This is a genomic window from Pectobacterium peruviense, assembly GCF_003312355.2.
In the GTDB taxonomy this organism is placed as follows: Bacteria; Pseudomonadota; Gammaproteobacteria; order Enterobacterales; family Enterobacteriaceae; genus Pectobacterium; species Pectobacterium peruviense.
The window spans coordinates 1440132-1670817 of the sequence record NZ_CP161826.1 but is presented as its reverse complement, the minus strand read 5'-3'; the positions used below and the strand labels follow the sequence as shown (position 1 = coordinate 1670817).

Here is a 230686-nt window from a genome sequence, read left to right as displayed (position 1 = left end):
ACAGGCGCACCAGATCGCCCGCCTGAATATCATGCGTCTGTGCATCCTGTGGGTGCAGCTCGCAGTAAGGTTCACTGATATGACGCATCAGACGAGCCGCTTTTCCGGTACGCGTCATGGTGTGCCACTGATCGCGAATACGCCCGGTGTTCAGCACCATCGGATACGCTGCACTCCACGGGCTTTGCGGCAGCGACGGCGTTACTGCCACCAGATGCGCTTTACCATCGGTATGCCAGAATCGACCATCGTCACCCAGTCGGGCACGCCCGTTTGGAAATGCCGCATTCACCGGCCACTGTATCGGTTCCAACTGCTGCCACTGCTGATTACTGAGCGTTGCCAGCCCGCTGATATCGAACGCACGACTGCCGTTATTCTCAAACCCAGACAGCGCCGCGTGTTCGCGGAAGATCTCTGCGGGGTGTTGATAAGCAAACGCTTCAGCAAATCCCATGCGCTGCGCGACCTGACTCAACATCCACCAGTCGGCTTTGGCTTCCCCCGGCGCAGGCAGAAAGGCACGCTGGCGAGACAATCGGCGTTCGGAATTGGTTACCGTGCCGTCTTTTTCCCCCCAGCCTAATGCGGGGAGTAAAATATCGGCGGTTTCTGCGGTATCGGTATGCCGCATCACCTCGGAGACAATCACCAGCGGGCAGCGCTCCAGCGCCTGTTTCACCCGGTCAGCATCCGGCATCGATACCACCGGATTGGTACCCATAATCCACACGGCTTTAATATCGCCACGTTCAACCGCACGGAACAGATCCACCGCATTCAGGCCGGGCTGTGTCGCGACATTATCGCTCTGCCAAAAGCGCCCAACCCTCTCGATATCCTGCGGCGTAAAGCCCATATGGCTGGCGAGCTGATTAGCCAGTCCGCCGACTTCCCGACCGCCCATGGCATTTGGTTGTCCGGTTATCGAAAAGGGACCACTACCGGGTAAACCTATTTTGCCACTCAGCAGGTGGGCATTGATGATCGCATTGCACTTATCACTGCCCGAAGACGACTGATTAACGCCCTGCGAATAAAGGGTGACCACCTTTTCGCTGGTGCTGAACAGGTGGTAGAAACACGCGATATCGGCCTCATCCAACTGACAGAAATCTGCCACCTGCGCCACCGACCATGCTTGTGCTGACTGTAGTGCCGCCCCCACACCGGAAAAACGTTCGGCCAGTTCAGTGAGATCGATGCGTGGGTCTTGTGCAATCCACTGCAGCAGGCCGTTAAACAGCCCTGCATCGCTGCCAGGTTGCAGTGGTAAATGCAGATCGGCGATATCGCAGGTTGCGGTGCGTCGCGGATCGATCACCACCACCTGCATCTGCGGCCGCTGCTGTTTCGCCTGCGCCAGTCGCTGATACACCACCGGATGCGCCCAGGCGGTATTAGAACCCACCAGCACCACCACATCCGCTTGTTCAATATCTTCATAATTACAGGGAACGGCATCCGCGCCCAATGCGCGCTTGTAGCCAATCACCGCCGATGCCATGCACAGGCGTGAGTTGGTATCCATATTGGCGACACCAATAAAGCCCTTCATCAGCTTATTGGCGACGTAATAATCTTCTGTCAACAGCTGGCCTGAACCATAAAATGCCACCGACTGTGGGCCGTGCTGCTGCATCGTTGCCAGCAACCGTTCGGCCACCGCATCGAGCGCCTGATCCCAACTGACGCGACGCCCTTCCACCAGTGGCCACAGCAGGCGGCCTTTCAGATCCAGCGTCTCTCCCAGCGCGGAACCTTTGACGCACAGGCGACCAAAGTTAGCCGGATGCGCCGGATCGCCACTGATCTTTACCTCGCCTTGCTCATCGTGTTCTGCCAGCACGCCACAGCCGACGCCACAATACGGGCAGGTTGTCCGACAGACGTGCGCGTTCATGATGCTTTCGCCATGTCGTTGTCTGCCAGACCGACGCTTTCCGGCACGGCCAGCGGTTGACGGCATACCCAGATTTCATCGTCTTCCACACGCACTGGCCAGGCGCGAACGTACAGCGCACTGTCATCCGGGCTGACGCCATCCCGCAGCTTGAAGCGCTTTTTGTACAGCGGAGAAATCACCACGGCTTCACCCGCGACATCACCGATCAACCCACGCGACAGCACATTCGCCCCGCTGCCCGGTTCGTGGTTTTCTAACGCGTACACCTGCTGCTCGCTGCCCGGTAGGTGGAACAGCGCGATCTGCTGCTGCCCAAGACGGGCCGCCATTCCGGCATGACGCGGAATGTCACCCAGCGTTGCTACCTGTACCCATTCCGCTTCATGCGTGGCAGGTTTCAGGACTACCGGCTCTGGCGATATAGTTTTTTCATGTTCCTGCGCCGGACGAATCTGCCCACGCTCCGGCACCATCACGACTGCTTCATCTGGGTTATCGCTGTTCAGGAATCCACGGAACAGCGCCAGACGCTCTGGGCTTTCCAGCGTGGTTTGCCATTCGCACTGATAAGCTTCCACCACGCGCTGCATCTCTTTATCTAACTCTTCGCCAATATTCAGGCTGTCTTCCAGAATAACCTGGCGCAGATAGTCGATACCGCCTTCCAGATTATCCATCCAGGTGCTGGTACGCTGGAGGCGATCGCCGGTGCGGATATAGAACATCAAGACCCGATCGATGGTGCGCAGCAGGGTTTCGGTATCCAGATCGCTGGCAAAAAGATCCGCATGGCGCGGTTTCATACCGCCGTTGCCACACACGTACAGATTCCAACCTTTGTCCGTGGCAATCACACCAATATCTTTGCTTTGTGCCTCCGCACATTCACGGGTACAGCCGGAAACCGCCATTTTGACTTTATGCGGCGAGCGCAGCCCCTTATAACGGTGCTCCAGTTGGATCGCCAGCCCGGTCGAATCCTGCACGCCGTAGCGGCACCAGGTCGATCCCACGCAGGATTTCACGGTACGCAGTGATTTTCCGTAGGCATGACCAGTTTCAAACCCGGCGTCGATTAGCTCACGCCAGATTTCCGGAAGCTGTTCCAATCGCGCACCGAATAAATCCACCCGCTGGCCACCGGTGATCTTGGTGTACAGGTTATAGCGCTGCGCGACCTGACCGATGGCGATCAGCCCTGCCGGGGTGATTTCCCCTGCGGGAACGCGCGGCACGACGGAATAGGTGCCATCTTTCTGGATGTTGGCAAAGAAACGATCGTTGGTATCCTGCAACGGCAGGTGCTGCGGTTGTAGCAGGTAGTCATTCCAACAGGACGCCAGCATCGACCCCACCAGCGGCTTACAGACTTCACAACCTAAACCATGCCCGTAACGCTCAAGAAGGCCATCGAACGAGCGAATCTCATGCACGCGGATCAGGTGATACAGTTCCTGACGCGAATAGGCAAAGTGCTCGCAAATGTCCTTCTTCACTTCGACGCCCAGTTGCGTCAGTTCGTACTCCATCACCTGTTTAAGCAGTGGCACACAGCCGCCGCAGCCCGTCCCCGCCTTGGTGCAGGTTTTTAGCGCCCCCAGCTCGCCGCAGCCACCCGCCACTGCGGCTGAGATGTCGCTTTTGCTGACGTTATGGCAGGAACAGATCTGTGCGCTGGCGGGTAAGACCGCCACGCCCAGTCCTTTCGGTGCATCGCCAGAACGCGCCGGTAAAATCAGTCCTTCCGGCTGTTTAGGCAACGGCATATCGTTGAGCATCATTTGCAGCAGCGTGCTGTAATCGCTGCTGTCACCAATCAGTACCGCACCCAGCAAATGTTTGCCGTCGGCAGACACCACGATTTTCTTGTAGACCTCGTTCGGACCATCCGTCCACTGGTAGCTTTGGCTTCCTGCCGTGCGCCCGTGCGCGTCGCCAATCGACGCGACGTCCACGCCCAGCAGCTTCAATTTGGTACTCATATCTGCGCCAGTAAATGGCGTATCACGCTGCGCTAACGTATCGGCCACGCTGCGTGCCATCTGGTAGCCCGGTGCTACCAGCCCAAAAATCTGACCTTTCCACAGCGCACACTCGCCGATAGCGAAAATCGCGTCGTCGGAAGTTTGGCAACGGTCATCAATCACGATACCGCCACGTGGGCCTTTCTCTAAATCACAGCTATCCGCCAGTTTGTCGCGCGGACGAATGCCAGCGGAAAACAGCACCAGATCGGTTTCCAACACGCTGCCGTCGGCAAAGCAGAGACGATGCAACGCCTGCTCGCCGTCGGTAATTTCACGCGTTTCTTTACTGACATGAATCTGTACGCCCAGAGCCTCGATCTTGCGGCGTAGCATCGAGGCACCACCGTCATCCAGCTGTACCGCCATCAGGCGTGGTGCAAATTCCACCACATGAGTATCTAGCCCCAGCTGACGCAGGGCGTTGGCGGCTTCCAGTCCCAGCAAACCGCCGCCAATCACCACGCCGGATGTGGCTTTTTTCGCCTGTGCCGCAATCGCGTCCAGATCGTCTAACGTGCGATAAACCAGGCAACCGGGGCGCGTATTGCCAGGAATCGGTGGAACAAATGCGTAGGACCCCGTTGCCAGCACCAGTTTGTCGTAGGCGGTTTCTCTACCCTGCGCGTCACACACGCACTGACGTTCACGATCGATCGCCACGATCTCGCTGGCGCTGCGTAATTCAATGCCGCTCTCGGCAAAAAAACCGTCTTTTACCAATGACAACGAGGCAGCGCTACGCCCGGAAAAATACTCGGAGAGATGAACACGGTCGTAGGCTTCATGGCGTTCTTTGCCAAATACCACGATGTGGTAATGCTGGTGCAGGTCACGCTCAACCAGCTGTTCAAGAAAATAGTGGCCGACCATACCGTGGCCTACGACCACTAAAATAGGTTTGCTCATGACAGGAATCCTTACAGCTTCAGGCTGTGAGTCAGAATCAGGGGAAGAAAGGCCGAAAAGCAGCGTGGCAGGCTGTATCATCTCGCCTTCAGTCGTGTTATCCATCGCGGCTAGCAGGCGCGGGCTGTCGTCAGTGTCGCCATAAAGCAGGACACCGCTCAGCCGACCGTCACGTAGTAGCAAACGGCGATAGTGCTGCGTCTGCGGATCAAACGTGGTGTACACCTCATCATTCGGAGCAACATTAATATCGCCGCCGCTGACCACGCCAATTCCCGTGACTTTCAGCCGCGTCGTCGCCTGTTCACGCTGATAGTCTTGCGGTGCATGTCCAGCAAGGCGCTGTGCAACCAGCGTGGCATGAGCGAAGCACGGAGCCACCAGCCCGAACGTTTCGCCATTGAGTTCGCAGCATTCACCGATCGCGCTGATATGCGGATCGGCGGTTTGCAACTGTCCGTCCACCAGCACACCACGGTTGCAGGGCAAGCCGCACTCGCGAGCCAGTTGGCTGGCAGGGATCACGCCAGCGGTCACCACCACCAGCCCGGCGGGGATCGTGCGGCCATCTGCCAGTTCGACTGCCGTTACGCCGTGTGCGTCGCCATGCAGTGCAGCAACCTGCACATCTGTCTCGCAGGCGATACCGCGCGCGCACAGGCTGTCACACAGCAGGTCGCTCGCAGTGGCATCCAGTTGACGCTCCATCAGAATCGGAACGCGATGCAGCAACGTCACATCAGCACCACGCAGTCTTAGCGCCGCAGCCGCCTCAATACCGAGCAAACCACCACCAATCACTACCGCAGGAACGGACTGGCTAATCGTCGCCAACATCAGTTCAACATCATCCAGCGTGCGGAAACCACACACACCAGCTAGATCGATACCGGGCATCGGCGGCATAAACGGCGTTGAGCCCGTCGCCAGCACCAGATGGTCGTAATGCAGTTGCCGTTGCGTTGTTGTCACCTCACGCGCTTGGCGATCGATATGGGTAACCCGCTCACCCAGCAGAGTGTTCACCGGCAGCGCCGCATCATCGTCGATAGCCGCAGGCGTCAGCAGCGTATCCGTAAACGCTTTTTCGCCGCTTAATACCGGTGACAACAGGATGCGGTTATAGCTGGCGCGCGGCTCATCACCAATCACAGTGATTCGGTAGCGCGTCGCGGCCAGTTGCCGCAGCGCATCGACGAATCGCGCGCTCGCCATTCCGTTGCCAATCACTATCAGATGCGGTTTCATCATCGTTCTGGCCTCGCTATCAGGCTGCTTTAGGCTGTTTTTCATATAAGAAATGCAACACCTGCTGACGGTAATGGTGGTAGCGCGGATCGTCAGCCAGCGCAACGCGTGAACGCGGGCGTTCCAGCTCAACCGCCATGATTTCACCGACCGTCGCCGCGGGGCCGTTGGTCATCATCAGCACGCGATCCGACAGCAACACCGCTTCGTCTACGTCGTGGGTAATCAGCACAATCGTGGTTTGCAAACGCTGCTGAATTTCCATCACCGCATCCTGAAGGTGCGCACGGGTCAGCGCATCCAGTGCACCAAACGGTTCATCCATCAGCAGCACTTTCGGCTTCATTGCCAACGCGCGGGCAATTCCTACACGCTGCTTCATCCCGCCGGAAATCTCATTCGGTCGCTTGTTCAGCGCGTGCCCCATGTGCACCAGTTCCAGATTGTGGACAATCCATTCGTGCATCTCGTGCTTGTTCATCTGCCCGCGAAACACCTGCCGTACCGCCAGCGCGACGTTTTCGTAGGTGGTCAACCAAGGCAGCAGAGAATGGTTCTGAAAGACCACGCCGCGTTCCGGCCCCGGCCCGTCAATTTCACGGTTGTCACACAGCAGGCCACCGCTGCTCGGCAGCGTCAGGCCGGCAATCAGGTTCAATAACGTAGATTTTCCGCAACCGGAATGGCCGATCAGGCTGACTGTTTCACCGGTATGAATATCAAAACTCACCTGATCCAACGCCAGAAACTCACCGCTGGCGGTATTGAAACGCTGGCTCACCTTTTGCACTTGAATAATCGGGGTTGTACGCATCATCGGCTCCTTAGCGATTGTCATAGCTGAAACGGTTAGCAATCCACACCAGTCCCTGCTCAAGCAGCAGACCGATAACGCCAATCACCACGATGGCGATGATGATGTTTTCCACATTCAGGTTGTTCCACTCATTCCAAATCCAGAAGCCGATACCGACGCCCCCCGTCAGCATTTCCGCTGCTACAATCACCAGCCAGGCGATACCAATCGACAGACGCACACCGGTCAACACGTTAGGCAGCACCGCAGGCAGCAGAATTTTGCGCATGATGGTGAATTCCGAAAGCTTCAGCACCCGCGCCACGTTCAGGTAATCCTGTGGGATACGGCGTACGCCTTCGGCGGTATTGAGGATCATCGGCCAGATGGAACAGATGAAAATCGTCCAACTCGATGCTGGCTCAGCACGCTGGAACAGCAACAGGCCGATAGGCAGCCATGCCAAGGGACTAACCGGGCGCAGCAGCGAAATAATCGGGTTGAGCATGTTGGCCAGAAAGGTAAAACGACCAATCAGGAAGCCAGCGGGTATACCAACCAGCGCCGCCAGCCCGAAACCGATAGCCACGCGTTGCAGCGAGGCCAATACGTTCCAGCCAATACCCTGATCGTTCGGCCCTGCGATGTAAAACGGATCGGCAAAGAGGCTGAGCGCCGCGAGCCAGGTCGTCCACGGCGTTGGAAAGTTTTCGCTGTTGAGCGCAGCAATTTGCCAGACGGCAATCAGCAGCCCCAGCCCCAGTACAGCGGGGAAAAGTTGCTGAAACAGCTTACGCAGTAGTGGGCGGTAGGCGAAAGCGGGAGCCGCTGGCGCTTTCCCAGGCGTCGCTGGTTTAGTTGGCAGCGGCATAATGTCGGCGCTGTGTACAGTTTCCGGGGCGTTATCCGCAATAATTGGAATGACCTGAGCCTGGTTTTTCATCATCAACCTCACTTATTTCTTCACGCTAAAACTGTTGGCATAACCCGCCGGATCGCTACCGTCCCAGCGACGACCGTCGATGAGCACGCTGCTGCGCATGTCGCTACCGGGCAAGGGCACATTCCCTACGGCATCGGCTGCCTGCTTGTAGATATCAATACGGTTAACCTGCTTCGCGACGGCCAGATAGTCCGGTTCTTCGGTGAGCAAGCCCCAGCGCTTATGCTGGGTGAGGAACCACATCCCGTCGGACAGGTACGGGTAGTTCACCGAACCGTCGTGGTAGAAACGCATCGCGTGTTCGTCTTTCCAGCTTTTCCCTAATCCGTTTTCGTACTGACCCAGCATGCGTCCGACAATGGTTTCTTCTTTGGCATTGATGTAAGCGCGTCCGGCAACCACACCAGCCGTCTCGCGGCGGTTGTCGTCCGAAGCATCAATCCAGCGCGAGGCATCGAGGATCGCAGCGGTCAACGCACGGGCGCTATTCGGATTGCCGTTCACCCAGTCGGCGCGAGTGCCTAGTACTTTTTCCGGATGATCCGGCCAAATGTCTTGCGAAGTGGCGGCGGTGAAGCCGATGTTTTCACTGATGGCACGCTGGTTCCACGGTTCGCCAACGCAGTAGCCGACCATGTTGCCAATCTTCATGTTCATCACCATCTGCGGTGGCGGTACTACTACGGTGCGCACATCGTTCAGCGGATGAATTCCCGCAGAGGCCAGCCAGTAGTAGAGCCACATGGCGTGCGTGCCGGTCGGGAAGGTTTGCGCGAAGGTGTAGGTGCCCGCAGGGCTGGCGGAGACATATTTTTGCAGTGCGGCGAGATCGGTAACGTTAGCTTCACGCAGTTGATTCGCCAGCGTGATCCCTTGCCCGTTCTGGTTAAGCGTCATCAGTGCCGCCATGTTGCTCTGCGACCCAGACAGCCCCATTTGCAGGCCGTACAGTTGACCGTACAGAATGTGCGCGGCATCCAGTTCGCCCGATACCAGCTTGTCACGTACCGCAGCCCAACTGGCTTCTTTGCTGGGAACAATCGTGATGCCGTACTTCTTATCGAAGCCTTTCACTGCCGCCATCACGACCGAAGCGCAGTCTGTTAATGGGATGAACCCAACCCGAATTTCCTTTTTCTCCGGCGCATCGGAACCCGCAGCCCAGGCACTATTCATCAATCCTGGCAGCATCAGGCTGCCTCCCAGCGCGGCGCTCCCCAACAGAAATTGGCGGCGAGAGACGGTTATGCTCTTGGTTTTGGAATCACTCATCAACGACACCCTTGCGCAAAATGCCTTTTCAGGCGGTAAAAACAAAAACGGCGCCCACAAGCCCATGCAGAATCTGCACGCTTATGGACGCCGTTGTCCGATTAACACCTTCCGCACCGCCGTTGGCCCGAAACGCATTATGAATGTTTGGTTGTTGCTAATGAGTTAAAGCAAGGTTTGTGCCAGCTATCACAGTTTTGCGTATTCACGAGAGGGATTGTTTAATCGAGAGGTGAACGACAACTTAGATAACCACATGTAATTTATAGTGATTATTTCGTGCGCTAGGATATTGCCATTTCTATGCTACGTCGTAGCACGCGCCCGACACGGGGCGCTCAGTCGCCGCCGCCCCGTGACCCGTGGCTTTTTCGCGAGAAATAACGTCGCTACGCGATACCTTCAGAAAAAACAGTCTCTTAACGGACCGTCGTTGACGCGCTCCAGGCGCGGCAACGACTTTCGCGGCTTCCCTGCCGCTCATCCTAAGCCTGTTTTTTCTTCAGCGTTATTTACGCTCACCACAGCACAAAGAAAACGGCAAGAGAACCTGCCTATATCGTTGTCTTGCACCGCCAACTGGCAGAACACGCACAGTTCATGTGCATATACCTCTTAAGGGGTATCTCCGAATACATCTGCCACCGCGAGCATCGCCGTCGCAATTTCAATGAGCTTTTTATTCTGGCTCATCGCCATACGGCGCAGGGTTTTATAGGCTTCTTCTTCGCTTAATCCACGGTGCTGCATGAGTAAGCCCTTCGCTCGGTCGATCTGTTTTCTTTCATTCAACGCGGCACGCAGCGCGGTCAATTCATGATCCAGCGCCTGTAAGCGCCGTGACTGTTGTTGCACCAGCGATAGCAGCGATCGTCCCAACTGTGGGCTGACGCCATCGCTATGTAGCCAGCCGGGCTGCGCGTTTTGCCCTTCCACGTCGTGACCAGCAACAAATATCGAATAACCTGGATCATCGCTTTCCTGCTGCGCCATCAACGCTTCAAAATCTGCCTGCTGATCGCTACATGCCTTTTCCGCAGCCGCAATACGGGTACGGCAGCGTTGCATCAGCGTCTGCTCCAGTTCATCCTCCATCTGTTTCATTTCGTCGATGCGCCGTGTAGCAATCGAAAACCAGTGCAGGCTATCGGCTTCCGATAGTTTTTCTATCGGGCTTCGGGTACACACAATGCGACGCAGGCGTTCAAACTCGCTGTCCACTTCGATAGCACGCCAGCGCTGCTGGCTTTCTTCATCGCTAAAATTCAGGAAGGTATCGAAGCAGCGCTCCTGCCGTTCGATCAAATCCAGCAGCTTTTGCCGAGTGTCCTCATCGACACTGCCTGCCGCATAAGCCGCCGCGCCGACTGCACGCTCCTGCCCTGCCAGCTCTTTACCCTGCATAAAACTGAACATGGCAATCAACGCGCGGGAAATCCCCGGATCGGCCGCCGTGTCCGATACCTCAAAAACCAGTGCCAGTAGGTTACGGATAATGTCGTTAAAGAATGTCATCGCCTGAGGCTGGGGCAGCAAACGCTGGCGAATCTGCTGACGCAGTGCGGGCAGCAGGCTCAGCGCATAAACCACGCTGGCAACACGGCTGAATAGACGGCTCGCCTGCGGCAATTCCTCCGTCATTTTTTCCAAGCCGGCCAGATGCGTCATCAAATGCCTCTGCGCTGCCTGCACGTCTTTTTCACGTAGCGCCAGTTCATCGGCGAAGAATCGGCCATCGGAACAAAGAAACAGATTGGCCGTTCCCCGTTCGCGCTGTAATAAATGCACCAGTTGGCTGATTTTTCCCACAAGTTCACCACTTTGTAGCAGGTGGCGCAGGCTGTTTAGCTCACATTGGCGCGAGGCAAGTAAAAATCGAATTGTCGTTGAAGGCTCCGCCACCATCGCTGTCTCTCCTGAAAAAAACCACTATCAGGAAGATGCAATTAATGCGCCAGTTACATTAGCCCACAGCGGGCAAGCGGCAAGGACATGCTGTCCGCACGGTGACTGCCACTTCCGCACACGTTTCACCTCAATTTTTAAACTCCGTTGCTAAACCCTAGCCACCTCAGAAGGTACGCTCTGCACCGTTACTAACACTGTTTTATAGCCTCAGGAGCGCATGAGCGTGGCGAATTTATCTGAACAAGAAAACTGGGTTGATGGGATTTATCAGCTTGAAGTATCGGATCGCGTTATCGCAGGTCCAGGGGGAATTTCCAACCGTCAGGCAGAGCAGTTAGCCTGCCGCACGGCTTACCTGAAAAAAATGCAGGAAACGACTGGCGATAGTTTGCAAAAACATCTCGCAGCTAGCGATCCGCATGCGCAATATGCCCCCAAAAATAGCCCAGCACTAACGGGAACGCCTACCGCACCAACGACAGCGCAAACGGCAAACAACACGCAGATTGCCACCACGGCATTTGTGAAATCGGCCATTGCCGCACTGATCAATGGGTCTCCGGCGGCACTGGATACACTGCAAGAGTTAGCGAATGCGTTAGGCAACGATCCGCATTTCAGCACAACCATCTTGAATGCGATTGCAGATGTGAAAACGGACGCGACCAATAAGCTGAATGCTCATGCATCCATCCTTGATGCACATCCCAAATATGCCCCGAAAGCCAGCCCTGCATTCTCAGGGATCCCAACAGCGCCGACAGCTGCCTCCAGTTCCAATGACACGCAATTGGCGACAACCGCCTTTGTGAAAGCCGCCGTAGCCGCATTGGTTAATGGTTCTCCTGCGGCGCTCGATACGCTGCAAGAGCTGGCAAATGCGTTGGGGAATGATCCGAACTTCAGCACAACGGTGCTGAATGCACTGGCAGGGAAGCTGGCAAAAGACCAGAACGGGGCAGATATTCCGAATACTGCATTGTTCCGTAAGAACATAGGAATAATCGAGTCGGCATGGGGCAGCAAAGCCGTGCAAATAAGCCGCGTCAATATTCTTGATTATTTTAAGAGCAATACAGCATCAAATTTATATCAAGCCGATCCGGACAATGTCACGGGGCTACCTGTTGGTTTCGGCCCAAGCATCATGGAATGGAAATCATCGACTGATGGGTTTGGTGTACTGAGCGTCGTCGATGTCACTAATCCATCAAAATCTGCATGGGTGGTATTGAAAGGTGGCAGTTGGCAAGGGTGGGTCACTCCGGTTTTTTCTCATGCACACGTCACTCGTATCCCATCCAGAATTATAGAAATCCATGACCCTGATTCATACGATGATTATGTGATCGAATACGGTTCTGTTAATGGAAACCCATCGCATTGTTATATTGATTTTCATACCGATGGAAAAAGCGATACAGATTATAACTCACGTCTGGCTGTCATCCCGCCCGCGCCCGGTGAAATGTTGTCAGACGTTATTTTTCTGTCTAAACGATTACAGCACAACTATCACGACGTATGGACAACGGGAAACCTAACTCCGTCCGCAATTAGCGCTATGCCCACAAGCGAACTAGCGGGCATTCCCCTGCCCTTCCCCGGCGCTGTCGCACCCGCTGGCTATCTGAAATGTAACGGTCAGACATTTGATAAATCGCTGTACCCGGTTTTAGCTTCGCGTTATCCATCTGGCGTTTTGCCCGATTTACGTGGCGAATTTATGCGCGGTTGGGATGACGGGCGCGGCGCTGATGCGGAGCGTGCGCTACTGAGCTGGCAAAATTTTGATATTCAATCGCACTCACATACAACTAACTGGGCTATGTGGGGCGAACAAGGACGGGTCGACAATCATATGGCATCGGGCGGCAATACGGCTGAGCCCGAAACATTCACACTACCAACGGATTTTTATGGTAGCGCTGAAACCCGTCCCCGAAATATCGCCTTCAACTACATCGTGAGAGCAGCATAATGAGCAACTATTCAACACAAATTAAAAACGCAGAACTGAACGAACGCGGCCTGGCAATCAACACGGGCTGGATTACGGTTTATCACGTCAATCATGCTACGCGGGAATATCAGAGCGCCAGCTATGAGTATGTTATGCAGGGTGTTGGTCTTCCTGCCGATAGCTATGCCGACGAGCCTGAACTGCCGCCAGTTGGACAAGCCCTGCGCCGTTCCGCTGATGGTAAATCATGGGAACAGGTGCCGGATTATCGCGGCCAAACGGTTTACAGCACAGAAACCCGCCAGCAGCAGACGGTGATGCAATTCGGCATTCTGCCTGAAAACATGACGTTTCTGGCTCCGGCAACCGAGTTTGATAAGTGGGATGGAGCAACGTGGGTGACAAACCTGGAAGCACAACAACTTGCCTCGACCAAAAACCAACAGCAGGAGCTGGCGGCGCGACGCGCGACGGCAAATACCCGAATTACCGAGCTAAGCTACGCGGTGGATTTAGCGATTGCCACGGATGAAGAGCAACAGCGGCTAACCCAATGGAAAATTTATCTGGTCGCGTTGAGCCGCCTTGATCTCACCGCCGCATCCGTTGTGTGGCCAGAATCCCCGCTCATCTAATCGGTAACACCAGAAATTCATTACAAAATGTAGATGTGCCGTATTTAACGTACGGCCATTTCAGAATTTTTAGTCAAAATGCCCTGATAATCCCCATTATTATTTATCAACAAATGTAAAATTAAATAAAAAATGAAACTGTTATATTTATCAATTACAAATCTGTACTATTTAATTTAACCCCACGCTAAAACATCAATCAAATAGCAAAATAAAAACCCAATTAATATTTATTAATGAGATTAAAATTTACATACATCAAATAAATCAGAACATAAAACCAAAATAACAGTATTAAAGATAAAGTCATCAAATCAACAAACTGTACTATTTATCCTCTCGTTTTTGCACGGTATAATCCCCGCACGTTTCACTCACTATTCATTCTTATCTCACTTCAATCAGTGAAGTTAATTTCCGACGGATGCAAATACCGTCGACGTTAATTTATTCGCATTTATTCATCACTATTTATTCCGGCAAGTATCGGAATAACTGCATTTTCCTGCCTGTAGCTAGGAGCGTAACATGTTTGATGTCGTCGAGCTGTCGCGGCTGCAATTTGCCCTGACTGCCATGTACCACTTTCTTTTCGTCCCACTGACGCTGGGGTTGTCTTTCCTGCTAGCCATTATGAACACCACGTATGTGTTAACCGGCAAGCAAATCTACAAGGATATGACCAAATTCTGGGGCAAGCTGTTCGCCATCAATTTTGCACTGGGTGTGGCAACTGGTCTAACACTGGAATTCCAGTTCGGCACCAACTGGTCTTACTATTCTCACTACGTGGGCGATATTTTTGGCGCACCGCTGGCGATGGAAGGGCTGATGGCATTCTTCCTGGAATCCACGCTGGTCGGTCTGTTCTTTTTCGGTTGGGATCGCCTGACTAAAGTCCAACATATGATGGTGACCTGGTTCGTTGCACTCGGTTCCAACTTTTCCGCCTTGTGGATTCTGGTCGCCAACGGTTGGATGCAAAATCCGATTGCCGCCGAATTCAATTACGAAACCATGCGCATGGAAATGCTGAGTTTCGCCGAACTGGTGATGAACCCTGTAGCACAGGTGAAATTCGTACACACCGTGGCAGCAGGCTACACCGCGGGCGCAATGTTCGTGCTGGGGATCAGTTCTTACTATCTGTTGAGAGGCCGCGATATTGCGTTTGCCAAGCGTTCGTTCGCCATTGCAGCCAGTTTCGGTCTGGCCTCAGTGCTGTCCGTCATCGTCTTAGGTGATGAATCCGGCTATGTGATGGGCGATGTGCAGAAAACCAAGCTGGCAGCCATTGAAGCCGAATGGGAAACGCAGCCGGCTCCCGCCTCTTTCACGCTGTTCTCCATTCCTAATCAGGAGACGATGCAGAACGATTATGCCATCCACGTTCCTTATCTGTTGGGGTTGATTGCCACCCGTTCGCTCGACAAACCCGTCGTCGGCATTAAAGACCTGATGGCGCAGCATGAGATACGCATTCGTAACGGTATGACGGCCTATGATCTGCTGGAGGAACTACGCTCGGGCAACAGCGACCCCACCGTTCGCGCACGTTTTGAGGCTGCAAAGCACGATCTCGGCTATGGCCTATTGCTTAAGCGCTATACCGATGACGTCGCTAACGCCAGTGAAAATCAGATTCAGCAGGCCACTAAGGATTCCATTCCTCGCGTCGCGCCGCTGTATATTGCGTTTCGCCTGATGGTCGGATGTGGCGTTCTGATGCTCGCTATTTTTGCCCTGTCGTTCTGGAGCGTCATACGCGGCCGTATGGGACAGCATAAATGGCTGCACCGCGCGGCGCTGTACGGTATTCCCCTACCTTGGATCGCCATTGAATCCGGCTGGTTTATCGCTGAATACGGTCGTCAACCTTGGGCGGTCGCCGAAGTCTTGCCTACCGCTATCGCCAATTCGTCCCTGGAAGCACACGATATTCTGCTATCGATGGGGCTGATTTGTGGGCTGTATACGCTGTTTCTGGTCGCAGAACTGTATCTGATGTTCAAGTTTTCCCGACTGGGGCCAAGCAGCCTGAAAACCGGCCGCTACCATTTTGAACAGCCGACAACACCGTCACTCGCCGCACCTGCAAAACTTTAACGGGAGCCACAATAATGCTGGATTATGAAACATTACGTCTGATTTGGTGGGGATTGATTGGCCTGCTGTTCATCGGCTTTGCCATCACTGATGGCTTTGATATGGGCGTGGGCATTCTGCTGCGCCTACTGGGAAAGAGCGACACCGAACGGCGGGTGATGATTAACGTGATCGCACCACACTGGGACGGCAATCAGGTCTGGTTGATCACCGCAGCGGGCGCGCTGTTTGCCGCCTGGCCGATGGTCTATGCTGCTGCCTTTTCCGGTTTCTATTTCGCTATGATTTTAGTCTTGGCCGCCCTGTTTTTCCGCCCGGTTGGTTTTGATTACCGCTCAAAACTGGAGAATCGCCGCTGGCGTAATATGTGGGACTGGGGCATTTTTATCGGCAGCTTCGTTCCCACGCTGGTGTTTGGCATCGCACTCGGGAACCTGTTGCAGGGCGTGCCATTGAGCGTAGATATGTATTTGCGCCTTACCTACCACGGCGGATTCTTTGGCCTGTTGAATCCGTTCGGGTTGCTGGCGGGGTTAGTGAGTGTTGCCATGATCGTCTCCCACGGCGCGATTTACCTGCAAATGCGTACCACCGATGCACTTCAACGTCGTGCGCAAAAAACGGTCCTGATCGCCAGCGTACTCATGAGCATCACCTTCTTACTGGCTGGCTTCTGGGTACTAACCGGAATCGACGGCTACGTGATTACCTCCGCGCTGGATAAAGCAGCACCGTCCAACCCATTGAAAAAAGAAGTGGTCCAGCAGGCCGGAGCCTGGTTAACCAACTTTATGGCGTATCCCGTGCTATGGACTATCCCAGCTCTGGGTGTGATTCTGCCATGGTTCACGAGCCTCTTCTCACGCGTGAACCGCTGCGGCTGGGGATTTCTGACGTCGTCACTAACGATTGTCTGCGTGATTCTGACCGCGGGGATTACGCTCTTCCCCTTCGTGATGCCTTCCAGCTTTGATCCCAACGTTAGCCTGACCATCTGGGATGCCACCTCCAGCCAGCTTACGCTTCAGGTGATGACGATTTTAGCCTGCATTTTTGTCCCCACCATCCTGATCTATACCAGCTGGTGTTATTACAAAATGTTTGGCCGAATCGACGCACGTTATATCGAAGAAAATAAGCATTCCGTTTACTAACGACTTGAGGAGAAAGAAGATGTGGTATTTCGCCTGGATACTCGGCACGCTGCTGGCCTGCGCGTTCGCACTAGTCACCGCATTGGCAGTAGAGAATCATGAAGCGGGGAAAGACGCGTCCTGATAAAACGACGCGCCGCTATGGGTGCCTCATCATGCCGTGCTGATACAATCATCGTTGATACAATCAGGGCAGACGAAATCCGCCAAGGGCGCTAGAATGCAAACGCAGCGCCCCAGCGGATATCCTTTTCAACCTGAAATCAGATGACGACATGACAACACCCAGACAGGACAAAACTCCGTGGTGGAGCCAAGGGAAAACCCCAGACTACCGTTTTTCATTAGCGAATGAGCGCACCTTTCTAGCGTGGATCCGCACCGCGCTGGCGTTTCTGGCGGGTGCAGTCGGTATCGATCAATTTACTGTGCATATCGATCCGCTGCTGCGTCAAGGGCTGTCGTTGTTACTGGTCGTCAGTGCGGCGCTGCTTGGCGGCTTGGCCTATCGTCGGTGGGTCAGCAATGAAAAAGCCATGCGGCAGGAAAATGATATGCCGTACACGCCGATGCTGCTGATTGTGACGCTGTTTATCACCCTCATTGCTATCGCACTCGCCGCCATGATTCTGCTCGGGTAACGCATGGAGACGACTCGCGATCCGGGGTTACAGCCACAGCGAACCGGCATGGCGTGGTCCCGAACCCTGTTTGTGATGCTGATCAATAGCCTGCTGTGTTTTCGCCTCAGTATCGTCGACGACAGCCGCGCGGTGTTCGCCTGCGCTATGCTGCTCTTATGCGTTTCCGCTCTGATGTCGGTGCTGGCGATTGTGCGTTATCGTTTTAATGCCAGTTGCCAGTTGGTGCTATCACGCATTAGTCACGGGCTGATCGTGCTGACATCCGCGTCCATTGTGATCACTGCGCTGGTATTGCTGCTGCACTTCAGCGGTGTGTGGCAGAGGTAGGTTTTCTGAAAGAAAGGCGGTGAAGCACAAACGCGCTTCACCGATTAGGCAGGCTATTCGATCGAACTTTCTGGGAACAGGAACGGGTTGATGCTACTGCGAGAAAAACCTTCTTCCTCCATTTTCACATCCAGCACCAGCGACGCCAGATCGTCGGCGACGGCTTCCACGCGGTGATCTTTTTCCTGATATAACAGCTTCAGATACGTACCGCAGTGACCACAACTTTCTGCTTTGATAGCGGAATTTTCGCTATCCAGCGACCAGTAATTGAGTTCGCTGGACTCTTCGCAGTTGCTGCATTTCACCCGCACCATGTGCCATTCGCTCTCGCACAGATTACAGTGCAGATAACGCAGTCCGCTGGACGTGCCTAACTGCACCACGCCAGAGACGGGAATGCTGCCGCACACAGGGCAGAACTGGCGGTGTTCACCAGGTACAGCGCGCGCTTTGCCGGGCAACAGGCTAGCCATCTGCGCCCAATACAGCGACAGTGCCGCCCAGATGAACGGGGCTTTATCGTTGCTTTCGGCACGAAACTCGTGTTGCAGCAGCGCCGTCGCCTGTTCTTCCAGCTCCTGTACTGAGGCTTTTTCCAGATTCTCCAGCGTGGATAATACCTGTCCGCTGGCATCCGGTTTCAATTCTTCGATCAACGCACGCAGCAGCGTGTGCCAGTGCGCATCACGCGGGAACACCGTGATATCGAGCGGCGGGCGTTCGCCAGACTGTTTCAGCACATCACTCAGATCAAGCTGCAGCGGATGATCGTGCAACACCTTCTGCTGGGCTTCCACCACGCCTGCGGCGAAGGTGAGATAATCTCCCAGCGGGTGATCTTCAGCTAACTGACGCAGGCGCTCCGCGCGACTGCTGTACAGGCTTTTCAGATTGGCAAAAAGCAGCGGAGGGATATGCCCTTCCCGCGTTGATTGTTCATTCTGTTCTAACTGTTCCTGAGGAACAATGCGAATACTCATCAGGGGGATTTTTCCTGTTATTTACGTTGTCTATCCGATAGATTTCGGAACGCGGGAAGGCTGTCAGCGCGATCCGAAAGATAGCGGGTATCGCTCACCTTTAATAGGGATTATACCTGTCGCGCCGATCGACTTCCTGATTTCTGGCAAGGTTATGCCTGTTTTTAACCATCGCCGCAGCCTTCCCCCTTTCCGCCATAACGGGAACAGTAGCAGAAAAGCAGCAAGCTTCTACACACCCACAAAGAGGTGCTCAGGTAAGACGAGAGGATAGCTGCGCCCTAATCAGTGAGGCTAATGCGATCACACTTTGCTCGCAGCGAGCGTCCCAGTCGTAGGACGCGTTGAAGCGGAAGTAGCGATCGTATTTATCGCCAGTCGTAAACATTTTTCCCGGCGCAATACTAATGCCTCGTTCCAGCGCGCGACGGTAGAGCTCCGTGCTGCTGACGCCCTCAGGCAATTCCAGCCAGAGAAAATAGCCACCTTGCGAATGATTAATGCGGACTTCACCCGGAAAGTGTCGACGTAGCGACTGTAGCGCCGCATGTTTTCGTTGCTCCAGCGCCCGGCGCAGGCGGCGCAGGTGGCTGTCATAGCTGCTGGTCGCCAGATAATCCGCAATCGCCAACTGCATCGGCGCGCTGGTTGATAATGTACTCATCAGTTGTAAACGCTGAATACTTCCTGCATAACTCCCCGCCGCCACCCAGCCGATGCGGAACCCTGCTACCAGGTTTTTAGAAAACGAGGAGCAGTGCAGAATCGTGCCTTTTTTATCCAACGCCTTGGCGGGCAACGGACGTTGCAGGCCGGTATAAAGCTCGCTGTAGACGTCATCTTCTACCAGCCCAACTCCGTGGTTTTCCAGCATCGCCACCAGCCGCTGTTTCTTCTCCCAGGACAGCGTGCAGCCGAGCGGATTATGGAAATTAGTCATCAGCCAGCAGGCTTTGATCGGATAGTCATTCAATGCCTGCTGTAGCGCATCAAGATCGATGCCCTGCTGCGGATCGGTAGCAATCGCAATGGCTTTGAGCTTAAGACGTTCAATCGCCTGTAGCGCACCGTAAAAAGCGGGAGATTCGATCACCACGTAATCACCCGGTTCCGTCAGCACCTGAAGGCTGAGATTGAGGGATTCCATCGCCCCCGCCGTAATCACAATCTCATCGGGCGAAACGGCAATACCCTGCAACGCATAGCGCTGGGCGATATTCTTCCTCAGGCTTTCATTACCCGGCGGCAAATTATCCAGCGCGCTTTGCGGCTGCATATGACGCGCCACCGAGGCCAACGAGCGCGTCAGTTGACGTTGTGGAAAGAGCTGCGGATCGGGGAATGCCGATCCGAAGGGCATCACCGCCGGATCTTTGCTGGCCTGAAGTACGTCAAAAATAAACGCGTTAACATCCACGTCTTCGGTAAGCTGGACGCGATCCAGCCCAACGGGCGAATACAGGTTGTCTGCTGGCGTGGTGGACAGCTGTGGTGCCGCGTAGTAACCCGATTGCGGACGCGACACAATCAACCCCTGACTTTCCAGCAATTGATACGCATGCAGTACCGTCATCAGGCTCATGCCAGAATGCAGTGATTTTTCCCGCAGCGAGGGCAGTTTGTCGCCCGGCTGCCAGATACCTTCCTGAAGCTGCTCACGGATCTGGTGAGCAAGCTGTTCAAACTTTGCCATAGCGCTACGGTTTCGCTGGATGAGAATGCCATTATTTTGGATTCGATCATCACCGATGGGTGACGATCGAGCAGGACGTTTTAACGAGAACAACACGTTGAACGCGCGCTATTTCGCCGCGTAACGCTGTACGAAATCCAGCAGAATTTTACGTGCCCAGATAGGCTCTTGTTGAATATCCATCATCCGATCGACATCCCAACCGCCCTGTCGCAGCGCCGTTTCATTATGACGCAGGCACGTCAACATAACGTCAGCGTTGAATTCTGGGTGGAACTGCACGGTCAACACTTTCTCGCTGTAGCGGATAATCTGACAGCCGTCCATCTCTGAACTCGCCAGTACCTGCGCACCTGCTGGCGCTTCCAGCACGGATTGCTGGTGGGTCAGATAAGCGCCGAACTGCGGCGGATAGTCACGCAGTAAAGGATCTTGTGCCGCAACGCCATGGGTTGTCACAACCTGAACACCGACTTCCTTGCCGTTTGGGTTATCGCCAACTTTACCGCCCAGCGCATCGGCCAGCAGTTGGTGCCCATAACACACGCCTAGCAGCGGGACATCTGCGTAATACGCCTCGCGCAGCCAGCCAGCGGTGTATTCGCTCCAGTCCAGCCGATCCGTGACCATCGACCACGAACCGGAGATAATTACGGCAGCCAGCGCGTCAAACGGCGGCAGCAGCTCCCCGAGATCGGGACGAACCACCTGCACTGGCTGCGTTTTACCCTGTACCGCATCGCTAAACCACTTCCCCTGTTGCCCAACCTGAGACGCGATGCCTTCCGGCGGTTGGCCCAACTGAATCACCAGCAATACCTTTTCGCTCATCGTCCTGTTCTGCCTGTATTTGAGAAACCATCAACCAGGAAAACTATCGGTCTGAAAAATCAAAAGAAATGCGACATCCGTCGCTTACAATGAACGTAGCACTCTGTTTTTATGAAAACCAGTCTTTATGAAAACAAATCCCTGAGCAATCCAGACACATACAAACTTCAGCATGGTGAAAACGACGGGATTATCTGGTCATTAGGAAAGTAGATAGTCGGAGGGGAGATCGCTGGCTATGCAGAAGGCTGTTGCCGATAGGCCAACGAAAAAACGTCATAGAAATCAACATCACCTTTGGTACGTTGAATTTTCTCTATCCCCGCTTTCACTGCGGACGGTACCTGCTCGTTGCGTAGCAGCTTATCCAACGTGTCCTGCGATACGTGGCGGATCGTAAACCACTCACCGTTATAACAAACACGTAAATCCAGCGTATCAATGTCTTCAAAGCGATAGGTCGGGTTGATATCCATCGAGAGTGCCAGCGTCATCACCAGCAGGAAGACGGTAAAGCCGATCAGGTACGGCAAACCAAAATAAGAGGCATAAAAGAGGATAATCGCAACCGGCACATAGCTCGCCAGCATCGCGGCAAACAGATAAGGGTGTGACTGCATGAATTTGCGGCTAAAACGTATTTTATTGTCGCGTTTTTCTTCCCGATTGATACGTTCGATCTCTTCGGTCAGAAGGCGTTTTACTTCGTCCATCGTCATCACCATCATGCTTAATGAATACAACACTGCTGGCGTCGATTAGAACATAGCCACCTGAGAGATAACAGATACAGTTCTCGACAGATTAGCTATAACAGTTCGCCGGTTGCCGGGATAACGATCCCAGCAACACTGATAACAGAATAGCGGGGATTACGGAATAGCGGGCATGGTGAGATCGGGATCGATCAGATTGTAGATGTGATTATCAAACACGGGCTGTTGCAGCAATTGATCAACCGCCAGCGCCACATCCGAGCGTGATACCAATCCCAACGTAGCTGTACCTTGCGTCAGTTTCGCATTGTGCGTCGCCACTACGTCCAGCAGACCGCCGGGACGGACGATACAATGATCCAACGTGCTGCTTTGCAGCCAGCTTTCTGCCAGCGATTTCTCACGTACCGCAAAGCCAAACGCGGCTCTGGCGCGTGGCGACAGTAGCGGCCAGCTATCACCGCAGCCCAGTGAGGTCACCAGCAGCATACGCTTGATGCCTGCCTGCTCTGCGCCGTCAATCACCGTGCGGTGTCCCTGATAATTTACCGTACCACCACCCATCGTCGATACCACAATAGCGGACGGCCCAGCAACACGGCAGGCTTCTGCCACCGTTTCTGGGTCGCAGGCATCACCTTCCACAACGGTCATCCCCTGCTCACGCCAGTGTTTAGCCTGTTCAGGATTGCGTAATACCAGTACTACTGCCTGCTCGCACTCAATGGCGCGCTGTAATAAGCAAGCACCCACCCCATTGCCTGCGCCGAAAAGTAACCACGTCATACCTGCTCCGGTTGTAATTCACTCGCCAGCGCGTGGAACGCATCAACCTGAGCGCTCAGCAGCTGGCGGTGGCTGTCTCGTCCAAGGAAGATTTTAAACATCGCCGCACCACTGGCATTAAAGAACACCACGGACGCCGTGTCCATCCCCATGAACTTACGCTCGATAAACGCAATGTGCTGACAGCTCGTCGCACGAATGTGTCCACTCAGGCCATTTTTGCCACGCAAATTAAAGTAACCGTGGCGGTGCGTACCGGTTGGTAACTCGCTCTTGAATTCCAGAATCGCATCCGCCGTGTGGCTAATGAGCGTCACTTCACCCCAGGTCGCAATCGTGTCCCACACCTGATCGAAACGATCGCCCGTCGCCAGCGTACGCTGAGCCGCAGGCAACGCCTCAACGACGGCAAACAGCGACGTATTGTACTTTCCGGCAATATCTTCCAATGTGCCATCAGGGTTGGTTGCCAGTAATTCATTCAGTGTCATGGTCATGATTGCGTCTCCGGTTAGTAGGCATGCTCTTCGGCATTAAGCTGAGGGATAATTTGTTGTAATGCCTGCATCAGGTTATTCGCCCAAAAGCGGCCATCGTTGGTCAAGCGCAGGCAGGTGGAATCGTCACAGGTCAAACCGGCCTCATGCCACTGACTCAGCAATGGCTGAAGTTCACGGGCATGTTGGGTCAGTTGAGGCAGTTTGATGCGCCCAACCTCAATACCCGCCTGAAGCTGATGCTGCCAGCGCCCGGTGGAACTGGCTGGCGTCATCATCATGATCGGTTTTTGCCCCTGATCGATCTGCTGGTAATAGCGCTCCAGACTGCGTTCCATCATGTAAGCCTGTCCGTTTATATTGCCGCCTGCGCCACTTCCCATTGCCAGGCAGTCCGCGCCTTGCTTAATCAGTAAGTTGTACAGATTGCGTTCACGCGTAGTGCGTGCCCAGTGGCTATTGCTAAGCTGGTGCCAGCCAGCATCGGCCAGAAATGCCGCGCCAGTCCGGTAAAAGTCACGCCGAGCGACCACATCAGGCAGCGCAACACGCTGGTTTTCGGCCGCTTTCGCCAGCGGCGTTGTCGGTAACAGATTAAGTGCGTACAGATCGACGCCGTCTAACGGTAAATCGCTGACGATCGCCAGATCTTCGCGCCAGATTTCCGGCGTTTGTTCCGGCAAGCCGAACATCAGATCGCATACCACTGCGGCTCTGTCCCGCTCACACAGGCGTTCAAGAAAGCGGATTGACTGCTGTTTATCCGAGGTACGCGCCATACGCTGGCGAATACGGGTATCAAACGTCTGAATCCCAATGGAGAAACGGTTCGCGCCTGCATCCAGACAGGCATCGATTCGCTCATCATCAAAATCCATCGCCCGTCCTTCTACCGTGATTTCACAGTCCGGTGCTAAGGGCAGCGAAGTGCGAATCGCACGAATGATTTGCGACAGTTCATCAGCCGCCAGCGCCGTTGGCGTACCGCCGCCAAAGTAGACCGCGTGAATGGGTGCTGACTGATGTAGCGGGCTGTCCGCTTCCATCGCTAATTCTTGCAACAGATAGCGGGTGTAGGTCGCCGTGCTGTCATCACGCAGTTTGTTTTGGTAAAAACCGCAGAACGTGCAGTGCGTGGCGCAAAAAGGAATGTGCAGATAGAGCAGACGCTTACGCGCAGGTACACTCTGCTGCTTCAGCGTCTGCCAACCGGCTGGAATTTGTTCTGGTGAAAGTGGCACATGGTTGCGCCAAGGCATTGCCATACGTCGGGCGCTAAAAGGCTGCTCACCGGGCTCGGCATAATACGGCGTCAAATCGATGTTCATTAACGGCCCCCAAATAATCAATAAAATAAATTAAATGATAATTATTTTTATTTGGCAACCTGACGGAAGCGTAAATGAGTGGGCTGAATTTGAATGCCGAAGAATAACGACAGGAATTAACAAATTGCTTTCTTTTGTGCAAACTGAAAGCATGACAAGAGAAAGTCATTAGTTTTTTATTTCATGCAGTTACGATGACTATTTCTTTTCTTTTTTAACAATTTCGAAAAAAACACCGCGTTTATTAAAGTTCGTTAATTTGGGTAAAAAAACAGACAGGATAAGTGAATATTTCCGCTCAATGACGACATCGGCAAGAAGAGATAAAAAAGAGAGAGGAATTGAGAATACCCGTTCCCCGTCCTAAACAGTGGCTAGGACGGGAACGGTTTATGGCTTACTGAATACCCTGACTGCGCAGGTAATCTTCATAGTTACCGGTGAAATCGTTCACTTTATTTGGCGTCATTTCCAGAATACGGGTTGCCAGCGAGCTAACAAATTCACGGTCATGGGAAACGAACAGCAGCGTCCCTTCATACATTTCCAGCGCCATGTTCAGCGATTCAATCGATTCCATATCGAGGTGGTTGGTCGGTTCATCCATTACCAGAATATTCGGACGCTGCATCATCAGCTTACCGAACAGCATGCGACCCTTTTCACCACCGGATAAGACCTTCACTTTCTTCTTGATATCGTCCTGACTGAACAGCAAACGACCGAGCACGCTGCGTACGGCTTGTTCATCGTCTTTTTCTTGTTTCCACTGACTCATCCAGTCAAACACCGTCAGCGTCTCATCGAATTCGTATTCGTGATCCTGTGCGTAGTAACCAATTTGAGTATTTTCCGACCACTTAACGGTGCCGCTATCTGGTTTGAAATCACCGACCAGCGTTTTCAGCAATGTCGATTTACCCACACCGTTGGCACCCAAAATGGCGACTTTTTCACCCACTTCGATCATGAGACCCAGCTTGCTGAACAGCGGGCCGTTATCAAAACCTTTGGTCAACGCTTCAACTTCCAGCGCATTACGGAACAGTTTCTTATCCTGATCAAAACGGATAAACGGGTTTTGCCGGCTGGAGGCTTTCACTTCATCCAACTGAATTTTATCGATCTGGCGCGCGCGCGATGTCGCCTGTTTGGATTTAGAGGCATTGGCGCTAAAGCGGCTAACGAACGATTGCAGTTCGGAAATCTGTGCTTTCTTCTTGGCGTTATCAGACAGTAAACGCTCGCGAGCCTGCGTCGCCGCCGTCATGTATTCATCATAGTTACCCGGATAAACACGCAGCTCGCCGTAGTCCAGATCCGCCATGTGTGTACAGACCATATTCAGGAAGTGACGGTCATGCGAGATAATGATCATGGTGCTGTTACGCTCATTCAGCACCTGCTCCAACCAGCGGATAGTATCGATATCCAGGTTGTTGGTCGGTTCGTCGAGCAGCAGGATTTCGGGATCGGAAAACAGTGCCTGTGCCAACAAAACACGCAGTTTCCAACCGGGAGCAATTTCGCTCATCAAGCCATAGTGCTGATCAACAGGAATCCCCACGCCCAGCAACAGTTCGCCCGCGCGTGATTCTGCGCTGTAGCCATCCATCTCACCGTATTCCACTTCCAGATCGGCCACTTTATAGCCGTCGGCTTCGCTCATTTCAGCCAATGAGTAGATACGGTCGCGTTCTTCTTTTACCGCCCACAGCTCGCCGTGGCCCATGATAACGGTATCCAGCACACTGTATTTTTCAAACGCGAACTGATCCTGACGCAGTTTACCCAGACGTTCATTGGGATCGAGGAAGACGTTACCGCCACTCGGCACCAGGTCACCGCCGAGAATCTTCATAAAGGTAGATTTACCGCAGCCATTCGCGCCGATCAAACCGTAACGGTTGCCGCCGCCAAATTTAACGGAGATGTTTTCAAACAACGGCTTGCTGCCGAACTGCATGGTGATATTGTTGGTACTTAACACAGCACTTATACTCGAGTCGGAATGTGATTTGGCGCGCATTATGCCACAAGCGCGCGATAGGATCGCGGTTAGTTTTGAGTAATATTTAATCGATAGCGCATACAGGAGAGAAATGCGATGCCTATAGTACGTCGTTTCAAACAGGTCGATGTTTTCACCCAGCAGCCTTTCAAGGGCAATCCGCTTGCCGTCATTATGGAAGCGAATGGGTTAACCGATGAGCAAATGCAAGATATCGCCCGCTGGACAAACCTGTCAGAAACCACGTTTGTTCTGCCAGCCACCGATCCTTTAGCGGATTATCATGTGCGCATTTTTACGCCAGAATCAGAAATCCCGTTTGCTGGTCACCCCACGCTAGGCACCGCTCACGCCCTGCTGGAAGAAGGATTGCGTCCTAAATCTCCGGGGCAGTTGATACAACAATGTGGCATTGGTTTGGTTCCAATCAACATCGGTGATGATGAGAGCCTCGCTTTTCACGCACCACAGGCCACCATCGTTCCGTTTGGCGATGAGCACATGCCGCTAATGGAAAAAGCGCTGGGCATTACCAACCTTGGTGCTACCTGCATCGATAACCGCTATCCACCTGCTGCCGTACACATGGGCATTCGCTGGCTGGTGATTCGTGTAGACAGTGCTGACACCTGTCTGAACATCATACCGGATGCAGAAGCGCTCGCCGCAGTGGAAAACCTCAGCCAGACCAACGGCATCGCCATCTATGGCCCACACGATGGGGCGACGCCTGCTGATTATGAAGTTCGCACGTTCTACATTGAACGCGGCCATCTTAAAGAAGATCCCGTTACGGGCAGCGCCAATGCCTGTCTGGCAGCGTTGCTTCGTCAGCATCACTCAATGAATAATATCGACGCACCGCTCAGTTATCTTGTGCGACAAGGCACGATGCTGCAACGTGACGGCCGAATTACCGTGACTTATCTGAACGATGAACCTTGGATCGGCGGGCACAGCGTCACGATCGTTGATGGAACGTTGCAGCGTTAAAAGGAGGGGCTTTATGGAACCGTTATCTACAGATACGTTATTTGGAGACAAGCTGTATGAGCTACGCCATCAGCCCCATCTGCGCCTAACGATACAGGAAGAGAGCGACGCTGAGGCGCTCTTTACCTTGATTCAGCAGGAAAAACCACGTCTACGGCGAACGTTGCCTTGGCCGGATTCCGTCAAAAGCGTCGATGACACGCGAGAAACCATTCGCGGCAACAGAAAGACGTTCTTCGACAAAACGTCCGCGGTATACGTCATCCGCTGGGACGATGCGCTGGCAGGCATCGTTTCCTTCAACACGATCCAAAATAAAGAAGGCGTCATCGGCTACTGGCTCGCCGAAGAATTTGAAGGTAAAGGCATTATTTCTCAGGCCGTCAGTACGCTGATAGCAGCCTATACCGATGCAAACCTCGTTGAGCGCTGCTTCATCAAAGTCTCAACCGCCAACACGCGTAGCAACGCCGTCGCCCAACGACTCGGCTTCCTTTTTCATCACACAGAGGAAGATGCGGAGCAGATTGGCGAGCAGTGGTTCGATCACCATATTTATCACTATTCCGGCTGACACGGGCTCGTAGTGTATCCTCTCACCTGATTCGCGGTGCTATCGGGCGCGCATCAGGTTCTCTTCACACCTCCGTGCATTTCATTTACTCACTCGTTATATTTTTGTGACTAACATCACAAAAATGTTGAAATCCAATTTCATCTCCGCTAACATTAAAAACGTGATGAACATCACACTTAATTAACCCGTTAGAGGAGTCTGATAATGACTATGCTTCGTAAAATCAGCAAATTCTTTAAAAGAATGGGAGACGTTTATGTCAGCTACTGTGAACGTATTGGTTCAATCATCAGCCCGTTCTGATTGTGATATAAACAATCTCTAAAGCCGCCTACTACAGGCGGCTTTTGTTTTTATCCTATTCCCACATTACCTTCATTCCCCTTCCTTTTTTGTCTACTCGCACATCACAGATTTGTGCAGCACGCCGCATGCCTGAGCATTCTCTTTTAAAAACAGCCCAATACATTTTCCTCTCACGGCAAAATCATCATTAACAGGCTATGCTTTTCTGTAGCGGTACTTGCTTCGCGTCCCCGACGTCTGCGCTAAAAGATATAAGGACATGACTATGAGTAAAGTTAAGCAACAGGATATTGACCGTCTGATCGAGCTGGTCGGCGGACGTGAGAACATCGCGGCTGTCACGCACTGCATCACTCGCCTTCGCTTCGTCTTACACGATGCTTCCAAGGCACATCCCAAAAATATCGAAGAAATGCGCATGGTGAAAGGCTGCTTCACGAATGCCGGACAATTTCAGGTCGTGATCGGCACTAACGTAGATGAGTATTACAAAGCGCTGCTCGCTACCACGGGAAAAGGAGAAATTAATAAGGAAGAAGCCAAAGTCGCCGCCCGCCAGAATATGAGCTGGTTTGAGCGCAGTATTTCACACTTTGCCGAGATCTTTTTCCCGCTACTTCCCGCGCTCATCAGCGGGGGCTTGATCCTTGGGGCGCGTAACGTTATCGGCGACATCCCGATGCGCGACGGACAAACGCTGGTACAGCTCTACCCTACCTGGCAAACCGTCTATGATTTCCTCTGGTTACTGGGCGAAGCCATCTTCTTCTACCTCCCCGTAGCCGTCTGCTGGTCAACCGTACGCAAAATGGGCGGCACACCGATTCTCGGCATCGTTCTGGGCATCACGCTAGTGTCACCACAGTTAATGAACGCCTATCTCATCGGTCAACAAACGCCCGAAGTGTGGAATTTTGGCTGGTTCACCATAGAGAAGATAGGCTATCAAGCGCAGGTCATCCCTTCCGTATTAGCTGGGATGGCGCTAGCGTTAATCGAAATACGGCTGAAAAAAATCGTGCCGGATTACCTCTATCTGGTGGTCGTGCCCGTAACATCGCTCATTCTGGCCGTTTTCCTGGCACACACGTTGATTGGTCCGTTTGGTCGTATGATTGGCGATGGCGTCGCCTGGGCCGTTAAGGCGGTGATGACAGGTAGCTTCGCCCCGGTTGGTGCCGCGCTGTTTGGGTTCTTGTATGCGCCGCTGGTCATCACGGGCGTGCACCAAACGACATTAGCGATTGATATGCAGATGATTCAGAGTATGGGCGGCACGCCAGTCTGGCCACTCATCGCACTGTCCAACATTGCGCAGGCGGCTGCCGTCGTCGGGGTGATTATCGTCAGCCGGAAAGCCAACGAACGCGAAATCTCTGTTCCTGCTGCGATTTCCGCTTTTCTTGGCGTAACCGAGCCGGCCATGTACGGTATTAACCTGAAATACCGCTTTCCGATGCTGTGCGCCATGATCGGCTCCGCCGCCGCTGCGCTCATTTGCGGCCTGTATGGCGTAACGGCAAACGGCATTGGCGTAGGGGGATTACCGGGCATCCTCTCCATCAAGCCACAGTTTTGGGGGATCTTTGCGCTCGCGATGCTGGTTGCCGCCGTCATTCCGATTCTGCTGACCGTGCTGGTCTATAAGCGCAAAAGTCGCAATGGCACGCTAGATCCCGCATAACCGCCCTAACATCTATTCAGCCGCGTCAGTTGAGCCGCGGCGATATCGCTGCAGGAGGATTTTTCATGAGTACATCACTCCCCTGGTGGCAAAACGGCGTGATTTATCAAATCTATCCGAAGAGCTTTCAGGACAGTACCGGAAATGGCATTGGCGACATCGCCGGTGTCACCGCCCGACTCGATTACCTGCAACAGCTGGGCGTCGATGCTATTTGGCTGACTCCGGTTTACCTTTCTCCTCAGGTTGACAACGGCTATGACGTGGCCGACTACTGCGCTATCGATCCAACCTACGGCACGATGGCCGATATGGAAACGTTGATCGCCGAAGCACATCGACGTCGTATTCGTATCGTCATGGATATGGTGTTCAACCATACCTCTACGCAGCACCACTGGTTCCAGAACGCTCAGGATCGCCGCAGCCCCTATCGTCATTTTTATATCTGGCGTGATGGTAATGACGGTGCACCGCCCAATAACTGGCGTTCAAAATTTGGCGGCCCGGCCTGGCGGTGGCACGCAGAAAGCAAACAATACTATCTGCATCTGTTCGCCACCGAACAAGCCGATCTGAACTGGGAGCACCCGCGCGTACGGAATGAATTAAAGCAGGTCTGTGAATTTTGGGCGGATAAAGGCGTAGACGGCATGCGGCTAGATGTGATCAATCTGGTCTCCAAGCAGCAGGATTTTCCATCAGACACACAAGGCGATGGACGCCGTTTTTATACCGATGGACCACTTATTCACGATTACTTACAAGAGTTCAGTCAGGATGTTTTTCAACCGCGCAGCTTGATGACCGTCGGTGAGATGTCATCGACCTCACTGGAACATTGCCGCCGCTACGCCGCACTGGACGGCAGCGAACTCTCCATGACGTTCAATTTTCATCATCTGAAAGTCGATTATCCCAATGGGGAAAAATGGACGCTGGCGGAACCTGATTTTATCCAACTCAAGCAGATTTTTAACCACTGGCAGCAGGGTATGCATAACCACGCCTGGAATGCGCTGTTCTGGTGTAATCACGATCAGCCACGCATCGTGTCGCGTTTTGGCGATGAAGGCGAATTCCGCGTGCAATCCGCCAAGATGCTGGCGATGGTGCTTCACGGTATGCAGGGCACGCCCTATATCTATCAGGGCGAAGAACTGGGTATGACCAATCCTGGCTATACGCAAATTGAACAATATCGCGATATTGAAAGCCTGAATCAATTTGCCGAACAACGCGATCGAGGTCAGGCAGATGAGCAAATCTTAGCGATCCTCGCCAGCAAATCGCGCGATAACGGCCGTACGCCGATGCAATGGGATGACAGCGATCATGCTGGATTTACGACTGGCACACCGTGGATAACCCCATGCCAGAACTTTCCTCACATCAACGCAGAGCAGTCGCTGGCAGATAAAGAGTCCGTCTTTTACACCTACCAGCAGCTTATCGCTATGCGTAAAGCGCTTCCGCTGCTAACGCACGGTGACTATCAGGATTTGCTGCCAGATCACCCTAACGTCTGGTGCTATCAGCGCACTTGGGAGGGGCAACGGCTTCTGGTTCTGGCAAACCTCAGCAAACAGCCCCTGCGCTGGCAGCCTCCGATGGAGACCCACGACCGCCGTTGGCGACTGTTATTTAGCAATTATTCTGATGCACAGCCGCAACCGGCAATACTGGAGTTGCGACCATTTGAAGCCATGTATTGGATACAGGGAATGCAGGAGAAAGAGGATAAGATCCAAGAATAGGGAGTATAAGGAGATGTAGCGGGGTTACCCGCTACATCGTCAAACATGTTAGATGAATTCTTTAGGAGTTCGCTCCGACCTTGCTCGCCGTTACCAAGCGATGGTGACAGAGCAATGTGTCGCAGAAACTAGCGCTTAGCCAGCAATAATCCCAGCACCAGACCGACCGTGGCGCCTATACCGATGCCGTGCCACGGTTTGTCATGCACATAAACATCAGCTTTATCCGCCACCTGCTTGGCACGCGCATAATAGCTGTCAGTCACGCCAAGGCGGGCTTTAACTTCCAGCAGCGCTTTTTCCGCCCCCTTCTTCAAATCAACATAAGCTTGGTCGGCCTGATCCCCCGTATAGCGCAGTACCTCATCCAGCGTTTCAGACAGAAGTTTTAAATCATCATCGACACGAATTTCTTCAGGCTGTTTTTTTGTCGCCGCCATAAAGTGCTTCCTTCTGTTATGAAAAGTCATGAGTTATAAATCGTTACCTTCTTAACTATAGACAATTTTGCGCGACTTCTACGGTTTCAATAGACCAGATCATTCCTAAAACAGATTTTACTGGTATAAAAAACGCCGTTGATTCTCATCAACGGCGCTTCATTACTCAACCCGACTCTCGTCAGCGGTTACATCATTGGCTGCGCCAATTGCACCAGAGAGATAAGCGGCTGCGGGTACAGACCAAAGAACAGCACAGCGATGGAAGAGATCAATACGACCACACCACCCGCGGTTAATGCCCAGTTGTTTGGCGTATCACGCTGCAACACCTGCGGTGCATTCAGGAACAAACTGACCATCACACGCAGATAGTAGTACAGGCCAATGGCGCTACCCAGAACAACCGCACCGGTCAACCACCACAGTTCAGCATTCACACCGACAGCCAACACGTAGAACTTACCGAAGAAGCCCAGCGTCATAGGGATACCCGCCAGCGACAGCATCATTACCGTCATCACCGCAGACAGAATCGGCTTATGCCAGAACAAACCACGGTAAGAGAACAGCGAATCAGCATCTGGACCACGATAAGGGCTAGACATCAGGCTAACCACACCGAACGCGCCCAGACTGCTGAACAGGTAACCGACCAGATAAACGCCGACAGTTTCCAACGCTAGTTGATGACTCTGAACCGCAATCAGGGCAACCAACAAGTAACCCAGATGCGCGATAGAGGAGTAACCGAGAAGACGTTTGATATTAGTCTGCGATACCGCCATCACGTTACCGAACAGGATCGACGCGAATGCGATAACGCCCAGCACGATTCTGACGGATTCACTGTCAGCCACTGGCGCGTACAGGAACAAACGCATTACCGCACCGAAAACCGCAATCTTACCGGCCGTTGCCAGAAACGTAGACACTGGCGCAGGTGCACCCTGATACACATCAGGCGTCCACAACTGGAACGGAACCAGAGACAGTTTGAAGCCCAGACCAACAATCATCATCCCCAAACCTGCCAACAGCAGCGGCTCATGGATTTGATGATCGCTCAAGCTCTTACCGAGGCTGGCAAAGCTCATATCGCCGGATTCAGCATAAATCAGCGCCATCCCAAACAGCAGGAAGGAAGACGCCGCCGCCGACAGCAGCATGTATTTAATACTGGCTTCCAGCGAACGCTTCAGGCGGAAAGCATAGCCGACCAGACCAAACAGCGGCAGAGAAAGCAGTTCAATCCCGATGAACAGCGAAGCCAGATGGTTAGCGCTCGACAGCAGGATCCCACCTAACGCAGCAATGAGAACCAACAGATAGAACTCATCACGGTTGTCTGGGTAGCCTTGCAGCCACGGATAAGCAAACGTGCTGGTTGCCAGGCTGGCAAGCAGAACCAGCCCGGTATAGAACATCGAGAAGCCATCAACACGCAGCAGCGGCGTCACGTCCGTTGGGCCAACCTTGCCGACAAAGTACAGTGACAGCAACGCAATATTCAGGCCGATAACCGTCATGGTTGCGTTGACAAAATGGTTGCGTCGCCACGCAATGCACAGCATCACAACCACTACCGTCAATCCGACGATCAACAGCGGCGATAGCGCAATTAGTTGTTGAAGAGTTATTGTCATGGCGAATTACGGCCTTGTTGTTGAAATAATTGAATCTGGAGCAGACGACATAAACCACTGCTGGATATTTGACATCGCGGCACTGGAGGTATCCAGAATCGGTTGCGGGTAAACCCCTAACAACACCAGTAATACCACCAACAGCATCACGATAGACAATTCGCGGAGCGACATACTCTTCAGTGGTTCATCAGATTTAGGCGTACCGTAATAAGCACGCTGGATCATGATCAGTGAGTAGACCGACGCAAATACCAGACCGAAGGTTGAGATCACCGTAATGACTGGCACAACCTGATAGCTGCCGAACAGAATCATGAATTCGCCGACAAAGTTACCCGTACCCGGCATACCCAAGGTCGCCACAGCAAAGAACAGAGACAGTGCAGGCAGGAATTTCAGACGAGACCACAGACCGCCCATTTCACGCATGTCACGGGTATGCAGACGTTCGTACAGTTGGCCACACAGAATAAACAGACCGGCAGCAGACAAGCCGTGCGCAATCATCTGAATCACTGCACCCTGATAAGCCAGTTGACTGCCAGAATAGATAGCAATCATCACGAAGCCCATGTGCGACACCGAGGTGTAAGCAATCAGGCGTTTGATATCCGTCTGTTTGAACGCCAGCCATGCGCCGTAGAAGATACCAATCACACCCAACCACATAGCGATCGGTGCAAAGGCATGAGAGGCATTCGGGAACAGCGGCAGGCTGAAACGCAGCAGACCATAGGCCGCCGTTTTCAGCAAGATACCCGCCAGGTCAACAGAACCCGCTGTCGGAGCCTGACTGTGTGCATCCGGCAACCAACCGTGCAACGGCACGACCGGCATTTTTACAGCAAACGCGATGAAGAAGCCCAGCATCAGCAGATATTCAACGCCATACGACATCGGCGTCTTCAGCAGGTCTTCATAGTTGAACGTCCAAACGCCAGTGGCATTGTGATGCACAAAGACCAGCGCCAGAATCGCGATCAACATGATCAAGCCGCTCGACTGGGTATAAATGAAGAACTTGGTCGCCGCCGTAATTCTGGTTTTACCGTCAGAGCCTTTATGCCCCCACAGCGCAATCAGGAAGTACATCGGCACCAGCATCATTTCCCAGAAGAAGAAGAACAGGAACATGTCGATGGCAAGGAATACGCCAATAACGCCGCCCAGAATCCACAGCAGGTTCAGGTGGAAGAAACCCTGATAGCGCTGAATTTCATTCCAGGAACAGAGGATTGCCAACACACCCAGCAAGCCAGTCAGCACCACCATCAGCAGCGACAGGCCGTCCAGCGCAAGATGAATACCGATACCGAAGCGCGGGATCCACGGCACATAAAACTCGGATTGCCATTGTGGTACGCCTGTCGGCGCCGTCAGTGAGTAACCGCCTTGCAACCACAGTTGCAGAGACAGTGCGAGTGTCAGCCCCATTGCAATCAACGCTATCCAGCGCGGTACTTTCGTACCAAAACGCTCTAACTGCCAGCACAGCAGACCGCCGATAAAGGGGAGAAGAATTAGCCAAGGTAGTAGCATGGCGTTTTGTGTCCCTAAATTAAAGAAATCTGAAAACTTGCCGTGGCGGGCATCCCTGTCTGCGGAATGCCCTACCTTTTATACGTTACCGGATACTGCCTTACACCAGCAGTAACAAGCCCAGCACCAGTACGGCACCAAAGCCCATAGAAGCAACGTACCAGCGCAACTGACCATTCGCACTGAGCGCCAGTCCACGATTACCCCAGCGGGTAACGGTAGCCGGAAGGGTCATCAATGCATTTAACGGATCACGCTGCAACAGCTTCGCGATAGCCAGATACGGTTTAACAAAGACATGGTCGTACAACCAGTCGAAGCCCCACGCGTGGAACCACCAGGTCGAGAAGAAACGACCTGGGGCACTCTTCGCGATGCTATTCACGGCCTGACGTTTACCCAGCCACAGCACAGCGGCAAGCAGAATACCGGCAATCGCTACCACGCCAGAAGTAATTTCCAGCGTCATCAACTGGCCGTGTTCAAGCTCAGTCGTCGCCGGTAATACACCGTGCAACGGCGGAACAATCATCGCACCAATAAAGGTGGACAGAATCATCAGCACAACCAGCGGTAAGTGGTGAGAAATGCCTTTTCCTGCATGCGCCTTAATTTTCTCTTCACCGTGGAACACGATGAAAATCATACGGAACGTATACAGCGAGGTCATGAAGGCACCAGCCAATCCAGCCACCATCAGATTGATGTGACCATTTGCCCATGCGCCAGCCAGAATCTCGTCTTTACTGAAGAAACCTGCGGTAACCAGCGGCAATGCAGATAGCGCCGCCCCCCCGACCAGGAAGCAGACATAAACCAGCGGAATCGTTTTACGCAGGCCGCCCATCTTGAAGATGTTCTGCTCATGGTGGCAGGCCAAAATCACCGAACCAGAAGAGAGGAACAGCAGCGCTTTAAAGAATGCGTGCGTCATAAGGTGGAAAATCGCGGCATCCCATGCCTGAACGCCCAGCGCCAGGAACATGTAACCAATCTGGCTCATCGTAGAATAGGCCAGCACGCGTTTGATGTCGGTTTGCACCAGAGCGGCAAAACCCGCCAGCACCAGCGTTACAGCGCCGACAATGCCCACCAGATGCAGAACATCCGGCGCCATCAGGAACAGGCCGTTGGTACGCGCAATCAGGTAAACACCTGCGGTAACCATCGTCGCGGCATGGATCAATGCAGATACTGGCGTTGGGCCAGCCATCGCATCTGCCAGCCAGGTTTGCAGCGGCAGCTGTGCTGATTTACCAACCGCACCACCCAGCAACATCAACGTAGCCCAGGTGATTTCTGGCGAACCTTCAGCTAATTTCTGCGGTGCCAAGACCATCAGTTCGCGGAAGTTGAGCGTGCCCAATTCTTTGTAAAGGATGAACAGAGCAAAGGCCAGAAAGACGTCACCCACACGCGTAACAATGAAGGCCTTCATCGCTGCCGCGCCGTTTTTCGGATTGGTGTAGTAGAAACCGATCAGCAGATAACTGCACAGTCCTACCCCTTCCCAACCGAGGTACATCAGCAACAGGTTATCAGCCAGTACCAGAACGACCATACTCGCGATAAACAGGTTGGTGTAAGCGAAGAAGCGAGAATATCCCTCTTCCCCACGCATATACCAAGAGGCAAACAGGTGGATAAAGAAACCGACACCGATCACCACGGACAGCATCGTCACAGAAAGACCGTCGAGCATCAGCGTTACGCTAATGTCGAAATTACCAACGGTCATCCATGTCCACAAATGCTGATTAAAGAAGGTGACACCGCCGCTGTGCTGCTGGCCCATAAAATCGACCACAACCCAAGCGGTAACCAGCGCAGCCAGACCAATCGAGCCAACACCGACAGTCGCTGACGTATTTTCTGACCAGCGACCACGGGAAAATGCCAGCAACAGAAAGCCGAGCAGCGGGAAGAGTATTGTTAAATAGAGTAAGTTCATCCGCGCATCTCACTGACTGTATCAATATTCAGGGTCTGACGACGACGATACATCTGTAGCAACAATGCCAGACCAATACTGGCCTCGGCTGCTGCCAGTGTAATCGCCAGAATGTACATCACCTGACCATCTGGCTGCTGCCAGTAGCTACCCGCGACGACAAAAGCCAGCGCAGCAGCGTTGATCATAATCTCCAGACTGATCAACATAAACAGCAGGTTACGACGAATCAACAGACCAGTCAGCCCCAGAACAAACAGAATAGCGGCTAAAATCAACCCGTGTTGTAACGGAATCATGCGCGTTCCCCCGTTATTTTTTTCTCAACGTCCTGGTTCGCGCTTTCTTTATTGACAACGTCACCACGTTTATCTTCACGACCAATGTGGAAAGCGACAACCAATCCCGCCAGCAGCAGCATTGACGCCAATTCAACTGCCAGAACATAAGGCCCAAACAGGCTGATACCCACCACTTTCGCCTCAACAGGCGTGCCAGTGATGCCCTGATCTTTCAGGCTAAGGATGGCGTTGACCACAATCACCAGTAACGCCAGTGAGAGAATACTTGGACCAATCCAGACGCTGGGTTTCAGCCAATTCCGCTCTTGTTCTTCGACAGAAGAGCCGAGGTTGAGCATCATGACCACGAACACGAACAGCACCATGATGGCACCCGCATACACGATGATGCTCAGCGCGCCGGCAAAATTAGCCCCCAGCGAGAAAAAGACGCCCGCAATCGCCATGAGCGAGGTGACCATATACAACAATGCATGCACAGGATTGGTATGCGTAATGACGCGCAGTGTCGCCAATATCGCAATCAAACCTGTGGTATAAAAAGCGAATTCCATGCTAGCTCCTTAGGGCAACAGGCCTTTGACATCAATAGGTTTGGCTTCATTTTCAGCTTCGCCTTTGTCTTTCCCATCGATTGCCATACCAGCCATCCGGTAGAAATTGTATTCCGGATATTTACCCGGCCCCGATATCAGCAGATCTTCTTTCTCGTACACCAGATCCTGACGTTTGTACTCGCCCATCTCGAAATCCGGCGTCAGCTGGATAGCTGTTGTCGGACACGCTTCTTCACAGAAGCCACAGAAAATGCAGCGCGAGAAGTTGACGCGGAAGAACTCGGGATACCAGCGACCATCTTTGGTTTCCGCTTTCTGCAATGAGATACAGCCGACCGGACAAGCCACCGCACACAGGTTGCAAGCAACACAACGCTCTTCACCATCAGGATCGCGCGTCAGTACGATACGACCACGATAACGTGGTGGTGGATTCACCGGCTCTTCTGGGTACATCCTGGTTTCGCGCTTCTTAAAAGCATTCGATCCCACCATACAGATACTGCGTATCTGGGTGCCGAAACCAACCACTAACTCTTTCAATGTCATGGTTTATTCACCCCTTCTTAAGCGTTGTACAAAATGACGGCGGCGGTCGCCAGCAGATTCAAAAGCGTTATCGGCAGACAGACTTTCCAACCGAAAGCCATCACCTGGTCATAACGTGGACGGGGTAACGAAGCACGAATCAGGATGAACATCATCATGAAAAAGCCAGTTTTCAGCGCAAACCAGACAAACGGTGGCAAGAACGGACCATGCCAGCCACCGAAGAATAAGGTCACCATCAGCGCAGAAACGGTAACAATCCCGATATATTCGCCCACGAAAAACAGACCGAACTTCATGCCGGAATATTCAATGTGGTAACCATCGGCCAGTTCCTGTTCAGCTTCAGGTTGGTCAAACGGGTGACGGTGACATACCGCCACGCCTGCGATGGCAAACGTGATAAAGCCGAAGAACTGCGGAATAACGTTCCACAAATGTTCCTGAGAATCGACGATGTCACGCATGTTGAACGAGCCCGCTTGTGCGACAACGCCCATCAGCGACAGGCCGATGAAGACTTCGTAGCTCACGGTCTGAGCGGAAGCACGTACCGCTCCCAGCAACGAGTATTTGTTGTTACTCGCCCAACCAGCAAACAGCACTGCGTAAACGGCCAAACCCGCCATCATCAGGAAGAACAGGATACCGATGTTCAGATCGGCGACACCCCAGGTTGGCGTGATCGGCACAATCGCAAAGGCAATCAGCATTGATGTAAACGCGATCATCGGTGCCAACGTGAAGATCACCTTATCGGTAAAGTTCGGCACCCAGTCTTCTTTGAAAAACATTTTGATCATGTCAGCGACAAGCTGTAATGAACCGCCCCAACCTACCCGGTTCGGTCCATAACGTCCCTGGAAGAGGCCAAGCAGTCGACGTTCACCCATACTCATGAATGCGCCACAGGTCACCACAACCAGCAGAATCACGATCGCTTTTCCGACGGTGATCAGAATCTCGATTAATTCCGGCGTTAACCAACTCATTGTGCGGCCTCCCGCAGATTTTCAACGGTTGCACCCGCCAGCACCGGTGCAATACCCGGCAAGCCCAGCGGTAAACCAACCTGTCCCTGACTCAATGCCGCACTTAAGCGCAGTGGCAGACGTAGCGTTTGCCCTGCACAGGTCAACTCCAGCAACGTACCGGCGTTTACACCCAGCGTTGCCGCATCAGCCGGGTTTACCATCACGTAAGGCTCTGGCATACGCTGCTGAATTACGTCAGAACGCTGTGACATTTCATCACTACCAAACAGGTGATAATACGGCGCAACGCGCCATTGACCCGCTTGTGGGACGAAAGCCGCAGGAATGTTGTCGAAATACGCCAGAGAACCTTCGCCAGCTTCGATCATACGCACACCCGGATCGCCATGACGCAAATGTCCGCCCACTTCGTCCTGGAATTTGTTCCAGGCTTGCGGTGAGTTCCAACCTGGTGCCCAGGCAAACGGAATCTGCTGACGATTGGCCGTCGGACTGTTGTTCCCTTCCATTGAGAAAGCAAACATGGTGTCTTTATCGACAGGCTGACGCGGTTCATGCACGCTGATATTGGCACGCATCGCAGTACGGCCGCTGGAGCGAATCGGTGAACGCGACAGTTTCTGACCACGAATACGGAACGAAGCGTCCGGTGCGGCATCTTTAATCGCAGCCAATTGCGGCAGTTCAGCGACACACGCGTCAATCACGTTATCCAGTTGCGTCCAGTCAACCTGACGGCTGTTATAGGTGATATACAGCGAGTGCAGCCAGCGCCAGCTTTCCAGCATTACAATTTTGTCGTTGTAGTACGTTGGGTCATAAACCTGGAAGAAACGCTGAGCGCGGCCTTCCTGATTCACCAACGTACCGTCGCTTTCAGCAAAGCTGGCGGCAGACAGAATGATGCTGGCCTTGTCCATAATGCGAGTACGCTGATGATCGACCACAATCAGGTTCTCAGCTTTTTCCAGTGCCGCATCAACGCGAGCGACCGGTGCATGACGGTAGAGATCGTTCTCCAGAACCACCACGCTGTCGGCTTCGCCGTTTTCTAACTGCACCAGCGCGTCATCCAGCGAACCGCCGCCCATGATTGACAACCCAATGCTGTTTGCAGCAGGTGCAACAAAGGTAATACCGACGTCAGAGCCGCGATTTTTCAGCGCTTTGGCAACGTTTGCCGCAGCAGAGATCACATCTTCGCTGCCCGCGTTAGTGCCGGAAATGATGAGCGGTTTTCTCGCACCAGCCAGTGCCTGTACGATGATATCGACTTTCTGGTCGAGACCTGCAGCGAGGTCAGTGACTGCTGGGGCACTGCTATCTAACCCGTGTGCAATCGCAAAACCAAGACGCGCCTGATCGGCAACGGGTGCACGGTAGTTCCATGCAGCAATGTCGTCCAGACGGGTGTTGTCGACGTTAGTGACAAACAGCGGGTGCTTGGCATGCTGACCAATGTTCATGATCGCCGCAATCTGCCAGTCAGCCACTTTCTGTGCTGCTGCCATTTCGCGAGCTTTGCCTTTAACGGCCTGACGAACGGCCAGTGCGATACGCGCACCCGTCTGTGTTAAATCTTCACCCAGAATCAGAACTGCATCGTAGCCTTCGATCTCACGCAGCGCTGGCGTTCTTACACCGCTTTCGCGCAGCACTTTCAAGATCAGTTGCAGGCGATTTTGTTCTTCCTGCGCGATACCGGTATAGAAGTTCTCTGCACCCACCAGCTCACGCAACGCGAAGTTGCTTTCAATGCTGGCACGCGGTGAACCAATACCGATGGTTTTCTTCGCCTGACGCAGAACATCCGCAGCACCTTGCAGTGCCTGATCGGCATTCAGCGCGATCCAATCATCACCACGACGCTGCAGTGGTTGGCTTGGACGGTCTTTCTGGTTGACATAGCCGTAACCAAAACGGCCGCGGTCACACAGGAAATAGTGGTTTACGCTACCGTTGAAGCGGTTTTCGATACGGCGTAACTCGCCATAGCGTTCGCCGGGGCTGGTATTACAGCCGATGCTGCACTGTTGGCAGACGCTCGGTGCAAACTGCATATCCCATTTACGGTTATAGCGCTCGGAGTGCGTTTTATCGGTGAATACACCGGTAGGGCACACTTCAACCAGGTTACCGGAGAATTCGCTTTCCAGCGTGCCATCTTCCGGGCGACCGAAGTAGACGTTGTCGTGTGCGCCGTAAACGCCGAGATCTTTACCATCCGCATAGTCTTTGTAGTAACGCACGCAGCGATAGCATGCGATACAGCGGTTCATCTCATGAGAAATGAACGGCCCGAGATCCTGATTGCGGTGGGTACGCTTGGTGAAACGGTAGCGACGGAAGTTCTGCCCCGTCATAACCGTCATATCCTGCAAATGACAGTTACCGCCTTCCTCACACACCGGACAATCATGCGGGTGGTTGGTCATCAGAAACTCAACTATCGTCTTACGGAATAGTTTCGCTTCTTCATCGTCAATCGCGATGAACGTTCCTTCGGTTGCTGGTGTCATACAAGACATCACCAGACGACCGCGAGTATCTTCCGCGTTTTGATACTGTTTTACCGCACAGAGGCGGCAGGATCCGACGCTCCCGAGCGCGGGGTGCCAGCAAAAGTAAGGAATATCAAGTCCCAGAGTCAGGCAAGCTTCCAGAAGGTTGTCCGCTCCGTTTACTTCATACTCTTTGCCGTCTACATGAATAGTAGCCATAGTCAGCATGCTTCCATAATGGCCCGTGTTGCCACAGGCGCTAATCAAAAATTCTGTATACCCTCATCTTTCAAACCGCAAATGCGTTGGCTACCTGCGCCTTGAAATCTATTGGGTTTATGAGGGTGGCTTATTTGCGCCACCCTGCGGATACATTCACTGCATCTCGCACGTGTTAGGCACTGGTTTACCAGCGCTCTTTCAACAGGTTAGGCTGAATACCGCCAATCGCTTTGAGGTTGCCTAAATACTGTTTAGAGATACCAGCTTCGAATTCTTCTCGGAAATACTTAATGGCACTTTGCAGCGGCTCGACCGCACCCGGCGCATGCGCACAGAAGGTGTTACCCGGCCCAAGGAAGCGGCAAAGCTGTTCCAGCGTTTCGATATCGCCAGGCTGGCCTTCACCATTTTCCAGCGCACGCAGAATCTTCACGCTCCACGGCAGACCATCACGGCACGGTGTACACCAGCCACAGGATTCACGGGCAAAGAACTCTTCGAGATTACGCGTCAACGAGACCATATTGATTTCGTGATCGACCGCCATCGCCAGCGCGGTACCCATACGGCTACCTGCTTTTGCAATGTGCTCAAAATCCATTGGTAGATCGAGATGGTTTTCCGTCAGGAAGTCCGTACCTGCACCGCCCGGCTGCCAAGCTTTCAGTTTCAGACCATCGCGCATGCCACCCGCGTAGTCTTCCAGAATCTCACGCGCCGTGGTGCCGAAAGGCAGTTCCCACAGGCCCGGATTCTTGACGCGGCCGGAGAAACCCATCAGTTTCGTGCCTGCATCTTTACTTTTACCGGCAGACAGTCCCTGATACCACGCCGCACCGTGCTCAATAATCGCCGGTACGTTACACAGCGTTTCGACGTTATTGACACAAGTTGGTTTGCCCCAAACACCCGCAGACGCCGGGAAAGGCGGCTTGGAGCGAGGGTTGGCACGACGGCCTTCCAGCGAGTTAATCAGTGCAGTTTCTTCACCGCAGATGTAACGCCCTGCACCCGTATGCACGAACAGCTCGAAATCAAACCCGCTGCCCAGAATATTCTTGCCTAACAAGCCAGCGGCTTTTGCTTCTTCAATTGCGCGACGCAAGTGAACAGCAGCTTCGATGTACTCGCCACGCAGGAAAATGTAGCCGCGGTAGGCTTTCAGCGCAAAGGCGCTGATTAGCATGCCTTCAACCAGCAGGTGGGGCTCTTGCTCCATCAACAGGCGGTCTTTATAAGTACCTGGTTCCATCTCATCCGCGTTACATAACAGGTAGCGGATGTTCATGCTTTCATCTTTCGGCATCAGGCTCCATTTCAAGCCTGTTGAAAAGCCCGCGCCGCCACGTCCTTTCAGACCTGCGTCTTTAACCAGCGAGACCACTTCATCCTGCGCCATACCCGTTAACGCTTTTTGCGCAGCGACATAACCATTTTTACTGCGATATTCATCCAGCCACACCGGCTGTTTGTCTGCGCGTAAACGCCAGGTCAGAGGATGCTGCTCAGCAGTCAGAACAATGTCTTTACTCATTGATACTGCTCCAATAACGATTCGATACCTTCCGGCGTCACATGGCTGTGGGTATCGTCGTCAATCATCATTGACGGCCCCTTGTCACAGTTACCCAGGCAGCAGGTCGGCAGCAGCGTGAAACGTCCATCGAACGTTGTCTGCCCCGGTTTGATGCTGAGCTTACGCTCAAGCGCAGCCTGAACACCCTGATAGCCATTGATGTGGCACACGACGCTATCGCAATAGCGAATAATATGACGCCCGACTGGCTGGCGATAAATCTGGCTGTAGAACGTTGCCACACCTTCCACGTCACTGGCGGGGATACCCAGCAGATCGGCAATCGCGTTGATAGCACCATCCGGTACCCAGCCACGTGCTTTTTGCACAATTTTCAGTGCTTCAATTGACGCGGCACGTGCATCTTCGTAGTGATGCTTTTCGTGCTCAATGGCGTCACGTTCGGCGTCACTCAATACAAAAGCATTTTCTTTTGTCAGCGAATCGGCAGCAGGTTGTCCCTGAGCGTCAATATGATCGTGATTGTTGTGATCATGCATAATTAGCGGTCCACATCTGACATTACGAAATCAATACTGCCGAGGTAAACGATTAGGTCGGATACCAGACATCCACGAATTACAGAAGGAATCTGTTGCAGATGCGCATAGCTCGGCGTGCGAATACGGGTACGGTAGCTCATCGTGCCGCCGTCACTGGTCAGGTAATAGCTGTTGATGCCTTTTGTTGCCTCAACCATCTGGAATGATTCATTGGCAGGCATAACCGGTCCCCAGGAAACCTGAAGGAAGTGGTTAATCAGCGTATCAATATGCTGCAGCGTGCGCTCTTTTGGCGGCGGCGTCGTCAGCGGGTGATCCGCTTTGAACGGCCCTTCCGGCATGTTCTTGAGGCACTGATCCAGAATCCGCAGGCTCTGACGCAGTTCTTCAACTTTCAGCATAACGCGGCTATAGCAATCGCTAATGCCATCGCCTACTGGCACTTCAAAGTCAAAGTTTTCATAGCCTGAATACGGACGCCATTTACGCACGTCGAAACCGATGCCTGTGGCACGCAGACCTGCACCAGTTACGCCCCACTCCAATGCTTCTTTCGCATTGTAGGCGGCAACGCCTTGAGTACGGCCTTTCAGAATGGTGTTCTGCAACGCGGATTTGACATACGTGTCCAAACGAGCTGGCATCCAGTCGAGGAATTCACGCAGCAGACGCTCCCAGCCACGTGGCAGGTCGTGCGCGACACCGCCAATACGGAACCAGGCTGGGTGCATACGGAAACCGGTAATCGCTTCAACCAAATCGTAAATTTTCTGGCGGTCAGTAAACGCAAAGAACACCGGAGTCATTGCCCCGACGTCCTGAATATAGGTACTGATATACAGCAAGTGGCTGTTAATGCGGAACAGTTCGGACAGCATCACGCGAATCGTTTTGACACGATCCGGCACCTCGATACCCGCCAGTTTTTCAACGGCCAGCACGTACGGCATTTCGTTAACGCAGCCGCCAAGGTATTCAATACGGTCGGTATAAGGAATGTAGCTGTGCCAGGACTGACGCTCGCCCATTTTCTCCGCGCCGCGATGGTGATAACCCACATCAGGCACGCAGTCGACGATTTCTTCGCCATCCAACTGCAGAATAATACGGAAAGCACCGTGAGAAGACGGATGGTTCGGACCGAGGTTGAGGAACATGAAGTCCTCATTTTCAGTGCCGCGCTTCATTCCCCACTCTTCCGGTTTGAACGTCAGCGATTCCATTTCCAGATCTTCTTTCTGCTTGGTCAGCTCGAAAGGATCGAATTCAGTCGCACGCGCCGGATAATCTTTACGCAGCGGGTGACCTTCCCACGTCTGCGGCATCATAATGCGCGTCAGATTTGGATGACCATTGAAGGTCATGCCGAACATCTCCCACGTCTCCCGCTCATACCAATTGGCATTCGGGAAGAGTTTGGTCACGGTCGGTAAATGCAGATCATTCTCGGCCAACGCGACCTTCAGCATGATGTCGCGGTTACGTTCGATAGAAATTAAGTGGTAAAAAACGGAGTAGTCGGCGGCAGGTAAACCTTCACGATGGGTACGCAGACGCTCATCCATTCCGTGCAGGTCAAACAGCATGACATAAGGCTTCGGCTGTTTTTTCAGGAATGTGACAACATCGAGTAATTGCTCACGTTTAACCCACACAACGGGAATACCTGTGCGGGTTGCCTGTACAGTAAATGAATCTGGTCCAAAACGGTTACACAGTTCGCCAACGACCGGATCGTTAAGATGATCGCGGGTTTGCCAGCCTGGCTGAGCGAGATCGTGTGTCGTTAAATCTGTCATAAATATGTCACCACATTAAATGTGCTATTTCTGTATCTGATAATGACCGCACACTATTATCGGGGTATTACACGGCCACCGGATTTATCAGCTACAGGTCAAATCTCATCAGGCGAACGCAGGTTAGTCACAGCGATTCGCTCGCCGCGTTTGCGCTCACGCTCAGATTGCATGTTGGCGCGGTAAACGCCCTGTTCACCTACCACCCATGACAGAGGGCGGCGTTCTTTACCGATAGATTCTTTCAGCAGCAGCAGCGCTTGCATGTAGGCTTCAGGGCGCGGAGGGCAGCCCGGAATATACACATCAACAGGCAGGAATTTATCTACACCCTGAACGACGGAGTAGATATCGTACATGCCGCCGGAATTGGCGCATGCGCCCATGGAGATAACCCATTTAGGTTCAAGCATTTGCTCGTACAGACGCTGAATAACGGGAGCCATCTTGGTAAAACAGGTACCAGCAACCACCATGAAGTCAGCCTGACGTGGCGACGCACGCAGAACCTCAGCACCAAAACGCGCAACGTCATGGACGGCGGTAAACGACGTCACCATTTCTACATAGCAACAGGAAAGGCCGAAGTTATACGGCCACAGGGAATTCTGACGACCCCAGTTCACCGTATCGTGTAATGCATGTTCCAGTTTGCCCATATAGACACTGCGGTGAACATGTTGCTCCAGAGGGTCGGAAACGATCTCCTGACGTTGCAGGGGATAACGGTCATTCTCACCGTCCGGCTCTATGCGGGTGAGCGTATAGTCCATCTTAAAATGCCTCGCTGTTACTGCGGATGAGTGTTGGTAGTGTTGATGATGTCTGATTTAACGACTTGTCTCTTGGAACGTACCGGGGTCCAGTCAAGTGCCCCAACGCGTACCAGATAAATCAAACCAGCCAACAGCACCAAAATGAAAATGGTTGCTTCTATGAAGCCAATCCAGCCGCTTTCTTTGATAGACACAGCCCAAGCGTAGAGATAGAGGGCCTCAACGTCGAAGATAACGAAGAACATAGCGACAAGATAAAATTTAGCAGACAGACGTAGCCGCGCTGAACCCACTGAGTCGATCCCGGATTCATAAGGTACGTTTTTGGCTCTGCCTTTTGCTCTCCCGCCCAGCAGGAATCCACCGGTCAGCATGAAGACGCAAAGGCCTATGGCGATGATTAGGAATAGCGCAAACGCCCAATGATGGGCGAGGATTTCAGTAGTTGTTGACATTCTCTTTGCTTACTCATCAAAAGTGGCGGGTAACATCTCTGCTCTATTATCGGCAGTTAATGGGCCACATCGATTAAAAGGAAGGATTAATAACCACAAAAAAGCATGGAAACGTATCAAGTAACCCTTGCTTGGTATGGTTGAGCCCCTAAATTTGTAACCTTTTTTTCAACCTTACTAAAAATAACAGTACATTACTTTACATGCACGCTGTTTTGTTAACATTTTGTGTGCTCACCCGCAGCTAAATCGAGTCAGTACTTTCGTCAGTTAACCAGAGAACAGCGACACAGAAAGCAAGTTTGCTGCGTCACTATACCATTTTCACAGAAAATGCCTGTTCTCCCATGGGGTTATTAGGGGTATTTTTTGATCCAGCACACATTTTTACCAATTTAGTTAGTAAAAAAACCAAGATGCTGCTGGACACGAGGAGATGCCATTTTTCATAACATAATTTTAAAAAAATAGAACCAGCGTTTTATAAAGCACGGAGGACCAATAATCTCGCTACGCATAGCCTATTGATGTGAAATGAAAAACACAAAGTGGGATCAGACTGAGGAAATTGGCTCGCAGAGACCCTGTCAACGCCGGTTTAACACATTAGCCATAAATTATCATCATTCGGGGTGCATCCCTACCCTCCCCGAATGATAGTTAACTACCCATTACGATTAGATCGCATCCTTCAGCGACGGATCGGAAGACAGCTTTCCATTCGTGCTATTTGCTAACATGCTGACAGGCGCAATGTGAGAAGGCTTCCCTGATTCAATCACATTAAAAATTGCCGTCGCCAGTTCACTCTCCTGGTTAGGATTCTGGCAGAGGAAATAACGTGTTTCAGGCAATCTCGGCAACCCTTCCTCCTCGCCTAGCACTCGCAGTTCTGGGCTCATCATTTCTACTGAACGCACGGTGATACCCATGCCGGCTTTCACCGCAGCTCGCACAGCAGATAGCGTTGAAGCCACATACGCGATTCTCCAGGGGATCCCTGCGGCCGTCAGCTGCTGCGTAGCCAACGTACGGAAAGGGCTCGGCTCATCCAGCACAACCAGAGGCACGGGCTCCTGCGCTCGGAACTGATAATCCGCAGCGCAATACCATAACGTAGGAGAACTACGCAATAACACATGAGGAAACACCACACCATTCATTGTGGTAATAACCAGATCTATTTTTCCCTGACTCAGCATTTCCATCATTTCAGCGCTACGCTTTACGCTAACGTTGACGGAGAGTTTAGGAAATACAGAGGTCACCCGATGTAAAATATATGGAAGGATAGTGTCTGCAGTATCGTCAGACGCCCCAATGGTCAGCGTACCCTGAATATCGCTGTACATTAATGAAATACAAGCTTCATCATTGAATTGTAATATTTTTCTGGCATAACCCAGAAACTGGATACCATGTTCGGTCAGCAGTTTATTACGCCCGTGCCGAGCAAAAAGCTCCTTTCCGATGAGTTGCTCCAGCCGCTGCATCTGCTGGCTGACAGCCGATTGAGTTCGATTGACTGCGGCCGCCGCGGCTGCAAACGTATTTAAATCTGCAACGGCAACAAACGTCCTCAGTAAATCAAGATCGAGATTAAGTACTGGTCGATTTGCACTGGTCATACGTTTTTTCACTTATCTATTTTAATTTTAACAAAATATTCCTGGTGTTTTATTACATGTAAAGGTAATGACCGATACATTTAAAGACACTATCGCAGACGCACGATAAGGGCAAAAAAATACTTATATTTCGTTACCCCTATCGCCTTTCCATTGGTAAGACATCATGTAATTAAATGGCTCACCAGCCTTAATCCTTAATTCAATAACAACAACACTTTCTCTTTATTTCATCCTGAAAAATAAATACGCTCCACACTTAAATAAACGAGCTTTCCCTGTCACCTTATTCTGGCGCTAAAAAAGTGCGGTATGAATAGTCGTCCGCCCCCTACCATATCGCACCATCCAACGAGTACACAACCATATAGTGCAGATGCGCAATCATTTGCAGCGAAAGCGATAATCATTCTTCAAAAGGTACTATAGGAGGAGTACATTAAGCAGGTTATGCTATTCCGTATGGGAATATGCGCTCTCTGCAGAAGGTTCGTACTATTTATGTCTCCGATTGAAAAATCCAAGAAACTGGAGAACGTATGCTATGACATCCGTGGCCCAGTCTTAAAGGAAGCCAAGCGGCTTGAAGAAGAAGGTAATAAAGTCCTTAAACTGAATATTGGCAACCCTGCCCCTTTCGGCTTTGAGGCACCGGACGAAATTCTGGTCGATGTCATCCGTAACCTGCCGACTGCACAGGGCTACTGTGACTCCAAGGGGCTCTATTCCGCCCGTAAGGCCATCGTTCAACACTATCAAGCGCGTGATATGCGTGATATGACGGTTGAAGACGTCTACATTGGCAACGGTGTTTCTGAACTCATCGTGCAGTCCATGCAGGCGCTACTCAATCCGGGTGATGAAATGCTGGTTCCCGCACCGGATTACCCACTCTGGACCGCGGCGGTTTCCCTGTCTAACGGTAATGCCGTTCACTATCTCTGCGATGAGTCCTCCGATTGGTTCCCCGATCTGGATGATATCCGCAAAAAAATCACGACCAATACTCGCGGTATTGTCATCATCAACCCGAATAATCCGACGGGTGCGGTCTACAGCAAAGAGTTACTGCTGGATATCGTGGCTATCGCGCGTGAACATAACCTGATCATTTTCGCCGACGAAATTTACGACAAAATTCTCTATGACGATGCGCAGCACCACTCTATTGCAGCGTTAGCGCCAGACCTGCTGACAGTCACGTTCAATGGGCTGTCCAAGACATATCGTGTGGCGGGGTTCCGTCAAGGCTGGATGGTACTGAACGGCCCGAAAAAGCACGCAAAAGGGTACATTGAAGGGCTGGAAATGCTGGCATCCATGCGTTTGTGTGCCAACGTGCCAATGCAGCATGCGATTCAGACCGCCTTGGGTGGCTACCAAAGTATCAGTGAGTTTATTCAACCCGGTGGACGTCTGTATGAACAGCGCAATCGTTCATGGGAATTGATCAATCAGATCCCTGGCGTGTCATGTGTAAAACCACGCGGCGCGCTGTATATGTTCCCACGCATTGATGCCAAACGCTTTAATATCCACGACGACCAAAAATTGGTGCTGGATCTCCTGCTACAGGAAAAAGTGTTACTGGTTCAGGGAACTGCATTTAACTGGCCTTACCCGGATCATGTACGTATCGTCACGCTGCCGCGTATTGATGAACTGGACATGGCAATCCACAAATTAGGGCGCTTCCTGGGGCACTATCACCAATAACCCAGCAGTAATCGAACCTTCTATCGCCGGGCCGTCGTCGCCCGGCGAAAACCTGACCTTCGTTTGCATAATCTTCAGCAAGTCCCCACAATAGACGCCCACGATATCAATATTTCACTGTGCTGTTGTCTGAGAGATCGCCATGAATCAGAGCCACTTTTTCGCCCACTTATCCCGTCTAAAACTGATCAGCCGTTGGCCATTGATGCGCAATGTGCGTACGGAAAACGTCTCCGAGCACAGCCTTCAGGTCGCCTTTGTCGCTCACGCGCTTGCAGTCATCAAAAACCGCAAATTCGAAGGTAACCTGAACGCAGAACGTATCGCGCTATTGGCGATGTATCATGATGCTAGCGAAGTGCTGACAGGTGACATGCCGACCCCCATCAAGTACTACAACGCGCAGATCGCGCATGAGTACAAAAAGATAGAGAAGATTGCACAGCAGAAACTGATCGAGATGTTGCCTGAAGAGTTGCAGCAGGATTATCGGATGCTGCTGGATGACAATTATACCAGCGAAGAAGAACGCGCCATCGTTAAGCAGGCAGACGCACTTTGCGCCTACCTGAAATGCCTGGAAGAATTATCCGCAGGAAACGCAGAGTTCACGCTTGCCAAAGCGCGGTTGGAAAAAACATTACAGCTGCGCCACAGTCTGGAAATGGACTATTTCATGACGGTGTTCGTTCCCAGCTTCAGCCTGTCGCTCGACGAAATCAGTCAAGACTCTCCGTTATAACGAACGTCCGCTATAACGGGCTGGAAACATCAGAACGGGTACAGCCACGGCACCATCACTACGCTGACAAGCATCACCAGTATGGTAAAGGGGACACCCATGCGCACAAAGTCCCCGAATTTATAACCGCCCGGCCCCAGCACCAGTGTATTCACAGGTGACGACACTGGCGTCATAAACGCGGCAGATGCCGCAACGGCAATAATCATCGCAAAAGGATACGGTGACACACCCATCTGCTTCGCCGCAGCAATCGCAATAGGTGCCATCAACACCGCGGTCGCCGTGTTGGAAATAAACAGGCCAATCACGGCACACAGCACGAATAAGCACACCAGCATCACATGTGGCCCTGCATTCCCGGCAACATCCATCAGCCCCTTAACAATCAGCGCAACACCGCCAGTTTGCTGTAGCGCCAGCGCAAACGGCATCATCCCGACAATAAGAATAATGCTCGGCCAGTGAATTGCTCGATAGGCACCTTCCATGTCGATACAGCGGAATTTGCCCATCAGCAAACATGCGATCAGCGCAGCAACCGCATTCGGTATTTCATCCGTCAGCATCATCGCGACCATCAATGCCAGACAAAACAGCGCATGTGGCGCCTGACTCACCGCAGGGGCAACATCATCAACTTCAGCAGGAAGATTAAGCAAAAGAAAGTCGTTCTTCTGCGTATGCAGTTGCCGAATCATACGCCAGTCGCCCATAACCAGCAGAATATCACCGAGTTGGAGCGGTTCATCGGCGAGGATACCCTCCATCGCTTCACCTGCCCGGCGAATCCCCACGACGCTCAGGCCGTAGCGACTACGAAACCCGACATCGTAAAGCGTTTTCCCGAGCAGCTCAGAGTCGGGGATCAAAGAGACTTCCGCCATTCCCACATCACGCGCCTGCTCAGAGAAATACTCACCGCGCAGCACCATCGGTTCAAGCCGCTGCGAGGTGCAAAATTCGCGTAAATCCATCTCAGATGCCGACATGTCGATCAGCAGCACATCGTTCAGGCGAAGCTCGGTATTACCAGCCACACTGATCATCACGCGGCGAAATTTACGCCAGCGCTCAATCCCAACCACATTCGCCCCAAAACGCTGACGCAGGCGCAGGTCATCCAGACGGTGCCCGATAAAAGGCGATCCTGGCCGAATTGCCAGCCGGCGTGCCCTGCCCGTCAGGCGGTAATCACGAATCAAATCGCGAAACGTTCTTCTCTTCCACATTTCTTTTGCTGTTGCCGTCTCTGCATCGCCAAGCCAGTAACGCGCAACCATCATATACGCCACGCCTAACAACAACACGACCATCCCTATCGGCGTTACGCTGAAGAACCCGAAACCCGCAACGCCCTCGCGCACCAGTTCGCTGCTCACCACCATATTCGGCGGCGTCGCCACCAGCGTCATCATGCCGCTAATCAACCCAGCAAAGCTCAGCGGCATCATCAACCTTCCGGGAGAAATTTTCATTCGTGCGGAAACACTCAGTACCACAGGAATAAAAATGGCGACAACACCAGTGGAACTCATGAAGGCACCCAGCAACGCAACGGTGACCATCAGCAAGATCAGCATCTTTATTTCACTGCTGCCCGCAACGCGAACCAGCCAATCACCAACCTGATAAGCAACACCGGTACGAACCAACCCTTCACCTATCACAAACAGGGCAGCAATCAATATCACATTGGGATCGCTGAAACCTACCAGCGCTTCAGATAGCGTCAGTGTACCGCTCAATACAAATGCGATAATGACCAATAGCGCGACGACGTCCATGCGTAATTTATTAGTGGTAAACAACACAATGGCGATCAGCAACAGGGATAAAACCCAGAGAAGTTCGCTATTCAAAACGGTTCCCCTGATGGAAAAATACATGTTGAGAGGTGTGGGTTTCAGCATGCCATGAAAAAGAAAGCTAACGCCCATTCAGCTTGAAGTATGACAAATATAGTCTGCCATAAAAAAACCTCGCGGATGCGAGGTTTGATCATATTTAGTCACAGTTTTGTCATTATGTTACAGACAGCCTACTGGCGCAGAAGCACCTTCGCGCCGTTCGGTAATTGTTCTATTTCTATCTGCTCCAGCGAATCAAGAATCAGATCGACCTCATCTAACCCCGGCGTATCCGCTGGCGCTTTCACAGCGATGACTTTGCAGCCAGCCGCCAGACCCGATAGCACGCCCGCGGGCGCATCCTCAACGACCACACACTCTTCCGGCTTCAGCCCTAGCTGCTGTGCGCCAAGTAAATAAGCATCAGGATTCGGCTTACCTTTAGCAACCTGCTCCGCCGTGATAAAAGCACGAGGAGCAGGTAGTTCTCCGCGTTGATGACGAGCGCTGGCAATCGGCACCGTACCAGATGTCACAATCGCCCAGGGAATATTCAGCGCATCTAAACGTTCCAACAGCGCCTTCGCTCCAGGCATGGCAACAATACCTTGCGTATCAGAAGCCTCTGTTTTCTCCAGCGCATCGAACTCCTGTTGAATCGTTTCTTCGCTCTGCCCCTGAAGAAAGTGACGCAAGGACGTGATTGCCTGCTTGCCGTGAATAAAATCCAGCACTTCCTGTGGTTCAATATCGTGATCTTTTGCCCAGTTAATCCACGCACGTTCTACAGCAGGCAGTGAATCAACTAGCGTCCCATCGAGGTCGAACAGAAAACCTTTACACTCCACAGAAAGCCCCTTTTTCATTAATCAGGCGTTGATGATCTGTGCGATCTCAACCGCACTCAAGTGATACTGGCGCGGGCAGGACTGCCAGACAGCCAGCATTCTGTTGTATTTTTCCCACATTTTCGTCTGAGCATTAAAACCATGCGTGCCAGCATCAAAATGAGGATAGCGACCTTCTACATGCACCATAAAGCGTACAAAGCCGAGGTAACGCGCTTCCGTTGCAGCGTCAAAGCCCAGGAAAGTGAGACGTCGTTCATCCAGATCTTGCTTATCTTTTAGATTGGTCCACGACACCTGCAAAGCATGATGCATTTCCATGACGTTAATAATGGTGCGGCAAACCTCTTCGGTCAGCTCACCAAACTCGCGGTCCAGTTCACGCATCTGCAAACCGTAACCACGCTCAATGATCGTTTGTAGCCGACGATAACGTTCAGCATTATCTGGATCGAGCATCGTCATCATTTTGTATTGGTTTGAAAGGATCAATCTCTGGGCATTCGTCATTTCCATGTTGCTCTCCTGAACCCTCTTTGGTGTAAGCCAATGTCGCTAAATAGGTATTAACCGCAGAATCGCATACTGAATCGTGTCACGATAGCGGTAGCCACCGCTTCTTTGATTTGAAACAGGGGAAAGAACAAAATAGCCATCAACCCGCACACAGCCTGACGCCGATCACAAATCATCAAGGAAGGTTTTATCAAGCTGGTTAAATGCACGTTTCAGCACATCCGCCAATGTTTGGTAAGTGGGCGCTTCTTCCAGAGGCGCTAATGCCTGACCTGACTCCAATAGCTTATGGCGAATCTCATGGAACCACTGTGCCAGCGTCGGAGGTAAAGGCGTAACAGAGCGGCGACCAAGCCACCAGAGCCCCTGTAGCGGTAGGCTACAAGCAAAAAGCGCGGTGGCGATGGCTGGGCCGAGCTGGCCACCAAGCGCAATCTGCCACGTCAAGGTAAACACTGCCAGTGGCGGCATGATGCGAATACCAAACCGCGTCGCTCGCGCCACACGGTTTTCAGGAAATATAGGTGCCAACTGCTTTTCTGCTGGCCACGTCTTCATGTAATGCTGCCCACGTTGGAGTAACTGTAGCCAACTGATTCTACTGTCTGGTTTCGTCGCCATAGCCACACCTCAACTTTACAGATAAAAAATAAAACTTTTGCACAAATCAACAACTCAAGTTGATAAGGTTAAAATATATTTTGTGTTTAGCCTACGCTATCGGTATCCTAAATCGGCCTTTTGGCCGCTGTATACCTAAAGTAGTATGACTACACGCAAGGAGTATAATTCCCTTCGCGATATAAGCGCAGCCAACGGCCATAACGCGGTTATCCATCGTTTTAAAAGCTGCGGTTTACATTAGGTCGCTGTCGCATTGTTGTAGCGATTATTCGATATAACATACGTCATAGTATCGACCCTATTTCACCATTGTGTCTGGTGTATCACACCAAGGTATGATGTTAATCATAAATGCCAGTGGCGGCATGCGATACGCTATGCCCTGTATGACATTTTTTTAACCATGTATAACAAGTAGGTACTTCCATGTCGAGTAAGTTAGTACTGGTTCTTAACTGCGGTAGTTCATCCCTGAAATTCGCGATCATCGATGCGATTAACGGAGAAGAGTACCTGTCTGGTTTAGCCGAATGTTTCAACCTGCCTGAAGCCCGCATCAAATGGAAAATGGACGGCGGTAAACACGACGCCGAACTGGGTGCCGGTGCAGCTCACAGCGAAGCGCTGAACTTCATCGTCAATACCATTCTGTCTCAGAAGCCAGATCTGTCTGCTCAGTTGGTTGCTATTGGCCACCGTATCGTTCACGGCGGTGAGAAGTTCACCCAATCCGCGATCATCACTGATGATGTTCTTCAGGGTATCAAAGATTCCGTACCTTTTGCACCTTTGCACAACCCGGCGCACCTGATCGGTATCGACGAAGCACTGAAATCTTTCCCGAACCTGGCTGATAAAAACGTCGCTGTTTTCGACACCGCGTTTCATCAGACCATGCCGGAAGAATCCTACCTTTATGCACTGCCGTACAAACTGTATAAAGAAAACCACATCCGTCGTTATGGCGCGCACGGCACCAGTCACTACTTCGTTTCTCGCGAAGCCGCAAAAGTGCTGAACAAGCCAGTAGAAGAGCTGAACGTCATCACTTGCCATCTGGGCAATGGTGGTTCCGTTACTGCAATCCGTAACGGCGAATGCGTTGACACCTCTATGGGTCTGACCCCGTTGGAAGGCCTGGTGATGGGAACGCGTTCCGGCGATATCGATCCCGCCATCATTTTCCATCTGCACGACGCACTGGGTATGGATGTTGCTAGCATCAACACTCTGCTGACCAAAGAATCTGGTCTGCTGGGTCTGACTGAAGTAACCAGCGACTGCCGCTACGTTGAAGATAACTACGAGACGAAAGCAGATGCTAAACGTGCAATGGACGTTTACTGCCACCGTCTGGCTAAATACATCGGTTCTTACGCTGCACTGATGGAAGGCCGTCTGGATGCCGTAATCTTCACCGGTGGTATCGGTGAAAACGCAGCAATGGTTCGCGAACTGTCGCTGAAAAAACTCGGCCTGCTGGGCTTTGATGTCGACCACGAACGTAACCTGGCGGCACGCTTCGGTAAAGGTGGCAACATCGCTAAAGATGGAACCCGTCCGGCGCTGGTTATCCCGACCAATGAAGAATTGGTCATCGCCGAAGACGCTTACCGTCTGACCGCGTAAAACACGTAACTCCCAACACCGTCAGCCAAGGCTGACGGTGTTGTTTTTGACTAACGAGCAACCGTAAAGAGGTTCGGCCGTGTCCCGTATAATCATGTTGATCCCCACTGGCACCAGCGTTGGTCTGACAAGCGTCAGCCTGGGTGTCATCCGCTCCATGGAACAGAAAGGCGTTCGCCTGAGCGTGTTCAAACCTATCGCCCAGCCGCGCAGTGGCGACAATACGCCAGATCAAACCACCACTATTATTCGTGCTAATTCCGCTATCAACGCCGCCGAACCGCTGGCGATGAGCCGCGTTGAAGCCCTGCTGAGTTCCAATCAGCAAGACGTGCTGATGGAAGAAATCATCGCGCGCTACCACGAAAATACCAAAGATGCTGAAGTCGTTCTGGTTGAAGGTCTGGTTCCTACGCGTAAGCACCAATTTGCTAATGCGCTGAACTATGAAATCGCCAAAACGCTGAACGCAGAAATCGTCTTCGTACTGGCGCTGGGCAACGATTCCCCAGCACAGCTGAAAGACCGTATCGAACTGGCACGTTCCAGCTTCGGCGGCAGCAAAAACAAAAACATCACTGGCGTGATCATCAACAAACTGAATGCGCCAGTAGACGATCAGGGCCGTACTCGCCCTGACCTGTCTGAAATCTTTGATGACTCCACGAAAGCCAGCGTTGCCAACATCGATCCTAAGCAGCTGTTCGCTAACAGCCCGCTGCCGGTGCTGGGTTGCATTCCGTGGAGCTTCGACCTGATTGCTACGCGTGCCATCGATATGGCGAAGCACCTGAATGCCCGCATCGTCAATGAAGGTGATATCCAGACGCGTCGCGTTAAGTCTGTGACCTTCTGCGCACGCAGCATTCCCCATATGCTGGAGCATTTCCGTCCGGGCTCACTCCTGGTGACTTCCGCTGACCGCCCTGACGTTCTGGTTGCCGCCTGTCTGGCTGCGATGAACGGCGTGGAAATCGGTGCCCTGCTGCTGACTGGCGGCTACGAAATGGATCCGAGCATTGCCAAACTGTGTGAACGTGCCTTCCAAACTGGCCTGCCAGTATTTATGGTTGACACCAACACCTGGCAGACTTCACTCAGCCTACAAAGCTTCAACCTTGAAGTACCGGCTGATGACCGTCAGCGCGTTGAGAAAGTGCAGGAATACGTCGCACGCCACATCGACGCCCAGTGGATCGATTCACTGAGCGCTGAGTCTGAGCGTTCACGTCGTCTGTCTCCACCAGCGTTCCGCTACCAGTTGACCGAACTGGCGCGCAAAGCAGGCAAACGTATCGTTCTGCCAGAAGGTGATGAACCACGTACCGTTAAAGCCGCATCTATCTGTGCTGAACGCGGTATTGCACAATGTGTGCTGATCGGTAACCCGGAAGAGATTCAACGTGTTGCCGCGGCTCAGGGTGTAGAACTGGGCAAAGGCATCGAAATCGTCGACCCGATTGTCGTACGTGAGCGCTACGTGGCACGTCTGGTTGAACTGCGTAAGAGCAAGGGCATGACCGAAGTGGTTGCGCGCGAACAGCTCGAAGACAACGTGGTTCTGGGTACGCTGATGTTGGAACAGGGTGAAGTTGACGGTCTGGTTTCTGGTGCCGTGCATACCACCGCCAACACCATCCGTCCGCCGTTGCAGCTGATCAAAACTTCACCGGGCAGTTCGCTGGTGTCTTCCGTGTTCTTCATGCTGCTGCCTGAGCAGGTTCTGGTTTACGGCGACTGCGCCATCAATCCAGATCCGACCGCAGAGCAATTGGCTGAAATCGCAATCCAGTCTGCTGACTCCGCTACCGCATTCGGTATCGACCCACGTGTTGCAATGATCTCCTACTCTACCGGTAACTCCGGCGCGGGTAGCGATGTTGAGAAAGTGCGTGAAGCGACCCGTCTGGCGCAGGAAAAACGTCCTGATCTGGTCATCGATGGTCCGCTGCAATACGACGCAGCTATCATGGCAGACGTTGCACAGTCCAAAGCACCGAACTCACCTGTTGCGGGTAAAGCTACCGTGTTCATCTTCCCTGATCTGAACACTGGTAACACCACATACAAAGCGGTACAGCGTTCTGCCGACCTGATCTCCATCGGGCCAATGCTGCAAGGCATGCGTAAACCGGTTAACGACCTGTCTCGTGGCGCACTGGTAGACGATATCGTTTACACCGTCGCTCTGACCGCAATTCAGGCTACACAGCTCTAATCTATTCAGATTAATTCTGTTATCTTCTATGCCAGCCTCAGGGCTGGCATTTTTATTGCCATTCGCACGAAAAATCACACCACGCAGACACAAAAACAACCATAAAACAGGGTCGATGGATGACTGTAATACAACGAGTAGATCAACACTTTCAGCAGCAATTGGAAAAAGGGATCACACCTTCATCGCCAAAAGGGTTAGCCCGTTTTTTTATTGAATTTCTCTATTTCGGCGTCAAAGAAGCCCGCGCCTGTCTCTTCGTTGGTCTGTTCTTTCTTGCGGTTTTCAGCGTGCCGAAAGCGGGCTGGTTTTCTATCCCGCGTTATGATTTGCTGCTGATATTCGCCATTCTGATTCAGGGATGGATGGTTGCCAGCAAATTGGAAACCTGGGACGAGTTAAAAGCCGTTACGTTGTTTCATCTCGTGGGTTTTGCGCTTGAGGTCTTTAAAACCTCATCGGGTATTCGTTCCTGGTCTTATCCTGATTTCGCCTATACCAAGGTATTCGGTGTGCCACTGTTCGCCGGATTCATGTACGCCTCTGTAGGTAGCTACATCATTCAGTCATGGCGATTGTTTGATCTTAAAATTCGCCATCACCCGCCCTACTGGCTGGCGACGCTGGTTGCGCTACTTATTTATGCTAATTTCTTCACCCACCACTACATCGGCGACTATCGCTGGTACATCGCCGCACTAGCCGTCGGGCTCTATGCACGGACCACCGTCATTTTCACGCCTTACGATCGGGAACGGCGAATGCCGCTGTCATTGGCTTTTATTCTGATCGGCTTTTTCATCTGGCTGGCTGAAAATATCAGTACGTTTTTCAGTATCTGGAGTTATCCAGAACAGCTCGGCGCTTGGTCGATGGTTCACGTAGGGAAATGGAGTTCGTGGGCTTTGCTGGTGATCATGACGTTCACCATCGTGATTTACCTGAAGGATATCAAAAAGAGTATTCATGTTCCTGAGTGATGCACTGCGCGCCATCATCTGGAAATAGACGCCGCTGCGGAGAAAAAGCAGCGGCGAGGTAGGGATTTAGCTGATGTTAGATTATTTCTGAGAATCGGCTTCCGATGACTCAACGCCGCTGTCGTTTTCATCATGAACACTGTCATCATGAATGCTTTCATCATGAGTACTTTCAGCATAAACAACAGATGCCGCAGAGGCTGCTACCGCTTCGTTCAACTTACGTGAAATCGGCTTGCCATATTCCTGATCGCTATAGCGCGTCAGCCACAGCGACAGGGCTTTCAGGGAGTCCGGCGTAAACTCATCGCAGCGTGCAGTGATTTCTTGCGGCGTCAGCCAGCTGACTTCATCAACTTCTTCTTCCTGTAGCGCGAACGGCCCGTGGGTGACGCAGCTAAATAACCCGCCCCATACTCGGCAATTTTCGCCTTCATAATAGAACGAACCGTGTTCCGCGAACGGCACGCCAGCAATACCAAGCTCTTCTTCAGCTTCACGACGCGCGGATTCCAACATCTGTTCGCCGCTTTGCACCACGCCGCCTGCGGTTGCATCCAGCCAGCCTGGATAGAAATCTTTGATTTTCGTCCGGCGCTGCACCAGAATTTTACCCATGCCATCATGCACAACAATGTAAGTGGCGCGATGACGAAGACTCTGAGCACGCATCTGCTGACGACTTGACTGAGCAATTACCTCGTTGTTTTCATTGACGATATCAACCCACTCTGTGCCTGCTGCCTGACTTTGTTCCGCCATCCTCTGAAACCCTTTAGTATTGGCACGTTGCTACGCGCGTCTGTTTTAAATGATCGATCTTTGCTGCGAATATTCTCTGCTACCTTGCCATTATTCAAGGTCAAAAACAGGATATACGCTAAATTAGTGCCTAATCACGACCTGTGCAATAGGCTCACCACCGTGTAGTGGCAGAACCCGCAGTTCATCTTGTTCAAGCAAACCGTAGCTCGCGGGGTATCCCCCTTTTGGCAAGCTCACTGAGCCGGGATTAAAAAAATAGTATTCACCGCGTTGCTCAGCAACCGGGATATGAGTGTGGCCATATACCAGCACATCCCCCGCGTGTAACGGCGGTAGATTATCTGGATGATAAAGATGACCGTGCGTCAGGAAAAGGCGATTCTGCGGCAATAGCACATGTTGCCACGGTGCCGTTATCGGAAAGCTCAAGAGCATCTGATCAACCTCGCTGTCGCAGTTCCCTCGCACGGCAATGATGCGTGACGCATAATCGTTCAATCGAGCAGCCACTTCAGCAGGCTGATACTTTTCCGGCAGCGGGTTGCGCGGGCCATGATTGAGAAAATCGCCCAGTAAAATAAGCCAGTCAGCGTGACTCTGCTCAAAAATTTCCAACACGCGCTCCGTCGCACTAAGAGAACCGTGTATATCGGACGCAAACATCAATTTCATCGCTCATCCCCGCAGCGTTTATATCAACCATGTTGTATCCACAACAGCGTCATCCTTCATTGGACGTAGTCTATCAAAGTTGGCGGGGGCTTCCGGTAAAGATCGTGCAACGGCGTGCGCCATCGCTTATTTTTCACTCGCAGAAGTGGTAGGGTAAGAGCCCGTTCCTCAATACGCTATTCTGACAGCGCACCGCTCTCTGAAGCGGTCAACTGCCATACAGTTCCATGATGTTTTTCTGAATTAAAACGGAGACTTGATTCATGATTGACCTGTATTACGCACCAACCCCGAATGGGCACAAGATCACCCTGTTTCTGGAAGAAGCTAATCTCCCCTACCAACTCCACCGCGTAAACATCAGCAAAGGCGAACAGTTCAAGCCGGAATTTTTGGCTATTTCGCCTAACAACAAAATTCCCGCAATTGTCGACACGCAACCCGCGGAAGGTGACACACCGATTAGCATGTTCGAATCTGGGGCGATCTTACTCTATCTAGCGGAAAAACACGGCGTATTGCTGAGTTCGTCTCTACGTGAGCGTACAGCCACACTACAGTGGCTGTTCTGGCAAGTCGCTGGTTTCGGACCGATGCTGGGGCAGAATCATCATTTTAACCACTATGCGCCTCAGCCAGTGCCTTACGCGATTGAACGCTATCAGCAGGAGACGCAGCGCCTGTATCGCGTACTGGATAAACATCTGCAAGACAGCCTTTGGCTAGCAGGGGAAAATTACAGTATCGCCGATATTGCGACCTACCCATGGGTCGTGTCTTATGCCCGCCAGCGCATCGACCTTGATGAGTATCCCGCAGTGAAGGCGTGGTATACGCGTATTAGCGATCGCCCGGCAACGCAGAGAGCTTACCAGCTAGCCGAGCAGTAAAATTCTGGCGCATCTCATTCGGCCTTTGGGTATCTTCTGTTATGGTAATCAACATATCGTTGTTAATGATACTGTTACCAACGAGCAGCTTACCTGTTAACGATTCCCTGACGCTGTGGTTTATTCGCAGCAACAGAAGCAACCGAGGGCCGAGCAATGCCATATACTCATTCTGACGCCATTATTCGTATAAAAAATCTGCGGCTGCGCACCTTCATCGGCATCAAAGATGAGGAAATCACGAATAAGCAGGATGTGATCATCAACGTTGTGATTCACTACCCAGCAGAAAAAGCGCGTAACAGCGAGAATATCGCTGATGCGTTGAACTACCGCACCATCACCAAAAATATCATTCGCCACGTGGAAGATAACCGCTTCGCTTTGCTGGAAAAATTAACGCAGGATGTGCTCAACATCGCCAGCGATCACGACTGGATAACCTATGCTGAAGTAGAAATAGATAAACCGTTTGCCTTGCGATACGCCGATTCAGTTTCTATGACCCTGCGTTATCACAAGGCATAAAGTTCATATACTCTAAATAATTCGAGTTTCAGGCAGGCGGCAAGGGAAGGAGTCCCGATGAGCTTACTCAAGTAAGTGATTCGGGTGACTGACAAATCTGCCAGAGGCAGATTTGAACGCTGCTTGCAGCGGCCCCTAAGGGGCGAGGCTCACGCCAGTGTGCCGAGTATCGTAGCCAACACACATGCAACTTGAAGTATGACGAGTATAAAGGGGAAGCGATGCAACTACTCATAACAGGCGGAACCGGCCTTATTGGCCGCCATCTTATCCAACGATTACAGCTGCTTTCCCATCACATCACCGTACTGACACGCGATCCTGAGCGCGCACGCGGTGTTCTCGGCAATCAGGTGGAATATTGGTCAACGCTGAGCAATATCACCTCGCTGAACGACTTTGATGGCGTCATTAATCTGGCGGGCGAACCTATCGCCGATAAACGCTGGACGTCACAACAAAAACAACGTTTGGCACAGAGCCGCTGGAGCATCACCGAGCAGCTTGCCACGCTGATTAAAGCCAGCAGTGAGCCGCCAACCGTTTTCATCTCAGGCTCCGCTGTCGGATACTATGGCGATCAAGGCGAAGCGCTGGTCACGGAAGATGAATCCCCTGTCGATGAATTCACACACCACCTGTGCGCCCGCTGGGAAGCGCTAGCACAGTCTGCCGAAAGCGATAAAACTCGCGTCTGCCTGCTGCGCACCGGTATTGTTCTTTCGAATCAGGGCGGGGCGCTTGCAAAAATGCTGCCGATTTTCCGCATCGGGCTCGGTGGGCCGATGGGTTCCGGCAAGCAATATATGCCGTGGATTCATATTGATGACATGGTTAACGGCATTATCTATCTGCTGGACCAGCCAATATTGCGCGGCCCCTTCAATATGGTTGCGCCCTATCCGGTTCACAATGAACAATTTTCCGCCATGCTGGCACACGTATTGGATCGCCCCGGCTTTCTACGAGCGCCCGCTTTCGCGATCAAATTACTGATGGGAGAAGCCTCGACATTGGTGCTAGGTGGACAACGCGCCATCCCACGGAGATTAGAGGCCGCAGGCTTTGGTTTCCGTTTCTTTGAGCTGGAAGAAGCCCTGCAAGACGTCACCAAAAAACCGGGCTGATATTGATAAGATGCCTACGTATTCTCTGCACTTCTGGCGTAAGGAATTGTGCTGAGGTGGGCGTGACTGGCGGGTAAGCCGCATGGATGCGGCGAAAGGCAGTGCCGCGTCGGACAAAAACGTCACGACGTTTTTGAACAGCACTTGTGCTGACCCGAAGGGCGAGTCCCATTTATGGGGAGAGTAATCGCGTCACTGGCGGCCCGAATAGCGATCATGAACACCGATGGGACCGCGCAGCGGCATAATTAGCGCCAAATAGCCACAGGTCAAGGAGCGCGGCAATTGAGTAACCGTGTTGCCGGTCAAGCATTTTTATGAGTCGTCATCCCATAATTTTTGTCATAGGGCTGCTGCGTATGCAGCACGCCATAACACAGATGCACCAGTTTCCTCATCGCCGCCCCTATCGCCACCATCTTCGCTTTTCCTTTTAGCCGCAATCTTTCATAGAGCGCTCTCACATGACTGTTCCAACTGATAGCCGCTATGGCTCCCATATACAGCTTTGCCCGGATGCCCGGCGGCCCTATTTTAGACAATCTGGCTCTGCCACACACCGAGGTGCCTGAACGTCTCTCTACAGGGATAACCCCCAGATACGCCGCCACCTGTTCCGCACTCCTGAAGTGATTACCCCGGATGATGGCTAACATATTCCACCCGATTTGCTCTCCAACTCCATCAATCGATTGCAGAAGTTTCAGGTCGTTTTTTAGCCTGGGATGCTTATCTATATGCTCCGCTATCAGGCGTTCAATCCTTGCCAGCTCATCCTTTAAATTTCGTTCAATCGACTCCAGCGAGGTCAGGACTTCTTCCGGGGCCACTGTGGATTTCAACGTGCTCAGCCGATTTTCTACGCGTTGTTTATCATCAAGCACGCTATCCCTGTGCTGCAATAATGCCCTGAGTTTTCTTATTTCTTGCGAAGGCGGAACCCAATTTTCTGGTTGTTTCAGGTAGCCATAGCACGCCAGAACATAGGCATCCACTTTATCCGTTTTCGTCAATATCCCCATTCCTTTGGCAAATTCACGCACTCGATGGGGATTTGCCACTGACACAAGAATGTTAGCCAGATGAAGGCCATAAGCGAGGTGTTCGTGATAAATGCCCGTCGCTTCCATGATGATATGAGCTTGGCTCGGTTCACATTTTTGCAGGGTTAACCATTGAGCCAAAGCCTGTGCTGAGTTGGGGCCATTGGGTAACACTTTCGTCTTCCGTTTACCTTTAATGCCATCAACCAATAAGCACACATCGATAAAACGTTTACTGATATCAATGCCGACGTAATACATAATGTCCCCCCTTTCACTGAAGCCATCACGCCCGTTCCGCTTGTACATTCAGAGTCAGTGCTCTGGGTAACCGTTCAATGTTAATGTTGGCGTGAAAGGTGAAACAGAGGGCTTAAACTCAATCGCAAGGTTATAGCCTTGGCGCCCCTTGGAAGCTCACTCTGTTTCATGTAGTGATAGCTAATCACTACGGGAGAAAGATACAAGCGCTCCTTGTCGTGCGTGTAGAGAAAGTACAAGGAAATTAATTATTTAACACGCACGAAACTTTTACGCTATTAGATATAAAATCGTGGTAAATCCGCAGTATGAGCGATTAGAGGCTGATAATCATCAGCCCCAAAACCTACTTCAACGCGCCTGACAGAAATTGCTGCAAACGCGCACTTTTCGGGCTACTAAAAAGTTGATCCGGTGGCCCCTCCTCTTCGATCACACCCTGGTGCAGGAAAATAACGTGGCTGGAAACATGGCGGGCAAACTCCATCTCATGCGTTACCACCACCATCGTTTTCCCTTCCTCCGCAAGCTGCTGCATGATGCGCAACACCTCACCGACCAGTTCAGGATCGAGTGCCGACGTCGGTTCATCAAATAGCAGTACTTCTGGCTCCATCGCCAACGCCCGCGCAATCGAAACGCGCTGCTGCTGACCACCGGAAAGATCCGACGGGTATTTCTGTTGAGCAGAATCCGTGATCCCGACCTTATTCAGATAGAAAATAGCCCTATCACGCGCTTCCGCTTTACTGAGCCCTAACACCTGAATCGGCGCTTCCATCACGTTCTCCAATGCGGTCATGAAGCTCCACAGGTTGAAGTGCTGAAATACCATCGTCAGGCGCGTCCGCAGCATCTGAAGTTGCTTTTTATCAAAGACCTTCAACTGTCCGTCAGTGTCACGCACCATACGGATTTCCTCATTACTGACGTAAATCGCCCCTTCACAGGGCTTTTCCAGAAAATTAATGCAGCGCAGTAAGGTACTTTTCCCTGAACCAGACGACCCGATAATCGAAATAACATCGCCCGCTTTTGCCTGCAATGAGATCCCTTTGAGCACCTCATGCTGGCCATAACGTTTACGCAGTTCCGTCACCATCAGTTTGTTATTCGACATGCTTTTTTCCTGCGTTTAATGAGATGAACGGGTATAAAGATGACGTAACCAGTGCCGTTCCGCCTTTCTGAACAGCCCAATTAACACAAATGAGATCGCCAGATAGATGACAGCAGCAATACCGAACGCATAAAACGGCTGGTAGGTTGCTGCATTAATATCACGGGCAATTTTCAGAATATCCGGCACGGTTACAGTAAAAGCCAGCGCCGTCGAATGCAGCATCAGAATCACTTCGTTACTGTAGGCTGGCAGCGCAATACGCAACGCGCCGGGCAAAATAATGCAGCGATACTGCTTAAAACGGGAAAAGCCGTAGGCTCTGGCCGCTTCAATTTCCCCATGGGGTACAGAGCGAATTGCCCCCGCGAAAATCTCTGTGGTGTATGCACAGGTATTGAGCGCCAGCGCTAAAATAGCGCAGTTCAGCCCGCTGCGAAAAAAGGCGTTCAGCAGATCGGTGCCACGAACAATTTCTAAGCTATATACGCCAGAATAGAACACCAGAAGCTGTACGTAGAGCGGCGTGCCACGGAAAATATAGGTAAATAGCCAAACCGGAAGACTGAACCGGCGTCGCGGCGACACGCGAGCAATTGCCAGCGGCAGCGCCATCAGACCACCGATGACCACCGAGGAAATGAGCAGCCAGAGCGTCATCGCCAACCCAGTCAGGCGGTAACCATCGCTCCACAGTAGCGGTTGCCAATATTGTTGCAGGATCTCACTCATAATTTACTTTCTTGACTCCCTGCGAATAGTGCCTTTCCAGCCACCACAACACGCCGTTAGAAACGGTGGTAAAAATCAGGTACATCGCCCCAGCAACCAGCGCGAAATAAAACGGTTCGTGCGCTCCCTTGCCAGCTAACTGCGTCGCCTTAATCACATCATTCAGACCAAGCAATGACACCAACGCTGTCGCTTTCAGGATCACCTGCCAGTTATTACCGATACCCGGTAGCGCGAAACGCATCATGGAAGGAAACAGAATACGACGGAACACCTTCATGGGAGAGAAACCGAATGCGACAGCGGCTTCGATTTGTCCGCGCGGCACGGCAAGATACGCGCCACGAAAGGTTTCCGTGAAATAGGCACCGTAAATAAAGCCCAGCGTAATAACGCCTGCGGTCAAAGGATCGATGTCAATCTGCTCCAGACCGATCGACTCCGTCACGCCGTTTAAGACAATTTGCAGGCCATAAAAAATCAGCAGCATCAGCACCAAATCGGGGATGCCGCGAATCAACGTGGTATAGCAGGAAAAGCACCCTGCCAGCAGGCGATTAGAAGACAGCTTCGCCGACGCGCCAATCAGGCCGATAGCCAGCGCCAGCAGTAGCGAACTGACCGCCAGCTCCAGCGTCATGATGGCACCATCCAGAATTAGCTGGGAATAGCCATAGAGCATCGATTATATCCGTTGAAAATATACCCGTCATACTTCAAACCGCATGTGCGTTAGCTGCATTCAGTCACCCGAATCACTTACCTGAGTAAGCTCATCGGGACTCCTTCCCTTGCTGCCTTCCTGCAACTTGAATTATCTAGGGTATAGCGGTTGATGGCACGGTGCGTTATCAATCAGGAAGACGACACGGGAGGAATGTTCCCGTGTCGCATTGCCCTACGATCTCGCGACACAATAGTACGGTGATAAAATAGTACTGTGATAAAGAGATATGAATCGTTATGGCGAACTTAGCCGCCGTAGACGTCAAAATCGAAGTATTTTTTCGCGAAGGTGTCGTAAGTACCGTCTTTACGCATCGCTTCAAAGGCTTTATCCAGCGCCGCTTTCAGCTCAGTATCCGCTTTACGCAGACCCATACCAGTACCGACCCCGAAGAACTTGTCGTCTTTTACTGCTGGGCCAGCAAACGCATAATCTTTACCCATATCGAGTTTCAGGAAACCTTCACTTCCTGCCACTTCGTCCTGAAATGCCGCATCGATACGACCTGCGCCCAGATCGGCGTAAATCAGATCCTGATTTTGATAAGCGACAACTTCAACGCCTTTTGGCTGCCAGTTCGCGTTGGCAAAAGCCTCCTGCGTTGATGCCTGCAATACACCAACACGCTTACCGCCCAAAGAAGCCAGCGTTGGCTCGATGCTCGCACCTTTTTTCGCAATCAGGCGTGCATTGGCAGCATACAGCTTCTCTGTGAAAGCGATTTCCTGCTGACGTTTTTCGGTAATGGACAGAGAAGAGATGATGGCATCAATTTTTTTAGCTTTAAGAGAAGGAATTAACGCATCAAAGTCGCTTTCTACAAACGTACAGTTAGCTTCGATACGCTTGCACAGCTCTTTTGCCAGATCGATATCAAACCCAACCAGTTCGCCGCTGGCATTTTTGGATTCAAAGGGAGCATAGGTAGGATCGGTGCCGATTTTAATATTTTTAGGAATCTCTGCCATGGCGCTGCCTGCAGCCAGAATAAGTGCCAACGGCAAAACTTTGATCAGTTTCTTCATATTGCTACCCTTATCATGAGTGATTGATGTCATGTGTCGTCAATGTCGGAAGACATACCGATTTATTGCTTTAAATATGAACGATATGAGTGTTATTTGTTTTCTACGCCGACTATTACAGTTTTCATAAGCAGTATTCATGCCACAATGAACGTAAGGTCGTTGTAAAAAGCCTATGAGCAAAATACGCAGAAAATGATGGTTAACCATTTGATTAGGAAAATTTTTCTGAGTTTTTTTGGGAGTGAGTAACAATAAGAATAGATAACATTGGCACGAATACAAAAATCCAAATGCACTATTTAAGTGCTCTTATGCGCAAAATTGGTGCAATGTGATAAAAAGGCACAAAAAAAGGGCAGTAAAGGTTTACTACCCCATGAGAAAAAAATAACGAGTCTTGTCACCTATCGTGCTATGACGCACCCTGCCAGCGAGTAAAGAGATCTTTCGGCAGGTCAATATCAAACTGATCCAGAATACGATTCACCGTCTGATCGACAATATCCTGCACACTTTCTGGGCGATGATAAAACGCAGGCACCGGCGGCATAATTATCGCGCCTAGCTCAACGGCGGTAGTCATCAGCCGTAAGTGCCCTAAATGCAATGGCGTTTCACGCACCCCCAACACCAGAGGACGACGCTCCTTCAACACCACATCGGCGGCACGAGTCAGCAGATTGTCGCTGTAGCTGTGCACAATGCCGGAAAGGGTTTTTATCGAACAGGGCAAAATTACCATCCCCGCCGTTTTAAACGACCCCGAAGAAACGCTAGCAGCGATATCCCGCGTGTCATGCACCACATCGGCCAGCACCTGTACATCACGCAGGCTAAAATCCGTTTCCAGCGCCAGCGTCTGCCGGGCGGCCTGGCTCATAATCAGATGGGTTTCGATGCCTTCCAGCGTCTGTAATACCTGTAGCAATCGGATGCCGTAAATGACACCGCTGGCACCGGAAATCCCTACAATAAGTCGCTTCATTCATACTGCCTCTGGCTGACCGCGTACGCCGATACGCGGAAAAATCATCTGCGCAAACTTTGCCGCATTGATTAGTGATAAGCAAGGATAAGCACTGAAACGATGCTTTTACATACAGTCAGGTTTTCTATATACAAGAAGGGGGAGAACACTTTCGCGCCCTCCCCCTTCAATAAAACCAGCCCTACCGTACAGCTAGCCGTTAACCTTCGTTGTGCAGTTCCAGATCTTCGACTTCATTCTGGCTACGCAACGCTTTGGCATCATCGTTACGCAGCGCTTCCAGGTAATCCAGATAGCCTTGATCGACGTCTTTGGTCACATAAATTCCGTTGAACACTGAACATTCAAACTGAACAATATCCGGATTATCTTCACGCGCCGCGTCGATCAGGTCGTCAAGATCCTGGAATATCAGCTCATCGGCACCGATAATCTTACAGATCTCATCCACTTCGCGACCGTGGGCAATCAGTTCATTAACGCTCGGCATATCGATACCATACACGTTAGGGAAGCGAATTTCCGGTGCCGCAGAGGCCAGATAAACACGCCTAGCTCCTGCTTCACGCGCCATCTCCACAATCTGCTCCGACGTTGTACCGCGCACGATAGAGTCATCGACCAGCAGCACATTCTTGTCACGGAACTCGGCACGGTTCGCGTTCAGCTTACGACGCACAGATTTCTTACGCGCCTGTTGTCCTGGCATGATAAAGGTGCGGCCAACATAGCGGTTTTTCACGAATCCCTGACGGTACGGCTTGTTGATAATCCGCGCAATTTCCAACGCGATATCACAAGAGGTTTCAGGAATCGGTATCACGACATCAATATCGAGATCTTCCCACTGACGTGCAATCTTTTCACCGAGCTTCTGACCCATGCGAACACGTGCGCTGTAGACCGAAATTTTATCGATGAAAGAGTCCGGGCGTGCGAAGTAGACATATTCGAACAGGCACGGGTTGCTCTTTGGATTCTCTGCGCACTGGCGGGTAAACAGCTGCCCTTTTTCCGTAATGTAGATCGCTTCTCCCGGCGCAACATCGCGTAAAAATTCAAAGCCCAGCGTATCCAGTGCGACGCTTTCAGACGCCACCATATATTCGCTGCGGCCATCTTCCAGATCGCGCTTACCGATAACCAGAGGGCGAATCCCGTTAGGATCGCGGAATGCCACCATGCCATGGCCGATAATCATGCCAACACAGGCATAGGCACCGCGAATTTGCTGGTGCGTTGCGGCAACGGCCGCAAAAATATTATCGGCTTCCAGCGGGTAATGTTGGAAACGGTCCAGCTCTCTGGCGAAAATATTCAGCAGAATTTCAGAATCAGACGTGGTGTTAACGTGACGACGCTCCTGCTCGAACAGCTTTTTACGCAGTTCGTGGGCGTTAGTCAGGTTACCGTTGTGAGCCAGCGTGATGCCGAACGGAGAGTTAACATAGAAAGGCTGTGCTTCCGAGGCGCTGGAACTGCCCGCTGTCGGATAGCGCACATGGCCAAGCCCCATGTTTCCCTGTAAGCGTTGCATGTGCCGCGCTTCAAACACATCTTTCACCAGGCCATTGGCCTTACGCAGGCGAAAACAGTTAAAGGCATCGATGGTTACAATGCCCGCAGCATCCTGCCCACGGTGTTGCAACACCGTTAACGCGTCATAAATCGACTGGTTGACCGGTGTAAAACCGGCGATACCGACAATACCGCACATGGTGTCTTTTCCTCATCAGCGCTACCGCAGCGGTAAATGCTGCGGCAAGAAACTTGACGTGCTTTGCAGGTAGTCAAAAAACCACCTGATAATATAACTGAACTGTGGGATTAACTGGGACTGCTTCCAGTCATCACTTTGTGAAAAACTGGTGAACGTATCCAGAAAGAATAGCAGTGCGGAAACGATCAGCACCCCGCGCAGCGCACCAAAACAGATGCCCAGAACGCGATCGGTGCCGGATAATCCGGTACGTTCAACCAGTGAACTAATCACATAGTTGACGATAGCTCCCACAATCAACGTGGCAATAAACAGAATGGCAATCGCAATGCCGTTACGCACCAGTTCATCATCAAAACGGGTGAAGTAGACCGCGAGGTAGGCGTAGTAATGACTGGCAACAAAAAAAGCACATCCCCAGGTTACTAACGACAGCGCTTCACGAACAAACCCCCGGATCAGGCTAACCAGAGCCGAAAATCCGATGATGCCAATAATGACGTAATCAACCCAAACCATGAACTATCCTAATAATGAACGATGCTACCGATAAGCCGCTACGTCATCCTGTTCGCGGCGCATTCTAACAGAAAAAGAAAACGTTTGCGTAGCGTATTTCCGCCGATTTCATCGATAGATAATCAGGCGAAAAAACCGACACCACTCATGCCTGATTCTATTACCTATCGGCATATCAAAACTAACTACAGGTCTCTTAAAACGGCTACGGGGCCGAGTATCACTGGTGTGAACCTCATCCCCGCCGCCTATTTTTGCTTACTGACGTGACAGATTACGGACAATCCATCACGTTATTATCATGCTCGTAATCTTAACGAACGGAATGTGCTCGTACCTGCCCGCTAAGCCCACTGAGCTGTTGCAGTTCGCCCAACGAAGACTCTAACTTCTGCTTCGAAGCATCCGGTCCGACATAAATACGGGTGATCTGTCCTGAAACTGGCGTTGACGGCACGGTATACGCGCGATAGCCAGAGAGACGAAGCTTCGCGACAATTTCGTTCACCTTATCCGCATTTTTCAGCGCACCAAGCTGCACAATGTAGGCCTGTCCGACAGGCGCTTGCGGCGTCGGCTGCGTTTCTGGTTTCACTTCCGGCTTAGTTTCCGGTTTGGTTTCCGGTTTAGGCTCTGGCTTCGGTTTCACTTCTGTCTTCACCTCAGGTTTTGGCTGAGGCTTTGGCGTCACTGGCGTTGTCGTCTGAATTGGTGGACGCTCGACCACCACAGGCGGTGCCGTCATGGTTGGCGTATTCGTACCTGCACGCGACGATGCTGGCGGCGTGGAGGTTTCGGGAGCCTTGGTTTCAGGTAATTTCGTTTCAGGTGCTTCGGCTTCCGCACTGTTCTGCATCGCCGCTTCCGCCCCTTCCGGTGGCTGACTTGGCAACGACGGATTCAGCGCAGGTAGCGATTCCATCTCATTGCTGTCACCCGGCTTAGGAATCAGCGGAATCGACGCAAACTCGTCTTCGTAGTGCTTCTTCTTACCGTCCAGCAGGCCAGGTAAGACGATCACGCCCAGTGCGACCAGAATAACCGTGCCAACCAGGCGATTCTGAAATTTACTCGCCATTCACCTTCTCCTCATCCAGCGCTTCCATCACATGCGCTACCGTATGAAAAGATCCACACACAATGACAATATCCTGCTCCGTCGCGTCAGACATCGCCTGCTGCCAGGCGGTAACGACATCAGGGAATGATTGACTGCGCGTCAGATGCTCGGCAATCTGCTGCGCCGTTGCGCCGCGCGGGCCTTCTAACGGTGCGCAATACCACTCATCAATCAACGACGTTAAGTGGGCCAGCGTACCCGCGATATCTTTATCCGACAGCATGCCGACAACAGCCCGCATTTTTCCGGTTTTCGGCAACCCAGCCAGACGGTTTGCCAGATACGCCGCCGCATGAGGATTATGTGCAACATCAAGAATCAACCGCGGTGATTCCTGCACTATCTGAAAACGCCCCGGCAATGCTGCGCGCTGTAAGCCTTGACGAATCGCCTCTTCGCTCACGTTAAGTGAAGAATAGTGTAGTGCAGCTAGTGCAGTGGCAGCATTCGGCAGTGGGACATTAGGGAGTGGTAGGCGTGACAATTCACGCTGCTTGTCCTGCCAGCTCCATGTTTCGCGCTGAACTGAAAACTCCCAGTCGCGACCACGGCGGCGCAGCAATGCGCCTTTCTCAGCGGCAACATCGGCAATGGTTCCTGGCATATCGGGCTCACCAACGACGGCGGGTCTGTTCTGTCGGAATATCCCCGCTTTCTCACGACCGATGCTCTCCCGATCGTTACCTAGCCAGTCGGTGTGGTCGATAGCAATGCTGGTGACCACAGAGACATCCGCATCCACAATATTGGTCGCATCCAGACGCCCGCCTAATCCCACTTCAAGAATGACGACATCCAGATTCGCTTGCTTGAAGAGGTGCAGTGCCGACAGCGTACCGAATTCAAAATAGGTGAGCGATACCGCTCCTCTTCCTGCTTCAATATCCGCAAATGCCTGCGTGTGCTGCGCTTCGGACAATTCGTTGCCCTGAATACGCACCCGCTCGGTATAGCGAACAAGATGAGGCGAACTGTACACGCCAACCCGTAGCCCTGCGGCTAATAGAATGGACTCCAGCGTACAGCAGGTGGTTCCTTTGCCGTTCGTCCCCGCAACAGTGAAAATCGTGGCGGCAGGCTGTAGCAGTTGAAGATGTTCAGCAACCTGCTTAACGCGATCCAAGCCTAAATCAATGGCCTGAGCGTGCAGGTGCTCAAGATAATGAAGCCACGTGACCAAAGGTGACGTGGCTTGAGGTATTTGAAGAGTATCCATGAGTCCCGTTCACTGGCTTACGGTTCATTGCGGGCAGAACGTGCACATTACCACGTCGTCGAGAAAGACGTGGTCGAATGCCACACACCCTGCCCATCATGTCAATTATGCGTCATCCTGTGATGATTCAGACGGCGCATCGCTGCGGGTTTCCACGTCATCATTGCCCGGTTCTGGATGATTCGTCAGTTTGGCAAGAATGGTGGCCAGCTTGTAGCGCATTTCCGGACGACGAACGATCATATCAATCGCCCCTTTCTCAATCAGGAATTCACTGCGCTGGAAGCCCGGCGGCAATTTTTCACGCACGGTTTGTTCAATAACGCGTGGGCCGGCAAAACCGATCAGCGCTTTTGGCTCGGCAATATTCAGGTCGCCCAGCATCGCCAGACTGGCAGAAACACCGCCCATGGTTGGGTCAGTCAGCACAGAGATATAAGGCAAGCCGCGCTCGCGCATTTTTGCCAGTGCCGCACTGGTTTTCGCCATTTGCATCAGCGACATCAGCGCTTCCTGCATACGCGCACCGCCACTGGCGGAGAAACACACCAGCGGGCAACCGTCTTCTAGTGACTGCTCAACAGCACGCACAAAACGCGCACCCACGACGGACGCCATTGAACCGCCCATGAAAGCGAACTCAAACGACGCGACCACAACTGGCATGCCGTAAAGTGTGCCTTTCATGACGACCAGCGCGTCTTTCTCATCGGACTGTTTCTGCGCAGAAACCAGACGATCTTTATATTTTTTGGAATCCCGGAATTTCAGGACATCCTTCGGCTCCAGTTCGCTTCCCAGCTCGACAGTGTTTTCTTTATCCAGAAAAGCCTGTAGACGGGCACGCGCAGACAGGCGCATATGGTGATCGCACTTCGGGCAGACCCCCAGATTACGCTCTAACTCGGCACGATAAAGAACCTGACCGCAGCTATCACATTTTGTCCAGACCCCTTCAGGGATGTTCGCTTTACGGGTCGGTGTGATATTGCTTTTGTTAAGAATTCGTTCAATCCAGCTCATTGATAACCTTTCTGCTTGAACCTGGCAAATGCCAGTCCGCTGTTCATGTTATTCCCTGACAACATTGCCAATGAAAAAATGCCTGAGACGCACAACAGTCGCGGTACAAAGGCATCGGCATCAAGGATGTTCCCAAGAACAGACCATAAATGCTGCCCATTAAACCATAACGCTCCGGGACTGTGGATAAAAAACTGGTCAAACCGGATGTTAAAATACTTCACTTATTTCACATTACCGCGCGTGGCTGCTCTACGGTGACGGGCAATTTCAATAATACCCGGCAGGATAGAGAGAAAAATAATCGCGACAATCAGTAATTTCAGATTTTCCTGCACTATCGGCAAATCGCCAAACAAGTAGCCTGCATAGGTGAACGATAGCACCCACAGCAGCGCACCAATGACATTATAGGCTGCAAAATGCCGATAGCTCATGTGCCCCATCCCGGCGACAAACGGCGCAAATGTTCTCACAATCGGGACAAAGCGCGCCAGAATTATCGTCTTGCCACCGTGGCGTGCGTAAAACGCATGTGTTTTATCCAGATAGCTGCGGCGGAAAATCTTTGAGTTCGGGTTGCTAAACAGCTTCTCACCAAACAGTCGTCCAATCGTGTAGTTCACTGCATCGCCCGTAATCGCGGCAATAATCATCAGGAACACCATCGTATGCACATTTAGATCGTTCGATGGCAACGCCGCCAGCGCACCAGCAACAAACAGCAACGAATCTCCCGGTAAAAACGGTGTCACCACCAACCCTGTCTCACAGAACAGAATCAGGAACAAAATGGCATAAACCCAGACACCATATTGCGCCACCAGTTCCGCCAGATGAACGTCAATGTGCAGAATAAAATCAATAATAAACTGTATAAATTCAATCACAACGTCTTCTCCCAAAGTGTATATCGAACGCACGCGGTCGATATACGCAAGGCAGCCGCACTATCCGTGTTGCCTTGCGTATAGCATGCTAAATAGCATCATCCTTAATACGCGCTACACACTACTTTTGGCCCACGGCCATCCGGCAGCGTGCAACACGCAAAAGACGTACTCGTTACAGTAAAAAACGTCAATCGGCTAAAAAAAGCGGCCCCATCGAGGGTTGTGGCAAAGCAAAACGCGCGGGGTAATCTACCGCCACCAAATATAGCCCCTCGGCTCGAGCGGTTGCGCCAGCCAACGTACGATCTTTGGCCGCCAGCAGTTCCGCAATCCACGACTCGGGACGATTGCCACACCCGACGTCCATCAGGCTACCAACAATGTTGCGCACCATATGATGAACGAACGCATTGGCCTTAATATCTACCACGATATAGTCACCGTGACGTGTAACCTTTAAATGATTTACATAGCGCCACGGCGTGCGTGATTGGCACTGTACCGCCCGAAAAGAGGTGAAATCATTCTCCCCCAACAGGCATTGCCCAGCACGCTCCATCCGTTCAACATCCAGCGGATGATAAAAGTGCGTCATACCATGCGAAAGCACCGCAGGGCGATAGCGGTGATTGTAGATAACATAGCGGTAGCGACGCGCCGTTGCGCTAAAGCGCGCATGGAAATCCTCATCCACCGCTTTCACCCAACGCACGGCGATATCTGGCGGTAAATTCGCATTCACGCCCATCGTCCAGGCGGCATCTTTTCTGATCGCCTGCGTGGTGAAGTGCACAACCTGCCCAGTACCATGAACCCCAGCATCGGTTCGTCCGGCGCAAAACACTTCTATCGGTTCATCCGCGACTTTGCTCAGCGCCTTTTCAAGACAGGCCTGCACGCTAGCGACATCAATCTGACGCTGCCAGCCATAATACTGGCTACCGTCGTACTCAATGCCTAGCGCAATTTTCAGCGGGACGCGTTCGTTCTCCGCAACGGCGGCGGCTTGAATAGCCGCCGCCTGAGTGGTTTCCGACATTACCCGAGATACTCCTGCACCAGACATTCTGCCGTTTCTATCGCCATCAGCGCGCCGCCAAAGCGAGCGTTATCGGCGACCGACCAGAATTGCAGCAACTCAGGAATACCGTAATCATTACGCAAACAGCCAACGCTCAGTTGCCCATTGCCGGAAGCATCACCCACCTGCGTCGGATAATCCTGCTCCTCACTCACCTGAATATTTCCGGCATTGAGCAGTTCATCACGCGCTTCTTCCGCAGACAGCGGACGCAGCGATTCAAGATGAACAATCTGGGCGTGACCATAAAACACAGGGGATTGAATGCAGGTCACTGAAACGGGTAATCCTTCATCCTGCAAGACTTTACGCACCTGATCGACCAGACTGCGCTCTTCGCGCACACTGCCAGCATCATCGGGCAGTAAAGGCAGCAGGTTGAACGCCAACTGTTTCGGGAACAGCCCTTCTTCAGGCGGAATACCATTTAGCAGACGGGCACTTTGCCCAGCCAAATCGTCTATCGCGGCTTTGCCATGCGCGGAAACTGACAGCATATTGACGACGTGCAGGCGCGAAAGCCCAGCCGCATCAGTCAGTGGTTTAAGCGCCGTCAGCAGTTGGCTGGTCAGGCTGTCCGCCACCGCAACAATATTGCGGTTACGGTAATCCGCCAGCGTATGCGTATTCACGCCCGGCACGACCAACGGCACATCCGGCTCCAATGCAAACAGGCCGCTGCTGTCGATGACCAGACAGCCAGCATCCCCCGCAGCTTCTGCGTAGCGGGCGCTGGCATCTTGCCCAGCAACAAAAAACGCCAGTTGCGCCTGTGACCAGTCAAAATCAGCCACATCGGTGACCAGACAGGATTTGCCGTTAAAACGTATGGTTTCACCCGCGCTACGTTCACTGGCCAGCGGATACAGTTCACCCACTGGGAATTCGCGTTCCTGCAATAATTCCAGTAACGCCGTGCCTACTGCGCCCGTTGCGCCCAGCAGAGCAATATTCCAGCCGTCAGACATTTGGTTCTCTCCCAAATTTTGAATGAAATACAAATCATGAATGAAACCGACAGACGATAGCGACACTCTCTATCAGTTCATGAATAAAAAGAGTAATTCTCGCGCAGAACGCCGTTAGCGTGCGCCCCGCACTGACGCCGTGAATCCCAGCGCGTTCAGACAATCTGCGCTCTCAGCGTCGGCGCAGATGACATGGAGTGACGACCATTCGCGTCGTTCCTGATAATGTTTACGTAGGCGATCAAACTCGCCTTCCTGATGTGCGACATGACGCAACAACGCATCGTCTCGGCGCACATCATACACCAGATGCACGAGGCGTTTTAGCAGCGCCTCATCCACCGGTGCGGTTAATGTCACTTCGGCATAGTCCGGTTCAGGTAACAGCGACGAAAGCGCAATCTGCTGCGGTGTTCCGATAAACTCGCTCCAGGCTTCAAAAACCTGTGTGGTGCCGCGTGCTTTTCCTTCCAACGTATAACCGGCGATATGTGCCGTGCCGATGTCCACCCGCGCCAGCAGATCGGTCGATAACGCGGGTTCAGGTTCCCACACATCAAGAATCACACTGAGTTTTTTGCCCTGTTGCAGCGCTTCAAGCAAGGCAGCATTATCCACCACTGGGCCACGGCAGGCGTTAATCAGAATACGTCCGTCCGCAAACGCGTTCAGTACGGTGGCATCAACCAAATGATGCGTTCGGTACGGCCCGTCGAGATACAGCGGCGTATGCAGTGTCAAAATGTCAGCATCACGCACCAGCGTTTCCAGCGACAGGAAATCGCCCGCATCGCCGCGATCGGCACGCGGCGGATCGCACAACAGCGTTTTTACGCCCCAAGCTTTCAGTCGCGCATCAAGGCGTCTGCCAACATTCCCCACGCCGACAATGCCGACAGTTTTATCACGCAGTTGGAAGCCATCACGTTCGGCCAGCATCAGCAAAGAAGAAAACACATACTCCACCACCGCAATAGCATTGCAGCCGGGGGCTGCAGAAAATGCGATGCCGTTGGCATTCAGCCAGATATCATCGACATGGTCGGTGCCAGCCGTCGCGCTGCCGACAAACTTTACCGCCGAGCCTGACAACAGATCCGCATTCACCTTCGTGACCGAACGCACCATCAGCGCATCTGCGCCAGCCAGCAAATCACGCGGCAAAGGGCGTCCCGGTACGGCCTGAACCTCACCCAAACGGCTGAAAAGTTCGCGAGCATACGGCATATTTTCATCAACCAGAATCTTCATTGTTTTCTCCGGGACCTGTAGCCAGCCAAAAAAGCGGGGAGATATTTTGCCACCGAATGATGCAGAAACCCAAGGCAATTACGCTACGATATCTTTCCTCCATCAGTTGATATCGATACCGTATCGCTATCGGTCCTACGATAGGTGGCAATTTACCGCAGCATAACTCTACCTAGACTGCGTTGAAGGGCATGCCGGATTGACGGCCTACAAGGTTGATAGTCATCACATGGCTCTGTTATGTTGTTTGCCATTGCCGCACTTGCCCCATTTTTATCTACCAGACTGGCAACCGGTGCATTTTCCGTCTGGTTCGCTATGAGAAACTCACGTTGAACGCCCTATTTCCCATCATCGCCGTCCTGATTTGGTCAGTTAACGTTATTGTCAACAAGCTCTCCGCTACCGTCATCGATCCGGCTGCCATTTCGTTTTACCGCTGGCTACTGGCGTTTCTCGTCATGACGCCGTTCATGCTGCCAGGCCTTCGCCACCATGCGGCGGCTATTCGCCAGAACGCAGGGAAACTGTTGGTGTTGGGTCTGCTCGGTATGGTGTTGTATCAAAGTCTGGCCTACTACGCCGCGCACACGATCAGCGCCGTGATGATGGGGATCATGGGGTCGCTCGTGCCGTTACTCACCGTCTTGCTCAGCATTCCTCTGCTGCGCGTAGCGCCCACGCTGGGCGTGTTGCTCGGTAGCCTGCTGTCGCTGGCAGGGATTGTCTGGCTGATCAGCGGCGGGCACCCTGAACAGATTCTGGCACAGGGCATCGGCCCCGGTGAATTCATGATGTTTTGTGCCGCGTTGTCCTATGCAATATATGGCGTGCTGACCAAACGCTGGAGCATCCCGCTGCCCAACTGGGTATCGCTCTACGTACAAATTGCCTTTGGCGTGATAGCGCTGATTCCCAATTTCTTGCTGACCGATAATGTACAGCTCAACGGTGAAAATCTGCCGCTGGTGGTTTTCGCTGGCATCATGGCCTCAATCATTGCACCTTTTTTGTGGATTCAAGGGGTTATGCGTCTGGGAGCCAGCAAGGCCGCCATCTTTATGAACCTGACACCGATCTTTACGGCGATGATTGCGATTGGCCTTTTGCACGAGCCTTTGCACCATTATCACCTGGTTGGCGGGGGCATCACACTACTCGGCGTTATCCTCGCCCAACGTTTGCGTATCCCACTCGGGCGTACCGCTTAAGATTCGTGTTGTTTTAGGCAACGCATGGCTATCGGCCGTCACGGGAGATTGCTATGATTCATCTCAATCATGACGGCAGTGAGGATAACCGATATGCAACCTGTAAGTGGCCCAGGTGCCCCGCTGCCCGGCGAACGCTCGGTTACGCCTACAACCACATCGTCAACTTCTGCATCCTCTTCTAACGCCGCAGGTTCCACCAGCGGCGATCGACCATTAACGCTGGCGCAGCGCACCACGCTGGAAAATCTAGTGCTTAAAGTTGCCGCGCTAACAACGTCAAAAGCAGCGGAAGTCTGGACGACAGTAAAACAGGGATTAGGGCTGGCAGAAAATAATGAACTACAGTCTCGCCACTACCAACCAGCCGAGCAAATACTCCAAACGCGTTTAACACAGGCGCAAGATAACAGCGGCCGTCAGCCGTTGCTCCAGCGCCTGACAGAGATGCTGTCTCAGGGGAATAATCGTCAGGCCGTCAGTGATTTCATCCAGCAACAGTTCGGTAGCACCACGCTAAGTGCCCTGAATAAGACGCAGCTACAACAGGTGGTTACGCTGCTGCAAAATGGGCAAATCCCGCAGTCAACGGCACCAGCGTCGCAAGCGGCTCAAGCCGCCAATTCGCCCGAACGTCCGCTCTCGCCCGCTGAACAACGCGGCTTGAATCAGTTAGTCACCCGCTTAGCAACCATGACTGGGGAACAACCTGCGAGAGTGTTGAGCAATCTGATGATGATGCAGAATCTTAACGCAGGCGATGCGATCCCGTTAAAGCATCTGCCGATGATCACGCAGTTCCTGCAAGCGCAAGTTGAGCTACAGCAGACGCAGACGCTGCTCCGCACCACTTTGACGCCACAGGGAACGCAGCCCCATGCAGGAACGGCTGGCGCGTCGTCGGAGCTACTGACAGCCAATACCGCTAGCACGGCAAACGCAAATCAAGCATCAACAACGAATCTATCATCACAGCCGCTGCCGACACAGAACGCGCTGCTTTCCCCGAACCTCGCTCCGTTGCAGGCTCTGTTACAGCAGCCGATGACCGCGCAGGAACAGCAATTATTGATGGATTACACGCAGAATCGATTTAACATCGGCTTACAAACGCCACTAACGCCGATGCAGGTCAGCGATCTGCTGACGTTCCTATTTACGCAACGTATTCAACGCTCACAGGAAACTGACTGGACGGCAACCTCACAATTGCTGCATCCGCTGTTTAACCCGTTGATTGCCTCGCTGCCACTCAGTTGGCAATCCCTGTTCCATAAGCCGATGTTTCTGGTGATTGTCAGTACCTGCGTGGCTGCGTTTCTACTCTGGGTGCTGATTTAAGCACTCTTCCCATTCGAACCACGATTGAAGTTCATCATCACTGCCACCATCCAAAAAACAAAAACCCCGCGGCTTGCGCCTGCGGGGTTTTATTTATCCGTGTAAGAAACCGATTATTTATCGAGTTTTCTCATCACCAGCGTCGCGTTCGTACCACCGAATCCGAAACTGTTAGACATCACCGTGGTCAGTTTACGTTCCGTTGGTTCAGTCACGATATTCAGGCCAGCAGCCTGCTCGTCTAAATTTTCTATGTTGATGCTCGGTGCAACGAAGCTGTGTTCCAGCATCAGCAGGGAGTAAATGGCTTCTTGAACGCCTGCAGCACCGAGAGAGTGACCGGTCATCGCTTTCGTCGCAGAGATAGCAGGCGAGTTATCACCAAACACTTCACGAATCGCACCCAGTTCCTTCACATCGCCAACTGGCGTGGAAGTACCGTGAGAGTTCAGGTAATCGATCGGCGTATCAACACCGTTCATTGCCATCTTCATGCAGCGAACGGCACCTTCACCTGATGGAGCAACCATATCCGCACCGTCAGAGGTCGCACCGTAACCGACCACTTCTGCATAGATATGCGCACCACGTGCCAGCGCGTGTTCCAATTCTTCTACTACGACCATACCGCCGCCGCCTGCGATCACGAAACCATCGCGGCCCGCATCATAGGTACGCGAGGCTTTTTCTGGCGTCTCATTGTATTTGGTAGACAGTGCGCCCATAGCGTCAAACTCACAGGCCAGTTCCCAGCACAGCTCTTCAGCGCCACCGGCGAACACGATATCCTGTTTACCCATCTGAATTTGCTCAACCGCGTTACCGATGCAGTGCGCAGAAGTCGCACAGGCAGAGCTGATGGAGTAGTTCACGCCGTGAATTTTGAACGGCGTTGCCAGACACGCAGAGACCGCAGAACCCATTGATTTGGTCACCACATAAGGGCCAACGGCTTTCAGACCACGTGGGCTACGCATCGCGTCAGCACCAAACACCTGATAACGCGCAGAACCACCGGAACCGGCAATCAGGCCAACGCGTGGGTTATTCTGATAAACCTTATCAGACAGCCCAGAATCTTGAATCGCCTGCTCCATGGATAAGTAGGCATAAATCGATGCATCACTCATAAAACGCACAACTTTGCGATCGATGAGGCCAGTGGTGTCCAGTTTGACATTCCCCCAGACGTGACTACGCATGCCGGAATCTTTCAGCTCTTGAGAGAAAGTAATACCCGAGCGGCCTTCCCGCAATGATGCCAGAACTTCCTGCTGGTTATTACCAATGCTTGATACGATCCCCAGGCCAGTAATCACTGCACGTTTCATTTAATACCTCTTCTTCCACTTATAGAGTTTGGGATTTCGCTTCGCACTTTAGCGTACAGTTGTAAGCTGAACAAGTCCGATCAGCCGAACTATCGCGAAATTCTTGCTAAATTTGCACCACGATATTCAGCTCGTTAAAATCTCGCCATCACTTGAATAATGAGCTTTTGCCGTGGCTAACCTTCCCATCCAACACGCATCGTTAAGTTGGAACGCTCAGGGTACACCTGTATCGCAACAGTTTGATGACGTCTATTTTTCTAATCAGGATGGGTTGGCCGAAACCCGTTATGTGTTTTTGCAGGGCAATCAGTTTCCTGAAAGATTCGCCACGCACCCGCGCACAGCGTGCGTGATAGCGGAAACCGGTTTTGGCACCGGCCTGAATTTTCTCACGCTGTGGCAAGCCTTTACTCACTTTCGTCAACAGCAGCCACAAGCAACACTGCGACATCTGCATTTCATCAGCTTCGAGAAATTCCCTCTGCGTCAGCACGATCTGGCTGCCGCACACGCGCAGTGGCCGGAGCTGGCAGAATTTGCGGATGAGTTGCGTCAGCAGTGGCCGTTGGCGCTGCCAGGCTGTCACCGTCTGATTCTGGCGCAAGGCAGCATCACGCTCGATTTATGGTTCGGTGACGTCAACGTCTTACTGCCTGAACTGGATGATACCCAGAATCATCAGGTTGACGCCTGGTTTCTGGACGGCTTTGCACCCTCTAAAAACCCAGATATGTGGACGGATAACTTGTTTCAGGCGATGGTACGCCTGTGTCGTAAAGAAGGGACATTCGCCACCTTTACCGCCGCAGGCTTTGTGCGACGCGGTCTACAACAGGCGGGCTTTCACGTCAGTAAAGTCAAAGGCTTCGGACAGAAGCGGGAGATGCTGAGCGGTCTCCTTCCCGATGCACTTCCTATCACCTCGCCGACCCCGTGGTATTCACGTCCCGCGGCCAGCACGACTGACGATATTGCGATTATTGGCGGCGGCATCGCCAGCGTGCTTACTGCACTGGCTCTGCAACGGCGCGGCGCAAACGTCACGCTCTACTGCGCAGAGGCACAGCCTGCCACTGGTGCATCCGGTAATCGCCAAGGGGCGCTGTATCCTCTGCTGAATAACCGACACGATGCGGTGTCCCGCTTTTTCTCGCTCGCCTTTGACTTTGCCCACCGCAGCTACACGGCGCTGGCGCAGCAAGATCTGGAATTTGAACACCAGTGGTGTGGCGTCAGTCAGCTCGCTTGGGATGAAAAAAGCGCGCGTAAGATCGAGCAAATTCTGCAAGGGGAATGGCCGGAAGAACTGGTCGTTAGCGTGGATGCCCAACAGTTGGAAAAACAGAGCGGCCTGAATCTCGGCGTAAACGGTATTACCTACCCCGACGGCGGCTGGTTGTGTCCTGCAGAACTGACAGCCGATGCACTCAAGCTGGCACAGCAAAACGGCCTGTCGGTACAGATGAGTACTACCGTTTCCGCGCTGGAAAAAACGGATAGCGGCTGGACGCTCACCTTAAGCTCGGGTCAACAGGCCAGCCATGCCGTTGTAGTACTGGCGAATGGTCACCACATTACCGACTGGCCACAAACCCGCCATTTACCCGGCTACGCCGTGCGCGGACAAGTCAGCCACGTTCCGACTAACCCTGTACTGGGGCAATTGAAGCAGGTGTTGTGCTACGACGGTTACCTGACGCCAGTGAGTCCGCAACATCAAACGCACTGCATCGGGGCGAGCTATCTACGGGGTGAAGCGGATTGTGATTATCGGGAAGAAGAACAGCAGGAGAACCGCCAACGGTTGCTGAATTGTTTGCCTAACGCAGACTGGGCCAAAACCGTCGATGTCAGCGATGCACAGGCTCGTCAAGGCGTTCGCTGCGCGCTACGTGACCATCTACCGCTGCTTGGCGCCGTGCCAGACTATGAGCAAACGCTGGCAGAGTATGACGATCGCCTGCATCCACAGCACCGCACCAACACTGTGCCGAGCGCACCTTATTGGCAGGATCTGTTTATTATCGGTGCGTTAGGATCACGCGGGCTCTGCTCTGCCCCACTCGCGGCAGAAATTTTGGCGTCACAAATGTATGGAGAACCGCTGCCGCTGGATCGCGATACGCTAGCTGCGCTAAACCCGAATCGCTTCTGGATAAGGAAACTGCTGAAAGGCAAGCCTGTAAATCAGGATTAATGAGGAAGAGGATGTGCTGGCTTGACTAAGCCAGCACTGACAGACTGACGATGAGCACACATGAAAATCAGTGCGTACTGTTTTGCGCCTGCTGGAACAGCCGTTCCCACATCCCGTTAACCAGCACCTGATCTGGCGGTGACAGCTCACCGTTTTTGATGGCGTTATTAATGCTGTCGCTAACGCGCACATGCAGAGCTTCAAGCGTGTGTTCCCCGTTCTCTTCCGCTTCTGCGACCGACACTGTCAGATGACCGCGCAAATAGCCGCCAGCAAAAAGTTCGTCGGCGCTGGCATGCTCAACCATGTCATCAATCAGCGCCAGAATGCGCGTTTCAAATTCTGCGATCATTTCTTATCCTCAAATTTTTTGCAGTTCCCGTTCATCACAGATCGGCTGGGTACGGGAAACTCGCCGCCGTCAGCGGTGGCGTATTGTAAAACGATTGTAACGCACGAATAAAGCTTGCCGGACGTGCAGGAATCCCCTCTTCCAAATACTGCATCACTTGCGCATGCACACGTCGTTGGAAATCAATACGGTCTGGCTCGCAGTCGCCGTTCAGGTTGTCACAGCTGACGTTAAACGGAAAACCTGCCGCAACGCAGAATAACCAGTCGAAGGCCTGAGGTTTGATTTCCACCACTTCAAACTGGCTTTGCGTCGTGGCATCGCGGCCATCAGGGCAATACCAGTAGCCGAAGTCAACCTGCAAACGCCGCTGTGGGCCAGCAATGCACCAGTGAGAAATTTCGTGCAGCGCGCTGGCATAAAAACCGTGGGCAAACACAATTCGATGATACGGAAGCTCATCATCTGCAGGCAGATAAATAGGCTCATCGTCGCCTTTTACCAGCCGGGTATTGTATTCATCGCCAAAGCAATCATTAAAAATATCAACCAGTTGTTGATAATGATGAGTCGTTGTCATGTTATCTGTTGTTATCATAAAAATTGTCCCAGCCAGGCAGCAATCGCATGCCCATGGCTGTCATAAATCAGCTTGCTGCTCATGATGGCTGAAACCAGCACCAGCATAGGACGAATCAGCTTTTGCCCTTTCGTCATCACCATTTTGGCGCCAAGCCGCGCACCGAGGATCTGCCCGATCAGCATCACCCCCCCGACCACCCAAACCACTTTTCCGCTGAGCATAAAGAACAACAGCCCACCGAAGTTAGAGGTAAAGTTCAGGATTTTGGCGTTCGCCGTCGCTTTTGCCAGATTGAAACCATACAGGGTGACAAAAGCCAGAGCGTAAAACGACCCGGCACCGGGGCCGAAGAAGCCATCATAAAAGCCAACACAGCCGCCTGCCACAATTGCAAAGGGCAGCGGCGACAGGCGACGCTGCCGATCTTCATCGCCGATTTTGGGCGTGAGTAAAAAGTAGAGGCCGATGCCAATGATGAGAAACGGCAACAGCTGGCGTAGAAAATCGGCGTGGATTTGCTGAATCAGCCAGGCACCAAAAGTAGAACCGACAAACGTCAGCGCAATAGCCAGTTTCTGCTCGCCCAGATTCACCGCGCGGCGACGAATGAAATACAGGCTAGCGGAAAAGGACCCACCGACAGCCTGAAGTTTATTCGTTGCCAGCACCTGTGCCGGGGATAAACCCGCCGCCAGCAACGCTGGGATCGTCAATAACCCACCGCCACCGGCAATCGAATCAATAAACCCTGCCAACGCCCCGACAAAAAACAGCACGGCCAGCATTTCTGGCCCAAGCACTAACCCATCCATCGTTATTCGTTATCTCGCGGCAAAATGTCTGTCGAGCAATGCCTGACAAGAAGGTGGCAACGGCGGCGGCGTGGTTTTCTCTGGCGCTTCGCTACTCGGTTGCTTCGGCTGGAACCAACTGGTTAACTCAGCACCGCATCCATCACCGATAGGCGGTTCGCTCTGTTCCTGACACTCTAGGCTGTCTGCCGGACAGCGCAAACGCACGTGCATATGCGCACGATGCGCAAACCAAGGACGAACTTTTCGCAGCCAGTCACGATCGTGACCCGCTTCGGCACACAGCTGTTTTTTAATCGCCGGATTGACGAAGATGCGCGTCACTTCGCTGTCCAGTGCGGCGGTCTTGATCAGGGTAGTGACTTCCGGTCGCCAAACGCGCGAGTTGACGTTAAGCCCGCTGGCATTAACCAAATCGATAGGCTGTGGTTTCAGCAACTGTTGCTCACTCCAGCGCTGTCGGGGTAATTGCAGCCAGATGTCCACATCCAGCCCGGATTGGTGACTGGCGTGGCCGCTGCTGAAACGTCCGCCGACAGGCATTCCCATATCCCCCACCAGCACATTGCCTGACGTCGTGCGCTTCACCTCGTTGCTCAGGCGGTGAATAAACGCCAGAAGATCGGGGTGACCGAAATAACGGCGCTGATCGACGCGCATCACCTGATAATCCAGAGACTGCAACGGCAGCGGTTGAGCACCGATGATACAGCCATTGGAAAAACTACCAATTGACTGCGCCGTACCTGCGACCGGATGCGCGATCTCCTGCCAGGGCGTTTTCGCCCATGCGGCGTTCGACAACAGAGGTGCGCTTAGTGCCAGCGCGAGAACCCCGATTAACCCTTGTTTCATTATTTTTACCAGCGAGGAACCTGACTGTTCACATCCCCACACTGTGCGCGTTGGCGCAGCAGGTGATCCATTAACACAATCGCCATCATCGCTTCGGCAATCGGCACCGCACGAATACCCACACACGGATCGTGACGCCCGCGCGTGACCATTTCCGTTGCTTCACCCTGACGATTGATCGTTTTCCCCGGCACCATAATGCTGGAGGTCGGTTTCAACGCCAGATGCGCGACAATGTTCTGGCCGCTGCTGATTCCCCCCAAAATGCCACCAGCATGATTGCTCTGGAAGCCTTCCGGGGTAATTTCGTCACGGTTTTCGCTGCCACGTTTGGTGACAACCGCAAACCCATCGCCGATTTCAACGCCTTTCACCGCGTTGATGCTCATCAGCGCGTGTGCCAAGTCGGCATCCAAACGGTCAAAGACCGGTTCGCCTAACCCGACAGGCACCGATTCCGCCACGACGCTAACCTTCGCGCCAATGGAGTCGCCCTCTTTTTTCAGCGCTCGCATCAGTTCATCCAATGCGTCCAGCTTGTCGATATCGGGGCAAAAGAACGGGTTTTGCTCAACCTGTTCCCAATCTTTCAGCTCGCAGGTGACATCGCCAATCTGTGACAGATAGCCACGAACCTTCACACCGTGTTGCTGTTGCAGGTATTTCTTCGCAATAGCACCGGCAGCAACTCGCATTGCGGTTTCGCGCGCCGAAGAGCGGCCGCCGCCACGGTAGTCACGCTGGCCGTATTTTTGCTCATAAGTGTAATCGGCGTGGCCGGGGCGAAAGACGTCTTTAATCGCACCGTAATCCTGAGAACGCTGATCGGTGTTTTCAATCAACAGACCAATACTGGTCCCTGTTGTCACGCCCTCAAAAACGCCGGACAGAATCTTGACCTGATCGGGCTCACGGCGCTGCGTCGTATAGCGGGAAGTCCCCGGACGGCGGCGATCCAAATCGTGTTGCAAATCCGCTTCCGTCAGTGGAATACCCGGCGGTACGCCATCAACAATACATCCCAGAGCAATACCGTGGGATTCACCAAATGTAGTGACGCGGAAAAATTGCCCAATACTGTTGCCTGCCATCACAACTCCTTCGCATGTGTTCTATTTCTGCCTTACCGTCTGGTCAACGACGCTAACGGTAAGGCTGATGAATATCGTTATGACCGTTTAATCACGGTAAGCGCTAAAATGATCTTTGCAATCAATCAGCTGTGATTGGGTTAGCATAAACACGCCGTCACCGCCGTTATCAAACTCCAGCCAGGTGAACGGAATCTCTGGATATTGATCGATCAGGTGCACCATGCTGTTACCCACTTCGCAAATCAGCACGCCGTCATCGCTAAGATAGTCTGGCGCACAGGCCAGAATACGACGAACCAGATCCAGACCGTCGTTGCCCGCCGCCAGCCCCAATTCAGGCTCGAAACGGAATTCCTGCGGCAGATCGAACATATCTTCTTCATCCACATACGGTGGATTGGTCACAATCAGATCATAGCGAATCGCAGGTAAATCGCGGAACAGGTCAGAGCGAATTGGCGTCACACGGTATTCCAGCTCGTGCTGCTGAATATTTTGCTCGGTCACCGCCAGCGCATCGCTGGAGATATCCACCGCATCGACTTCCGCTTCTGGGAACGCCTGAGCGCAGGCAATAGCAATACAGCCGCTACCCGTGCACAGATCCAGAATAAGGTTTGGCGCTTTTGGCAATTGCTCACCAAAGTAGTTATTGATCAACTCACCGATAGGAGAACGCGGCACCAGGACGCGTTCGTCAACATAGAATTCCAGGCCGCAGAACCAAGCCTTGTTGGTCAGATAGGCGACCGGGATACGTTCATTGACGCGGCGGATCACGCGTTCAACAATGCGCTGCCGTTCGCTAGTGATCAAACGGGACGTGTACATATCTTCAGGAATATCGAGCGGCAGATACAGGCTAGGCAATACCAGCTGTATAGCTTCATCCCAGGGATTATCCGTTCCGTGACCGTAATAGACGTTGGCTGCGTTAAACCGGCTGACAGCCCAGCGCAACATATCCTGAATGGTATGAAGTTCACTGACGGCCTCATCGACGAAAATTTTGTCCAAGGGTGTCCTCCGCAGACAGTTCTGAATTAGGAAATTGGCGCTTAGTTTGCCATGAAGCCCGCGACAAATCAGCAGATATAACCGACTGAACGCGCCCCAATACAGACTTTTATTTAGCGACAGCGGAGAGACAAGGTAAACTGATCGAATGTTGACGCAAGATGAATGAAAGATGAGTAAGAAATATTCGCTGAATGACGACGAATTGCAGCTTTTTCGCACGTCAATCACTGGCACAAAAAAGTTGCGTCAGGATACCTATACCCACAAACCGCTGCGCAGGAAAATAGGCGAATTGCCGGCAAAACGGGCATTGCAAGAACAGGTCGATGCCAGTTTTTATTTTTCCGATGAATTTCAGCCGCAGTTGGATGCAGAAGGTCCAACGCGCTATGTCCGCCCTGGCGCCAGTCATTATGAATTGAAGAAACTCCGACGTGGGGATTATTCACCGGAGCTATTTCTGGATCTACACGGCCTGACGCAGCTTCAAGCGAAACAGGAGTTGGGCGCGCTGCTGGCAGCCTGCCGCAGGGAGCACGTTTACTGCACCTGCGTGATGCACGGGCACGGCAAACATATTCTTAAGCAACAAACGCCGCTCTGGCTGGCACAGCACCCTGACGTCCTGGCTTTTCATCAGGCGCCGAAAGAATTTGGTGGGAGTGCAGCACTGCTGGTGCTGGTTGCGCTGGAAGCGCCTTCGCTTGAGTAATCTTCGTCATACTTCAAACATGACAAGGCGTGCAGCACGCTACACGCCTCATACCGCATGAATATCGAGTTTCTCAATGAGAAATCAGGGTTTCGCCGTCAGTTGTGCCGGGCTGACTTGCCAGTGCAGCACCCCATTGCCGGATTCAATGTCTACCTTGACACAAGCGATAGCGGAGGTGGCGAACATTGGAGCCGTTTCATTCAGGCATAATTCAGCAACCAGATAGCCCACCAGCGGCAGATGCGAAACAACCAGAACCGCCCCAACACCTTCTCTCGCCAGCGTTTGCAGATAATAGCTGACAAGCTGAGCATCGCCGCCGGGCGTCAGTTCATTGAGGCAATCCGCTTCTTCCGGCAAAGGCAGCGCTTTTTTCACCACGTCGAGCGTTTGCTGGGCGCGTAAATAAGGACTCACCAGAACGCGCTCAATATCGATATTTTGCTCATTCAACCAACACGCCATCTGACGAGATTCATCACGACCACCGTCGCTTAATGGCCGGACAGCATCACTCGCTGCATCAAGTACCGCATCACCATGACGCATTATCAACACTTGCATATTACACCGCTATGTTAATGAAATATATGATATATCTTCTATAAGCCAAGCTACATAGGCATGCATTATCCTGCGCCTGCAACTCGAATTATGTAGGGTCTAACCTGTTTTATCCCTGTAGGTTACCTGAGTTTAGCGCCCTGATAAACTCGCCTGACATCGGGTTTCTGTATGAAGCACATCCATCCCCCACTCATCTTCAGTAATTACATGATAAATAAAAGGTTTAAAGACATCCAACCGAACACATCGTCTTAGAAAGAGATATCCACAAACTCAAGATGGACATTATAATCAATTACAATAAAATCAATTTATTTAACTAAAAATCAGATTAAAAACAAAAAATCAGCATAAAACACCACAAATAATACAAAAACCGATAACTTACACTCTTTTAACACATATCAATTTTGCAATATTGTTAAACAACCACTCTGCTTCTATCTTTATCTTAAATAGCGTTTTTTTTGTTCTTCACTTGATATAAACAAGGTAATTATACGGAATATAACGTCATATAATAAAAATAGATTGCTCTTCTATTTATGGATGCTCGTGCAATTCAGGATAAAGGTCGGGGAGTCTCTCTGTTATTTTTATATGCTAGAAATTATTCATCACCATGGAAGAGAAAATTAGCTCCACGTTTCCTTTATAGAATTATTTTCACCATACGGAAAGTACTGAAAGTAGTAGCGATATATATTTCAGCAGTGCGACATTTTTGTGTCAGTGGTTCCGGTAATTAGGAAAGAGAATAAACATTTTATCTTTTCCCGAACGGTTAATCCATGCCATATAAATAGCCGTACTGATTAAAACGGCTTGTTATGATTTCTTTTGTAATAGTCACTCGTAACGAGCAGTTTTCGCGAGAATCAATACACTTTCGTGAAAACACTTTCGATGAAAATATGTGAGATGCATACAGATGCATATAAAGGAATCGTTATGAATTCTAAACGTATAACATTACCTATTCTGGCTACACTATTCACCACATTCGGCCTTTCTCCCACAGCCAGCAGCGTGACGATTAATGGTCAGATCCCCGTATCACTGGTTATTACTGCCGCCTGCACGGTCAACAATGGGGGTGGAGCCGGAACCACATGGGGAACAATCAGTTTTGGCTCCCATTCCGATCTGACGGCCAACATTGACGGTCTGGTCACCGGCGCCGGTGGCAACGGGATTACGGTCAGTTGCTCTGTCGGCACACCGGCAACATTGCGCATTGGCGCGGGTGCGAACGATACCGCATCGTTACGCAGACTCGCACCGGGTACAGGGACCTATAACGTACCTTATCGTCTATACAGTGACTCAACACGTACCACCGAGATACCACTCAATAGTGGAAGTGGTATTGCCATTACTGCAACGGGCAACCCGCAGTTGGTTCCGGTTTACGCACGTATCCTGCCAGCAGATCAAACCGTTCTATCACCGACAGCGGGCACTTATACCGACACTGTCACTGCAACGATCGAATGGTAATTTTTTACAGGCTGGCATGCTCGCATGTCGGCCTTTTTAGGGTCGCTGACCCACAAGAAAAGGAGTCGTTATGTCACTACATCTCATACACGGTGCCGTGTTTACTGCCTACTCCCTGCAGGCGACTCCGAATATGTCCCATACCGCGGTTCAGGCTAAGTAGCCATCGGTATCGCGATGCGTTCTCCGTCAGCATTAATTTCATCACTCATGCTGTTTGGCACCCTTGTCCCTACGGTGACGATGGCGCTCACGGTCAGCAGCACATTCGATGTCACAGCAACGATACAAAAGGGCTGTGTGTTTGGCACCAGCACGGCAAGCAGTCAACCCAATATGGGTACGCTTAATTTCGGGACGCGCAGCGCCACCGCGACCAACGTGGATGTTGCCAGCGCAAGCGGAGGCGGATCGATTATCGCCACCTGCACACCTGGCATTAACGCCACCATTGAGCTGGACTACGGTGCCAATGGCGGCAGCAGTGCACAGCGTTATCTGAAAAATGCGGCAGGAACGCGGCTGTTGGCCTACCAGCTTTACCGCGATGCCGCCCGCACGCAGGTATGGGGAACGGGAGGTCTGGCGCTCAGTATCGTCTCTTTTCCGACTACTACTCAGACTTACACCGTTTATGCCCGCTATTTTGGCGGCACGCCTCTGCCTCCAGCGGGGATTTATACCGATAACGTGACCGTCAGCCTGACTTATTAAAATAAAACGGGATAAATACAGGATGAAAAGGAAAATAACGTTTTTTATTCGGGCAATGGTCTTTTTGTTAAGTGGTATCAGCTTATCTTGCTTTGCCGCCAGTTCTATTCTCGTTTGGCCGATTTATCAGGTCATTGAATCAGATGAGAACAGTTCAGCGCTATGGTTGGAAAACAAAGGTACCGCGCCCGTCGGTTTACAAATCCGCATCATGTCCTGGAAGCAAATAGACTTTCAGGATCGTTATGCCGAACAAAGTAACGTGATTGCCACACCGCCGTTCATGACGCTGGAACCAGGTAAGCGCAATATGGTACGCCTGATTCGCGTCAACCCAGCCCCCGCTAATACTGAGCAAGCTTACCGCATCATCGTTGATGAGATTTCCACCCCCTACCAACAAGATACCCCGCAGATGGGGCTGCAATTTCAGATGCGTTATCTACTGCCCTTGTTCCTTGATGGTCAAGGCGTCTGGACACATACTCGCCCCGATAAACGACGCACCAACACCGAACCAACGCTGCCCGTGCTCAGTTGGCGAGTCAGCGCAGTTGGCGGGAAAAACTATCTTTATGTCCGTAACCGAGGCGTAGTACATGCCCGCCTGAGTAACGTCTATTGGTCCGCCGACCAAAGTGGGAAAGGGAGTCGGACAACGTTAACTAACGGCTTTTTAGGCTATGTGTTACCAGGGCAAGAGATGCGCTGGCCACTGCCCGCAGGCGTGTCCACACCGGGTGCGGCGATGCAGCTCTTCACCCACCTGATCGACATCACCGATCCCATATTGATTAAACGCGAATGATGGAGCGGTTAACGACAGAGGCGTGTTTATTGACAGTGCAGTCATGGTGAGGTCAGGCATGAAGATCAACGCAGGTGTCTTGCCCCTGCTCATGTATGCCCCATTTGCGCTGCTGTATTCTGCGACGATTTTCGCGGAAGACTATACCGATCTTCCCGCCCCTCCCCGCGCCATGCCCTCGGTCAGTGAATCCGTTTACTATTTAACGCTTTCTGTTAACGGGCAGAGTGATAACGCGGTTGTCCCTGTCACCTATCGTGCAGGAAACTATTATGTGGATGCAGCAACGCTGCGTTCAAATCACATCCGCCTACCGGACCAAAGCACGGGGCTCGTCAATGTCAGCGCGCTGCCAGAGGTTACCGCCGATTACGATCAGGCCATACAGCAGCTAAAGCTCACCGTGCCCATGCCCTGGCTACCCGAGCAATCCGTTGAAGGCGGAGGGCAAGACATGGCACGTTTCCCAGCCCGCAGCAGTCCTGGTTTATTGTTCAACTATAACCTGTATTACACCTCACCCCGCGGCAATTCGGATTCACTCAACAGTTGGATGGAGCAGCGCTTTTTTAGCCCCTACGGAACCTTATCCAATACGGGCGTCTACTATTTTACCTCGGGTAGCAATACTTCTCAGCAAGATGGCTATCGGCGTTTCGATACCTATTGGCGCTACAACGATAACGACCGCATGATCACTTATCAGGTTGGCGATCTGATTAGCAACTCTCTGACGTGGAGCAACTCAGTGCGTATGGGCGGCCTGCGCATCGCTCGCAATTTCGGCCTTCGCCCAGACATTGTGACCTATCCGATGTTGCAATATACCGGCACGGCCGCCGTCCCCAGCACGCTGGATCTGTTTATCAACGGCTATAAAGCGAACAGCACCAACCTGAATGCAGGCCCTTTCACTCTCACGAATACGCCTTATCTGAACGGTGCAGGGGAAGCGACCGTCATTACTACGGACGCTCAGGGGCGGCAGATTTCCACCACGATCCCTTTTTACGTCTCCAACGTATTGCTGAGAGAGGGATTAAGCGATTTCGATCTGTCCGTTGGCGTTTTACGTCAGGACTATGCCATACAGAATAATTCCTATACTGACGATCCGGCCGTCAGTGGCATCTATCGATACGGGTTGACCAATAAGCTGACGGTGTCGGCGCATGGCGAAGCCGTGAAGGATTTGTATCTGCTTGGCGCAGGGGCGGATTTTACCCTAGGGCGCTGGGGAACACTGAGTTCGTCCTACAGTCAGAGCGAAAAAGAAACCACCGGACACCAATACACCGCAGGCTACTCCTACTACACCTCTGCATTCGGCCTGAGCGTTCAACATGCCAAACGCAGTGAAGAATACCGCGATTTAACGGCCGCGCTCACGGAAGGCCGCCTCAGTCGGGAAAGCAATCAGGCAACGATCAGCAGCCAAATCTTCGGTGAAGGCAATGGTTCGTTCGGCGTGGGTTATTTCGATATTCGTGCCTACGATTCAACTCGAACCCGGCTGCTGAATCTCTCTTTCAGTCGACAGATCTGGCAAGGCAGTTCTATCTACCTCGCCTTTAACAAAGCGCTGGGGGAGAACGGCTACAGCGCCCAACTCCAGTTTGTGATGCCTTTTGGTAACAACGGCAACGTCAATGCCGGTGTTCAGCGCGACAACAATGGCGATTACTCCCCGCGTGTCGGAGTGAACCGTACCGCGCCGACAGAAGGCGGATTCGGCTGGAACGCCGCATACGGTGCGGGCAAAAATCCTTATCATCAAGGCTCTCTGAACTGGCGCGGCCCCTATGCCATGCTAGCTGGCGGAGCCTATGGCAATGAAGGGAGTACGACACAGTGGGGTGAACTGAGCGGTTCACTGATCTACATGAACGGGGGACTTTTCCCCAGTAACCGCATCAACGACGCCTTTATTGTTGTCGATACCGAGGGATACCCCGACGTACCGGTAAAATATGAAAATCAGTTGGTGGGGAAAACCAATAAACGCGGCCATTTACTCGTACCGTGGGTCGTGTCCAATTACCCCGCGAAAGTGGAAATCGATACGTTACAACTGCCAGCCAATGTCACTACCCCACAGGTGGAATCACGCGTGGCGGTAAAAGAAGGCAGCGGCACTGTCGTAAAATTCCCTGTTCATGCCGTGCGATCCGCCAACATCCGATTGCGCAATACGGATGGTAACCCGCTCACCATTGGCACCTGGATAACAGACGAAACCAGCGGCGACACCACGATAAGCGGTTACGATGGCCTTGCTTACTTCGCCAATCTGGGAACCTCTAACCGCTTACGCTTTAAACAAGAAGATGGACGGCTTTGCCGCGTGGCGTTCTCACTGCCAGAATCACAGACCATGATGGCAACCATCGGCCCGCTTACCTGCCAGACTGACTCAAAAGGATAAAACGATGCTGACCCCGATACCGCAGATCCAGCAACTCTTCGCCACCAATCGGCGGGCCGCCCGTTGGCTACATTTGGCCTTCCTGCTGATGGGGTTGTATTACGCGCCTTTTAGCTATGCAGCCTGTACAACGCCGCCCAGTAATACCCCGTTGGGGCCTTATGGCTCTTCAGTGGTCGGCGTTAACGGTACGCCACAGATCGTGGCATCGGGAAGTGGGTTTCGCTGCACGGGGAGTGTGTTGAGTTTAGCCAGTACCAATACCATCACCGCCACAATACAGAGTGATAGCAACCCCAGCGGCACCACCATGCGGATGCGCCGGGGGACAAGTACAGACTATGTTCCCTACAGCCTGTGCATGGATTCTGGCTGCGGTACACTCTATAACATCAACTCAACCTACACGTGGACTCGGACGACCTTTCTGGACATATTGGGCCTGTTCAACTCCACTGACGGCACGATGCCGATCTATATCCGCACCAGTATAGGCAACAACATTTCCGCGGGGACTTACACCGACACAGTGACCATCAAATGGGATTACCGACTTTGTGCGCTGGGTGCATTAGGCCTCTGCGTTTACGATGAAGGATCAACGACCTCAACTCTCAATATCACCATGACCATCACCAATGATTGCCAGATCACCAGCGCGCCGAATATCAGCTTTGGTGTTGCGGCGTTTCCTGCAGATTTCGCGGCGGTCAATAATAGCCTTGGCGTTCGCTGTACGCTATTGGGTGCGTATACCGTCAAACTCGTCAGTAACCATCCCGACGATGCCAACTGGCGCAGAATGACGGCAACCGTTAACAGTACGTCTTACTACTTGCAATACCAGCTCTACCGTACCGGAAACGTCGCCTGGACCGAGACTAACGATTATAGCGGAGCGGGAACGGGGATTACGCAGAGTATCCCGTACACCGCCCGCATTAACGCCAGCCAGGCCAGTAAACCGGAGGGCGCATATAAAGATACCGTCACGATTAACGTCACGATCAACTAGTGCTACTGTCTTCATCGGCTGGCGGATAGAACGTCCGCTGGCCTTCCCGCATCGTGAGCAAACGTTCGCAGGGTGCGAACCGATCGCCATACTGTTGTTGCAGTACCAATAGCGTCTTCACTACCGTTTCCATCCCCAGACGATCCATATAGTGGAATGGGCCGCCGAGGAAAGGTGGGAAGCCAATACCAAATACTGCGCCGATATCACCGTCACGAGCGCATTGAATCACGCCTTCATCCAGACAACGCGCCGCCTCATTCAACATCATCATCACGGCACGCTGGCTGATTAATGCAGGATCGAGATGCGCCTTCGGCGTCACATCCAACAGCGGATAAACCGAGCTGTCGACTTCTTTCCCCGTGTGCCAGAAACGGCGCGTTTTATTGTATCGGTAGAATCCTTTGCCATTCTTGCGCCCTTTACGCCCGTCTTTCAGGATCGCATCAAACGCTGGCGGGGAGGTAAAGCGATCGCCGAGTTCTTCACTCAGTACCGGAACAATTTTGGTCGCGACATCAATACCGACTTCATCCAGCAGCGCGAGCGGGCCAACGGGGAAGCCAAAACGCACCAGCGCAGAGTCAATCGATTCAATCGGCTCCCCTTCCAGCAGGCAGTAAGCCGCTTCGTTGATGTAAGGCGCCAATATGCGATTCACATAGAAACCCGCGCTGTCGCTCACGACGATCGCAATTTTCCCCTGCTTTCTCGCTAGGGAAACCGTCGTCGCAACCGTCTCCGCGCTGGTGTGCGCATGGGGAATGACCTCTACCAACGGCATTTTATCTACCGGGCTAAAATAGTGCAGACCAACAATCTGCTGGGGATGGCGCGCGCCCTCCGCGATCTGATGGATCGGCAACGAGGAGGTATTTGACGCGAAAATAGTGTGCGGCGCGGCATGATCTTCAATCTCCGCCACCATCTGCCGCTTCAGCGCCAGATCTTCAAAAACCGCTTCAATGACGATATCCGCATGTTCAAAACCACGATAGTCCGTACTGCCAGAAATCAACGTCATCAAGCGCTGGCGCTCCGTCGGCTTCATTCGTTTGCTCTGAACACGCTTGGTCAGCAATTGCCAGTTGTACTTCAACGCATGGTTAATGCCCTGCTCATTGATATCTTTAATACGAACGGGCAACTGCCCGCGCGTCGCAGTGACACTGGCGATTCCCCCTCCCATCAACCCGCCACCGAGAATGCCAACACGATGGATCGGCTTCGCGTCAGAGGATGCGCCGGAAGTTTTCTTTAACGCATTCGAGGCAAAGAACAGGTGGCGTAGTGCGGCAGATTCCGGCGTCATCACCAGCTTACCGAACGCTCGCGCCTCCTGCCGATACCCGTCCTCACGGCCTTTCTCTATTCCTCGGCGTACCACCTGAATGATCTTTTCAGTGGCAGGATAGTTGCCATGTGTTTTCGCGCGGGTCTTGCGTTTCACCATTTTGAAAAGCAAATGGCGAATGCCTGGGCTACTCAGCAGACGCGAACGCCAGCCCAACGGCACCACCTTCCTTTTGCCTTTTTTGAGAATCTCGACTGCCGTATCGAGCAGGATATCGTGTGGAACTGCCTCATCCACCAGCCCTTGCCGCAGCGCCTGACTCGCACGGAGATGGCGACCAGTCAGAATGAGATCCAGCGCGCTATCCAGACCAATCAAGCGTGGCAAACGCTGCGTTCCTCCTGAACCAGGAAGGAGGCCAAGCTGCACTTCCGGTAGCCCCAGCACCGTCTTATCATCCAGCGAGCAAACGCGATAGTCGCAGGCTAATGCCAGCTCCAACCCACCGCCCAAACAGGCACCGTGAATCGCAGCCACCACGGGGAAAGGCAGCGCGGCAATCTGATCAAACGTTTCCTGCCCTTGCTTCGCCAGATTTTCGGCCTGCTCGGCGCTACTGCACTGGTTCAACATGGTGATATCCGCCCCAGCGATAAACGAATCAGGCTTGGCGGAAATAAAAATTAGCCCTCTGAGCGTCGCATGCTGCCGCGCCAGCTCGAAGACCGAGAGAATTTGTTCTGCAAATTCACTTTTTAGCGTGTTCACCTTCTCGCCGGGGACATCAATACTGATCACACCGATGTTGTCCGGCCGGATTGTGAGGGAAAATGCAGACGGGCTTTCCGTTGTAGGTGATGCTGTAACGGAGAAAGGCTGTTGATCGTTCATGGCGTCACCTCCAGTACCATCGCCGCGCCCAACCCGCCCGCCGCGCAGGCGGTGGTTAACCCCAGCCCGCCACCGCGACGGCGCAGTTCATTCAGCGTTTGAGTAATCATCCTCGCGCCAGTGGCGGCAAAAGGATGCCCATAGGCAATGGAGCCACCCAGCACGTTGAATTTGGCACGATCCACCTCGCCCAGCGCAGCGTTTCTGCCCAATTGATTCCGAGCAAACTCATCGCTGGCAAACAGCTTCAGATTTGCCAGCGTCTGGGCGGCAAAGGCTTCGTGCATGTCAATTAACGTTAGATCAGCCAACGTCACACCGGCCCTTGCCAGCGCAAGTGGAGAAGCATATGCCGGCCCCAGCAACATATCTCGCTGCACACCGATGGCGCTGAATGCATAGCTGCGCAGATAGCCTAGTGGCGTAAGTCCCAGACTTTTGGCCTTGGATTCACTCATCATCAAGACTGCTGCCGCACCATCCGTTAGCGGTGTGCTATTCGCCGCCGTTACCGTACCGTGCCGACGATCGAACGCCGGACGTAAGCGGGAATACTGCTCTATGGCGGAGTCATGACGCACGTTGTTATCTTCACTCAGTGCCTTCTCATAAGGAGGAACGTAAGCCGTCATCACTTCATCCCGCAGCACGCCAGATTCCCAGGCCTGTGCTGCCAGTTTGTGCGAACGATGTGCCAGTTCATCCTGTTCTTGACGCGTGATGCCGTAAGTTTTTGCCATCTGTTCTGCGGTATCGCCCATACGCAGCCCGGTGGAATACTCCGCTACGGCGGGCGCAACCGGGAGCAAGTCTTTTGGACGCAGGCCGCTTAACAGCTTCAACTTCTGGCCCAACGTTCGAGCCTTATTCATATCCACCAGCGTTCTGGCCAGCGCTTTACTGACCCCAATCGGTAGCACCGAAGAGGAATCCGCGCCCCCGGCAATACCGACTTCCACCGTCCCCGCCATAATGCTTTCCGCCACATTAGCGACAGCCTGAAAGCTGGTAGCACAGGCGCGGGAAACACTATACGCATCGGTATGCACGCTCATGCCCGTGCCGAGCACGATCTCTCTGGCGATATTCGGCGCTTCAGGCATTTGGACCACCTGCCCGAACACCAATAGCTCGATCAGCTCAGGATCGATACCCGTTCGAACCAGTAACTCACTGGTGACAAGCTTCCCTAATTCGATGGCAGGTACGCCATGATAGGCCGTTGCCTGCCGGGCAAATGGGGTGCGTAATCCGCTCACGAACGCAATGCGATCGCCACGGCGGGTTATCAGAGGTAATACCTCGCTCATAAACGCTCCTGTTAACCGAAAATAAAGTACGCGCACAACAGGTCAGACCTGATTTCATTGTTAACCAGATAGTTACATTACGCAAAGCCACGCAACATAAAAGTGTGAAGAGCATGCCAGTAGCGGCGAACAAAGATGAAGAAACGGCAAAAAGAGAAGAGAAAAAAGAGGTCAGGCGATACGCTAGGGAAAGGAAGCAATAAACAGGAGCCGCGAAAGGGCTCCTGCTAACACAAAAATTAACGCAGGCCGAGCTGGAAAATCATCGTTTCAGCCTGACAGCTGAACGTAAAATTAATGTCCAGCTTAACGCCGCCGTCTACGTCTTCCAACGTGCTGGTGATTTCGCAAGGTTCAGACTCTACCGCTCGCGCTTTTTCCGTCAGGGCCGCTAATGTCGCTTCCGCGTCAGAACGATCGCCGAACACTTTGCTGTAAGATGCGGTGCAATCCGTGTTATCCATGATTGTGCCGACATCGACACAGCAGCAGGCTGCGGTTTCTTCAGCACTGCATTTGTTGATTACGTTCGTCATGATGCTTTCCTCTTAAAACGCGGGAGATATGATCCAGTTCAAAAATTTTTATCTTCCTTACATTTTACTCCCTCACCCCAAAGCAGTACCAGCACTTCATGCCAACCGGTAATTTTAGTGATATCAGTCACATTAAGGTGTTATCGGGCAGTGAAAGCTGAGTAATATTTCCTCACACAAATTAACCAAAACGTTAAGCAGATCTAAATTTTGCATCATTTTGGAAATATTTTGAACACACCGACGCAACATTATCGTATTCCCAACTTATACTTTGCCAACTGGTCTGATTTGTCAGGCTGAGTGCGCCCCCTACAATGCGCGTCCCTTGTTACTCCGTGTAACAAAGTTAAATAACAAGCATATAAAGAGGTTTTGGTCATGAGCCAGAAAAACCTGTTCAAACAATCCACAATTGCTGTTGCGGTGGCCCTGTTTTCAGCAAATGTGTCCGCGGCTGGTTTCCAGCTTAATGAATACTCATCATCTGGTCTGGGACGCGCGTTTTCTGGTGAAGGTGCAGTAGCCGACAATGCGACCTCTGGCAGCCGTAACCCGGCGACCATGACCATGTTTGACCGCCCATCGTTCTCCGGTGGTGTTACCTATATCAATCCAGATATTGATGTTCAGGGGAAAAATTCCCTGACAGGACAAGATACCAGCGCCAAAAATATTGCACCGCACGCCTGGGTGCCGAACCTGCATTTCATCATGCCACTGAATGAGCAGTGGGCGGTTGGCGCATCTGCCACCACTAACTATGGTCTGGCGACTAAATTTAATGATAACTATGCAGCAGGTTCTATCGGCGGAGAAACCGACCTGTTGACGTCAAACCTGAACCTGAGCGCTGCGTATCGCCTGAATCAACATTTCAGTTTTGGTTTAGGGGTTAACGCGGTTTATGCCGATGCCAAGTTTATTCGGCGCGCTGGTGAACTGGCTAATGTTCCTGCCGGTGCGGGTGGCGCTCAGGGTGCCGTTGCTGGTCCATCTTCAGAGATGGCTCGTCTGGAAGGTAAAGAATGGGGATACGGCTGGAACGCTGGCATTCTGTATGAAGTGGATGAAAATAATCGCGTCGGCCTGACCTATCGTTCCAAAGTCGATATCGATTTCAATGGCGATTACAGTAACCAACGGTCCGCTGGACCTGGTGCCCTCAATGGTGCAACAGTACCAGGTCAATTAACACTCAATCTGCCAGAAATGTGGGAAGCGTCTGCCTACCACCGTGTAGCGCCGAAATGGGCAGTTCACTACAGCCTGACCTACACCAGTTGGAGCCATTTCCAGGAATTGAAAGCGACAGGTAACAGTGGTAACACGCTGTTCCAGAAAGAGGAAGGCTTCCGTGATGCCTACCGTATCGCACTCGGCACCACCTACTATCATGACGATAACTGGACGTTCCGTAGCGGTATCGCGTTTGATGATAGCCCGGTACCAGCTGATAGACGTTCTATCTCTATCCCCGATCAGGACCGTTTCTGGTTGAGCGCAGGCACTACCTACGCTTTCAATAAAGACGCGTCTGTTGATGTTGGCGTGTCTTATATGCATGGTAAGCAAGTTGATATCAGCGAACCTATCTCTGATAGAGCAGGTTCTCCAAGTTACAACTTCAGCTCTAAAGGTAAGGCCTGGCTGTACGGCGTGAACTTCAACTATGCGTTCTAAATAACCTACGGGTTTCTACATAAAAGCAGGTAAGGCAACTTACCTGCTTTTTTATTGCACTGTTCTACCAGGGCGAAGCAACAAAAAAGGCCGCTTTCGCGGCCTTACATCGTTCTTTCCGGTTAATACCGATTACTCAGGCTTAACCTCAATATAATCCAGCCCCAGCGTGCTGCTGGTGTAACTACGGATTTTATTGGTCATATCAATATTACCGTCCAACTTCTGACCATAAGACGGAACAATCTCTTTCAGCTTGCTCTGCCATTCCGGCGTCGCGACTTTATCTTTAAACACTTTTTCCAGCAGGCTCAGCATAATCGGCGCTGCGGTAGACGCACCCGGGGAAGCGCCCAGCAGCGCAGCAATCGAGCCATCCTGCGAACTGACGATCTCAGTACCCAGCTTCAGCACACCGCCCTTATCATCATCTTTCTTGATAACCTGAACACGCTGCCCTGCAACCGTCAGTCTCCAGTCTTCTTTCTTCGCATTTGGGAAGTATTCCTGCAACGAAGCGAAACGATCGTCGTCATCCATCATGACCTGACCGACCAGATATTTCACCAGGTCGAAGTTATCCAGACCGACGTGCGTCATTGGCATCACGTTGGAGAAGGTCACGGAACCGATCAGATCCCACAGCGAACCATTCTTCAGGAACTTGCTGGAGAAGGTGGCAAACGGCCCGAACAACAGGACTGGCTTGCCGTCAAAAATACGGGTGTCTAGATGCGGAACGGACATCGGTGGCGCACCTACAGAGGCTTTGCCATACACTTTTGCCATGTGGCGTTTCACGATTTCCGGGTTTTCTGTCACCAGGAATTCGCCGCCAACCGGGAAGCCACCGTACAGATCGGCTTCAGGAATGCCGGATTTCTGCAATAGTTGCAGTGCCGCCCCACCCGCACCAATAAAGACGAACTTCGCCTTAATCACGCTCTCTTTTTCACCGTTCTTCAGATCGGCGTAAGTCACGCTCCAGGTGTTGTCCGCATTACGTTTGATATCACGGACTTCTGAATTCAAGTGCAGCGCAAAGTTGGACTTGGTTTTCATCGCGCCAACCAGCTGACGTGTGATTTCACCGTAGTTCACGTCGGTACCGATAGGCATACGGGTGGCGGCAATCTTCTGAGCTGGATCGCGACCTTCCATCACCAACGGAACCCACTCTTTGATCGTATTCGGATCGTCAGAGAACTCCATGCCACGGTACAGCGTACTGTGCTGCATCGCATCATAACGATGCTTCAGGAAGGCGGTGTTTTCATCGCCCCAGACAAAGCTGATATGCGGCACACTGTTAATGAAAGCGTGCGGATTATTCAGCACGCCGTTTTTCACCTGATAGGACCAAAACTGGCGCGAAATTTCAAACGCTTCGGTGATTTCCAGCGCTTTGCTGATATTGATTGGGCCGTCGGGGTTATCCGGCGTGTAATTGAGTTCCATGAAGGCAGAGTGCCCCGTACCGGCATTATTCCAGCCGTTAGAGCTCTCTTCCGCCACGTTATCCATACGCTCAACCATATCGATAGACCAGTCTGGTTGCAGCTCCTGTAAATACACGCCAAGCGTAGAGCTCATAATGCCCCCGCCGATCAGTACCACATCCGTTGTCTTCTCTGTCGTTTTAGCATCTTCAGCCATCGCCAGTGGGGCGCTAACCACCACGCTGAGGCAGAAGAACATAGCAAGTAGTTTTTTCATGCTTATATCTCTATTTTTATAAGTGCAGGTAAATAGAATTCCAGGCATTCATTAACACGCGGGCGCACCACTATGAGTAAAAAGCATCGTTGTTATGACCCTTTTGTTAATCACTTTGCTAACAAAAAAATCAGCACGCTGACACATTTCAGCCATGATGATCATCCGTACCGGTTAATGACGTTACATTATTGTTATCTGACGGGAGGAAATAAATTTTAGTAAGTAAATAAATGAACAACAAAGTAATAACTTTTAAGAAACAAACCACAGAATCATCATGGTAAAACTAAGTTTAGCCGTATTTTATAAAAACAAAAGGCACCCGCAGGTGCCTTTGAAATGCGTGACAATATACAACACTATTTCGCTGAATCGATCTCGTCGAGCGAGTCTTCAATCGCGGCAGCATTCGGATTCTGCTGCGGGGTGATTTGCCCATCACTAGCGAGGAAATCGTGCCGCTGGAAATAGGCTTCACGTATCATCAGGTAAGGATCGGAAGAATTACGCAGTAAGCCATCGGAATCCAACAGCTGTGCTCGCGTTTCCAGCCCTTCGATAGCCCACTTGCCCGCTGACATCCAGAACGTCAGATAGCTCAGCATCGGATACAACGTATCCACTACGCCACCGCCATCTTCACGCGGTGTCACGCTACCGTAGCCAGGCACGACCAGATAAGGCCCGTACCCTACACCATAATTACCGAGCGTACTGCCAAAACGGCGAGACTCTTCTTTCGCCAGTTTAGGATTCGCCATCGATGCCACGTCAATCAGACCGCCCATCCCGAGCAAGGTATTCAGGAAGAAGCGGTTAAAGTGAATCATCGCTTTATACGGTTTACCTTCAACGAAGTAGTTCACCATCGTCGCAGGCTCTTCCAGGTTGCTGAAGAAGTTCCCCAGTCCGTTACGCGCGGGCGTCGGCACATAATCGCGCCAGGCAACAGCCGCCGGACGTACCACGTAAGGATCCAGCACGTCGTAGTTGAAGTTGAACATGGTACGGTTAAAGCCTTCAAGCGGATCAGAACGTCCTTCTTGAGCGCGATCCCCGGAACTGGCGCAGCCGATGAGTAACACGCTGGCAAACACCACCCCACTCAGGCGGTAATTCATATCTGTTCTCCCTGATTTATAGTGTGCTATACCCGTCATACTTCAAGCTGCACGTGCGTTGGCTGCGTTCACTCACCCGAATCACTTACTTGAGTAAGCTCATCGGGATTCCTTCACTTACCGCCTGCCCGCAACGCGAATTATTTAGGGTATATACCCGCGACCGAAAATGGGTATTCCAAGTATCAACTCCAGCCTATCAGGCTGAGCAACAAGGACGGGATATCGGCCAACAGTGTAACATTTTATTGATCTATCGCTACGTTGGCTTACGCATTACTACATTTTCAGAGGTTTGCCATTTTTTCTTATGGGGACAGCGCGCGCTGTCGTTACGAAACGCGATCCAGCGTGGGCAACAGCACGGTATTTTATTGTTCCTCTCACAGCATAGCACTGCCAGATTAAATCAGTGAGTCACGTGGTGGCATCCCATGTTGTAAAAACTGACTACGCTTATCATCGGGGTTGTCGTACTCACACCCGCAATTTCTGCGTCATTACCCAAGCGCCAATCAGCCCAATCGCCGAGAGGATCGCCATGAACCCATCTTCAAAATCCAGGCAGACCCGACAAGAGAAAGAAAACGACGTTGCGGTAGAGAGTGAAGAAAGCACGCAGGGAAAAGCGATCAATATTGACGAAGAACATTTACCCTCCCCTGCCGCCGCGATCCATGAAGAGATTCGTCAGGAAGGACAAAAGGAGCTGGAACGCGATGCGATGGCGTTATTGTGGTCGGCGATTGCGGCGGGAATCTCCATGGGAACATCATTTATGGCGGTCGGCATGCTCCACAACCATCTGGTTGGCGTGCCCGGCAGCTTTTTGTTGGAGTGCTTCGGTTACACCATCGGCTTTGTAATTGTCATTATGGCGCGCCAGCAACTGTTTACCGAAAACACGGTTACAGCGGTGCTTCCTATCATGCATAAGCCAACACGCAGCAATTTCTATCTGCTTGGTCGATTATGGTTCATCGTGCTGACAGGCAACCTGATCGGGACAGCCTTGGCTGCCCTCGCCTTCACCTATATGCCCGTTTTTGATGGTGAAACGCGGGAGGCGTTAGTCGACATCGCCATGAAGGTTATGAAGAACTCACCGACAGAGATGTTCGCCAATGCCGTTGTTTCTGGCTGGATTATTGCCACGATGGTCTGGATGCTGCCCCGTGCTTACTCTGCCAAACTGTGGATTATCATCATCATGACCTGGATGATTGCTTTCAGTGACCTCACCCACATCGTGGCTGGTGCCTCAGAAATTTTCTATCTTGCGTTTATTGGCCACATCCCCTGGCAGGCGTTCATCTGGCCGTTTGCCTTACCCACGCTGGCGGGGAATATTATCGGCGGCACTTTTATTTTCGCACTCATCAGCCATGCGCAAATTCGCAACGACATGAACGGTTCATCTCACGCCAAACGCCAAAAGGCGTATGAGCATGATGAAAAAGAACACCGACAGAAACGCTGATTGCCGACACTTTGAGCAAACGCGCCGTTAAGTGCTTATTCTCAGAGCAAAAATGCGTATAATGGCTGCGCTTCACGTCCCCGTAGTTAAACGGATATAACAAGCCCCTCCTAAGGGCTAGTTACTGGTTCGATTCCAGTCGGGGACACCATTCACACGTCTCGAAGTATTCAACAACCCCCTATTTTCCTTACTAAATCATAAAGTTAAGTGATATATATCGTCGGCTAAAAACGACGATGCTGTATCCACATCTGCATAAGAACGCCGCTTATCATCGAGTTGGACCGGGGAAATTATCGACGAGTCTAATTTTGAAGTCAGGGTGAAAGTCGACAATCTGAATCTTAAAATCAGGAAAGTTATCAACAATTTCCCATTTCCCTGCTCGGTTAGCGAACGCGGTAACTTTTTCTACTCTTAGGTGTTCGTGCGCGTTGACAATCTGTACCTTATAGTCTGGAAACGAATCAACAATTTGAATTCTTCCATAAACTTTAGATACATCGACAGCAAAGGAAAGTGGCGAGAAAAGAACAGCGCAACAGAGCAACGTTAACCCTAAAAACCTCATACTTACTTCCTTGATTTATCTGTATTCCTGAAGATTATTTGATGATAACTCTCTGATTTTGTCAATATGTAAGGGAATACTCACACAATGTTCATCTAGCGATACGGAGATTATATGGAATGGCGCGATATCACACTTCGTCTGGCTACGTCGGAGGATGAAGGATTCCTGTTCGAACTTCGCCGCGCGACGATGGATGAACATCTTCAAAAAGCTGGCGTTATTGCTGATGATTCGGCGCACTGGCAGCGAATCAAATATCATTATAACGACGCCTATATTGTGCTGATGGGATCTAAGCCTATTGGGTTATTCAAACAACACAAAGGCGTCAATGAGTGGGCCATTATACAAATCCAGATTTTGCCAACTTATCAAGGTCAGGGTATTGCAGAATGGCTATTAAACAGATTTTTGCAGCAGGCGGATGAAGCCAACGTCTCGGTTACTCTGAGTGTTTTAAAAGGCAACAGGGCAATAACGCTCTACCAACGCTTAGGTTTTAAGATCATTGATAGTACTGATAGTGAATTAAAGATGAAACGCAGCCAACGTTTACTATAATTTTAGAGTGTCATCCCCTTCGTAGGGTAAATATCTTTCCTGTCCGCTATTTCTCCGACGCTATTCCTCATGCATTACGTCCCCAATCAGTAATGAGAAGCCAACATTAAAAGGTTTCAATACATCGAGAAGCGAAAAATAGGAGAATACCCCACAATAGAGAGAGGTATGATTGGCCATACCTCTCTTATCATGATTATTTCGATGCCGTTATACTCGCATCGGTAAATTCTGGGTAACCAGCCGGGCGGCCATTATTCAGGTTAGTTAGGAAATTACCGTCTTTAAGAGGAATTGAGGCTGAATCATAGTTAAACGAATTTAATCGGTTACGCAACTCTTGATTATTAATGCCGTCACCATACATTGAGTACCAGCTGATAATATCTGGCGTGACAAATTTTCCATACGGGTTTTCCGCTTGTTCATTCGTTTTAGAAAAACGGAAAGCATGGGTTAATGCGCCATCTTTGTGATAAACAAATTTCAGATGACCATCCTGCTTGTCGATACTCGACGCATCTTTGGTCGTTAACTTGCCATGTGCACTGTAGCTACCATGCGTCACCACACCATTTTTAGTCCAGATTGCGACATGCTCCCAATCATGGCGATGCCCTGAATTGACACCATTGAGTATCTGGTCTTTTAAAAAATAGAGTGCATAGAAGCTACCACAATAGCGAGAACCACCAGAATTCACACAGGCGTATCGGTGCAATGTATTTGACGAATCGAGAAAATTACTCCACCGGCACCCACCCGTTATATTTCCTGATGGTTTCAACCCGCCGTTCTGCACGCCATTACGACTGATTCCCGCGCTGGGAAGGCAGCCATCCGAATCAAAGTCAAATACAGGCGAAATTGCTCGCGCATCAATTCCTGATGGCAACGCCTGATTCAGTTTAGGGAAATTATCTGCATATGAAGAAAAAGTGACAAATAACATTGAGAATACTAGCGTCGTTTTCTTTCCTGAAAGCATATTAACTCCTTTAGCAAAGGACAGTCCTTTTAAAGCCAATACCATCAATAGTCAAAAGTGTAACCATGATGAAAGTGTAGGAAGGAACACTTTTATCAAGAAAGAAGAGGAAGTAAAAATCATTTATTTCCAACAATTAAATACTATATATTTAGCCTGCAAAATAATGCATGAAATTTATATATAAAAATCAGAAAAGATCCTAGCCCTTTAGGATCTTTACTCGCTGACCACCTCATAATGCTGGTTGACCGCATCAAAACGGTATTCCAATAGCACATCACCTCCACCATGGGAATAACAGTTCAGCGTAATGCTGCGGTTATCTACGCCGTTCTCAATATTCATATAAATTGGGGTCATGAAAAAACCAAACTGGCATTGCTGAAAATCAGGTTTGAGAAGCTGATCGACATTGCCGCTCTTCTTATTGATCGCCTTGATTCCCTCAACAACCATCCCCGTATCACTGTTTTGATACACCCCAACGAAGCTATGCGTCGCCGTTTGCCCCCAGAAAGGGATATCAACCTGCCCTTCTAGCTTGGCGGGCTGTTCGCTATCGTCAAAGGATGCCACACGCCGTAAACTCACATCATAACGTGCCTTTCCGTTTGACCATTCGCCACGGAGTTCTTCCCCTATTTCCGTCAATTTAAACGGGCACTGGGTCGTATCGATACCGGACTTAACGCCCTGAATGATATATTTATCATAATCCTGCGGGGAATGGATTTCGCAGATCTCAAGCGACGTTTCCGAGAGTCGCCCATACAGGGGAATTGGCGCTCGGTATTTATCGTAAAAGTAGCTCCCCAGAAGATTTTTATCTTGGTCAGAGCTGTATTTCTGCAATGAAAAATGTACCGGATAAGGCCCAATGTGGCCTTCGTAATTGCTCACGACATACCAGCCAGCATGCACTTCCCATGTTGCCGTCAACAGTCCACAGGCTATTAAGGTTGATACCGCTAATTTCATACATTCACCTTGTCTACCCGTCATACTTCAAGCCGCATGGGCGTTGGTTTTCTGCAACTCGTGTTGTTTAGTACGTCAATCATGAAACTTATCGCGCAAAAACGGCGCACAGTTTCAACCCAGCAGGCTAATCATGATGACAGCAGGGGCAGATTTCCACCGCAGAAACCGTCATCACCGTAGTTCCTTGACAATCCCATTCAACACGGACAGGCTGATTTTCAGGCCCAGAGTAGTGCAAATACTTATCGACTGGGCTTTCCGTCATACCGGTAATCTCCTCCGTAGCAATGAGATCATCACCAGCAAATACGCGGGCTGTCGCCTGCGACGCTTCGCGCGTTTCGCCTGATTGCCGATACAAATAATTCACCGTCAGTTTAATACTGGGCATCGTGCTTCTTAACAGGACAAAAATAAGGAAAACAGTGTATCGCGTTCCCCCTCACTTGTAGAGCACATACATGATAAGAGGTATCACCGACTGATACTAATACCATGATAGTTTTCTGTTTTTTAAAAATTGAGATGTTTCGTCGCATAAAACCGCACGATTGGTAATCAAAAAGTTAAATCTTATGCCTTTTGGATATTAATGAAGCAGAAAAAATAGCCGATACCTTTTCCGATAGGGTGTTTTTAATGCGATTGCATTTTGCATAAATAGTGTCTGGCATAAATACTGTTTTACATTAACTGTGTTCTGACTGAACCATTTCTTTAACGTCATCGTGTTGAATAATAGGGAATTATACTCAGCAGATTGATGCCTCTTCCAAGGAAGATAATTAACCTGCTTGTGTCAGTCACCTGTATTTCAACAGTTTTGGCATTAACGTATGTGGTTTTAACACACTGAAGTAACTCACTGGTAAAAACCATTACCAGCATTAAATAGATATAAGAAGGAGTTATATTGTGGTGATTCCAGATATTCAACTCGTGAATACGACTACCCCGGCTACCATGCCCCCTATTGGCGCGGCCGCCAACCCGACAGTGGTTGCAGCCATCAGTTCGGGAAATAAAACCGATACATCAACAAACTCCGACTCTCAAAATATGCCGGGCTCAAACGAGAGCACGAAGGTCACGCTGTCTTCTCAAAAGAAGCGTGCTGCTGAAGAGAAAGATACGCCTCCACCTGAACAGATTAAGGCACAACAGAAAACCGCCACAGAATACTCTCTGGCGATGACGGGTATACCGTTGTACAACGGTAAGCTAGTTTCTGTGATTAAATACCCAGATGGTAATTCTGAAATGTTTGATGCCTTTACAGGACAACGCATCACACAGGAAGATTTAGCTCTCATGAGCGCTCTTCATAGTTCTGGTGGCGAGCAGGTATTACATTTTGAGAGCAAAACGTCATATAGCAATTTGTCTGCAGCCGAAGTTTATCAGCAGATTCAAGAGATGCTGCATGGTTCAGGCGATCAAGAAGAGCTGTCTTAATAAAAAATAAATGCCAAGACAAATAGATCTATTGCCCTGGCATTAAATAAAAATATAACGTTATCTTAATAATTTAAGATAACGACTTGATGGAAACTGGCCGATTAACGATTAGCAATGAGTATTTCCGAAAACTCAGCTAATCTTTTCAGGCCATATTCCCAAGGACCAAACCCCGCTTCTGCATTAATATGCCCCGCTTCACCGACATCAACCAGTTCGCTTTCCCACGCCTGCGCCCAGTATTGGGCGCGAGTAAAACTCATCAACGGATCGTTATGGCTGGCAAATGTCAATGTGGGAACTGGCAGCGGTGAGGCCTGAATGCGATCGTCAATCTCAAAACGCATGGGTTCGGCAGGTGCCACCAGCATGACACCCGCGATCCCTTCCTGGCCTTGTTGCACAACATGGCAGGCGGCCAACGCGCCGAAGCTGTGGCCGATTAGAATCACAGGGTGTGTACAAACGCTGAGCTCACGACGGATCGCCAGCACCCAGCGGTCCAGATCGGCTTGATACCATTCCCGCTGGCGTATACGGTGCCAATGAGGGAAACGCCTTTCCCAATGGCTTTGCCAGTGCTCGTCATCGCTGTCCCGCAATCCCGGCACCAGCACCATCGTTAGCTGCTGGCTCACTTCCGTCAGCCGCAGATCGATTTCTGTTGTCTGCATCCGCCCTCAACGCTCCTGTCTGTTACCCAGTGACTGTCATCCTACCCTGTCTGGTATATCAGCCACCGGTTACTTTAACAATCTGGCCTTACAGCTTTTTCCTTTGATTTTGCCTTTCTGGAGCTGTTGCAGCGCACGTTTAGCACTGTCTTTACGGATTGCGACATAAGCATGCAGAGGGAACATATCAATTTTCCCGACTTCCGCTGCCGTTAATCCTGCATCGCCAGTTAACGCACCAAGAATATCGCCGGGACGGATTTTGGCTTTTCTGCCACCATCAATACACAGCGTCATCATCTCAGGTTCGAGCGCAACATCACCACCGCGGCTAATCTCATCCGCCGATGTCCATTTAATTCGCATACCGATATAGTCTTCAATCAGGTTAGCGCGGTTCATTTCCTGTGGCGTGCACAGACTCACAGCCAGACCCTGCGTCCCCGCGCGGCCTGTTCTACCAATACGGTGAACGTGAACTTCAGGATCGAAAGCCAGCTCAAAATTCACCACCAGCGCTAGCTCTTTGATATCAAGACCGCGAGCCGCAACATCGGTTGCTACTAATACGCGACAGCTACGGTTAGCAAAACGCACCAGAACCTGATCGCGGTCGCGCTGTTCCAGATCGCCATGCAGCGCCGATACGCTAATCCCACGCATGTCCAGTGCGTCAAATACGCTCTGGCAATCACGCTTCGTGTTGCAAAACACCACGCAGGACGCTGGCTGATAATGGCTCAGAATGGCAATCAACAGCGGCAGACGCTGATCTTTCGTTGTCTCATAGAAACGTTGTTCAATGGCCGACTCTTCCACATCGTCTACAATCTCGAAACGTTGCGGCTGACGCTGAACCCGCGCGCTGATCTGTTCGATCTCTTCTGGGTACGTAGCGGAAAATAACAGGGTTTGACGATCGGACGGCATATAGGAAATCACATCATCAATCGCATCAGTAAAGCCCATGTCCAGCATGCGATCCGCTTCATCCAGCACCAGTACTTTCAGGCTATCTAAAGCCAGAGACTTCTTGCGTAAATGATCCTGAATACGTCCCGGCGTCCCAACAACAATGTGCGGGGCGTGAACCAGAGAATCGAGCTGCTGCCCCATCGGCTGACCGCCACACAGTGTCAGAATTTTAATGTTTTGCGCAAAGCGCGCCAGACGACGCAGTTCTTTGCTGACCTGATCGGCCAGTTCACGCGTCGGACACAGCACCAGCGCCTGCGTGGTAAAGTCGCTGACGACAATACGATCCAACAACCCAATCCCGAATGCTGCCGTTTTGCCGCTACCGGTTTTCGCCTTGGCCCGCACGTCTGCGCCGCTCAGAACGGCTGGCAGCGTCGCCGCCTGGACTGGCGTCATTTCGGTATAGCCCAGTTCATTAAGATTGGATAACTGCTCTGCTGGCAGCGCGAGGGAAGAAAAAGAGGTTGTACTCACAGTGATTACTCTACCAAGGACGAGATAACGAAAGGTGACGCCGAGCCAAAGAACGGCGCAGATATGCCGCAATCATAGCAGAGTTCGCCACCGTTGAGCGATTTACCTCCCGTTACCCCACTAAAACAGCGAGACAAATCCTTTATTCACCAAGAAACTCTGTCCTTCAGGGGATAAAAGGTAGTTCGCCAGCAGTCGGGCTTCACGTCGGGCTGGCTTCATGATAGCCAACATGTACTCGGCATCAATGCAATAAGGATCGGGTAAGTGAACCACATGCAAATCCGGCTGGTTAAGCAGCAACGGCAGATAGCTGGCATAGCCAATGTGCATATCGCTCAGCCCAGTCCGAATCAGGTAACTCCCTGCCGTCATACCCGCCGGAATCGCATGATCGAGCACGCCCCCCACCAGTGGTTTCGCCTTGTTGCACAGTTGATTCCCCCATCCTCTATGTAAGCGTTCAATGCGGTCAAAGAGCTGAAAAGCATAGTCCCCGCCAGGGTCACTGCCCGGCGTTGAGGTTGACAGCACAAAGCGTGGGTCAAGCAGCGCCATCAACCAAGACTGCGAGGTCAGTTCCGGTACATTGCGCATGACGATGCAAAGATGGTTGCGCGTAAACACGGTGGTTTCCTCCGCCAGCCCCAGCGTTTTCAAGCGCAAAGGGTGCGCGCAATTTGCCGATGCGAAAATATCCACCGCGTCACCGTGCATCACTTTTTCACTCAGCAGCCCCGCGGGGCCGAAAGTCGGTATCACTTCCACCGCATAACGTTCACTGAATGTCGTCAGCAAAGGAGCAAACGCGAGTCGCAGGCTGCCAGCCGCATACAGGCGAAGGGGATCAATCATTGTGGCTCCGTCATGGTTAATATCGGTATCAGCGCACAATACGGCTGCGGCGCTATTTCCACGCAAACCTGCCTGACAGGGATACCGTACAGACGCGACAGGTTATCCTCCGTCAAAACCTCATTACAGCAGCCATAAAGATAATGTTGATTATCCATCAGAAGTAGCGCCTGCTCTGCAACGATCACGGCGTGAGCTGGGTCGTGTGTGGTCAACAGGATACTCAGACGTTGCGTTTTAGCCAGATGCTGTAATAACCGCAGCACCTGCGCCTGATTTTGCACATCAAGTGCCGCCATCGGCTCATCCAGAATCAGCGTCTGACACTCTGATGCCAATGCACGCGCGATTAATACGAGCTGCCGTTGCCCGCCGGACAACGCGCTAAAGTCACACTCGGCAAGGGATGCGATTCCCAGTAGGGTCAGCGCATTCTGAGCTACACGGATATCATGGGCAGAGGGCATGGCAAACAGCCGAATACGTGCCGCACGCCCCATCAGCACCATATCCAGAACGCTATAGTAAAACGGTGGGATAAATATTTGTGGCACAAAACCGATGTGCCCATCGCGCTGAATGATTCCAGAAAGCGGCGATAAGTTTCCCAGTAACGTATTCAGCAGCGTGGTTTTTCCTCTGCCATTCGCCCCCAGAATCGCCGTAATTTCGCCTTCCCGACAGCGCAGGTTCAACGGTGAAAAAAAGCCCTGCCCCTGCTGATAGCCATATACCAGTGCTTCTGTCGATAGTCTGATTGTCGGCATACTAGCGTCCTCTATCCTGTCGCTGTGTTTTATATAACAGCACAGCAAAAAGTGGTGCACCGAGCAGCGCCGTCAGAATGCCCAACGGGATCTCGGCTTCACTGAGGTTACGTGCCAGATCGTCTACCAACACCATAAAGCCCCCACCAAGCCATAGCGACACTGGCAGCAGTCGGCGGTGATCGGCTCCCACCAGCCTACGTGCAACATGAGGAATAACCAGCCCAATCCACCCAATGCTGCCGCTGACCGCCACCTGTGCGGCGACAATAGCGGCGCACAAACTCAAAATCAGCCAACGCAAGGGCTGTACGGCAACACCCAGCGCGCGAGCGTCTTGCTCACCCATCGACAACACGTTCACGTGCCAACGCAACCGCAGCAGTAATCCACCCGCAAGCGCTAACGGCACCGCGATTGTAATCAGCGCGTTCCAATGTGCGGTGGCAAAGCTACCCAGCAGCCAGAACACGATGCTCGGCAGCTTCTCTTCGGTATCCGCCAGATATTGCATCAGGCTGACCAACGCGCCGAAGAAGCCACTGAGGATAACGCCAGCAAGAATCAGTACGTTCTGCTTACCAAAGGCGGCGGCCATCATGAAAATCAGTAGGAGCGCCACCATGCCGAACGTAAACGCCGACAGCAGCAAAAGCAGCGGCGTCCAGCTTAATAGAATTGCCAGCGTGCCGCCGAAGGCCGCACCGGCAGACACGCCAATAATATGCGGATCGACCAACGGATTACGGAAAACGCCTTGCAGAGTAGCCCCGCTCAATGCCAGCGCCGCACCCGCGCACCAGGCTAATAACACTCGGGGTAAACGTACGCTCCACACCACTTGCCGCTCGATATCCCCAAGCAACGGATTGTTGCCAGACAGCGGTTCGACAAGGATCTGAACGATGCGCCACGGGGATAAGCTAAAATGCCCTATCCCTAGTGAGCACACGGCAATCAACAGCGTCAACACCACCACCGTCAGCAGTATGATCCGGTAAGTGCGATAACTCATTGTTCCGCTGAAGCTTCCGCACGATAGTCCATGCGGTAGAAACGCTGGTAATACTCGTTAGCGGATTTTTGCATATCGATATCGGCGAAGCGCTCTGGATACAGCTTTTTCGCCATCCACAATTCACCAATCGCTAACGCCTCCGGCATCGGATAACCCCAGGCTTTAGCGTATTCTGGCATCAGATACACACGATGCTGTTTCACCGCATCAATCGCCTGCCAGGCCGGATCGTTGACGATCTGCTTCACGACATCCGGGTAGCGATCCTGCACAAAAATCACCTGCGGATTCCAGGCCAGTACATTTTCAATCGACACTTGCTTGAAGCCTTTTATCGATGCTGCCGCCACATTCAACGCTCCCGCGTGCGACATCATCAGGCCGGTATATTTTCCTGAACCATAGGTTGTCAGGTCTGGGTTAGCCATATATACGCGGATTCGCTTTTCTTCTGGAATAGAATCCAGACGCGCGCTAACGTTTTGCCGCTGCGTAAACGTATAGTCGATTAGCGCCTCCGCCTGCTTCTGACGTTCAACCACTTCACCAATCAGCCGAATCCCTGCTTTGAGCCCTTCGTTATATGCCGTATTTTCATCACTCATCGTAGGATTGATTTTATCGGCCTCTCCCGGCTGATCCTGACGCAGCGAGATCGCCACAACCGGGATTCCCGTCCGCTCAATCTGAGCAATCATTTCCGGTGGCGCATAGTTAGCGACAAAGACCACCTGCGGCGATAGCGTCAGCAGGCTTTCAATATTGACCTGCGTGAGATCGCCCGGCATTGGTAAATCCGCCAGACGCGGTGCCAACCGTAAATAATGCTCTCCCAGCTGTTTTTTCCAGCTGGACAGCACACCAACAACGCTTTCCTGTGCATCGAGTTGCACCAACAGGTTTAAGGTTTGATGCTGCAACACCACCACACGGTTAACGTGGTCGGGAATCGTCACATTGCGCCCCAGTTGGTCGGTCACCTGACGTGCCGCCCATGCGTTGGAAAACACCAAAAACAGCCCGGTAAACCACAGCGTGTAGCCAAATTTCTTTATCATGTCGGTATCCTGATTTTCGTTATATATAAAATGATACAGCGATAAAGAAAAAGAAAATACTGATCTCACTCATAATAATATTTAGATACCAATTTTGGGGTAGATAAACCGGGGCGCATGATTCCCTAAATAACAACGGCGCTATTGACACGAACAACGTCAGAAATCATCTGCCAAAAAGATTGTTTATTCTGCTAACGCTTGGTCAGATAAACTGAATTATTACGTTAAAAAAATGATATTTATTCTCACTATTAATCGCGTAGAGTGTTCCCATTACTGAATTTGTAGCACCTTGCTGTGCAGGGCGAACGTGCTAAATATTTGTCTGAATATAAGGATAAATACCCTATGAAGAAGATTGGCTTTTTATCATTCGGTCACTGGGCGCCGTCGCAGCAGTCTGGTACACATTCAGCGGCTGACGCCTTGCTGCAATCTATCGATCTTGCTGTCGCCGCAGAGGAACTGGGGGCTGATGGCGCTTATTTCCGGGTCCACCATTTTGCCCGTCAGTTGGGATCGCCGTTTCCACTGCTCGCAGCTATTGGTGCGAAAACCCGCAGCATTGAAATTGGCACCGGCGTCATCGACATGCGCTACGAAAACCCGCTATACATGGCTGAAAATGCCAGCGCCGCCGATCTGATATCAGGGGGACGTTTGCAACTTGGCATCAGCCGAGGTTCCCCTGAACAGGTGATCGATGGCTGGCGCTACTTTGGCTATCAGCCGACAGAAGGGGAATCTGAAGCTGATATGGCACGACGTCATACCGAGGTGTTGTTGGATGTACTGCGGGGCGAAGGGTTTGCGAAGCCGAATCCGCAGCCAATGTTCCCGAATCCACCAGGCCTTTTGCGCCTGGAGCCCTATTCGGATGGATTACGTGAACGAATTTGGTGGGGCGCGGGATCGAATGCCACGGCAGTATGGGCTGCGAAACTGGGAATGAACCTGCAAAGCTCCACGCTAAAGGATGATGAAACTGGCGAACCTTTTCATATCCAGCAGGCAAAGCAAATTCGTGCCTATCGGGCCGCATGGGCTGAGGCTGGGCATACACGCTCACCGCGCGTGTCTGTCAGCCGGAGCATTTTTGCCCTGATTGATCATCGCGATCGCGCCTATTTCGGCGGAAGCAGTAACGATAGCGACAAGGTCGGTTTCCTTGATGAAAAAACGCGCGCAATTTTCGGACGCAGCTATGCCGCGGAACCCGAAGCGCTGATCAAACAGTTAAAGCAGGATGAAGCGATTGCCGAAGCCGATACACTATTGCTAACGGTGCCGAATCAACTGGGCGTTGATTATAATACCCATGTTATCGAAGCAATTCTGAAGCATATCGCGCCGGCGATGGGGTGGAGAGATTAGGCCAACCATCTAAATAATTAGCCTATTGATGAGCAGGTAACAATACAATCACTCGGCTATTAATGAGGCGTTAACCCGAAGATAACGCCGTCAGGAATCGGGGGGAATAAGGTACGATTTTCATCGGCATTCCCCCGGTTTTTCCAGCCTCTAAAACGGTTCAACGCTTTTTAATGCTATTTTGAAAATATAGTCTCTGGACCTATTGAATTCCCCCCCTCACTCGGCGTAAATTTAGCGCCGATCCCGTCATAACTGGTGTGACTCTAGTGATGACAACGGGAAAGATTACCCTTCGGTGATATAGCCAACAGCGTAATTATTTCCTTCCATAATAAAACGCACAATCGGGATCGTTGCTGGCGTGGTTTCTGCTGGAGAATAAATCGGTGAAGTATTTTTTTATGGGTATCTCATTCTGTTTAGTCGTTTGGGTGAGTACCTTTATGCTGATGGTAGAATAACCTGTCATTTGCCCGACAAAGATTTATTCGCTGAAGGGCACACACACAGAGATAAAAAAGGCTGATGGTATTTATACCCTCAGCCTATTTTTATGCCCGTCGCTCAATAAAATGACTCGGTATTGTCTTTGCTATTCTCTACAGATTGAATCCGTTCATTATCACACCGAACACACCGCCGATTGCTAACCACGGGCCAAAAGCCAGAGGTTTAGCCGTGTCTTCTTTACGCAATCCTCGCCAGATCAGAGTCACGACCAGCCCGCTCAGCGCTGCAACCAAAACCAGATTAGGCAATGCCTGCCAGCCCAACCAGGCACCCAGCGCAGCCAGCAACTTAAAATCACCATATCCCAGCGCTTCTTTACCCGTCGTGTATTTGAATACCCAATAAAGTAGCCACAGGGATAAATAACCCGCCATCGCGCCCACCACAGCATCCCCCACTGGGACAAACGTCTCTGAGAGATTAAACAGCAGCCCCATCCACAGAAGCGACAGCGTAAGTACATCCGGCAGCAGCAGCGTTTTAATATCAATAACGGTCAGTACCAACAGGAAAGACAGCAGAATCAACGCCCCCAACAGCGCCATACTGGGCTGCCATAGCAAACCCGCCGTCAGGAAAGCCAGCATGGTGATAACTTCCACCAGCGGATACTGCACAGACACCGACTGGTGACAGCAGCGGGAGCGACCGCGCAGCCACAGCCAACTGAAGAGAGGGATGTTATCTTTCACCGCAATAGCCTGCTGGCAGTGTGGGCAAGACGAAGGCGGCCACCACAGATTGTAGCGCGTACTGTCACGGCTGGAATCAGTCATTCCGGTCTGAAGATCAATGTCCTGCTGCCAGCTTCGTTCCAGCATAATCGGCAGGCGATAAATCACGACATTCAGAAAACTACCAACAATCAGCCCCAACACACCCAGTGAACCCAACCACCATGCCGGAAACACCTGTGCGAATTCCCTTAAATCGTCCACGTTAGTCCCTGATTATTGATAAAGAAGTGATATAGATGAGCGTTTCATATTTTGCGGTTAGCCCCCCCTAACAATGGGTGCTGTTAATTCTTACGATCGACGACGCAACGAACATCCCTATAACAATCGTCCCAATTACAACAAGCGCCCCTGAAAATTCAGCGTTCTGGCACCCTGCTCGTCGACTTTACCGGTAGTCGCCAACAGTTTTTTCATGGTCGCCGGCAAATCATTCCCGCTGCTAAGCCGTCCGGTAAAACGATATTCACCTTTCGGCGTGACGCTGCCTTTGCCGGACAACTGTAGATGTGGGGACGTCTGCCGCAGGCTCGCTTCTAGTGACCCTTGCTCACAGCGCAACGTGGCCTGAGGCGTTGCCAACACCAGCCTACCCAGAGGAGTTTTCACCTGCGCGTCTGGCCAAGTGACGTTAGCATCTAGCGACTGGCACCCCGAGCGATCGACCGTCGCCTCTTGCAGATTGAGCTGCACATTTCCTTCCGCCCCAATGGGCACAATAAAACGCAACTGGCTGAATAAATAGCCTGCGGGAACAGAAAGTCGCCATTGATAAAGCTGCGGCTGCTGCCAGCCACGAATAACGCCATGACCTTCAATGCCTTCTGGGTTTTTAAACGCAATCTCCAACGCAGGCATAAAACCCGAAAAGGTGATTTTCCAGTGCACATCGTCCAACGTTAATGTGCGCCAGCTAAACCGTTGTAGGTTCCCCTGCCATAGCGTTCCCGCGGCCTCCGCGACCACCATTCCGGCTGGCAGCGGCACCGCAGTGAGCAAGCGGGCAGGTGCATAGCACGTCAGGAACAGCCCATAGGCCAGAACCAGAGCGACACCTGTGCCGATGCCGGACTTAAGCGTCATCCGCCCGTTCCAGCATGAGCCGAGTGACATCCACCATCCCCGGATTTTGCTCGACGGCATTCACATCCAACGACATCACACGTACACCGTTTTGCCGTTCCAGTTCGCTCAGCCAACGCAACAGACTATTAAAATCACTCTGGGCTAGCGTCACCGATGCTTGATTGCCCTGCGGCTGCAAACGTACCACGGTCAGCCCATAGCGCTTGGTGCTTTGCGAAATCAAAATCGGCAGACTGGTTTCCCTCTGGCTGCTTTCCCCTTGCGTCTGATTTCCCTGCGGAATCAATGGGGCCTGCTTCTGCATCCAACTGACCGTCTGCTGCTCGCGGGAAACCGTACGCTGCCACTGTTCTTCCCGCAGTTGCCACGGCTGAAAAATAGCGTAGTACACCAGACAGAGCAGAAGCGCCACTGCGCACACTACCATAAGCTGGCGTTCCCGCTGGCTCATCGCCTGCCAGCGTTGTCGTAATTCATTCATTGCTGGCTCCTTAATGTTAAGCGGCCTTCAACCCGATCGTTTTCCTGCCGCATTTCCCCTGCCTGCACCTGATAATACGCGGCAGCCTGCTGCTGAAACTGCTCTAGCTCCTGATACGACGTACCCTGCAACGCCAGCCGGAATTCACCAGCCGCACCGTCGTAAGACAGCGACTGAATTTTGATAGCGCTATTCTGCGTCATGAGCTGCTGCAAGGGATTCAATTGCTCCAGCAGCCCCTTTCCTGCGCCCCCAGCCGCCGTACGTTGCAGGTGCTGCTGCATCTGCGCGCGCGGATTAACGACATTCGTCTCGGAAGGGAAAATCTGCCGATAGACACGCACACTTTCCTGCCGCCAATGCTCCGCCTGTTGATAAAGCTGATAGTGCGCCCAGCCAGCATCCGCCACGACCAACAGGAGGTAACAGGCAAAAGCGATTCCAACGCCACGCCACGGCAGCAGCGTGTTTTGCCAGGCTTTCTCTGGCGCATAATCACCTTGTCGTAGATCGACCGAGGCAGGTAACTGTGCCGTTGCAGCCAGCGTGAAAAGATCCGTTTCCGGCTGAGCCTTCCACTCGCTCTCCTCCTGCCATTCGTACTGCGACAGCTCATCGCCGACCCATGCGGCGCTGTAGCTGTATATTGTCGGCAGCGGCATAGATGCTTTCAATAAGTCACCACACCAGGACGATTCGGCCGCCATGGCATGGCCCGTCGGTTGGCGAAACAGCCACATATTGTCATGCTGTAACGCACTCCAACCATCCTGATGTTTCGGCAATACACGGGCGTCAGGCAATAACGCATCGACGCTGAGCCCCAACGCATCACACTGCGCTAGCCAGCGCTGCATCCGGTTTTTTTCCACCACGGCAACCGTGCCATCATCGCCATGAATGTCCAACACGGCAAAATGCAGCTTTTCAATTTCCGTAGCCAACTGGTCTTCCAGCATAAACGGCACAACTTGAGCCAACTGACGCCGCGCCTGTCGAGGCAATGTCAGGGCATAAAACGTCACGTCAGTTGCCGGGACTAAAACACGAGTAAACGTCACGGACGGATAAGCCGCTAACACCGGACGGACCAGATCTACGCTACCGCGCCCCTGACTCAGTAAATTTTCCCCATTGGATGAACGCACCTGCCATTCGATTTCGCCCTCTTCTTCCACAGGAAGACGAACAATGAGGCACGGATGTCGAGCAACCGTTCCTCGATTTAATGGTTTTTTTGCGGCTTCTCGCTTCCATTTTCCCGCTATTTTCATGGATTCACCGTCCTATATCCTCCATATTGCCGCTGTACAACCTGTACCTTTTGTCCACTCAGATGAAGCAAGCTGCGCTGATGAAAATCGCTGTCGCCGACGCGCACCTGGAGTTTTACAAAGAACCATTCACTTTTTACTGCCAGAACCCGCTGCGCCGTGTTTTTACTATTCGGAGGCAATGCCCCAGTTTGTTGCAGAACCTCAATACTCGCCCACCCCATACGTGGCCGTTGCTGTACCAGCGCTTTTGCCTGTGACATCGGCATTTCATTCAGGAACACGGCGGATAACAACGGGGCATCAAATTCGGTCAACGTATTGATATTAATGGACATCGCATCCACTGGTAGCGCACAGACATAAGGTAATAATCGGCGATAGAGATCGCTGTCCATGCCATAAACGGCTCGTAATTCGCTGATTTCACTCATTCTTTGATTGGCAGTACGATAAGGCACTGGCAACGTGGCATAGACCTCGTCTTCTGCACCGTTTGCCGATGGATAGTTATCTGCATCAATCCAATCACGCACCGCCGCAGTGATTTTTTCTGCACGATCCGCATCCTCACCCAAATTTTTCAATAACAAACGGAAAACCTGTGCCGGATAAGGCGTTTTCACCAGCGTGCTTTCGTTATCTACGCCTTGATTGATCGCATTCAGATTAAAGCAGGTGCGGGCATCGCTAATCTGGCCGATGATTTCCCCGCCGTCCACGGGGAAACGGTGCCCCGGCTGCGACCAGTTCTGTCCGGCAAACGTGCGCCCCGGCATATTCCGCGCATCGCGCAGTAATATCTGCCCACTTAGCGTTTCCGCCCCTAATGCATACCATTTCGCCTGCTGGCGGCTCAGGTGATTCTCGGTGCGCATAAACGCTTTACCCGTGCGCTCTGTAATCACAGCAGCAATGGTCACCATTAATGCCAGAATCAGGAGCACCACCAGCAGCGCAACGCCACGCTGACGCGACCTCATTTAACCGGTCCGGTGGTAATCAAGAACATACGCGACATTTCTCCGTAATCCCTTAAGGTCAGCACCACTTCGATCCCTTGTGGCAATTGCGTCGTGTTATCCCAGCGATCGCGCCAGGTTTTATTGCTGAAAAAGCGCAGACGGAAGCCGTCTACCTGCGTAAGAAGCGGTTTTACGCCAGGATCGAGTCCCTCAATAGGGTCAGGCACCGAGTGGGTTAAGCGTTCCAGGGTGTGTTCCCGCAACCGATAGGCTACAGGCTGAAGTTCAGAACGTGGCAAAATACCAAATGGGTTCTGCCAGCCATTGCGCATAAAGCTGACACCCCAGTCATCACTTTTTACCTGATCGCGACCGGCGTAAAATATCGAGGTACTTCCTCGACTCCCGCGTGCAATCATCTGGGAAAAATCGCTGTCCATTTGTGAAAAAGCGCGCTGTATTTCAGCCAAACGCTCTGCTTTGCGCTGTGAGATTTCATCGTTACGCATTACGCCGTTCAGCACTTGAAAGGCACTGAGGCTCAGCGCCGCAAAAATAGCGATCGCCAGAATCATTTCCAGCAGCGTAAAACCCTGCTGACGTTTCTGTCGCGCGGTCTCTCGCATCCTTGTTTCGCTGAACATTATTGTTTCACCACATAGGTGCGTAGCGAGGCATCGGCAGCAAAGGCATCTTTATTACGTCGCACTTCCACATCCAGCGCTTTGGTCTGAGGGTCACCCGTCTCTACGCCTTGCCAGCGCCAATTCCAGCGCACGCCAGCAAATTTCGTTTCCCCTTTCACCCACGATGCTTCTGGCCAGCGCTGCTCAAGCCGCAGTTGAACCTGCTGGTTTTCCGCTACCCAGCCTGCGAACGTCTTTTCTTCCAACCGGCTCAAGCTGCTTGCTTGCCTGGTTGTCGTTTGCAAAACGGCAATGCCAGCCAGTGCAAAAACACTCAGCGCAACCAGCACTTCCACTAGCGTCATCCCTTTCTGCCGCTTCATCGTTTCTTACCTTGACTCATGGACGTCACAAACCGTCCGTTGGCATCGACCTGAAGCCAATTCGAGAGCGCTTTGTTTTCAGACTTAAAGGCCAGACGGAAAGGCGTGATTTCACCACCGGGCAAAATCAGGATATCGGGGTCGTCGCCGCTCTGCGTTTTATCTACTTTTTTTCCATCGGCCTGCAATAGCTCAAGCCGCAATGCATCGGGCAGCGTCGCTGATGCGCTCACCCGATACGGTTGCCACGGCTGCCACTTGTAACCCTGCCAGCGGTCGTTACCGGGGATCGGTGCCCCTTCCGTTGTCGCAGGTCGCTGGAGTTGATAAAACTGCCAGCGATCGGGATAGATGCGCACACCCAGCATATATTCGTTAACCTGACTGTTTTCAGCGGCAAATTCCAACTGCGCCTGAAAACGAGCCAACTGCCAGGCGCTGTCGTTCTGGCGCTCGGGAGGAAACGCCATGACTACCATGCTAGCCGCGATGCCAGCCAGTAACACGACCAGCATCATTTCCAGCAGAGTGAACCCCTGTTGTTTCCTCGTTGACCGCTTCATTGCGCTTCTGCCGTCCTTTTTCCGCCGTCATTCATTGATAGCCATCGTTTATAACGACAGGCATGCCGCCGCAGATTTTATTTCTTATCAAGATTCCAGTTGCCGATGTCATCTTCCGTTCCCGGCATGCCATCTGGCCCAAGAGAGAAGATATCTAGTTTGCCGTGTTGGCCGGGGTTCAACAGCTGGTAGTCCGTGCCCCACGGATCCTGCGGCAGGCGACGAATATAGCCATCGGCTGGATAGTTACGCGGTTCTGGCTGTACCGTCGGCTTCGTGACCAGCGCTTTCAGCCCCTGTTCAGTGGACGGATAACGGTTGTTATCCAGCTTGTACATATCGAGTGCGCTTTCAAGAGACACAATATCGCTGACGGCTTTTTGCCGATCCGCCTTTTCCTTATTCCCCATCAGATTGGGCACCACCAGACTCGCCAGTACGCCGAGAATGACGATCACCACCATAATTTCCAACAGAGTAAAACCACGCTGACCATGACCACGTTGACGTTGCTGCATCCTTACTTTTCCTCGTTCAATTGTTGGTTCTCTTAACGAACTCATTGTTGCGACAAGCTCATTGAGCTTATGAACTCATTAACGTATTCAGTTGTAGAATCGGTTGTAAAATCGCCAATACGATAAACAGTACGACCGCCGCCATACTGACCACCAGCAGCGGTTCAAATAACCCCAGCGCCAGCGTCATCTGCGAACTGAATTCACGATCCTGATTATCTGCCGCCCGTTCCAACATGCTGTCCAGCTCGCCGCTGCGTTCACCGCTGGCGATCATATGGCGCATCATCGGAGGAAAGAGCGCCGTTTGTTCCAACGCTTTGTGGAGACTCACGCCCTCTCGTACCGCATCCGTTGCCATAGCAAGACGATGACGGGCATAATCATTGCTCATCACATCGCCGCTAATACGCATCGCCTGCAACAACGGAACCGCACTGGCATTGAGAATACTGAGCGTCCGCGCGTAGCGTGCCGTATTCAGGCCACGGGCTATGCGACCGATCAGCGGTAAATACAGCAGACGTCGATGAAAACTGACACGCCGCTTTTCCTGCCGCAGCATCACCCGCAGCGCCATAAATCCAGCCAGCAATGCCAACAGGAACCACGGCCCAAACGTGCGCACGGCATCGCTCATCCCCATCAAAACTCGGGTAGAAAGTGGCAACGCCTGCTTCATGTGAATAAATTGCTCGACGACCTTCGGCACCACGACGGACAGCAAAATACTGACCACAGCAATAGCGACCACGGTTAGCACGCACGGGTAGATCATCGCCTGCTGTATGCGACTGCGCATCTGTTGGCGCTGCTCGGTGTAGTCCGCCAGCCGATTCAACACGGCATCAAGGTGACCGGACGTCTCACCTGCAGCGACCATTGCGCAATACAGCCGTTCAAAGCTGCTGGGAAAGCATTTCATGGCATCCGCCAGCGAGTGACCTTCCATGACTTTGCTGCGCACCGCCGCCATCAACTGGCTCAGATGTGGTTTTTCGCTCTGCTTTGCCACCGCATCCAGAGCTTCTTCCAACGGCAACGATGCCGCCACCAGCGTCGCCAACTGACGCGTCAATAGCGCCAAATCTGAGGTGCTGAGACGAATTTTTCGGCGTAAGGATAGCCCAGTAGAACCAGATTTCTGCTGATCGCCTCGGCTTTCATCAACCGACAGCGGAACCAGCCCACGCTCCCGTAGTAACTGACGCGCCTGTCTGGCTGAGTCTGCCTCCTGACTGCCACGGCATTTTTTCCCTTGCGCATCCAGCGCCTGATACTGGTACTGTGCCATGTCATTCCTCTTTGGTTACGCGGATCACTTCTTCCCAGGTCGTAAGCCCTGCCAGCACCTTCTCCAAGCCGTCCTGACGGATGGTGGCGCGTTTCTCTCCCAGAATCTGCGCAATCGCCATTTCACCGTCACTGCGGTGGATCGCCGCGCGGACATCGTCATTGATCAGCACCAGTTCATGAATACCGATACGCCCTCGGTAGCCGGTAAAGCTACACTGCGGACAGCCAACCGGATTGTGCAGTAGCGTTTCAGGTGCGATACCCATCTGCTTCGCCTGAACCGGATCGACCGGCTGCGGCTGACTACAGTCAGGGCATAGCGTCCTGACCAGACGCTGCGCGAGTACGCCCAGCAGAGAAGTTGACAGCAGGAAAGGTTCTACGCCCATATCCTGTAAACGAGACAGCGCGCCCAGCGCACTATTGGTATGCAGAGTGGATAGCACGAGGTGGCCGGTCAGCGATGCCTGAACAGCAATCTGCGCCGTCTCACCATCACGAATTTCCCCTACCAGCACGACGTCCGGATCCTGACGCAAAATGGCACGCAGCCCGCGAGCAAACGTCATATCCACCTTGGTATTGACCTGCGTTTGCCCGATGCCTTCCAGTTCATATTCGATGGGATCTTCCACCGTCATGATGTTACGTTCCGAGGCATTCAGACGACTGAGCGCAGCGTAAAGCGTGGTACTTTTCCCCGACCCTGTCGGGCCAGTGACCAGAATAATTCCGTGTGGGCGGTGGATCAGGCTGTCCAACAGTTGTCGATTACGTTCAGACATGCCTAACAATTCAAGATCGAGCTTAACGCTATTTTTATCCAGTAAACGCAGTACAACGCGTTCACCGTAGTTCGACGGCAATGTGGACACGCGCACGTCAATCGCCCGCCCCCCCACCCGTAGCGCCATGCGTCCATCCTGCGGAATACGCTTTTCCGCAATATCCAGCTTAGCCATGACTTTGATACGCGACACCAGCAGCGAGGCCAGCTTACGCTGTGGACGCAAGATCTCACGTAATACGCCGTCAACCCGGAAGCGGATCAGCAAATAGCGCTCATAGGTTTCGATATGAATATCCGACGCCTTATTCTTAATCGCCTCGGTCAACATGGCGTTGATGAGGCGGATAATCGGTGCGTCGTCATCGGCATCGAGCAGATCATCGCTGTCTGGCAGTTCTTCCACCAGCGTATAGAAGTCCATCTCGTTACCGATGTCCTCCATCATACGGCGCGCTTCTTCCGAATCGCGCTGATAGCTAATGACCAATTGCCGCTCAAACTCTTCTTCCGTGACTCGCTCAACCCTGAGCGAACAACCCGCAACCCGACGCGCTTCCAGCAAGGCAGCTGACGGCGTCTGTGCGACACAAATCGTCCGAAGGCTCGCGTCATTTCCCCCCTGCAACAGCAGAATTTGCTGCGATCGTGCATAGGCGAAAGGCAATATGGGGCGTAATTCTATAATCTGAGAGGCAACGTCACTCATTTCCCGCCCGCCGGATAGAACGCCACAATAGAGGACTGGACCTGACGGAACGTATAAGCGTTCCCACCCTCTGGCAGGCGCAGCAAATCGTTATCCAGAAGCCCGCCATCACCGCTATTTACGTTTCTCTGTTTCTGTTCTTCATTGCTGAATGAGTGATATTTACTGGCAGAGGCACTCTGATATTGGCTACGATCGCGGATAATAGAAGGACGGATAAACAGCATCAGGTTACGCTTTTTCGTTTCCTGACTGTTTGAACGGAACAAATGCCCCAGAATTGGAATATCGCCCAAGAAAGGCACTTTACTGGCGGACTCATTCGTACTTTTATCCAGCAAGCCCCCCACTACGACGGTTTCACCGCTGCTGACCAGCACCGCGTTATTGACGGTACGTGTGTTGAATGTTGCCCCAAGATTGGTGCTGCTGCTGGAGGCAGCATCAGCTACGCTGGAAACTTCCTGTTCGATTTCCAGCAGAACGGAGTCGCCTTCGTTGATTTGCGGTTTCACCTTCAGTTTGATACCGACCGTTTTACGTTCAACCGTTTGGAAAACGTTGTCACCGGATGTCGTCTGTGAACCCGCTAATACAGGTACTTCCTGACCAACGTTAAACGTCGCTTCCATATTGTCCAGCGTCACAATACTCGGCGTTGCCAGAATATCGTTCTTGCTGTTGCTGGAGAGTGCCGTCATCAGCATGCTCCAGTTGCCCTGATAGAAACCGGCGGCAATCCCGTTGAAGCTGCCCAGTGCACTCGTCGCAGCCGTGCCAAGCGTTCCATCACGCCGAAACTGGTCCGCTCCCGCCATCATTGTCGTGATCGGTAACCCCGTATTCGTGAACTGTGTCACCCCAGCATTTTTATTCGCCCATTGAACGCCCAGGTTCATCCCATCGGCATCTTGCACTTCCGCGATGATCGCTTCGACCAATACCTGCGGACGACGGATATCCAGCTGTGCAATCACCTGTTCCAGATCGCGCATGATGTCAGGTGCCGCATTCACAATCAGCGAATTAGTTTGTTCGTGTGCCTTAATCGAAATGTCTTTGCGCAGCGCGGGCAACGCATTTTGTTGGTCGGTTTGGATACTGTCGCCGACACCCGTGAGCACTTCAACCAGATCGGTGGCCTTGGCGTATTTGAGATAGATGACTTTGGTATTGCCCTGTACCGCCTGCTGGCGATCGAGCTGCTTGATCATATCGATAACGCGCTGGCGTGAATTCGGCTCTCCGCGCACCAGCACCGAGTTGGTTCGTTCATCCGCGACCACATTGGCGGTCAACATGCCCGGCAAGGCGGATTTTTCATCCATCTTGTTCAGTTCATTCACCATCTTCACCACTTCCAGCGAAGAGGCATAAGACAGCGGAATGCTCGTCACATTCCGATCGCCCGTCTGATCAACCCGTTCGACAATCGTCATCAGCCGTTTGATCACACCTGCTCGACCGGTCATCAATAGCACGTTCGACGGTTCGTAATGCACCACACTCCCGGCACCTGCGTTGTCGTTCAACTGACGTAGCAGCGGTGCCAAATCGCGAGCCGCTACGTTATTGACCGGCACGACGCGCGTAACGACTTCATCGCCGACACCCGGCTTTTCATCGCTCGCCAACGGCATCGAGGTTGATTTCGCATCCTTCGAGCGAATGATTTTCAACACATTGTTATCCATCGGGATAACAGTGAATCCATAGACATCCAACACGCTCAGGAAGAACTGGTAATACTGTTCTTCGTTCATCATGTCGTAGCTGCGTACGGTAATCGTTCCGCTGACTGATGGATCGATAATGACCGTCTTATTCAGATTCTTACTGACGGTATTAATAAACTCCTGAATATCCGTGCCTTTAAAACTGGCGGAGAATTCGGCGCTCCACGCCAACGATGACGCCATCAACAGAACACTCCCGCCGAGCAATAACATGCTCTTGCGGCGTACATGACCAAGCCATTGGTTTTTATATTTCGAAAAAACCTGACGCTTAAAAAATCCCTGTCCCTTGCTAAACAAATTAGTGGTCTCCATCCAGTGCCAGATATATATCCTGCTGTTGACCATCACGCTCGACGGTCAAATTAAATTTGCTCATCCCTGCCAATTGCGCCATCGCCTGCTGTGCCTGATCTGCATCGCGTAAATCCATGCCATTTAATGACACAGCGAGATCGTTATCCTGCAAGCCTGCGCGGTAAAAAAGATCGGGATTTTTGCCGGGATTTAACTGATATCCTTTCAGTACTTCTTCTTCCGTGACGGGAGAAATGGTGAGGTAGTCCTGCGCCGAGAAGGGATCTTTTTGTATTTTCTCTTTCACCTGACTAAAAGCGCCAGAAGACGGCGGCGCATCGGCAGTGCTTTCCTCCTGATACAAGTGCAGCGCTTCATAGCGCCCTTGGTACTGGAGCACGACACGATCGGCAGAGATAGTCACAATTTTGGCTTCATAGCCCGGCACGGCATCGCCGACGTTGCGGCTATATTGCTGACTATCTTTAGCGATAATGGCAATCGAACGTTTGGCGTCTTCACTCGCCAATACCCCAGTCAGACTGATATTTAACGATGACAACGGAATATCGCCGGATAATGCGGCGTCGTTAACGGCGGAGGTATCCGCATCGGGAGCATGGCCGAACAAGGTAAAATCACCCAGCGTTGAAGGCTTTTCTTTCGCTTGGGCAGGCGTAACCGACACGCCAACAATGCGTGAGTCTTCAGGTAGGAGAAAGCGCCAGGTCAGTACGGCCAACTGCTGACAAATCAGCAGTAAAATCAGCCCCAATACGATACGTCGAATCAGAGGAGCTGGCAGTGACCGAAAAGTGGCAACCAACGAATTAAAAGACGGATCTTTGAACGCTTGCAATCGTGCCATAGGTAATCATCCATAATACTCCCCACACCTAGCGGCGTGGGGAAAATGCCTTATTCCGTTGCGGCTTCCCGGGTGATGGTTTCATCACCGCTGGTCGTCAGCGCGGCATCATTATTTACACGGTCTTCGAGCCTGATATTTTCAATATGACCGAAATTCCAGGCTCCCGGTACATTCTCAAAAATGACATTTTTAAATTCACTGTTCTTCAGGAACGTGATGTCCGTAGCTTTTACATTTTTGAATTTTACATTCTCAAAATGCAAGCCTTGGTGATAAGCATCACGTCCAAAGGAGAACTTATACGCATCAGCCATTTCAAGCACGGTCATCCCGTCTACCATGATGCTGTTTTTCTTCGGTGAACCATCAACCGTGACGTTAGAAACGGTCACATCACGGAACTGTGCGGGTTCTGCCGCAGGCTGGGTATCGTTCACGTCCGCTTTATATTTGATAGTGAACACGAACGGCTCGTTGACAATATCACGCATCGCGTTATTACGGAATACCACGTCACGCGAGCCGCCGCCATAATAAGGTCGGCTCTTCATGCGCAGGCCAACATCCGTCTTATTCATTACGTTATCTTCAGCAACAATTTTTTCAATCCAGGCACCCGTGTGGCTACCCGTTACCACTGCACCATGCCCACGGCGGAAGTAGTTATTGAAGATCCAGGCACCGCTCTGCGCTTTTTGCCCCAGCGTCGCCACTTCAGCACCGTATCCCGCTGCAAAGTTTACGCTGTCATCACCCGTATCAAAAAAGTTATTGAATACCATGACGTTCTGGCTGTTTCCGAATTCAATGCCATCCGCGTTATTGGCATCATATGTCGTGTGAACCAGCGCATTCATCGCCACATTTTCAGATTCCAGCACCATCACACCGTGGTATGCCGGGTTCAGAATTGTCAGCCCTTCCAGATACATATTGCTCACACCGCGCAACGTCATCAGGCTGGAGCGGCGATTTTTGTACGCTTCCTCCAGTACTATTCCTTCATTAACGGCCTTGGCCGTTTGGTCTTTTGCCAGAATACCGTCACTGCTGACATTGGTGGCTTTGCTCGCACGATAGAGAGGTAAGGTATTATTTAATTCATCAATTTCAGTAATGTTTGCATCACCGGCTTTAATACCGCGCGTCCAGCCATTGCCATCAATCGTGCCCTGCCCGACGATACGAATATTTTTAAAGGTACCAGCATGGCTGCTACCCTGATCGTCCGCTTCGAGTACGTTAATCAGCGAAGGTGGGCGCTTAGGCAATTTAGGTGCACTGTATGGATAGAGATAGTAGCCACGGGCAAGTGGGTAATCGTCACCGTTTGCTGACCCCAGCAACGTAGTGCCTTTCGCGACTTCAAACGTCATATCGCTATGCAGGAACAGCGCACCCGTTTTAAACGTCCCACCTTCAACGACAACTTTACAGCCTTTCGGATACGCGGCTGGCGTACAGTCATCAATCGCCTTCTGAATCGCCAGCGTATCGTTTGCTATCCCATCCCCTTTCGCACCGTAGTTAGTCACGTTCAATGAGGCTGGCGTGGCCGTTGTTTTCTGCACAACCGCTTCACTATCAACGGACTCTTTACCGTCTTCATAAAGCGCGCGTACCGTGAAGCGATACTCTGTTTCCGGCGACAGGTTAGCCACCTTGAAATTATGGAAGCTGACGCGGACGTGCCAGTTGGTGGTATCAATCGCGTTGTAGAAGTTATCGATATAAGGCTTCGCTGGCGAGTGGGTGTTCTGGTTATCAATGGTTCCGCCCAACAAGGTTCCATTCATATAAACACGATAATCTTTAATGCCAGCGGCAGGTTTAGTCGGTTTTTCCCAGGCAAGTACCACGCTGTTGTCATCATAAGCCAGCGTCGGCACTTTAAGATTTTGAGGCGCTGCAGAACGATCGACACCAACATCCGGCGCTGAGTCGCTATCGCTGCATCCGGCAATCAGGCTGCTCAGAACGACTGTCGCGCAGAGTGTAAGACGAGTACGGGGTAAAAAATAAGTCATAGTATTTCCTGTATTTTTACTATTATTTTTCCCGATATATCTCACCCTGCGGCAGATTCATTACCGCAGAATGATTGATATTGGGCAGAGAGATTACAGATAACTATTTCAACAAAAAGAAGGTGTTAATGATGATAATGTGTTAATGACGATAACTAGGGGAGAGAAATATCCAGTTTTCCAGAACCCGCGTTTTCCAGAACATATTTCTCAACGGCGGCGATGGATTTCCCAACGCTATACACATAAGGCGGGCTCCATTCCAATTCATTGGTGCAGGTCTCCAGCGCCCATCCCGGCACCGCTTTCCCAGAACTTGTAGCAGCAGCCTTTTCGGTTTCTTGCAGCGCACTACATTTATCTAAGGCAATTTGATTCAGATTGCTTGCCGGATTGCCATTGAACCAAGAACCGTTGTCTTTAAATTTACTTCCCTTATAAGCACCAATAATCAGTTTTTCGTCTGCACTACCGCCCTGGAAATTAAAAACGTTACTTTCGGAAAGAATCGATGAATCGAAACCCATCCCAATCGCATACAGAATGGGATAGTTTGTATCCGTTGCACCACAGTGATAGTTATTAAGCAAATGCACCTGACCAAAACGCACACGCGGTGAGCGCTGCACGCTGTTGTCCCATAAATTGCCTTCAAAAGTGATCCGATATTCCCCCTTATCACCGTCACCAGAGCCAATTAATACCGTTTTGTCATGCTGGGAAAAAATGTTGTAGGAAATTGTCAGGTAATCGGCACCATCTTCTATATCCAGCAGGCCATCGTGGCGTTGGATATGTTTACCGAACAGCACGGGCTCTAAATGATCGGGATATTCACCATCCGTAAAAGTGCAATGGTCAACCCAGACATTTTTACTGGCATTAATCGATACGGAATCATAACGCGCATTCCAGTTGCCTTTATCACCGTCGCCCGCATCCCAGGCTGGAGCAAAGTCACGCGGTGCCTGAAACGTAATATTACGGATAATAATGTTGCTGTTATCCGTTTTGCCGAACGTTTGGCTTAACGTATTGAGGGATAAATACCCCTCCACCAGTTTCGCGTTGCTACCTACACCTAAAATCGTGGTATTCGGTGGAACCTGAAATTGAATCTGCGCTTTCTGGTTATTGGCATACTGCGAACGCTGACCATTCTGTTTTTTCAACAGGCTAAGCTCTGCACTGGCGGCCGCCGCATCCGTTCCCCCCGCATCCGCAATGGCTTTCAGCTGCGCCAGATAATTCTGATCGAACGCTTTGACATATAAATCAAAATCGAACGTAGTTTTATTCGGTTTAGTTTTATAATCCTCTGCATTCGCATTGCGGCCATTCCCTAAATCATCACCACGGATAGTGCCTTGCCAATAGATAATCTTAGGTTCTAATTTTGCCTGTAGTTCCGCATCGGCATCGCCTGCGATATAACGGGCGCTGCGAACATTATTTAACGCATCCTTTAATTCCTGACGATTACTGACGATATAAATGCTATTTTCATGCGCACCCTCACCACCCGTCGTCGCGTAAAACTTACCGTCCGTGTTCTGGTATTGTGCAGCCCAACCAAACGGTGTGGTTTTCACCTGCAAATCTGGCGGCGCCGTTTCTGCCACTGGCTGCTGACTATTGTCACACCCAGAAAGTACCATCCCAGAAAGGGCAATAGCTACCGCACAGGTGCGTAAACGACCAGCCCCAATAACCGCTCTAAACATTTTATCCCTCAGTATTTTTTAATTATTAAAATAGAAAAATAAATCCGCAAAAAATCCTGCGATATTAATCGCACACTTTGAAATTTTTTTATTCGTAATTTAGCGGCAGATTGGCTCATCCCTTATTGATAAAAAATCAGCGAAATACCTGTAGTAAAAACCACATAATAGTACTGCCGATTCAACACTCAGGATGCTTAATTAAATTCTTATAACCCCCTCGTTTATTGACGATTAAAACACCAAAAAGAAACACCATACCTACAATGGTAAAACATGGTTTCATTAAAGCAAATTCGCACATTTTTTTTGCGACCCGCATCAAGATTCCATGCGTGATTATTATGATTACAATAGTTTTTAATCAAAATGGAGGAACTGTCACATAACCGAGAGATTCAGTTTTCTGGTGCTTCCTATTTTTTGCAAAATAAGGCATGCAGCACCATCCTACTCACCCGACTTTCGTTTATGATGTGATGCTACACGACCTAAGTACCCCCTAAATAATTCGAGTTGCAGGAAGGCGACGACGCAGTGACAAATTCGTCAAAGACGAATTTGAGCAGCCAAAGGCTGACCTCTGGTGAGAGACATACTTGTCTCTCATTCATCCCCAGGAGCTTACATCAGTAAGTGACTGGGGTGAGCGAGGACAAATCGGCATAGCCGATTTGAACGCCGTAAGCGGCGGCCCTTCAGGGTGAGGCTCATAGATGAGCCGAGTATTGCCAACACACATGCAGCTTGAAGTATGACGGGGATAAATAATTAAGGATTAGCGCGTGGATAACGCACCGGACGCACAGACACACTCACAGCCAGCGCTACTTGCCAGATACCCGATGCCCGGTTATCTGATGGTTGTTTATGCTTTACTTTTTATCGCCCTAGGCTGGTTCAGCCACCAGCGCTGGGGTAGCCCTACGACGTCTCCGACGACCACGTTGGCCGTTCAAGCCGCCACCTTACCTACGGTTGAGGGACAAGCGTCGACAGCACTCACAGCGACGCCGCATCAGGGAGAGACTCATGTCGATGCGCCTGCTGCCCCCCTTGAGAAAAAGACCACGCTGTCGTTACCGCCCATCAGCAATGGGGATATTCCGCCATTGACCTACAGCGCACATGTTTATACGTCGGACGAAGCCAAACGCAGCATCACGCTCAACGGCCTGCAATTCCGTGAAGGCGACTCGCCGATGGAAGGGCTAACCATAGAACAAATCCAGCAGGATATGACCATTTTTAGCGTAGAGGGTGAGGTGTTTATTCTGGAAGCGCTGGAGGATTGGCCAGGCGGAAAATTCAACGAGAATGAACGTTCCGCCGCCAACGAAAGTGGAAATACTACGCCTTAACCGTGGCTACGCATGGCATCAATAAACGGCGTCAGCGTGCGGTTAAATTCCGAACACTGCGCCTCTTTTGGCGTACTGTCTTTTAATAACCCTTGATACAGGCTTTCACTGCGCTGCGGTAAAGCCTGATAGTTCGCAACATCCCAGCCTCTTTGCTTCGCCACAGCCAATGCCACATTGGCAATCGTCGCATCATCGGGAAGGTCGCTACGGTTGCATTTCGATTTGAGATACCGGGTGGCCGCCACCAGCGACGACAGCTGATTCAGTTGATCGTTAGAAGAGACCGTTACCGCAGAAGACTGACCTGCCACCGTTCCTTTGTGGGCAGACGTTCCTGTTTGTTGGCACCCGGCCAGCGTGACGCAAAGCAGCGTTAACGCAGAAAATTTAGACAGTGATAACGACATGACAAACTCATCCTGATTGAGATTAACGGTAGGCATTCTAGCAAATGATAAGCCGCTGTCACGGCATGTTTATGTTGCTCCCAGTCAGGCAACTGGGAGCCGAGGATATCAGGCCGCAGGGCCCTTTCCTGCTACGGGTTTCGTGGTCGGCAAGATACCGTCAGCGCGGAACATCGTCTTAATTCCGCGTACCGCCTGCCGAATACGATCCTGATTTTCGATTAAGGCAAACCGAACATGGGTATCGCCATAATCCCCAAAGCCAATGCCAGGTGAGACGCAAACCTTCGCTTCAGACAGCAGCCGCTTGGCGAACTCCAGCGAGCCCAGATGCGCATAGACATCAGGGATTTTCGCCCAGACGTACATTGAGGCTTTCGGCTCATCAACCATCCAACCTGCCTCACGCAGACCGCGCACCAAAACGTTACGGCGCTGGCGATACTGCTCAGCAATATCACGCACACATTGCTGATCGCCTTCCAACGCAGCAATCGCGGCAACCTGCAACGGCGTAAACGTACCGTAATCGTGGTAGCTCTTAATCCGTGCCAACGCGTTTACCAGCTCCGGATTTCCGACCATAAAACCAATGCGCCAGCCTGCCATGTTGTAGCTTTTCGACAGCGTGAAGAACTCCACCGCGATGTCCTTTGCGCCGGGAACCTGCATAATCGACGGTGCCTTCCAGCCGTCATAAACGATATCGGCATAGGCTAAATCATGGATAACCAACACGCCGTACTGTTTCGCCAATGCAACAACACGTTCGAAGAAATCCAATTCGACGCACTGCGCCGTCGGGTTCGACGGGAAACCGAGAATCATCATTTTCGGCTTCGGAATACTCTCGCGGATAGCGCGCTCTAATTCATTGAAGAAATCGACGCCCTCTACCAGCGGCACAGAACGCACCTGTGCCCCGGCAATCACCGCGCCATAAATGTGAATGGGGTAACTAGGGTTAGGCACCAGCACCGTATCACCATGATCCAACGTTGCCAGCATCAAGTGCGCCAGCCCCTCTTTGGAACCAATAGTGACGATCGCTTCACTTTCAGGATCGATATCAACCTCATAGCGGTCGGCATACCAGCGGGAGATCGCACGGCGTAAGCGCGGGATCCCTCGGGAGGTCGAGTAACCATGGGTATCTTCACGCTGTGCAACCGTACAGAGTTTTTCCACGATGTGAGGAGGCGTCGGGCCGTCGGGGTTACCCATGCTGAAATCAATAATATCTTCGCCGCGACGACGCGCAGCCATTTTTAATTCAGCAGTGATATTAAATACATACGGGGGAAGACGATCGATGCGCGTAAAACGGCGCGGAGAAGTAGAATCAGCCATAACATCCTCAAATTAACGTGAGCGCCCGGACCGTCCGAGCGACGCAGCGCCTGTAAAAAGCGCTCGACTCAACATCATTCAAATCGCAGAAAGCCAGTCTTCGTTAACTACAGTTTATTAACTACAATTTTCGTTAACTACAACTTTCGTTAACCACAAGGGGATATGCGACCTGAAGTGTAATGAGCTTATTCAAGCTATCTCAGATAATTCTCTCTGTCGATACCCGCTCATAAATTTTCTCAGTCTGGAATTAAACCTCATTTATTTCTGACTAAAATCGCAAAAAATGAAGAATACGCGCAGAGAGAAGCATTACACTTTAGAGCCCAATCAGGCCAGTCAAACGAGTAACTTACGGCGCTGGGGCACAATAGGGTGGATTCGAGATGATTGATTCAAGAGCAAACTTATGATCGAGATGCGATATTTCACCGAAAGTTGGCCAATAGAGGGCGCATTTACCATTTCACGCGGCAGTAAGCGTCAGGCAGATGTCGTTGTCGTGTCGCTTCAGTCCGGCAACGTGGCAGGCTATGGCGAATGTGTTCCTTATTCACGCTACGGTGAATCCCTCGACAGCGTAATGGAGCAGATTGCCTCACTGCACAGCGACATCCGTAACGGTCTGGATCGGGAGGCGCTACAACCCCTTCTGCCAGCAGGTGCCGCGCGTAATGCGCTCGATTGCGCATTTTGGGATCTCGAGTGCAAACAGCATCGGCAACGCATTTGGCAACGCCTGAATCTCTCTTCACCAACGGCGTTGGAGACGGCCTATACGCTATCGCTCGATACGCCAGACCGCATGCGCCACGCCGCAATACACAATGCCAATCGCCCTCTTCTCAAATTAAAACTGGCGGATGCAGACGATCTGGCCAGAGTCGCCGCCGTTCGCGAAGGCGCACCACTAGCTCGCCTGATCGTAGACGCTAATGAAGGATGGGATACCGAGCGCTATCTGACGCTGGTTCCTGAACTCGCCGCACTTGGCGTCACGATGATCGAACAACCGTTCCCTGCGGGCAAAGACGATGTGCTGGCAACGCTGCCCCGCCCGATTCCCGTCTGTGCTGATGAGTCCTGCCATGACAGCCAGTCGCTAGCCGCTCTGGTAGGACGCTATGACATGATCAACATCAAGCTGGATAAAACGGGCGGACTGACTGAAGCCCTGCGTTTGCGAAAATACGCACAAGAGAAAAATTTAAAAATTATGGTCGGTTGCATGGTGAGCACATCGCTTTCGATGGCACCGGCATTTGTCGTGGCGCAGGGTGCCGCCGTGGTCGATTTGGATGGCCCGTTGCTCTTACAGCGCGATCGCAATAATGGATTGCATTATAACGGTAGCGAAATATTACCGCCCAACGCATTATTGTGGGGATAACGCGCGTTAACCTGCATTGAGCAACTATTAAGGAGTGTTGTGATGCAACGTCTTGTTTACGTTGATGGACAGTATTTAGAAGAGAATGAAGCAAAAATTTCCGTATTTGACCGTGGTTTCCTGTTTGCCGATGCCGTCTATGAAGTGACAGCGGTAATCGATGGCAAGCTGGTTGATTTTCCCGACCATATCACTCGCCTGCAACGCTCCTGCCGCGAGTTATCGCTTACGCTGCCCGTCACCGCAGAAGCGCTCAAAGATATCCACAATGAGCTGATCAATAAAAACGATCTGCAAGAAGGCGCGATCTATTTGCAGCTTAGCCGTGGCAATGCTGGCGATCGTGATTTCTATTTCCCTTCCGCTGACGTCAAATCCACGCTGGTTTTATTCACTCAGGCGCGTTCGCTGGTCGGTAACCCGAAAGCTGCAACGGGTCTACACGTTGTCACCACCGAGGATATCCGTTGGCATCGTCGGGATATCAAAACCGTCAGCCTGCTCGCTGCCAGCCTGGCGAAAGAATATGCCCACGCGAATAAGGCAGATGACGCTTTCTTTGTCCAAGATGGCTTCATTACCGAAGGCAGTTCCTGCAACTGCTACATCGTCCTGCATGACAACACCGTTGTGACTCGCCCACTTAGCAACGATATTCTGCACGGTATTACCCGTCAGTCGCTGCTCAAACTGGCAGAAAAAGATGGTATTACGTTAGAAGAACGCTGTTTTACGCCGGAAGAGGCGTATCACGCCAAAGAGATTTTTGTCAGTTCAGCCACTATGCTCGTCCTCCCCGTCGTGATGCTGGATGGAAAAACGATCGGCGACGGCAAGCCCGGCCAGATTACTCAGCGGCTACGTGAAATCTATCTCGATATGATTAACCAGCAGGGAAAATAGCCGCGATTCACACCCTGTGAGCACGGCTTCGATGTCCATCCGTTATCCGTTCAATATCGGATAACGGATGGCTATACCCGTCATACTGCAACTCGAATTATTTAGGGTATAAATCATTATTTATCCTCGCCCGAAATGCTGTCAGGCAGTGCAAGCCCTGAATTTTCCAGCACCATCTTCTGCGGTACGGCTAGCGGAATATTAGATGCCCGTAACCGCTTGATGATCTCAAACAGCAGGTCGCTCTTCGCTTCCGATACCATTCTCGGACTGCTGACATAGCCCGTGACACTCAGCACCATGCCCGTCGGGTTCAACTGGCTGAATTTCACTGACGGCGCCGGTGACTCCAGAATCGCATCATGGTTGATGTAAGCATCCAGCAAAAGTGTCCGAACTTCTTCAGGATCGATATCCAACGGGAACGTCAGCGCCAGCGTCGCAACCCCAAACGGATTCCCCATCGTAATATTGCGCACATTCTGTGAAATGAATTGAGAGTTCGGCACGATCACCGTCGAACGATCACCCAGTTGAATTTCCGTCGCACGCACGTTAATCCGCCGGATATCGCCTTCAACTCCGCTGATACTGACCGAGTCCCCGACTTTCACCGGGCGTTCCGTCAATAGAATCAGGCCAGAGATAAAGTTCTTCACTATCTCCTGTAAGCCAAAACCGATACCCACCGACAACGCACTGACAATCCACGCTAGCTTGTTCCATTCAATCCCCAATGTCGCCAACGTCAGCAGAATAATCAGGATATAACCGATATTGCTGAATAGCGTCACCAGCGACGCACGGATTCCTCGCTCTAGCGTCGTTTTAGGAAGAAACTCGTCCTCCAACCAGCGTTTTGAAGAGCGTAAAACATAAACCCCTACCACCAGAAAGAGCACGGCATTGACCAGATGGGCAGGCACAATGCTCAAGGTTTCCAGCCCTTTCCCCCCCCAGATTTCAACGGCTTTTTGCACCAACTCCAAAGGGGTAGTGGTGCCAAACGTACCGTTAAGTAAGGCAACGGCCGCCATCAAAATTAAAAAGACTTTACCACCAGCCGACAGAAGCAATGTGGCCTGAGCCAGATGCCGATCGTCCAGATTGAGCGAATTTTTCATCCGCTTGCCGCTGGCATTGTTAGGAGAAAAAAGGCTTTCGCAGATATCGGTAATAAATGTTGAGAATAAATACAGGCAGGAGAACACCATGCCAATCCACACCAGCTCGAACGCCAGGAAGCGACCTAGCGAGATATAACCGATGACCAGTGACACCAGAATAGAGAACGCCGTCGCCAATACAGCAAGATGAATCACGCCAGATAACGTCGAACGCGCTTCCGGCTGTTCCCCTGAATGCACCATCTGCCGACGAATCTGATCGCTTTTCAGCGTGATCGTCCCGGCAGTAAACGCTAAGAACAGTGCGGATAAGCCATTCACCATAATGGTTGCCGCGACCGATGTCCCCACCGTCGCCGTCACTTGTTCAATAAAACCAAAGATCAAAATAATGCCAGCAGCGACCACAGGGAACGGCTTCATGGCTTTTGCTACTGGGTTAGCAATCGCGGGCAAGCGCCATGAAGGACGCTGATTTGACAGGAATGCGCGCCCCAACCCAGCAATCATCGAACAGAAAATGGCCTGCCTCACCAGCGCATCAAGGAACGACACTACGCGTTCTGTCGCCTCGCCATGGCGCGTGAACGTGAAGTCGATCAAATTCACTGCAATACCGATCGTGACTACGGTTGAGATAACTGACGCCGTGGCTAAAAAACTCCGCCGCAAGCGCCCTTCCGGTAACCAGTGAATTCCCGCCCAGGCCAGATATTTCTCCAGATACCGACGCCCTGCCGAACTCATCGCCATTGCAATCAGAATCAGGAAGGCAGAACCGTAGCGCCAGTCTGGTTCCCAAGCCACCGTAAAGGCGTCGGTTAACTGATCCTGAAAGGTACTCAGGCGACGGACATCCTCGGCCTGTGGTGCTATAAGGGGAGCCCAAAAACGCCCGCCCAGAATGCTGCCAGAATTCAATGCCAGTTGCGTTTTCAGCGCACTACGGCGAAGCGTAACGATTTGCGCCGACAGATTAGCCGCACTGGCGCGTAAAGCCTGAATCTGCTCAATCTGTGCGTCCATTTTTGCTTTTTGCGCATTCAGGCTGTTTCGCTTACGCGTCACTTCGCTGGTTTCATTAATACTGGAACCAGATTCTGGCGCAGGCCCTAAGACATCCAACTGAGCCTGAATTTGGGCACGCTGCGGTGCCACGGCATTAGAAAGCTCGTTGGCGTTATTCACCAACTCTTGCGTTGTGTCATTCAACGCACCAAATTTGCTGTCGTTATTTGTGCCTGAAACCTGCTGCTTGATGCTATCTAACTGTTTTTGCAGCTTGATCAACTCAGCATCAACATTAATTTTTACTGGCGCATCGGTCTGCGCGGGCTGTGGATCAGAATCCGCACTCGCCGCCGATGCATATCCAACAGGCAGCATCAACATCGCCAGCAGACAAACGCGCAAGAATGCGGATGAAAGAATGTTCATAAATCAAAAGGTTCCAAAGTTCGACAAAATAGCGGATTCACAAATAGCCGAGCAACAAGCCTCGCGAGTGAAAGCAGCCCACATTCATCCAAAGCCCAACGAATGCGGGCATAGTGTACCAATAGCGCAGGATGCAGAATATGCCTGATCATAACTTGAAAAGAATTACTGAACGCATCCAGCAGATATACTCTAAATAATTCGAGTTTCAGGCAGGCGGCAAGGGAAGGAATCCCGATGAGCTTACTCAAGTAAGTGATTCGGGTGAGTGAGCGTAGCCAACGCACATGCAACTTGAAGTATGACGAGTATAAAACTGAAACTATCAATGCGATGTCTGCGACGCTCGCAATTGTGCAAAAAAGTCACACCAGAAAAAGCGACATCCACCAAAGTTGTACAGGGATTCACCGTATAGCGTAAATCCAGCGTCAACCCGTTGACTCACCGAGACGTGTGGGTATAATCCTGCCCACTGTTGTAACAAGCAGCAGCCACTTCTTTGCGCAATGCGCCCTTAGCTCAGTTGGATAGAGCAACGGCCTTCTAAGCCGTAGGTCACAGGTTCGAGCCCTGTAGGGCGTACCATTTCGAAGTAAACAGACGTCAACCGACGTCTTTTTTTATGCCTAAATTTCAGTTAATTAGCTATAAATCCGCTGCTTTCAGTCAACCAGACTCTACCGACATCTCCGTACATCAAGTAGGATTTGTTGGTATAAGTGATGGTACAAGCCCGTTCAATGAATTCTTATACCAACAGCCAGCGTATGCCGACACCTCAATATGGAGATCTGCTATGCCACTCACCGACGTAAAAGTCAGAAGTACCTGGGATGATTAGGCCATGACGGTCTTACGCAGAAGGTTCGTTTCCTAAACACTGGCGCATGCACTCGAGAAACGTCTTCATTGCAGGGCTCACGGTTCGGCCTGCATGATAGGCGCAAAGCGCCGTAATCGTTAGTGGATGCTCGGTGAAAGGCAAGGTCTTCAACTCGCCTGACTCCAGTTCACGGACAACGCTGAACCTTGGAAGGAAAGAGACACCAAGGTTTCCGGCAACACAATTTTTGATGCTCTCAATGCTCCAGAGTTCGATAGTACTATCTATCGTTATTTTTCTTTCACGAAGTGTGGATTCAAACATTTGTCTGAATATACATTGCGGTTCATTGATGATGAAACTGACAGGAATATGTTGATTATGTTGAGTAAAGTCGACATCTTCGAGTTCAGGCGAGGCAACGAGCACAAGTTCCTGTTGTCCGAAATTTTCCATATGCAACGCTTCATCATTACCGACGCGGTAAAAAACACCTAAATCCGCATTATCAGAAAGTAATGAATCCCGTATGGTGTAGCAATTTACCGACTGCAAGTAAATATGAACCTTTGGCGCTTTTAATCTGAAATGGCGTAACACTTCTGGCATTTTATACGCCAGCAAGGTTTCCCCAATCATCACTCGCAGTTCACCTACGATTTCCGTCCCACATTGTGATACCTGACGAATTCCGTCCAAAACCCGGGTGAGTTCGTGTACCTGGGGCAATAAGGATTTTCCCGCCGAAGTGAGTGCCATACGGCGCCCAATTTTTTCAAAAAGCTGAATGGATAATTCCTGTTCAAGCTGCTGAATTTGAAACGTTACCGTTGATTGAGTACAGCAAAGTTTGCGGGCGGCCTGAGCGAAAGAGCCCTCTTCAACAATGGTTTTAAAAGTAACGAAACGTCGCAAGTCCACATCACACCTCGGAAAAAAACATCGAAAAATTGAAACTTACAAATCTAAAACTTTCACTATTTTGACGTTATTGGGTGGCTAATATCCTGAAACTAACAGGAGAATACAAGTGACATCAGCAATAATTAGTGGTTTTTTGACCTATACGTTAATAACGGCGCTGACGCCAGGTCCTAATAATATTTTGGCGCTAAGTTCAGTAAATCAGTATGGACTACGCCGTAGCCTTCGGGTGCTAGCAGGTATGAGCACTGGATTTTTTGTTCTGATGCTTGCCTGCGGGATTTTTACTTTTACGCTCATTAGCATCCTTCCCGCCGTGACAAAATGGCTCGTCTGGGCAGGAGTGGCTTACATACTCTGGTTGGCTTGGCGCATTGGAACCAGCGACTCTAACGTTTCAAATGGAGCTGATAAACCCTTAAGTTTCTGGGTTAGTTTCTGGCTTCAGTTTGCAAACGTTAAGATTATTCTTTACGGAATTACTGCACTCTCTGCGTTTGTGTTACCTGTGACCCATGAAGTCTTCTGGGTCGCAAGTGTCAGTATTCTTCTGGCTATTATAGGTTGCCTCGGTAACTTTGTTTGGGCTTTGGCAGGGCACTTTTTTCAATCGATCTTCAGGAAATATGGCAGAGCCGTAAATATCACGTTGGCTTTGCTACTTGTTTATTGCGCTGTACGGATGATTATTTAAACATAACAACATATCTCAGAGTCAGCCCCCATTTGTTAGCAAAGGGGGCATTTCCGCCTAAATCGATGCAATCATGAGTGAAGCTCAAGTCACCCCCTTTTGAGCAATGAAATCGGCCTTCCACATCTTTTAGCCTGACCATCAGTCAATTCAGTTAGTCGCTCATAACCCCATAGATTCCAGAGGTGGTTCCTGCAATACGGGGGCTTCTGCACTAACGCCAATCCTGACCACATACCTGATCATGAATATAATTCATCTTTGATGAAATTAACTCTCTTTCACTCATCCAATGACTCTGGCATAAAATATGCAATATTAACGTATTGACAACATGAAGACTGCTGAGTAAGAAACAAACAAGATCATTAAAATCAACAAATTAATTCAGTTTTCATATCAAATCTTAGGATGCAAAGACCGCGATGAATAAAGATTTTACATTTACGATTAAGAGCAGTTGCTTCGATGAGAATTACAACCCCTCCGAAAACACGCGTATCACGACCAACTTTGCTAATTTAGCCAGAGGGGAAAGCCGCCAGGAGAACTTACGCAACACGTTAGTGATGATTGATAATCGCTTCAATTCACTGGCGTATTGGGATAACCCTAAAGGCAACCGTTATTCTGTCGAACTTGAAATCATTTCCGTTGAGATCGATATTGAAGGCAATGGCGATACCTTCCCTGCAATTGAAATATTGAAAACGAATATTGTTGATAAGAAAACGAATGAACGCATTGAAGGCATCGTAGGGAATAACTTCTCCTCTTACGTGCGAGATTATGATTTTAGCGTATTACTGCCAGAGCATAATAAGAGTCATTCCGGATTTAGCACGCCAGATAATTTTGGCGATTTGCATGGGAAACTATTTAAATGCTTCACAAATTCAAATTTTTACAAAGATAACTTTAATAAACAACCGGTTATATGCCTAAGTATTTCAAGTAAAAACACCTATCATCGGACGGGGAATCAGCATCCTGTATTAGGCATCGAATACCAGCAAAATGAACCTTCTTTGACCGATTATTACTTCGAAAGAATGGGGTTACAGGCTCGCTACTTTATGCCTGCAAATAGTGTTGCACCTTTGGCGTTTTATTTTTCTGGTGATTTACTGAGCGATTACACGAATCTTGAGCTTATCAGTACTATCAGCACGATGGAGACTTTCCAAAAGATTTATCGACCTGAGATTTACAATGCTAACTCGGCAGCGGGGCAATACTATCAACCCAACCTGAATCATCAGGATCATTCATTAACAAAAATTGTTTATGATCGGGTAGAACGCAGTCAGTTGGCTATTGAGCAAGGAAAGTTTACTGAAGAGCACTTCATCAAACCCTACAAGAATATTCTTGAACAATGGTCTGCTCACTACGCGCGTTGATTCACCAAAACTATAAGGTCACCTGTTATGAAAACATTGCTACCGACTTCAACTGCTGGCAGTTTGCCCAAGCCATCTTGGCTCGCAGAGCCTGAGAAACTGTGGTCTCCCTGGAAATTACAAAACGAAGAGTTAATTGACGGGAAGAAAGATGCCCTGAGTTTGTCGCTGTTTGATCAACTGCGTGCAGGTATTGATATAGTCAGCGATGGCGAGCAAACGCGCCAACACTTTGTCACGACGTTTATTGAGCACCTTAGCGGCGTGGATTTTGAGAAACGTGAAGTCGTTAAAATTCGTAATCGCTATGACGCGAGCGTACCGACCGTTGTCGGGGCGGTGGCACGTCAAAAACCCGTATTTGTTGAAGATGCCAAATTCTTACGCCAACTCACAAAGCAACCGATTAAGTGGGCTCTGCCAGGGCCGATGACGATGATCGATACACTTTATGACAACCACTATAAAAGCCGCGAAAAACTGGCTTGGGAATTCGCCAAAATTCTCAATCAGGAAGCGAGAGAGTTAGAAGCGGCGGGTGTAGATATTATTCAGTTTGATGAGCCCGCTTTTAATGTCTTTTTCGATGAGGTGAATGATTGGGGTATCGCCGCATTAGAAAGAGCGATTGAAGGGCTGAAATGTGAGACAGCGGTACACATCTGCTACGGATATGGCATCAAAGCCAATACCGACTGGAAAAAGACGCTGGGATCTGAGTGGCGGCAATATGAAGAAGCGTTTCCCAGACTGCAAAAATCCAATATCGATATCATCTCGCTGGAATGCCACAACTCACGCGTTCCCATGGACTTACTTGAACTGATTCGCGGTAAAAAAGTGATGGTCGGGGCTATTGACGTGGCAACCAATGCCATCGAGACACCAGAAGAAGTCGCCAATACGCTACGAAAAGCACTTCAGTTTGTCGATGCCGACAAGCTCTATCCTTCAACCAACTGTGGTATGGCTCCTTTATCTCGTCGAGTAGCTACAGGCAAACTCAATGCGTTAAGTGCAGGCGCAGAAATCGTCCGAAGAGAACTCTTGGCTAAATAACGCGATAGACACCTGTCTCGTGTAAGCATCCCAGCCAGATAAAAAAGCCCCTGGATAAGCCTATCCAAGGGCTTTAAATAGTACAAAACCGCCGCTGTTTAAGACTTAGCCGCGGTTCTCTTCAATGTAGCGAGCCAGATCCGCCGGGGTCTTCAGAACGGTAGCGACTTCCGTTGGTGGGATCACGCAGCCGTAAACGTCCTGCACTTCCAGCACCAGATCGACCGCCAGAATCGAGTCAAGAATATCGGACTCAATCAGTTCATCGTTAAAGCCCACTTTACGGGATAAGATCTTTTCAAACAGCGCGAGTATTTCTTGTTCCATGATTTTTCCTGGGATAATTAAATCGTGCGGGCATGAGTATCCAGCAGTTTACGATCGATTTTGCCGTTAGGGTTCAGCGGCAACGCATCTTTGATAATGATTTGGGAAGGCACCATGTAAGGCGGAATCACCTTAGAGAGCGAGGTTTTAATCACGTCTGGTGCCAAGTTCGTCACGCAGAATGCCGCGATACGCAGAACGCCACCGCCCGATTTCATCAGTGGCAGGACAACCGCCTCGCTGATGTCGGATATCGCCAGCAGGCGGTTCTCAATCTCGTTAATTTCAATCCGGTAGCCATTCAGTTTGATCTGGCTGTCATTTCTACCTTGGCAGTATAGCAGTCCGTCTTCGTAGCCCAGGTCGCCAGTTCTGTAGCCTCGGAACGCTTCACTTTCGCGATGTAGCAATTTCTCAGCGTTCTCCTGCGCGAGCCCGAGGTAGCCGCGCATCACGTTTTTACCCCAAATAATCAGCTCACCCTCAGCGGTAATTTCCATTCTGGAATCCGGCATCATCGCGCCGACGGGCAGCAGATCGTTTTCGCTGTGCAGGATGTCATCGGTGATTTCGATAACGGTAGTAGCGACAGTCGCTTCCGTTGGGCCATAGGAATTGAGAATTTTGGCGTGCGGGAAGCGGCGACGTAACTGTTTGACCAGCGCTTTGTTTAGCACTTCACCAATAAACACAAAGACGTTGAGTTCAGGTAAATATTCACTGTTGAACTGAGGAGAAAGCAGCTTCTGATAGGCAAAGGATGGCGTTGAAACCCAGACGGAAACGCCGTTGTTTTTCAGGCGTTCGAGCCAGTTTTCTGCCGCGATATCCTCTTTCGCATTCAGAACGATGTGCCCGCCCGTTGCCAGATTCGCCAGCAGCGGAATCAGGGAGAGATCGAAGCTGAACACTGCATGGTTCATCAGCACTGGCGCGTCTGGCAGCGAGAAATCCTCACGCACCCACTTCATGAAATGCCACAGGCTTTCACGCCCGATCTGCACACCTTTGGGTTTTCCGGTGCTGCCGGAAGTGAACATAATATAGGCGAGATCCTGCTCAACCAGCGCCTGACCAGCCTCACCGGTAGCAATGAACTGCTGAGTCACAACATCGTAGTAGTAAGGGGCGTTCGCCAGGTGACAAATCTCCTTGAGCCGCTCCTGCGGATAGATGCAGTCCACCGGGATGTACGGAATGTTATGCAGCAGGCAGCTATAGATCGCCACGGCGAACTCCGCCTGCTGATGCCCATATAACACGACGGGCGAACCTGTAGGCCGCTCACATTGCTGATAGCGCTGCGACCAGTCTGTAACGGCAATGGATAGTTGTTGCCAGGTCATCGCGTCATCGCTACCGCTAATCGCCAACTGATTGGGGTTAGCGGGTTCGAGTAATGCCGCACGAAGGAAATCCTGCAGTTCCTGAAGCTCTAAGTGAAGGTTCATAGAGGAGACATTCCGCTAAAGATGTAGAGGGAGGCCGCGGCGCTTGCCAGCGTCAGAATTCGACCGATGAACACAATAACCGGATGATGTAGACAATGGTTCAAAGTGGGACTGCGCTTGGCAGACCATTGCAACATGTTGTGAGCAACCGAAATAGCGCCAAATAGCGCGCCGCTGATGACATAGTGTCGTTCGAGTCCGTTCCATGCCCCCATACAAAACAGGGTGCAGAAGATGCCAATATTTTGCGCCAGCGTTTTGTTCTGTCGGAAAAAATTGAGCTTCATCAGATTCATATAAATCGGCATAAAGACCACGTCTCTCAGCCATTCAGACAGGCTGATGTGGAAACGCCGCCAGAAATCCTGCGGATTTTTAGCCAGAATGGGCATATTGAAGTTCGCCGGAATATTCAGGCCAAATAAGCGCCCTGCCCCGATAGCCATATTGCTGTAGCCAGCAAAATCAAAATAGAGATAGGCGCTGTAGGCCAGCGACATCACCACACCAACGCTTAGCGTAAACGGACGCGGGCTCCACGACTCAATAACCAGATTATTGATCAGCATGGCGAATAAGAACTTCTGGATAATACCGGTAACAATTTGCTCCACGGCCACTAAAAACTGCTCGCGGGTCATCGTGAAGACCGGTTTATTAATATCACTCAGCCATGTCCGCCAGCGATACATCGGGCCAGCCAGAATAATAAAAGGCATAAAGAGGTAGCAGAAGTAATGCAGGAAATTCTGACCATCTTTTTTGCTGCGATAAAGCAAAACATCAATAGCGCGGAAGGTCATAAAAGACAGGCCAATCATGCCCCAGTGGTTGTTGAGGTGTAACTTCACCAAAAAAAGCGGGAGCAACGTCAGGCTCACTGCCTGCCAGGTTTTTAACCAACCTTTCTCTTTTAAGGTGACGAGAATATAAAAACTCAGGAAAACCGCTACGGGAACAACGTAATCTCCCTGGAAAATATATCCCCAGCCTAAGACCGCCAAGACGGAAAAAGCGGATAAATACGTCAGCCGATAACTGAATACGCGATTAATCAGCGCAAACAATAATGCTGATGAAAATAGAAGGAAAAAAAACATTCCGGAGCTGTACATCATTCATCCTTCAGAATTTTTGATATTCAAAATGCACTTTTAAACTCATGCTTTCATCAACAGAGGTCCATGCAACGATGGTTACCGCCAGAAAGAGATAAAGGAAAAAAAGGCGAATGGCGGTTTTCATCATTTAAAACTCTCAGCAATAAATTTATCCATCGCAACCCATGCAGGCTCGGTTGGGTGCAGACGATCCCAATTCCAGCCGTTCTGATAAGGCTGCGCATACATATCAAAATAAGGAACCTTGTTTTCCTCCAGCATCGACCTAATCTGGCTATCGACTGGCTGGAATTTCTGGGAGTTATTAATCGCCCACGGATTAATCGGATCGACGATGACGACAAACTGGGCGTTACGCGCTTTCAGTAGTTTGATCGTCGCCCGTAACGCTTCCATTTGCGCCGGAACAATCGGCGCGTCGTCCCACTCTTCTGGTGTTTTATCGTCGGCAAAAACCGTCTTATCCATCCACAGTGTGGCTGCGCTTTGCTGACGAGACTTATTCAACTCATGAGCCTGAGCCAGCTCGCGATCCCAGTCGGGAATGACGTTGGTGGCTGACTGATCCGGCCATGGTTGTGCAGGCTGTGGGATAATACGTAGCATCGCCAGCCAGTAGTTTTTTATCAGCTCACAGAAATTAGCAAATTGATAACTCACTTCCTGCCAAATAATTTGTGGGTGCCAACCATAGACTTTCATTTGGCCGAAAGTTAAATGGCTTATATCTTCTTTATCGATATGTTGTAAGTAATTAACCAGAAAAGGACGCGTCTGGTCATCCTTCATCAGCGGATTAAAAATAGATGCTGGGAAATTGTTGGCAAAAATTGCCGGAGGAATGCCGTCTGAATAAAAACTATCGGGTGCCAGCAGCAAAACAACTTTACTGTTAGCGTTAAGTTCGTTTTTAAAACGCGAGAGCAGTAAAAAATGCGTGACGCTATCGACATAACTATCGCCATAGGCCACAACCGGACGATGTAGCTGGTTATTAAAGTAATTATATACCGCGTAATGTTCGTCTTCAGATGTCGACACCTCAGAAGCACCGAGAAAGAAAATCGCATTTCCCTGTAACGCATGGGAAATGGTGGCTATTTTTTCCTTTTGTTCTTTTGCCGTTCCTTCCATGGTGTTAATCAGTGGCTGGAATGTTAGCGCCGGATCAAAACTCGTCACCAGCGGGGGAACGCTAAGAAACAGGATGGCGAGCGTAGCCATCAGGATATGTAGGCAGAGAGTATTTTTGATTTTCATTATAAAGTAAGGCTACATGATATTTATTGTTTGAAATTTGTGAATTTTTATCTTCACGGTAAATCGTTCCCTGTGTTTTTGGATTATATACTAGGGTTATCTTCGATGATGAGCGTTGCTGTGTAACGGTATGTACAGTGTTTATGTCCGTCACAATAATCAGGTTGGAGACCAAAGCAGGGGAAGGATTCTCAGACATCTCTTCTTGCTTACGCTGCCCGAATATGGGGTAGTAAAGGTTCGCTGGCAGGAGCCTCACCGCACCCAGTTTGGACGTGATGACAGAGATGATTGAGTTCAAAAATCGTTGAGCGCTGACTGACAAAAAAGTTAAAAGGAAAGTTTATGAAAAATTATCAGGCTACTACCCATCAGCTATTGATTGCCTCGGTAACGCTGTTAGTTGTCGCCTGCTCCTCTGGTACGAAAAAATCCCCTACAGATGAAACGCCGGAGTGTATGAATTATCGTTCGATGATGACAGCGCCATTGCCGCCAGCGGCAATGATGAATTTAAAAAATCAATGTGAGCAGTCAAGGCATTAACACGGTGGGGATCGTCAGCACCGATCCCCAGAGCGTCTATAGCGCTCTATAATATTAATGATGACGAACCAATAAATCGTTCCTTGGTGTATTGCCAGAACAACCGTCATGTTATGCGAGAACCACAACGCGACTACTTGAGATGCCTGTGTTATTCCTTAATGTCCATCAAGGTAAGATGCTGCTTTATTTTTTCAATCAGTTTTTCTGGCCCATCCTCTTGTACAAAATCAGCAAGCAAAAACTTGAAACCGATTGTTTTAACCAGCCCCTGGTTACTCAATTCCACCTCAGATTCAAGCCCAGGATAGTCCGAGTTGTTCCAGAGCCGATCAAATACATTATTATTTTGAATCTGCTTGGTTGGGCTAAATAGATAAATTGCCAGATAACTTTCTGATTTTTCCACAGTGCTTTTTAGCTCACAAGCATCAGGTTCTTGTTCTGAATAGACTTCTTCACGATGCTTCCACTCCAGTTCACTATCGGTAATAATTCTAATATCTAAAATATAGTCATCTGGACTGAAATATCTTGAATAGATTTTTTTTATGAATGTAAAAGACGTATCCATTAACGGTAAAAAATTCCATCCCCAGTACGTGAATGGACTCACACTTTTTGATGGTAAAGAGTCGAAACCAATGGAATTCCACTGCAAAAACCGCATATCCATCAATTCCTGCACACGTTCTATCCGGGGTAATATCTGCTGATAAAACCCGGCACAAATACGGTGTGCCTGTCTGACTTGTTGAAGAGAATCTTCAATATTCATTTTTAATATCCTTATTTTTTGTCAGAAAAAGAAGAGAAAATATTTTTCGCTCCCTCATGCAGAGGAAACTTAGTAATAAACTGAGATAAATTTTTATACTCTGGCAGAGCTACTCGAATACCATACAAGGAAAGTGCAGACAGGCAATCCCGAATAATATGATGTTCATGGGCATTACCAACGTTTAAAGATAGCAATGCATTTTTAGCATTATGCCACTCTCGCTGAATGACCTTCGTATTCTCTCTGTATTCGTTAATTAAACCACTATTGAACTCTCCTAAAGATTTAGGGATATTTCCTAATGCAATAAAAAAGAGTTGTTCTTTTTTTCTCTCATCCTGATGATAGGCAATAATTTCCCGTTGCCATTGATCATGATACTGAACCCCTCCTGAAGGAGGTTTCACCTCAATCAGAATATCCGCTTTTTCAAATTCCATAATCACATCAGGCTCGACACTTTTCTGGTCAACCCCTGCCATATTTAATGAATAACGAGGCCAAAAATTCACCTTCCGATACTCACCTAATTCTGATTCCGATAAACCGAGAAATTCACGAATAAATAGGGAACGACTTTCTTCACTCAAATAACCAATTCGCGTCCAAAATGCTGCCGTCAATAAATCCTCTCGTTTTTTAAAGACATCACGCCAGCTCTCTGCCGCTTTCCCTTCTATTTCCACTCTGCCTGCTTTTCCTTGCATAATGGCCTGAAGCATCTAATTCTCCTGATAAACCTAATAGATCACTCGGAAGGTATTCTGTCCAAATGGTGTGATCTGAACATCAGACTTACTACCAACTAGACCGAACCGTGCCGATCATAACATCGCCCTTCAACGATGAACCACGCCTAATGAGAAAAACAAACCAGAAAAAACGCGATAAAACACGTTCCACCCAATTGCTAACGCGGATAGCGCAGCGCCTCAACGAACAGTGAAAAGGCGATGGTATGCTGTTTGCGGCTGGGATAATACAGATAGTAGCCTGGGAACGGTGGGCACCATTCCGTCAGTACCTGAATCAGGCGACCGCTGGCAATATCCTCACGCACTGAATCTTCCGGTACATAGGCTAGACCGAGCCCGATTTGGGCAGCGTCGATTCGCTGACGTAGGCTATTCATTGTCAGTTGGCCCTCAACGCGCACCTTGATTTCCCTACCGTTTTTTTCAAATTCCCACGCGTAGATTCCACCCATCGTCGGCAGGCGCATGTTAATACAGCGGTGATGCTGTAAATCCTGCGGCGTCGTGGGGACAGAATTGCGCGCGAAATAGTTAGGGGAACCGACCACCGCCATGCTCATTTCCGGTGCAATACGCACGGCGATCATGTCTTTTGCTACCTGTTCACCCAGACGAATGCCCGCATCAAAACGGCCAACAACGATATCCGTTAACGCGTTATCCACCGTAATTTCAACGTTAATGTCGGGGTAATTCGCTAAAAATGGCTTTAACACCGGCCATAATATCGAATCCACCGCGTGCTCTCCCGCCGTGATGCGGATATTCCCCGCAGGTCGCTCCCGCATGTCGCCCAGCGCAACCAGTTCGCTTTCAATGTCCGCAAAGCGCGGGCCAAGGCTATGCGCCAGTTTTTCTCCTGCTTCCGTTGGCGCAACGCTACGCGTGGTTCGGGTCAGCAATCGCACGCCAAGACGCTCTTCAAGGCCGCGAATTGAATGGCTTAACGCCGACTGAGAAAGCCCAAGCTTCGCCGCCGCTTTGGTAAAACTGCGTTCTCTTGCCACTACAAGGAACGAGATGAGGTCATTAAAATTTTCTTTTAACATCAGAATGTCCAAATAGTGGTGTTATTAACTTTTACCTATTATACAAACTCATGAATGAGTTTTATGCGAAACCGCCAATAATCGGTTAACTCGCACTGAAAATAGGCAACAGGTGAATAATACGCGTCACATTCCTTCGCGTAATTAATGAATATAATTCATAGCTTCTTTCTAGGTTTACCCTCTGGTGCTTCCCCACAAATCGCAGTAACGTTTTTCACAGCCGCTGTCTTTCATCAATACTGAATTTTTCAATCACAGCACATCTTTCAATAACAGCGACGCTTTCCAGCAAGGAGGAAAAATTGAAAATTACCCGCAGTGGTTCACACCCATCCCAGCCTGGCCCAGACAGCTATTTCTCCGGCAACGTACGCATCGATGCGCCCTTCCAGAGCACCGCCCCCGCTCGGGTTGGCGGCGCGACAGTGACATTTGAACCCGGAGCCCGTACGGCATGGCATACCCATCCACTCGGCCAGACGCTGATCGTCACGCAGGGTCGGGGATGGCTTCAGGAGTGGGGTGGCGAGATTCAAGAGATCAATCAGGGTGATATCGTCTGGATACCCGAAGACGTAAAACACTGGCACGGCGCGACGGCACAAACCGCCATGACACACATCGCCATTGCCGAATCGCTTAACGGTAGCCCAGTCGAATGGCTGGAAAAAGTCAGCGACGAACAATACGGGAAATAGCGACAGAAAAAAGAGTTATGCATCAACAAGGGTAAGCCACTCAGCGTGAAAGCTGAATGGCTTTTCGTTTGCTCAGCAATACCGTTAGCGCATGTGCATATTGACGCCAGATACCTCTTTTCTGAGTTCAATAATTTCTTCAGCAAGTTCACGGCACAGCATCGCATTCATCAGATGATCCTGTGCGTGCACGACGATAAGTTCGAGATTGGTTTTTTCCTTACTCTGGTTGCCAATAAATCCGGTTTGGATCAATTGCGCCCGATTCAGCGCCACCGCAGCCATTTTTAATAGTTCATCGACGTGATCCCACTCCCCTCGGCGAGCGGATCTCAGTGCTTCCATTGCGCAGGAACGTGTTTCGCCAGATTTAACGATAAGCTCAATCATCCGCGTTTCTACATCCATTTTTCCATCCCCCGAATATCAGTTGCTGTGTCACCTTTTTGTCGGTCAATTCGCCCCAAATTGCAGACAAGCGCACGTGACACCGAAGAAATACAGTGTATTTGTTGTATCGCTACTCACAGCCTGCACATTAAATATAGATGATTGATCCAGATTTGTTTCTGTAAATCATGACGTTATATCTCATTTCCGATGAAATAAATTTCACCGCCGTACTGAACTATTTTTTAATCGATAAATTTATACAATTTCATACCGCGACACGCGCTGAAATAAAGTCATAGCCTAAACGTCACAGTCACCGAAACCTTAATTTAACCTTAAGAAAGCGAAATAATAATAACTATCATTATTATTACCGATATGTAGAATTCTTTTTCGACTGCCGCTACATCCCAGCCTGTGTCGCTAAATAGCCTCGCTATCGTGAGCGACACAGGGGAACCCATGTAGGCCAGCAATATTCAAACATAACGGGTATTGATAAGGGTAAATAATATGAAGCTTGGTTTTGGATTACTGAGTTCTGCCGTTTTATTAGCTTCCGGCCTGACTCTCAGCGCATCAGCAAATGCAGCAGAAAATGATGAAGGGATTGTGATTTACAATGCCCAACATGAAAACCTTGTGAAATCCTGGGTTGACGGTTTTACCAAAGAAACCGGCATCAAAGTGACGTTACGTAACGGCAGCGATACCGAATTGGGCAACCAACTGGTGCAGGAAGGAAAATCTTCCCCTGCCGACGTGTTCCTGACCGAAAACTCACCGTCGATGGTACTGGTCGATAACGCCGATCTTTTTGCTCCACTGGATAAAGCCACCCTCGCTCAGGTAGCACCTGATTATCGTCCGTCCCACGGACGCTGGATCGGCATAGCCGCACGCTCCACCGTATTTGTCTATAACCCGACCAAATTTACCGACGCACAGTTGCCTAAATCCTTAGCCGATTTGGCTAAGCCAGAATGGAAAGGCCGCTGGGCGGCATCGCCATCGGGTGCGGATTTTCAGGCCATCGTTAGCGCCTATCTAGAACAGAAAGGCGAGAAAGCCACGCAAGAGTGGCTGAAAGGTATGAAAGAGAACTTCACCGCTTATAAAGGCAACAGTACGGTGATGAAAGCGGTGAACGCAGGTCAGATTGATAGCGGCGTGATCTATCACTATTACCGTTTTGTCGATCAGGCTAAAACCGGCGAAAACAGTAACAACACCAAACTGTACTACTTTAAGCATAAAGATCCGGGCGCGTTCGTCAGCATTTCCGGCGGCGGCGTGCTGGCATCCAGCAAACATGCGAAAGAGGCTCAGGCTTTTATCAAATGGATCACTGGCAAATCCGGTCAGGAAATCTTGCGCACCAACGATGCGTTTGAATATGCGGTTGGCGTCAATGCGCTCTCAAACGACAAACTGGTTCCGCTGAAAGATCTGGACGCACCGAAAGTTGATGCCGCCAAGCTCAACAGCAAAAAAGTCGTGGATCTGATGACGCAGGCTGGCCTGTTGTAGAGAATAGATTGTAACAGGTAGATTGTAATGATAGCGCCTTCGTCAGGGCATTTTCGCCCTGACGAATTATCATAAGAATGGCCGCTCAACGCGGCTTCTCCGTCTAAGAATATCGTCCTGACGAGGCAGCTACAGGCAGCATGACAAACGTTAGCTACAGCGAAACCACGACCTCCACCGCTTCCTCTCCACCATTACGCAAACCTGTCGCGCTGCTTGCGATTGTCGCTCTGGTGTTATCCCTGCTGGGCTTTGTCCCGCTAGGCTTTGTGATTGGCGTAAGTATTGATACCGGCTGGGAAACGGCTCGTGCCTTGTTATTCCGCCCGCGCGTAGGCGAACTCCTGACAAATACAGTGCTGCTGGTTGTCCTGACGCTGCCGATTTGTACGGTTCTGGGCGTGCTATTGGCCTGGCTGACGGAACGAACCACCCTGCCCGCTCGACGCCTGTGGTCACTGTTGCTCACCGCGCCGCTGGCGATCCCGGCATTTGTACAAAGCTATGCCTGGATCAGTACCGCCCCTGGTCTGCATGGCTTACCGGCTGGCGTATTTTTATCCGTCGTCGCCTATTTACCGTTTCTTTATTTACCCTGCGCGGCGACGCTTCGGCGTCTTAACCCTGCGCTGGAAGATGTCGCAGCCACGCTAGGCGTGCCACCTATTACCGTATTTTTCCGCGTGGTGTTGCCACAGTTAAAGCTAGCCATCGGCGGCGGGTTGCTGCTGATCGCTCTGCATCTGTTGGCAGAATATGGCCTGTTCGCCATGATCCGTTTCGATACCTTTACCACCGCAATTTTCGATCAGTTTCAGTCAACGTTTAATGGCCCCGCGGCCAACATGCTGGCCGGTGTACTGGCGCTGCTGTGCCTGTTTTTGCTGTGCGCGGATGCCCGCGTACGTGGCGTCACGCGCTATGCGCATGTCGGTTCCGGCGCGCCGCAGGTTGTCACACCGATACGCTTGCCACCACTTTCTCTCTCGCTGGCGCTGCTGTTACTGACAACGCTGGTGTTGCTGACGCTCGGCGTGCCTTTTATTACGCTGTTTCGCTGGTTAGGTTTTGGCGGCTGGGAAGTGTGGCAACGCCGCGAGCTGCTTGATGCATTCCGCCAGACCATGACGCTGGCGCTGAGCGGTGCCGCACTGACGACGCTAGCAGCGATTCCGATGGCCTGGCTAACCATCCGTCACCCTAATCGCCTGTATCGGTTTTTGGAAGGATGCAATTACATCACCAGTTCTCTGCCGGGTATCGTCGTCGCGCTGGCGCTGGTCACCACCACGATTCACGTCATCAGGCCGCTCTACCAAACTGAATTCACCGTGCTGTTGGCTTATCTGTTGATGTTCATGCCACGAGCGCTGGTTAATCTACGCGCGGGTATCGCACAGGCACCGGTAGAGCTGGAACAGGTTGCAGCCAGCCTGGGTCGTTCCCCCTTGCAGACGTTAATGACCGTGACCATCCGGCTGGCGGCACCCGGCGTCGCCACGGGGGCAACGCTTGTCTTTCTGGCGATCATCAATGAGCTAACCGCCACATTGCTGCTGGCTCCCAACGGCACCCGCACGCTGGCGACCGGATTTTGGGCGCTAACCAGTGAGATCGACTATCCTGCGGCGGCACCCTATGCGCTTATTCTGGTCTTACTGTCACTGCCGTGGACCTGGTTTCTCTACACACAATCACAAAAAATGGCGGGGTTGTAATCATGTTGGAACTTCATCGCGTCAGTAAAAGCTTTAACGGGCGCACCGTGCTGTCTGACATTCGTTTAACGTTAGAAAACAGCCGTCGCACAGCGATTGTCGGCCCATCCGGCTCAGGGAAAACCACCCTGCTGCGCCTCATCGCTGGGTTTGAAACACCGGATACCGGCGTCATTACGCTAAACGGCCAAACGCTCTGCGATAACGGGCTTTCCGTCCCCGCCCATCAGCGCGGAATCGGCTATGTCCCACAGGATGGCGCGCTGTTTCCACATCTCTGCATCGCGGACAACATTGCTTTTGGGCTAAAAGGCACGAAGGCGGAGAAACAAAAACGGGTGGATGAGCTGATGGCGCTGGTTTCCCTTCCCGCACATTTACAGAAGCACTCACCGCATGAAATTTCCGGCGGTCAGCAGCAGCGTGTCGCACTGGCTCGCGCGCTGGCGCAGCGCCCTGCGTTGATGCTGCTGGATGAACCGTTTTCCGCGCTGGACACCGGACTGCGTGCCGCCACCCGTAAGGCGGTAATGGACGTATTGCAGCAGGCTAACGTGGCTTCGATTCTGGTGACCCACGATCAGGGGGAAGCGCTGTCTTTTGCCGATCGAGTGGTCGTCATGCGTGAGGGTCAACTGTCGCAATCGGGTTCCCCTTGGGCGCTCTACCACCAGCCCAACAGTGAAGACATTGCCACTTTCCTCGGTGAAACGCTGATTCTCAATGCGCAGATCGACGGTGGTCAGGCTGACTGCCTGCTTGGGCGCATCGCCGTGGATCGCCCAACGGTAAATGGTCGGGCAAGAATCATGCTTAGGCCAGAGCAAATAACGATTCAGGATACCGAGATAACGAGCACGGCACCTATGCGTGCCACTATCCGCAACGTCGAGTTTTCCGGCTTCGTCTCTACACTGACGCTATGCATCCACAACGCAGAAGCCGATGTCATTGAACTTAAAACTGTCAGTCACGCCGCTTTCACCGTCGGCCAACAAGTTAGCCTAAGCGTGAACGGTGCCGCACACGTTTTCAGTCAATAATATCCCTCTCAGACAGCAAGCACAGGCGGTTTACTTCGTCGCCTGTGCGTCGCGGCTAACCAGCCAAACCCCGAGAAGAATAATCAGAACGCCGAGGTTTTTACGCAGGCTCATCGGTTCATTCAGCCACGGCAGAAAAACCGCGGCAAGATAGACCACCGCATAGCTCAGACTAATCAGCGGGTAGGCACGGCTTAGCGGTAAATAGCGTAGCACCATGAACCAGCACACCATCGACAGGCCGTAGCAGATAATCCCGACCAGCACCGCGACAACCGGCCAGCCAGCCATCAGCGTGCTGAGCGATGGCCAGTGCGTCATGGAAATGCTCGGCAGCGCCAGCATCCCGCTTTTCATTAATACCTGGGCGGCACTAGCCAATACGAGGCTGGCAACGACCCAAAAATATCCCTTGTTCGTCATCACTCCCCCTGCATCAGATAGATACCGATGACAATCAGCGCAATGCCCCACCAGTGATGCCTATCCACGCGTTCGCCAAACCCATAGTGCGCCAGCAGCGTGACCAGAACAAAATTGATGCTCAGCAACGGGTACGCCACGCCGAGCGGGAGATGTTGCAAAACCAAAAGCCACAGCAGCAGCCCAATACCCAGCAGCAATGCCGCCAACATCAGCCACCCGAACGTCACCCGTTGACGCTGAGCCACGGGCAAACGCCGCCAGCATTCTGCCGCCTGTTTCTGGCACAGTTGCCCTAAGCTGGTCAGCAGACAGACGATGGCAACCAATAGATAACTCATGGCACGACCTGCTTATAAAACAGCAGCACATAGCGGTGCGATTTTCTCAACTGATTAGGGGCGGGCAGATTACGATATTCGTCATCACTGTCTCTGTCGGTTTTCAGCACCAGCGCAACATTCCCGCTACGTCGTTTATCGGCAAGCCAAGCGGGGAAAGCGCCCTCATCCACAAAGCGATCGGCAGCATCAGCATAGTCCAGCCCATAGTTCAGTTCGCCACGCGCCTTAAATAAGGTGATATCACTGCGCTTCAGTTCCCACGCCAGTCCGGCAGCCAGCCCCACTTCGTCGCTAAGCACATAGCGGCTATCTTCAAGCAACGGCTGGTGGCTACGAATAAAGGTTTGGGGATTCTTGGAATCAACCACACTCGCCGGAATACTCCCGCCAACGAGCAGTGCCAGAAAGAGCGGACAGCCCGCCACCAGATAGCCCCACGTCTGCTGTTTCCTCAAGCTAACAGCAGCAAAGGCTATCCAACCGATAAAGCAGACGATTCCCGATATGATGGTAAGGCCTTCTCCCGGTTGATAGAAATGCGGCACGACGATGCCAAGGCCAAGCGAGGCAACCGCAAGCCCCAACACGCCGCCAAAAGCAATATTGAGCCAGCTATTGATGCGCAATAGGCGCTCGCGCACTACGGGGGCCAGCCCAGAAACCCACGCCGCCATCAGCAGCGCCAGTGGTGCAAAGCACGGCAGAATGTAGGTCAGCAGCTTGCCTTTGGCGATGCTGAAAAACAGCAGCGGCATCACCATCCAACACAGCAAGAAGAACCGCTCTGGGTTCACTTTCCGTTCGGTCCAACCGCTACGTAACGCGCCCGGCAACAGCGCCAGCCAGGGGAATGTCCCCACAATCAGAAACGGTAAGTAATACCAGAACGGTGCCTTATGCTGCGCATCGTCTTCAGCAAAACGCTGGATATGCTCAATCCAAAAAAAGTAATGCCAGTAATCAGCTTCTCGTGCGTGCACCGCCAGCGCCCACGGCGCACTCAGCAGCACCGCGACAACAATCGCCAACGGCCCGAACAGCAGCAGCTCCTTGATACGCTTTTGCGCCAGCGCCACGGGCAGCACGCTGATCACCGGCAACGCCAGCGCCAGAAAGCCTTTGGTCATGAACCCCATACCGCAGGCTAGCCCCATCAGCCCCCAGGCCACTAGCCGTTCACGCGTCAGTTTTGCCCGTAGAATCATCGCGTGGCTGAACAGCGCCGCTGTCATCCAGAGCGTCACCATCGGATCGAGCACACTGTAAGTACCAATGCCATAAACAAGGAGTGACGTAAGATAGATCGCCGCCGCCAGCAGCGCCGTGCGCTGGTTTTTCCACAGCATCATCGCTAGCCAAAATACCAGCAACGCACTCAGCGCGGTAGAAAACACCGAGGCAAAGCGCACGGCAAAATTGGTATGACCTAGTAACCACTGACTCATGTTATTCAGCCAGTAGCCCGCGACAGGTTTCTCAAAATAGCGAATATCCAGCAAATGCGGCACAATCCAATCACCGCGCTGAAGCATCTCACGGCTGATTTCGGCATAGCGGGTTTCATCTGGCGACCACAGCCAGCGACCGTTAAGCGGCAGCAGGTAGAGCAAAGCAAACAACACCACTATCACAGTACTTTTCAGCTTGATCATGCTTTTTTCCATGCTGTCTCCTGCTTTATTTATTCTTCCGTTTGCACGCCAAGCCACCCTTCCCGTCCGGGAAACGGCGCGCGTTCAATCCGCCCGACGGGCAACGTAGTCGAATCATCAGGCAGTAACGAGGAAAGTGGACAAAATTCGATGTGCCGCTGACGGGCAAGAAGCAGTAACTGACGGAACAGCGCCAATTTCGCGCCTCCTTCAACCTCTGCGTGAATGGTATACACCGGCACGCCCCGATCCTGCTCGATTGCATCGAGAATAAAGTCGTTGAATTCGCCGTCACTCACGCGCTCACCAATAACCTCGTCATAGGTCGGCAGCGTTACGGGGATCTGCGTCGTGCCAAGCCCCCCATTTTTCAGTCGTGGCCGAAAAGGCTGGGTGCCGCGACAGTCACTGTTATAGTCCAAATTCCAGCGCTGCTTCATTTCAACGACGCGTGCATCGGCTCGCCAGCCCGCTACGGCGGAGCAGCGCACTGGCGATGGCAGAATCTGCGTTAGCGCATCCATGCCTTCATGGAACTGCGCTGCCAGCTGCGCATCCGACCAACGAGCGACATTCGCCTGCCAGCCATGATGATCCCAGGCATGTAACCCCACTTCATGCCCAGTGTCATGCGCCTGGCGGATTAACGAGCCAAACCGTGCGCCAATATGACGCCCCGGCCACGCTGTGCCAGCCAGCAAGATATCCCAGCCGTAGAGCGAGGCTGCGTTGGAGCGCAGCATCTTCCATAAGAAACGTGGGCGCAGCAGACGCCACAGGTGACGTCCCATGTTGTCCGGCCCGACGCTAAAAAAGAAACTCGCCTGGATATCAAACTCAGCCAGCACCTTCAGCAGCGCGGGTACGCCGTCCCGCGTACCGCGCCAGGTATCGACATCAATTCGCAGGCCAACACGCGTCATCCCTGCGCATCCGTGGCATCAGCGGTGTGCGGGACGTCAACGGTACGCAGAAAATAGTCCAACGTTTCCGCGACGGTTTGCTCCATCTTCACCGTCGGTTCCCATTCCAGCAGCCGTTTGGCGTTGCGAATGCTCGGCGTGCGGTGCGCCACATCCTGATAGCCTTTGCCGTAATAGCTGCTGCTTTCCACGTCAATAAATCCGGCAAACGGCGGGAAACGATCACGTAACGGGTGATCATTAAAGCTGGTGAGCAGCATTTCGCCCAGTTCGCGGATACTGGCTTCATTATGCGGATTGCCGATATTGATAATCTGCCCGTCACACTGACCGTTGCGATTTTCGATAACGCGAAATAGCGCTTCAATGCCGTCGTGAATATCGGTAAAGCAGCGTTTCTGCGCCCCGCCGTCCACCAGCTTGATCGGCGATCCTTCCACCAGATTGAGGATCAGTTGAGTAATGGCACGCGAGCTGCCGATCCGCGCGGCGTCCAGCGTGTCCAGACGTGGCCCCATCCAGTTAAACGGACGGAACAGCGTGAAGCGCAGGCCGTTTTTCGCGCCGTACGCCCAGATCACCCGATCCAGCAGTTGCTTGGATACGGAGTAGATCCAGCGCTGCTTGTTGATCGGCCCGACAATCAAGCGTGAGGTGTCTTCATCAAACTCTTTGTCATCACACATGCCGTACACTTCTGAGGTGGACGGGAAAACGATGCGTTTGTTGTAGCGTACGCAGTCGCGCACAATTTTCAGATTCTCTTCGAAATCCAGCTCGAATACGCGCAGCGGGTTACGGGTGTATTCGATCGGCGTTGCAATCGCTACCAGCGGCAGAATGACATCGCATTTCTTGATGTGGTATTCGATCCATTCGTTATGAATGCTGATATCACCTTCCACAAAATGGAAACGCGGATCGCCAAGAAAACGCGCGATGGCATCAGAGCTGATGTCCAGCCCGTAGATCTCATAGCGATCGTCGCGCAGCAGGCGCTCGGTCAGGTGGTTACCGATAAAACCGTTCACACCGAGGATCAGCACACGCGTGCGGCGTCGTTGCACACGGCTGGCGAGGTTACCCAGCCGCGCCTGTGGCACCATGCCCATTTCCGCCGCCAGTCTACTACCCGACATATACAGCCCGGTTTCACTCTGCCCGCTGACGATCTCAAGCGCGTCTTCACCACAGGACACCACCAGCGGCGAGGTCGAAATAATCAAGCCCGCATCACCGCCATGTGGATGATTAACGTTCACACGGTTGTTTTTAACCACACGGGCGCGCCAGATAATCACCTTGCGCTCGCCGAGAAACGTAAACGCCCCCGGATAGGGTTCCGTCACCGCGCGAATCAGGTTGTTGATCTCATGGGCGCTTTTTTGCCAGTCGATCAGACCATCTGCGGCCGTGCGACGACCGAAATAGCTGGCCTGGCTGTCATCCTGTGGCGTCAGCGCAATCTCACGCGAGCGAATCAGCGGTAACTGCTGCGCCAGCAAAGTGGCTGCGGCGGTACGACATTTGCCATGCAGCGTCAGCGCGGTATCTTCATCGTCAATCGCCACCACAGACTGCGCGACGATATCACCCGCATCAGCACGGGAAACCATCTTGTGCAGCGTAACGCCCGTTTGCGTTTCTCCGTTCACCAGCACCCAGTTAACGGGAGCTCGCCCACGGTAGCGCGGCAACAGTGAGCCGTGCAGATTAAATGCGCCAAACGACGGTAACTGAAGAATGTCATCGCTTAATAATGTGCGGTAATAGAAGGAAAAAATAACATCCGGTGCCAACTCTCGAATCCGGTTCACCCAGAGCGGATGGTTAATGTCTTCCGGTGCAAACACGGGCACATCCATCCCGGCAGCCGTTTTCGCCACCGACGCATAGAAGTGGTTTTCTCCCAGTGCATCGCTGTGTGTGAAGACCGCCTGAATCTCATAGCCCGCTAACGCCAACGCTTCAAGACCCACACAACCGATATCATGGTAGGCAAATACGATCGCTTTCATTCTTCTTCATCCCGTAAACTGGTGGTTAGTGGCGTTGCCGCACTCACTGTCTTTTGCACAAAATAGCGTGGCCGGGCACGCACATCGGTATAGATACGACCAATGTATTCGCCCAATAGCCCCATCCCGATGAACTGCGCACCGATGAACATGAACAACACGGCAAACAGCGTGAACACGCCCTCTGCCGCCCATTCCGCCCCTAAGAACAGACGCAGTCCGATCAACAGCAGTGCCAGCAGGAAGCCCGACAGCGCGACGACGCTGCCAATCAGGCTGAGTATGCGTAGCGGCGTTGTCGTCAGGCAGGTCAGCAGGTCGTACATCAGGTTAATTAACTTTAGAAAACTGTATTTGGACGTGCCAAACTCCCGCTCGGCGTGCAACACGTCGATCTCAATAGTTTTTCGTGCGAACGTGTTGGCAAGGATAGGAATAAAGGTGCTGCGCTCGTGACAGCGCAGCATCGCGCTGACAATGTGGCGACGGTAGGCGCGCAACATACAGCCGTAATCCGCCATGGATTTCCCAGTCGAGCGACGAATCATCATATTGATGGTTTTCGAGGCCAGTTTGCGGAACAGCGAATCCTGCCGATTGGCCCGCACGGTGCCAACCACGTCATACCCTTGAGACGCGTATTCAACCAGCCGTGGGATTTCCTCCGGCGGGTTCTGCAAATCTGCATCAAGCGTAATCACTACGTCACCCACCGCCTGCTGAAACCCTGCCATGATGGCCGAGTGTTGACCATAGTTGCGGTTCAGCAGCACGGCAATGATGTGGCTGTCCGGGTCGCTCGCCGCCTCGGTCAGCAGTTCCGCAGAGCGATCGCTGCTACCGTCATCAACCAGAATAATTTCCCAGGGTTTACCGATCTTCCGACAGGCCGCCAACGTGCGTTCAATCAGCACTGGCAGGCTCTCTTCTTCGTTATAAACGGGAATCACAACAGAAACATTTTTTATGTCATCAATCACGAACAGACTCCAGAATCGAGGTTAACGCCGCGACGACGCGATCGACATCGCTGTCTTGCATATCGGGGAACAGTGGCAACGTCATAAGCGACGCCGAATTCCACTCCGTTTCCGGCAGGTGCAAATGAGGGTAGCGTTCACGGTAATATTTCTGCGTATGCACCGCTCTGAAATGCAGTCCGGTGCCAATGCCGTGTGTTTGCAGTGCCGCCATCAGATCATCACGTGAAATACCGCACTGCGTTTCGTCCACACGCACCATAAACAGATGCCAGGCGTGCAGATGGGGATAATCAGGAACCGCCAGCGGCTGGAGCTGCAGCGAGTGCAACTGCGTGAGATAACGCGCGGCAAGCTGCTGACGGCGGGCGTTGATCGCTGGGAGTTTATTCAGTTGGACCAGCGCAATAGCCGCATTGATATCCGCCAGATTGTATTTAAACCCCGGTGCCACCACTTCGGCCTGCGGCTTGCGCCCCTGTAACTGCCGGTCAAACGCATCCACACCCAGCCCGTGAAATTTCAGACTGCGTATACGCTCGGCGAGTGCTTCGTCATCCGTCACCACCATGCCACCTTCCGCACAGGTGATATTTTTAATCGCGTGAAACGAGAAAATGGCAGTTCCACGCGCACCAATCCACTCACCACGGTATTGCGTACCGACGGCATGCGCCGCATCCTCAATGAGCGGAATGCCATAGCGTTCACTGAGTGCGCGCAGCGCATCCAGATCGGCAGGCGCACCGGCGTAATGCACGGGAATAATCGCTTTGGTCTTCGGCGTAATGGCGGCTTCAATATCCTGCGATCGCACCATCAATGTATGCCGATCCACATCCACCATCACCGGTTCCGCACCCAATAGCGTGATGATATTGACGGTTGAAACCCAGGTCTGGGACGGCGTAATAACCTCATCACCGGGGCCAATGCCGAGCGCCATCAGCGTAACGTGCATTCCGCCCGTCGCGGAGCTAACCGCAATCGCCTGTCGACACCCAAACTGCTGGCAAAAAGCCTGCTCTAACTGCTGACATTTCGGCCCCGTGGTTATCCAGCCAGAACGTAATACTTCTGCCACGGCAGCAATTTCCTCGTCGCCCATGGTCGGGCGGGAAAAAGGCAAAAAATCCGTCATAAGGTATTCCCAAAATAAATAATGGCGATAAATCATTATTCAGTAGTCTAAATAATGAAGCCTTAAGCCAACCTTAATTTATTGCGATAATCATAAAATCATAGATAAGCCACACGAAATGGCGAAGCCACAAAAAAGACATAGTTAATTACAATGCAAAAGTGAACTTTTTACGAATAGTCCAATATATAATAAAAATGTCGATTTATTGATTTACGACAAGAAATCAATCCTCACCGAATAAGTCTCGCGTATAGACTTTCCCTATTACATCTTTTAATTCATCGGCATAACGGTTGGTAATAATAATGTCACATTGCCGTTTGAAACTGTCGAGTTGATGAACGATTGGGAAATCTAAAAAGTTATCATCATCAATCCCCGGTTCATAAATCACTACATTGATTCCTTTCGCTTTTATTCTTTTCATAATGCCCTGAATGGAGGAAAAGCGAAAATTATCCGACCCCGCTTTCATGATGAGGCGATGGACGCCGACGGTTTTAGGGTGCCGACGGATAATCGTGTCGGCAATAAAGTCTTTCCGCGTATGGTTAGCGTCCACGATAGCCTTGATCAGGTTATTCGGAACAGTACGATAATTGGCCAGAAGCTGTCGGGTATCTTTCGGTAAGCAGTAGCCGCCGTAGCCGAAAGAAGGATTGTTGTAGTAATCGCCGATGCGGGGATCGAGACATACGCCTTCAATAATCTGCCGGGTATTCAACCCCAGCGATTCGGCATAGCTGTCCAGCTCATTAAAGTAGGCCACCCGCATTGCCAGGAAGGTATTCGCAAATAATTTTATCGCTTCGGCCTCTGTCGGGTCGGTGAAAAGCACGCGAATATCTTTTTTTAATGCACAGTCCATCAATAAGTTAGCGAAGAATCTCGCCCTTTCCGAACGCTCCCCAACGACAATTCGCGATGGATACAGATTGTCATACAGCGCCTTTCCTTCACGTAAAAACTCGGGCGAAAAAATGATATTATCTGTATCCAGCTGCTGGCTAATTTTCTCGGTGAAGCCAACAGGCACCGTCGATTTGATCACCATAATCGCCTGCGGATTAATCGCCAATACGTCGCGAATGACCGCCTCTACCGATGAGGTATTGAAATAGTTGGTTTGCGGATCGTAATCCGTCGGCGTAGCGATAATCACAAACTGCGCATCAGCATACGCTTCATTCTTATCCAACGTAGCCGAGAAATTCAGCGTTTCATGTTGTAAAAAGCGTTCAATCTCAGCGTCATTAATCGGCGATTTTCGTTGATTCAGCAACGCCACTTTTTCTGCCACAATATCCAACGCCACAACCTGATGCTGTTGTGCTAATAATAATCCATTCGATAAACCGACATATCCCGTTCCGCTAATCGCTATTTTCATGAAGAGCTCTTTATTTCATAAATGGCTAAAAACCTATTTCGCCGCAGTATCTTTTTTATTTCCTCATCTGAAAAGAGGGGTTGCATTTCAATTTATTTCCTACCTCACGATTAATGATCTCATCACTCACGAAGGCACCTCTTACTCATCAGTCGAAACGTCATGAACACCCTCTCATCATTAGCAACGCCGGTTAAACGCCAATTAAACATAGCGTATTTAATGATAAATAAAAATTTACTTACACCTTGTGACGTTTTTAATCATTAGCGCGAAAATAAATTTTCATGACGTTATGTAACAGGACGTCATTTATCTTAGATGATCTTTTCGAATAGACACGACAATACGCTTGATTTTGGCGTCTTTATCAATGGCACATGGAAGCAAAGGGATAACGATGCTGCTTTTTATAAAATCGACTGAAAGTTATGTAAAACCCAACAAAAAATCATAAGAAAATCTCATCAATAACAACGCAAATGGCAGGAACGTCTACACTTACCATCAGTCATTTCTTTGGCTAAGGATGGGAAAGACGATGAAGGCCAGCACGCACGAAAAAGCCAGCCAGTATCAAATGCCGCTCCAAAAATTGATGATTATATTTATGCTATTCATCATCACGGCGGTAGTGGCACTGAACGGATGGGCAGTATTCAATTCTCACCAACAGCTTATCGATTCCACAGAGCGAAACGCCAAAAATCTGTCGCTGTCACTGGCACGCCATGCCGAAGATACTTTTTTACAAGTCGACATATTGCTGCAAGATTTACAAGAGCGTATCGAGCAGGATGGTCAATCGTCCGTACAATTGAACCGATTAGGCGATATTTTAAGGAGCCGTAAGGCAACACTGCCACAGCTGCATGGCATCTTCATTTATGACGATAAAGGCGAATGGTTGGTGAACTCTGGGATAGCAAAACCGGCCAATGCGAATAACGCCGACAGAGAATATTTCAAATATCACCAGAATAACGTCAGTCAGGCCATGCACATCGGCAGTGTGATTCAAAGCCGATCTACCGGCGATCTGATCATTCCCGTCTCTATGCGTATCAGTAAGCCAGACGGCAGCTTTAACGGTGTGCTGCTCGCCACCCTCTCGTTGAACTATTTCAAACAGTATTATGGCTACTACTCCATGGGAAATATGGACGTGCTTGCCATTCTGCTTTCCGACGGCCGGATTCTGTACGGACGTCCTTACGACGATTCTTATATCAACCGAAATGTGTCGAGCGGCCCGCTCTTTTCAGAACACCTGAAACAGTCGGAAAGCGGAACGGCAACGTTTGTCTCTACGCTTGACCATGTCGAACGCATTTATGGCTACACAAAATTAAAGCGTTACCCCATCGTCATCGCAGCGGGTTTCGATCTTGGATTGGTTCTTAGTAAATGGAAATCGGACAGTCTGGTTTACGGTGCTATTACGTTAACCCTGCTCTTCACGATTATCCTGCTCGGTTTGATCGTACTGAGACAGATTCGTATGAATTTGAAAAATCAGATCGATTTAACCATCGTGCGTGATGAACTCACATCGGTTAACCACACCTTGCAGACGTTAGCGCTGTTTGATGGCCTGACAGGCTTAGCTAACCGCCGCCAGTTTGATATTTTCCTGCAACAAACCTTATTGCGAGTTGCGGAAACGCGGCAGTGTATGGCGTTGATCATGATCGACGTCGATGCCTTCAAAAAATATAACGACCATTATGGACATGTCGCCGGTGATGAGTGCCTGCGTAAGATTGGTAACGCCCTGAGCAACATGCCGAAACGAAAAGAAGATTTAGTCGCCCGCTATGGCGGTGAGGAGTTCGCTATAATCATCACCGATACGGATAAACAAGGCGCTACTACGCTCGCTCAGCGCGTACTGAATTCAGTGCGCGAGGAAAAAATCGCGCATGAAATGACGCTGTTCCCAGAGAAAATTGTCACCATTAGTGCCGGTGTGTATGTGTTCTGCGTCGATAACCCACCGCCAACAGCAGCATCCGTTATTGATATTGCCGATGCCGCGCTGTATCGCGCCAAAAATAGTGGTAAAAACCGGTTCGAGGTCAGCGAATAGCGAGATCAATCGCCATATAGAAACAATTAATGTTCACGCAATGCCTGACAGCACGCGCAGCTTCTGACAAAATAGCGGCCATCTCCCCCTATACTCCAATTGATGGGTCTCATCTCAAATGGCAGCAAAGATTATTGATGGTAAAACGATTGCGCAGCAGGTCAAAGACGAAGTTGCCGCACGAGTCACGCAGCGTTTGGCTGAAGGAAAACGCGCACCGGGTCTAGCTGTTGTGTTGGTTGGCGAGAATCCAGCGTCACAGATTTATGTCGCCAGCAAGCGCAAGGTATGTGAAGAAGTCGGCTTTATCTCTCGCTCTTACGATTTACCCATCACCACAACAGAATCAGAGCTGTTAGCCGTTATCGACCAGCTCAACGCCGATCAGACGATTGACGGTATACTGGTTCAGCTTCCGCTGCCGGAAGGTATTGATAACACCAAAGTGATCGAACGTATCGCCCCAAATAAAGATGTTGATGGTTTCCATCCTTATAACGTGGGTCGTCTCTGCCAGCGTGCGCCATTGCTACGCGCTTGTACGCCACGTGGCATCATCACGCTGTTGGAACGTTATAATATCGATACCTTCGGGCTAAATGCTGTTGTGGTCGGTGCATCCAATATTGTGGGCCGTCCGATGAGTCTGGAACTGTTGCTGTCAGGCTGTACCACCACCGTCACGCACCGTTTCACCAAAAATCTGCGTCACCATGTTGAAAACGCCGATCTGCTGGTTGTTGCAGTGGGTAAACCGGGCTTTATCCCTGGCGAATGGATTAAACCGGGCGCAATCGTGCTGGACGTGGGTATCAACCGTCTGGAAAGCGGCAAAGTTGTTGGCGATGTGGAATTTGAAACTGCGCAGGAAAGAGCGTCTTACATTAGCCCTGTGCCGGGCGGCGTCGGCCCGATGACCGTTGCCACACTGATTCAAAACACGCTACAGGCGTGCGAAGAGTATCATGACCACGCCGAATAATTGGCGATACCCGTCATACTTCAAGTTGCTTGTACGTTGACTGCCCTTACTCACCCCAGTCACTTACTTATGTAAGCTCCTGGGGACTCGTGCGGTTGTCGCCTTCACGCAACTCGGATTATTTAGGATATATTAGGTCAAACACCGATAAGCAGGAATTTATGGCAACGTTTAATCTTGAAAAGCATCCGCACGTTGAACTGTGCGATCTCTTGAAATTGCTGGGCTGGAGCGAAAGCGGCGCGACGGCTAAACTGGCTATCGCCGCAGGCGATGTGACCGTTGATGGCCAGACGGAAACACGCAAGCGCTGCAAGATCGTCGCTGGGCAAACCGTTCAGTTCAACGGCGAGACGGTAACTGTCGCCGAGTAATCCTTACAGCATCGATAATACCGAAAAAAAGCCCGCGATTATTCTGCGGGCTTTTTATTAGCTGAAAACGTCTTTACTGAAAAAGAGTTATTGGCTACTTACGGCGCCAGATCGTTCCCTGCGGGCCGTCTTCCAGCACGATCCCCATTTCATTCAACCGATCGCGTGCCTGATCCGCCAGCGCCCAATCTTTCGCCGCGCGTGCGTCTTTACGCTGTTGGATTAACGCTTCGATTTCTTTCACTTCGTCATCATCCACCTGCGCACCATTTTGCAGGAACTGCTCAGGATCCTTTTCCAGCAGGCCAAGCACGCCAGACAGTTTACGCAGCGCTGATGCCAGATGATTCGCCGCCTGTACGTCTTCCGCTTTCAGGCGGTTAACTTCACGCGCCATATCAAACAGCACCGAGTATGCTTCAGGCGTGTTGAAATCGTCGTCCATTGCTTCGCGGAAACGTGCTTCAAACTCATCACCGCCGTGCGCTTCAACGCTGAGATCCATCCCACGCAATGCGGTATACAGACGTTCTAACGCCGCACGCGCCTGCTTCAGATTGTCTTCACTGTAGTTCAACTGGCTACGATAGTGGCCTGACATCAGGAAATAGCGCACGGTTTCAGGGTCGTAATACGCCAGCACGTCACGTACGGTGAAGAAATTGTTGAGCGACTTTGACATCTTTTCGCGGTCAACCATCACCATGCCGGAGTGCATCCAGTAATTCACATACGGGCCATCGTGCGCACAGCTGGATTGCGCAATCTCATTTTCGTGGTGCGGGAACATCAAATCTGAACCGCCGCCGTGAATATCAAAGTGCTCGCCCAGTTGTTTGCAGTTCATAGCGGAGCATTCGATGTGCCAGCCGGGGCGCCCTTCTCCCCACGGAGAAGACCAGTGTGGCTCACCCGGCTTGGACATTTTCCACAGCACGAAGTCCATCGGGTTACGCTTCACTTCTGTAATTTCAACGCGCGCACCGGCTTGCAACTGATCCAGATCCTGACGAGACAGCACACCGTAGCCTGGGGCGGTATCAACGGAGAACATCACATCGCCATTGCTCGCTACATAGGCGTGGCGACGGGCAATCAACGTTTCCACCATTTCGATGATGTCGGCAATATGGTGCGTCGCTCGCGGTTCGGCATCAGGACGCAGAATATTCAAGGCATCAAAATCGGCATGCATCTCTGCAATCATGCGGGTTGTCAGTTGGTCACTGGTTTCCCCATTTTCGATCGCACGTTTAATAATTTTGTCGTCAATATCGGTGACATTACGCACATATTTCAGTGAATATCCCAGATACCGCAAATATCGCGCCACCACATCAAACGCCACGAAAGTACGCCCGTGACCGATATGACACAGGTCATAAACGGTGATGCCACACACATACATTCCCACCTGATCGGCGTGGATAGGTTTAAATTCCTCTTTTTGGCGACTCAGCGTATTAAAAATCTTTAGCATCAGGGCGTTCCAGTGTTTTTATAAAAATGGTTTTCACAAAAAAATGGTTTCACAAGAGTGGTGTTCACACAAGCATCGTGTTCGCACGATAGATCAATCACAGTGGCAGTTAACGTCAGTAACATCAATACATTCAGGGTTTATACCCCAACGACGTATTGAAACCTGAACCCTACTGTATTGCAAGGTTAAGAAGAGGGAATAAGCGAGAAAGGATAAAAATGAAATGGCCCGGAAAATCCGGGCCATTTCATACAATCGGCGTTACTGACGAAAAAATAATCTGCTGACAAAAACAATCAGCGCCAACGTGGATTCGACATCACAGAATATTTTCCGCTACCGAGCAAGGCAATAGCGATACCAGCAAAGAAGAAGACAGCCGTGCCTTCAACACCCCAGGCACCGGTTTTTTCCAGCGCAACGAAACCACCAGGGTGAACCAGCAACGTCGCGACGAGCATGGTGAAGGAGAAAATCAGCGCAGAAGGGCGTGTAAAAATCCCTAAAATCATCAGGATCGGTATGATGACTTCGCCGACGTAGACCCCGTAGCCAATAAAAGCAGGGAGTCCTGCTGAGGTCAGCATGCCTTCAATCGCGCCAATTCCGCCGTGCACTTTGTGCCAGCCATGAAACAGCATCAAAATACTGAAAGACACGCGCAGGAACAGCTTGCCAAAATCCGGTTTGTCTAACAGACGATTAACACCATCCAGAATACCCAGCATAGTTCACCTATCTCTTTAGAGTTATTTAAGAAGAATAAGAATTACTCTCAGATTAATCTGAGCAGCAAAAAAAGAACACGTTGATTACGCAAAACATTGATCTGGGGCAACAAAAATCTCATTCAAATTAATTAACTATAATTACATTAATTAATCAATTTATTTGTTTTCAAAAGTCTACATTGCGTGATCAAGGCATTATCAATGCCTATTTGACCACAGCACGCACTTCGCAACGATTACCTAAATCAGAGTAGTAAACATTTTTATACGACGCTTCCATCACCCCATCGCCAACAAACGCGCGGCAAGACTGAAATACTGACTCAATCGACCAGTTATGCTATAACAGCGCTCTTGTTGTTCACCGTATTTTGTGAACTGCACTCTTATCACTAAGGCTATCTAGGGTTCATTATTATGATTACGCTTCATACCAACCACGGCGATATCGTTATTAACACGTTTGCAGACAAAGCGCCGGTTACTGTAGAAAACTTCCTGAACTACTGCCGCAGCGGTTTTTATGACAACACGATTTTTCACCGCGTGATTGATGGTTTTATGATTCAGGGCGGCGGCTTCGCTCCCGGTATGGATCAAAAAGAAACCAATGCGACAATCAAAAATGAAGCCAACAATGGCCTGAAAAACACCCGTGGCACGCTGGCGATGGCTCGTACCAACGATCCGCATTCTGCTACTGCCCAGTTCTTTATCAACCTCGTTGATAACGATTTCCTGAACTTCCGTTCAGAGCGTGCCGATGGTTGGGGCTACTGCGTATTCGCTGAAGTGACCGACGGCATGGACGTCGTTGATAAAATCAAAGCCGTTGCAACTGGCCGCAGCGGCATGCACCAGGACGTACCGAAAGAAGACGTGGTGATCACCCACGTAACGGTTAGCGAATAACCCGACCTGCATGGCAACGCTGTTTATTGCCGATCTGCATTTAAGTCTTCATGAACCGGCGATTACCGCCGGTTTTCTGCGTTTTTTACGCCATGAGGCAATTCATGCCGATGCACTTTACATTCTTGGCGATCTGTTCGATGCCTGGATTGGTGATGACGATCCGCAGCCACTGCATGCGACTATCGCCGCTGAATTGTATGCATTACATCAGCGCGGCATTCCCTGTTATTTCGTGCACGGCAACCGTGATTTCCTGATCGGCAAGCGTTTCGCCAGACAAAGCGGTATGACGCTGCTACCGACAGAAAATGTCGTTGACCTCTACGGTCAGAAAATCCTCATTCTGCATGGCGATACCCTGTGTACTGACGATCTGGCCTATCAAAAATTTCGTCGCCGCGTGCATAACCCATTAACTCAGCGACTCTTCTTGCTATTACCTTTATCGCTGCGTCTGAAGATTGCCGCTAAGATGCGTGCCAGCAGCCAGCAGGCCAATCAGCAAAAATCGCAGCAGATTATGGATGTAAACCCTGAGCAGGTAATTGAACGCTTACGGCACTATCAGGTGAAGACGATGATCCACGGTCACACACACCGTCCGGCCATCCATGCGGTTGCTCTCGGCGAATCTTATGGTCGGCGTGCCGTTCTCGGTGCCTGGCATGAGGAAGGGTCGATGATTAAGGTCACGCCACAAAATATCGAACTGATTTCCTTCCCATTTTAATGCGTTTCCTGCCATTGACTTAACAATCTATCACCTAATCCCCCCAGTATTTCCGCATACGCAACCGTTTTCCTCGCCATAATGGCGTGATATGCTCTACGCCCTCAATGTCAGACCCTCTCGTCTGGCCGACGCAAAATCGTCACGAACACGTACAATCACAGGAGCGTTACAGGCATGTCATCCAACGTTGCCCCGGCAAAAATTGCCATCGTCATGGGTTCAAAGAGTGACTGGGCCACTATGCAGTTTGCTGCGGAAATCCTCACCACGCTGAACATTCCTTTTCATACCGAAGTCGTTTCCGCACACCGGACGCCGGATAAGCTGTTCAGCTTTGCTGAGCAGGCGGCACAGAACGGTTTTGACGTCATCATCGCTGGCGCAGGCGGCGCAGCACACCTACCGGGTATGCTGGCAGCAAAAACGCTGGTTCCTGTGCTCGGCGTGCCGGTACAAAGCTCGACGCTGAGCGGTGTCGACAGTCTGTATTCCATCGTTCAAATGCCTCGCGGCATCCCGGTCGGCACGTTGGCAATCGGCAAAGCAGGCGCAGCGAATGCAGCTCTGCTGGCCGCACAAATTCTCGCCCTACATGATAATGGTATCGCCGCTCGTCTGGCAGACTGGCGTCAGGCGCAAACTGATGATGTGCTATCTCACCCCGATCCGCGGGAGGAGGCATGAAACCGGTCTGCGTATTAGGCAATGGTCAGTTGGGCAGAATGCTCCGTCAGGCGGGCGAACCGTTAGGGATTGCTGTTTATCCCGTTGGGCTGGATGCAGAGCCAGAATCGGTGCCGTTTCATAACAGTGTGATTACCGCCGAGATCGAACGCTGGCCAGAAACCGCCCTCACCCGCGAGCTGGCTGAACACACCGCGTTCGCAAACCGTGATATTTTCCCACGTCTGGCCGATCGCCTGACGCAAAAGCAACTGCTGGACTCGTTGAATCTGGCAACCGCGCCTTGGCAATTACTGGCCAGCGCCGATGAATGGCCACACGTCTTCACCTCATTAGGTGAACTCGCTATCGTTAAACGCCGAGTCGGCGGTTACGACGGCCGTGGACAATGGCGCTTGCGTGACGGCGAACAGCAGACGCTGCCCGCAGACTGCTACGGCGAGTGCATCGTTGAGCAAGGGATTAACTTTTCCGGTGAAGTCTCACTGGTTGGCGCCCGCAATACGCACGGTAAATGCGTCTTCTACCCACTAACACATAACCTGCATCAGGATGGCATTCTGCGTACCAGCGTGGCTTTCCCTCAGCCTGACCCACAATTGCAACAGCAGGCTGAACAGATGCTGTCCGCGATTATGAATGCGCTGGGCTATGTAGGTGTGATGGCGATGGAATGCTTTATTGTCGGTGACCACCTGCTGATTAATGAGCTGGCTCCACGCGTACATAATAGTGGGCACTGGACACAAAATGGCGCGTCGATTAGCCAGTTTGAACTTCATCTGCGCGCCATTCTGGATCTACCGCTGCCGGTACCGGTCGTCGAAGCGCCGTCAGTGATGGTCAATTTGATCGGGACGGATGTGAATATCGACTGGCTGGCGCTACCGCTAGTGCATTTACACTGGTATGAGAAAGACGTTCGTCCTGGTCGCAAAGTTGGACATCTCAATCTGCCGTCGTCGGATATCGCACAGTTGCAACATACGCTGCAATCGCTGGCACCTCTATTACCAGAGGAATACCACATCGGTCTGGCGTGGGCAGAAGAAAAACTCACCGCCTGACAGATCGGCGGCGGTTATCCGGCAGGCGGTACTCTGCCGGGTAACTATCATTAGATCAGATAACAAGACGGTTAGATCAGATAACAACACATCTGAACACAACGCGATTAGATGCAGCGGTAGGCAAGGCACGACACCACCGATACGCCCCTTAAAAGAGAAAAACTATCATTCCGCGTGACATCAGAAAAATTGCGTTTATTATTTCATCTGCCTTTTATTTTATTTATTGTTCACTTTCCATCACTCGACAATTAAATAAAGTATCAATAACGAGCCGTTAAAAATATTTAAAATAAAGTATCAACTTTGATATTTTAATTCGCGCGGAAATTTATTAAAATACCCCCCGTCAATTCATTTCTGTGATCGCCTCAATATTATTCGCTGACCACCACGATATAGAATGCCGCCACAAAACAGTATTGACCTGTTGACATAATTAGCAATATGTCTTGTTCGATTTTTAAACTCTGTAACGGCAAGTTGCCGATACTGTAATTTTTATACCCCAGCATGACGGGTATTAATGTGTTCACCGAGGAGAAACCAGTAAATGAGCACAATTCAAGATAGCAGCCACGTGTTAGAACAGGCTTCAGGATGGCGTAAAAGTGACACCGTCTGGATGCTGGGCCTCTATGGCACGGCCATCGGCGCTGGCGTGTTATTCTTACCTATCAATGCCGGCATTGGTGGTTTAATTCCGTTAATTATCATGGCACTGATTGCCTTTCCGATGACATATTATTCTCACCGTGCATTATGCCGTTTTGTATTATCCGGCAAGAAAGGTGGCGAAGATATTACCGAAGTCGTTGAAGAACATTTCGGCGTTGGTGCAGGTAAATTAATCACTTTGCTTTATTTTTTCGCTATTTATCCGATCCTATTAGTTTATAGCGTTGCCATCACCAATACGGTAGATAGCTTTATTACTCACCAATTACATTTGCCTTCTCCACCACGTGCTGTGTTGTCATTAATATTGATCCTCGGGTTGATGTTTATTGTCCGCTTCGGTGAAGCGATGATCGTTAAAGCAATGAGTGTGCTGGTTTATCCTTTTGTTGCCGTACTGATGCTGCTGGCACTGTATTTAATTCCGAACTGGAACACCTCTGTTTTTGAAAACATTTCTCTGAGTTCCAGCGTAACGGGCAACGGTCTGTTGGCGACATTATGGCTGGCTATTCCGGTGATGGTTTTCTCCTTCAACCACTCGCCGATTATCTCCTCTTTCGCCGTTGCCAAACGCAAAGAATATGGTGATGACGCAGAGAAAAAATGCTCACGCATTCTGTCTTACAGCCACATCATGATGGTGTTGACTGTGATGTTCTTCGTTTTCAGCTGCGTACTGAGCCTTTCTCCAACAGAACTGATGGAAGCAAAAACACAAAATATTTCCATTCTGTCCTATCTGGCGAACCATTTTAATAGCCCGGTAATCGGCTATCTGGCCCCGGTAATTGCGACCATCGCGATCTCTAAATCCTTCCTTGGCCACTATCTGGGTGCAGGTGAAGGCTTTAACGGCATGATCGTGAAATCTCTGCGCAGCAGAGGTAAAACCATCTCCAACACCAAACTGAACCGCATTACTGCGCTGTTCATGCTGATTACCACCTGGATTGTCGCCACACTGAATCCAAGTATTCTGGGTATGATCGAAACATTGGGCGGCCCGATTATCGCGTGTCTGTTGTTCCTGATGCCGATGTACGCCATCCAGAAAGTCCCAGCGATGAAAAAATACAGCGGCCACATTAGCAACGTCTTTGTTACGCTCATGGGACTGATCGCTATTTCCGCCATTGTTTACAGCCTGCGCGATCTGCTGTAAGCCCTACCCCTAATTTAACGCCGGGACGTTGTTTAACGACCGGCGTTTTTTTTCAAGGAAATCGCTATGGTCAGCGTATTTGATATCTTCAAAATCGGTATCGGCCCGTCCAGTTCTCATACCGTCGGCCCGATGAAAGCGGGTAAAATGTTCACCGACGATCTGGTGAATCACGCTCTTATCTCATCGGTAACACGTATCGTCGTTGATATTTACGGCTCGCTCTCCCTCACGGGAAAAGGGCATCATACTGATATCGCCATCATTATGGGGCTAGCGGGTAATCTGCCAGATAGCGTAAACATCGATAGTATTCCGGCCTTTATTCAACAGGTGAAAGACACTCAACGGCTACCGATCCTCAACGGTCAGTATGAGGTCAGCTTCCCGCTGGAATCTTCCCTGCGTTTCCAACCGGAGAACCTGCCGCTGCATGAAAACGGCATGACCATTCGCGCCTACAACCAGCAAGAGCTGGTCTATAGCAAAACGTATTATTCCATCGGGGGCGGATTCGTCGTCGATCAGGAAAACTTTGGTAAATCCAATCTGGCAGATGAAAGCGCGCCCTACCCGTTCTTTTCTGCCCAGAAGCTGCTGCAACATTGCCACGATCACTGCCTGTCTTTATCCGCCATCGTCCTGAAAAACGAGATTGCGATGCACGGGCGGGAAGCACTTGAGCACTATTTTGCCGACGTGTGGAAAACCATGCAGGACTGCATGCACCGCGGTATGAATACCGAAGGGGTATTGCCCGGCCCATTACGCGTTCCCCGCCGTGCATCAGCACTGCATCGCCTATTATTCATCAACGATCGTTTCTCTAACGATCCGATGGATGCGATGGACTGGGTTAACATGTTCGCAATGGCCGTATCGGAAGAAAATGCTGCGGGAGGCCGTGTCGTCACCGCACCGACTAACGGCGCGTGCGGCATTATTCCCGCTGTGCTGGCCTATTACGATCGCTACGTTCAACCCGTCACCCCAGAAGCTTATCTGCGCTACTTTCTGGCATCCGGTGCTGTCGGCATACTCTACAAAATGAACGCGTCTATTTCTGGTGCCGAAGTTGGCTGCCAGGGAGAAGTCGGCGTTGCCTGTTCGATGGCAGCAGCCGGTCTGGCTGAGCTACTGGGTGCCAACCCGGAACAAGTGTGCATCGCCGCAGAAATTGGTATGGAGCATAATCTGGGGCTGACGTGCGACCCCGTCGCGGGTCAGGTTCAGGTGCCGTGCATTGAACGTAACGCCATCGCCTCCGTGAAGGCGATAAACGCAGCAAGAATGGCAATGCGCCGTACCAGTGAGCCGCGCGTATCGTTGGATAAGGTCATTGAAACCATGTATGAAACAGGCAAAGACATGAACGCCAAGTACCGTGAAACGTCTCGCGGGGGGTTGGCTATCAAAGTGGTTCTGTGCGAATAGACAGGGGATTAATGGCGGGTGAAAAACTGATTCTGTCGCGTTAAATGCCTGGCAGATTAACGCGACAATCGGGGGGTTAATGCGAGTGATGTAGCATTAACCCTTTATTTTTTATCGCTTTCAGGCAGCGACCAAACAATATTGTTTTCAGCTGCCGCGATATACCAGTCAACGGTACTGTTAGCTGGCTTCTTGATATTTTCATGTTTGGTGAGCGCTTTGGCAGGAAACGTTGCGGCTTTCTTTCTGATACGCAGCGGCGTCTGTTTTTTCTCGCCGCTGATCTGCGCATGGAATGACTCGACGTCGGCGTCGAAGAGCACACCTTCAATCTGATGCAGACGGTTCAACCCGCGTAGAATAGAGAGCAGACTACTGAGCGTAATGGATTCTCCCATTTCAGCACGCTTGATCGTCGCAATCCCCAGCCCTGCCCGTTCGGCAAGATCGACCTGCGATAAACGTTGCTGAATTCTGGAGTCTTTTATTCTCCGGCACAGCTCGGTAATAATTTCACCTTCGTTCATAGTACTGAATTTCATCTTACCCGCCACTGCCAGAGTCAAAAATTTGCGCGCATTTTATCATCAATTTTTCAAATGGCACGGATAATTGATGAACGGTATCCATAATTTTTTCAGGTCATTTAATACGATGATTCGATGAAAATTCACCCAAAACGTCCGGTGATATAATCCTCTGTACGACGCTGAGTCGGAGAGGTAAACAGATCGTCCGTGCGGTTGTACTCAATCAATTTACCCTGATTGATAAATGCAGTGTAATCAGACACGCGGGCAGCCTGCTGCATGTTGTGCGTCACCAACACCAGCGTAAAGTGCTGCTTTAGCGTCCCCATCAGTTCCTCAACAATCAGCGTCGAAATCGGATCAAGCGCAGAAGTCGGCTCATCCAACAGCAGCACTTCTGGCTCAATGGCGATCGCCCGCGCGATCACCAAACGCTGCTGCTGTCCGCTAGATAGCGTGAGCGCATTGTCGCTCAGCCGATCCTTTACCTCATGCCACAGCGCCGCCGCTCGCAGCGCACGCTCAACAGCATCATCCAGTAAGCGACGATCGCGCAGCCCCTGCAATCTCAGGCCATAAATCACATTTTCATAGATCGACTTGGGAAACGGATTCGGACGTTGAAAAACCATACCAACCCGACGGCGTAACACGGCAACATCCAACTGCGGGTCGTTAATGGGCATACCGTTCAGCCTGATATCACCCTCGGTACGGCAGTCATCCACCAGATCGTTCATGCGGTTAAAACAGCGTAACAGGGTGGATTTACCACAGCCCGACGGACCAATCAGCGCTGTGACCTGATTCTTCGGAATACGAATTGAAATATCATTCAATGCCTGCTTATTGCCATAGTACAGATTCAGATGTTCCACGGTTAACGTCGTCTGTTCATCACTCAGTTGATGAACATCAGGCAGCGGTGCCATCTCCTTTTGTGTCCTAAATCCCATAACTTCATCCTACCTTCAGAGTGATAACGAACGATATTTCTCACGCAGAACATGGCGGATCCCAATCGCCGTAAGGTTCAACCCGACCACAATCAACACCAGCAGTAGCGCGGTGATGTACACCAGCGGCCTTGCGGCTTCCACATCTGGGCTTTGGAACGCCAGATCGTAGATTTGGAACCCCAGATGCATAAATTTTCGCTCAAGGTGCAGATAAGGGAAAATGTCATCAACCGGTAAGACTGGCACCGACTTCACCACACCGACCAGCATCAGCGGTGCCGTTTCCCCTGCAGCGCGCGCCACAGCGAGGATCAAGCCCGTCATCATCGCGGGAATTGCCATCGGTAACACGACGTGCCACAGCGTTTCGGCTTTAGTGGCTCCCAGCGCCAGTGAACCGTGGCGAACAGACATAGGAATGCGTGACAACCCTTCCTCCGTCGCCACAATCACCACCGGCAGCGTCAGTAATGCCAGCGTCAATGACGCCCACAGCAGCCCCGGCGTACCAAATGTCGGGTTCGGCAACGCTTCAGAATAGAACAGCTGATCCAACGTGCCACCGATGAGATAGACAAAAAAGCCTAACCCAAACACGCCGTAAACAATCGACGGCACCCCAGCCAGATTAACTACGGCAATCCGCACCCAGCGCGTTAGACTGTTTTTCCCCGCATATTCATGCAAATAAACCGCCGCGATCACTCCCAGCGGCATCACCACGATAGACATCAGCACCACCATCAGTACTGTGCCAAAAATGGCGGGGAAAAGATGACCCGCACTGTTGCTGTCCGGCGAATAGTGCACCAGCATGTATTTCGCCTGCTCGCCCCAGTGGCTCACTTTTTCCCACAGGTTCATCGCATTCGGATACCAGGCCTGTTCAATGTCCCTAAGTGGGATGAGATGGACACTGCCGTTCGCATCCCGTAACTGCACGGTATCGCGATTAATGTCCAAATTGAGTGCGGTTAACTGGCGCGATAGCTCATCGAAACGGCGTTGCAGTTCAGTACGTTCAGCCTGAAGACGCGCCAGCGCCTGATTATCCAGCGTTTTGGTTTGCTGCCGCTTTTTCTCTTCCAGCCGAAGCGCCTCAAACTGCTGGTTGATCTTCGCCATCTCCCCCATGCGGATGGCCTGCGTCTTCACCAGCAATCCCTGCACCTGCTCGACGCGGTGCTGTAACGTGGCGGGCAGATCCGTCGCGACCAGCGGCTGCTCGCCTTCCAGCATTCCGGCCAGATAGCCATAGGCCGTGCCATTATTCGTCCGCTTCAACACCAGAATGTCAGCAGGCTGATCAAATTTGGCTATATCGCGCGACAGCAGCGCACGAAAGCTCTGCCCATAAATTTCACGTTGACCAATTTTGATCAAATAGCGTGTTTCAGCCTCCCTGGACGGCGAGGTTAAACCAGCCTGTTCCAGTTGCTGAGGCGAAAGCGTCTGCTCCGCATAAATTTCACCGATCAATGCACGCTGCATACCCTGTTCAGGCTGCAACGTCAGCAGCCAGACAGGCTGCGGCCAGAGATAGCGCATACCCTGCCCAGCCAGCAGCACGATAATTGTCAGCATCGCCAGCAGGCTAATAGAAATTGACGATGCCGTCAGCCATACCCAAGGTCTTCCCGAACGGAACCAGCGCTTCACACGTTTTCTCCTTCATCACGGTAGCGTTGGCGTAAGCGCTGCCGGATAGTTTCAGCCAGCGTATTCACGATGAAGGTGAAAACAAACAGTGTTAATGCCGTTAAAAACAGCACCCGATAGTGGCCGCTGTTCGTTACCGCTTCCGGCATTTCAATGGCGATATTCGCCGCCAGCGAACGCAAGCCCTGGAGCAATCCCTCATCCATAATCGGTGTGTTGCCCGTCGCCATGAGCACAATCATGGTTTCCCCTACGGCGCGGCCAAAACTCAGCATAAGCGCAGCGAAAATCCCAGCGCTGGCAGACGGCAGAACGACACGCCACAAGGTTTGCCACGCCGTCGCCCCTAGCGCCAGCGATCCCTGACTTAAGCGAGCAGGCACACTGAACAGAGCATCTTCCGCCAGCGAAAAAATCAGCGGAATCAGCGCAAAACCGAGAGCGACACCCGCCACCAGCGTATTGCGCTGCACGAAATCATCGCCCAACCACTGGTACAGCGGCTGGCCCAACACCGCTATTTCGATAAGCGGGGCAATCCAACAACCCGCCACGAATGTCAGCAAAATAGCGGGAATAAGGAATAGCGCATCCCAACCGACAGGGAAACGGACGCGCCAGCGCGTCGGCAGACATTCAATCAGCCAGCCGCAGCCGATCACAGCCAGCATCCATAAAATCGGCATGACCAGAATAGCGGATAGATACGTCGCAAAATGCGGTGCCAGCCAGATGGCCGCAATCAGGCCGACAACGACCGTCGGCAGTGCGCCCATGATCTCCAACGTAGGTTTAATCCAGCGTCGCAGCGTCGGCGCCATAAAGCAGGCGGTATAAATCGCGGCGGACAGCGCCAGCGGCGTGGCAAATAACATGGCGTAAATCGCGGCTTTCATCGTGCCCAGCACCAGCGGCATCATGCTGAATTTGGCCTGATAGCTGTCATCCGCCGACGTGGATTGCCAGATATAAGCAGGCTCTGGGTAGTTCTCATACCACAGCTTTTGCCACAACCCGCGCCAACCAATGTCGGGATAGGGGTTATCAACCTGATAACGATGCAAACCTTGCGCTGTTTCAACCAGCATGGCAGAACCACGCGGTGAAAATGCCAGCCCCAGCGCATGAGCGGGTAATGTTTGCGTCAGCAGCGCATGCGACTGCTTGCTAGCAAATAGCGACAGTTCACCCTGTGCGTTCAACGTGGCAAACACCCGCCGCTGCGCCTCCGTCGCCAGCAACACCGATTCCCCCGCGACATGCGGAAACTGGCGCGTTTCCGTCAGCCTGGCACCCTTTTCGCTCGGGACCTCAAACCATTGACTAATCCGCCCATCAGCGGCCTGCACCAACAACGATCGCCCACCGGATAACAACGCCAGATGAAGAGGTTCTGCCAGTTGCAATTGCCGCTCTTCCCGCAGCATCAAGGCGTTTGCGCCCACCTGCCACAACATTAAGGTATTGCCGCTGAGCAAATACACTTGCTGCCCGTCTGGGGTCAGCAGCAGTTGGTTAATCGTACCCGTCGGAAGCGTAATCACAGCCCGTTGCCGCACGCCGTTTTCATCGACATCGGCAACAATCAAAGCATTTTCCTGCCCAATCGCAGCCACAGCGACACGTTTTTCGCTCACGGACGCTATCGCTAAATGGCGCAACGGCTGCGCAGGTAGCCCAAGCGAATACGCCTGCTCACCCAGCGGATAATCCCAGACAGGAGAACGGTTTTCCGTACGCGACAGCTTAGGCTGAACGAAAAGCAGGCGGCCGTCAGGCTGGCTCAAGGCATAAACCTGCCGCTCACCCTGACTTTGTGCCAGTAAACTCAGCGCGGGAACCAGTTGAATACGCGACATGGGCTGATTTTCCGCAAAAGGAATAAACTCACCATAGCCCTGAGAGTCGATGCGAAACCCGATTTGCCCATTGTCGCTAAGACCCAGCGCCAGCGACGGTTCTGCACTGTGGCGCTGAACCGTTTTTTTCCCGTTCACGGTGGGAGAAAGGAACAGTGGCGTCACCACATACAGCAGATAGAAGAAAATTAACAACAGCATAGCCAGTACCAGCAGCCCGCTGCCCGCAACAATGCGGTGAGTCAATCGATCGACCCACGCTCGTCGACGATCCCGATACTGTGATGTGTTGACTGTTTTTACCATTGTTCTCGCCGTTAAAGTGAAGCCGCCAGAGTCGTGTTGTTAACGTATTGCGGGTAGCATATGTTGCCTTTACGCCCATAATATGACAATGGTAAGTCTGTCTATGAATTAGATTTTATACCCTAAATAGTTCGAGTTGTATGAAGGCGGCAACCGAGGGAGCCCCGATGAGCTTACACAAGTAAGTGATTCGGGTGAGTGACAAATCTGCCAGAGGCAGATTTGAACGCTGCTTGCAGCGACCCCAACGGGGCGAGGCTCACGCCAGTGTGCCGAGTAGCGCAGCCAACGCACAGACGGCTCGAAATATGACGGGTATCGTCATCAACACGCCATAATGTTGTTGTACCCTATCTCAACAGCGGAAGGGTATGAATATTGGATGAACCTTCAGTACATGAGTTGAGCGGAGTGACAATGGGTCAGGACAAACTCTACATAGAGAAAGAATTAAGTTGGTTATCCTTTAATGAACGAGTACTTCAGGAAGCAGCAGATAAAAGCAATCCGTTAATCGAACGCATGCGCTTCCTTGGCATTTACTCCAGCAATCTTGATGAATTTTATAAAGTCCGTTTTGCCGATTTGAAAAGACGCATTCTGATTAACGAAGAACAAGGTCTGGACGGCAATCTGCGGCACCTGTTAGGCAAAATTCAGGCACGCGTACTCAAAACCGATCAACTCTTTGACAGTCTTTACAACGAACTGCTGCTGGAAATGGCGCGTAACCAGATTTTTTTGGTCAATGAGCGTCAGGTTTCCCCTAATCAGCAAGAGTGGCTGAGAGACTACTTCCGGCAATATTTGCGTCCGCACATCACGCCAATACTCATCTTTAACGAAACCAATCTGGTGGAGTTCCTCAAGGATAACTACACCTATCTTGCCGTCGAAATTATTCGTGGCAACGAGATCAGTTACGCCTTGCTGGAAATTCCTTCGGATAAAATACCGCGCTTCGTTAACCTGCCAGCGGAAGCGCCGCGCCGTCGCAAGACCATGATCCTCATTGATAACATCCTGCGTTACTGTCTGGATGATATCTTCAAGGGCTTCTTTGATTATGATGCGCTGAACGCGTATTCCATGAAAATGACGCGCGATGCGGAATACGATCTGGTCACGGAGATGGAATCCAGTTTGCTGGAGCTGATGTCTTCTAGCCTTAAGCAGCGCCTAACCGCTGAGCCGGTAAGATTTGTGTATCAGCGCGATATGCCGGATGCCATGGTCACGATGCTACAAGAGAAACTGGGGATCTCTTCTTTTGACTCCGTTATCCCCGGCGGGCGTTATCATAACTTCAAAGACTTTATTTCTTTCCCGAATGTCGGGCGCGCCAATCTGGTCAACAAATCCTTGCCTCGTCTGCGGCACACCGGGTTTAATCATTTTCGCAATGGGTTTGATGCCATCCGTGAGCGCGATGTTCTGCTCTATTACCCGTATCACACCTTTGAGCACGTATTGGAACTGCTGCGACAAGCCTCGTTCGACCCCAATGTGTTGTCCATCAAAATCAATATTTACCGCGTTGCCAAAGACTCGCGCATCATTACCTCGATGATTCATGCGGCGCACAACGGCAAGAAAGTCACGGTGGTCGTAGAGCTACAGGCGCGCTTTGACGAAGAAGCGAATATTCACTGGGCCAAGCGCCTGACGGAAGCCGGTGTGCACGTTATTTTCTCGGTGCCTGGGCTGAAGATTCACGCCAAGCTGTTCCTGATTTCCCGCCGCGAAGGGGAAAACATCGTGCGTTACGCGCACATCGGTACTGGTAACTTCAACGAGAAAACCGCCCGTCTGTATACCGACTATTCGCTGCTGACCGCCGACGAACGCATTACCAACGAAGTCCGCCGCGTCTTCAACTTCATTGAGAACCCCTACCGTCCGGTCAGTTTTGAGCACCTTCTGGTGTCACCGCAAAACTCCCGCGACAAGCTTTATAAACTGATTGATACCGAGATCGAAAACGCGCTGGCGAATCGTGATGCAGGCATTACGCTTAAGGTAAATAATCTGGTGGATAAAGGGCTGGCGGAAAAGCTGTATCAGGCTTCCTCGGCTGGCGTGAAAATTAATCTACTGGTACGCGGTATGTGCTCACTGATCCCTAATCTGCCTGGGATCAGTGAAAATATTCAGGTCATCAGTATTCTTGACCGCTATCTGGAACACGATCGGGTGTATGTCTTCAATAACGGCGGGGATAAGAAAGTCTACCTCTCCTCCGCCGACTGGATGACACGTAACATTGATTATCGCATTGAAGTCGCAGTGGAAATCCTTGATCCCATTTTGAAAAACCGCGTATTGGAAACGCTGGATATTCTGTTCAGCGATACGGTGAAAGCCCGTGTCATCGATAAAGAGTCGAGCAACCGCTATGTATCACGCGGTAACAAGCGTAAAGTACGCGCGCAAAATGCTATTTACGACTATATCAAGGCGCTGGAGCAACCTGGAGAGAAGCCTGAATAATGCCGTTAACGAACAATGAAGAAATCGAGATGAAACCGCAAGAATTCGCGGCTATCGACCTGGGTTCCAATAGTTTTCACATGGTGATCGCACGCGTGGTAAACGGTGCGCTTCAAGTGTTAGGACGTTTAAAACAGCGAGTCCATCTGGCCGACGGATTGGACAACAAAAACATGCTCAGCGAAGAGGCCATTCAACGTGGCCTGAGCTGTCTGGCACTGTTTGCTGAACGTCTGCAAGGTTTCCCGGCAATGAACGTCTCTATCGTCGGAACACACGCGCTGCGTCAGGCGGCCAATGCTCAGGAATTTCTGCGCCGCGCGGCAGATATCATTCCCTATCCGATAGAGATCATTTCCGGCCATGAAGAGGCTCGCCTGATTTTTATGGGCGTGGAACATACGCAACCGGAAAAAGGTCGCAAGCTGGTCATCGATATCGGCGGAGGCTCCACGGAGCTGGTTATCGGTGAAGATTTCGAGCCGATGCTGGTAGAAAGTCGTCGAATGGGGTGCGTCAGCTTTGCGCAGCAGTTTTTCCCAAATGGTGAAATCAGCGAGGCCAACTTCAAGCGCGCCAGGCTGGCTGCGGCGCAAAAGCTGGAGACGCTGTCCTGGGAATACCGCATTTATGGCTGGAAATTCGCCCTTGGTGCATCAGGAACGATCAAAGCCACGCATGAAATTCTGGTGGAGATGGGAGAAAAAGACGGCCTGATTACCCCCGAGCGTCTGGAAATGTTACGCACGCAGATCTTACAGTTTAAGCACTTCAAGGCGCTGAGCCTGCCGGGGCTGTCCGAAGATCGTCAGTCGGTATTGGTGCCCGGCCTGGCTATTCTGTGTGGTATTTTCGATGCGCTGGCGATCAAAGAGCTGCGCTTATCCGACGGTGCGTTGCGCGAAGGCGTGTTGTACGAAATGGAAGGCCGTTTTCGCCACCAGGATATCCGTATCCGTACTGCGCAGAGCCTGGCCACGCATTACAATATTGACCGTGAGCAAGCGCGACGCGTGCGAGAAACTACGCAGCAGCTTTATGCGCAATGGGCAGCGCAAAACCCCAGCCAGGTACATCCTCAGCTTGAGGCTATCCTAAACTGGGCTTCTATGCTGCATGAGGTCGGATTGGGCATTAACCATAGCGGCATGCATCGTCATTCCGCCTACATTCTGCAAAATACCAACCTGCCCGGCTTCAATCAGGAACAGCAGCTTGTGCTGTCGATGATCGTGCGGCTGCACCGTAAGGCTATCAAGTTGGAAGAGTTACCGCGGCTGAACCTGTTCAAAAAGAAACAGTATTTGCCACTGGTGCAACTCTTGCGCCTTGCCACACTGTTGAATAACCAGCGTCAGGCAACAACAACGCCGGAATCGCTACAGTTGCACACAGATGACAATTACTGGACGCTGACGTTCCCGCACGACTTTTTTACCAATAACACGTTGGTACAGCTCGATCTGGAACGCGAGCAGGAATATTGGCAGGACGTCACCGGCTGGAAGTTGATGATTGATGAAGAAAAAATCTGATTATTGAAAACATTACGTTGGAATTCTGACCTGCCTCGGACGGTGAAGTGGCGAAAAATCGTGCAGCAGAGCTGACCAATTAGGGCTGATTAGCGTAAAGTTTACCGGGATGGGGCCGATACCAAAATGATGGCTGGCGATCATTTTCGCCAACATCATGCAACCTCGGCGGAAAGGTGCGCTTCCTTTTCATACCGGATAGATATCAATCCAACTCAGTATTAAGGAGAGTAAAATGGATGTATCACAGATTGCATCACTGGCGAGCGACCTCAGCAACATGCGTACCAGCAGTGAGGCCAGCGCGCTTGTGATGAAAAAAGCGCTCGATAGCCAAGAGGCTCTTGCTTTAGGTATTTTGCAGGCCTTACCCCCTCTGCCAGCAAATCCGGCGATTGGGCGTAACGTCAATACCACGGCGTAACCCTCTTGCACCACACAACCCGCTTATTTTTTTGAGCGGGTTTTTTGTTACCATCCCTATCCCCTTGCGCTCCCCCGCTCTTCACGCTCGTTCCTGACACGCCTTTCTTTGCACCGAACGTGCGAAAACAGGATCGGCCATCATCTTTTTCACGTCGGCAGATTGACCTCGACTACTGCTTGTGCCTAAATAAACAACAGCGAATGTTCGCTTTCACAGAGGATTAACTGGTAATGTCCACGCTTACCCACAAACGACGATTATCGATACGCCCGCGACGAAGTGGCTCTCGGATCGCTCGTGCTGTTTTGCTCATCAGCTTCATCATTCTTTTAGGCCGCTTTGCTTACTCCACTATTACCGCGTTTGGTCATCATCAAGACAAACAGCAGCAGCGTGCTGAACAATTACTGCTTCCAACCAACGTACTCATCAATCAGAAAGAGTAGTGCTTAACTAATCCGCTGATTATCTTTTATTTTTCCTCGTCTGGTTTTATTGCCTTGGCATTGTCGCGCCCGTTATTCATGCCAGCCTCACTGTCCATCCAGAATATGCCGTACAAATAAAAAAAACGGCAGTGCGAATTTTCGCAGCCACCGTTTTCATCGATCGATAATACGCTTACTTCACGCCGAACTTAGACGATAGTCAGGGTCACATCGATATTGCCACGCGTTGCATTAGAGTATGGGCAAACGATATGGGCTTTCTGCACCAGATCTTCAGCCACTGCGCGATCCAAACCTGGCAGGGAAATTTTCAATTCAACTTCAATACCAAATCCTGTTGGGATGGCACCGATGCCTACGCTACCGTTTACCGTGGTATCAGCAGGTACAGCGATTTTGTCACGGGCACCGACAAACTTCATCGCACCGAGGAAACAGGCAGAATAGCCAGCGGCGAACAGCTGCTCTGGGTTAGTTCCCTCACCACCTGCGCCGCCCAATTCACGTGGGGTGGTCAATTTAATATCAACCGCTTTATCGGAAGACACCGCACGACCATCACGACCACCGGTAGCCTGGGCATGAGCAACGTATAATACTTTTTCAATAGACATAATGTGACTCCAGATTGTTAGGGGATGGCCTAAGACAATAGCGATACTGCTCAGGCTTTATTTACATAGTGAAAAACTAAATCGCACACTACTTAATGAGTTAAAAATAAACCAATTAATCAAAAAATAAATTGCTTAAAATCCAGATGCTATTTAACAGACTTCTCGGTGCACAAGGCAACCTCTACAACCGTCAAAGATGCCCGATAAGGCTCTTACGCAGCATCTCTAAATCTTTTTTGATCGTCTGCAACTGTTCAAGATGACATTCCGTGGCACAAAACACGCTTTCAGGAATCGCTCGCGCCTGTTGCTGAAGTGCCCGTCCTGCTTCGGTTAACCCGATCAGCACCTGACGTTCATCTTCTGTTCCCCGATTCCGCACTACTAGCCCTGCACTTTGCAACCGCTTGAGCAATGGGGTTAACGTGGCGGAATCCAGATACAGCCGCTCGCCCAGTTCAGATACCGTCAACCCATCCCGTTCCCACAGTATCAACATGACCAGATATTGGGGATAAGTCAGATTCAATTCAGACAGCAAACGACGATACAGCTTATTCATTGCCAGATTGGCTGAATACAGTGCGAAGCACAGCTGTCCATCCAGTTTGTAAGCGTTGTCGTTCATCGTCTCTGCCATGGGTGTCTGTTACGTTTCTGGAACTGACTATATATCGCTAAAAATTAAATAGCAAACGATTTAGTTTTGCGTTAAATAAAAACCACCCTAAAAACACGCAAGAACGACAGTGATACTTTTTTCAGACTGCAATTCGCCGGTAATCCTATTCTTAATCTACTGATTTTGCGCTACGTTTAATCAAACACGGATAAAAAACAGATCGAGCACAAAACGTTATGTCGAGTGTAAAAAAACTTACCGACCTCCGGCGCCGTATCTCCCTTCTGCTGTTGGAAAACAAAGAACTGGTTGAAGACATTATCAACCGACAGCCGTATATAACAGAACGCGACGAAGCGAAGCTAAACGACGAGACGACGTTTAGCAAAAAAACGACGCTACGTGACAAAAGTATTCTACTCGACCAAACTGCAGAAATAAGTCAACTTATCATTGATTTACATGCTGCCGACCTGGCCGATTTGCTGGAGTCTTTACCACAGGATGAGCGTCTGGCGCTCTGGCGACTGATTCCCATAGCGAAGCGTGGTCGTGTGCTGATTGAAGCCTCCGACAGCATTTCCGACGATCTCATCAGCGATATGCAGGATAAGGAGATTTTGAGGGCAGTTCGGGTACTGGATGTGGATGAGCAGGCTCAGCTTTCTCGCCTCGTCCCCCGCCATCTGCTAGGCCGAATACTCACCTCGCTTGAGCCAAAGCAACGTGCGCAGCTACGTGCCGCCATCAATTATGATGAAGACTGCCTCGGCCACATGATGGATTTCAAACTCATCACCGTGCGCGCTGACGTCACGCTCGCGACAGTACAGCGCTATCTGCGCTACCGCAAAAAGATCCCCAACTCCACTGACAAACTGTTCGTCACCGATCGCAAAAACACACTGATCGGTGAGCTGTCGCTTGCCAGTATTCTGCTCCACTCGCCTCAGGCTTTAGTGACTGACGTTATGGATGCTCAGCCGCTGAGATTTCAGCCTGAAGATAAAGTCGAAGAGGCTGCGGGGGCTTTTGAACGTTACGATTTGATCTCCAGCGCCGTGGTGGACAGCAAAGGAAAGCTCATGGGACGCCTGACGATTGAGGATATCGTCGACGTTGTGAATCGGGAAAGCGACAGTAATCTACGGCGTTCCGGGGGGTTAACGCCCTCTGAAGATGTCTACGCGCCCGTATATAAATCATTCCGCAATCGCTGGGCGTGGCTGGCCGTCAACCTTTGTACCGCGCTCATCGCCTCGCGGGTCATCGGCCTGTTTGAGCACACGCTATCCCATTTGGTCGCACTGGCGACGCTCATGCCAATTGTCGCGGGTATCGGCGGGAATACTGGCAACCAAACGATCACCATGATTGTACGTGCACTGGCACTACATCAGCTCGAACACGGTAAAAAATCGTATTTGCTGCTCAAAGAATTAGGCGTTGCGCTGGTAAACGGGGTGATATGGGGCACGATTATGGGCGTGGTGACCTTCCTGCTCTATGGCAACCCCGCTATGGGTGGCGTGATGATGCTGGCGATTTTGCTGAATTTACTGCTCGCTGCGCTGATGGGGGTTGCCATTCCGCTGGTCATGATGAAGCTCGGACGCGATCCAGCCATCGGTTCCAGCGTGATGATTACGGCAATCACCGATACCGGCGGCTTCTTTATCTTCCTTGGGCTGGCAACAGTGTTCCTGCTGCCTTAAACCAATGCAATGTAAAAAGGGCTTTACGCATAAAGCCCTTTTTACTTGCTATTATCGGACGAGACTTAATTCAAGCGACCAGCACCGTCTGATGCATGGCACAGGTAGATTGACGGCTGAAGCCCAGTACGCGCCGGATATTCACGCTCGATCACTTGTTTGACCTCATCGGTTAACGCCGAAGGAATCAGGGCAACAATACAGCCACCGAAACCACCGCCAGTCATGCGCACGCCGCCCCGTTCTCCAACATAATCCTGAATCAGATCCACCAACGTATCGATCGGCGGCACGGTAATTTCAAAATCATCACGCATGGAGACATGCGATTCCGCCATCAGCGTAAATAAGCGGTGAGCATCCTGACGCGCCAGCGCATCGGCCGCTTCCAGCGTGCGGCGATTCTCGGTAATAACATGTCGCGCACGGCGAACCGCCACCGAGTCCAGTCCTTCGATTCCCGCCTCAAACTGCGACAGTGAGACATCACGCAGCGCCTTGACGTTAAAATGACGCGCCGCCGCTTCACACTGCTGGCGACGCGTGTTGTATTCGCTATCCACCAGCCCGCGGCGCACATTGGAATTCACGATGAGGACATCGACACCATCAAGCATACGCACAGCGCGCCCCTCCAGAGAGCGACAGTCGATCAACATCGCCTGACCTGCGCGCCCCTGAGCGGAAATAAACTGATCCATAATGCCGCAGCTACAGCCGACAAAATGGTTTTCCGCCTGCTGGCCGTTTAACGCTACATCCAACTGGCTAATGTCCAAGTTATTCAGTTCTTTGAACGTCTGCCCGATCGCCACTTCCAGCGAAGCCGATGAACTCAGCCCGGCACCGGAAGGCACGTTACCGGAGACAACCATATCCATGCCGCTAAGCGGCAGACCGCGCGCCAGCAAAAACTTCACGGTTCCACGAATATAGTTCGCCCAGACGTATTCAGAATGAGGCACGATCTCTTTGGCAAGATCAAATTCATCCTGCTGGTTGTCATAGTCCACTGCGACCACCCGCACGATACCATCCTGACGCACCGCCGCACTGACGACTGTCTGGTAATCGATAGCACACGGCAAGACAAAACCATCGTTATAATCAGTGTGCTCACCAATCAAGTTGACCCTGCCGGGTGCCTGAATCGCAGCGTGCGGCGTATAGCCAAATAATTGGACAAAAACAGACTCGGTTAACTGACGTAGAGAATCAATACGGCTCATAAAATGACCTCAAATTTGCTCACGGAAATGGATATCACTCACGCTGCGTAAGCGTTCAGCAGCCTGCTCAGCCGTCAGATCGCGCTGTGCTTCGGCCAGCATTTCATAGCCAACCATAAATTTGCGCACGCTGGCGGAACGTAATAGCGGGGGATAAAAATGGGCATGCAGCTGCCAGTGCGCGATGTCCCCGTCCTTAAACGGTGCACCATGCCATCCCATCGAATAAGGGAATGAACACTGGAATAGGTTGTCGTAACGGCTGGTCAGCTTTTTCAGAATCAGAGCCAGATCGTCACGCTGAACGTCATTCAGCTGTGGTAATCGCTGCACCACGAATTTTGGCAGTACCAGCGTTTCAAACGGCCACGAGGCCCAGTAAGGAACCACCGCTAGCCAGTGCTCGGTTTCCACGACGATGCGCGAACCGTCAGCCTGCTCCCGCTGCACATAGTCAAGCAGTAACGATGAACCATGGCGGGAAAAATAGTCCCGCTGCTGTTCATCCTCACGCTGTACCTCGTTCGGCAGAAAATCATTGGCCCAAACTTGCCCATGTGGATGGGGGTTAGAACACCCCATCATTGTCCCTTTATTCTCAAATACTTGAACCCACGGGTAGCGCTTGCCTAGCTCCTCGGTTTGATCGCTCCACGTATCGATCACTGTTTTCAGTGCCGGCAGCGAAAGCTGTGGCAGGCTTTTACTGTGATCGGGAGAAAAACAGATCACACGACTGACACCACGGGCTTGCTGCACGCGGAACAGTTCATCATCACCCAACGGTGCATCCGGCGTGTCTTCCATCAGTGCCGAAAAATCATTGGTAAAAACAAAAGTACCCTGATAGTGCGGGTTGATGTCGCCAGTAATACGTTTATTGCCCGCGCAGAGATAACAGGTCGGATCGTAAGGCGGCGGCGTGGCGCGATCGGGTTCATCCTGCTGACCTTGCCAAGGGCGCTTTGCCCGGTGCGGAGAAACCAGAATCCATTCGCCTTTCAGCGGATTAAAACGGCGATGCGGATGTTCAGTTGGCTCAAACTGCATAAGCTATTCCTCAATACAAAACACGAATTCGGTACAGCGGTGGTAGCCATCCGCAGCCAATTGTATGGCGCTAGCAACCCGCGGCAGGATAGAAGAGACGATGAACACACCTGTAAACCTAGCCAGAAAAGCCCATAAATGTAATCAGTTTCACTATATATCATGGATAAAATAGCTGTAATCATGCTGAATACAGATAGGCCGCTATCTTTTAGCTATCACTCAAGTGTAATCGGTTACCCTAAATTTAAACCTCAAAATGGTATTTTGGAAGAGAGAAATGGACGATGATTGTTGATAGCGATCACATAAGTACGGTCTGGATCAAAAAGGAAAGGTGGTCGGATAGGTAACATCCGCAAAAAACCTGTACATTTATAAATATAAGTAATCGATTTTTTCTTTTAACTTGCGCGTTAGGCTGCGGTCCGCCTCACCACGCATTTGACCGCTCAGGAATGCCAATGGCCACAATAAAGGATGTTGCTCGTCTATCAGGTGTATCAGTCGCTACGGTTTCGCGCGTAATCAATAACTCGCCCAAAGCCAGTACCGCCTCAAGAGAAGCCGTAAACAAGGCCATGGCGGAGCTACAGTATCATCCGAACGCCAATGCCAGAGCGCTCGCACACCAAAGTGCAGAGACAATGGGGCTGGTCGTTGCAGATGTATCCGATCCCTTTTTCGGGACGATGGTCAAATCTGTCGAACAAATTGCACAGGCAACCGGCAACTTTCTGCTGATCGGTAACGGCTACCACAATGCCGAACAGGAAAAGAAAGCCATTGAGCAGTTGATTCGCCACCGCTGTGCGGGGCTGATCGTGCACGCCAAAATGCTTTCCGATGAGGAATTGGCCGCGCTGATGAGTCATATTCCGGATATGGTGCTCATCAACCGCACCTTGCCCGGTTATGAAAACCGCTGCGTAGCACTTGATGACCGCTATGGCTCCTGGCTGGCAACACGTCATTTAATTCAGGAAGGCCATCAGAAGATCGGTTTTCTCTGTTCTAATCACCAAATTTCCGACTCCGCCGACCGCCTGCAAGGCTATATGGATGCACTGCAAGAGCACGGCATCGCACGAGATGAACGCCTCATTGCACGCGCGTCACCAGACGAACTAGGCGGCGAAGCTGCCATGATGGAGCTCCTGAGTCGGGGCGGCAATATGACGGCGGTGGTGTGCTACAACGATTCGATGGCGGCGGGTGCGCTTTCCGTCCTGAGTGATAACAGCATCAACGTCCCGCAGGATATGTCGGTGATAGGGTTTGATGACGTACTGATCGCCCGCTACCTCCGCCCTCGCCTGACCACCGTGCACTATCCGGTTTCCGCCATGGCCATTCAGGCAGCGGAATTAGCTATCGCGTTGTCCCACGGTAAACAGCTCAGCGAAACCACGAATATGTTTAGCCCGACGCTGGTACGCCGCCATTCGGTAAGCCCTCCTACCCGCAAGAAATAACGGTATTTCATCAAAGCTGTCTGCCTGATGCGGTATTCCGCGTCAGAACAGGCAGCGACGCTATTGCGCACCTGAATTCATACATCTTGTTTTTCTCTTCCTTCAGCAAGCACGCTTTCCCTCTATTCCAGAAATGTTTCCGACTCAACATCGCATTACACCTTTTATGCAACGTTCCCGATTCTGGTATAAAAAAATTTTATGCTGCATTTGAGGCACACAAGCAAAACGTGTAACCAGTTACACACCATTACATAGCGAATAACATCAGGTTAATGCTAATAAATAACCCAAGAACGGCCTGTGGCACCGTTAAATCAGTGTAAATTTTGGTGTAACTCTTTTGTGTTTTGTGAGAACAATCATGTCACGCACCATTTTATTCCCCCATAATCCTTCGCCATGAGTGGAAACGTTTTACCTCCGTTCACGTCATGTTATTTGGAACATCCACATTCTTACCCGAATAAGCGAAAGGTATATTATGAAAAGAAAACTGCTGACGACATCCATTGCCCTGAGCTTGGCAATGCTGGCAACCCCTTCTTATTCTGTCGATTTTTCAGGATACTTCCGTTCTGGCGTGGGTGTTTCAAACCACGGAAAACAACAGACAGCCGATAAGAACTATGTGGGAAGATTAGGTAACGAGGATGACACCTACGGCGAAATCCAGTTAGGACAGCAACTGTATAACGAAAATGGGAAAACGTTTTACTTCGATAGCATGATTTCCATGTTCTCTAACGGCTCGAACGATAATGAAACCACAAAAGATGACGATGCCGAGTTTGGGTTACGCCAGTTAAATCTTCAGGCGAAAGGCTTTGTACCCGGCCTGCCGGATGCCACGGTGTGGGCGGGTAAGCGGTACTATCAGCGCCATGATTTACACATCATCGATACCAAATACTGGAATATTTCCGGTGCGGGTGCCGGGATCGAAAACATTAAAGCCGGCGAAGGGGCGTTCTCTTTTGCCTGGATCCGTGCCGATGCCGAAAACATGAACATCGACTGTGGCAACAGCCTGAACAGTCAGGAATGTCAAAGCAGAACAGACACCTACGACGATCTGAATATCAACTATCTGGACGCACGCTATGCGGGCTGGAAGCCGTGGGATGGTGCGTGGACGGAGTTCGGTATTTCCTACGCGATGCCAAATGAAGCGGATACGCAGAAAAATATCTTCCTCGCGGAAGGGCAAAAATTCGATCCTAAGAACTCTATGATGATCACCGGCGAGCTCAGCCACTATTTCTCCGGCCTCAAATCCAACCAGAAACTGGTGCTGCAATATGCCGACAAAGGGCTGGCACACAATATGGTCGATCAGGGCGGCGGCTGGTATGACGTCTGGAGCATAAACGACAGCGCCAAAGGCTATCGTGTCATTCAGGCAGGTGACCTGCCGATCACCGATAGTATTTCCCTTAGCCATGTCCTGACCTACGGTAAAGCGGATGAAATCAGCCGCTGGCGCGACAGCACCGAATTATTGTCTGCGGTAGGTCGCGGCCAATATGCCTGGACCAAGAACCAAAAAACCTATCTGGAAGCGGGCGCATACCAGAAAAAAGACAGCTGGAAAGCCGGAACAGAAACCAAATACAGCGGCCAGAAATACACGCTGGCACACGCTTTCAGCGCCGATATTCCTATGCTGACTCGTCCGGAATTGCGCTTCTTCGTTTCTTACCTCGACGGTGGGAATGAAAATAAAAACCGCTTCAACGACGATCGCAGCAACGCAGTGAACTTCGGTATTCAAGCGGAAGCCTGGTGGTAATACAGTCCTAACCCTCAACTCGACGGGCTCATCATTCCCGTCGGGTATTTCCCAAAAGGCTTTCTGCGGAAGGCCTTTTTCCGTTTCTGATATCTACGCACTCATTGTTTTTCTTACATCGGCGTAAAAAATCGCGCTGAGGTGTACATGATCGCCGGATGAGCGGCATGGACGCCGCGAAAGTCTGCGCCGCGTCGGGAGCGCGTCGCAGACGGTCCGAATAGCGAGCATGAACACCGAAGGCACCGCGCAGCGGCGCGAATCACGCCGAAAAGCCAGTGGTCAAGGCGCTGCGGCGATTGAGTAACCGTGTTGCCGGTCAAGCATTTTTATGAGTCGTCATCCCATAATTTTTGTCATAGGGCTGCTGCGTATGCAGCACGCCATAACACAGATGCACCAGTTTCCTCATCGCCGCCCCTATCGCCACCATCTTCGCTTTTCCTTTTAGCCGCAATCTTTCATAGAGCGCTCTCACATGACTGTTCCAACTGATAGCCGCTATGGCTCCCATATACAGCTTTGCCCGGATGCCCGGCGGCCCTATTTTAGACAATCTGGCTCTGCCACACACCGAGGTGCCTGAACGTCTCTCTACAGGGATAACCCCCAGATACGCCGCCACCTGTTCCGCACTCCTGAAGTGATTACCCCGGATGATGGCTAACATATTCCACCCGATTTGCTCTCCAACTCCATCAATCGATTGCAGAAGTTTCAGGTCGTTTTTTAGCCTGGGATGCTTATCTATATGCTCCGCTATCAGGCGTTCAATCCTTGCCAGCTCATCCTTTAAATTTCGTTCAATCGACTCCAGCGAGGTCAGGACTTCTTCCGGGGCCACTGTGGATTTCAACGTGCTCAGCCGATTTTCTACGCGTTGTTTATCATCAAGCACGCTATCCCTGTGCTGCAATAATGCCCTGAGTTTTCTTATTTCTTGCGAAGGCGGAACCCAATTTTCTGGTTGTTTCAGGTAGCCATAGCACGCCAGAACATAGGCATCCACTTTATCCGTTTTCGTCAATATCCCCATTCCTTTGGCAAATTCACGCACTCGATGGGGATTTGCCACTGACACAAGAATGTTAGCCAGATGAAGGCCATAAGCGAGGTGTTCGTGATAAATGCCCGTCGCTTCCATGATGATATGAGCTTGGCTCGGTTCACATTTTTGCAGGGTTAACCATTGAGCCAAAGCCTGTGCTGAGTTGGGGCCATTGGGTAACACTTTCGTCTTCCGTTTACCTTTAATGCCATCAACCAATAAGCACACATCGATAAAACGTTTACTGATATCAATGCCGACGTAATACATAATGTCCCCCCTTTCACTGAAGCCGTCACGCCCGTTCCGCTTGTACATCCAGAGTCAGTGCTCTAGGTAACCGTTCAATGTTAATGCTGGCGTGAAAGGTGAAACAGAGGGCTTAAACTCAATCGCAAGGTTATAGCCTTGGCGCCCCTTGGAAGCTCACTCTGTTTCATGTAGTGATAGCTAATCACTACATGAGAAAGATACAAGCGCGCCTTGTCGGGCGTGTGACGATGTCGCAGAGAAATAAGATGCCTAACACGCACGAAACGCTTACACCGCATCAGCATAAAGAAGAACAGTTTCGACAATAGGCCGTAGACAGCGGCAGCAAAGCCAGCGCCCGCTAAGGGCGCTGTTTATGTTTGGTAGGGGATTTTTGCTATTTAGATTCAGCGATTCAGTCGCCTAATTACGCACTAATTCTCAAGCCATCGCCGTTGAACACCAGACAGTTAGTGGGGGAGAAGAACACCTCAATGTGCTCATAGGGCTTGAAAGCGCTGTCGCCAGCCAGCAGAAGTTTGAAGTTATCAATGCCACAGCATTGGCCGAATAGGTAGGTGCTGTTGCCTAAACGCTCGACGACTTCACAACCGAATGACAGGCGAATCCCCTCACCTTCCGGTGAAACGTGTTCCGGCCGTAGCCCCAGCGTTATCGTACTGCCAATACTCAGTTCACTGGTACGAACCGGCAGTTCAAGCTGTAGCTGATCGGCGACATTGACCGTCAGGCTATCCGGCGTCCAATCAATAACCTGTGCAGGCAGGAAGTTCATTTTTGGCGAGCCAATGAACCCCGCGACAAACTGGTTAACTGGATGATAATAAAGCTCCATTGGCGACCCAACCTGCTCGACTTTACCGTAATTCATCACCACAATTTTGTCGGCCAGCGTCATGGCTTCGACCTGATCGTGCGTTACGTAAACCATCGTCGTTTTCAATTCCTGATGCAGCTTGGCAATGTGCAATCGCATATCCACGCGCAGCTCTGCATCAAGGTTCGACAGCGGTTCATCAAACAGGAATACCTTCGGGTTACGCACAATCGCGCGCCCTATCGCCACGCGCTGGCGCTGGCCGCCGGACAGCTCTTTCGGCTTGCGCTCCAGCAAATGAGACAATTGCAGCGTCTTCGCCACCATTTCGATCTGGTGCTTAATCTGGTCTTTCGGAACGCCATTAACGCGCAGGCCGTAGCCCATATTCTCGGCGACAGTCATGTGTGGGTATAGCGCATAGGATTGAAACACCATGGCTACGCCACGATGCGCGGGGGCGACATCATTCACTACTGCATCATCAATCATGATTTCACCGCCCGTAACATCCTCCAGTCCGGCAATCATTCTCAGCAACGTCGACTTACCACAGCCAGACGGCCCAACAAAAACGGCGAACTCTCCATCTGCAATCGTCAGATTCACATCGTGAAGCGTAATCGTTTTGCCAAAATGCTTACTCACTTTATCCAACTGGATCGACGCCATAACGGTAACCTCTTGATAATTTTGCTTTTCGGGATATAAGCGCTGAGTCACAACGGCCCAGTGGTCGTCTACTCAAAATGGCTCGGCAGCCCTTCCAGACGTATCAGCATCCGGCCAGGCTTACCTGCACGCTGGTCATAATCGCAATATAACAGCATGGTGTAACCGTTTGCACAAACAGGGGGTTACTTTTGTGCATAAGATCACAGCCTTTACATGTTTCACTGGCAGACGTGGCGCACTCTGCTTAATGTAATCGCCATTGGTGTAACCGTTACCCTAACTTGTGAGAAACGCGCAATAAAGCATCACGCGCCACACAGCGACGATCACCACACAATGCGTACTGTTAGATGTCTCATTTCCTGCTGTGTACTGCCGTGCGATGTAACGTTACACCAACATCGCACAAGGACGACAAAAATGGCGAGAACGGGAAGTGCGCAACGATTTCCTACCATGATTGGCCCACCAGGGCTTTGAGGACTAATGATGAAAATGAAAACACTGACCACCGTCATTATGATTTCACTGGGTATCACCGGCGTGCTCAGCAAATCAGCGCTGGCAGCCGACAAAGAACTTCTGGTATGGGAAGATATCAAGAAATCCGACGGCATCGCCGATGCGATCAAAGCCTTTGAAAAACAGAATAATGTCAAAATCAAAGTGCTGGAAACGCCTTACGCTCAGCAGATTGAGAAACTCCGTCTGGATGGCCCAGCGGGTATCGGTCCAGATGTGATAGTGATGCCACACGATCAGGTTGGCACCGCCGTGGTTCAGGGATTGATTAGCGAACTGAAGCTGGATCAGACATTCCTGTCGAGTTTCACCAAACCCGCACTGGAAGCGCAAACCTATAACGGTAAGCTGTACGGCGTGCCGAAAGCGGTTGAAACCACCGTACTGGTGTACAACAAAGACCTGATGCCACAGCCGCCGGAAAAATTCGACGACCTGTTCGCCTTCTCCAAACAGCAGCGTGCCGAAGGTCGCTATGGTCTGCTGGCGAAATTTGACGAGATTTATTACGCCTATGGCGTCATCGCCGGAATGGGCGGCTACATTTTCGGCCAGAACAGCAACGGTTCACCGAATGTAAAAGATATCGGCCTGGATAAACAAGCCACCATCGACGCCGTCAACTACATCAAGAAATTCTACGCAGATGGCCTGTTCCCGCCCGGCATCGTTGGTGAAACCGGCGCTAACGCCATCGACTCCCTGTTTACCGAGAAAAAAGCCGCTGCCGTGATTACCGGCCCGTGGGCATTCCAACCGTATAAAAACGCAGGCGTAAACTATGGCGTGGCCCCTCTGCCGCTGCTGCCAAACGGCGAACACCCGCGTTCACTGCTGGGCGTGAAAGGCTACAGCATCTCTACCTACTCAAAAAACAAAGAGTTGGCACAGAAATTCATTGAGTTCATCAATCAGCCGGAATACGCCAAAGTTCGCTTCCAGTTGACCGGTGAAATCCCGCCGATCGCCGCACTGGTTGACGATCCGCTGATTAAGAATGACGAAAAATCCCGTGCTGTCGCGATCCAATCTGGTTATGCCGTCCCGATGCCGAGCGTACCGGAAATGCAGGAAGTCTGGACGCCAGCCAACAGCGCGCTGCAACTGAGCGTGACGGGCAAGCAGGACACTAAAGCGGCGTTGGAATCTGCCGTGAAGGTAATAAAAATGCAGATCGAAGCTAACCACAGTAACCAGTAAACCACTGCACCACCGTGGGTCAACATGGGATCCCCTTGTTTATCCCCACTCGGTTTCGGGATGTGGGGATACCATGTTTTTAAGAAAATGGAGGTAGATGTGACCATCAACGCCAGCGGCCTTGTGCCACAAGAAAGAGGACATCGCCACGCCAGAACGGCTGTATTGCTGGCGCTCGTCCCCGGACTCGGACAGATTTATAATCGCCAGTTCGTCAAAGGTGCGCTTTTCTTTATCGTCATGATCTGCTTCATCGGCATATTCCATGATTTCCTGCGGAACGGTGCCTGGGGGCTTATCACGCTAGGCACCGAACTGCCGCGCGATCACTCTATTTTTCTGCTGGCAAAAGGCATTATCAGTGTGATCGTCGCCGCCTTTGGTGTCGGCGTCTACTATTACAGCCTGCGCGATGCCTACGTCTGCGGCACCAGACGTGATAAAGGCCTGCCGTTGAACAGCGTGAAGAAGCAATATCAAATGCTGTTGAGCGAAGGTTTCCCTTATCTGATGATCACGCCCGGCTTTATCCTGCTGGTGTTTGTCGTGGTTTTCCCGATTATTTTCGGCTTCTCGATTGCCTTTACCAACTACAACCTCTACCACACACCGCCTGCCAAGCTGGTCGACTGGGTGGGGATGACAAATTTCATCAACATATTCCGACTCGATCTCTGGCGTTCCACGTTCTTTGACGTGCTGCAATGGACGGTAATTTGGACGCTGATTGCGACCACACTCCAGTGCGCCGTGGGTATCCTACTGGCGATTTTGGTGAACCAGAAAGGACTGCGTTTCAAACCGCTGATCCGTACCATCCTGATCCTGCCGTGGGCAGTGCCGGGCTTCGTTACTATTCTGGTATTCGCAGGCATGTTTAACGAAACGTTTGGCGTGATTAATAACGGTATTCTGGCCGCTCTGGGGATTGAACCCAAAGCGTGGATGACCGATCCGTTCTGGACAAAAACCGCGCTGATCCTAATGCAAACCTGGTTAGGTTTCCCGTTTGTGTTCGCCATGACCACCGGCGTATTGCAGGCTATTCCTGACGATTTGTACGAAGCAGCGACCATTGACGGTGCCAGCAGTTGGTACAAGCTGACCACCATCACGCTGCCGCTGGTGCTCTACTCCATTGCCCCCATCATCATCACGCAGTACACGTTCAACTTTAATAATTTCAACATCATTTATCTGTTCAACAACGGTGGCCCGGCGGTGATCGGCTCCAACGCGGGCGGAACGGATATTCTGGTGTCCTGGATTTATAAGCTGACGATGTCTTCGTCCCAATATGCGATCGCAGCCAGCATCACGATTCTGCTGTCGATCTTTGTCGTGGGAATCGCGCTGTGGCAGTTCCGCGCCACCAATTCCTTCAAACAAGACAACATGGCATAGGAAAGCGCGCAGATGAAAAAACACAGCGTAAAACGCCAGAATTTTATCAAACTCGGCCTGACCTACCTGCTGCTGACGATTGTGGCCGTCATCATTATTTACCCGCTGATCTGGACGGTAGGCGCGTCGCTTAATCCGGGCAGCAGCCTGCTCAACACGTCGATCATTCCGGATAACTTCTCCTTTATTCACTATGAGGAGCTGTTTAACGGCCAGATTGACTATGCTGCCTGGTACTGGAATTCGATGAAAATCAGTTTCCTGACCATGATTTTGACGCTAGTCAGCGTCAGTTTCACCGCGTATTCATTCTCTCGCTTCCGCTTTCGCGGTCGCCAGAACGGGCTGATGCTGTTTCTACTGTTGCAGATGATCCCGCAATTCTCCGCGCTAATCGCCATCTTCGTACTGGCGCAAATGCTGGGGCTGGTGAACAGCCATATTGCGCTGGTGCTGGTTTACGTCGGCGGCATGATCCCGATGAACACCTATCTGATGAAAGGCTATCTGGATGCCATTCCGAAAGATCTGGATGAGTCTGCACGTATGGACGGTGCAGGCAACTTCCGCATCTTTATCGAGATCATTATGCCGCTGTCTAAACCAATCATCGCGGTGATTGCCCTGTTCTCGTTTACCGGCCCGCTAGGTGATTTCATTCTCTCCAGCACCATACTGCGTACGCCGGATCAGTACACGCTACCCATCGGGCTTTACAATCTGGTCGCACAGAAAATGGGCGCTAGCTACACCACCTACGCCGCCGGAGCCGTGCTGATCGCGGTGCCGGTCGCCATTCTTTATCTTTCATTGCAAAAGTACTTTGTCTCCGGCCTGACGTCAGGCGGAACCAAAGGGTAATTACTCAACATCTGTACCTATTCCAGGAACGTAAAATGAAAATGAAAAAACGCGTACTGATGGCCGCCATGTTGGCAACTGGCCTGTTGACCGTCTCCCTGCCGCAAACCCTGTATGCCGCAGAGAATGTGACGATCAATAAGTTGACGAACGTCCCTGCCGACTTCATTAAAGGCGCGGATATCTCCATGCTGAATGAAGTAGAAAAGCACGGCGGAAAATTTTATGACGAGCATGGCAAACAGAAAGACGCCATGCTGATTCTGAAAGAAAACGGGATTAACTACATCCGTTTGCGCATCTGGAACGATCCGAAAGATGCAGCAGGCAACGGCTATGGCGGCGGTAATAACGATTTAGCCACCACACTGGCGCTGGCTAAACGTGCCAAAGCGAACGGCATGAAAGTGCTGCTGGATTTCCACTACAGTGATTTCTGGACCGATCCGGCCCACCAAAACAAACCCAAAGCGTGGTCTGGCCTAAATGTGGCACAGCTCACCACTGCCGTACATGACTACACCAAAGCCACCATTAGCGAATTCCAGAAAGCAGGCGTCATGCCGGATATGGTGCAGATTGGTAACGAACTGAACGGCGGGATACTGTGGCCGGAAGGAAAAAGCTGGGGTCAGGGTGGCGGCGAGTTCGATCGCCTCGCTGGGTTACTGAAAGCCGGTATTCAGGGCGTGAAGGACGTACAAGGCGCGAATAACGTCAAAATCATGCTGCATCTGGCAGAAGGCACCAAAAATGACACTTTCATCTGGTGGTTTGATGAAATAGTCAAACGCAATGTCCCATTCGATGTGATCGGAGCCTCGTTTTACACCTACTGGAATGGCCCTATCAGCACGTTGCAGTACAACATGAACGACGTCACCAAGCGCTACAATAAAGACATCATCGTGGTTGAAGCCGCCTATGCTTATACGCTCGAAAACTGCGATAACGCCGAAAACAGCTTCCAGCAAAAAGAGCTGGATGCGGGCGGCTACCCGGCTTCCGTACAGGGTCAAGCCAATTACCTGCACGATCTGATGCAAAGCGTCATCAACGTGCCCAACCAGCGCGGCAAAGGCATCTTCTATTGGGAGCCAATCTGGCTGCCTACCCCCGGCGCAACCTGGGCTACGAAAGCAGGCATGAAATATAACAACGATGAGTGGAAGGAAGGCAACGCACGCGAAAACCAGGCGCTGTTCGACTGCAAAGGCAACGTACTGCCTTCCATCAAAGTGTTTAAGTAAGCCGCAAACCGTATTCAACACGTCGACAACCCGTTTAACTGAACAAGAGCGGCGATAATGGGATAGAAGAGTAAAGCGTTTGCGCCAGGGATGGCGCAACTCGAGCGTACAGGGATGTATTCACAGCGTCTTTACGATCTACCCATCATCGCCGTGTAAAGCACATTGTCGCTATCTCGAATACGCAAACCGAATTCAACACGTTGACAACCCGTTTAGGAGAGAACGATGTTCAAATTCCCCCCACTAAGCAGCAAAGTGCCCGTTCTGCTGCACGGTGCTGACTATAATCCTGACCAATGGCTAGACAACCCAGAGGTGCTGGAAAAAGACATTGAGATGATGAAGCAGACCCAGTGCAACGTCATGTCCGTGGGCATTTTCAGTTGGTCTGGGATTGAGCCGGAAGAAGGTCGCTACGAATTTGGCTGGCTGGACAGCATCCTCAACACGCTGTATGCCAATGGGATCTTCGTTTTTCTGGCAACACCCAGCGGTGCTCGTCCAGCCTGGCTATCGCAAAAATACCCGGACGTGCTGCGCGTGGGTAGCAACCGCGTACAGGCGCTACACGGCGGTCGCCACAACCACTGCCTGAGTTCGCCGAATTATCGCGAAAAAGTAAAACAAATGAACACCCAGTTGGCAAAACGCTACTCGCACCATCCTGCGGTGATCGGCTGGCATATTTCCAACGAATACAGCGGCGAGTGCCACTGTGATACCTGCCGCAGCACTTTCCAGAGCTGGCTGAAAGCACGCTACGGCACGATAGATGCATTGAATAAAGCATGGTGGAGCACCTTCTGGAGCCACACTTATACCGACTGGTCGCAGTTGGAACCACCGTCACCGATTGGTGAAGTCTCTATTCACGGCCTGAATCTAGACTGGAAACGTTTTAACACCTCACAGGTTAGTGATTTCTGTGCCGCAGAAATTGCGCCACTAAAAGCCGAAAACCCATCTCTGCCAACGACGACGAACTTCATGGAATACTTCTATGATTACGACTACTGGCAGTTGGCGAAGGTGATCGACTTTATCTCCTGGGACAGCTACCCGCTGTGGCATAACGCGGAAGATGACTGCACGCTGGGCGCCTATACCGCGATGTATCACGATCTGATGCGCACGCTGAAAGGTGGCAAGCCCTTCTACCTGATGGAATCAACGCCGAGCCTGACCAACTGGCAGCCGATCAGCAAGCTGAAAAAGCCAGGCATGCACATTCTGTCTTCGCTTCAGGCGGTCGCACACGGTTCCGATTCTGTGCAGTATTTCCAGTGGCGTAAGAGCCGCGGTTCCGTCGAGAAATTCCACGGTGCCGTCGTCGATCATGTCGGGCATATCAACACCCGCGTTGGGCGTGAAGTACAGGAGTTGGGTGACATACTCAATAAACTCGCCCCTGTTGCAGGCAGCCGAGTCGACGCGAAAGTCGCTATCATTTTCGACTGGGAAAGCCGCTGGGCGATGGATAATGCTCAAGGGCCGCGCAATGCAGGACTGTTCTATGAAAAAACCGTCACCGATCATTATCGGACGTTCTGGGAACAGGGCGTGGCAGTGGACATCATCAACGCCGATGTCGACCTCAGCAGTTATCAGGTCGTGATTGCACCGATGCTCTACATGGTGCGCGATGGTTTTGCCGAACGCGTCGATGCCTTCGTCAAACAAGGTGGCCGCTTCGTCACCACCTACTGGTCGGGCGTCGTTAACGAAACCGATCTGTGCCACCAAAACGGTTTCCCTGGCCCACTTCGTCCTATCATGGGGATCTGGGCGGAAGAAATCGACGGACTGTACGATCATGAAAGCAACAGCATCAGCGGTCTGGACGGTAATGAGCAACGTCTGGTTGGCCCGTATCAGGTCACCCATCTGTGCGAGCTGATTCATCTGGAAGGCGCGCGGGCACTGGCGACCTATGACAGCGATTTCTATGCAGGACGTCCAGCCGTTACGGTCAATGATTATGGCAAGGGTCAAGCATATTACATCGCGTCGCGCAACGATCTCGCCTTCCAACGTGATTTCTTCACCACGCTGATAAAGACGCTGGATCTACCGCGTGCGCTGCCGACCGATCTGCCTTACGGCATTGTCGCCCACCGTCGCGATGACGGAGAAAGTGAGTTTATCTTCGTTCAGAACTACACGGCAACGCCGCAGCAAATTACGCTACCTGCCGCCTACGAGGAAATGACCACAGGCAGCACGCTTTCAGGGTCTATCGACCTGTCAGGCTACGGCTGTCGGATTCTCCGCCGCGCGCTACAGTAAAGCTCATGCTTGTCAGTTAAGCATCGCAATATTAGGCGGCCACCGTGATGGATGTTTCGACGAAACCTCATCACCGTGTGTCGCCTAACAGTAATGTTAGGTGAGCGGCATTATCATACGCACGCTGATAAACAAACGAAGAGGTGACTACGATGGGCAAGATTCACAATTTTCGGAAATTGTTCGCATCAATGTTGGGTAAGCAAATTACCGAGATTGAAATCGCTTCACCGCTAGACAAAGAGAATTTGCAGCAGTTGGTGAGCGCCTTTGGCGGCAAAGAAAATATCGTCAGTCTGGATGCCTGCATTACCCGACTACGGGTCGAGGTTCACAGCCTGCGTCTGGTCAACAGCGACAGTCTGCAAAAGCTGGGCGCTATCGGCGTGATTATTGTCGGTCATCAAGTGCAGGCTATTTTCGGCACCCAGTCAGATAACCTGCGGCGCGAACTGGCTGCCTGGTTTGAAGACGACGGCGCAGAGGCGCACTAACGACACGTTTTCATCCCGATCGGTGACGAATTCTGACCTATCACGCAGGGCAGCCGACGGGCTAAAAACGGTTAAACGCATTAAGCAATCCCGCTAACGGACACACAACACGCCCGTTAGCGGCATCAGCTATTTAATGGTTGGTGTGGTGTTCTTCACAGCCGGTACAGCCCCAGTTTTTCAGCTTAGTGGTTTTGCCTATTCCTGGGTTCAGGCTATTGGTAGGATCGCTGTTCTGATAAAACGCTTTCAGCTGTGGTTTGGCCTGATAGAGATGACCAACATTGTGCTCTGCCGGATATTCCGCCCCACGCTGATCGAGTAAGGCCAGCATTCTCTCTTTCAGTTCATGAACATCCACGCCTTTCTTCACAATATAATCCTGATGGAAGACATGGCACATGAAGTGGCCGTAATACAGCCGATGCACCAGCATGTCGCTAATATCCGCCGGTAAATGCTCGAACCATTCACGGTCGTTACGCCGCAGAGCGATGTCCAGAGCCAAGATATTTTCCACGTCATGGCTGTGTACTGCATGGTAACGGATCGCGGCTCCCGCTGCTGCGAAGCGATGCAGAAAGGCCTTCGCACCTTCTTCCGGCGTACAGACAAAAAACTCGCCGTCGGCATCATGAAAATATTCTTCCAGCCAACGATGTGCTTCATCAATGCCGTCTCCCGCCATTTTCACCATCAAATGGTGTTCGAAACGGTCACGATACGTTTTCATCCGCGCCGGTAGATGAGAAGGCAGCAAGCGGCCGAGAAACTGCATGGTACGATCAACAAGATGCGGCGGAAGGAAAGGCACTTTGCTAAAGATCGCGTCCATCTGCCCTTTCAGGTTGAAAAATAAGGGCAATTTATCCGTACCCAGTTTATCGATCATCATAAACGTATCTTTGCCGTATGTTTCGGCGATATCGAATATATCGCGGTGCATATACTCACCCGCCACCGGCAGATTTTTAAAATCTGCGAGCATATGACGGCGTAATTCCGTCAATACCTGCGGCTGATTAGTCCCAATATAAAAAACCTGTTGGGATTTTTCCGCCGGAAACGTATCCAGACGCACGGCAAAAATCGACAGTTTTCCTGCACAGCCAGCGGCCTCAAATAAGCGGCGCTCATCAGCGTTAAAGCGCGACGGCGTGTCTGCATCCACATCCCGCACACGTTCAATATAGTCGTGGTCAGATGCCTGACGCTCGTCATAAATCACGTCCTTCGCGTCATACTGTTGCGATTCCAAACGGGTCAGAATCGCTTCCGGCGTATCACCCAAATTGATCCCCAGATGGTTGATCAGTTCCACCTGACCTTGCTCGTTAACCCGGCCGTAAAGTGCCATTTCGGTATAGGCTGGGCCACGATGAACCAAAGAACCACCGGAGTTATTACAAATTCCCCCAATCACCGATGCGCCAATACACGAAGAGCCGATCACAGAATGCGGTTCACGCCCAAGCGGTTTCAATACGCGCTCAAGATGCCACAGAGTACTTCCCGGCAGCGCTACAACCTGTCGTCCCTCATCCAGCAGTTGAACGCTATCCAAGCGCAGGGTATTGATGATCACGATTTCCCGATCGTAATCATTACCGCTCGGGGTAGAACCCTCAGTTAATCCCGTATTAGCGGCCTGCATCAGCACAATACAACCCGCTTCAATACTGGCTTTAAATACCCGCCACTGCTCAAGTAGCGAAGCGGGAAAAACCACCGCCAGTGCCTCCCCGCTACCCGAGCGAAAGCCTTTGCGATAACGCTCTGTTTTATTTTTATCGGTTAAGATATGGGGCTTACCGACAATGCGGGTTAGCGTTCTGATAAGATCGTGAGAATCAATGGAAATGCGACTTTCTGAGGTTACATCGTCCTTCATAGCGATCTGTCCTGTTAATTAATTTAACAAGTACGATAAAAAGACTCGTATTCAAAAAACGTTCTATTTATTAGTAACGACTCGCGCGGTTCAGTAGCTCAATATCTTCTACTGGCAACACCAGTCGCGTCGCGCTTGCCAGCTCAGCGACCTGCTCCAGCGATGTCGCACTGGCTATAGGAGCAGTAATGCCTGGACGTGCAATTAGCCATGCCAGCGCGACCTGCGATGGCGTCGTCTGATGCGCATTCGCCACGCTATCCAGCGCTTCCAAAATAGTGCGACCGCGTTCGTTCAGGTATTTTTCTACCACACCCTGCCCACGTGCACTTTTCGATGCATCCTTCGGCTGACGATACTTGCCTGACAGAAATCCGCTGGCCAGCGAATAATAGCTAATGACCCCGATCCCTTGCTCACGCACTAGTGGTTCCAGCGCAGCCTCATACCCTTGACGATCGTACAAATTGTATTCCGGTTGCAACGTTTCATAACGCGCCAGATGATTGGCTTTACTGACCTTCAGCGCTTCCGCCAGACGTGCCGCACTGTAGTTGGACGCCCCAATCGCACGAACCTTCCCCTCTTTAATCAACGCATCAAACGTGGCCAGCGTTTCTTCCAGTGGCGTATCTTTGTCGTCAGTATGTGCCTGATAGAGATCGATGTAGTCAGTTTGTAAGCGCTGTAATGAAGCCTCAACCGCCTGTCGAATATAGCGAGGAGACAGTCCTTTCTTGCCATCGCCCAAATCCATCCCGACTTTGGTGGCGAGAATGACGTTGTCGCGCTGACCGCTTTTTTTCAGCCAGTTGCCGATGATCGTTTCAGATTCACCGCCTTGATTGCCGAGTGCCCAGCGCGAATAAACATCCGCGGTATCAATGAAATTCAGCCGATGCGCCACCAGTGCGTCCAGCAAACTGAACGACGTCGACGCATCAACCGTCCAGCCAAAGACATTACCGCCGAACGAGAATGGCGGAACTACAATTCCTGAACGTCCAAGCTCGCGTGTGGTATTTGATACTGACATAATCACTCTCCTTTTGAATCATGCAGAAAACATCACGAAGAATACCCGCCAATCTGCAACTTAAAATATGACGGGTATATGTGGAATAAGAATAATGAATGAACAGAAAGGCGCAAATAACGAGACGTGGCATTTAGTTTAGATAAAATCCCAAGGTATAATTGTTTTTTTGTGTCTTTCCTCTCATTTTTAGTGCACGCGTTACATAAAATGACGTGGAAAATTTGGCCTGCCTCATATTTGGAGCACACATGTCCTTGTCCCATATTGCGCAATTTATTCTGGCGCTAGTTGTTGTTACGGCGCTGGCGCTGCTTGTCTGCCGCGATCGTAAAAGCATTCGTATTCGTTTCATTATTCAGCTACTCGTCATCGAAATTCTGCTCGCTTACTTCTTCCTGTACTCAAACGTTGGGTTAGGTGTCGTCAAAGGGTTCGCCGCAGTCTTCGACAAATTACTCGGATTTGCAGGCCAAGGGACGGACTTCGTATTCGGTGACATGGTGAATAGTGAGAAGAACCTGATTTCCTTCTTCTTCAAAGTGCTCTGCCCTATCGTCTTCATTTCCGCGCTAATCGGTATTCTGCAACACATTAAAGTGCTGCCCTTCATTATCCGCATCATTGGTACGGTTCTGTCCAAAGTGAACGGCATGGGCAAACTGGAATCCTTTAACGCGGTCAGTTCACTGATTCTCGGCCAGTCCGAAAACTTCATTGCCTACAAAGATATTCTGGGCAAGATGTCCGAAAAACGCATGTACACCATGTCTGCAACTGCCATGTCCACCGTCTCGATGTCCATCGTCGGTGCGTATATGTCTATGCTGGATGCCAAATTCGTCGTTGCCGCGCTGATTCTGAACATGTTCAGTACCTTCATCGTGCTGTCGCTGATTAACCCCTACAAAGTCGGTGAAGAGCAGGAATTGCAGTTGGGTACTCTGCATGAAAATCAGAGCTTCTTTGAAATGCTGGGCGAATACATTCTGGCAGGCTTCAAAGTCGCCGTTATCGTCGCCGCTATGCTTATCGGCTTCATTGCCCTGATTGCCGCAGTCAACGCCATTTTCAGCGCCATTTTTGGCGTCAGTTTCCAGGAAATCCTTGGCTACGTGTTCTACCCGTTCGCCTGGATCATGGGTATCCCGTCTCATGAAGCCCTTCAGGTTGGTAGCATCATGGCAACCAAACTGGTTTCTAACGAATTTGTCGCGATGCTGGAACTGCAAAAAGTGGCAGGCGAACTGTCTCCGCGCAGCGTGGGCATTCTGTCTGTGTTCCTGGTGTCCTTCGCCAACTTCTCATCCATCGGTATTATTGCTGGTGCGATTAAAGGTCTGAACGAGCAACAGGGCAACGTAGTTTCCCGTTTTGGCCTGAAACTGGTTTACGGTTCCACACTGGTGAGCATCCTTTCCGCCGCTATCGCCGGTCTGGTGCTGTAACGCCTCATCGTGTTATAAAATTCTTATCTCAGTCCGGCAGTCTTACACTGCCGGATTTTTTTTCCTACAAACCCTGACACATCTTCCATATTTCCTTCATTTTTGTCCGGCATCCACTGTTTAAACTAGTAAAATGCGGCCACTGGTCCAATAACGTGCTGGGTATGATAGCCAATGCACTCGCAGCGTGAAGAATGACAAAGAGATCATACTTACCGCGCAACCTGGAGAGAGTAATCCATCACTATGAATGCCAAACGTATCCGAGGCCTGCTGATACTTGCCGCCGTTATCGCTATTGCCGTGCTGATCTGGCGCCATTTTACCCAGACGACGCCTGCCGCCTCCGGCACGAGTGAACAACACGCCACTCGTACGTCACATTCGGGAAATAGTGCCAGTACCGGCGGACGCCGCGCCGCCATGCGAACGCTGGCTCCGGTGCAGGCTGCACTGACGCAATCCGCTTCTGTACCTTATTATCTCTCCGGCTTAGGCACCGTGACGGCGGCCAATACCGTGACGCTGCGCAGCCGGGTGAACGGGGAATTGATGGCGCTACACTTTCAGGAAGGGCAACAGGTTAAGGCTGGCGACTTGCTGGCGGAAATCGACCCGCGTCCTTTTCAGGTTGAGTTGACACAAGCACAGGGCCAGTTGGCAAAAGATCAGGCCATACTGGCTAACGCCCGACAGGATTTAGCGCGCTATCAGCAACTGGTGAAAACCAATCTGATCTCACGTCAGGAGCTAGATTCGCAGACCGCCACCGTTCGTCAGGCAGAAGGCTCGATAAAAGCCGATGAAGGTGCCGTAGCCAGCGCACAGCTTCAGTTGGATTACAGCAAAATCACCGCCCCTATTAGCGGTCGGATAGGGTTAAAACAGGTCGATGTAGGGAATTACATCACCAGCGGCGACACTAATGGCATTGTCGTGATTACGCAGACGTACCCTATCGATGTGGTCTTTACCGTACCGGAAGCGGAAATCTCCACGATTCTGAATGCGCAAAAATCAGGCCAGCCGCCTGTGGTGGAAGCCTGGGATCGCGCCAATCAAAAGAAACTCTCGCAGGGCATTCTGTTAAGCATGGATAACCAGATCGACACCACCACGGGCACGATCAAGCTCAAGGCGCGTTTTGACAATCTGGATGATGCCCTGTTCCCGAACCAGTTCGTGAACATCCGCATGAAGGTCGATACGCTGAAAAATGCCGTCGTCGCCCCTTCCGCCGCCGTACAAATGGGGAATGAAGGCCGCTTCGTCTGGATTCTGAATGATAAGAACGAAGTCAGTAAGCGTCAGGTAACTACGAGCATCCAATACGGTCAGTTGGTTGTCGTTACCGCTGGGCTAGACGCCGATGTTCAGGTCGTGACTGACGGCATCGACCGCCTGACCGAAGGCGCGAAAGTGGAAATCGTTCCCTCAGCGTTGACGGAGAAAACGCCCGCTATCGCTGGGGAGAAATCCTGATGCAGGATAACGTTCCAGCCAGCGGCGGCGGGCCGTCTCGCCTGTTTATTCTGCGACCGGTCGCGACCACGCTGCTGATGATCGCCATTCTGCTGGCTGGTATTATCGGCTATCGGGCGCTGCCGGTTTCCGCACTGCCCGAAGTCGATTACCCGACGATACAGGTTATTACCCTGTATCCCGGTGCCAGCCCCGATGTAGTGACCTCAGCGATTACCGCGCCGCTAGAGCGGCAGTTCGGCCAGATGTCTGGACTAAAACAGATGTCGACGCAGAGCGCAGGCGGCGCATCCGTCATCACGCTTCAGTTCCAGCTTGAGCTATCGCTGGACGTCGCCGAACAGGATGTGCAAGCAGCCATCAATGCAGCAAGCAATCTGTTGCCGAACGATCTGCCCTACCCACCGACCTACAGCAAAGTGAATCCGGCGGATCCGCCGATTATGACGCTGGCCGTCACCTCCAGCGCCATGTCGATGACGCAGGTGCAGGACATGGTAGACAACCGCATCGCGCAGAAAATCTCGCAGGTGGCTGGCGTTGGGCTGGTGTCGTTAGCCGGCGGTCAACGTCCAGCCGTGCGGGTAAGGCTGAACGCGCCAGCGCTGGCGGCTTACGGCCTGACCAGCGAAACGATCCGCACCGCAATTACCGCGGCCAATGTGAATTCCGCCAAGGGTAGCCTGGATGGTCCGACGCGTTCGGTAACGCTCTCCGCCAACGATCAGATGAAATCCGTTGATGATTATCGCAAGCTGATTGTCGCGTGGAAGAATGGCGCACCAGTGCGGCTTCAGGATGTCGCCACTATTGAGCAAGCCGCCGAGAATATTTATCTCGGTGCTTGGGCAAATCGGCAACAGGCGATCATTATCAACGTTCAGCGCCAGCCGGGTGCCAACGTCATCACAACCACGGACAGCATTAACAAGATGCTGCCTGCGTTAAAAGCCAGTCTGCCGAACTCCGTCGAGGTCGCCACGCTGACTGACCGCACCACCAGCATTCGCGCCTCGGTGAAAGACGTCCAGTTCGAGCTGCTGCTGGCGATTGCATTGGTCGTGATGGTGATTTACCTGTTCTTGCGTAACGCCGTCGCTACGCTAATCCCAAGCATTGCCGTACCGCTGTCGCTGGTTGGCACCTTTGCTGCCATGTATTTTCTTGGTTTTTCCATCAATAACCTGACGCTGATGGCACTCACCATCGCCACCGGTTTCGTGGTGGATGATGCCATCGTGGTGATTGAAAACATCGCCCGCTATATCGAAAAAGGGGAAAAACCGCTTAATGCGGCGTTGAAAGGCGCGGGAGAAATTGGCTTCACCATTATTTCCCTAACGTTCTCCCTCATTGCCGTTTTGATCCCGCTGCTGTTTATGGGCGATATCGTCGGACGCCTGTTCCGCGAGTTTGCCGTCACGCTAGCGGTATCTATCCTGATTTCCGCCGTCGTGTCGCTCACGCTCACCCCGATGATGTGCGCGCGAATGCTAAGCCATCAGTCGCTGCGTAAACAGAATCGTTTTACCCGCGCCAGCGAGCGTTTCTTCACGCGTCTGATTGATGCCTACGGCACGTGGCTGCGTAAAGTACTGAATCATCCGTGGCTGACACTGAGCGTTGCGCTCGGTACGCTGCTGCTGACCATCCTGCTCTATATCTGGATCCCGAAAGGCTTCTTCCCGATACAGGACAACGGCATTATACAGGGCACCGTGCAGGCACCGCAGACGGTCTCGTTCAGCAATATGGCCGACCGCCAACAGCGCGTTGCGTCCATCATCATGAAGGATCCGGCGGTGGAGAGCGTGTCCTCATTCATCGGCGTTGACGGCACCAACGCGGCGCTGAACAGTGGGCGACTGCAAATCAACCTGAAACCGCTCAATGAACGTAGCGAACGCATTCCAGAGATCATCAGTCGCCTGCAACAGCAAACCGCACAGATTCCCGGCATTCAGCTGTATCTGCAACCCGTGCAGGATCTCACCATCGATACCCAAATTAGCCGCACGCAGTACCAGTTTACGTTGCAGGCGATGTCGCTGGACGAACTGAGCGTCTGGGTGCCGAAGCTGATGACCGAGTTGAAAAAGCTGCCGCAGCTAGAGGATGTCAGCAGCGACTGGCAAGACGGCGCGGCGGTCGCCTATGTCAACGTCAATCGCGACAGCGCCAGCCGTCTGGGCATTACGATGTCGCAGGTTGACAGCGCGCTGTACAACGCCTTCGGTCAGCGGTTGGTTTCCACCATTTATACGCAGGCCAGTCAGTATCGCGTGGTGCTGGAACACGATACGACCAATAACACCGGGCTGGACGCGCTAAACGACGTGCGCCTCATCAGCAGCGACGGCGGTACGATTCCACTCAGCAGCATTGCCACCATTGAAGAACGTCAAGGACCACTGGCGATCAACCATATCGACCAGTTCCCGTCGACGACGATCTCTTTCAACGTCACGAAAGGCCATGCGTTGGGCGAAGCGGTTGATGCCATCACTCAGGCTGAGCAGCAGATGAATCTGCCTGCGGATATCACCACCCGTTTTCAAGGAAGTACGCTGGCGTTCCAGTCGGCGCTGAGCAGCACCGTGTGGCTCATCGTCGCGGCGATTGTCGCCATGTACATTGTGCTCGGCGTGCTGTACGAAAGCTTTATTCATCCGATCACGATCTTGTCTACGCTGCCAACGGCGGGGGTTGGCGCACTACTGGCTCTGATGATGGCAGGGAATGAGCTGGATGTGATTGCCATTATCGGGATCATCTTGCTCATCGGGATCGTGAAGAAGAACGCCATCATGATGATCGACTTCGCGTTGGCGGCAGAGCGAGAACAGGGCATGAAACCCTATGACGCCATTTATCAGGCTTGTCTGCTGCGTTTCCGGCCGATTTTGATGACCACTATGGCGGCATTGCTGAGTGCGCTACCGCTGATGCTAAGCACCGGCGTCGGTGCAGAACTGCGCCAGCCGCTAGGTATTTGTATGGTCGGTGGCCTGATCATGAGCCAGATTCTGACGCTGTTTACCACACCGGTGATTTACCTGCTGTTTGACCGCTTAGCGACGCGCTTCCGCCGTGCGCCGCGTCAGGAGGAAGAAACCGAGTGAAGTTCTTCGCCCTGTTCATCCACCGCCCCGTCGCGACCCTGTTGCTGACGCTGGCCATAGCGCTCTGTGGCATATTAGGCTTCCGCCTGTTGCCGGTGTCTCCGCTGCCGCAGGTGGATTTCCCTGTGATCTCGGTCAGCGCCTCGCTGGCTGGTGCCTCGCCGGAAACCATGGCTTCTGCCGTCGCAACACCTCTGGAACGTGCGCTCGGTAGGATCGCAGGCGTCAGCGAAATGACGTCCACCAGCTCGCTCGGCAGCACGCGCGTCATTCTGGTGTTTAACCTCGACAGGGATATCAACGGGGCGGCGCGCGATGTACAGGCGGCAATCAACGCGGCACAGAACCTGCTGCCATCCGGTATGTCGAGTCGCCCCACCTATCGCAAGGTCAACCCGTCCGACGCACCCGTCATGATCCTAACGCTAACCTCGGACACTTACAGCCAGGGGCAGCTATACGACTTTGCCTCGACCCAACTATCGCAGAAGATTTCGCAGATGGAAGGCGTCGGCGATGTTTCCATCGGCGGGAGTTCGCTCCCCGCCGTGCGCGTCGCGCTGAATCCGGTGGCACTGTTTAATCAGGGCATTTCCCTCGATGAGGTACGGCAGACCATCGCGCAGGCGAACGTGCGCCAGCCGCTGGGAAATGTGGGAAACAGTCAGAAAAGCTGGCAGATACAAACCAACGATGAGCTCAAAACCGCCGATGCCTACGCACCGCTAATTATCCACTACAACAACGGCGCAGCTGTCCGCCTGAGCGATGTGGCGACGGTGGAAGATTCGGTGCAAAACTCCCGCAACGCCGGGATGGCGAATTCGAAGCCCGCGATTCTGGTCATGATTCGCCGCGCGCCGGATGCCAACATTATTACCACCGTAGACAACATCCGCGCCGCTATGCCGGAACTGCGTGCCAGCCTGCCTGCCGAAATTCAGTTAGATGTCGCACAGGATCGTTCTCCCACTATTCGTGCATCGTTGGCGGAAGTAGAGCAGTCGCTGATTATCGCCGTCGCGCTGGTTATTCTGGTCGTCTTCCTGTTCCTGCGTTCGGGGCGAGCAACGGCGATTCCGGCTCTGGCTGTCCCCGTATCGCTTATCGGTACCTTCGCCGCCATGTATTTGTGTGGCTTCAGCCTGAACAACCTGTCGCTGATGGCGCTCACCATTGCCACCGGCTTCGTCGTGGATGACGCCATTGTGGTGCTGGAGAATATTTCCCGCCATATTGAGGCTGGCATGAAGCCGCTACAGGCGTCGCTTCAGGGTGTGAGAGAAGTCGGATTCACCGTCTTATCTATGAGTATGTCGCTAGTGGCGGTGTTCATCCCGTTGTTGCTGATGGACGGTTTGCCGGGGCGGCTATTCCGCGAATTCGCCGTAACGCTGTCGGTAGCGATCATGATTTCGCTGCTGGTCTCACTGACGTTGACACCGATGCTGTGTGCACGACTGCTGCGTGCCGTTCCTAAACGCAGCCAGCCGCGTACGCGAGGTTTTAATCGCGTCTTGCTCGCCATGCAACAAGGTTACGGACGCTCGCTGAAGTGGGTGCTCAACCATGCGCGCTGGGTTTTGCTGCTCCTGTTGGGAACCATCGCGCTCAACGTCTGGCTGTATATCAGCATTCCGAAGACCTTCTTCCCGGAACAGGATACGGGCAGATTGATGGGCTTCATTCAGGCCGATCAGAGTATTTCTTTTCAGGCCATGACGGTGAAACTCCAGAACTTCATGACCATTGTCAGCAGCGATCCTGCGGTAGATAACGTTAACGGTTTTACCGGCGGATCGCGCACCAACAGCGGTTCGATGTTTATCTCACTGAAGCCGCTTTCCGAGCGCGATGTTTCAGCCCAGCAGGTAATTAGCCGCCTGCGCATCAAGCTGGCGAAAGAACCCGGAGCCAACCTGTTTTTAATGCCGGTGCAGGATATCCGAATCGGCGGACGGGAAGCGAACGCCGGCTATCAGTACACGCTGCTGTCTGACGATTTGAGCGAGCTGCGCACGTGGGAACCCAAGATCCGTGCAGCTTTCAGTAAACTGCCTGAACTGGCCGATGTGAACTCCGATCAACAGGATAAAGGCGCGGAAATGGCGTTAACCTACGATCGTGATGCGATGGCGCAGCTCGGCATCAGCGTCTCTGCCGCCAATGCGCTACTCAACAACGCTTTCGGACAACGTCAAATTTCGACCATTTACCAGCCGTTAAACCAATACAAAGTGGTGATGGAAGTCGATGACACCTATACACAGGATGTCAGTTCGTTGGACAAGATGTTCGTGATAAATAGTGAAAACAAACCGATCCCGCTCTCTTATTTCGCCAGTTGGAAGCCGATCAACGCACCGCTGTCAGTGAACCATCAGGGGCTGTCCGCGGCCTCAACCATCTCTTTTAACCTGCCAGAAGGCACCGATCTCTCCAGCGCGACGGCGGCGATAGAAAGAACCATGACGTCGCTGGGCGTGCCGTCATCGGTACGCGGCCAGTTCTCCGGCACGGCACAGGCTTTCCAGCAGTCGCAGTCTTCCCAACTGTTGCTGATTCTGGCGGCGATTATCACCGTGTATATCGTGCTGGGCATACTGTATGAGAGCTATGTACATCCGTTGACGATTCTGTCTACCCTGCCCTCGGCGGGCGTGGGTGCACTGCTGGCGCTGGAGTGGTTCGGCGCGCCGTTTAGCTTGGTCGCACTAATTGGCATTATGCTGTTGATTGGGATCGTGAAGAAGAACGCGATCATGATGGTGGATTTTGCGCTGGTAGCGCAACGTAGCGGTAAACTAAGCGCACAGGATGCTATTTTCCAAGCCTGCCTGCTACGTTTCCGTCCGATTATGATGACTACCTTAGCCGCGCTGTTTGGCGCACTGCCGTTGGTGCTGACCAGCGGCGACGGTGCAGAGCTACGGCAACCGCTCGGTATCACGATTGTCGGCGGGCTGCTGATGAGCCAGATCCTCACGCTGTACACCACACCGGTGGTGTATCTGTTTTTCGACAAGCTGAGGACGATTCGGCGCAAAGCGCCGGGGAAGGATTTGTCACTGTCATAGCTGAACATGAGCACTGGTAAAATGCTACTTTAGGGGAAGTTTCGTGCGCTTAACGTTCTCTGTTTTTCTAGTAGCGTTCCGAACGCGCCCGACCAAGGGCGGCTCAATTGCCGTCGCCCTTGGAACCCTGGCTTTTTTGGCGGGAAATTATGCCGCTGTGCGGTGCCTTCGGGAAAAGAATCCTCTTTGCGGACCGCCGCTGACGCGTTCCAGACGCGGCATCGGCTTGCGCGGCATCCATGCCGCTTATCCGAGAGTCTGCCTTTCCCTCAGCATAATTTACGCCAAGGAAAATACTCAGCACACGAAACCTTGCCAAAATAACAAGTTACACAATCGGGTGTAGGCATATGTATTCACCAGCTGTCCATTTATCACTTAGTCAGGGGGAATCTGAAACATGATGAATTCCGCCTCCGTCCGCTGGCAGCTCTGGATTGTTGCCTTTGGCTTTTTTATGCAGACGCTGGATACCACCATCGTGAATACCGCGCTGCCGTCTATGGCCGCGAGTCTGAATGAAAGCCCTCTGCATATGCATTCGGTGATCGTTTCCTATGTGTTGACCGTGGCGGTGATGCTGCCCGCCAGCGGCTGGCTGGCCGATCGCATCGGTGTGAAGAACATCTTTTTCGCCGCGATTCTGCTGTTTACGCTAGGGTCGCTGCTGTGCGCCCGTTCGGAAACACTGGATGAACTGCTGATTTCACGCGTGATTCAAGGTATTGGCGGCGCGATGATGGTGCCGGTAGGACGCCTGACGGTGATGAAAATCGTCCCGCGCGATCAGTACATGGCAGCAATGACCTTCGTGACGCTGCCCGGCCAGATCGGCCCATTACTGGGACCTGCGCTCGGCGGCTTTCTGGTGGAGTACGCCAGCTGGCACTGGATTTTCCTCATCAACTTGCCCGTTGGCATTATCGGCGCGCTGGCAACCTGGTTCCTGATGCCCAATTACACCATGCAAACCCAGCGCTTTGATATCAGCGGTTTCGTTTGGCTGGCTGTCGGCATGGCGACTCTGACGCTAGCACTGGACGGTAATCGTAGCCTTGGTATTCCGCCGATTGCCATTTTCGCGCTGATTGCCATCGGGCTCATCGCGCTATTGAGCTACTGGCTGCACGCTCGTCGTAACGAACGGGCGCTGTTCAATCTACGTCTGTTCGACACCCATACCTTTTCTATCGGCCTGACCGGTGGGCTTTTGGCACGTATCAGCAGCGGTATGCTACCGTTTATGACACCGCTGTTTTTGCAGTTAGGAATGGGGTTTTCCCCGTTCCATGCTGGACTCATGATGGTGCCAATGGTACTTGGCAGCATGGGAATGAAGCGAATCGTAGTACAGATCGTCAACAGACTCGGTTATCGCCGTGTGCTGATTGTCTCCACGCTGTTGCTGGCACTGATCACGGCGCTATTTGCTCTGGTCGCACTGATGCAATGGATTTGGATGATCCCGATTGTCCTGTTCTTCCTCGGTACAGTGAACGCCATTCGTTTCTCCACGATGAACACGCTGACGCTGAAAGATCTGCCGGATCCCCTTGCCAGCGGCGGCAATAGTCTGCTGTCGATGACCATGCAGCTTTCCACCAGTCTGGGGGTGAGCATCGCAGGTATTCTGCTCGGCATATTTTCTCAACCACATATCGCGGCAGAAAGTGGAGCAACCCATACGGTGTTTCTCTACACCTATCTCAGCATGGTCGTCATCATCGCTCTGCCTGCGTTGATTTTTAATCGTGTTCCGCCTGACACCGTAAAACAGTCAACGCTAGCGCGTAAATCGTGAGGTCGTTATGAAATTCGGAATCACCGCCAAGCTGTTCCTCGCGATTTTCGCCACCTGCATGTTGGTGCTGGTGACCATGCATTGGGGCGTACGCGTCAGCTTCGAGCGCGGCTTTATCGACTACATTAAGCGCGGCAATGAACAGCGGGTTACGCAGCTGCGCGATGCGCTGGCAGAGCAATATCAGCTACACGGCGATTGGTCATTCCTGCGTAACAATGAACGTCTGGTGTTCAAAATGCTGCACTCCATGGATCAGAACAACGACACCGACAACAGCATGCAAGGATGGCGGGTACGTATCTGGGTGCTAGATGCAAGCAAACGCAAATTGTTCGGATCGCCAGCCCCGATCCCCAATGAAGGCACCTCGCAGCCCATTCAGGTACAGAATCAGACGGTCGGCTGGATTGTCGCCTCGCCCGTTGAACGCCTGACCCGCAACGCCGACATCAGTTTCGATCAGCAGCAACAGCGCACCAGTTGGCTGATTGTCGCACTCTCGATGCTGCTCGCCATTATCGCTACCTGGTTGACTGCGCGCGGCCTGCTTGCCCCCGTCAAACGGCTGGTCAGCGGCGTGCACAGCCTGGCGTCGGGGGATTTCAGCACGCGGGTAACGGCAAGCTCGCACGACGAGCTGGGCAGGCTGGCACAGGATTTCAATCAGCTTGCCAAAACGCTGGAAAAAAATGAACAGTCGCGCCGGGCGTTTATGGCCGATGTCTCCCACGAGCTTCGCACGCCGCTGGCAGTGCTACGTGGTGAGCTGGAAGCCTTGCAGGATGGCGTGCGCAAACCCGATGCACATTCTCTGCATTCGCTTCAGTCGGAGGTCGCAACGCTCACCAAACTGGTAGACGATCTGCATCAGCTCACGCTGTCCGATCGTGGGGCACTGGCCTACCGCAAAACGTCTGTGGACGTCGTGCGAATTCTACATATTGCTATCGCCGCGTTTCATGAACGCTTCCAGAAAAAGCAGATTATGCTCACCACCGATTTACCCGCGCAGGCTGGTGTTTTTGGCGATCCAGATCGGCTAAGTCAATTATTTAACAATCTGCTGGAAAACAGCCTGCGTTACACCGATGAACAAGGTCAATTAGCGATTACCCTTGTTCAGCAGCATAAGCACTGGGCCATTATCTGGCAGGACAGCGCCCCCGGCGTCACCGACGAGCAGCTTACGCTGATTTTCGAGCGTTTTTACCGTGCAGAAAGTTCGCGCAACCGCGCCAGCGGCGGTTCTGGGCTGGGGCTGGCTATCTGCAATAATATCGTTGAGGCGCATAGCGGACGGCTGTATGCTGAACATTCGCCGTTAGGGGGAGTGATGATTACCATCGAATTTCCGTCGCACGAACCTGATTAAGAGCCTATTCCGAAAACGAAGATAAGCAGAGCTATGACAACCGCATCCGATTCCGCTATGGCGCCACCGATTCTGATCGTCGAAGATGAGCCCAAATTGGGGCAACTGCTGGTGGATTACCTTCAGGCCGCAGACTACGCCACACACTGGCTGCCTAACGGCAATGATGTCGTCGAATGGGTACGGCAACATTCCCCTTCACTCATTTTGCTGGATTTGATGCTGCCGGGCTGCGACGGCCTGACGCTCTGCCGCACCATCCGCCAGTTTTCCAACGTGCCGATTATCATGGTTACCGCCCGCAGCGAAGAGATCGATCGCTTGCTGGGGCTGGAAATTGGTGCTGACGATTATATTTGTAAACCCTTCAGCCCGCGCGAAGTCGTCGTGCGCGTCAGGACACTACTGCGCCGCTGCGGCTGGCAGAACGACGGAGTGAAAGCCGCAGAGAAAAGCGAGACGGCGCTGTTGATTGATAAAAGCGGCTTTCAGGCCAGCTATCTGGGGCAGAATCTTGACCTGACGCCAGCGGAGTTTCGTCTGCTAAAGACGCTCTCCACCGAGCCGGGCAAGGTGTTTTCACGCGAGGCACTGCTGGATAAACTCTACGACGATTATCGCGTCGTGACCGATCGCACCATCGACAGCCACATCAAGAACCTGCGCCGTAAGCTGGAACAGCTAGATGAAGAAACCTCATTTATCCGCACGGTGTATGGCATCGGCTATCGCTGGGAAGCCGCGCCCTGCAATGAGGTATAAGTCCAACCGTCTTATGATGTTATGGAGCCTAATTTGAACGGACCCGATCCTGATAACCGCTATCCGATGGCCGGTTTCCCCCAAGTGTGTTTTATCAAGAATATTGTCACCACCCCGAATATTGAGATTGGCGACTACACCTATTATGACGATCCCGATGGCGCGGAAAATTTCGAAAAAAATGTGCTCTATCACTATCCGTTTATCGGCGATAAATTAATCATCGGTAAGTTTTGTGCCATCGCACGTGGCGCAAAATTTATCATGAACGGCGCCAATCATCGGCTTTCCGGCCTGTCGACTTATCCCTTTCAGATTTTTGGCAACGGCTGGGAGAAGGTGACGCCTAAGTCAGAAGATCTACCTTACAAAGGCGACACCGTGATCGGCAATGATGTCTGGATTGGCTATGACGCGCTGATCATGCCCGGCATCCACATCGGAAATGGTGCCATTATTGCTTCACGCGCAGTGGTCACTTCCGACGTACCCGCGTATACGGTCGTCGGCGGCAATCCGGCAAAAATCCTGAAGCCGCGTTTTGCACCGGACGTCATCGAGACACTGGAAACGCTGTGCTGGTGGAACTGGCCGATAGAAAAAATCACGCGTCATCTGGAAACCATCGCTGCGGGTGATATTGCCGCGCTGCAAGCCAACCATCTGTCAAAGTAACCGTCTTTCATTGCACAACAACCCATTTCCCACGAAAAGAGGCTTTCACGATAATGACTGCGCTATTTTCCGAAACCACCAAAATCCAGACACCTCGCCTGCTGCTACGCCCGCTCTATCGTGATGATGCCCCTGCGCTGTTCGTCTTTATGTCCGATCCAGTCGTCATGCGCTTCTGGAATCATCCGCCCTGGCAACAGATCGAACAGGCCAATGACGCGATTGACGAATACTGGAGCGCGCTATGTGCCGGACAGTACATGAAACTCGGTCTGGAAATCAAAGAGAGTGGAGAGCTGATCGGCACCTGCGTGCTGTTCAACCTTGAGATTGACTCTAAACGCGCAGAGATCGGCTACTGTCTGGCAGCAAGCGCACAAGGAAAAGGCTATATGGCGGAGGCGCTCTCTGCCCTGCGGGATTTTGCCTTTGAAACGGCGGGGCTAAGCCGATTGGAAGCCGAAATCGATCCCCGTAATGTGGCTTCAGCCAAATCACTGGAACGACTAGGGTTCACGCA

At 51.6% G+C, this 230686-nt stretch carries 199 protein-coding genes and 2 tRNA genes (2 of these 201 only partly in view); 78 read left to right on the top strand and 123 right to left on the bottom strand.

The features are described 5' to 3' along the window. The 6 genes from DUT67_RS07565 to DUT67_RS07540 form a co-directional block, all read right to left on the bottom strand. Window positions 1-1903, bottom strand: the 5' portion of a protein-coding gene (locus DUT67_RS07565) for a nitrate reductase (protein ID WP_113626165.1). 806 nt of this gene lie to the left of the window's left edge; 1903 of the gene's 2709 nt are visible here — the first part of the coding sequence; it begins with the start codon at window positions 1901-1903; the stop codon falls past the left edge of the window. Beyond that, window positions 1900-6087 carry a nitrite reductase large subunit NirB gene (gene nirB, locus DUT67_RS07560; protein ID WP_113626257.1) on the bottom strand — a complete coding sequence of 1396 codons (4188 nt, stop codon included), beginning with the start codon at window positions 6085-6087 and terminating at the stop codon, window positions 1900-1902. Before nirB ends, DUT67_RS07565 begins: the two co-directional genes overlap by 4 nt. Before the next feature lie 19 nt (window positions 6088-6106). After that, the gene (locus tag DUT67_RS07555) at window positions 6107-6901 is read right to left on the bottom strand and encodes an ABC transporter ATP-binding protein (RefSeq protein WP_113626164.1); all 795 of its coding nucleotides are present in this window, start codon (window positions 6899-6901) and stop codon (window positions 6107-6109) included. A 10-nt stretch (window positions 6902-6911) separates the two neighbouring features. Beyond that, window positions 6912-7826: a nitrate ABC transporter permease gene (gene ntrB, locus DUT67_RS07550; RefSeq protein ID WP_113626256.1), complete on the bottom strand. Its 915-nt coding sequence runs from the start codon at window positions 7824-7826 to the stop codon at window positions 6912-6914. 12 nt (window positions 7827-7838) lie between these two features. Then, window positions 7839-9098, bottom strand: coding sequence for a CmpA/NrtA family ABC transporter substrate-binding protein (locus tag DUT67_RS07545; RefSeq protein WP_113626163.1), 1260 nt, complete (start codon window positions 9096-9098; stop codon window positions 7839-7841). Between the two features lie 615 nt (window positions 9099-9713). Then, window positions 9714-11003, bottom strand: coding sequence for a nitrate regulatory protein (locus DUT67_RS07540; RefSeq protein WP_113626161.1), 1290 nt, complete (start codon window positions 11001-11003; stop codon window positions 9714-9716). Window positions 11004-11229: 226 nt separating this feature from the next. Between DUT67_RS07540 and DUT67_RS07535 the strand changes: the two genes are divergently transcribed. From DUT67_RS07535 to DUT67_RS07505, 7 genes are all read left to right on the top strand, one after another. Beyond that, window positions 11230-12987: a phage tail protein gene (locus DUT67_RS07535; protein WP_223254626.1), complete on the top strand. Its 1758-nt coding sequence runs from the start codon at window positions 11230-11232 to the stop codon at window positions 12985-12987. Further along, window positions 12987-13604 carry a tail fiber assembly protein gene (locus DUT67_RS07530; protein ID WP_113632572.1) on the top strand — a complete coding sequence of 206 codons (618 nt, stop codon included), beginning with the start codon at window positions 12987-12989 and terminating at the stop codon, window positions 13602-13604. The genes DUT67_RS07535 and DUT67_RS07530 overlap by 1 nt, the downstream gene beginning before the upstream one ends. Before the next feature lie 528 nt (window positions 13605-14132). Beyond that, window positions 14133-15710 (top strand): cytochrome ubiquinol oxidase subunit I, encoded by a 1578-nt coding sequence (gene cydA, locus DUT67_RS07525; RefSeq protein WP_113632573.1) that lies wholly within the window; start codon window positions 14133-14135, stop codon window positions 15708-15710. 14 nt (window positions 15711-15724) lie between these two features. After that, window positions 15725-16864: a cytochrome d ubiquinol oxidase subunit II gene (cydB, locus tag DUT67_RS07520; protein ID WP_113632574.1), complete on the top strand. Its 1140-nt coding sequence runs from the start codon at window positions 15725-15727 to the stop codon at window positions 16862-16864. Between the two features lie 19 nt (window positions 16865-16883). Continuing rightward, the gene (gene cydX, locus DUT67_RS07515) at window positions 16884-16988 is read left to right on the top strand and encodes a cytochrome bd-I oxidase subunit CydX (protein WP_010278781.1); all 105 of its coding nucleotides are present in this window, start codon (window positions 16884-16886) and stop codon (window positions 16986-16988) included. A gap of 151 nt (window positions 16989-17139) precedes the next feature. Further along, on the top strand, window positions 17140-17505 hold the full coding sequence (locus tag DUT67_RS07510; protein ID WP_048259499.1) for a YidH family protein: 366 nt from the start codon (window positions 17140-17142) through the stop codon (window positions 17503-17505). A gap of 3 nt (window positions 17506-17508) precedes the next feature. After that, window positions 17509-17835: a DUF202 domain-containing protein gene (locus DUT67_RS07505; protein ID WP_048259498.1), complete on the top strand. Its 327-nt coding sequence runs from the start codon at window positions 17509-17511 to the stop codon at window positions 17833-17835. 53 nt (window positions 17836-17888) lie between these two features. Here DUT67_RS07505 and fdhE read toward each other — a convergent pair whose 3' ends face one another. The 8 genes from fdhE to DUT67_RS07465 all read right to left on the bottom strand — a co-directional run bounded on the left by fdhE (window position 17889) and on the right by DUT67_RS07465 (window position 26659). Further along, complete coding sequence (gene fdhE / locus DUT67_RS07500) at window positions 17889-18818, bottom strand: formate dehydrogenase accessory protein FdhE (protein WP_048259497.1); 930 nt, start codon at window positions 18816-18818, stop codon at window positions 17889-17891. Window positions 18819-19071: 253 nt separating this feature from the next. Next, window positions 19072-20511, bottom strand: coding sequence for a PLP-dependent aminotransferase family protein (locus DUT67_RS07495; protein WP_048259496.1), 1440 nt, complete (start codon window positions 20509-20511; stop codon window positions 19072-19074). A gap of 108 nt (window positions 20512-20619) precedes the next feature. Further along, entirely contained in the window at window positions 20620-21342 is a 723-nt protein-coding gene (locus DUT67_RS07490) for a glutamine amidotransferase (RefSeq protein ID WP_048259495.1), read from the bottom strand. Between the two features lie 236 nt (window positions 21343-21578). After that, complete coding sequence (locus DUT67_RS07485) at window positions 21579-22055, bottom strand: YlaC family protein (RefSeq protein ID WP_223254627.1); 477 nt, start codon at window positions 22053-22055, stop codon at window positions 21579-21581. Window positions 22056-22214: 159 nt separating this feature from the next. Then, window positions 22215-22844: an NAD(P)H-binding protein gene (locus tag DUT67_RS07480; RefSeq protein ID WP_048259493.1), complete on the bottom strand. Its 630-nt coding sequence runs from the start codon at window positions 22842-22844 to the stop codon at window positions 22215-22217. After that, a complete protein-coding gene (gene hutX / locus DUT67_RS07475) occupies window positions 22841-23344 on the bottom strand; it encodes a heme utilization cystosolic carrier protein HutX (RefSeq protein ID WP_223254628.1) in 504 nt (167 codons plus the stop codon). Before hutX ends, DUT67_RS07480 begins: the two co-directional genes overlap by 4 nt. An 11-nt stretch (window positions 23345-23355) precedes the next feature. Continuing rightward, the gene (gene hutW / locus DUT67_RS07470) at window positions 23356-24669 is read right to left on the bottom strand and encodes a heme anaerobic degradation radical SAM methyltransferase ChuW/HutW (protein ID WP_048259491.1); all 1314 of its coding nucleotides are present in this window, start codon (window positions 24667-24669) and stop codon (window positions 23356-23358) included. A 397-nt stretch (window positions 24670-25066) separates the two neighbouring features. Beyond that, window positions 25067-26659 (bottom strand): ABC-F family ATPase, encoded by a 1593-nt coding sequence (locus DUT67_RS07465; RefSeq protein ID WP_072062021.1) that lies wholly within the window; start codon window positions 26657-26659, stop codon window positions 25067-25069. 117 nt (window positions 26660-26776) lie between these two features. Here DUT67_RS07465 and DUT67_RS07460 point away from each other — a divergent pair, with 117 nt between their 5' ends. The 4 genes from DUT67_RS07460 (at window position 26777) to treC (ending at window position 31997) form a co-directional block, all read left to right on the top strand. After that, window positions 26777-27673: a PhzF family phenazine biosynthesis protein gene (locus DUT67_RS07460; protein WP_048259490.1), complete on the top strand. Its 897-nt coding sequence runs from the start codon at window positions 26777-26779 to the stop codon at window positions 27671-27673. Window positions 27674-27686: 13 nt separating this feature from the next. After that, window positions 27687-28247 carry a GNAT family N-acetyltransferase gene (locus DUT67_RS07455; RefSeq protein ID WP_048259489.1) on the top strand — a complete coding sequence of 187 codons (561 nt, stop codon included), beginning with the start codon at window positions 27687-27689 and terminating at the stop codon, window positions 28245-28247. A 574-nt stretch (window positions 28248-28821) separates the two neighbouring features. Further along, window positions 28822-30240 carry a PTS trehalose transporter subunit IIBC gene (gene treB / locus DUT67_RS07450; RefSeq protein ID WP_048259488.1) on the top strand — a complete coding sequence of 473 codons (1419 nt, stop codon included), beginning with the start codon at window positions 28822-28824 and terminating at the stop codon, window positions 30238-30240. 65 nt (window positions 30241-30305) lie between these two features. Then, on the top strand, window positions 30306-31997 hold the full coding sequence (treC, locus tag DUT67_RS07445; protein ID WP_048259487.1) for an alpha,alpha-phosphotrehalase: 1692 nt from the start codon (window positions 30306-30308) through the stop codon (window positions 31995-31997). A gap of 128 nt (window positions 31998-32125) precedes the next feature. Here the strand turns inward: treC and elaB are convergent, their stop codons facing one another. From elaB to lrhA, 15 genes are all read right to left on the bottom strand, one after another. Then, window positions 32126-32437, bottom strand: a complete 312-nt coding sequence (gene elaB, locus DUT67_RS07440; protein WP_048259486.1) for a stress response protein ElaB — start codon at window positions 32435-32437, stop codon at window positions 32126-32128. Between the two features lie 188 nt (window positions 32438-32625). Continuing rightward, window positions 32626-34083, bottom strand: coding sequence for an NADH-quinone oxidoreductase subunit NuoN (nuoN, locus tag DUT67_RS07435; protein ID WP_048259485.1), 1458 nt, complete (start codon window positions 34081-34083; stop codon window positions 32626-32628). Window positions 34084-34089: 6 nt separating this feature from the next. Next, window positions 34090-35625: an NADH-quinone oxidoreductase subunit M gene (nuoM, locus tag DUT67_RS07430; protein ID WP_048259484.1), complete on the bottom strand. Its 1536-nt coding sequence runs from the start codon at window positions 35623-35625 to the stop codon at window positions 34090-34092. Window positions 35626-35725: 100 nt separating this feature from the next. Next, complete coding sequence (gene nuoL, locus DUT67_RS07425; protein ID WP_048259483.1) at window positions 35726-37576, bottom strand: NADH-quinone oxidoreductase subunit L; 1851 nt, start codon at window positions 37574-37576, stop codon at window positions 35726-35728. Beyond that, window positions 37573-37875, bottom strand: a complete 303-nt coding sequence (nuoK, locus tag DUT67_RS07420) for an NADH-quinone oxidoreductase subunit NuoK (RefSeq protein WP_005969835.1) — start codon at window positions 37873-37875, stop codon at window positions 37573-37575. Before nuoK ends, nuoL begins: the two co-directional genes overlap by 4 nt. Continuing rightward, entirely contained in the window at window positions 37872-38432 is a 561-nt protein-coding gene (gene nuoJ / locus DUT67_RS07415; protein ID WP_048259482.1) for an NADH-quinone oxidoreductase subunit J, read from the bottom strand. The genes nuoK and nuoJ overlap by 4 nt, the downstream gene beginning before the upstream one ends. A gap of 9 nt (window positions 38433-38441) precedes the next feature. Beyond that, window positions 38442-38984: an NADH-quinone oxidoreductase subunit NuoI gene (gene nuoI, locus DUT67_RS07410; protein WP_005969838.1), complete on the bottom strand. Its 543-nt coding sequence runs from the start codon at window positions 38982-38984 to the stop codon at window positions 38442-38444. Between the two features lie 17 nt (window positions 38985-39001). Beyond that, window positions 39002-39976, bottom strand: coding sequence for an NADH-quinone oxidoreductase subunit NuoH (gene nuoH / locus DUT67_RS07405; protein WP_048259481.1), 975 nt, complete (start codon window positions 39974-39976; stop codon window positions 39002-39004). Further along, window positions 39973-42699 carry an NADH-quinone oxidoreductase subunit NuoG gene (gene nuoG, locus DUT67_RS07400; protein WP_048259480.1) on the bottom strand — a complete coding sequence of 909 codons (2727 nt, stop codon included), beginning with the start codon at window positions 42697-42699 and terminating at the stop codon, window positions 39973-39975. The genes nuoH and nuoG overlap by 4 nt, the downstream gene beginning before the upstream one ends. A 187-nt stretch (window positions 42700-42886) precedes the next feature. Further along, window positions 42887-44236 (bottom strand): NADH-quinone oxidoreductase subunit NuoF, encoded by a 1350-nt coding sequence (gene nuoF, locus DUT67_RS07395; RefSeq protein WP_048259479.1) that lies wholly within the window; start codon window positions 44234-44236, stop codon window positions 42887-42889. After that, window positions 44233-44778 carry an NADH-quinone oxidoreductase subunit NuoE gene (nuoE, locus tag DUT67_RS07390; protein WP_011094553.1) on the bottom strand — a complete coding sequence of 182 codons (546 nt, stop codon included), beginning with the start codon at window positions 44776-44778 and terminating at the stop codon, window positions 44233-44235. Before nuoE ends, nuoF begins: the two co-directional genes overlap by 4 nt. A gap of 2 nt (window positions 44779-44780) precedes the next feature. Then, the gene (gene nuoC / locus DUT67_RS07385) at window positions 44781-46580 is read right to left on the bottom strand and encodes an NADH-quinone oxidoreductase subunit C/D (RefSeq protein ID WP_048259478.1); all 1800 of its coding nucleotides are present in this window, start codon (window positions 46578-46580) and stop codon (window positions 44781-44783) included. Window positions 46581-46678: 98 nt separating this feature from the next. Next, window positions 46679-47353 carry an NADH-quinone oxidoreductase subunit B family protein gene (locus DUT67_RS07380; RefSeq protein ID WP_005969846.1) on the bottom strand — a complete coding sequence of 225 codons (675 nt, stop codon included), beginning with the start codon at window positions 47351-47353 and terminating at the stop codon, window positions 46679-46681. 17 nt (window positions 47354-47370) lie between these two features. Next, window positions 47371-47811, bottom strand: a complete 441-nt coding sequence (locus tag DUT67_RS07375; protein WP_011094555.1) for an NADH-quinone oxidoreductase subunit A — start codon at window positions 47809-47811, stop codon at window positions 47371-47373. Between the two features lie 677 nt (window positions 47812-48488). Further along, a complete protein-coding gene (lrhA, locus tag DUT67_RS07370) occupies window positions 48489-49439 on the bottom strand; it encodes a transcriptional regulator LrhA (protein WP_113632580.1) in 951 nt (316 codons plus the stop codon). A 501-nt stretch (window positions 49440-49940) separates the two neighbouring features. Between lrhA and DUT67_RS07365 the strand changes: the two genes are divergently transcribed. Both DUT67_RS07365 and yfbR read left to right on the top strand, forming a co-directional pair. After that, window positions 49941-51155 (top strand): pyridoxal phosphate-dependent aminotransferase, encoded by a 1215-nt coding sequence (locus DUT67_RS07365; RefSeq protein ID WP_095700050.1) that lies wholly within the window; start codon window positions 49941-49943, stop codon window positions 51153-51155. A 142-nt stretch (window positions 51156-51297) separates the two neighbouring features. Then, on the top strand, window positions 51298-51897 hold the full coding sequence (yfbR, locus tag DUT67_RS07360) for a 5'-deoxynucleotidase (protein ID WP_048259476.1): 600 nt from the start codon (window positions 51298-51300) through the stop codon (window positions 51895-51897). A 29-nt stretch (window positions 51898-51926) separates the two neighbouring features. Here yfbR and DUT67_RS07355 read toward each other — a convergent pair whose 3' ends face one another. The 4 genes from DUT67_RS07355 to yfbV all read right to left on the bottom strand — a co-directional run bounded on the left by DUT67_RS07355 (window position 51927) and on the right by yfbV (window position 55732). Next, window positions 51927-53759, bottom strand: coding sequence for an SLC13 family permease (locus DUT67_RS07355; protein ID WP_113632575.1), 1833 nt, complete (start codon window positions 53757-53759; stop codon window positions 51927-51929). 179 nt (window positions 53760-53938) lie between these two features. Next, a complete protein-coding gene (locus DUT67_RS07350) occupies window positions 53939-54595 on the bottom strand; it encodes a sugar phosphatase (protein ID WP_048259823.1) in 657 nt (218 codons plus the stop codon). A gap of 21 nt (window positions 54596-54616) precedes the next feature. Next, complete coding sequence (locus DUT67_RS07345) at window positions 54617-55111, bottom strand: YfbU family protein (RefSeq protein ID WP_005969861.1); 495 nt, start codon at window positions 55109-55111, stop codon at window positions 54617-54619. 165 nt (window positions 55112-55276) lie between these two features. Continuing rightward, window positions 55277-55732 carry a terminus macrodomain insulation protein YfbV gene (gene yfbV / locus DUT67_RS07340; protein WP_113626140.1) on the bottom strand — a complete coding sequence of 152 codons (456 nt, stop codon included), beginning with the start codon at window positions 55730-55732 and terminating at the stop codon, window positions 55277-55279. 429 nt (window positions 55733-56161) lie between these two features. On the opposite strand from yfbV, the gene ackA reads away from it, so the two are divergent. The 3 genes from ackA (at window position 56162) to DUT67_RS07325 (ending at window position 60562) form a co-directional block, all read left to right on the top strand. Further along, window positions 56162-57364: an acetate kinase gene (gene ackA / locus DUT67_RS07335; RefSeq protein WP_048259473.1), complete on the top strand. Its 1203-nt coding sequence runs from the start codon at window positions 56162-56164 to the stop codon at window positions 57362-57364. A gap of 79 nt (window positions 57365-57443) precedes the next feature. Continuing rightward, window positions 57444-59582, top strand: coding sequence for a phosphate acetyltransferase (gene pta / locus DUT67_RS07330; RefSeq protein ID WP_039297009.1), 2139 nt, complete (start codon window positions 57444-57446; stop codon window positions 59580-59582). Window positions 59583-59701: 119 nt separating this feature from the next. Further along, on the top strand, window positions 59702-60562 hold the full coding sequence (locus DUT67_RS07325) for a DUF817 domain-containing protein (protein WP_048259472.1): 861 nt from the start codon (window positions 59702-59704) through the stop codon (window positions 60560-60562). A gap of 81 nt (window positions 60563-60643) precedes the next feature. Here DUT67_RS07325 and yfcD read toward each other — a convergent pair whose 3' ends face one another. Together yfcD and yfcE are read right to left on the bottom strand one after the other, a co-directional pair. After that, complete coding sequence (yfcD, locus tag DUT67_RS07320) at window positions 60644-61324, bottom strand: NUDIX hydrolase YfcD (RefSeq protein WP_113632576.1); 681 nt, start codon at window positions 61322-61324, stop codon at window positions 60644-60646. 123 nt (window positions 61325-61447) lie between these two features. After that, the gene (gene yfcE / locus DUT67_RS07315; protein WP_113632577.1) at window positions 61448-61999 is read right to left on the bottom strand and encodes a phosphodiesterase; all 552 of its coding nucleotides are present in this window, start codon (window positions 61997-61999) and stop codon (window positions 61448-61450) included. 263 nt (window positions 62000-62262) lie between these two features. On the opposite strand from yfcE, the gene yfcG reads away from it, so the two are divergent. From yfcG to DUT67_RS07300, 3 genes are all read left to right on the top strand, one after another. After that, window positions 62263-62889 (top strand): GSH-dependent disulfide bond oxidoreductase, encoded by a 627-nt coding sequence (yfcG, locus tag DUT67_RS07310; protein ID WP_113632578.1) that lies wholly within the window; start codon window positions 62263-62265, stop codon window positions 62887-62889. A 156-nt stretch (window positions 62890-63045) separates the two neighbouring features. Then, window positions 63046-63417, top strand: a complete 372-nt coding sequence (gene folX / locus DUT67_RS07305) for a dihydroneopterin triphosphate 2'-epimerase (protein ID WP_048259469.1) — start codon at window positions 63046-63048, stop codon at window positions 63415-63417. Window positions 63418-63638: 221 nt separating this feature from the next. Continuing rightward, window positions 63639-64544: a TIGR01777 family oxidoreductase gene (locus tag DUT67_RS07300; protein ID WP_113626134.1), complete on the top strand. Its 906-nt coding sequence runs from the start codon at window positions 63639-63641 to the stop codon at window positions 64542-64544. A 305-nt stretch (window positions 64545-64849) separates the two neighbouring features. Here DUT67_RS07300 and DUT67_RS07295 read toward each other — a convergent pair whose 3' ends face one another. The 15 genes from DUT67_RS07295 to pdxB all read right to left on the bottom strand — a co-directional run bounded on the left by DUT67_RS07295 (window position 64850) and on the right by pdxB (window position 80234). Next, on the bottom strand, window positions 64850-65848 hold the full coding sequence (locus DUT67_RS07295) for an IS110 family transposase (protein ID WP_113628142.1): 999 nt from the start codon (window positions 65846-65848) through the stop codon (window positions 64850-64852). Between the two features lie 346 nt (window positions 65849-66194). Then, window positions 66195-66968: a histidine ABC transporter ATP-binding protein HisP gene (gene hisP, locus DUT67_RS07290; RefSeq protein WP_048261158.1), complete on the bottom strand. Its 774-nt coding sequence runs from the start codon at window positions 66966-66968 to the stop codon at window positions 66195-66197. Between the two features lie 15 nt (window positions 66969-66983). Continuing rightward, a complete protein-coding gene (locus DUT67_RS07285) occupies window positions 66984-67700 on the bottom strand; it encodes an ABC transporter permease (protein ID WP_039298370.1) in 717 nt (238 codons plus the stop codon). After that, window positions 67693-68382, bottom strand: a complete 690-nt coding sequence (locus DUT67_RS07280) for a histidine ABC transporter permease HisQ (RefSeq protein ID WP_048261160.1) — start codon at window positions 68380-68382, stop codon at window positions 67693-67695. The genes DUT67_RS07285 and DUT67_RS07280 overlap by 8 nt, the downstream gene beginning before the upstream one ends. Window positions 68383-68672: 290 nt before the next feature. Continuing rightward, window positions 68673-69452 carry a lysine/arginine/ornithine ABC transporter substrate-binding protein gene (locus tag DUT67_RS07275; RefSeq protein ID WP_048261162.1) on the bottom strand — a complete coding sequence of 260 codons (780 nt, stop codon included), beginning with the start codon at window positions 69450-69452 and terminating at the stop codon, window positions 68673-68675. 415 nt (window positions 69453-69867) lie between these two features. Then, window positions 69868-70440: a UbiX family flavin prenyltransferase gene (locus DUT67_RS07270; protein ID WP_113626540.1), complete on the bottom strand. Its 573-nt coding sequence runs from the start codon at window positions 70438-70440 to the stop codon at window positions 69868-69870. Window positions 70441-70642: 202 nt separating this feature from the next. Next, window positions 70643-72160, bottom strand: a complete 1518-nt coding sequence (purF, locus tag DUT67_RS07265; RefSeq protein WP_113626541.1) for an amidophosphoribosyltransferase — start codon at window positions 72158-72160, stop codon at window positions 70643-70645. A 21-nt stretch (window positions 72161-72181) separates the two neighbouring features. Further along, window positions 72182-72682 carry a colicin V production protein gene (cvpA, locus tag DUT67_RS07260; RefSeq protein WP_113626542.1) on the bottom strand — a complete coding sequence of 167 codons (501 nt, stop codon included), beginning with the start codon at window positions 72680-72682 and terminating at the stop codon, window positions 72182-72184. A 313-nt stretch (window positions 72683-72995) separates the two neighbouring features. Continuing rightward, window positions 72996-73760 (bottom strand): cell division protein DedD, encoded by a 765-nt coding sequence (gene dedD / locus DUT67_RS07255; RefSeq protein ID WP_113626543.1) that lies wholly within the window; start codon window positions 73758-73760, stop codon window positions 72996-72998. Then, window positions 73750-75018, bottom strand: coding sequence for a bifunctional tetrahydrofolate synthase/dihydrofolate synthase (folC, locus tag DUT67_RS07250; protein WP_113626544.1), 1269 nt, complete (start codon window positions 75016-75018; stop codon window positions 73750-73752). The genes dedD and folC overlap by 11 nt, the downstream gene beginning before the upstream one ends. A 105-nt stretch (window positions 75019-75123) precedes the next feature. After that, entirely contained in the window at window positions 75124-76041 is a 918-nt protein-coding gene (gene accD, locus DUT67_RS07245) for an acetyl-CoA carboxylase, carboxyltransferase subunit beta (protein ID WP_113626545.1), read from the bottom strand. Window positions 76042-76265: 224 nt separating this feature from the next. Further along, window positions 76266-76928, bottom strand: a complete 663-nt coding sequence (locus DUT67_RS07240) for a DedA family protein (protein WP_113626657.1) — start codon at window positions 76926-76928, stop codon at window positions 76266-76268. 193 nt (window positions 76929-77121) lie between these two features. Continuing rightward, complete coding sequence (gene truA / locus DUT67_RS07235) at window positions 77122-77973, bottom strand: tRNA pseudouridine(38-40) synthase TruA (protein ID WP_113626547.1); 852 nt, start codon at window positions 77971-77973, stop codon at window positions 77122-77124. Beyond that, window positions 77973-78983, bottom strand: coding sequence for an aspartate-semialdehyde dehydrogenase (locus DUT67_RS07230; protein WP_113632240.1), 1011 nt, complete (start codon window positions 78981-78983; stop codon window positions 77973-77975). Before DUT67_RS07230 ends, truA begins: the two co-directional genes overlap by 1 nt. A 114-nt stretch (window positions 78984-79097) precedes the next feature. Next, a complete protein-coding gene (gene pdxB / locus DUT67_RS07225) occupies window positions 79098-80234 on the bottom strand; it encodes a 4-phosphoerythronate dehydrogenase PdxB (RefSeq protein ID WP_113632241.1) in 1137 nt (378 codons plus the stop codon). 332 nt (window positions 80235-80566) lie between these two features. Between pdxB and DUT67_RS07220 the strand changes: the two genes are divergently transcribed. Beyond that, window positions 80567-81445: a DMT family transporter gene (locus DUT67_RS07220; protein ID WP_113632242.1), complete on the top strand. Its 879-nt coding sequence runs from the start codon at window positions 80567-80569 to the stop codon at window positions 81443-81445. Between the two features lie 93 nt (window positions 81446-81538). Further along, on the top strand, window positions 81539-82786 hold the full coding sequence (gene flk, locus DUT67_RS07215) for a flagella biosynthesis regulator Flk (RefSeq protein ID WP_113632243.1): 1248 nt from the start codon (window positions 81539-81541) through the stop codon (window positions 82784-82786). 113 nt (window positions 82787-82899) lie between these two features. Here the strand turns inward: flk and fabB are convergent, their stop codons facing one another. Then, complete coding sequence (gene fabB, locus DUT67_RS07210) at window positions 82900-84117, bottom strand: beta-ketoacyl-ACP synthase I (protein ID WP_113632244.1); 1218 nt, start codon at window positions 84115-84117, stop codon at window positions 82900-82902. 172 nt (window positions 84118-84289) lie between these two features. Here fabB and mnmC point away from each other — a divergent pair, with 172 nt between their 5' ends. Continuing rightward, window positions 84290-86317: a bifunctional tRNA (5-methylaminomethyl-2-thiouridine)(34)-methyltransferase MnmD/FAD-dependent 5-carboxymethylaminomethyl-2-thiouridine(34) oxidoreductase MnmC gene (gene mnmC, locus DUT67_RS07205; RefSeq protein WP_048261184.1), complete on the top strand. Its 2028-nt coding sequence runs from the start codon at window positions 84290-84292 to the stop codon at window positions 86315-86317. 67 nt (window positions 86318-86384) lie between these two features. Here mnmC and DUT67_RS07200 read toward each other — a convergent pair whose 3' ends face one another. The 6 genes from DUT67_RS07200 to prmB form a co-directional block, all read right to left on the bottom strand. Next, entirely contained in the window at window positions 86385-86669 is a 285-nt protein-coding gene (locus DUT67_RS07200; RefSeq protein ID WP_048261186.1) for a YfcL family protein, read from the bottom strand. A 34-nt stretch (window positions 86670-86703) separates the two neighbouring features. After that, entirely contained in the window at window positions 86704-87249 is a 546-nt protein-coding gene (locus DUT67_RS07195) for an elongation factor P hydroxylase (RefSeq protein WP_113626553.1), read from the bottom strand. Window positions 87250-87263: 14 nt separating this feature from the next. Beyond that, window positions 87264-88064, bottom strand: coding sequence for a sulfite exporter TauE/SafE family protein (locus DUT67_RS07190; RefSeq protein WP_113626554.1), 801 nt, complete (start codon window positions 88062-88064; stop codon window positions 87264-87266). 9 nt (window positions 88065-88073) lie between these two features. After that, window positions 88074-88919, bottom strand: coding sequence for a penicillin-insensitive murein endopeptidase (gene mepA, locus DUT67_RS07185; RefSeq protein WP_113626555.1), 846 nt, complete (start codon window positions 88917-88919; stop codon window positions 88074-88076). 5 nt (window positions 88920-88924) lie between these two features. After that, window positions 88925-90010: a chorismate synthase gene (aroC, locus tag DUT67_RS07180; protein WP_011094593.1), complete on the bottom strand. Its 1086-nt coding sequence runs from the start codon at window positions 90008-90010 to the stop codon at window positions 88925-88927. An 87-nt stretch (window positions 90011-90097) separates the two neighbouring features. Continuing rightward, window positions 90098-91030 carry a 50S ribosomal protein L3 N(5)-glutamine methyltransferase gene (gene prmB, locus DUT67_RS07175; protein WP_048261191.1) on the bottom strand — a complete coding sequence of 311 codons (933 nt, stop codon included), beginning with the start codon at window positions 91028-91030 and terminating at the stop codon, window positions 90098-90100. A 172-nt stretch (window positions 91031-91202) separates the two neighbouring features. Here prmB and smrB point away from each other — a divergent pair, with 172 nt between their 5' ends. Next, window positions 91203-91745: an endonuclease SmrB gene (gene smrB / locus DUT67_RS07170; protein WP_048261193.1), complete on the top strand. Its 543-nt coding sequence runs from the start codon at window positions 91203-91205 to the stop codon at window positions 91743-91745. Window positions 91746-91829: 84 nt separating this feature from the next. Here the strand turns inward: smrB and sixA are convergent, their stop codons facing one another. Further along, window positions 91830-92312: a phosphohistidine phosphatase SixA gene (gene sixA / locus DUT67_RS07165; RefSeq protein ID WP_048261194.1), complete on the bottom strand. Its 483-nt coding sequence runs from the start codon at window positions 92310-92312 to the stop codon at window positions 91830-91832. 954 nt (window positions 92313-93266) lie between these two features. Here sixA and DUT67_RS07160 point away from each other — a divergent pair. The 5 genes from DUT67_RS07160 (at window position 93267) to DUT67_RS07140 (ending at window position 98777) form a co-directional block, all read left to right on the top strand. After that, complete coding sequence (locus DUT67_RS07160) at window positions 93267-93815, top strand: spore coat U domain-containing protein (protein ID WP_113626658.1); 549 nt, start codon at window positions 93267-93269, stop codon at window positions 93813-93815. Between the two features lie 177 nt (window positions 93816-93992). Next, window positions 93993-94529, top strand: a complete 537-nt coding sequence (locus tag DUT67_RS07155; protein ID WP_113632245.1) for a spore coat U domain-containing protein — start codon at window positions 93993-93995, stop codon at window positions 94527-94529. Window positions 94530-94563: 34 nt separating this feature from the next. After that, the gene (locus DUT67_RS07150; RefSeq protein WP_113626659.1) at window positions 94564-95337 is read left to right on the top strand and encodes a molecular chaperone; all 774 of its coding nucleotides are present in this window, start codon (window positions 94564-94566) and stop codon (window positions 95335-95337) included. Between the two features lie 58 nt (window positions 95338-95395). Continuing rightward, a complete protein-coding gene (locus DUT67_RS07145) occupies window positions 95396-97762 on the top strand; it encodes a fimbria/pilus outer membrane usher protein (protein ID WP_113626557.1) in 2367 nt (788 codons plus the stop codon). A 4-nt stretch (window positions 97763-97766) separates the two neighbouring features. After that, window positions 97767-98777: a spore coat U domain-containing protein gene (locus DUT67_RS07140; protein ID WP_113632246.1), complete on the top strand. Its 1011-nt coding sequence runs from the start codon at window positions 97767-97769 to the stop codon at window positions 98775-98777. Here the strand turns inward: DUT67_RS07140 and fadJ are convergent. The 3 genes from fadJ to DUT67_RS07125 form a co-directional block, all read right to left on the bottom strand. Beyond that, complete coding sequence (fadJ, locus tag DUT67_RS07135) at window positions 98770-100965, bottom strand: fatty acid oxidation complex subunit alpha FadJ (RefSeq protein ID WP_113632247.1); 2196 nt, start codon at window positions 100963-100965, stop codon at window positions 98770-98772. The genes DUT67_RS07140 and fadJ overlap by 8 nt on opposite strands. After that, entirely contained in the window at window positions 100962-102275 is a 1314-nt protein-coding gene (gene fadI / locus DUT67_RS07130; protein WP_048261205.1) for an acetyl-CoA C-acyltransferase FadI, read from the bottom strand. Before fadI ends, fadJ begins: the two co-directional genes overlap by 4 nt. A gap of 239 nt (window positions 102276-102514) precedes the next feature. Continuing rightward, window positions 102515-102811: a YfcZ/YiiS family protein gene (locus DUT67_RS07125; RefSeq protein WP_113632248.1), complete on the bottom strand. Its 297-nt coding sequence runs from the start codon at window positions 102809-102811 to the stop codon at window positions 102515-102517. A 381-nt stretch (window positions 102812-103192) separates the two neighbouring features. Here DUT67_RS07125 and fadL point away from each other — a divergent pair, with 381 nt between their 5' ends. Beyond that, window positions 103193-104494 carry a long-chain fatty acid transporter FadL gene (gene fadL, locus DUT67_RS07120; RefSeq protein ID WP_048261207.1) on the top strand — a complete coding sequence of 434 codons (1302 nt, stop codon included), beginning with the start codon at window positions 103193-103195 and terminating at the stop codon, window positions 104492-104494. A gap of 132 nt (window positions 104495-104626) precedes the next feature. On the opposite strand, the gene mqo is transcribed toward fadL, so the two are convergent. Both mqo and mlaA read right to left on the bottom strand, forming a co-directional pair. Further along, entirely contained in the window at window positions 104627-106210 is a 1584-nt protein-coding gene (mqo, locus tag DUT67_RS07115) for a malate dehydrogenase (quinone) (RefSeq protein WP_048261209.1), read from the bottom strand. 362 nt (window positions 106211-106572) lie between these two features. Next, window positions 106573-107334, bottom strand: a complete 762-nt coding sequence (gene mlaA, locus DUT67_RS07110; protein ID WP_113632249.1) for a phospholipid-binding lipoprotein MlaA — start codon at window positions 107332-107334, stop codon at window positions 106573-106575. Window positions 107335-107875: 541 nt separating this feature from the next. Between mlaA and DUT67_RS07105 the strand changes: the two genes are divergently transcribed. The 3 genes from DUT67_RS07105 to DUT67_RS07095 all read left to right on the top strand — a co-directional run bounded on the left by DUT67_RS07105 (window position 107876) and on the right by DUT67_RS07095 (window position 109952). Then, the gene (locus DUT67_RS07105) at window positions 107876-108814 is read left to right on the top strand and encodes a formate/nitrite transporter family protein (protein ID WP_113632250.1); all 939 of its coding nucleotides are present in this window, start codon (window positions 107876-107878) and stop codon (window positions 108812-108814) included. A 76-nt stretch (window positions 108815-108890) separates the two neighbouring features. Further along, window positions 108891-108965, top strand: a tRNA-Arg gene (locus DUT67_RS07100). 537 nt (window positions 108966-109502) lie between these two features. Beyond that, complete coding sequence (locus DUT67_RS07095; RefSeq protein WP_113632252.1) at window positions 109503-109952, top strand: N-acetyltransferase; 450 nt, start codon at window positions 109503-109505, stop codon at window positions 109950-109952. A gap of 196 nt (window positions 109953-110148) precedes the next feature. Here the strand turns inward: DUT67_RS07095 and DUT67_RS07090 are convergent, their stop codons facing one another. From DUT67_RS07090 to DUT67_RS07080, 3 genes are all read right to left on the bottom strand, one after another. Then, window positions 110149-110940 (bottom strand): NPP1 family protein, encoded by a 792-nt coding sequence (locus tag DUT67_RS07090; RefSeq protein ID WP_113632253.1) that lies wholly within the window; start codon window positions 110938-110940, stop codon window positions 110149-110151. Window positions 110941-111159: 219 nt separating this feature from the next. Next, the gene (locus tag DUT67_RS07085) at window positions 111160-111921 is read right to left on the bottom strand and encodes a hypothetical protein (protein ID WP_113632254.1); all 762 of its coding nucleotides are present in this window, start codon (window positions 111919-111921) and stop codon (window positions 111160-111162) included. 127 nt (window positions 111922-112048) lie between these two features. Next, complete coding sequence (locus tag DUT67_RS07080) at window positions 112049-112315, bottom strand: hypothetical protein (RefSeq protein ID WP_113626569.1); 267 nt, start codon at window positions 112313-112315, stop codon at window positions 112049-112051. A gap of 524 nt (window positions 112316-112839) precedes the next feature. Here DUT67_RS07080 and DUT67_RS07075 point away from each other — a divergent pair. After that, entirely contained in the window at window positions 112840-113379 is a 540-nt protein-coding gene (locus DUT67_RS07075; protein ID WP_048261226.1) for a hypothetical protein, read from the top strand. A 104-nt stretch (window positions 113380-113483) separates the two neighbouring features. Here the strand turns inward: DUT67_RS07075 and DUT67_RS07070 are convergent, their stop codons facing one another. The 6 genes from DUT67_RS07070 to DUT67_RS07045 all read right to left on the bottom strand — a co-directional run bounded on the left by DUT67_RS07070 (window position 113484) and on the right by DUT67_RS07045 (window position 119206). Further along, window positions 113484-114056 carry an alpha/beta hydrolase gene (locus tag DUT67_RS07070; RefSeq protein ID WP_113632255.1) on the bottom strand — a complete coding sequence of 191 codons (573 nt, stop codon included), beginning with the start codon at window positions 114054-114056 and terminating at the stop codon, window positions 113484-113486. Window positions 114057-114125: 69 nt separating this feature from the next. Continuing rightward, complete coding sequence (dbpA, locus tag DUT67_RS07065; RefSeq protein ID WP_113626571.1) at window positions 114126-115508, bottom strand: ATP-dependent RNA helicase DbpA; 1383 nt, start codon at window positions 115506-115508, stop codon at window positions 114126-114128. 120 nt (window positions 115509-115628) lie between these two features. Beyond that, on the bottom strand, window positions 115629-116363 hold the full coding sequence (locus DUT67_RS07060) for a molybdate ABC transporter substrate-binding protein (RefSeq protein WP_113626572.1): 735 nt from the start codon (window positions 116361-116363) through the stop codon (window positions 115629-115631). Next, window positions 116360-117130 (bottom strand): ABC transporter ATP-binding protein, encoded by a 771-nt coding sequence (locus DUT67_RS07055; protein WP_113626573.1) that lies wholly within the window; start codon window positions 117128-117130, stop codon window positions 116360-116362. The genes DUT67_RS07060 and DUT67_RS07055 overlap by 4 nt, the downstream gene beginning before the upstream one ends. 1 nt (window position 117131) lies before the next feature. Then, a complete protein-coding gene (locus DUT67_RS07050) occupies window positions 117132-118145 on the bottom strand; it encodes an iron ABC transporter permease (RefSeq protein ID WP_113626574.1) in 1014 nt (337 codons plus the stop codon). Continuing rightward, complete coding sequence (locus DUT67_RS07045) at window positions 118142-119206, bottom strand: ABC transporter substrate-binding protein (protein ID WP_113626575.1); 1065 nt, start codon at window positions 119204-119206, stop codon at window positions 118142-118144. Before DUT67_RS07045 ends, DUT67_RS07050 begins: the two co-directional genes overlap by 4 nt. Before the next feature lie 351 nt (window positions 119207-119557). Here DUT67_RS07045 and DUT67_RS07040 point away from each other — a divergent pair, with 351 nt between their 5' ends. Together DUT67_RS07040 and ypdK are read left to right on the top strand one after the other, a co-directional pair. Further along, window positions 119558-120583 (top strand): LLM class flavin-dependent oxidoreductase, encoded by a 1026-nt coding sequence (locus tag DUT67_RS07040; RefSeq protein WP_113626576.1) that lies wholly within the window; start codon window positions 119558-119560, stop codon window positions 120581-120583. Window positions 120584-120972: 389 nt separating this feature from the next. Next, a complete protein-coding gene (gene ypdK, locus DUT67_RS07035) occupies window positions 120973-121047 on the top strand; it encodes a membrane protein YpdK (protein ID WP_099606229.1) in 75 nt (24 codons plus the stop codon). A 138-nt stretch (window positions 121048-121185) separates the two neighbouring features. Here ypdK and DUT67_RS07030 read toward each other — a convergent pair whose 3' ends face one another. The 15 genes from DUT67_RS07030 to DUT67_RS06960 all read right to left on the bottom strand — a co-directional run bounded on the left by DUT67_RS07030 (window position 121186) and on the right by DUT67_RS06960 (window position 137176). Next, window positions 121186-122034, bottom strand: a complete 849-nt coding sequence (locus DUT67_RS07030; protein ID WP_113626577.1) for an A24 family peptidase — start codon at window positions 122032-122034, stop codon at window positions 121186-121188. Window positions 122035-122169: 135 nt separating this feature from the next. Continuing rightward, window positions 122170-122916, bottom strand: coding sequence for a type II secretion system protein N (locus DUT67_RS07025; protein WP_113626578.1), 747 nt, complete (start codon window positions 122914-122916; stop codon window positions 122170-122172). Continuing rightward, a complete protein-coding gene (gene gspM / locus DUT67_RS07020) occupies window positions 122906-123400 on the bottom strand; it encodes a type II secretion system protein GspM (RefSeq protein WP_048261243.1) in 495 nt (164 codons plus the stop codon). The genes DUT67_RS07025 and gspM overlap by 11 nt, the downstream gene beginning before the upstream one ends. Continuing rightward, window positions 123397-124674, bottom strand: coding sequence for a type II secretion system protein GspL (gene gspL / locus DUT67_RS07015; RefSeq protein ID WP_113626579.1), 1278 nt, complete (start codon window positions 124672-124674; stop codon window positions 123397-123399). The genes gspM and gspL overlap by 4 nt, the downstream gene beginning before the upstream one ends. Next, window positions 124671-125657, bottom strand: coding sequence for a type II secretion system minor pseudopilin GspK (gene gspK, locus DUT67_RS07010; protein WP_113632256.1), 987 nt, complete (start codon window positions 125655-125657; stop codon window positions 124671-124673). The genes gspL and gspK overlap by 4 nt, the downstream gene beginning before the upstream one ends. After that, window positions 125654-126265, bottom strand: coding sequence for a type II secretion system minor pseudopilin GspJ (gene gspJ / locus DUT67_RS07005; RefSeq protein ID WP_072062057.1), 612 nt, complete (start codon window positions 126263-126265; stop codon window positions 125654-125656). Before gspJ ends, gspK begins: the two co-directional genes overlap by 4 nt. A gap of 17 nt (window positions 126266-126282) precedes the next feature. Beyond that, window positions 126283-126648, bottom strand: a complete 366-nt coding sequence (gene gspI / locus DUT67_RS07000; protein WP_101781263.1) for a type II secretion system minor pseudopilin GspI — start codon at window positions 126646-126648, stop codon at window positions 126283-126285. Further along, window positions 126645-127211 carry a type II secretion system minor pseudopilin GspH gene (gene gspH / locus DUT67_RS06995; RefSeq protein ID WP_101781264.1) on the bottom strand — a complete coding sequence of 189 codons (567 nt, stop codon included), beginning with the start codon at window positions 127209-127211 and terminating at the stop codon, window positions 126645-126647. The genes gspI and gspH overlap by 4 nt, the downstream gene beginning before the upstream one ends. Before the next feature lie 77 nt (window positions 127212-127288). Beyond that, window positions 127289-127729, bottom strand: a complete 441-nt coding sequence (gene gspG / locus DUT67_RS06990) for a type II secretion system major pseudopilin GspG (RefSeq protein WP_039298236.1) — start codon at window positions 127727-127729, stop codon at window positions 127289-127291. Window positions 127730-127796: 67 nt separating this feature from the next. Continuing rightward, on the bottom strand, window positions 127797-129023 hold the full coding sequence (gene gspF, locus DUT67_RS06985) for a type II secretion system inner membrane protein GspF (protein WP_101781265.1): 1227 nt from the start codon (window positions 129021-129023) through the stop codon (window positions 127797-127799). 1 nt (window position 129024) lies between these two features. Beyond that, window positions 129025-130521 carry a type II secretion system ATPase GspE gene (gene gspE, locus DUT67_RS06980; RefSeq protein ID WP_113626580.1) on the bottom strand — a complete coding sequence of 499 codons (1497 nt, stop codon included), beginning with the start codon at window positions 130519-130521 and terminating at the stop codon, window positions 129025-129027. Beyond that, window positions 130518-132470 carry a type II secretion system secretin GspD gene (gene gspD, locus DUT67_RS06975; RefSeq protein WP_189339503.1) on the bottom strand — a complete coding sequence of 651 codons (1953 nt, stop codon included), beginning with the start codon at window positions 132468-132470 and terminating at the stop codon, window positions 130518-130520. The genes gspE and gspD overlap by 4 nt, the downstream gene beginning before the upstream one ends. Before the next feature lie 88 nt (window positions 132471-132558). Further along, a complete protein-coding gene (gene gspC / locus DUT67_RS06970) occupies window positions 132559-133422 on the bottom strand; it encodes a type II secretion system protein GspC (protein WP_113632258.1) in 864 nt (287 codons plus the stop codon). A gap of 50 nt (window positions 133423-133472) precedes the next feature. Then, complete coding sequence (locus tag DUT67_RS06965) at window positions 133473-135452, bottom strand: glycosyl hydrolase family 28 protein (protein WP_113632259.1); 1980 nt, start codon at window positions 135450-135452, stop codon at window positions 133473-133475. Window positions 135453-135607: 155 nt separating this feature from the next. Beyond that, the gene (locus DUT67_RS06960) at window positions 135608-137176 is read right to left on the bottom strand and encodes a polysaccharide lyase family 1 protein (protein ID WP_113632260.1); all 1569 of its coding nucleotides are present in this window, start codon (window positions 137174-137176) and stop codon (window positions 135608-135610) included. A gap of 785 nt (window positions 137177-137961) precedes the next feature. On the opposite strand from DUT67_RS06960, the gene gspB reads away from it, so the two are divergent. After that, on the top strand, window positions 137962-138537 hold the full coding sequence (gene gspB, locus DUT67_RS06955; RefSeq protein WP_113626585.1) for a type II secretion system assembly factor GspB: 576 nt from the start codon (window positions 137962-137964) through the stop codon (window positions 138535-138537). Here gspB and gspS read toward each other — a convergent pair. Then, window positions 138534-138947: a type II secretion system pilot lipoprotein GspS gene (gene gspS, locus DUT67_RS06950; protein WP_113626586.1), complete on the bottom strand. Its 414-nt coding sequence runs from the start codon at window positions 138945-138947 to the stop codon at window positions 138534-138536. The two genes, gspB and gspS, sit on opposite strands and share 4 nt — an antisense overlap. A 108-nt stretch (window positions 138948-139055) precedes the next feature. Next, complete coding sequence (gene alaC, locus DUT67_RS06945) at window positions 139056-140297, bottom strand: alanine transaminase (protein ID WP_048261264.1); 1242 nt, start codon at window positions 140295-140297, stop codon at window positions 139056-139058. Between the two features lie 412 nt (window positions 140298-140709). On the opposite strand from alaC, the gene dgcA reads away from it, so the two are divergent. After that, window positions 140710-141690 (top strand): N-acetyl-D-Glu racemase DgcA, encoded by a 981-nt coding sequence (gene dgcA, locus DUT67_RS06940; protein WP_113626587.1) that lies wholly within the window; start codon window positions 140710-140712, stop codon window positions 141688-141690. Between the two features lie 42 nt (window positions 141691-141732). Then, complete coding sequence (locus DUT67_RS06935) at window positions 141733-142593, top strand: D-amino-acid transaminase (protein WP_113626588.1); 861 nt, start codon at window positions 141733-141735, stop codon at window positions 142591-142593. Between the two features lie 116 nt (window positions 142594-142709). Here DUT67_RS06935 and DUT67_RS06930 read toward each other — a convergent pair whose 3' ends face one another. After that, window positions 142710-145157, bottom strand: a complete 2448-nt coding sequence (locus DUT67_RS06930; protein ID WP_048261269.1) for a DUF3772 domain-containing protein — start codon at window positions 145155-145157, stop codon at window positions 142710-142712. A 511-nt stretch (window positions 145158-145668) separates the two neighbouring features. Here DUT67_RS06930 and DUT67_RS06925 point away from each other — a divergent pair. Next, window positions 145669-145745 (top strand) — tRNA-Arg (locus tag DUT67_RS06925). A gap of 268 nt (window positions 145746-146013) precedes the next feature. Here the strand turns inward: DUT67_RS06925 and DUT67_RS06920 are convergent. Next, window positions 146014-146904, bottom strand: a complete 891-nt coding sequence (locus DUT67_RS06920) for a LysR family transcriptional regulator (protein WP_048261271.1) — start codon at window positions 146902-146904, stop codon at window positions 146014-146016. A gap of 109 nt (window positions 146905-147013) precedes the next feature. Here DUT67_RS06920 and eamB point away from each other — a divergent pair, with 109 nt between their 5' ends. The 3 genes from eamB to DUT67_RS06905 all read left to right on the top strand — a co-directional run bounded on the left by eamB (window position 147014) and on the right by DUT67_RS06905 (window position 150063). Further along, window positions 147014-147601: a cysteine/O-acetylserine transporter gene (gene eamB / locus DUT67_RS06915; RefSeq protein WP_048261274.1), complete on the top strand. Its 588-nt coding sequence runs from the start codon at window positions 147014-147016 to the stop codon at window positions 147599-147601. Between the two features lie 425 nt (window positions 147602-148026). Further along, the gene (locus DUT67_RS06910) at window positions 148027-149004 is read left to right on the top strand and encodes a DUF1852 domain-containing protein (protein WP_048261276.1); all 978 of its coding nucleotides are present in this window, start codon (window positions 148027-148029) and stop codon (window positions 149002-149004) included. A 27-nt stretch (window positions 149005-149031) separates the two neighbouring features. Further along, the gene (locus DUT67_RS06905; RefSeq protein ID WP_048261279.1) at window positions 149032-150063 is read left to right on the top strand and encodes a methionine synthase; all 1032 of its coding nucleotides are present in this window, start codon (window positions 149032-149034) and stop codon (window positions 150061-150063) included. 105 nt (window positions 150064-150168) lie between these two features. Here the strand turns inward: DUT67_RS06905 and DUT67_RS06900 are convergent, their stop codons facing one another. From DUT67_RS06900 to DUT67_RS06875, 6 genes are read right to left on the bottom strand one after another with little or no spacing between them, the layout of a single operon-like run. Continuing rightward, window positions 150169-150390 carry an acyl carrier protein gene (locus DUT67_RS06900; protein WP_010300175.1) on the bottom strand — a complete coding sequence of 74 codons (222 nt, stop codon included), beginning with the start codon at window positions 150388-150390 and terminating at the stop codon, window positions 150169-150171. Window positions 150391-150407: 17 nt separating this feature from the next. After that, entirely contained in the window at window positions 150408-151841 is a 1434-nt protein-coding gene (locus tag DUT67_RS06895; RefSeq protein ID WP_048261281.1) for an AMP-binding protein, read from the bottom strand. Further along, window positions 151838-152956, bottom strand: coding sequence for an MBOAT family O-acyltransferase (locus DUT67_RS06890; protein WP_048261283.1), 1119 nt, complete (start codon window positions 152954-152956; stop codon window positions 151838-151840). Before DUT67_RS06890 ends, DUT67_RS06895 begins: the two co-directional genes overlap by 4 nt. A 10-nt stretch (window positions 152957-152966) precedes the next feature. After that, window positions 152967-153089 carry a hypothetical protein gene (locus tag DUT67_RS06885; protein WP_005970020.1) on the bottom strand — a complete coding sequence of 41 codons (123 nt, stop codon included), beginning with the start codon at window positions 153087-153089 and terminating at the stop codon, window positions 152967-152969. Next, a complete protein-coding gene (locus tag DUT67_RS06880; protein ID WP_048261286.1) occupies window positions 153086-154222 on the bottom strand; it encodes a D-alanyl-lipoteichoic acid biosynthesis protein DltD in 1137 nt (378 codons plus the stop codon). Before DUT67_RS06880 ends, DUT67_RS06885 begins: the two co-directional genes overlap by 4 nt. After that, window positions 154158-154421, bottom strand: coding sequence for a hypothetical protein (locus tag DUT67_RS06875; protein ID WP_189339504.1), 264 nt, complete (start codon window positions 154419-154421; stop codon window positions 154158-154160). The genes DUT67_RS06880 and DUT67_RS06875 overlap by 65 nt, the downstream gene beginning before the upstream one ends. 146 nt (window positions 154422-154567) lie before the next feature. Here DUT67_RS06875 and DUT67_RS06870 point away from each other — a divergent pair, with 146 nt between their 5' ends. Continuing rightward, complete coding sequence (locus tag DUT67_RS06870; RefSeq protein ID WP_048261289.1) at window positions 154568-154768, top strand: hypothetical protein; 201 nt, start codon at window positions 154568-154570, stop codon at window positions 154766-154768. A 151-nt stretch (window positions 154769-154919) separates the two neighbouring features. On the opposite strand, the gene DUT67_RS06865 is transcribed toward DUT67_RS06870, so the two are convergent. The 3 genes from DUT67_RS06865 to DUT67_RS06855 form a co-directional block, all read right to left on the bottom strand. After that, window positions 154920-155546: a hypothetical protein gene (locus DUT67_RS06865; protein WP_048261291.1), complete on the bottom strand. Its 627-nt coding sequence runs from the start codon at window positions 155544-155546 to the stop codon at window positions 154920-154922. Window positions 155547-155557: 11 nt separating this feature from the next. Continuing rightward, entirely contained in the window at window positions 155558-156271 is a 714-nt protein-coding gene (locus DUT67_RS06860) for a hypothetical protein (RefSeq protein WP_053075315.1), read from the bottom strand. A 188-nt stretch (window positions 156272-156459) separates the two neighbouring features. Then, window positions 156460-157353 carry a LysR family transcriptional regulator gene (locus DUT67_RS06855; protein ID WP_048261293.1) on the bottom strand — a complete coding sequence of 298 codons (894 nt, stop codon included), beginning with the start codon at window positions 157351-157353 and terminating at the stop codon, window positions 156460-156462. A gap of 305 nt (window positions 157354-157658) precedes the next feature. On the opposite strand from DUT67_RS06855, the gene DUT67_RS06850 reads away from it, so the two are divergent. Then, complete coding sequence (locus DUT67_RS06850) at window positions 157659-158054, top strand: cupin domain-containing protein (protein ID WP_048261295.1); 396 nt, start codon at window positions 157659-157661, stop codon at window positions 158052-158054. Window positions 158055-158138: 84 nt separating this feature from the next. Here the strand turns inward: DUT67_RS06850 and DUT67_RS06845 are convergent, their stop codons facing one another. Next, on the bottom strand, window positions 158139-158462 hold the full coding sequence (locus DUT67_RS06845; protein WP_048261297.1) for a PTS lactose/cellobiose transporter subunit IIA: 324 nt from the start codon (window positions 158460-158462) through the stop codon (window positions 158139-158141). A 498-nt stretch (window positions 158463-158960) separates the two neighbouring features. Here DUT67_RS06845 and DUT67_RS06840 point away from each other — a divergent pair, with 498 nt between their 5' ends. The 3 genes from DUT67_RS06840 (at window position 158961) to DUT67_RS06830 (ending at window position 162738) form a co-directional block, all read left to right on the top strand. Continuing rightward, entirely contained in the window at window positions 158961-159977 is a 1017-nt protein-coding gene (locus DUT67_RS06840; protein WP_048261300.1) for an iron ABC transporter substrate-binding protein, read from the top strand. A gap of 140 nt (window positions 159978-160117) precedes the next feature. Further along, window positions 160118-161695 (top strand): iron ABC transporter permease, encoded by a 1578-nt coding sequence (locus tag DUT67_RS06835; protein WP_048261302.1) that lies wholly within the window; start codon window positions 160118-160120, stop codon window positions 161693-161695. Between the two features lie 2 nt (window positions 161696-161697). Beyond that, window positions 161698-162738, top strand: coding sequence for an ABC transporter ATP-binding protein (locus DUT67_RS06830; protein ID WP_048261304.1), 1041 nt, complete (start codon window positions 161698-161700; stop codon window positions 162736-162738). 30 nt (window positions 162739-162768) lie between these two features. Here DUT67_RS06830 and arnF read toward each other — a convergent pair whose 3' ends face one another. From arnF to DUT67_RS06790, 8 genes are all read right to left on the bottom strand, one after another. After that, the gene (gene arnF, locus DUT67_RS06825; RefSeq protein WP_011094663.1) at window positions 162769-163161 is read right to left on the bottom strand and encodes a 4-amino-4-deoxy-L-arabinose-phosphoundecaprenol flippase subunit ArnF; all 393 of its coding nucleotides are present in this window, start codon (window positions 163159-163161) and stop codon (window positions 162769-162771) included. Then, window positions 163161-163502, bottom strand: coding sequence for a 4-amino-4-deoxy-L-arabinose-phosphoundecaprenol flippase subunit ArnE (arnE, locus tag DUT67_RS06820; protein WP_011094664.1), 342 nt, complete (start codon window positions 163500-163502; stop codon window positions 163161-163163). The genes arnF and arnE overlap by 1 nt, the downstream gene beginning before the upstream one ends. After that, entirely contained in the window at window positions 163499-165169 is a 1671-nt protein-coding gene (arnT, locus tag DUT67_RS06815) for a lipid IV(A) 4-amino-4-deoxy-L-arabinosyltransferase (RefSeq protein ID WP_048261307.1), read from the bottom strand. The genes arnE and arnT overlap by 4 nt, the downstream gene beginning before the upstream one ends. A 17-nt stretch (window positions 165170-165186) precedes the next feature. Beyond that, window positions 165187-166080, bottom strand: coding sequence for a 4-deoxy-4-formamido-L-arabinose-phosphoundecaprenol deformylase (gene arnD / locus DUT67_RS06810; RefSeq protein ID WP_048261309.1), 894 nt, complete (start codon window positions 166078-166080; stop codon window positions 165187-165189). Continuing rightward, entirely contained in the window at window positions 166077-168098 is a 2022-nt protein-coding gene (arnA, locus tag DUT67_RS06805; RefSeq protein ID WP_048261312.1) for a bifunctional UDP-4-amino-4-deoxy-L-arabinose formyltransferase/UDP-glucuronic acid oxidase ArnA, read from the bottom strand. Before arnA ends, arnD begins: the two co-directional genes overlap by 4 nt. Next, window positions 168095-169078, bottom strand: coding sequence for an undecaprenyl-phosphate 4-deoxy-4-formamido-L-arabinose transferase (gene arnC, locus DUT67_RS06800; protein WP_015729905.1), 984 nt, complete (start codon window positions 169076-169078; stop codon window positions 168095-168097). The genes arnA and arnC overlap by 4 nt, the downstream gene beginning before the upstream one ends. Next, window positions 169071-170219 carry a UDP-4-amino-4-deoxy-L-arabinose aminotransferase gene (gene arnB / locus DUT67_RS06795; RefSeq protein WP_048261315.1) on the bottom strand — a complete coding sequence of 383 codons (1149 nt, stop codon included), beginning with the start codon at window positions 170217-170219 and terminating at the stop codon, window positions 169071-169073. The genes arnC and arnB overlap by 8 nt, the downstream gene beginning before the upstream one ends. 226 nt (window positions 170220-170445) lie before the next feature. After that, window positions 170446-171612 (bottom strand): nucleotide sugar dehydrogenase, encoded by a 1167-nt coding sequence (locus tag DUT67_RS06790; protein WP_048261317.1) that lies wholly within the window; start codon window positions 171610-171612, stop codon window positions 170446-170448. A gap of 541 nt (window positions 171613-172153) precedes the next feature. Here DUT67_RS06790 and DUT67_RS06785 point away from each other — a divergent pair. From DUT67_RS06785 to ybcJ, 3 genes are all read left to right on the top strand, one after another. Further along, on the top strand, window positions 172154-173701 hold the full coding sequence (locus DUT67_RS06785; protein ID WP_113632262.1) for a sensor domain-containing diguanylate cyclase: 1548 nt from the start codon (window positions 172154-172156) through the stop codon (window positions 173699-173701). Window positions 173702-173819: 118 nt separating this feature from the next. Beyond that, window positions 173820-174683, top strand: coding sequence for a bifunctional methylenetetrahydrofolate dehydrogenase/methenyltetrahydrofolate cyclohydrolase FolD (gene folD, locus DUT67_RS06780; protein WP_113632263.1), 864 nt, complete (start codon window positions 173820-173822; stop codon window positions 174681-174683). A 161-nt stretch (window positions 174684-174844) separates the two neighbouring features. Further along, window positions 174845-175057: a ribosome-associated protein YbcJ gene (gene ybcJ / locus DUT67_RS06775; protein WP_011094673.1), complete on the top strand. Its 213-nt coding sequence runs from the start codon at window positions 174845-174847 to the stop codon at window positions 175055-175057. 94 nt (window positions 175058-175151) lie between these two features. Here the strand turns inward: ybcJ and cysS are convergent, their stop codons facing one another. Together cysS and DUT67_RS06765 are read right to left on the bottom strand one after the other, a co-directional pair. After that, window positions 175152-176537 (bottom strand): cysteine--tRNA ligase, encoded by a 1386-nt coding sequence (gene cysS / locus DUT67_RS06770; protein ID WP_113632264.1) that lies wholly within the window; start codon window positions 176535-176537, stop codon window positions 175152-175154. Window positions 176538-176836: 299 nt separating this feature from the next. Continuing rightward, window positions 176837-177268 (bottom strand): DoxX family protein, encoded by a 432-nt coding sequence (locus tag DUT67_RS06765; protein ID WP_048261326.1) that lies wholly within the window; start codon window positions 177266-177268, stop codon window positions 176837-176839. Window positions 177269-177688: 420 nt separating this feature from the next. Between DUT67_RS06765 and ppiB the strand changes: the two genes are divergently transcribed. The 6 genes from ppiB (at window position 177689) to DUT67_RS06735 (ending at window position 183950) form a co-directional block, all read left to right on the top strand. Then, window positions 177689-178183, top strand: coding sequence for a peptidylprolyl isomerase B (gene ppiB, locus DUT67_RS06760; RefSeq protein ID WP_048261328.1), 495 nt, complete (start codon window positions 177689-177691; stop codon window positions 178181-178183). 10 nt (window positions 178184-178193) lie between these two features. Continuing rightward, on the top strand, window positions 178194-178916 hold the full coding sequence (gene lpxH / locus DUT67_RS06755; RefSeq protein ID WP_048261330.1) for a UDP-2,3-diacylglucosamine diphosphatase: 723 nt from the start codon (window positions 178194-178196) through the stop codon (window positions 178914-178916). A gap of 177 nt (window positions 178917-179093) precedes the next feature. Continuing rightward, entirely contained in the window at window positions 179094-179603 is a 510-nt protein-coding gene (purE, locus tag DUT67_RS06750; RefSeq protein ID WP_039292942.1) for a 5-(carboxyamino)imidazole ribonucleotide mutase, read from the top strand. Next, on the top strand, window positions 179600-180670 hold the full coding sequence (purK, locus tag DUT67_RS06745) for a 5-(carboxyamino)imidazole ribonucleotide synthase (RefSeq protein WP_048261333.1): 1071 nt from the start codon (window positions 179600-179602) through the stop codon (window positions 180668-180670). The genes purE and purK overlap by 4 nt, the downstream gene beginning before the upstream one ends. Before the next feature lie 556 nt (window positions 180671-181226). Continuing rightward, on the top strand, window positions 181227-182516 hold the full coding sequence (locus DUT67_RS06740; RefSeq protein ID WP_048261335.1) for an HAAAP family serine/threonine permease: 1290 nt from the start codon (window positions 181227-181229) through the stop codon (window positions 182514-182516). Between the two features lie 66 nt (window positions 182517-182582). Continuing rightward, entirely contained in the window at window positions 182583-183950 is a 1368-nt protein-coding gene (locus DUT67_RS06735) for an L-serine ammonia-lyase (protein WP_048261338.1), read from the top strand. Window positions 183951-184054: 104 nt separating this feature from the next. On the opposite strand, the gene DUT67_RS06730 is transcribed toward DUT67_RS06735, so the two are convergent. The 4 genes from DUT67_RS06730 to DUT67_RS06715 form a co-directional block, all read right to left on the bottom strand. After that, window positions 184055-184492 (bottom strand): helix-turn-helix domain-containing protein, encoded by a 438-nt coding sequence (locus DUT67_RS06730; RefSeq protein ID WP_048261340.1) that lies wholly within the window; start codon window positions 184490-184492, stop codon window positions 184055-184057. Between the two features lie 128 nt (window positions 184493-184620). Then, window positions 184621-185436: a phosphate ABC transporter ATP-binding protein PstB gene (gene pstB / locus DUT67_RS06725; protein ID WP_048261343.1), complete on the bottom strand. Its 816-nt coding sequence runs from the start codon at window positions 185434-185436 to the stop codon at window positions 184621-184623. A gap of 15 nt (window positions 185437-185451) precedes the next feature. After that, window positions 185452-187098, bottom strand: a complete 1647-nt coding sequence (pstA, locus tag DUT67_RS06720) for a phosphate ABC transporter permease PstA (RefSeq protein ID WP_048261345.1) — start codon at window positions 187096-187098, stop codon at window positions 185452-185454. Then, window positions 187095-189263 (bottom strand): ABC transporter permease subunit, encoded by a 2169-nt coding sequence (locus DUT67_RS06715; RefSeq protein WP_113632265.1) that lies wholly within the window; start codon window positions 189261-189263, stop codon window positions 187095-187097. Before DUT67_RS06715 ends, pstA begins: the two co-directional genes overlap by 4 nt. A gap of 417 nt (window positions 189264-189680) precedes the next feature. Here DUT67_RS06715 and ppk1 point away from each other — a divergent pair, with 417 nt between their 5' ends. From ppk1 to DUT67_RS06695, 4 genes are all read left to right on the top strand, one after another. After that, window positions 189681-191753, top strand: coding sequence for a polyphosphate kinase 1 (gene ppk1 / locus DUT67_RS06710; protein ID WP_048261350.1), 2073 nt, complete (start codon window positions 189681-189683; stop codon window positions 191751-191753). Beyond that, the gene (ppx, locus tag DUT67_RS06705) at window positions 191753-193288 is read left to right on the top strand and encodes an exopolyphosphatase (protein ID WP_113626619.1); all 1536 of its coding nucleotides are present in this window, start codon (window positions 191753-191755) and stop codon (window positions 193286-193288) included. Before ppk1 ends, ppx begins: the two co-directional genes overlap by 1 nt. Before the next feature lie 235 nt (window positions 193289-193523). Further along, window positions 193524-193712 (top strand): YjfB family protein, encoded by a 189-nt coding sequence (locus tag DUT67_RS06700; RefSeq protein WP_113626620.1) that lies wholly within the window; start codon window positions 193524-193526, stop codon window positions 193710-193712. Window positions 193713-193945: 233 nt separating this feature from the next. Beyond that, window positions 193946-194161 carry a YfgG family protein gene (locus tag DUT67_RS06695; protein ID WP_048261355.1) on the top strand — a complete coding sequence of 72 codons (216 nt, stop codon included), beginning with the start codon at window positions 193946-193948 and terminating at the stop codon, window positions 194159-194161. A 191-nt stretch (window positions 194162-194352) separates the two neighbouring features. Here DUT67_RS06695 and DUT67_RS06690 read toward each other — a convergent pair whose 3' ends face one another. Beyond that, the gene (locus DUT67_RS06690) at window positions 194353-194778 is read right to left on the bottom strand and encodes an organic hydroperoxide resistance protein (protein WP_113626621.1); all 426 of its coding nucleotides are present in this window, start codon (window positions 194776-194778) and stop codon (window positions 194353-194355) included. A 193-nt stretch (window positions 194779-194971) separates the two neighbouring features. Continuing rightward, on the bottom strand, window positions 194972-195421 hold the full coding sequence (locus tag DUT67_RS06685; protein WP_048261360.1) for a MarR family winged helix-turn-helix transcriptional regulator: 450 nt from the start codon (window positions 195419-195421) through the stop codon (window positions 194972-194974). 218 nt (window positions 195422-195639) lie between these two features. Here DUT67_RS06685 and mgtE point away from each other — a divergent pair, with 218 nt between their 5' ends. Continuing rightward, on the top strand, window positions 195640-197118 hold the full coding sequence (mgtE, locus tag DUT67_RS06680) for a magnesium transporter (RefSeq protein WP_048261362.1): 1479 nt from the start codon (window positions 195640-195642) through the stop codon (window positions 197116-197118). A 65-nt stretch (window positions 197119-197183) separates the two neighbouring features. On the opposite strand, the gene galK is transcribed toward mgtE, so the two are convergent. Beyond that, window positions 197184-198347, bottom strand: coding sequence for a galactokinase (galK, locus tag DUT67_RS06675; protein WP_113632266.1), 1164 nt, complete (start codon window positions 198345-198347; stop codon window positions 197184-197186). 9 nt (window positions 198348-198356) lie between these two features. Next, entirely contained in the window at window positions 198357-199397 is a 1041-nt protein-coding gene (gene galT, locus DUT67_RS06670; RefSeq protein ID WP_048261365.1) for a galactose-1-phosphate uridylyltransferase, read from the bottom strand. Between the two features lie 464 nt (window positions 199398-199861). Here galT and galR point away from each other — a divergent pair, with 464 nt between their 5' ends. Both galR and DUT67_RS06660 read left to right on the top strand, forming a co-directional pair. Then, complete coding sequence (gene galR, locus DUT67_RS06665) at window positions 199862-200872, top strand: HTH-type transcriptional regulator GalR (protein ID WP_048261367.1); 1011 nt, start codon at window positions 199862-199864, stop codon at window positions 200870-200872. A 484-nt stretch (window positions 200873-201356) separates the two neighbouring features. Further along, the gene (locus tag DUT67_RS06660; protein ID WP_113632267.1) at window positions 201357-202664 is read left to right on the top strand and encodes a maltoporin; all 1308 of its coding nucleotides are present in this window, start codon (window positions 201357-201359) and stop codon (window positions 202662-202664) included. A gap of 319 nt (window positions 202665-202983) precedes the next feature. On the opposite strand, the gene DUT67_RS06655 is transcribed toward DUT67_RS06660, so the two are convergent. Beyond that, window positions 202984-203982, bottom strand: a complete 999-nt coding sequence (locus DUT67_RS06655) for an IS110 family transposase (protein ID WP_113628142.1) — start codon at window positions 203980-203982, stop codon at window positions 202984-202986. 409 nt (window positions 203983-204391) lie between these two features. Then, window positions 204392-205474: an ABC transporter ATP-binding protein gene (locus DUT67_RS06650; protein ID WP_113632917.1), complete on the bottom strand. Its 1083-nt coding sequence runs from the start codon at window positions 205472-205474 to the stop codon at window positions 204392-204394. Window positions 205475-205966: 492 nt separating this feature from the next. On the opposite strand from DUT67_RS06650, the gene DUT67_RS06645 reads away from it, so the two are divergent. From DUT67_RS06645 to DUT67_RS06620, 6 genes are all read left to right on the top strand, one after another. Further along, window positions 205967-207199, top strand: a complete 1233-nt coding sequence (locus DUT67_RS06645) for an extracellular solute-binding protein (protein ID WP_039310035.1) — start codon at window positions 205967-205969, stop codon at window positions 207197-207199. 99 nt (window positions 207200-207298) lie between these two features. Then, window positions 207299-208603 (top strand): carbohydrate ABC transporter permease, encoded by a 1305-nt coding sequence (locus tag DUT67_RS06640; RefSeq protein ID WP_039310038.1) that lies wholly within the window; start codon window positions 207299-207301, stop codon window positions 208601-208603. Between the two features lie 12 nt (window positions 208604-208615). Next, a complete protein-coding gene (locus DUT67_RS06635; RefSeq protein ID WP_011094699.1) occupies window positions 208616-209464 on the top strand; it encodes a sugar ABC transporter permease in 849 nt (282 codons plus the stop codon). 35 nt (window positions 209465-209499) lie between these two features. Further along, on the top strand, window positions 209500-210714 hold the full coding sequence (locus tag DUT67_RS06630; protein ID WP_113632918.1) for an arabinogalactan endo-beta-1,4-galactanase: 1215 nt from the start codon (window positions 209500-209502) through the stop codon (window positions 210712-210714). 228 nt (window positions 210715-210942) lie between these two features. Beyond that, entirely contained in the window at window positions 210943-213003 is a 2061-nt protein-coding gene (locus DUT67_RS06625) for a beta-galactosidase (RefSeq protein WP_113632919.1), read from the top strand. Between the two features lie 152 nt (window positions 213004-213155). Further along, a complete protein-coding gene (locus tag DUT67_RS06620; RefSeq protein ID WP_005970074.1) occupies window positions 213156-213497 on the top strand; it encodes a glucose PTS transporter subunit EIIB in 342 nt (113 codons plus the stop codon). 133 nt (window positions 213498-213630) lie between these two features. Here the strand turns inward: DUT67_RS06620 and dld are convergent, their stop codons facing one another. Together dld and DUT67_RS06610 are read right to left on the bottom strand one after the other, a co-directional pair. Continuing rightward, window positions 213631-215388 (bottom strand): D-lactate dehydrogenase, encoded by a 1758-nt coding sequence (dld, locus tag DUT67_RS06615; RefSeq protein WP_113632920.1) that lies wholly within the window; start codon window positions 215386-215388, stop codon window positions 213631-213633. A gap of 70 nt (window positions 215389-215458) precedes the next feature. After that, the gene (locus DUT67_RS06610; protein ID WP_113632921.1) at window positions 215459-216424 is read right to left on the bottom strand and encodes an aldo/keto reductase; all 966 of its coding nucleotides are present in this window, start codon (window positions 216422-216424) and stop codon (window positions 215459-215461) included. A 257-nt stretch (window positions 216425-216681) separates the two neighbouring features. Here DUT67_RS06610 and DUT67_RS06605 point away from each other — a divergent pair, with 257 nt between their 5' ends. The 9 genes from DUT67_RS06605 to DUT67_RS06565 all read left to right on the top strand — a co-directional run. After that, window positions 216682-217872 carry a NupC/NupG family nucleoside CNT transporter gene (locus tag DUT67_RS06605; RefSeq protein ID WP_113632958.1) on the top strand — a complete coding sequence of 397 codons (1191 nt, stop codon included), beginning with the start codon at window positions 216682-216684 and terminating at the stop codon, window positions 217870-217872. A gap of 246 nt (window positions 217873-218118) precedes the next feature. Next, window positions 218119-219354, top strand: coding sequence for an MdtA/MuxA family multidrug efflux RND transporter periplasmic adaptor subunit (locus DUT67_RS06600; RefSeq protein WP_113632922.1), 1236 nt, complete (start codon window positions 218119-218121; stop codon window positions 219352-219354). Further along, complete coding sequence (locus DUT67_RS06595) at window positions 219354-222476, top strand: MdtB/MuxB family multidrug efflux RND transporter permease subunit (RefSeq protein ID WP_113626629.1); 3123 nt, start codon at window positions 219354-219356, stop codon at window positions 222474-222476. Before DUT67_RS06600 ends, DUT67_RS06595 begins: the two co-directional genes overlap by 1 nt. Further along, the gene (gene mdtC, locus DUT67_RS06590; protein WP_113626630.1) at window positions 222473-225553 is read left to right on the top strand and encodes a multidrug efflux RND transporter permease subunit MdtC; all 3081 of its coding nucleotides are present in this window, start codon (window positions 222473-222475) and stop codon (window positions 225551-225553) included. The genes DUT67_RS06595 and mdtC overlap by 4 nt, the downstream gene beginning before the upstream one ends. Before the next feature lie 400 nt (window positions 225554-225953). Further along, window positions 225954-227354, top strand: a complete 1401-nt coding sequence (locus DUT67_RS06585) for an MFS transporter (protein WP_113632923.1) — start codon at window positions 225954-225956, stop codon at window positions 227352-227354. A 7-nt stretch (window positions 227355-227361) separates the two neighbouring features. Continuing rightward, window positions 227362-228729 carry a two-component system sensor histidine kinase BaeS gene (baeS, locus tag DUT67_RS06580; RefSeq protein ID WP_113632924.1) on the top strand — a complete coding sequence of 456 codons (1368 nt, stop codon included), beginning with the start codon at window positions 227362-227364 and terminating at the stop codon, window positions 228727-228729. Window positions 228730-228762: 33 nt separating this feature from the next. Further along, window positions 228763-229491, top strand: coding sequence for a two-component system response regulator BaeR (gene baeR / locus DUT67_RS06575; RefSeq protein ID WP_113632925.1), 729 nt, complete (start codon window positions 228763-228765; stop codon window positions 229489-229491). 21 nt (window positions 229492-229512) lie between these two features. Continuing rightward, on the top strand, window positions 229513-230166 hold the full coding sequence (locus tag DUT67_RS06570; protein WP_113632926.1) for a Vat family streptogramin A O-acetyltransferase: 654 nt from the start codon (window positions 229513-229515) through the stop codon (window positions 230164-230166). A gap of 53 nt (window positions 230167-230219) precedes the next feature. Continuing rightward, on the top strand, window positions 230220-230686 hold the 5' portion of the coding sequence (locus DUT67_RS06565; RefSeq protein ID WP_113632927.1) for a GNAT family N-acetyltransferase. Its footprint extends 85 nt past the window's final position; only the first 467 of its 552 coding nucleotides appear in the window; the start codon lies at window positions 230220-230222; the stop codon falls past the right edge of the window.

Coding starts and splice junctions, on each gene's coding strand:
- ppk1 (WP_048261350.1), top strand. CDS start 189,681: ATGGGTCAGGACAAACTCTACATAGAGAAAGAATTAAGTTGGTTATCC.
- DUT67_RS07230 (WP_113632240.1), bottom strand. CDS start 78,983: ATGTCTGACGGCTGGAATATTGCTCTGCTGGGCGCAACGGGCGCAGTA.
- elaB (WP_048259486.1), bottom strand. CDS start 32,437: ATGGCGGCGACAAAAAAACAGCCTGAAGAAATTCGTGTCGATGATGAT.
- accD (WP_113626545.1), bottom strand. CDS start 76,041: ATGAGCTGGATTGAACGAATTCTTAACAAAAGCAATATCACACCGACC.
- DUT67_RS07345 (WP_005969861.1), bottom strand. CDS start 55,111: ATGGAAATGACGAATGCCCAGAGATTGATCCTTTCAAACCAATACAAA.
- alaC (WP_048261264.1), bottom strand. CDS start 140,297: ATGGCTGATTCTACTTCTCCGCGCCGTTTTACGCGCATCGATCGTCTT.
- purF (WP_113626541.1), bottom strand. CDS start 72,160: ATGTGCGGTATTGTCGGTATCGCCGGTTTTACACCGGTCAACCAGTCG.
- DUT67_RS06960 (WP_113632260.1), bottom strand. CDS start 137,176: ATGTTTAGAGCGGTTATTGGGGCTGGTCGTTTACGCACCTGTGCGGTA.
- DUT67_RS07300 (WP_113626134.1), top strand. CDS start 63,639: ATGCAACTACTCATAACAGGCGGAACCGGCCTTATTGGCCGCCATCTT.
- arnD (WP_048261309.1), bottom strand. CDS start 166,080: ATGACGCGTGTTGGCCTGCGAATTGATGTCGATACCTGGCGCGGTACG.
- DUT67_RS06900 (WP_010300175.1), bottom strand. CDS start 150,390: ATGGAACAAGAAATACTCGCGCTGTTTGAAAAGATCTTATCCCGTAAA.
- gspG (WP_039298236.1), bottom strand. CDS start 127,729: ATGCAGCAACGTCAACGTGGTCATGGTCAGCGTGGTTTTACTCTGTTG.
- treC (WP_048259487.1), top strand. CDS start 30,306: ATGAGTACATCACTCCCCTGGTGGCAAAACGGCGTGATTTATCAAATC.
- DUT67_RS06905 (WP_048261279.1), top strand. CDS start 149,032: ATGAAAACATTGCTACCGACTTCAACTGCTGGCAGTTTGCCCAAGCCA.
- fabB (WP_113632244.1), bottom strand. CDS start 84,117: ATGAAACGTGCAGTGATTACTGGCCTGGGGATCGTATCAAGCATTGGT.
- ppx (WP_113626619.1), top strand. CDS start 191,753: ATGCCGTTAACGAACAATGAAGAAATCGAGATGAAACCGCAAGAATTC.
- cvpA (WP_113626542.1), bottom strand. CDS start 72,682: ATGGTTTGGGTTGATTACGTCATTATTGGCATCATCGGATTTTCGGCT.
- DUT67_RS07490 (WP_048259495.1), bottom strand. CDS start 21,342: ATGAGCGAAAAGGTATTGCTGGTGATTCAGTTGGGCCAACCGCCGGAA.
- nuoM (WP_048259484.1), bottom strand. CDS start 35,625: ATGCTACTACCTTGGCTAATTCTTCTCCCCTTTATCGGCGGTCTGCTG.
- DUT67_RS06870 (WP_048261289.1), top strand. CDS start 154,568: ATGAAAAATTATCAGGCTACTACCCATCAGCTATTGATTGCCTCGGTA.
- DUT67_RS06650 (WP_113632917.1), bottom strand. CDS start 205,474: ATGGCGTCGATCCAGTTGGATAAAGTGAGTAAGCATTTTGGCAAAACG.
- DUT67_RS07485 (WP_223254627.1), bottom strand. CDS start 22,055: ATGGACGAAGTAAAACGCCTTCTGACCGAAGAGATCGAACGTATCAAT.
- ppiB (WP_048261328.1), top strand. CDS start 177,689: ATGATTACGCTTCATACCAACCACGGCGATATCGTTATTAACACGTTT.
- DUT67_RS07555 (WP_113626164.1), bottom strand. CDS start 6,901: ATGCGTACAACCCCGATTATTCAAGTGCAAAAGGTGAGCCAGCGTTTC.
- yfcG (WP_113632578.1), top strand. CDS start 62,263: ATGATTGACCTGTATTACGCACCAACCCCGAATGGGCACAAGATCACC.
- fadI (WP_048261205.1), bottom strand. CDS start 102,275: ATGAGCGAGGTATTACCTCTGATAACCCGCCGTGGCGATCGCATTGCG.
- DUT67_RS06730 (WP_048261340.1), bottom strand. CDS start 184,492: ATGAAATTCAGTACTATGAACGAAGGTGAAATTATTACCGAGCTGTGC.
- galK (WP_113632266.1), bottom strand. CDS start 198,347: ATGAGCCGTATTGATTCTCTACGTCAGTTAACCGAGTCTGTTTTTGTC.
- cydB (WP_113632574.1), top strand. CDS start 15,725: ATGCTGGATTATGAAACATTACGTCTGATTTGGTGGGGATTGATTGGC.
- dgcA (WP_113626587.1), top strand. CDS start 140,710: ATGATCGAGATGCGATATTTCACCGAAAGTTGGCCAATAGAGGGCGCA.
- DUT67_RS06910 (WP_048261276.1), top strand. CDS start 148,027: ATGAATAAAGATTTTACATTTACGATTAAGAGCAGTTGCTTCGATGAG.
- DUT67_RS07365 (WP_095700050.1), top strand. CDS start 49,941: ATGTCTCCGATTGAAAAATCCAAGAAACTGGAGAACGTATGCTATGAC.
- DUT67_RS06685 (WP_048261360.1), bottom strand. CDS start 195,421: ATGGCAGAGACGATGAACGACAACGCTTACAAACTGGATGGACAGCTG.
- DUT67_RS07505 (WP_048259498.1), top strand. CDS start 17,509: ATGGAGACGACTCGCGATCCGGGGTTACAGCCACAGCGAACCGGCATG.
- DUT67_RS07040 (WP_113626576.1), top strand. CDS start 119,558: ATGAAGAAGATTGGCTTTTTATCATTCGGTCACTGGGCGCCGTCGCAG.
- DUT67_RS06835 (WP_048261302.1), top strand. CDS start 160,118: ATGACAAACGTTAGCTACAGCGAAACCACGACCTCCACCGCTTCCTCT.
- fadL (WP_048261207.1), top strand. CDS start 103,193: ATGAGCCAGAAAAACCTGTTCAAACAATCCACAATTGCTGTTGCGGTG.
- yfcE (WP_113632577.1), bottom strand. CDS start 61,999: ATGAAATTGATGTTTGCGTCCGATATACACGGTTCTCTTAGTGCGACG.
- arnF (WP_011094663.1), bottom strand. CDS start 163,161: ATGACGAACAAGGGATATTTTTGGGTCGTTGCCAGCCTCGTATTGGCT.
- DUT67_RS07545 (WP_113626163.1), bottom strand. CDS start 9,098: ATGAGTGATTCCAAAACCAAGAGCATAACCGTCTCTCGCCGCCAATTT.
- DUT67_RS06865 (WP_048261291.1), bottom strand. CDS start 155,546: ATGAATATTGAAGATTCTCTTCAACAAGTCAGACAGGCACACCGTATT.
- DUT67_RS06595 (WP_113626629.1), top strand. CDS start 219,354: ATGCAGGATAACGTTCCAGCCAGCGGCGGCGGGCCGTCTCGCCTGTTT.
- gspJ (WP_072062057.1), bottom strand. CDS start 126,265: ATGCGAGAGACCGCGCGACAGAAACGTCAGCAGGGTTTTACGCTGCTG.
- yfbV (WP_113626140.1), bottom strand. CDS start 55,732: ATGGCGACGAAACCAGACAGTAGAATCAGTTGGCTACAGTTACTCCAA.
- arnE (WP_011094664.1), bottom strand. CDS start 163,502: ATGAGTTATCTATTGGTTGCCATCGTCTGTCTGCTGACCAGCTTAGGG.
- DUT67_RS07275 (WP_048261162.1), bottom strand. CDS start 69,452: ATGAAGAAACTGATCAAAGTTTTGCCGTTGGCACTTATTCTGGCTGCA.
- DUT67_RS06860 (WP_053075315.1), bottom strand. CDS start 156,271: ATGCTTCAGGCCATTATGCAAGGAAAAGCAGGCAGAGTGGAAATAGAA.
- DUT67_RS06645 (WP_039310035.1), top strand. CDS start 205,967: ATGAAAATGAAAACACTGACCACCGTCATTATGATTTCACTGGGTATC.
- cydX (WP_010278781.1), top strand. CDS start 16,884: ATGTGGTATTTCGCCTGGATACTCGGCACGCTGCTGGCCTGCGCGTTC.
- DUT67_RS07455 (WP_048259489.1), top strand. CDS start 27,687: ATGGAACCGTTATCTACAGATACGTTATTTGGAGACAAGCTGTATGAG.
- DUT67_RS06690 (WP_113626621.1), bottom strand. CDS start 194,778: ATGTCTATTGAAAAAGTATTATACGTTGCTCATGCCCAGGCTACCGGT.
- DUT67_RS07280 (WP_048261160.1), bottom strand. CDS start 68,382: ATGCTCTATGGCTATTCCCAGCTAATTCTGGATGGTGCCATCATGACG.
- DUT67_RS07460 (WP_048259490.1), top strand. CDS start 26,777: ATGCCTATAGTACGTCGTTTCAAACAGGTCGATGTTTTCACCCAGCAG.
- DUT67_RS07085 (WP_113632254.1), bottom strand. CDS start 111,921: ATGAAATTAGCGGTATCAACCTTAATAGCCTGTGGACTGTTGACGGCA.
- pdxB (WP_113632241.1), bottom strand. CDS start 80,234: ATGAAGATTCTGGTTGATGAAAATATGCCGTATGCTCGCGAACTTTTC.
- DUT67_RS06655 (WP_113628142.1), bottom strand. CDS start 203,982: ATGTATTACGTCGGCATTGATATCAGTAAACGTTTTATCGATGTGTGC.
- nuoG (WP_048259480.1), bottom strand. CDS start 42,699: ATGGCTACTATTCATGTAGACGGCAAAGAGTATGAAGTAAACGGAGCG.
- pstB (WP_048261343.1), bottom strand. CDS start 185,436: ATGGGATTTAGGACACAAAAGGAGATGGCACCGCTGCCTGATGTTCAT.
- DUT67_RS07495 (WP_048259496.1), bottom strand. CDS start 20,511: ATGGCAAAGTTTGAACAGCTTGCTCACCAGATCCGTGAGCAGCTTCAG.
- DUT67_RS07105 (WP_113632250.1), top strand. CDS start 107,876: ATGAACCCATCTTCAAAATCCAGGCAGACCCGACAAGAGAAAGAAAAC.
- DUT67_RS07510 (WP_048259499.1), top strand. CDS start 17,140: ATGACAACACCCAGACAGGACAAAACTCCGTGGTGGAGCCAAGGGAAA.
- DUT67_RS06625 (WP_113632919.1), top strand. CDS start 210,943: ATGTTCAAATTCCCCCCACTAAGCAGCAAAGTGCCCGTTCTGCTGCAC.
- DUT67_RS07295 (WP_113628142.1), bottom strand. CDS start 65,848: ATGTATTACGTCGGCATTGATATCAGTAAACGTTTTATCGATGTGTGC.
- DUT67_RS06885 (WP_005970020.1), bottom strand. CDS start 153,089: ATGATGAAAACCGCCATTCGCCTTTTTTTCCTTTATCTCTTTCTGGCG.
- fadJ (WP_113632247.1), bottom strand. CDS start 100,965: ATGAACGATCAACAGCCTTTCTCCGTTACAGCATCACCTACAACGGAA.
- DUT67_RS06830 (WP_048261304.1), top strand. CDS start 161,698: ATGTTGGAACTTCATCGCGTCAGTAAAAGCTTTAACGGGCGCACCGTG.
- DUT67_RS06880 (WP_048261286.1), bottom strand. CDS start 154,222: ATGAAAATCAAAAATACTCTCTGCCTACATATCCTGATGGCTACGCTC.
- folD (WP_113632263.1), top strand. CDS start 173,820: ATGGCAGCAAAGATTATTGATGGTAAAACGATTGCGCAGCAGGTCAAA.
- DUT67_RS07025 (WP_113626578.1), bottom strand. CDS start 122,916: ATGACGCTTAAGTCCGGCATCGGCACAGGTGTCGCTCTGGTTCTGGCC.
- DUT67_RS06700 (WP_113626620.1), top strand. CDS start 193,524: ATGGATGTATCACAGATTGCATCACTGGCGAGCGACCTCAGCAACATG.
- DUT67_RS07045 (WP_113626575.1), bottom strand. CDS start 119,206: ATGATAAAGAAATTTGGCTACACGCTGTGGTTTACCGGGCTGTTTTTG.
- gspF (WP_101781265.1), bottom strand. CDS start 129,023: ATGGCACAGTACCAGTATCAGGCGCTGGATGCGCAAGGGAAAAAATGC.
- galR (WP_048261367.1), top strand. CDS start 199,862: ATGGCCACAATAAAGGATGTTGCTCGTCTATCAGGTGTATCAGTCGCT.
- gspL (WP_113626579.1), bottom strand. CDS start 124,674: ATGAAAATAGCGGGAAAATGGAAGCGAGAAGCCGCAAAAAAACCATTA.
- DUT67_RS07195 (WP_113626553.1), bottom strand. CDS start 87,249: ATGACAACGACTCATCATTATCAACAACTGGTTGATATTTTTAATGAT.
- dld (WP_113632920.1), bottom strand. CDS start 215,388: ATGAAGGACGATGTAACCTCAGAAAGTCGCATTTCCATTGATTCTCAC.
- DUT67_RS06890 (WP_048261283.1), bottom strand. CDS start 152,956: ATGTACAGCTCCGGAATGTTTTTTTTCCTTCTATTTTCATCAGCATTA.
- DUT67_RS06935 (WP_113626588.1), top strand. CDS start 141,733: ATGCAACGTCTTGTTTACGTTGATGGACAGTATTTAGAAGAGAATGAA.
- DUT67_RS07540 (WP_113626161.1), bottom strand. CDS start 11,003: ATGGTGGCGGAGCCTTCAACGACAATTCGATTTTTACTTGCCTCGCGC.
- arnA (WP_048261312.1), bottom strand. CDS start 168,098: ATGAAAGCGATCGTATTTGCCTACCATGATATCGGTTGTGTGGGTCTT.
- DUT67_RS07160 (WP_113626658.1), top strand. CDS start 93,267: ATGAATTCTAAACGTATAACATTACCTATTCTGGCTACACTATTCACC.
- nuoN (WP_048259485.1), bottom strand. CDS start 34,083: ATGACAATAACTCTTCAACAACTAATTGCGCTATCGCCGCTGTTGATC.
- DUT67_RS07095 (WP_113632252.1), top strand. CDS start 109,503: ATGGAATGGCGCGATATCACACTTCGTCTGGCTACGTCGGAGGATGAA.
- dedD (WP_113626543.1), bottom strand. CDS start 73,760: ATGGCGAGTAAATTTCAGAATCGCCTGGTTGGCACGGTTATTCTGGTC.
- treB (WP_048259488.1), top strand. CDS start 28,822: ATGAGTAAAGTTAAGCAACAGGATATTGACCGTCTGATCGAGCTGGTC.
- DUT67_RS06570 (WP_113632926.1), top strand. CDS start 229,513: ATGGAGCCTAATTTGAACGGACCCGATCCTGATAACCGCTATCCGATG.
- DUT67_RS06740 (WP_048261335.1), top strand. CDS start 181,227: ATGAGCACAATTCAAGATAGCAGCCACGTGTTAGAACAGGCTTCAGGA.
- DUT67_RS06635 (WP_011094699.1), top strand. CDS start 208,616: ATGAAAAAACACAGCGTAAAACGCCAGAATTTTATCAAACTCGGCCTG.
- gspH (WP_101781264.1), bottom strand. CDS start 127,211: ATGAAGCGGTCAACGAGGAAACAACAGGGGTTCACTCTGCTGGAAATG.
- mepA (WP_113626555.1), bottom strand. CDS start 88,919: ATGAAACAAGGGTTAATCGGGGTTCTCGCGCTGGCACTAAGCGCACCT.
- DUT67_RS07060 (WP_113626572.1), bottom strand. CDS start 116,363: ATGATTGATCCCCTTCGCCTGTATGCGGCTGGCAGCCTGCGACTCGCG.
- baeS (WP_113632924.1), top strand. CDS start 227,362: ATGAAATTCGGAATCACCGCCAAGCTGTTCCTCGCGATTTTCGCCACC.
- aroC (WP_011094593.1), bottom strand. CDS start 90,010: ATGGCAGGCAACAGTATTGGGCAATTTTTCCGCGTCACTACATTTGGT.
- DUT67_RS07140 (WP_113632246.1), top strand. CDS start 97,767: ATGCTGACCCCGATACCGCAGATCCAGCAACTCTTCGCCACCAATCGG.
- DUT67_RS06765 (WP_048261326.1), bottom strand. CDS start 177,268: ATGCTGGGTATTCTGGATGGTGTTAATCGTCTGTTAGACAAACCGGAT.
- nuoC (WP_048259478.1), bottom strand. CDS start 46,580: ATGACAGATTTAACGACACACGATCTCGCTCAGCCAGGCTGGCAAACC.
- lrhA (WP_113632580.1), bottom strand. CDS start 49,439: ATGACCAGTGCAAATCGACCAGTACTTAATCTCGATCTTGATTTACTG.
- DUT67_RS07530 (WP_113632572.1), top strand. CDS start 12,987: ATGAGCAACTATTCAACACAAATTAAAAACGCAGAACTGAACGAACGC.
- DUT67_RS07125 (WP_113632248.1), bottom strand. CDS start 102,811: ATGACGAACGTAATCAACAAATGCAGTGCTGAAGAAACCGCAGCCTGC.
- DUT67_RS06630 (WP_113632918.1), top strand. CDS start 209,500: ATGAAAATGAAAAAACGCGTACTGATGGCCGCCATGTTGGCAACTGGC.
- lpxH (WP_048261330.1), top strand. CDS start 178,194: ATGGCAACGCTGTTTATTGCCGATCTGCATTTAAGTCTTCATGAACCG.
- yfbR (WP_048259476.1), top strand. CDS start 51,298: ATGAATCAGAGCCACTTTTTCGCCCACTTATCCCGTCTAAAACTGATC.
- DUT67_RS06845 (WP_048261297.1), bottom strand. CDS start 158,462: ATGGATGTAGAAACGCGGATGATTGAGCTTATCGTTAAATCTGGCGAA.
- nuoF (WP_048259479.1), bottom strand. CDS start 44,236: ATGAGTAAAGACATTGTTCTGACTGCTGAGCAGCATCCTCTGACCTGG.
- DUT67_RS07155 (WP_113632245.1), top strand. CDS start 93,993: ATGCGTTCTCCGTCAGCATTAATTTCATCACTCATGCTGTTTGGCACC.
- DUT67_RS06585 (WP_113632923.1), top strand. CDS start 225,954: ATGATGAATTCCGCCTCCGTCCGCTGGCAGCTCTGGATTGTTGCCTTT.
- ybcJ (WP_011094673.1), top strand. CDS start 174,845: ATGGCAACGTTTAATCTTGAAAAGCATCCGCACGTTGAACTGTGCGAT.
- purK (WP_048261333.1), top strand. CDS start 179,600: ATGAAACCGGTCTGCGTATTAGGCAATGGTCAGTTGGGCAGAATGCTC.
- DUT67_RS07055 (WP_113626573.1), bottom strand. CDS start 117,130: ATGCCGACAATCAGACTATCGACAGAAGCACTGGTATATGGCTATCAG.
- DUT67_RS06930 (WP_048261269.1), bottom strand. CDS start 145,157: ATGAACATTCTTTCATCCGCATTCTTGCGCGTTTGTCTGCTGGCGATG.
- baeR (WP_113632925.1), top strand. CDS start 228,763: ATGACAACCGCATCCGATTCCGCTATGGCGCCACCGATTCTGATCGTC.
- cydA (WP_113632573.1), top strand. CDS start 14,133: ATGTTTGATGTCGTCGAGCTGTCGCGGCTGCAATTTGCCCTGACTGCC.
- DUT67_RS07480 (WP_048259493.1), bottom strand. CDS start 22,844: ATGACGTGGTTACTTTTCGGCGCAGGCAATGGGGTGGGTGCTTGCTTA.
- mgtE (WP_048261362.1), top strand. CDS start 195,640: ATGTCGAGTGTAAAAAAACTTACCGACCTCCGGCGCCGTATCTCCCTT.
- DUT67_RS06600 (WP_113632922.1), top strand. CDS start 218,119: ATGAATGCCAAACGTATCCGAGGCCTGCTGATACTTGCCGCCGTTATC.
- DUT67_RS06735 (WP_048261338.1), top strand. CDS start 182,583: ATGGTCAGCGTATTTGATATCTTCAAAATCGGTATCGGCCCGTCCAGT.
- DUT67_RS06790 (WP_048261317.1), bottom strand. CDS start 171,612: ATGAAAATAGCGATTAGCGGAACGGGATATGTCGGTTTATCGAATGGA.
- cysS (WP_113632264.1), bottom strand. CDS start 176,537: ATGCTAAAGATTTTTAATACGCTGAGTCGCCAAAAAGAGGAATTTAAA.
- DUT67_RS07200 (WP_048261186.1), bottom strand. CDS start 86,669: ATGATCGCAGAATTTGAAACGCGCATTCTGGCGCTGATTGATGACATG.
- mqo (WP_048261209.1), bottom strand. CDS start 106,210: ATGAAAAAACTACTTGCTATGTTCTTCTGCCTCAGCGTGGTGGTTAGC.
- DUT67_RS06840 (WP_048261300.1), top strand. CDS start 158,961: ATGAAGCTTGGTTTTGGATTACTGAGTTCTGCCGTTTTATTAGCTTCC.
- nuoJ (WP_048259482.1), bottom strand. CDS start 38,432: ATGGAATTCGCTTTTTATACCACAGGTTTGATTGCGATATTGGCGACA.
- DUT67_RS07270 (WP_113626540.1), bottom strand. CDS start 70,440: ATGAAGCGACTTATTGTAGGGATTTCCGGTGCCAGCGGTGTCATTTAC.
- gspE (WP_113626580.1), bottom strand. CDS start 130,521: ATGAGTGACGTTGCCTCTCAGATTATAGAATTACGCCCCATATTGCCT.
- gspM (WP_048261243.1), bottom strand. CDS start 123,400: ATGAATGAATTACGACAACGCTGGCAGGCGATGAGCCAGCGGGAACGC.
- folC (WP_113626544.1), bottom strand. CDS start 75,018: ATGGATACTCTTCAAATACCTCAAGCCACGTCACCTTTGGTCACGTGG.
- sixA (WP_048261194.1), bottom strand. CDS start 92,312: ATGCAAGTGTTGATAATGCGTCATGGTGATGCGGTACTTGATGCAGCG.
- nuoI (WP_005969838.1), bottom strand. CDS start 38,984: ATGACATTGAAAGAGTTAGTGGTTGGTTTCGGCACCCAGATACGCAGT.
- DUT67_RS06855 (WP_048261293.1), bottom strand. CDS start 157,353: ATGTTAAAAGAAAATTTTAATGACCTCATCTCGTTCCTTGTAGTGGCA.
- DUT67_RS07380 (WP_005969846.1), bottom strand. CDS start 47,353: ATGGACTATACGCTCACCCGCATAGAGCCGGACGGTGAGAATGACCGT.
- DUT67_RS07375 (WP_011094555.1), bottom strand. CDS start 47,811: ATGTCAACAACTACTGAAATCCTCGCCCATCATTGGGCGTTTGCGCTA.
- DUT67_RS07070 (WP_113632255.1), bottom strand. CDS start 114,056: ATGCAGACAACAGAAATCGATCTGCGGCTGACGGAAGTGAGCCAGCAG.
- truA (WP_113626547.1), bottom strand. CDS start 77,973: ATGTCGGAAACCACTCAGGCGGCGGCTATTCAAGCCGCCGCCGTTGCG.
- mlaA (WP_113632249.1), bottom strand. CDS start 107,334: ATGAATTACCGCCTGAGTGGGGTGGTGTTTGCCAGCGTGTTACTCATC.
- gspK (WP_113632256.1), bottom strand. CDS start 125,657: ATGAGGTCGCGTCAGCGTGGCGTTGCGCTGCTGGTGGTGCTCCTGATT.
- yfcD (WP_113632576.1), bottom strand. CDS start 61,324: ATGGCGGAACAAAGTCAGGCAGCAGGCACAGAGTGGGTTGATATCGTC.
- DUT67_RS07325 (WP_048259472.1), top strand. CDS start 59,702: ATGACTGTAATACAACGAGTAGATCAACACTTTCAGCAGCAATTGGAA.
- nuoK (WP_005969835.1), bottom strand. CDS start 37,875: ATGATTCCGTTACAACACGGGTTGATTTTAGCCGCTATTCTGTTTGTT.
- DUT67_RS06875 (WP_189339504.1), bottom strand. CDS start 154,421: ATGTCTGAGAATCCTTCCCCTGCTTTGGTCTCCAACCTGATTATTGTG.
- DUT67_RS07145 (WP_113626557.1), top strand. CDS start 95,396: ATGAAGATCAACGCAGGTGTCTTGCCCCTGCTCATGTATGCCCCATTT.
- folX (WP_048259469.1), top strand. CDS start 63,046: ATGCCATATACTCATTCTGACGCCATTATTCGTATAAAAAATCTGCGG.
- DUT67_RS06695 (WP_048261355.1), top strand. CDS start 193,946: ATGTCCACGCTTACCCACAAACGACGATTATCGATACGCCCGCGACGA.
- DUT67_RS07190 (WP_113626554.1), bottom strand. CDS start 88,064: ATGGATGGGTTAGTGCTTGGGCCAGAAATGCTGGCCGTGCTGTTTTTT.
- DUT67_RS06715 (WP_113632265.1), bottom strand. CDS start 189,263: ATGGTAAAAACAGTCAACACATCACAGTATCGGGATCGTCGACGAGCG.
- DUT67_RS06610 (WP_113632921.1), bottom strand. CDS start 216,424: ATGTCAGTATCAAATACCACACGCGAGCTTGGACGTTCAGGAATTGTA.
- DUT67_RS06895 (WP_048261281.1), bottom strand. CDS start 151,841: ATGAACCTTCACTTAGAGCTTCAGGAACTGCAGGATTTCCTTCGTGCG.
- DUT67_RS07080 (WP_113626569.1), bottom strand. CDS start 112,315: ATGCCCAGTATTAAACTGACGGTGAATTATTTGTATCGGCAATCAGGC.
- gspC (WP_113632258.1), bottom strand. CDS start 133,422: ATGGCACGATTGCAAGCGTTCAAAGATCCGTCTTTTAATTCGTTGGTT.
- nuoE (WP_011094553.1), bottom strand. CDS start 44,778: ATGCATGATCACAACAATCACGATCATATTGACGCTCAGGGACAACCT.
- ackA (WP_048259473.1), top strand. CDS start 56,162: ATGTCGAGTAAGTTAGTACTGGTTCTTAACTGCGGTAGTTCATCCCTG.
- gspD (WP_189339503.1), bottom strand. CDS start 132,470: ATGTTATTGCTCGGCGGGAGTGTTCTGTTGATGGCGTCATCGTTGGCG.
- DUT67_RS06620 (WP_005970074.1), top strand. CDS start 213,156: ATGGGCAAGATTCACAATTTTCGGAAATTGTTCGCATCAATGTTGGGT.
- nuoL (WP_048259483.1), bottom strand. CDS start 37,576: ATGAACTTACTCTATTTAACAATACTCTTCCCGCTGCTCGGCTTTCTG.
- gspS (WP_113626586.1), bottom strand. CDS start 138,947: ATGTCGTTATCACTGTCTAAATTTTCTGCGTTAACGCTGCTTTGCGTC.
- DUT67_RS07090 (WP_113632253.1), bottom strand. CDS start 110,940: ATGCTTTCAGGAAAGAAAACGACGCTAGTATTCTCAATGTTATTTGTC.
- purE (WP_039292942.1), top strand. CDS start 179,094: ATGTCATCCAACGTTGCCCCGGCAAAAATTGCCATCGTCATGGGTTCA.
- DUT67_RS06785 (WP_113632262.1), top strand. CDS start 172,154: ATGAAGGCCAGCACGCACGAAAAAGCCAGCCAGTATCAAATGCCGCTC.
- arnB (WP_048261315.1), bottom strand. CDS start 170,219: ATGACGGATTTTTTGCCTTTTTCCCGCCCGACCATGGGCGACGAGGAA.
- DUT67_RS06660 (WP_113632267.1), top strand. CDS start 201,357: ATGAAAAGAAAACTGCTGACGACATCCATTGCCCTGAGCTTGGCAATG.
- arnT (WP_048261307.1), bottom strand. CDS start 165,169: ATGGAAAAAAGCATGATCAAGCTGAAAAGTACTGTGATAGTGGTGTTG.
- nirB (WP_113626257.1), bottom strand. CDS start 6,087: ATGAAACCGCATCTGATAGTGATTGGCAACGGAATGGCGAGCGCGCGA.
- ntrB (WP_113626256.1), bottom strand. CDS start 7,826: ATGAAAAACCAGGCTCAGGTCATTCCAATTATTGCGGATAACGCCCCG.
- hutW (WP_048259491.1), bottom strand. CDS start 24,669: ATGAACATCGATTTGACGCCGTATTATGCCGAGCCCGGTGAGCAGCCT.
- gspI (WP_101781263.1), bottom strand. CDS start 126,648: ATGAAGCGGCAGAAAGGGATGACGCTAGTGGAAGTGCTGGTTGCGCTG.
- DUT67_RS07050 (WP_113626574.1), bottom strand. CDS start 118,145: ATGAGTTATCGCACTTACCGGATCATACTGCTGACGGTGGTGGTGTTG.
- nuoH (WP_048259481.1), bottom strand. CDS start 39,976: ATGAGTTGGTTAACGCCGGAATTAATCGAGATTCTGATCACCGTCGGA.
- galT (WP_048261365.1), bottom strand. CDS start 199,397: ATGCAGTTTGAGCCAACTGAACATCCGCATCGCCGTTTTAATCCGCTG.
- smrB (WP_048261193.1), top strand. CDS start 91,203: ATGAGTAAGAAATATTCGCTGAATGACGACGAATTGCAGCTTTTTCGC.
- fdhE (WP_048259497.1), bottom strand. CDS start 18,818: ATGAGTATTCGCATTGTTCCTCAGGAACAGTTAGAACAGAATGAACAA.
- DUT67_RS07285 (WP_039298370.1), bottom strand. CDS start 67,700: ATGAGTGAGATCCTGCAACAATATTGGCAACCGCTACTGTGGAGCGAT.
- flk (WP_113632243.1), top strand. CDS start 81,539: ATGCAACCTGTAAGTGGCCCAGGTGCCCCGCTGCCCGGCGAACGCTCG.
- hisP (WP_048261158.1), bottom strand. CDS start 66,968: ATGTCGAATAACAAACTGATGGTGACGGAACTGCGTAAACGTTATGGC.
- DUT67_RS06965 (WP_113632259.1), bottom strand. CDS start 135,452: ATGACTTATTTTTTACCCCGTACTCGTCTTACACTCTGCGCGACAGTC.